This window comes from Arsenophonus sp. PmNCSU2021_1 (assembly GCF_036919435.1).
GTDB lineage: Bacteria > Pseudomonadota > Gammaproteobacteria > Enterobacterales > Enterobacteriaceae > Arsenophonus > Arsenophonus nilaparvatae.
In genome coordinates this window covers 263,526-471,498 of the sequence record NZ_JAZHPL010000009.1, presented here as the reverse complement: position 1 = coordinate 471,498, position 207,973 = coordinate 263,526, and the positions used below count along the sequence as shown (strand labels likewise).

At 40.5% G+C, this 207,973-nt stretch carries 209 protein-coding genes and 31 pseudogenes; 102 read left to right on the top strand and 138 right to left on the bottom strand.

Annotation, left to right across the window (positions count from 1 at the left end; translation table 11 throughout):
• Positions 1–3 precede the first annotated feature (3 nt).
• The gene (locus tag V3224_RS22420; protein ID WP_442890886.1) at positions 4–813 is read left to right on the top strand and encodes an IS982 family transposase; all 810 of its coding nucleotides are present in this window, start codon (positions 4–6) and stop codon (positions 811–813) included.
• A gap of 416 nt (positions 814–1,229) precedes the next feature.
• On the top strand, positions 1,230–1,814 hold the full coding sequence (locus V3224_RS22415) for a gp53-like domain-containing protein (protein WP_334467938.1): 585 nt from the start codon (positions 1,230–1,232) through the stop codon (positions 1,812–1,814).
• 10 nt (positions 1,815–1,824) lie between these two features.
• Here the strand turns inward: V3224_RS22415 and V3224_RS22410 are convergent, their stop codons facing one another.
• A complete protein-coding gene (locus V3224_RS22410; protein WP_334472749.1) occupies positions 1,825–2,415 on the bottom strand; it encodes a tail fiber protein in 591 nt (196 codons plus the stop codon).
• 89 nt (positions 2,416–2,504) lie between these two features.
• On the opposite strand from V3224_RS22410, the gene V3224_RS22405 reads away from it, so the two are divergent.
• The gene (locus tag V3224_RS22405) at positions 2,505–3,095 is read left to right on the top strand and encodes a recombinase family protein (RefSeq protein ID WP_334472748.1); all 591 of its coding nucleotides are present in this window, start codon (positions 2,505–2,507) and stop codon (positions 3,093–3,095) included.
• 84 nt (positions 3,096–3,179) lie between these two features.
• On the opposite strand, the pseudogene V3224_RS22400 reads toward V3224_RS22405, so the two are convergent.
• The 4 genes and pseudogenes from V3224_RS22400 to lolC form a co-directional block, all read right to left on the bottom strand.
• A pseudogene (locus V3224_RS22400) lies at positions 3,180–3,651 on the bottom strand (Sir2 family NAD-dependent protein deacetylase); the annotation flags it as partial.
• A gap of 92 nt (positions 3,652–3,743) precedes the next feature.
• Positions 3,744–4,991 (bottom strand): lipoprotein-releasing ABC transporter permease subunit LolE, encoded by a 1,248-nt coding sequence (gene lolE / locus V3224_RS22395; protein ID WP_334472746.1) that lies wholly within the window; start codon positions 4,989–4,991, stop codon positions 3,744–3,746.
• Positions 4,992–4,993: 2 nt separating this feature from the next.
• Positions 4,994–5,707 carry a lipoprotein-releasing ABC transporter ATP-binding protein LolD gene (gene lolD, locus V3224_RS22390; RefSeq protein WP_334472745.1) on the bottom strand — a complete coding sequence of 238 codons (714 nt, stop codon included), beginning with the start codon at positions 5,705–5,707 and terminating at the stop codon, positions 4,994–4,996.
• Positions 5,700–6,902 (bottom strand): lipoprotein-releasing ABC transporter permease subunit LolC, encoded by a 1,203-nt coding sequence (gene lolC, locus V3224_RS22385; protein ID WP_334472744.1) that lies wholly within the window; start codon positions 6,900–6,902, stop codon positions 5,700–5,702. Before lolC ends, lolD begins: the two co-directional genes overlap by 8 nt.
• A 195-nt stretch (positions 6,903–7,097) precedes the next feature.
• Here lolC and mfd point away from each other — a divergent pair, with 195 nt between their 5' ends.
• A complete protein-coding gene (gene mfd, locus V3224_RS22380; RefSeq protein ID WP_334472743.1) occupies positions 7,098–10,538 on the top strand; it encodes a transcription-repair coupling factor in 3,441 nt (1,146 codons plus the stop codon).
• 85 nt (positions 10,539–10,623) lie between these two features.
• Here mfd and V3224_RS22375 read toward each other — a convergent pair whose 3' ends face one another.
• The 16 genes and pseudogenes from V3224_RS22375 to V3224_RS22295 form a co-directional block, all read right to left on the bottom strand.
• On the bottom strand, positions 10,624–11,928 hold the full coding sequence (locus V3224_RS22375; protein WP_334472742.1) for an NAD(P)/FAD-dependent oxidoreductase: 1,305 nt from the start codon (positions 11,926–11,928) through the stop codon (positions 10,624–10,626).
• A gap of 257 nt (positions 11,929–12,185) precedes the next feature.
• Positions 12,186–12,641, bottom strand: coding sequence for a hypothetical protein (locus V3224_RS22370; protein ID WP_334472740.1), 456 nt, complete (start codon positions 12,639–12,641; stop codon positions 12,186–12,188).
• A gap of 167 nt (positions 12,642–12,808) precedes the next feature.
• Positions 12,809–14,140, bottom strand: coding sequence for a hypothetical protein (locus V3224_RS22365; protein WP_334472738.1), 1,332 nt, complete (start codon positions 14,138–14,140; stop codon positions 12,809–12,811).
• Between the two features lie 206 nt (positions 14,141–14,346).
• Positions 14,347–15,354 carry a hypothetical protein gene (locus V3224_RS22360; protein ID WP_334472737.1) on the bottom strand — a complete coding sequence of 336 codons (1,008 nt, stop codon included), beginning with the start codon at positions 15,352–15,354 and terminating at the stop codon, positions 14,347–14,349.
• Positions 15,355–15,405: 51 nt separating this feature from the next.
• Entirely contained in the window at positions 15,406–16,122 is a 717-nt protein-coding gene (locus V3224_RS22355) for a hypothetical protein (RefSeq protein ID WP_334472736.1), read from the bottom strand.
• 2 nt (positions 16,123–16,124) lie between these two features.
• Positions 16,125–16,415 (bottom strand): annotated as a pseudogene (locus V3224_RS22350) (transposase); the annotation flags it as partial.
• Between the two features lie 197 nt (positions 16,416–16,612).
• Positions 16,613–17,297: pseudogene (locus tag V3224_RS22340) on the bottom strand (IS701 family transposase); the annotation flags it as partial.
• A gap of 35 nt (positions 17,298–17,332) precedes the next feature.
• Positions 17,333–17,674: a hypothetical protein gene (locus V3224_RS22335; RefSeq protein ID WP_334472730.1), complete on the bottom strand. Its 342-nt coding sequence runs from the start codon at positions 17,672–17,674 to the stop codon at positions 17,333–17,335.
• Positions 17,649–18,515 carry a hypothetical protein gene (locus tag V3224_RS22330; protein ID WP_334472729.1) on the bottom strand — a complete coding sequence of 289 codons (867 nt, stop codon included), beginning with the start codon at positions 18,513–18,515 and terminating at the stop codon, positions 17,649–17,651. Before V3224_RS22330 ends, V3224_RS22335 begins: the two co-directional genes overlap by 26 nt.
• A 51-nt stretch (positions 18,516–18,566) precedes the next feature.
• On the bottom strand, positions 18,567–19,112 hold the full coding sequence (locus V3224_RS22325) for a hypothetical protein (protein ID WP_334472728.1): 546 nt from the start codon (positions 19,110–19,112) through the stop codon (positions 18,567–18,569).
• A gap of 5 nt (positions 19,113–19,117) precedes the next feature.
• On the bottom strand, positions 19,118–20,887 hold the full coding sequence (locus V3224_RS22320; protein ID WP_334472727.1) for a C80 family cysteine peptidase: 1,770 nt from the start codon (positions 20,885–20,887) through the stop codon (positions 19,118–19,120).
• A gap of 493 nt (positions 20,888–21,380) precedes the next feature.
• Positions 21,381–21,560: a hypothetical protein gene (locus V3224_RS22315; protein WP_334472725.1), complete on the bottom strand. Its 180-nt coding sequence runs from the start codon at positions 21,558–21,560 to the stop codon at positions 21,381–21,383.
• 222 nt (positions 21,561–21,782) lie between these two features.
• A complete protein-coding gene (locus V3224_RS22310) occupies positions 21,783–23,033 on the bottom strand; it encodes a hypothetical protein (protein ID WP_334472723.1) in 1,251 nt (416 codons plus the stop codon).
• Positions 23,034–23,156: 123 nt separating this feature from the next.
• The gene (locus V3224_RS22305; protein WP_334472721.1) at positions 23,157–24,701 is read right to left on the bottom strand and encodes a calcium-binding protein; all 1,545 of its coding nucleotides are present in this window, start codon (positions 24,699–24,701) and stop codon (positions 23,157–23,159) included.
• A gap of 5 nt (positions 24,702–24,706) precedes the next feature.
• Positions 24,707–27,961 carry a hypothetical protein gene (locus tag V3224_RS22300; RefSeq protein ID WP_334472719.1) on the bottom strand — a complete coding sequence of 1,085 codons (3,255 nt, stop codon included), beginning with the start codon at positions 27,959–27,961 and terminating at the stop codon, positions 24,707–24,709.
• A 432-nt stretch (positions 27,962–28,393) separates the two neighbouring features.
• Positions 28,394–30,082, bottom strand: coding sequence for a calcium-binding protein (locus V3224_RS22295; RefSeq protein WP_334472717.1), 1,689 nt, complete (start codon positions 30,080–30,082; stop codon positions 28,394–28,396).
• 209 nt (positions 30,083–30,291) lie between these two features.
• Here V3224_RS22295 and V3224_RS22290 point away from each other — a divergent pair, with 209 nt between their 5' ends.
• Both V3224_RS22290 and V3224_RS22285 read left to right on the top strand, forming a co-directional pair.
• Positions 30,292–31,164: an IS982 family transposase gene (locus V3224_RS22290; RefSeq protein ID WP_334470981.1), complete on the top strand. Its 873-nt coding sequence runs from the start codon at positions 30,292–30,294 to the stop codon at positions 31,162–31,164.
• Between the two features lie 416 nt (positions 31,165–31,580).
• Positions 31,581–32,165: a gp53-like domain-containing protein gene (locus V3224_RS22285; protein ID WP_334467938.1), complete on the top strand. Its 585-nt coding sequence runs from the start codon at positions 31,581–31,583 to the stop codon at positions 32,163–32,165.
• A 110-nt stretch (positions 32,166–32,275) separates the two neighbouring features.
• Here the strand turns inward: V3224_RS22285 and V3224_RS22280 are convergent, their stop codons facing one another.
• Positions 32,276–32,767, bottom strand: coding sequence for a tail fiber protein (locus V3224_RS22280; RefSeq protein WP_334472715.1), 492 nt, complete (start codon positions 32,765–32,767; stop codon positions 32,276–32,278).
• Between the two features lie 89 nt (positions 32,768–32,856).
• Between V3224_RS22280 and V3224_RS22275 the strand changes: the two are divergent.
• From V3224_RS22275 to V3224_RS22260, 4 genes and pseudogenes are all read left to right on the top strand, one after another.
• Positions 32,857–33,264, top strand: a pseudogene (locus tag V3224_RS22275) (recombinase family protein); the annotation flags it as partial.
• A gap of 2 nt (positions 33,265–33,266) precedes the next feature.
• Positions 33,267–33,455, top strand: a pseudogene (locus V3224_RS22270) (ATP-binding protein); the annotation flags it as partial.
• 69 nt (positions 33,456–33,524) lie between these two features.
• Positions 33,525–34,094, top strand: coding sequence for a plasmid pRiA4b ORF-3 family protein (locus V3224_RS22265; protein ID WP_334467940.1), 570 nt, complete (start codon positions 33,525–33,527; stop codon positions 34,092–34,094).
• Between the two features lie 682 nt (positions 34,095–34,776).
• Positions 34,777–35,751: pseudogene (locus tag V3224_RS22260) on the top strand (IS701 family transposase).
• Here the strand turns inward: V3224_RS22260 and V3224_RS22255 are convergent.
• The 5 genes and pseudogenes from V3224_RS22255 to V3224_RS22235 all read right to left on the bottom strand — a co-directional run.
• Positions 35,748–36,149: a hypothetical protein gene (locus V3224_RS22255; protein WP_334468090.1), complete on the bottom strand. Its 402-nt coding sequence runs from the start codon at positions 36,147–36,149 to the stop codon at positions 35,748–35,750. The pseudogene V3224_RS22260 and the gene V3224_RS22255 overlap by 4 nt on opposite strands.
• Positions 36,146–36,427, bottom strand: a pseudogene (locus V3224_RS22250) (PfkB family carbohydrate kinase); the annotation flags it as partial. The gene V3224_RS22255 and the pseudogene V3224_RS22250, both read right to left, overlap by 4 nt.
• Positions 36,428–36,444: 17 nt before the next feature.
• A pseudogene (locus tag V3224_RS22245) lies at positions 36,445–36,863 on the bottom strand (transposase); the annotation flags it as partial.
• A 9-nt stretch (positions 36,864–36,872) separates the two neighbouring features.
• Positions 36,873–37,847, bottom strand: coding sequence for an IS701 family transposase (locus V3224_RS22240; RefSeq protein ID WP_334470580.1), 975 nt, complete (start codon positions 37,845–37,847; stop codon positions 36,873–36,875).
• Positions 37,848–37,915: 68 nt separating this feature from the next.
• Positions 37,916–38,485 (bottom strand): annotated as a pseudogene (locus V3224_RS22235) (transposase); the annotation flags it as partial.
• A 235-nt stretch (positions 38,486–38,720) separates the two neighbouring features.
• Here V3224_RS22235 and V3224_RS22230 point away from each other — a divergent pair.
• Positions 38,721–39,053, top strand: a complete 333-nt coding sequence (locus V3224_RS22230; RefSeq protein ID WP_334472708.1) for a 2Fe-2S iron-sulfur cluster-binding protein — start codon at positions 38,721–38,723, stop codon at positions 39,051–39,053.
• Between the two features lie 113 nt (positions 39,054–39,166).
• Here the strand turns inward: V3224_RS22230 and V3224_RS22225 are convergent, their stop codons facing one another.
• The 3 genes from V3224_RS22225 to pepN form a co-directional block, all read right to left on the bottom strand.
• The gene (locus V3224_RS22225; RefSeq protein ID WP_334472707.1) at positions 39,167–39,715 is read right to left on the bottom strand and encodes a cell division protein ZapC; all 549 of its coding nucleotides are present in this window, start codon (positions 39,713–39,715) and stop codon (positions 39,167–39,169) included.
• A gap of 218 nt (positions 39,716–39,933) precedes the next feature.
• Positions 39,934–40,944 carry a quinone-dependent dihydroorotate dehydrogenase gene (gene pyrD / locus V3224_RS22220; protein WP_334472706.1) on the bottom strand — a complete coding sequence of 337 codons (1,011 nt, stop codon included), beginning with the start codon at positions 40,942–40,944 and terminating at the stop codon, positions 39,934–39,936.
• Positions 40,945–41,251: 307 nt separating this feature from the next.
• On the bottom strand, positions 41,252–43,873 hold the full coding sequence (gene pepN / locus V3224_RS22215; RefSeq protein WP_334472705.1) for an aminopeptidase N: 2,622 nt from the start codon (positions 43,871–43,873) through the stop codon (positions 41,252–41,254).
• Between the two features lie 336 nt (positions 43,874–44,209).
• Here pepN and pncB point away from each other — a divergent pair, with 336 nt between their 5' ends.
• From pncB to V3224_RS22180, 7 genes and pseudogenes are all read left to right on the top strand, one after another.
• Positions 44,210–45,439, top strand: a complete 1,230-nt coding sequence (pncB, locus tag V3224_RS22210; protein WP_334472703.1) for a nicotinate phosphoribosyltransferase — start codon at positions 44,210–44,212, stop codon at positions 45,437–45,439.
• Between the two features lie 192 nt (positions 45,440–45,631).
• Entirely contained in the window at positions 45,632–47,032 is a 1,401-nt protein-coding gene (gene asnS / locus V3224_RS22205; protein ID WP_334472701.1) for an asparagine--tRNA ligase, read from the top strand.
• A gap of 310 nt (positions 47,033–47,342) precedes the next feature.
• The gene (locus tag V3224_RS22200) at positions 47,343–48,458 is read left to right on the top strand and encodes a porin (protein WP_334472699.1); all 1,116 of its coding nucleotides are present in this window, start codon (positions 47,343–47,345) and stop codon (positions 48,456–48,458) included.
• Positions 48,459–48,705: 247 nt separating this feature from the next.
• Positions 48,706–49,203, top strand: a pseudogene (locus V3224_RS22195) (aminotransferase class I/II-fold pyridoxal phosphate-dependent enzyme); the annotation flags it as partial.
• Between the two features lie 84 nt (positions 49,204–49,287).
• Positions 49,288–50,328, top strand: coding sequence for an IS21 family transposase (istA, locus tag V3224_RS22190; protein ID WP_334472698.1), 1,041 nt, complete (start codon positions 49,288–49,290; stop codon positions 50,326–50,328).
• On the top strand, positions 50,315–51,076 hold the full coding sequence (istB, locus tag V3224_RS22185) for an IS21-like element helper ATPase IstB (protein ID WP_334467780.1): 762 nt from the start codon (positions 50,315–50,317) through the stop codon (positions 51,074–51,076). The genes istA (V3224_RS22190) and istB (V3224_RS22185) overlap by 14 nt, the downstream gene beginning before the upstream one ends.
• A 67-nt stretch (positions 51,077–51,143) precedes the next feature.
• Positions 51,144–51,847 (top strand): annotated as a pseudogene (locus V3224_RS22180) (aminotransferase class I/II-fold pyridoxal phosphate-dependent enzyme); the annotation flags it as partial.
• A gap of 101 nt (positions 51,848–51,948) precedes the next feature.
• On the opposite strand, the gene V3224_RS22175 reads toward V3224_RS22180, so the two are convergent.
• From V3224_RS22175 to cmoM, 7 genes are all read right to left on the bottom strand, one after another.
• Positions 51,949–52,581: an MBL fold metallo-hydrolase gene (locus tag V3224_RS22175; RefSeq protein ID WP_334472696.1), complete on the bottom strand. Its 633-nt coding sequence runs from the start codon at positions 52,579–52,581 to the stop codon at positions 51,949–51,951.
• A 51-nt stretch (positions 52,582–52,632) separates the two neighbouring features.
• Positions 52,633–53,181, bottom strand: coding sequence for a YcbK family protein (locus V3224_RS22170; protein ID WP_334472695.1), 549 nt, complete (start codon positions 53,179–53,181; stop codon positions 52,633–52,635).
• A 401-nt stretch (positions 53,182–53,582) separates the two neighbouring features.
• Positions 53,583–55,274, bottom strand: coding sequence for a L,D-transpeptidase (ldtD, locus tag V3224_RS22165; protein WP_334472694.1), 1,692 nt, complete (start codon positions 55,272–55,274; stop codon positions 53,583–53,585).
• Positions 55,275–55,655: 381 nt separating this feature from the next.
• A complete protein-coding gene (gene mukB, locus V3224_RS22160; RefSeq protein WP_334472692.1) occupies positions 55,656–60,104 on the bottom strand; it encodes a chromosome partition protein MukB in 4,449 nt (1,482 codons plus the stop codon).
• Between the two features lie 2 nt (positions 60,105–60,106).
• The gene (gene mukE / locus V3224_RS22155) at positions 60,107–60,814 is read right to left on the bottom strand and encodes a chromosome partition protein MukE (protein WP_032116338.1); all 708 of its coding nucleotides are present in this window, start codon (positions 60,812–60,814) and stop codon (positions 60,107–60,109) included.
• On the bottom strand, positions 60,795–62,117 hold the full coding sequence (mukF, locus tag V3224_RS22150; protein ID WP_334472690.1) for a chromosome partition protein MukF: 1,323 nt from the start codon (positions 62,115–62,117) through the stop codon (positions 60,795–60,797). The genes mukE and mukF overlap by 20 nt, the downstream gene beginning before the upstream one ends.
• Before the next feature lie 11 nt (positions 62,118–62,128).
• Positions 62,129–62,905, bottom strand: coding sequence for a tRNA uridine 5-oxyacetic acid(34) methyltransferase CmoM (gene cmoM / locus V3224_RS22145; RefSeq protein ID WP_334472688.1), 777 nt, complete (start codon positions 62,903–62,905; stop codon positions 62,129–62,131).
• Positions 62,906–63,298: 393 nt separating this feature from the next.
• Between cmoM and elyC the strand changes: the two genes are divergently transcribed.
• Positions 63,299–64,108 (top strand): envelope biogenesis factor ElyC, encoded by an 810-nt coding sequence (gene elyC, locus V3224_RS22140; RefSeq protein ID WP_334472686.1) that lies wholly within the window; start codon positions 63,299–63,301, stop codon positions 64,106–64,108.
• A gap of 34 nt (positions 64,109–64,142) precedes the next feature.
• On the opposite strand, the gene kdsB is transcribed toward elyC, so the two are convergent.
• From kdsB to V3224_RS22095, 8 genes and pseudogenes are all read right to left on the bottom strand, one after another.
• Complete coding sequence (kdsB, locus tag V3224_RS22135) at positions 64,143–64,892, bottom strand: 3-deoxy-manno-octulosonate cytidylyltransferase (RefSeq protein WP_334472685.1); 750 nt, start codon at positions 64,890–64,892, stop codon at positions 64,143–64,145.
• A 1-nt stretch (position 64,893) separates the two neighbouring features.
• Positions 64,894–65,073, bottom strand: a complete 180-nt coding sequence (locus V3224_RS22130) for a Trm112 family protein (RefSeq protein ID WP_032116333.1) — start codon at positions 65,071–65,073, stop codon at positions 64,894–64,896.
• 127 nt (positions 65,074–65,200) lie between these two features.
• A complete protein-coding gene (locus V3224_RS22125; protein WP_032116332.1) occupies positions 65,201–65,422 on the bottom strand; it encodes a cold-shock protein in 222 nt (73 codons plus the stop codon).
• A gap of 370 nt (positions 65,423–65,792) precedes the next feature.
• Positions 65,793–66,785: a tetraacyldisaccharide 4'-kinase gene (gene lpxK, locus V3224_RS22120; protein WP_334472684.1), complete on the bottom strand. Its 993-nt coding sequence runs from the start codon at positions 66,783–66,785 to the stop codon at positions 65,793–65,795.
• On the bottom strand, positions 66,782–68,530 hold the full coding sequence (gene msbA / locus V3224_RS22115) for a lipid A ABC transporter ATP-binding protein/permease MsbA (protein WP_334472784.1): 1,749 nt from the start codon (positions 68,528–68,530) through the stop codon (positions 66,782–66,784). The genes lpxK and msbA overlap by 4 nt, the downstream gene beginning before the upstream one ends.
• A gap of 55 nt (positions 68,531–68,585) precedes the next feature.
• The gene (locus tag V3224_RS22110; protein WP_334472683.1) at positions 68,586–69,278 is read right to left on the bottom strand and encodes a DNA internalization-related competence protein ComEC/Rec2; all 693 of its coding nucleotides are present in this window, start codon (positions 69,276–69,278) and stop codon (positions 68,586–68,588) included.
• A 9-nt stretch (positions 69,279–69,287) separates the two neighbouring features.
• A pseudogene (locus V3224_RS22105) lies at positions 69,288–70,240 on the bottom strand (DNA internalization-related competence protein ComEC/Rec2).
• Positions 70,241–70,341: 101 nt separating this feature from the next.
• Positions 70,342–71,316: an IS701 family transposase gene (locus V3224_RS22095; RefSeq protein ID WP_442890884.1), complete on the bottom strand. Its 975-nt coding sequence runs from the start codon at positions 71,314–71,316 to the stop codon at positions 70,342–70,344.
• Positions 71,317–72,232: 916 nt separating this feature from the next.
• Here V3224_RS22095 and V3224_RS22090 point away from each other — a divergent pair.
• A complete protein-coding gene (locus V3224_RS22090; protein ID WP_032115191.1) occupies positions 72,233–73,201 on the top strand; it encodes an IS110 family transposase in 969 nt (322 codons plus the stop codon).
• A gap of 262 nt (positions 73,202–73,463) precedes the next feature.
• Here the strand turns inward: V3224_RS22090 and ihfB are convergent, their stop codons facing one another.
• The 6 genes and pseudogenes from ihfB to ansB form a co-directional block, all read right to left on the bottom strand.
• Complete coding sequence (ihfB, locus tag V3224_RS22085; protein WP_334472678.1) at positions 73,464–73,748, bottom strand: integration host factor subunit beta; 285 nt, start codon at positions 73,746–73,748, stop codon at positions 73,464–73,466.
• A gap of 62 nt (positions 73,749–73,810) precedes the next feature.
• The gene (gene rpsA / locus V3224_RS22080; RefSeq protein ID WP_334472782.1) at positions 73,811–75,484 is read right to left on the bottom strand and encodes a 30S ribosomal protein S1; all 1,674 of its coding nucleotides are present in this window, start codon (positions 75,482–75,484) and stop codon (positions 73,811–73,813) included.
• 146 nt (positions 75,485–75,630) lie between these two features.
• Positions 75,631–76,338 (bottom strand): (d)CMP kinase, encoded by a 708-nt coding sequence (cmk, locus tag V3224_RS22075; RefSeq protein ID WP_334472677.1) that lies wholly within the window; start codon positions 76,336–76,338, stop codon positions 75,631–75,633.
• A gap of 176 nt (positions 76,339–76,514) precedes the next feature.
• A pseudogene (gene aroA, locus V3224_RS22070) lies at positions 76,515–77,798 on the bottom strand (3-phosphoshikimate 1-carboxyvinyltransferase).
• A gap of 109 nt (positions 77,799–77,907) precedes the next feature.
• A complete protein-coding gene (serC, locus tag V3224_RS22065) occupies positions 77,908–78,996 on the bottom strand; it encodes a 3-phosphoserine/phosphohydroxythreonine transaminase (protein WP_334472780.1) in 1,089 nt (362 codons plus the stop codon).
• A gap of 125 nt (positions 78,997–79,121) precedes the next feature.
• Positions 79,122–80,144, bottom strand: coding sequence for an L-asparaginase 2 (gene ansB, locus V3224_RS22060; RefSeq protein WP_334472676.1), 1,023 nt, complete (start codon positions 80,142–80,144; stop codon positions 79,122–79,124).
• A 207-nt stretch (positions 80,145–80,351) separates the two neighbouring features.
• On the opposite strand from ansB, the gene ycaO reads away from it, so the two are divergent.
• The 4 genes and pseudogenes from ycaO to V3224_RS22040 all read left to right on the top strand — a co-directional run.
• A complete protein-coding gene (gene ycaO / locus V3224_RS22055) occupies positions 80,352–82,109 on the top strand; it encodes a 30S ribosomal protein S12 methylthiotransferase accessory factor YcaO (RefSeq protein WP_334472675.1) in 1,758 nt (585 codons plus the stop codon).
• Positions 82,110–82,367: 258 nt separating this feature from the next.
• Positions 82,368–82,550 (top strand): annotated as a pseudogene (locus tag V3224_RS22050) (formate transporter FocA); the annotation flags it as partial.
• A 263-nt stretch (positions 82,551–82,813) separates the two neighbouring features.
• Positions 82,814–83,686 (top strand): IS982 family transposase, encoded by an 873-nt coding sequence (locus V3224_RS22045; protein WP_334467716.1) that lies wholly within the window; start codon positions 82,814–82,816, stop codon positions 83,684–83,686.
• Between the two features lie 20 nt (positions 83,687–83,706).
• A pseudogene (locus V3224_RS22040) lies at positions 83,707–83,823 on the top strand (ATP-binding protein); the annotation flags it as partial.
• Positions 83,824–83,844: 21 nt separating this feature from the next.
• On the opposite strand, the gene V3224_RS22035 reads toward V3224_RS22040, so the two are convergent.
• The 5 genes and pseudogenes from V3224_RS22035 to V3224_RS22015 all read right to left on the bottom strand — a co-directional run.
• The gene (locus tag V3224_RS22035) at positions 83,845–84,717 is read right to left on the bottom strand and encodes an IS982 family transposase (RefSeq protein WP_334467716.1); all 873 of its coding nucleotides are present in this window, start codon (positions 84,715–84,717) and stop codon (positions 83,845–83,847) included.
• Positions 84,718–84,940: 223 nt separating this feature from the next.
• Positions 84,941–85,573, bottom strand: a pseudogene (gene istB, locus V3224_RS22030) (IS21-like element helper ATPase IstB); the annotation flags it as partial.
• 146 nt (positions 85,574–85,719) lie between these two features.
• A complete protein-coding gene (locus tag V3224_RS22025) occupies positions 85,720–85,899 on the bottom strand; it encodes a hypothetical protein (protein WP_334472673.1) in 180 nt (59 codons plus the stop codon).
• Positions 85,886–86,926 (bottom strand): IS21 family transposase, encoded by a 1,041-nt coding sequence (gene istA, locus V3224_RS22020; RefSeq protein ID WP_334472671.1) that lies wholly within the window; start codon positions 86,924–86,926, stop codon positions 85,886–85,888. Before istA (V3224_RS22020) ends, V3224_RS22025 begins: the two co-directional genes overlap by 14 nt.
• Positions 86,927–87,211: 285 nt before the next feature.
• A pseudogene (locus tag V3224_RS22015) lies at positions 87,212–87,623 on the bottom strand (ATP-binding protein); the annotation flags it as partial.
• A gap of 279 nt (positions 87,624–87,902) precedes the next feature.
• On the opposite strand from V3224_RS22015, the gene yghU reads away from it, so the two are divergent.
• Complete coding sequence (yghU, locus tag V3224_RS22010) at positions 87,903–88,733, top strand: glutathione-dependent disulfide-bond oxidoreductase (protein ID WP_334472669.1); 831 nt, start codon at positions 87,903–87,905, stop codon at positions 88,731–88,733.
• Between the two features lie 8 nt (positions 88,734–88,741).
• Here the strand turns inward: yghU and V3224_RS22005 are convergent.
• Positions 88,742–89,092: pseudogene (locus V3224_RS22005) on the bottom strand (recombinase family protein); the annotation flags it as partial.
• A 78-nt stretch (positions 89,093–89,170) separates the two neighbouring features.
• Between V3224_RS22005 and V3224_RS22000 the strand changes: the two are divergent.
• A protein-coding gene (locus tag V3224_RS22000; protein WP_334472667.1) for an IS5 family transposase occupies positions 89,171–89,931 on the top strand; the annotation gives its coding sequence in 2 pieces (ribosomal slippage) (positions 89,171–89,506 and positions 89,509–89,931; 759 coding nt in all).
• 10 nt (positions 89,932–89,941) lie between these two features.
• Here V3224_RS22000 and V3224_RS21995 read toward each other — a convergent pair.
• Positions 89,942–90,184: pseudogene (locus tag V3224_RS21995) on the bottom strand (recombinase family protein); the annotation flags it as partial.
• 164 nt (positions 90,185–90,348) lie between these two features.
• Here V3224_RS21995 and V3224_RS21990 point away from each other — a divergent pair.
• Positions 90,349–90,933, top strand: a complete 585-nt coding sequence (locus V3224_RS21990) for a gp53-like domain-containing protein (protein WP_334467938.1) — start codon at positions 90,349–90,351, stop codon at positions 90,931–90,933.
• A 10-nt stretch (positions 90,934–90,943) separates the two neighbouring features.
• On the opposite strand, the gene V3224_RS21985 is transcribed toward V3224_RS21990, so the two are convergent.
• Genes V3224_RS21985 through V3224_RS21965 form a run of 5 tightly spaced genes read right to left on the bottom strand, consistent with a single transcriptional unit; the run spans position 90,944 to position 94,735 of the window.
• Positions 90,944–92,170 carry a tail fiber protein gene (locus V3224_RS21985; protein ID WP_334472665.1) on the bottom strand — a complete coding sequence of 409 codons (1,227 nt, stop codon included), beginning with the start codon at positions 92,168–92,170 and terminating at the stop codon, positions 90,944–90,946.
• Complete coding sequence (locus tag V3224_RS21980; protein ID WP_334469511.1) at positions 92,170–92,721, bottom strand: YmfQ family protein; 552 nt, start codon at positions 92,719–92,721, stop codon at positions 92,170–92,172. Before V3224_RS21980 ends, V3224_RS21985 begins: the two co-directional genes overlap by 1 nt.
• Positions 92,712–93,791 (bottom strand): baseplate J/gp47 family protein, encoded by a 1,080-nt coding sequence (locus V3224_RS21975; RefSeq protein WP_334469513.1) that lies wholly within the window; start codon positions 93,789–93,791, stop codon positions 92,712–92,714. The genes V3224_RS21980 and V3224_RS21975 overlap by 10 nt, the downstream gene beginning before the upstream one ends.
• Entirely contained in the window at positions 93,792–94,229 is a 438-nt protein-coding gene (locus V3224_RS21970; RefSeq protein ID WP_334469514.1) for a phage GP46 family protein, read from the bottom strand.
• The gene (locus tag V3224_RS21965) at positions 94,226–94,735 is read right to left on the bottom strand and encodes a phage baseplate assembly protein V (protein WP_334470336.1); all 510 of its coding nucleotides are present in this window, start codon (positions 94,733–94,735) and stop codon (positions 94,226–94,228) included. Before V3224_RS21965 ends, V3224_RS21970 begins: the two co-directional genes overlap by 4 nt.
• Here V3224_RS21965 and V3224_RS21960 point away from each other — a divergent pair.
• Positions 94,655–94,852 (top strand): hypothetical protein, encoded by a 198-nt coding sequence (locus V3224_RS21960; RefSeq protein WP_334470380.1) that lies wholly within the window; start codon positions 94,655–94,657, stop codon positions 94,850–94,852. The genes V3224_RS21965 and V3224_RS21960 overlap by 81 nt on opposite strands.
• Here V3224_RS21960 and V3224_RS21955 read toward each other — a convergent pair.
• From V3224_RS21955 to V3224_RS21900, 12 genes and pseudogenes are all read right to left on the bottom strand, one after another.
• Entirely contained in the window at positions 94,824–95,939 is a 1,116-nt protein-coding gene (locus V3224_RS21955; RefSeq protein ID WP_334469516.1) for a phage baseplate assembly protein, read from the bottom strand. The genes V3224_RS21960 and V3224_RS21955 overlap by 29 nt on opposite strands.
• Entirely contained in the window at positions 95,932–97,281 is a 1,350-nt protein-coding gene (locus V3224_RS21950; RefSeq protein ID WP_334469518.1) for a DNA circularization protein, read from the bottom strand. Before V3224_RS21950 ends, V3224_RS21955 begins: the two co-directional genes overlap by 8 nt.
• A 9-nt stretch (positions 97,282–97,290) precedes the next feature.
• Complete coding sequence (locus V3224_RS21945) at positions 97,291–99,447, bottom strand: tape measure protein (protein WP_334469520.1); 2,157 nt, start codon at positions 99,445–99,447, stop codon at positions 97,291–97,293.
• A 3-nt stretch (positions 99,448–99,450) separates the two neighbouring features.
• Positions 99,451–99,594 (bottom strand): hypothetical protein, encoded by a 144-nt coding sequence (locus tag V3224_RS21940; protein WP_334467923.1) that lies wholly within the window; start codon positions 99,592–99,594, stop codon positions 99,451–99,453.
• Positions 99,572–100,033: a hypothetical protein gene (locus V3224_RS21935; protein ID WP_334467921.1), complete on the bottom strand. Its 462-nt coding sequence runs from the start codon at positions 100,031–100,033 to the stop codon at positions 99,572–99,574. Before V3224_RS21935 ends, V3224_RS21940 begins: the two co-directional genes overlap by 23 nt.
• 9 nt (positions 100,034–100,042) lie before the next feature.
• Positions 100,043–100,408 carry a phage tail tube protein gene (locus V3224_RS21930; protein WP_334467919.1) on the bottom strand — a complete coding sequence of 122 codons (366 nt, stop codon included), beginning with the start codon at positions 100,406–100,408 and terminating at the stop codon, positions 100,043–100,045.
• Positions 100,409–100,417: 9 nt separating this feature from the next.
• Positions 100,418–101,913: pseudogene (locus V3224_RS21925) on the bottom strand (phage tail sheath subtilisin-like domain-containing protein).
• Positions 101,910–102,179 carry a DUF2635 domain-containing protein gene (locus tag V3224_RS21920; protein ID WP_334470948.1) on the bottom strand — a complete coding sequence of 90 codons (270 nt, stop codon included), beginning with the start codon at positions 102,177–102,179 and terminating at the stop codon, positions 101,910–101,912. Before V3224_RS21920 ends, V3224_RS21925 begins: the two are co-directional and overlap by 4 nt.
• Positions 102,172–102,714 carry a phage protein Gp37 gene (locus tag V3224_RS21915; protein ID WP_334472664.1) on the bottom strand — a complete coding sequence of 181 codons (543 nt, stop codon included), beginning with the start codon at positions 102,712–102,714 and terminating at the stop codon, positions 102,172–102,174. Before V3224_RS21915 ends, V3224_RS21920 begins: the two co-directional genes overlap by 8 nt.
• Positions 102,714–103,130, bottom strand: a complete 417-nt coding sequence (locus tag V3224_RS21910; protein WP_334472663.1) for a gp436 family protein — start codon at positions 103,128–103,130, stop codon at positions 102,714–102,716. Before V3224_RS21910 ends, V3224_RS21915 begins: the two co-directional genes overlap by 1 nt.
• A gap of 47 nt (positions 103,131–103,177) precedes the next feature.
• On the bottom strand, positions 103,178–104,125 hold the full coding sequence (locus tag V3224_RS21905) for a Mu-like prophage major head subunit gpT family protein (protein WP_334472661.1): 948 nt from the start codon (positions 104,123–104,125) through the stop codon (positions 103,178–103,180).
• Entirely contained in the window at positions 104,125–104,655 is a 531-nt protein-coding gene (locus tag V3224_RS21900; protein ID WP_334472659.1) for a phage protease, read from the bottom strand. Before V3224_RS21900 ends, V3224_RS21905 begins: the two co-directional genes overlap by 1 nt.
• On the opposite strand from V3224_RS21900, the gene V3224_RS21895 reads away from it, so the two are divergent.
• Genes V3224_RS21895 through V3224_RS21875 form a run of 5 tightly spaced genes read left to right on the top strand, consistent with a single transcriptional unit; the run spans position 104,633 to position 109,021 of the window.
• Complete coding sequence (locus V3224_RS21895; protein ID WP_334472658.1) at positions 104,633–105,175, top strand: hypothetical protein; 543 nt, start codon at positions 104,633–104,635, stop codon at positions 105,173–105,175. The two genes, V3224_RS21900 and V3224_RS21895, sit on opposite strands and share 23 nt — an antisense overlap.
• Positions 105,175–106,470: a type 4b pilus protein PilO2 gene (gene pilO2 / locus V3224_RS21890; protein ID WP_334472657.1), complete on the top strand. Its 1,296-nt coding sequence runs from the start codon at positions 105,175–105,177 to the stop codon at positions 106,468–106,470. The genes V3224_RS21895 and pilO2 overlap by 1 nt, the downstream gene beginning before the upstream one ends.
• Positions 106,457–106,912: a type IV pilus biogenesis protein PilP gene (pilP, locus tag V3224_RS21885; protein WP_334472655.1), complete on the top strand. Its 456-nt coding sequence runs from the start codon at positions 106,457–106,459 to the stop codon at positions 106,910–106,912. Before pilO2 ends, pilP begins: the two co-directional genes overlap by 14 nt.
• Before the next feature lie 52 nt (positions 106,913–106,964).
• Positions 106,965–107,519: a macro domain-containing protein gene (locus V3224_RS21880; RefSeq protein ID WP_334472654.1), complete on the top strand. Its 555-nt coding sequence runs from the start codon at positions 106,965–106,967 to the stop codon at positions 107,517–107,519.
• Positions 107,513–109,021 (top strand): GspE/PulE family protein, encoded by a 1,509-nt coding sequence (locus V3224_RS21875; protein ID WP_334472653.1) that lies wholly within the window; start codon positions 107,513–107,515, stop codon positions 109,019–109,021. The genes V3224_RS21880 and V3224_RS21875 overlap by 7 nt, the downstream gene beginning before the upstream one ends.
• Positions 109,022–109,033: 12 nt before the next feature.
• Here the strand turns inward: V3224_RS21875 and V3224_RS21870 are convergent, their stop codons facing one another.
• On the bottom strand, positions 109,034–109,498 hold the full coding sequence (locus V3224_RS21870) for a ClpX C4-type zinc finger protein (protein ID WP_334472652.1): 465 nt from the start codon (positions 109,496–109,498) through the stop codon (positions 109,034–109,036).
• Between the two features lie 78 nt (positions 109,499–109,576).
• Here V3224_RS21870 and V3224_RS21865 point away from each other — a divergent pair, with 78 nt between their 5' ends.
• The 8 genes from V3224_RS21865 (at position 109,577) to V3224_RS21830 (ending at position 117,230) form a co-directional block, all read left to right on the top strand.
• Positions 109,577–110,677 carry a type II secretion system F family protein gene (locus V3224_RS21865; protein WP_334472651.1) on the top strand — a complete coding sequence of 367 codons (1,101 nt, stop codon included), beginning with the start codon at positions 109,577–109,579 and terminating at the stop codon, positions 110,675–110,677.
• Positions 110,678–110,976: 299 nt separating this feature from the next.
• Complete coding sequence (locus tag V3224_RS21860) at positions 110,977–111,570, top strand: type 4 pilus major pilin (RefSeq protein WP_334472650.1); 594 nt, start codon at positions 110,977–110,979, stop codon at positions 111,568–111,570.
• Positions 111,571–111,663: 93 nt separating this feature from the next.
• Positions 111,664–112,062 (top strand): lytic transglycosylase domain-containing protein, encoded by a 399-nt coding sequence (locus V3224_RS21855; protein WP_334472778.1) that lies wholly within the window; start codon positions 111,664–111,666, stop codon positions 112,060–112,062.
• A 256-nt stretch (positions 112,063–112,318) separates the two neighbouring features.
• The gene (locus tag V3224_RS21850; RefSeq protein WP_334472649.1) at positions 112,319–113,041 is read left to right on the top strand and encodes an A24 family peptidase; all 723 of its coding nucleotides are present in this window, start codon (positions 112,319–112,321) and stop codon (positions 113,039–113,041) included.
• 229 nt (positions 113,042–113,270) lie between these two features.
• Positions 113,271–114,635: a hypothetical protein gene (locus V3224_RS21845; protein WP_334472648.1), complete on the top strand. Its 1,365-nt coding sequence runs from the start codon at positions 113,271–113,273 to the stop codon at positions 114,633–114,635.
• A gap of 163 nt (positions 114,636–114,798) precedes the next feature.
• Positions 114,799–115,425, top strand: a complete 627-nt coding sequence (locus V3224_RS21840; RefSeq protein WP_334472776.1) for a recombinase family protein — start codon at positions 114,799–114,801, stop codon at positions 115,423–115,425.
• Between the two features lie 520 nt (positions 115,426–115,945).
• The gene (locus V3224_RS21835; protein WP_334472646.1) at positions 115,946–116,605 is read left to right on the top strand and encodes a hypothetical protein; all 660 of its coding nucleotides are present in this window, start codon (positions 115,946–115,948) and stop codon (positions 116,603–116,605) included.
• Positions 116,553–117,230, top strand: coding sequence for a hypothetical protein (locus V3224_RS21830; RefSeq protein WP_334472644.1), 678 nt, complete (start codon positions 116,553–116,555; stop codon positions 117,228–117,230). The genes V3224_RS21835 and V3224_RS21830 overlap by 53 nt, the downstream gene beginning before the upstream one ends.
• A gap of 259 nt (positions 117,231–117,489) precedes the next feature.
• Here the strand turns inward: V3224_RS21830 and V3224_RS21825 are convergent, their stop codons facing one another.
• A complete protein-coding gene (locus V3224_RS21825; protein ID WP_334472643.1) occupies positions 117,490–117,777 on the bottom strand; it encodes a hypothetical protein in 288 nt (95 codons plus the stop codon).
• Between the two features lie 212 nt (positions 117,778–117,989).
• Here V3224_RS21825 and pilV (V3224_RS21820) point away from each other — a divergent pair, with 212 nt between their 5' ends.
• Both pilV (V3224_RS21820) and pilV (V3224_RS21815) read left to right on the top strand, forming a co-directional pair.
• Positions 117,990–118,631, top strand: a complete 642-nt coding sequence (gene pilV, locus V3224_RS21820) for a shufflon system plasmid conjugative transfer pilus tip adhesin PilV (RefSeq protein ID WP_334472642.1) — start codon at positions 117,990–117,992, stop codon at positions 118,629–118,631.
• A 161-nt stretch (positions 118,632–118,792) separates the two neighbouring features.
• Positions 118,793–119,467, top strand: a pseudogene (pilV, locus tag V3224_RS21815) (shufflon system plasmid conjugative transfer pilus tip adhesin PilV); the annotation flags it as partial.
• Here pilV (V3224_RS21815) and V3224_RS21810 read toward each other — a convergent pair.
• From V3224_RS21810 to istA (V3224_RS21800), 3 genes and pseudogenes are all read right to left on the bottom strand, one after another.
• Positions 119,455–119,982: a lipocalin family protein gene (locus V3224_RS21810; RefSeq protein ID WP_334472641.1), complete on the bottom strand. Its 528-nt coding sequence runs from the start codon at positions 119,980–119,982 to the stop codon at positions 119,455–119,457. The pseudogene pilV (V3224_RS21815) and the gene V3224_RS21810 sit on opposite strands and share 13 nt — an antisense overlap.
• A 476-nt stretch (positions 119,983–120,458) precedes the next feature.
• Positions 120,459–121,220, bottom strand: a pseudogene (gene istB, locus V3224_RS21805) (IS21-like element helper ATPase IstB).
• Complete coding sequence (istA, locus tag V3224_RS21800; protein WP_334469113.1) at positions 121,207–122,247, bottom strand: IS21 family transposase; 1,041 nt, start codon at positions 122,245–122,247, stop codon at positions 121,207–121,209. Before istA (V3224_RS21800) ends, istB (V3224_RS21805) begins: the two are co-directional and overlap by 14 nt.
• A gap of 121 nt (positions 122,248–122,368) precedes the next feature.
• Between istA (V3224_RS21800) and V3224_RS21795 the strand changes: the two are divergent.
• The 6 genes and pseudogenes from V3224_RS21795 (at position 122,369) to V3224_RS21770 (ending at position 130,291) form a co-directional block, all read left to right on the top strand.
• Positions 122,369–123,652: pseudogene (locus tag V3224_RS21795) on the top strand (type IV secretion system DNA-binding domain-containing protein).
• 11 nt (positions 123,653–123,663) lie between these two features.
• Positions 123,664–124,584 carry a MobF family relaxase gene (gene mobF / locus V3224_RS21790; protein ID WP_334472640.1) on the top strand — a complete coding sequence of 307 codons (921 nt, stop codon included), beginning with the start codon at positions 123,664–123,666 and terminating at the stop codon, positions 124,582–124,584.
• Positions 124,585–124,730: 146 nt separating this feature from the next.
• Positions 124,731–125,795: a hypothetical protein gene (locus V3224_RS21785; protein ID WP_334472639.1), complete on the top strand. Its 1,065-nt coding sequence runs from the start codon at positions 124,731–124,733 to the stop codon at positions 125,793–125,795.
• A 146-nt stretch (positions 125,796–125,941) separates the two neighbouring features.
• A complete protein-coding gene (locus V3224_RS21780) occupies positions 125,942–128,230 on the top strand; it encodes an AAA family ATPase (RefSeq protein WP_334472638.1) in 2,289 nt (762 codons plus the stop codon).
• A gap of 27 nt (positions 128,231–128,257) precedes the next feature.
• Positions 128,258–129,001 (top strand): conjugative transfer relaxase/helicase TraI domain-containing protein, encoded by a 744-nt coding sequence (locus V3224_RS21775; RefSeq protein WP_334472774.1) that lies wholly within the window; start codon positions 128,258–128,260, stop codon positions 128,999–129,001.
• 303 nt (positions 129,002–129,304) lie between these two features.
• A complete protein-coding gene (locus V3224_RS21770; protein WP_334472637.1) occupies positions 129,305–130,291 on the top strand; it encodes a hypothetical protein in 987 nt (328 codons plus the stop codon).
• A gap of 70 nt (positions 130,292–130,361) precedes the next feature.
• Here the strand turns inward: V3224_RS21770 and V3224_RS21765 are convergent, their stop codons facing one another.
• The gene (locus V3224_RS21765; protein ID WP_334472636.1) at positions 130,362–130,811 is read right to left on the bottom strand and encodes an NfeD family protein; all 450 of its coding nucleotides are present in this window, start codon (positions 130,809–130,811) and stop codon (positions 130,362–130,364) included.
• A 383-nt stretch (positions 130,812–131,194) separates the two neighbouring features.
• Here V3224_RS21765 and V3224_RS21760 point away from each other — a divergent pair, with 383 nt between their 5' ends.
• A complete protein-coding gene (locus V3224_RS21760; RefSeq protein ID WP_032115191.1) occupies positions 131,195–132,163 on the top strand; it encodes an IS110 family transposase in 969 nt (322 codons plus the stop codon).
• On the opposite strand, the gene V3224_RS21755 is transcribed toward V3224_RS21760, so the two are convergent.
• The 8 genes from V3224_RS21755 to V3224_RS21720 all read right to left on the bottom strand — a co-directional run bounded on the left by V3224_RS21755 (position 132,114) and on the right by V3224_RS21720 (position 138,435).
• A complete protein-coding gene (locus V3224_RS21755; protein ID WP_334472520.1) occupies positions 132,114–133,133 on the bottom strand; it encodes a hypothetical protein in 1,020 nt (339 codons plus the stop codon). The genes V3224_RS21760 and V3224_RS21755 overlap by 50 nt on opposite strands.
• 284 nt (positions 133,134–133,417) lie before the next feature.
• A complete protein-coding gene (locus V3224_RS21750) occupies positions 133,418–133,783 on the bottom strand; it encodes a hypothetical protein (protein WP_334472521.1) in 366 nt (121 codons plus the stop codon).
• Positions 133,784–133,795: 12 nt separating this feature from the next.
• The gene (locus tag V3224_RS21745) at positions 133,796–134,227 is read right to left on the bottom strand and encodes a hypothetical protein (RefSeq protein ID WP_334472522.1); all 432 of its coding nucleotides are present in this window, start codon (positions 134,225–134,227) and stop codon (positions 133,796–133,798) included.
• 112 nt (positions 134,228–134,339) lie between these two features.
• The gene (gene istB, locus V3224_RS21740; RefSeq protein ID WP_334472635.1) at positions 134,340–135,101 is read right to left on the bottom strand and encodes an IS21-like element helper ATPase IstB; all 762 of its coding nucleotides are present in this window, start codon (positions 135,099–135,101) and stop codon (positions 134,340–134,342) included.
• Positions 135,088–136,128: an IS21 family transposase gene (gene istA / locus V3224_RS21735; protein WP_334472634.1), complete on the bottom strand. Its 1,041-nt coding sequence runs from the start codon at positions 136,126–136,128 to the stop codon at positions 135,088–135,090. The genes istB (V3224_RS21740) and istA (V3224_RS21735) overlap by 14 nt, the downstream gene beginning before the upstream one ends.
• 57 nt (positions 136,129–136,185) lie before the next feature.
• Positions 136,186–137,715 (bottom strand): DUF3383 family protein, encoded by a 1,530-nt coding sequence (locus V3224_RS21730; protein WP_334472633.1) that lies wholly within the window; start codon positions 137,713–137,715, stop codon positions 136,186–136,188.
• Positions 137,705–138,001, bottom strand: coding sequence for a phage neck terminator protein (locus V3224_RS21725; protein ID WP_442890880.1), 297 nt, complete (start codon positions 137,999–138,001; stop codon positions 137,705–137,707). The genes V3224_RS21730 and V3224_RS21725 overlap by 11 nt, the downstream gene beginning before the upstream one ends.
• Positions 138,002–138,123: 122 nt before the next feature.
• On the bottom strand, positions 138,124–138,435 hold the full coding sequence (locus V3224_RS21720) for a hypothetical protein (protein ID WP_334472631.1): 312 nt from the start codon (positions 138,433–138,435) through the stop codon (positions 138,124–138,126).
• A 66-nt stretch (positions 138,436–138,501) separates the two neighbouring features.
• On the opposite strand from V3224_RS21720, the gene V3224_RS21715 reads away from it, so the two are divergent.
• Positions 138,502–138,753, top strand: coding sequence for a type II toxin-antitoxin system Phd/YefM family antitoxin (locus V3224_RS21715; RefSeq protein WP_334472630.1), 252 nt, complete (start codon positions 138,502–138,504; stop codon positions 138,751–138,753).
• Positions 138,743–139,024 carry a type II toxin-antitoxin system RelE family toxin gene (locus V3224_RS21710; RefSeq protein WP_334472773.1) on the top strand — a complete coding sequence of 94 codons (282 nt, stop codon included), beginning with the start codon at positions 138,743–138,745 and terminating at the stop codon, positions 139,022–139,024. The genes V3224_RS21715 and V3224_RS21710 overlap by 11 nt, the downstream gene beginning before the upstream one ends.
• Here the strand turns inward: V3224_RS21710 and V3224_RS21705 are convergent.
• The 7 genes from V3224_RS21705 to V3224_RS21675 form a co-directional block, all read right to left on the bottom strand.
• Entirely contained in the window at positions 139,021–139,386 is a 366-nt protein-coding gene (locus V3224_RS21705) for a hypothetical protein (RefSeq protein WP_334472629.1), read from the bottom strand. The two genes, V3224_RS21710 and V3224_RS21705, sit on opposite strands and share 4 nt — an antisense overlap.
• Positions 139,387–139,606: 220 nt before the next feature.
• Complete coding sequence (locus V3224_RS21700; protein ID WP_334472628.1) at positions 139,607–140,098, bottom strand: hypothetical protein; 492 nt, start codon at positions 140,096–140,098, stop codon at positions 139,607–139,609.
• Positions 140,098–140,493 (bottom strand): DUF4054 domain-containing protein, encoded by a 396-nt coding sequence (locus V3224_RS21695; RefSeq protein ID WP_334472626.1) that lies wholly within the window; start codon positions 140,491–140,493, stop codon positions 140,098–140,100. Before V3224_RS21695 ends, V3224_RS21700 begins: the two co-directional genes overlap by 1 nt.
• 35 nt (positions 140,494–140,528) lie before the next feature.
• A complete protein-coding gene (locus V3224_RS21690) occupies positions 140,529–140,843 on the bottom strand; it encodes a hypothetical protein (protein ID WP_334472625.1) in 315 nt (104 codons plus the stop codon).
• A 105-nt stretch (positions 140,844–140,948) separates the two neighbouring features.
• On the bottom strand, positions 140,949–141,917 hold the full coding sequence (locus tag V3224_RS21685; protein ID WP_334472624.1) for a major capsid family protein: 969 nt from the start codon (positions 141,915–141,917) through the stop codon (positions 140,949–140,951).
• A 3-nt stretch (positions 141,918–141,920) separates the two neighbouring features.
• Positions 141,921–142,400 (bottom strand): structural cement protein Gp24, encoded by a 480-nt coding sequence (locus V3224_RS21680; protein WP_442890841.1) that lies wholly within the window; start codon positions 142,398–142,400, stop codon positions 141,921–141,923.
• Complete coding sequence (locus V3224_RS21675) at positions 142,400–142,954, bottom strand: hypothetical protein (protein WP_334472620.1); 555 nt, start codon at positions 142,952–142,954, stop codon at positions 142,400–142,402. The genes V3224_RS21680 and V3224_RS21675 overlap by 1 nt, the downstream gene beginning before the upstream one ends.
• Positions 142,955–143,091: 137 nt before the next feature.
• On the opposite strand from V3224_RS21675, the gene V3224_RS21670 reads away from it, so the two are divergent.
• A complete protein-coding gene (locus tag V3224_RS21670) occupies positions 143,092–143,964 on the top strand; it encodes an IS982 family transposase (RefSeq protein ID WP_334472618.1) in 873 nt (290 codons plus the stop codon).
• A 10-nt stretch (positions 143,965–143,974) separates the two neighbouring features.
• Here V3224_RS21670 and V3224_RS21665 read toward each other — a convergent pair whose 3' ends face one another.
• The 4 genes from V3224_RS21665 to tnpA form a co-directional block, all read right to left on the bottom strand.
• Positions 143,975–144,448 carry a helix-turn-helix transcriptional regulator gene (locus V3224_RS21665; protein ID WP_334472617.1) on the bottom strand — a complete coding sequence of 158 codons (474 nt, stop codon included), beginning with the start codon at positions 144,446–144,448 and terminating at the stop codon, positions 143,975–143,977.
• A 235-nt stretch (positions 144,449–144,683) separates the two neighbouring features.
• Positions 144,684–145,094, bottom strand: coding sequence for a replication/maintenance protein RepL (locus V3224_RS21660; protein WP_334472616.1), 411 nt, complete (start codon positions 145,092–145,094; stop codon positions 144,684–144,686).
• A gap of 337 nt (positions 145,095–145,431) precedes the next feature.
• The gene (locus V3224_RS21655) at positions 145,432–145,668 is read right to left on the bottom strand and encodes a hypothetical protein (RefSeq protein WP_334472615.1); all 237 of its coding nucleotides are present in this window, start codon (positions 145,666–145,668) and stop codon (positions 145,432–145,434) included.
• Positions 145,669–145,821: 153 nt separating this feature from the next.
• Positions 145,822–146,208, bottom strand: a complete 387-nt coding sequence (gene tnpA / locus V3224_RS21650; protein ID WP_334472614.1) for an IS200/IS605 family transposase — start codon at positions 146,206–146,208, stop codon at positions 145,822–145,824.
• Between the two features lie 22 nt (positions 146,209–146,230).
• Here tnpA and V3224_RS21645 point away from each other — a divergent pair.
• A pseudogene (locus V3224_RS21645) lies at positions 146,231–147,436 on the top strand (RNA-guided endonuclease InsQ/TnpB family protein).
• A 22-nt stretch (positions 147,437–147,458) separates the two neighbouring features.
• Here the strand turns inward: V3224_RS21645 and V3224_RS21640 are convergent.
• Positions 147,459–148,142: a hypothetical protein gene (locus V3224_RS21640; RefSeq protein WP_334472613.1), complete on the bottom strand. Its 684-nt coding sequence runs from the start codon at positions 148,140–148,142 to the stop codon at positions 147,459–147,461.
• Between the two features lie 103 nt (positions 148,143–148,245).
• Here V3224_RS21640 and istA (V3224_RS21635) point away from each other — a divergent pair.
• The 5 genes and pseudogenes from istA (V3224_RS21635) (at position 148,246) to V3224_RS21615 (ending at position 152,345) form a co-directional block, all read left to right on the top strand.
• Positions 148,246–149,286 (top strand): annotated as a pseudogene (gene istA, locus V3224_RS21635) (IS21 family transposase).
• Positions 149,273–150,034, top strand: a complete 762-nt coding sequence (gene istB, locus V3224_RS21630; protein ID WP_334472612.1) for an IS21-like element helper ATPase IstB — start codon at positions 149,273–149,275, stop codon at positions 150,032–150,034. The pseudogene istA (V3224_RS21635) and the gene istB (V3224_RS21630) overlap by 14 nt, the downstream one beginning before the upstream one ends.
• A 193-nt stretch (positions 150,035–150,227) precedes the next feature.
• A complete protein-coding gene (locus V3224_RS21625; RefSeq protein ID WP_334472582.1) occupies positions 150,228–150,479 on the top strand; it encodes a hypothetical protein in 252 nt (83 codons plus the stop codon).
• 37 nt (positions 150,480–150,516) lie between these two features.
• Entirely contained in the window at positions 150,517–150,912 is a 396-nt protein-coding gene (locus V3224_RS21620) for a DUF4054 domain-containing protein (RefSeq protein WP_334472611.1), read from the top strand.
• Between the two features lie 458 nt (positions 150,913–151,370).
• Positions 151,371–152,345 (top strand): IS701 family transposase, encoded by a 975-nt coding sequence (locus V3224_RS21615; RefSeq protein WP_334472585.1) that lies wholly within the window; start codon positions 151,371–151,373, stop codon positions 152,343–152,345.
• Positions 152,346–152,404: 59 nt separating this feature from the next.
• Here V3224_RS21615 and V3224_RS21610 read toward each other — a convergent pair whose 3' ends face one another.
• The 8 genes from V3224_RS21610 to V3224_RS30255 all read right to left on the bottom strand — a co-directional run bounded on the left by V3224_RS21610 (position 152,405) and on the right by V3224_RS30255 (position 156,502).
• Complete coding sequence (locus V3224_RS21610) at positions 152,405–153,019, bottom strand: hypothetical protein (protein ID WP_334472587.1); 615 nt, start codon at positions 153,017–153,019, stop codon at positions 152,405–152,407.
• The gene (locus tag V3224_RS21605; RefSeq protein ID WP_334472589.1) at positions 153,019–153,378 is read right to left on the bottom strand and encodes a hypothetical protein; all 360 of its coding nucleotides are present in this window, start codon (positions 153,376–153,378) and stop codon (positions 153,019–153,021) included. The genes V3224_RS21610 and V3224_RS21605 overlap by 1 nt, the downstream gene beginning before the upstream one ends.
• Positions 153,375–153,611 carry a helix-turn-helix domain-containing protein gene (locus V3224_RS21600; protein ID WP_442890830.1) on the bottom strand — a complete coding sequence of 79 codons (237 nt, stop codon included), beginning with the start codon at positions 153,609–153,611 and terminating at the stop codon, positions 153,375–153,377. Before V3224_RS21600 ends, V3224_RS21605 begins: the two co-directional genes overlap by 4 nt.
• Positions 153,608–154,234, bottom strand: coding sequence for a helix-turn-helix transcriptional regulator (locus tag V3224_RS21595; protein ID WP_334472590.1), 627 nt, complete (start codon positions 154,232–154,234; stop codon positions 153,608–153,610). Before V3224_RS21595 ends, V3224_RS21600 begins: the two co-directional genes overlap by 4 nt.
• A 215-nt stretch (positions 154,235–154,449) precedes the next feature.
• Complete coding sequence (locus tag V3224_RS21590; protein ID WP_334472592.1) at positions 154,450–154,860, bottom strand: replication/maintenance protein RepL; 411 nt, start codon at positions 154,858–154,860, stop codon at positions 154,450–154,452.
• Between the two features lie 480 nt (positions 154,861–155,340).
• On the bottom strand, positions 155,341–155,484 hold the full coding sequence (locus V3224_RS21585; RefSeq protein WP_334472594.1) for a hypothetical protein: 144 nt from the start codon (positions 155,482–155,484) through the stop codon (positions 155,341–155,343).
• A gap of 75 nt (positions 155,485–155,559) precedes the next feature.
• A complete protein-coding gene (locus V3224_RS21580; RefSeq protein ID WP_334472595.1) occupies positions 155,560–155,964 on the bottom strand; it encodes a replication/maintenance protein RepL in 405 nt (134 codons plus the stop codon).
• A gap of 424 nt (positions 155,965–156,388) precedes the next feature.
• A complete protein-coding gene (locus V3224_RS30255; RefSeq protein ID WP_442890878.1) occupies positions 156,389–156,502 on the bottom strand; it encodes a LuxR C-terminal-related transcriptional regulator in 114 nt (37 codons plus the stop codon).
• 328 nt (positions 156,503–156,830) lie between these two features.
• On the opposite strand from V3224_RS30255, the gene V3224_RS21570 reads away from it, so the two are divergent.
• The 5 genes from V3224_RS21570 (at position 156,831) to V3224_RS21550 (ending at position 160,548) form a co-directional block, all read left to right on the top strand.
• The gene (locus tag V3224_RS21570; RefSeq protein ID WP_334472598.1) at positions 156,831–157,010 is read left to right on the top strand and encodes a hypothetical protein; all 180 of its coding nucleotides are present in this window, start codon (positions 156,831–156,833) and stop codon (positions 157,008–157,010) included.
• A 338-nt stretch (positions 157,011–157,348) separates the two neighbouring features.
• Entirely contained in the window at positions 157,349–158,434 is a 1,086-nt protein-coding gene (locus tag V3224_RS21565) for a replication initiation protein (RefSeq protein WP_334472601.1), read from the top strand.
• Positions 158,435–158,450: 16 nt separating this feature from the next.
• Positions 158,451–158,711, top strand: a complete 261-nt coding sequence (locus V3224_RS21560) for an HU family DNA-binding protein (RefSeq protein WP_334472603.1) — start codon at positions 158,451–158,453, stop codon at positions 158,709–158,711.
• A 691-nt stretch (positions 158,712–159,402) separates the two neighbouring features.
• On the top strand, positions 159,403–160,068 hold the full coding sequence (locus V3224_RS21555) for an AAA family ATPase (protein ID WP_334472604.1): 666 nt from the start codon (positions 159,403–159,405) through the stop codon (positions 160,066–160,068).
• Positions 160,069–160,242: 174 nt separating this feature from the next.
• A complete protein-coding gene (locus V3224_RS21550; protein ID WP_334472605.1) occupies positions 160,243–160,548 on the top strand; it encodes a hypothetical protein in 306 nt (101 codons plus the stop codon).
• Between the two features lie 287 nt (positions 160,549–160,835).
• Here the strand turns inward: V3224_RS21550 and V3224_RS21545 are convergent, their stop codons facing one another.
• Positions 160,836–161,549: a helix-turn-helix transcriptional regulator gene (locus V3224_RS21545; protein WP_334472606.1), complete on the bottom strand. Its 714-nt coding sequence runs from the start codon at positions 161,547–161,549 to the stop codon at positions 160,836–160,838.
• A 630-nt stretch (positions 161,550–162,179) separates the two neighbouring features.
• On the opposite strand from V3224_RS21545, the gene V3224_RS21540 reads away from it, so the two are divergent.
• Positions 162,180–162,389, top strand: coding sequence for a hypothetical protein (locus V3224_RS21540; RefSeq protein ID WP_334472313.1), 210 nt, complete (start codon positions 162,180–162,182; stop codon positions 162,387–162,389).
• A gap of 329 nt (positions 162,390–162,718) precedes the next feature.
• Positions 162,719–163,012: a hypothetical protein gene (locus V3224_RS21535; protein ID WP_334472608.1), complete on the top strand. Its 294-nt coding sequence runs from the start codon at positions 162,719–162,721 to the stop codon at positions 163,010–163,012.
• 176 nt (positions 163,013–163,188) lie between these two features.
• Here V3224_RS21535 and V3224_RS21525 read toward each other — a convergent pair whose 3' ends face one another.
• Together V3224_RS21525 and V3224_RS21520 are read right to left on the bottom strand one after the other, a co-directional pair.
• Complete coding sequence (locus V3224_RS21525; protein WP_334472790.1) at positions 163,189–163,497, bottom strand: hypothetical protein; 309 nt, start codon at positions 163,495–163,497, stop codon at positions 163,189–163,191.
• Between the two features lie 329 nt (positions 163,498–163,826).
• Positions 163,827–164,036 carry a hypothetical protein gene (locus V3224_RS21520; protein ID WP_334472313.1) on the bottom strand — a complete coding sequence of 70 codons (210 nt, stop codon included), beginning with the start codon at positions 164,034–164,036 and terminating at the stop codon, positions 163,827–163,829.
• A gap of 630 nt (positions 164,037–164,666) precedes the next feature.
• Here V3224_RS21520 and V3224_RS21515 point away from each other — a divergent pair.
• The gene (locus tag V3224_RS21515; protein ID WP_334472606.1) at positions 164,667–165,380 is read left to right on the top strand and encodes a helix-turn-helix transcriptional regulator; all 714 of its coding nucleotides are present in this window, start codon (positions 164,667–164,669) and stop codon (positions 165,378–165,380) included.
• Between the two features lie 287 nt (positions 165,381–165,667).
• Here the strand turns inward: V3224_RS21515 and V3224_RS21510 are convergent, their stop codons facing one another.
• The 5 genes from V3224_RS21510 to V3224_RS21490 all read right to left on the bottom strand — a co-directional run bounded on the left by V3224_RS21510 (position 165,668) and on the right by V3224_RS21490 (position 169,385).
• Positions 165,668–165,973 (bottom strand): hypothetical protein, encoded by a 306-nt coding sequence (locus V3224_RS21510; RefSeq protein ID WP_334472605.1) that lies wholly within the window; start codon positions 165,971–165,973, stop codon positions 165,668–165,670.
• Positions 165,974–166,147: 174 nt separating this feature from the next.
• The gene (locus V3224_RS21505; RefSeq protein WP_334472604.1) at positions 166,148–166,813 is read right to left on the bottom strand and encodes an AAA family ATPase; all 666 of its coding nucleotides are present in this window, start codon (positions 166,811–166,813) and stop codon (positions 166,148–166,150) included.
• A 691-nt stretch (positions 166,814–167,504) separates the two neighbouring features.
• On the bottom strand, positions 167,505–167,765 hold the full coding sequence (locus V3224_RS21500) for an HU family DNA-binding protein (protein WP_334472603.1): 261 nt from the start codon (positions 167,763–167,765) through the stop codon (positions 167,505–167,507).
• 16 nt (positions 167,766–167,781) lie between these two features.
• Positions 167,782–168,867, bottom strand: a complete 1,086-nt coding sequence (locus V3224_RS21495) for a replication initiation protein (RefSeq protein WP_334472601.1) — start codon at positions 168,865–168,867, stop codon at positions 167,782–167,784.
• Between the two features lie 338 nt (positions 168,868–169,205).
• A complete protein-coding gene (locus V3224_RS21490; protein ID WP_334472598.1) occupies positions 169,206–169,385 on the bottom strand; it encodes a hypothetical protein in 180 nt (59 codons plus the stop codon).
• 316 nt (positions 169,386–169,701) lie between these two features.
• Between V3224_RS21490 and V3224_RS30250 the strand changes: the two genes are divergently transcribed.
• From V3224_RS30250 to V3224_RS21450, 8 genes are all read left to right on the top strand, one after another.
• Positions 169,702–169,827, top strand: coding sequence for a LuxR C-terminal-related transcriptional regulator (locus V3224_RS30250; RefSeq protein WP_442890833.1), 126 nt, complete (start codon positions 169,702–169,704; stop codon positions 169,825–169,827).
• Between the two features lie 424 nt (positions 169,828–170,251).
• Complete coding sequence (locus tag V3224_RS21480; protein WP_334472595.1) at positions 170,252–170,656, top strand: replication/maintenance protein RepL; 405 nt, start codon at positions 170,252–170,254, stop codon at positions 170,654–170,656.
• Positions 170,657–170,731: 75 nt separating this feature from the next.
• A complete protein-coding gene (locus V3224_RS21475; RefSeq protein ID WP_334472594.1) occupies positions 170,732–170,875 on the top strand; it encodes a hypothetical protein in 144 nt (47 codons plus the stop codon).
• A 480-nt stretch (positions 170,876–171,355) separates the two neighbouring features.
• Complete coding sequence (locus V3224_RS21470; protein WP_334472592.1) at positions 171,356–171,766, top strand: replication/maintenance protein RepL; 411 nt, start codon at positions 171,356–171,358, stop codon at positions 171,764–171,766.
• 215 nt (positions 171,767–171,981) lie between these two features.
• On the top strand, positions 171,982–172,608 hold the full coding sequence (locus V3224_RS21465; RefSeq protein ID WP_334472590.1) for a helix-turn-helix transcriptional regulator: 627 nt from the start codon (positions 171,982–171,984) through the stop codon (positions 172,606–172,608).
• Complete coding sequence (locus V3224_RS21460; RefSeq protein WP_442890830.1) at positions 172,605–172,841, top strand: helix-turn-helix domain-containing protein; 237 nt, start codon at positions 172,605–172,607, stop codon at positions 172,839–172,841. The genes V3224_RS21465 and V3224_RS21460 overlap by 4 nt, the downstream gene beginning before the upstream one ends.
• Positions 172,838–173,197, top strand: coding sequence for a hypothetical protein (locus V3224_RS21455; RefSeq protein ID WP_334472589.1), 360 nt, complete (start codon positions 172,838–172,840; stop codon positions 173,195–173,197). Before V3224_RS21460 ends, V3224_RS21455 begins: the two co-directional genes overlap by 4 nt.
• Positions 173,197–173,811 (top strand): hypothetical protein, encoded by a 615-nt coding sequence (locus V3224_RS21450; RefSeq protein WP_334472587.1) that lies wholly within the window; start codon positions 173,197–173,199, stop codon positions 173,809–173,811. Before V3224_RS21455 ends, V3224_RS21450 begins: the two co-directional genes overlap by 1 nt.
• 59 nt (positions 173,812–173,870) lie before the next feature.
• On the opposite strand, the gene V3224_RS21445 is transcribed toward V3224_RS21450, so the two are convergent.
• Positions 173,871–174,845, bottom strand: a complete 975-nt coding sequence (locus V3224_RS21445; protein ID WP_334472585.1) for an IS701 family transposase — start codon at positions 174,843–174,845, stop codon at positions 173,871–173,873.
• 66 nt (positions 174,846–174,911) lie between these two features.
• Between V3224_RS21445 and V3224_RS21440 the strand changes: the two genes are divergently transcribed.
• From V3224_RS21440 to V3224_RS21415, 6 genes are all read left to right on the top strand, one after another.
• Positions 174,912–175,178: a gp53 minor capsid family protein gene (locus tag V3224_RS21440; protein WP_334472584.1), complete on the top strand. Its 267-nt coding sequence runs from the start codon at positions 174,912–174,914 to the stop codon at positions 175,176–175,178.
• Positions 175,179–175,490: 312 nt separating this feature from the next.
• Complete coding sequence (locus V3224_RS21435) at positions 175,491–176,174, top strand: major capsid family protein (RefSeq protein ID WP_334472772.1); 684 nt, start codon at positions 175,491–175,493, stop codon at positions 176,172–176,174.
• A 68-nt stretch (positions 176,175–176,242) separates the two neighbouring features.
• Positions 176,243–176,494, top strand: a complete 252-nt coding sequence (locus V3224_RS21430) for a hypothetical protein (RefSeq protein ID WP_334472582.1) — start codon at positions 176,243–176,245, stop codon at positions 176,492–176,494.
• A gap of 37 nt (positions 176,495–176,531) precedes the next feature.
• On the top strand, positions 176,532–176,927 hold the full coding sequence (locus tag V3224_RS21425; protein ID WP_334472580.1) for a DUF4054 domain-containing protein: 396 nt from the start codon (positions 176,532–176,534) through the stop codon (positions 176,925–176,927).
• Positions 176,927–177,445, top strand: coding sequence for a hypothetical protein (locus V3224_RS21420; RefSeq protein ID WP_334472578.1), 519 nt, complete (start codon positions 176,927–176,929; stop codon positions 177,443–177,445). Before V3224_RS21425 ends, V3224_RS21420 begins: the two co-directional genes overlap by 1 nt.
• The gene (locus V3224_RS21415) at positions 177,442–177,807 is read left to right on the top strand and encodes a hypothetical protein (protein WP_334472577.1); all 366 of its coding nucleotides are present in this window, start codon (positions 177,442–177,444) and stop codon (positions 177,805–177,807) included. Before V3224_RS21420 ends, V3224_RS21415 begins: the two co-directional genes overlap by 4 nt.
• Here the strand turns inward: V3224_RS21415 and V3224_RS21410 are convergent.
• Together V3224_RS21410 and V3224_RS21405 are read right to left on the bottom strand one after the other, a co-directional pair.
• Positions 177,799–178,197: a type II toxin-antitoxin system HicB family antitoxin gene (locus tag V3224_RS21410; protein ID WP_334472576.1), complete on the bottom strand. Its 399-nt coding sequence runs from the start codon at positions 178,195–178,197 to the stop codon at positions 177,799–177,801. The genes V3224_RS21415 and V3224_RS21410 overlap by 9 nt on opposite strands.
• Before the next feature lie 18 nt (positions 178,198–178,215).
• Entirely contained in the window at positions 178,216–178,404 is a 189-nt protein-coding gene (locus V3224_RS21405; protein ID WP_334472575.1) for a type II toxin-antitoxin system HicA family toxin, read from the bottom strand.
• Between the two features lie 103 nt (positions 178,405–178,507).
• On the opposite strand from V3224_RS21405, the gene V3224_RS21400 reads away from it, so the two are divergent.
• The 4 genes from V3224_RS21400 to V3224_RS21385 are packed head-to-tail and all read left to right on the top strand — an operon-like array spanning position 178,508 to position 181,217.
• On the top strand, positions 178,508–179,047 hold the full coding sequence (locus V3224_RS21400) for a phage neck terminator protein (RefSeq protein ID WP_334472574.1): 540 nt from the start codon (positions 178,508–178,510) through the stop codon (positions 179,045–179,047).
• Positions 179,037–180,566, top strand: a complete 1,530-nt coding sequence (locus tag V3224_RS21395) for a DUF3383 family protein (protein WP_334472573.1) — start codon at positions 179,037–179,039, stop codon at positions 180,564–180,566. The genes V3224_RS21400 and V3224_RS21395 overlap by 11 nt, the downstream gene beginning before the upstream one ends.
• Before the next feature lie 9 nt (positions 180,567–180,575).
• On the top strand, positions 180,576–181,007 hold the full coding sequence (locus tag V3224_RS21390; RefSeq protein WP_334472522.1) for a hypothetical protein: 432 nt from the start codon (positions 180,576–180,578) through the stop codon (positions 181,005–181,007).
• A gap of 12 nt (positions 181,008–181,019) precedes the next feature.
• On the top strand, positions 181,020–181,217 hold the full coding sequence (locus tag V3224_RS21385; RefSeq protein ID WP_334472572.1) for a hypothetical protein: 198 nt from the start codon (positions 181,020–181,022) through the stop codon (positions 181,215–181,217).
• 484 nt (positions 181,218–181,701) lie between these two features.
• Here the strand turns inward: V3224_RS21385 and V3224_RS21380 are convergent, their stop codons facing one another.
• From V3224_RS21380 to V3224_RS21370, 3 genes are all read right to left on the bottom strand, one after another.
• Positions 181,702–182,754, bottom strand: coding sequence for an IS91 family transposase (locus V3224_RS21380; RefSeq protein WP_334472571.1), 1,053 nt, complete (start codon positions 182,752–182,754; stop codon positions 181,702–181,704).
• Positions 182,738–183,046, bottom strand: coding sequence for a hypothetical protein (locus V3224_RS21375; protein ID WP_334472570.1), 309 nt, complete (start codon positions 183,044–183,046; stop codon positions 182,738–182,740). Before V3224_RS21375 ends, V3224_RS21380 begins: the two co-directional genes overlap by 17 nt.
• Before the next feature lie 212 nt (positions 183,047–183,258).
• A complete protein-coding gene (locus tag V3224_RS21370; protein WP_334472568.1) occupies positions 183,259–184,197 on the bottom strand; it encodes a replication initiation protein in 939 nt (312 codons plus the stop codon).
• 448 nt (positions 184,198–184,645) lie between these two features.
• Between V3224_RS21370 and V3224_RS21365 the strand changes: the two are divergent.
• The 3 genes and pseudogenes from V3224_RS21365 to V3224_RS21355 all read left to right on the top strand — a co-directional run.
• Positions 184,646–184,912: pseudogene (locus tag V3224_RS21365) on the top strand (HU family DNA-binding protein); the annotation flags it as partial.
• Between the two features lie 868 nt (positions 184,913–185,780).
• Positions 185,781–186,698 carry an Rpn family recombination-promoting nuclease/putative transposase gene (locus V3224_RS21360; RefSeq protein ID WP_334472566.1) on the top strand — a complete coding sequence of 306 codons (918 nt, stop codon included), beginning with the start codon at positions 185,781–185,783 and terminating at the stop codon, positions 186,696–186,698.
• A gap of 195 nt (positions 186,699–186,893) precedes the next feature.
• Positions 186,894–187,202, top strand: a complete 309-nt coding sequence (locus tag V3224_RS21355; protein ID WP_334472564.1) for a ProQ/FINO family protein — start codon at positions 186,894–186,896, stop codon at positions 187,200–187,202.
• Here V3224_RS21355 and V3224_RS21350 read toward each other — a convergent pair.
• Positions 187,162–188,136: an IS701 family transposase gene (locus V3224_RS21350; RefSeq protein ID WP_334472562.1), complete on the bottom strand. Its 975-nt coding sequence runs from the start codon at positions 188,134–188,136 to the stop codon at positions 187,162–187,164. The genes V3224_RS21355 and V3224_RS21350 overlap by 41 nt on opposite strands.
• 71 nt (positions 188,137–188,207) lie before the next feature.
• Positions 188,208–188,507: pseudogene (locus V3224_RS21345) on the bottom strand (transposase zinc-binding domain-containing protein); the annotation flags it as partial.
• A 103-nt stretch (positions 188,508–188,610) separates the two neighbouring features.
• On the opposite strand from V3224_RS21345, the pseudogene V3224_RS21340 reads away from it, so the two are divergent.
• The 3 genes and pseudogenes from V3224_RS21340 to V3224_RS21330 all read left to right on the top strand — a co-directional run.
• Positions 188,611–190,032, top strand: a pseudogene (locus V3224_RS21340) (Tn3 family transposase); the annotation flags it as partial.
• 326 nt (positions 190,033–190,358) lie between these two features.
• Positions 190,359–190,514, top strand: a complete 156-nt coding sequence (locus V3224_RS21335) for an Rpn family recombination-promoting nuclease/putative transposase (RefSeq protein ID WP_334472560.1) — start codon at positions 190,359–190,361, stop codon at positions 190,512–190,514.
• A gap of 209 nt (positions 190,515–190,723) precedes the next feature.
• A complete protein-coding gene (locus V3224_RS21330; protein WP_334472558.1) occupies positions 190,724–191,032 on the top strand; it encodes an Rpn family recombination-promoting nuclease/putative transposase in 309 nt (102 codons plus the stop codon).
• A gap of 10 nt (positions 191,033–191,042) precedes the next feature.
• Here the strand turns inward: V3224_RS21330 and V3224_RS30245 are convergent, their stop codons facing one another.
• The 6 genes and pseudogenes from V3224_RS30245 to trbI form a co-directional block, all read right to left on the bottom strand.
• Positions 191,043–191,171, bottom strand: coding sequence for a hypothetical protein (locus V3224_RS30245; protein ID WP_442890888.1), 129 nt, complete (start codon positions 191,169–191,171; stop codon positions 191,043–191,045).
• A 9-nt stretch (positions 191,172–191,180) separates the two neighbouring features.
• A pseudogene (locus tag V3224_RS21325) lies at positions 191,181–192,117 on the bottom strand (IS256 family transposase); the annotation flags it as partial.
• Positions 192,118–192,165: 48 nt separating this feature from the next.
• Positions 192,166–192,816, bottom strand: coding sequence for a type-F conjugative transfer system pilin assembly protein TrbC (gene trbC, locus V3224_RS21320; protein ID WP_334472556.1), 651 nt, complete (start codon positions 192,814–192,816; stop codon positions 192,166–192,168).
• A 482-nt stretch (positions 192,817–193,298) separates the two neighbouring features.
• A complete protein-coding gene (traU, locus tag V3224_RS21315; protein WP_334472555.1) occupies positions 193,299–194,270 on the bottom strand; it encodes a conjugal transfer pilus assembly protein TraU in 972 nt (323 codons plus the stop codon).
• Positions 194,267–194,889: pseudogene (gene traW, locus V3224_RS30240) on the bottom strand (type-F conjugative transfer system protein TraW). The gene traU and the pseudogene traW overlap by 4 nt, the downstream one beginning before the upstream one ends.
• Positions 194,886–195,176: a type-F conjugative transfer system protein TrbI gene (gene trbI, locus V3224_RS21300; RefSeq protein ID WP_334472552.1), complete on the bottom strand. Its 291-nt coding sequence runs from the start codon at positions 195,174–195,176 to the stop codon at positions 194,886–194,888. The pseudogene traW and the gene trbI overlap by 4 nt, the downstream one beginning before the upstream one ends.
• 86 nt (positions 195,177–195,262) lie before the next feature.
• Between trbI and V3224_RS21295 the strand changes: the two genes are divergently transcribed.
• A complete protein-coding gene (locus V3224_RS21295; RefSeq protein ID WP_334472551.1) occupies positions 195,263–196,300 on the top strand; it encodes an IS91 family transposase in 1,038 nt (345 codons plus the stop codon).
• A gap of 728 nt (positions 196,301–197,028) precedes the next feature.
• Positions 197,029–198,222: a retroviral-like aspartic protease family protein gene (locus tag V3224_RS21290; protein WP_334472550.1), complete on the top strand. Its 1,194-nt coding sequence runs from the start codon at positions 197,029–197,031 to the stop codon at positions 198,220–198,222.
• A 194-nt stretch (positions 198,223–198,416) separates the two neighbouring features.
• On the opposite strand, the gene V3224_RS21285 is transcribed toward V3224_RS21290, so the two are convergent.
• Positions 198,417–198,704, bottom strand: coding sequence for a type II toxin-antitoxin system RelE family toxin (locus tag V3224_RS21285; protein WP_334472549.1), 288 nt, complete (start codon positions 198,702–198,704; stop codon positions 198,417–198,419).
• Complete coding sequence (locus V3224_RS21280; protein ID WP_334472548.1) at positions 198,701–198,952, bottom strand: type II toxin-antitoxin system Phd/YefM family antitoxin; 252 nt, start codon at positions 198,950–198,952, stop codon at positions 198,701–198,703. Before V3224_RS21280 ends, V3224_RS21285 begins: the two co-directional genes overlap by 4 nt.
• Positions 198,953–199,046: 94 nt before the next feature.
• Here V3224_RS21280 and V3224_RS21275 point away from each other — a divergent pair, with 94 nt between their 5' ends.
• The 4 genes from V3224_RS21275 (at position 199,047) to V3224_RS21260 (ending at position 200,278) form a co-directional block, all read left to right on the top strand.
• Positions 199,047–199,181, top strand: a complete 135-nt coding sequence (locus tag V3224_RS21275) for a hypothetical protein (protein ID WP_334472547.1) — start codon at positions 199,047–199,049, stop codon at positions 199,179–199,181.
• A 2-nt stretch (positions 199,182–199,183) separates the two neighbouring features.
• Positions 199,184–199,489, top strand: a complete 306-nt coding sequence (locus tag V3224_RS21270; protein ID WP_334472546.1) for a hypothetical protein — start codon at positions 199,184–199,186, stop codon at positions 199,487–199,489.
• Between the two features lie 11 nt (positions 199,490–199,500).
• A complete protein-coding gene (locus V3224_RS21265) occupies positions 199,501–199,818 on the top strand; it encodes a hypothetical protein (protein WP_334472545.1) in 318 nt (105 codons plus the stop codon).
• Between the two features lie 64 nt (positions 199,819–199,882).
• Positions 199,883–200,278 (top strand): type II secretion system F family protein, encoded by a 396-nt coding sequence (locus V3224_RS21260; protein ID WP_334472544.1) that lies wholly within the window; start codon positions 199,883–199,885, stop codon positions 200,276–200,278.
• Positions 200,279–200,325: 47 nt separating this feature from the next.
• Here the strand turns inward: V3224_RS21260 and V3224_RS21255 are convergent, their stop codons facing one another.
• Positions 200,326–201,198 (bottom strand): IS982 family transposase, encoded by an 873-nt coding sequence (locus V3224_RS21255; RefSeq protein WP_334467716.1) that lies wholly within the window; start codon positions 201,196–201,198, stop codon positions 200,326–200,328.
• Between the two features lie 281 nt (positions 201,199–201,479).
• Between V3224_RS21255 and istA (V3224_RS21250) the strand changes: the two genes are divergently transcribed.
• From istA (V3224_RS21250) to V3224_RS21230, 5 genes are all read left to right on the top strand, one after another.
• Positions 201,480–202,523: an IS21 family transposase gene (gene istA / locus V3224_RS21250; protein WP_334472543.1), complete on the top strand. Its 1,044-nt coding sequence runs from the start codon at positions 201,480–201,482 to the stop codon at positions 202,521–202,523.
• Complete coding sequence (gene istB / locus V3224_RS21245) at positions 202,510–203,271, top strand: IS21-like element helper ATPase IstB (RefSeq protein ID WP_334470228.1); 762 nt, start codon at positions 202,510–202,512, stop codon at positions 203,269–203,271. The genes istA (V3224_RS21250) and istB (V3224_RS21245) overlap by 14 nt, the downstream gene beginning before the upstream one ends.
• Before the next feature lie 127 nt (positions 203,272–203,398).
• Positions 203,399–203,869, top strand: a complete 471-nt coding sequence (locus V3224_RS21240) for a type 4 pilus major pilin (RefSeq protein WP_334472542.1) — start codon at positions 203,399–203,401, stop codon at positions 203,867–203,869.
• A 105-nt stretch (positions 203,870–203,974) separates the two neighbouring features.
• Positions 203,975–204,397 (top strand): lytic transglycosylase domain-containing protein, encoded by a 423-nt coding sequence (locus V3224_RS21235; protein WP_334472771.1) that lies wholly within the window; start codon positions 203,975–203,977, stop codon positions 204,395–204,397.
• Positions 204,397–204,921, top strand: a complete 525-nt coding sequence (locus tag V3224_RS21230) for a prepilin peptidase (protein ID WP_334472541.1) — start codon at positions 204,397–204,399, stop codon at positions 204,919–204,921. The genes V3224_RS21235 and V3224_RS21230 overlap by 1 nt, the downstream gene beginning before the upstream one ends.
• A 126-nt stretch (positions 204,922–205,047) precedes the next feature.
• On the opposite strand, the pseudogene V3224_RS21225 reads toward V3224_RS21230, so the two are convergent.
• From V3224_RS21225 to V3224_RS21210, 4 genes and pseudogenes are all read right to left on the bottom strand, one after another.
• A pseudogene (locus V3224_RS21225) lies at positions 205,048–205,450 on the bottom strand (GNAT family N-acetyltransferase).
• Positions 205,447–205,725: a type II toxin-antitoxin system TacA family antitoxin gene (locus tag V3224_RS21220; RefSeq protein ID WP_334472540.1), complete on the bottom strand. Its 279-nt coding sequence runs from the start codon at positions 205,723–205,725 to the stop codon at positions 205,447–205,449. The pseudogene V3224_RS21225 and the gene V3224_RS21220 overlap by 4 nt, the downstream one beginning before the upstream one ends.
• A gap of 944 nt (positions 205,726–206,669) precedes the next feature.
• Positions 206,670–206,831 (bottom strand): hypothetical protein, encoded by a 162-nt coding sequence (locus V3224_RS21215; protein WP_334472539.1) that lies wholly within the window; start codon positions 206,829–206,831, stop codon positions 206,670–206,672.
• An 11-nt stretch (positions 206,832–206,842) separates the two neighbouring features.
• The gene (locus V3224_RS21210; RefSeq protein WP_334472538.1) at positions 206,843–207,589 is read right to left on the bottom strand and encodes a replication initiation protein; all 747 of its coding nucleotides are present in this window, start codon (positions 207,587–207,589) and stop codon (positions 206,843–206,845) included.
• Positions 207,590–207,973: the final 384 nt, after the last annotated feature.

Here is a 207,973-nt window from a genome sequence, read left to right as displayed (position 1 = left end):
AAAATGCATGAATATTTGCTGACTAACGGTACTAAGCGTCGTAGACGGTCTACTCAGCTTTCGTTGGCGGAAATGATGACACTGGTTGTGTTGTTTCATCAACTCCGATTCAGGCAATTCAAGGTATTTTATCTCTATTATGTCCGCTTATATCTCCGGAAGGAATTTCCTAACTTGCCATCCTATTCACGCTGTGTAGAGTTACTTCCGCGTAGTGCCTTAGCGTTAACGGCACTGTTTGAGTCAATTAAGGGAAAATGCACGGGGCTATCGGTTGCCGATTCTACTCCGATAGCAGTGTGTGATAACTTACGGATCCGCAGGCATAAAGTCTTCAATGGGATAGCTCAACGGGGAAAAAATTCAACAGGTTGGTTCTTTGGTTTCAAGCTTCATATAATTATCAATCATTTGGGGGAAATACTCAGTTTTCGACTCACACCAGGAAACACCGATGATCGGAAACCATTGCCTGAGCTGACAAAGGATCTTTCTGGTTGTTTGTACGCAGATAAAGGGTATTTATCGGCTTCACTGAAACAGCAACTCAAAACGATGGGAATTAACCTTATAACGAATATCAAGAAGAAAATGAAGCCTATTAAACAGACTTGTTTCGACAAAGCCATCTTGCGTCATCGTTCTGTCATTGAAACGGTATTTGATGAGTTAAAAAATCTTTGTCAAATAGAGCATACGCGACATCGCTCTCCGGCTAATTTTGTAGTGAATTTATTAGGCGGACTGGTTGCATATTGTTTAATGCCATCTAAACCAAAGATACCTGTTGCAGGTACGTATCTTCAAGCATAATTGATTATGCTTATCCCGAACTCAGGTTAAGTATTGTGAATGTAGTTAAGCCACTGTAATTGATCTGTTTTGACGATCGATAACACTTTATTGATCGTCTATATCGCTGATGTTTTATGTTATCCGACAAGAGTTCAGTAGTGAGATTTTGCTGTACATAAAACACCCCAAAATGGATTAAAATTTAATCAAAACCTCGATTTTAGCCCTAAATCGGCATTTTGGCTAAAATTTGAACGGTAAATACAGTGTTTTTTGCCGTGCATTTTCCTCATCAAGCCATCATTTAGGCTTATTTTGTCAGGAAACAGGCGAAATCCTTTTTTACAAAAAACCTTGGTTTAACGGAAACGGTAGATTGTGCAAAAAATGCACTGGATAAACGAACGGGTGGTAGCGTCAATGGCAACCTCCATGTGACCCAATCTGTGCATATCGGCGATAACGATTCAGGATTACGGGCTAATGGCGATGGCAACGTGGCATTTTATGCTAATAATGCAAAAGTAGCTTCCTGGAATAATGATCGATTGCATTGGTTAAAGAGTGTAGAAATTGATGGAACCATCAATACTCATAGCAATTTGCATATCTCATGGGGCGGCAGAACCGCGGTTTATCAAGAAAATGGTGATGTAACTGGCCCTATTTGGGGCGGGGCGTTAAGCAGCTGGCTTAATATGCAGATTAACAATCGAGGAGCAAAAAATACAGCTCACCTCGCTACGAATGGATGGTGGAAATGTGGTGACAGCGGCCTTATCAGACAATGGGGCATCACACCACCACTCAATGCCGGACAGATTTATACGGTATCTTTACCTTGTCCCGTCCCTCATGCCATTTTCTCGGCAAACGCGACGGTAAAATACAAAGGTATTGCTCCCGAGGGCAATTTAGGTACTTATGTCGAAATAGTCGGAAAATCGTTAATTATCAGTGCAGATTATACCAGAACAGGGATTAAAGCGCCGAGAACATGGGAGCTGGTTTGCTACTAACTCAACATTATCAGGCCGCCCTGACAATGTAGTTAAACGCGACATTTCGCGGGCGGGTTTCGCTACCGCCTGCATTAGACGTTGTTTTGTCAATGAATAGAAAAGAATCATTATCTCCATCCGTAGCACGTGAACCTGTATCTGCATTATACCCTACAGGCATTTTTTCTTTATTGTTTGCGTGGCCTAGTGGACCATCATCTTCAACATAATACCTGTCCCGATAACCATGAGCGTGGCGCTCGAGTGATGCAGTTTCAGACGATAAAACCTTACGCCTAGGATTCACGCCTCGCCCAGCATCCCAGCCACGAATAAACTCACCACGTAAATCAGGGAGTTTTCCTGATGGATAGGCGAGTGCTAAAAGCGGGTATTTTTTCTTATCGAATGGCTCACCGTTGCAGATAAACCAACCGGTCGGCGCTCTTTCAGCAGGCCAAGGCAGGGGAATACCTACCGGGATTTCGACACGCAATACTTCGGGTGTAACAGCATGAACATCTGTGGCAGTTAGCTGCACATCCTGAGTGAGAGTTTTGCCGTTAATTTTACGCTGATTGGGTGTGGCATTTTTAGCCAGATTTACCGTTTCTAACAAACCAAGGTTTTATTGAATTCAGAATTTAGCTAAAATTTTAACCAAAACCAGCGATGACAAGGCTTTCAGAGGGAGGATAAGGGGCTAAAATGGCAAAAATAGGCTATATGAGGGTGTCAAAAAATGACCAAAACACCGATTTACAGCGAAAATCACTCATTTGTACAAATTGTGAGCAGATTTTTGAGGATAAAATCAGCGGAAAAACAGATCAGAGACCCGGATTAAAACGCGTGCTAAATGCACTGAAATCGGGTGACACCTTAGTCGTCTGGAAGCTGGATAGACTGGGTCGCAGCATTAAACATTTGATTACTTTAATATCCAAACTGGAAGATGAAGGTATTCATTTTCATAGTTTGACGGATGCCATTGATACCTCTACGTCCGCTGGCCGTTTTTTCTTTCATGTGATGAGTGCGTTGGCACAAATGGAGCGAGAACTGATTGTTGAGCGTACTCAGGCTGGTTTGGCAGCAGCGAGAAGTAGGGGGCGTATTGGCGGTAGACCTCAGTCGCTATCTTTTGCACAGCAACAGGAAGCTCAAAAATTATTGGCGAACGGTCATAGCAGAAAACAGCTTGCATTACTGTATGGTGTTTCATTGACCAGCATCTACAAATATTGTCCCGTTGATCGTACCACTCAAACAGACCAAAGTGCCTCCGATGAAAAATGACAGTGTAATTTCGTTGCACTGATGGAAACAAAAGTAGCCTGCCATTTATCGCACGTTTTGGCTTCAAATATCGCACGCCGCATCACCTGATTGACAGCAGCAAGCTTTTAATAATTCACCATGCATATGAACAATGCGTCTACTACCCGCTTTTTCATGTAAGTTATCGATATTTTGCGTAACTAATAAAAAATTATCACCCAGGAAATGTTCTAATTTTGCTAAAGCATGATGGGCTGCATTGGGTTTTATATCTGCTTGCTGTAATTGATAACGCCGCTGATTGTAAAAACGTTGTACTAATTCTGGATCTCTAACAAAAACCTTCAGGTGTTGCAACATCTTCAACCCGATGTTCTTCCCATAAACCATCCGTTGCGCGAAAAGTGCGAATTCCAGACTCAGCTGAAATCCCGGCGCCGGTTAATACGACAATTTTTTTTGTTTTCATCTTATCAATCAACTGTTTGTCTCGGTAAAAAAGGCAACAACGAAATCTTTGTCGATGTAAGTTTTTCTTTTTACGTAACTTTCTAAGTCGACAATAAAACCGCATCATTGGACAGTATCCTTTTTCATGCTAAACGACCCATTACTTTCAATCAAACCATCGCCTCTTTTAGATAATGACAGCAAAAACAACAACGGTTATTGCCCACTTAAAATTCGCGCCGGATCTATTTTTGTTGCCCGTTTAGCTGGATACCAACTTGCGAGTAAACTTAAAATTAATGTTGTTAACATGACATAAAATACATCGGTAATATGGAGCTCAGAGGGTAAAAAATCGATAAAATAAACATCACCTGATAAAATAGGATGACCAACAATACTTTCTATACATTTAATGATAGTCGTTAAATTTAGTGATATAAAAATCCCGACTAACATACCAATAAAACAACCCACCATTCCCGTTATTAATCCATACCATAAAAAAATAGCACGAATAAAACTATCTTTAGCACCGAGTGTTCTCAACACCGCAATATCGGTGCTTTTATCTTTCACTGTCATTACCAGCGTAGAGACAATATTAAAACAGGCGACACCAATTACCAAAATCATGGCCAGATACATGATGCCACGCACCATTTGAATATCGTTATACATATAACCATAATCCGCTATCCAACTTTTAATAGTGACATAATGGCCAGTATTTATTCCGGCATCGTAAACCACTTTATTGGCAGCAAAAACATCATTCACACTGATCTGAAAACCAGTAACACCATCACCATAGGCTAAATATTGCTGCGCATCTTGCAATGGCACAATTGCCAACTGATGATCTAACATACCATTTAATTTGAATACGCCAATAACCGTGACACTAATTCGATTCGGTTGCTGAATACGTAATTTATCATCATGATTAGGGATCATGATGGTAATATGATCCCCAGGCGAAACTTTTAATGTTTCTGCCACACCTTGACCTAAAATAATTTCGTTATTACCTGGTTTTAATTTTTGCCAGGCATCATTCAAGATAAAATCAGGTAACGAACTAACTGATCGCTCTGACGATAAATCAACACCGGCTACCTGGATCGCCTTCAATGCGTTCCCCTTTTCGAGCAACCCAGTAAAATTAATATAAGGTGATACATCAACAACCCCTGGTGTTTGTCGAACCTTAGCTAAATCAGCTTGCCAATTTAAATAAGGCTGATTGACTGCCGCAATTTGTCCATGAGGGACAACTGAAAGTATGCGATTTTTTAATTCACGTTCAAAACCATTCATTGCGCTTAAGCCAATAATCAACACTGCAACGCCAAGCACAATACCCAGTGTAGAAATAATCGAGATCAGTGAAACCAAACCAGCTCTTTTTTTACCTCGACTAAAACGAAGTGCAATTTTTAACGCACGGGGTAATTCCGCCATAATCATTGCACTCCTATTAAGCCTATTAAGCTCGGATCATCCTGTAAATAGCCATCCCGCATTTCCAGCTGACGAGTTAAACGACCGGCAAGTCGCAAATCATGAGTTACAACTAAAAATGCCGTCCCTTTTTGTCGATTAAGAGCCATTAATAAATCAAAAATGACATCTGCATTGTGTAAGTCCAAATTACCGGTCGGTTCATCCGCCAGTACTAAAGCAGGTTCATTAACAATTGCCCGAGCAATTGCAACTCGCTGCCGCTCACCGCCAGATAATTCAGCGGAGCAATGATTAACTCGATGCGATAAACCTACTGCTGCTAACATCTCATTCGCTTTTTGCTGCGCTTTCACACGTGCCATTCCACCAATTAATAACGGCATCATTACATTTTCCAACGCAGTAAAATCCGGTAATAAATGATGAAATTGATAAATAAACCCCAACTTCTGATTGCGTAGTTCAGCTCGCCCATTGGTAGAAAGTGAGCTAATTTTTTTACCATCAAAAATGACATCACCGTTAGTTGGCGTATCTAATCCACCCAATAAATGCAGTAGCGTACTCTTGCCAGAGCCTGAACTACCCAGAATTGCCATCATTTCACTTTTTTTGATTGAGAAGGATATATTTTTAAGTACATTAGTCGAAATTTTGCCATCTTGATAACATTTACAGAGGTCCTGGCAAACTAATAGCGGAGGATTATTCATAACGTAAAGCCTCTGCAGGTTGAACGGTGGCTGCACGCCAAGATGGATAAAGGGTGGCCAATAATGAGATAGCGATTGAAGATAAAGCGATTAATATAATACGAGCAGGATCAATAGATATCGGTAATTCGATTCCTTTAGCCAACAAACCTAACATAGGCATAATTATATTAAGCTGGCTTGCGATAAATAGACCTAATAATGTTCCAATGATGGTACCAATGATGCCTGCTCCTGCTCCCTGTAACATAAAAATAGCCATAATCTGGCCCCGCTTTAAACCTAATGTTTGCAAAATAGCCACTTCAGACTGTTTTTCCATAACCAATAATGAAAGTGAAGTAACAATATTAAAGGCTGCCACAGCAATAATGAGACTCAATAATAATCCCATCATATTTTTTTCCATTCTCACTGCCTGAAAAAACTCACCCTTTCGTTCGCGCCAATCCTGCCATACCATACCTGCTGGTAACGTCTGTTGACTCAAGCTATCAACGGTTAAAGGAGCCTTAAGATAAAGTCGCCAACCCGTAATATTACCGATCGGATAACGCATTAATCTTGCCGCGTCCTGTTGATTAACCAATAATTCGCTATTATCGGCTTCACCTTCGGTAGCAAAAAAACCGGCTACCGTGAATAAACGCTGGCTGGGTATTCTGCCCATTGGCGTAAGTTGACTAACACCTGGGACAATTAATCTCAATTGATCCCCCCTCTTTAGCTCAAGCTGTTCAGCCAACTTTACGCCTAAAATAACGTGGTAACTACCGGCAGTTAATACTGAAGGATCAACATCTTGCAAATGATTTAACAAAGGCTCGGTTGACTCTTCATCAACACCAATCATGACCGCAACCCCCACATTTTGGCTGCTTTGCAATACAACATCACTCTCTACAATTGGGGCAATGCTTTCGATTCCTTCTAGATAGGTTACATTTTTTGCTGGATATTGATTGGGTTTGAGATTACCTTTAGGTGTCGTTAAAATAGCCTGTGGCATATATGCTAAAATACTCTGCTGCAATGAACGTTCAAAACCATTCATAACAGCAGTGACGGTAATTAATGCCATAACGCCTAATGCAATGCCAATCGTAGATAAACTCGATACGAACCGACCAAATCGGTCGCCTGTTCGTCCACGCATGTAACGTAGACCAATATAAAAGATAACAGACTGAGACATGAAATCCGATATACCTCTGTTGCCAAAGCAAAGTGTTTGGCGATAATAAAGGGTAGCGTCACTGAATGGAACCACCCTAAGCCAAAGTTTTACGATTTTTTATATCTAACTTAACAGATTAGACTATTTTTCGTTTGTTTTAGTGTCAACAAAACAAGTATTACAATTTCTATCAATGAGAATTAATTAATCCTTATGCCGGCAAAATATTATTACCAACTACCCAAAAAGCAAGGTGATACACGCCATTTGGGGTGTCTAATTGGAGCGGCAGCCGCTGTTGAGTGTGCTGATATTGTCGAACGCCATCAGGGTCTTGTCGTTTTGATCACTCAAGATACGCATAATGCCTTAAAATTATGTGATGAAATACAACAATTTTCGCAAAATTCAGTGACAATGCTTTCGGATTGGGAAACACTACCTTATGATAGTTTTTCACCACATCAAGAAATTATTTCTGCGCGCTTAGTCAATCTTTATCGACTACCAACCTTAGCAAAAGGTTTGTTAATTGTTCCGGTTAATACATTAATGCAAAAAGTTTGCCATGCTGATTTCCTAATCAGCAATGCACTGGTCATGCATAAAGGCGACAAGCTCTCACGTGAAAATTTGCGTAACAATCTTGATAAAGTCGGTTACCGACATGTTGAACAAGTACTCGAACATGGTGAATATGCTACTCGTGGAGCGTTACTTGATCTCTTTCCAATGGGCAGCGATAATCCATATCGGATTGACTTTTTTGATGATGAAATTGATAGCTTAAGAACTTTTGATGTTGATAGTCAACTAACTATCAGCGAAGTTGAGCAGATAAATCTACTGCCTGCTCACGAATTCCCAACAGATGATAAAGCTATTGAGTTATTCCGTAGCCAATGGCGTGAACATTTCGACGTACGGCGTGATCCTGAGCATATCTATCAACAAATTAGTAAAAAAATAATGCCAGCGGGAATTGAATATTGGCAACCTCTTTTTTTCAATCAACCACTATCTTCTTTATTTGACTACTTGCCTGCTAATACTTTATTGATCACGCAAGATTTAGCAGCGGCGGCTAATAGATTTTGGGCTGACACTTATCAGCGCTATGAGAGCCGAAATGTTGATCCCATGCGTCCGCTACTACCGCCTGATACACTTTGGCTAAATAGCGAGCAACTTAATCACGCCCTTAAAACTTGGCCACGTATCAAAATTTCAGTTGAGCCGGTCGGTCAAAAAGCAGGCAACACTAACCTGCCCTACCTAGCTTTACCTGATTTAAGTATCAGCCAACAAAATAAAGCCCCACTTGATAAACTGGAGCAGTTCAGCAAAAATTTTGCTGGCCGAATTATTTTTTCTGCAGAAAGTGACGGACGGCGTGAAACTGTACTAGAGCTATTAGCACGGATAAAAATCAATCCTATTAAGATTAAAATGCTGCATGAAGCCAATAATACAGGATTTTATATCACCATGGGGGCAGCTGAGCAGGGTTTTACTAATCAGGATCAACAAATAGCTCTTATTTGTGAAAGCGATATTTTAGGTAAACGGGTTATTCAACGTCATACTGAACAACGTAAACCAATTAATACCGATTTATTGATCCGTAATCTGGCAGAGTTACGCCCCGGACAACCAGTTGTTCACCTTGAACATGGGGTTGGACGTTATCAAGGTTTAACCACTTTAGCCGCAGGAGGTATTCAAGCTGAGTACTTAATGCTGACTTATGCAGGCAATGATAAACTTTATGTTCCGGTTTCATCGCTAAATTTAATTAGCCGTTATAGTGGCGGCGGTGATGAAAGTGCACCACTAGATAAATTAGGTGCTGATGTTTGGACTAAAGCGAAACAAAAAGCAGCTGAAAAAATTCGTGATGTGGCGGCAGAACTGTTAGATTTTCATGCTCAGCGTAGCATAAAGCCAGGTTTTGCTTTCAAGCACGATAAAATGCAATATCAGCTTTTTTGCCAAGGTTTTCCCTTCGAAACAACCGTTGATCAAGAACAGGCAATTAATGCCGTTTTAAGCGATATGTGTCAACCTATTGCCATGGATCGCTTAGTTTGTGGTGATGTCGGCTTTGGTAAAACCGAAGTAGCGATACGAGCAGCATTCCTAGCAATAACCAATAATCAACAAGTTGCCGTGTTGGTACCTACAACGCTATTGGCGCAACAACACTTCGATAATTTTCGCGACCGTTTTGCAAACTGGCCAGTACGGATTGAAATGCTGTCACGCTTTCGTAGTAACAAAGAGCAGCAACAGATTATCAACGCAGCGGCTGAAGGAAAAGTGGATATCTTAATTGGTACCCATAAATTACTGCAAAATGATATTCGTTGGAAAACACTTGGGTTATTAATTGTTGATGAAGAGCATCGCTTCGGTGTTCGCCATAAAGAATTAATTAAATCGATGCGAGCTAATGTTAATATTCTAACATTAACGGCAACACCTATTCCTAGAACCCTTAATATGGCAATGAGTGGCATGCGTGATCTGTCGATTATTGCCACTCCGCCTTCTCGTCGATTATCGGTTAAAACCTTTGTTCGTCAATATGATGATTTAATTGTGCGGGAAGCAATTTTGCGTGAAATATTACGGGGTGGACAAGTTTACTATCTGTTTAATGATGTAAAATATATTGAGAAAGCCAAAGAGCGTTTAGAGTCGCTGGTACCTGAAGCGCGTTTTGTAATTGGCCATGGTCAAATGCGCGAAAGAGAGCTGGAGCGGGTAATGACGGATTTCCATCGACAACGGTTCAATGTATTAATTTGCACCACCATTATTGAAACCGGAATCGATATTCCTACCGCTAATACTATTATTATTGAACGGGCAGATCATTTTGGTTTAGCGCAATTACATCAACTGCGTGGCAGAGTTGGCCGCTCTTATCATCAAGCTTATGCTTATCTTTTAACACCACACCCGAAAGCTATGACGGGTGACGCGCAAAAACGGCTTGAAGCGATCGCAGCACTAGAAGATCTTGGCGCTGGCTTTGCATTGGCTACCCATGATCTAGAAATTCGCGGGGCTGGCGAGTTGCTCGGTGAAGAACAAAGCGGACAGATGACCACCATCGGATTTACACTTTATATGGAACTGCTAGAAAACGCCGTTGAGACTTTAAAGCAAGGCAAGGAACCTTCTTTAGAACAACTTACCGGCCAACAGACTGAAATTGAGTTAAGAATGCCGGTACTACTGCCGGATGACTATATTCCCGACGTAAATCTCCGATTATCGTTTTATAAAAGGATTGCCAGCGCCAAAAATGACAATGAGCTGGATGAGTTAAAAATTGAACTTATTGATCGTTTTGGTAGCCTGCCTGATGCAGGCAAGCAGTTACTACAATCTACTGCCATCCGGATGCATGCACAAGCATTAGGCATTAAACGAATAGAAGCTCATGAAAAAGGCGGATTTATTGAATTTAGTGAACAAAATAAAGTAAGCGCGAATTTTCTTATCGCGTTACTGCAAAACTCAGCTGATATTTATCGGCTGGATGGGCCTAATAAATTGAAATTTGTTAAACCACTAATCAATTATGCTGAAAGGCTCACTTTCGTCAAACAATTAATAACTGATTTTCAGTCACACCAAGTATAAATTAACCCATCGCTTCTTATTTTGATTACAGTAAGAAGCGATGGTTAATATCAAATTTGCTATTATTAATGCTGATCGGCATAAATTAATGTAATTTTAATCTAGGTCGAATAATACGATTAATTCTACCCACTAACATCATCAATCCGGTTTTAATATAACCATGTAACGCTATTTGATGCATACGATAAAGTGAAATATAGACGATACGAGCGATTTTCCCTTCAACCATCATATCACCGCGCACTAAATTTCCCATTAGGCTGCCAACCGTACTAAAACGAGACAATGAGACTAAAGAACCATGATCTTTATAAACATACTCTTGCAACGCTTTATGATCGAGTAATGCCAGGATATTTTTATAACACAAAGTGGCCATTTGATGTGCAGCTTGGGCGCGAGGAGGCACAAATCCACCCTCTTTTTTAGGGCAAGATGCGCAATCACCAATAGCGAAAATAGCATTATCTAGCGTCGTTTGTAGTGTTGATTTAACGACTAATTGGTTAATTCGATTAGTTTCTAAGCCACCAATTTGGTGCATAAAATCAGGTGCTTTAATACCCGCAGCCCAAACCATAAGATCGGCGTTAATTTTTTCTCCCGATTTAGTGTTAAGGCCATCTCTATCCGCACTAGTTACCATGGTCTGTGTTAAAACACGAACACCTAATTTGGTTAATTCATGATGTGCAGCTGTTGAGATCCGTACCGGTAATGCCGGTAAAATACGTTCTCCCGCCTCAACCAGGGTTACATTAAGCGCTTCCTTATCCAAGCCTTCAAAACCATAACTGGTTAATTGCTCGATAGCATTATAGAGTTCAGCAGAAAGTTCCACCCCAGTTGCGCCACCACCAACAATGGCGATATTAATCTTATCATCCGGTTTATGTCGCACCGAATAACTGAGAAATAAATTTAACATTTCGTCATGAAAACGATGTGCTTGCTGTGGGTTATCCAGAAAAATACAATGATCTTTTACGCCGGCGGTACCAAAATCATTAGACACACTGCCTAACGCCATCACTAAAATATCAAAATTTAATTGCCGCTCAGGAACTAATAATTGGCCTTCCTTATCATGTATCTCTGCAAGCGTAATGGTTTTATTTTCACGATTAATATTTGTCAAACAACCTAATTGAAAATGAAAATAGTGATTACGGGCATGCGCCAAATAACTCAGAGCATCTACTCCATCATCTAAAGAGCCGGTCGCAACTTCATGCAGTAAAGGTTTCCATAAATGGCTTTGATTACGATCAACTAATATAATCTCAGCTTTATTCTTGCGTCCTAATTTATGCCCCAACTTGGTTGCAAGTTCTAATCCTCCTGCCCCACCACCGACAATGATAATCTTGGTTTTTGGCGTCATCATAACTACCCTATCCTAAAATAATTTTTTGTTATTTAAATAAATTTAACAATTAGCTTCAAATAGCATAATTTTTCAAAAAAAGTTTATCTTGCCAACAGAATAACATAGTTGATTATTTGCTCATACCTAAATTAATTAAAATCAATTTAGCTGGTTATTTTTACATCATTACAATTAATAATGAGTGAAACAAAATACTGCGACTATTTACAATAACCAAAACTCACTATCTAATTTCTATTTATTAATAATAGTGTTTATAGGGTTGTCGCAACACTAAAATCTGCCTCAACATTAAAGGTAGATAGATAAGTGATTAAATCGATACTGCTATTTTCGCTTTTATTGTCAAACGCAGCCATGAAATCAATTAAACCATTAATTTGTTCATTATTAAGCGGTTCATTAAGTCCAATTCCAGCTTTAACAGTAATATTTTGTTGCTCATAATCTTCAATCAATATGCCAGATAAACTATCCGAAGAGAGGTATGAGCGATTGCCGTTATGATCAACAATCTGATAATCAGCGATCTTTTTATCCTGCAAAATAATGGTATCTTTGCCACCACTGTTAATAATTTTAATATGGCCATTAAGCTGATTAATGAAAATAATATTGTTACCTTTTCCTCCCTTAATAATATGCTCCCTTTGACTAATATCGGTGACAATATCATTACCATCACCGGCATCAAGTAATTTTTCATTCACACGAGTTTCGCACCAATAAAAAAACGCTCTATTTTTAAGTTTAATTCAGCATAATATATAAATAGATAAAACCTTATAAATCAAATACAACTTATTGTAATTTAAGAAAATTCATGTGTTTTAGTAACTTGCAGATTGATCATTGCTTTTAAGCCATTTCTAGAATTTTATATGCCTGTGCGAAACTCGTGATTCAGACGATAATCTAATGGCAACACAATAATATCATCTTGTTCTGTTGCCATTTGAATAGGATCCAATGGCTTAATAAAGTTGCCCTGTTCAGACAAAATTATATTAAATTTTTGCTGATTTTTATCCTGAATTAGAATATTTATTGATGCTAACTGCTGCCAATTTACAAATTTTATTCTGGCTATATCATTTTTTTTATCTTTATGTACCAGCTCATTATTTTCAAAGAAAAAGTCATACCCACTATATTCAGCTAAATAAATAATCAATCTATCATTTTCAGTATAAAGCTCACTTACTGCGCCATAATCAAAAGTAATATAAATAGCCACTAAATTAGGAATTGACATATCATTAATATAATAATGATCTATACCTTTTGTCAGATGGAAATAGCTATTACTTTTTATATTATAAAAGTGGTTATCAAATTGATCGCCAGAAAACTTTGTTTCCACTGCCTCTAATGCGGTTTTCATTGGTCTAATATTATTTGGTAAGTAATATGTTCTTTTATATGTCTCAAGGGTATTTTCTCGCAGATCAATACCAACATAATAAGATCTGGCCGCACTGACATGACGTTCAAACTTTCTAACATGCATAATCTCAAATAAAACATCTTGATAAGAGGTGGAGTCCAACAATTGAGATAAATAAGGGGTTAATAAAAACCCATCCTGAGTAAGTATATTATATTGATGAGTTAAAAAACGTTTGCCATCACCATGATAATTATAGGCATTCTTTAGTTTTATTTGAATAACACTTTTTGCTGTCTTATTCAGCTCAGATGAAGCATCTATTTCAATTTTCAGAATAATATCACTGTTAATTAATTCAAATGATTTTATTTCATCTAACTGATACTCCAGTCCGATAATAGATTCATCACTGTTGCTCATTTCATCTATTACTACATATGAATTATAATTAAACAGTCGATTAAATTTAAATCGCTGCTTTTGTGAGCTGGGATTGATAAAAATTTGCTGTTCTGGATGCCACTGATTAAAAAAGCGATAGTCAGGTAAGATTTTTATATGATCGGTCCAATTATAATGTTGAATAACATACCGATCAACGCCATTACCGCCGTTAGCATAGCCCTTTGTTAATAAAAGGGTATCATTACCGTCCTTACCATATAAAATTACATGCCCATTGCCACCTGCTAAAATATTATCTTTAGCATTACCAATGATAATATTATGTGCTGTATTCGGCCCACTGACATTTTCTAAATTATTAATAGATGCAACAAGTTGTGAAGTATTGTTACTACTACTAACAAAACTTGTCATTCTATGATGAGAATAGTCAAAAGGGCGAAAAGGTCGCGTTAAATATTTTACGGTACTATTTTCTAAATCAATATAACAACCGCGAAAACTGGTATTGTTATGTTTATTATAAATAGAAAAATCTGGCTCTATAAGACCAATATTTTGTTGAATAGGTAATGTATTAATAATAATACTATCATTACCATCTTTACCGTAAAGATATTTTATTTTACTAATTTCAAATTGCTTATTATTAAAGATAAAAATATCATCGCTATTACCCCCAATAAATATTTTTTACCATCATATATTTCAAATCGGTTGGCTACTTCCTTCAATCCAATAATAATATCATCGCCATTACCTGTATTAAAACTTATGCCAGAAATATAAGCCTTGTTATAGGTATTTCTAAAAAAACTTTCAGCATAATCATAGGAATGTGTTAATCTAGGCCACAATGATGTTGTATAAATGACCATTGATTTTTGACTATCCGATGCAAACAATTTATACCTATTAGAATAATTATCTGTAAAGTCTAAAAATATATTATCTGAATTTTCCTCTAATAAAATCGTATCATTAGTTGCTATTTGTGAATGTGGAATATATTCTTTAATTTTGACATGTTCAGTATCATCGCGATCTGGAAATTGCTGTAAAATTAATCTGATTTCCTGTTCGGAAAAGCGTCTTTTATACTGCTCTATCTCATGATTAATAGATTCATTTATCCATAAGGTGATGGTTGAATTTGAAAATATATTGAGATGTTTTGCTATCATATGATGTTCAATATCTTGATAGACCAGATAGTTATTTGTCTGTTTATCTATTAAATGAAAATAAGGTAACTCTTCTGCTTGCTGCATTTCTTCAATATAAACATGTAAAGTATAACCAAATGGTTGTAATTGAAATTGATTGCGTTGTTTTTCAAATAACGCTTGTTTAAAACTATCTGCTACCTGAAATTGCTGTAATTTATTTTGTATCGCATAAGTTAGATTCAGTCCCAAAGCCGCTCTTAGACCAGTTTCAAATTCTTCTCCTGAAGTTAATTCAATTTTTTCTTTAATTTTTGCTACTGTTCGTACTGCATTATAGGCCATTCCCCCCAACATTAAACCGGCACCAAACGCAATACCAATCGGCCCTGCTGCTGCTGAACCAGCAAAAATAGCCAATGCGGTACCAAGTCCGACACCCGCTCCCAGTACAGATAACATGCCATTAATAATCAGATCTTGACGTATAGCAGGATCTTGTTCTGTCTTTAGTTAGCTAAAACTATCATAAGCATAATAAATATCAAATCCCGCCGCCATCGCATTTAAAAAAATGACCGCCCGTCCAGTAAACGTACCTGCCACTCGATAAGAGCCAGTTATTTTATAAGCGCTTTTTAATAACAGCGGTTGCAAAATATCAGTGCTAAAATTAGCTGCCGCAGCACTCCAAGCAATGGCGATATTTTTACCTATTTCAGCCCGCTGCTGATCATTCAATTCTGTAGACTGTTGCTCTGCTAACATGGTGTGGGTAGAGTTAATCAATTGAAACAGACCAATAGCCTGCGTACCATAACCAATTTTATTCATCATGCGAGCATAACGAGGCAATTTGACACTATTTTGCCGTAAACGTGGCCAAAGAGTCTTATCTGGGTTATGTTCAATAGCGGATAATCTTTCTAATAATAGTGCTGATGAAACCAGATCCTGTTCATTAGTTAACAATTGACTCTTTGATAGGACTCGACTTAATTGTTGGTTAATTACGCTCACCAGCTTTAAATTCTCCTGCGAACCATTCGCAAAAGTTAAATAATCATTAAGTTGCTGAACATCGAATGTGAATTTATTGGTATTGTTAGTTAATAATCTGGCGGATTGCGCTGTCACAGGTTGATTATCAACCTGTGCACCGGCTTGTTGTAAGGTTGCTAATTGAATATGGGTAGCGCCAGTTTTTACTATTACACGAGTTTCGCACAAAACTAATTTGGGTACGCTAATAAAACACGGATTTGCTCAGTAATAGCACTTTTGATTACGTCCCAATTTTGTTGATAAAGGGTTATTTTTTCAGATATACGACGTTTATGTTGTTCAAACCACGCAGAAATAGCGAGAAAAATATGATTTCTTTGCGCTCGGCTCGTGCGAGCCTGACAGCGTTCAATACCACAGTTTTGTTTAACTTCTCGATGATAAACTTCAACAGACCAACGGGCATCCATGATAGATTTGAGGTATTGACGGGTGTGATTCTCTTTGTTTGTTACTATGTCACGAGTTTCGCACAGGCCTATAAAATTCTAGAAATGGCTTGAAAGTAATGATTAATCTGCAAGTTACTGAAATGCATAAATTCACTTAATTTACAATAAGTTATATTTAATTTATAAGGTTTTATCTATTTACATATTATGCTGAATTAAACTTAAAAATAGAGCGTTTTTTTATTGGTGCGAAACTCGTGTATGTAATCAATACGGCCGTTTTTGGCTGTAAATTTGAAAACGGTTACCCAACCATATCCTCGCAAGTGTATTGACGTTCCTTCTTCTGAGATGTCTAACTTGTTCAGTTGTTTGTTATGGTTAACAATCCTATTTTTCCTCAGCGTGGTTACCCAGATCCAACCATGAGAGCGAATTGATTTCAGGTTATCCAGGCTAGAATACCAAGCATCCATCACTACGGCTTCTGGCATGATCCCTCTTTTTTTTAGCAAGAGTGAGCATTTCGGAAAAGTGCGTGTTTTTTGTTTTTCCATCAGAATCTTTATCATAAATACGATAATTGATAGGAATTGATTCAACCTTCGTCAGATCATGCCAAAGCAAATTAACTAAACCTATGCCAGCAATAACCTCATGTTCATTACCTGAATATTGATAATGGACCATCTCTATTTTTTTACTACGTGTTTTGGCAATCAATGTATCATCGGCAATTAGTACGCAAGGGCTTTTTTTGTCTATAGAAGGTTCAACTAATCGCCATAGGTCTTTAGGTCTAAAACATCTACTTTTTAGCCATCGGCTAACAGTGTCATGAGATAAAGGCGATGGGCTTACTTCTGATAACGCTAAACCAGAGTATCTTAAACTGCTTACTTGTAAGAATGTTTTATAGATATCTTTAATACATGGATAACCCGACAAAATATGAATACCCTGATTTTTTCTTGTTTTTAAATTTATACTTCTTTTTTGAGATTGCGAAACTCGTGTATTAATGAACGAGCAATAACCTCGGATTTATCAGGCAACTGCGTAATTAGTGAACTAATTTTAGTTTTTATCTCCTGAGTAACCTCAAGACGATAAATATCAAATTTAAATTGACCTTCAGCAGTTTTTTCTATGCCGATTTCAGCAGCTCTGGTGGTTTTATTTTTTACAATAAAATTTTTCGGCAAATCTACCGTTAAATAATCAGTTAATCCTCTAAATATTGCAGCTGAAAGATCCAGCTTATTTTGCCCACTAAATACAATTTCTCCACCTTTTGCATCAAATAACGCATAATTGATAACCATCAGTTTGCTGAGTAATTACTACAGTGAATACCGAATTACCCGCTTTTAATTGGTAACTGCCTATTTCCGCCACCGATAACCACTGTTCAAGGGATTGTGTAGTTAGCAATTGAGTTATATTACCAACCATATCTTGTCGTTTAATATATTGGAAAACCTGCTCGAATTGCTGCAAAAAATAGCGTTCTTCGGTAGAAAGTGTATTTATCAAACGTTGTTCATGTAATTTACGATGATATACCAGTAATTGATGAATATTATCATTAGCATCAACCGGAAAGCTGCTATACATTATGCCTAAAGTCGCCTCGATATTAGCGGCAAAAATATTACTGTCATGTAATAAAAAAGCGTGTGAAAATAATCTCATTTGTCCATCAATATCAGCTCTACGACTAATATTCTGTTTTAATTGGCTAAAATTGATAAATAAACGACGATGCCAGTGATCACTTTTCTCTAATGCAGAGCGTAAAGCTAATCCTTCAAGCCCACTTTCGGCAGAAAGTCCTATCAAATCACTTAATGAGGTTTGTAAACGTATATATTCTGGATAATTAGCCACTAAAGATAAGATTTTTCCCTCATGCACTTCATTTATGCCTAAAGAAAAATACTGCTTTAATATCCAACGTGACTGATCACTTAAATTATGCAACACACTTTGATCACAATATATTGCATCCAGTAATGAAGATAATTCATGCGCTTGCTGCCATAAGGGTAATTGTGTATCTTTACTAAAAATTAACTGCCAATCAGCCATTGCATTAGTAGAAATATGCTGATTTTGCTTAAAATAATTATTCACTTTTTTACTAATAATAGGATCATAAACCACTTGTTGTAGTTTATTAATATCAATACCGTTTCGCTCATTAACGAAGTAGTTTTATAAATAAAAAGAATATTCTGACACTGCCTGCCAAACAAGCACCTCTTTCAATGCAATACTCATTAATAAGGATTGAGTAATAGGAATACCATTTAACAAAATTTGTTTTGTGACAGAGTCATAACGACAGTTAATAAAACTAGCATTATGATTTAATAAATTCTCATTCACCAAAAAACCTTTACGCTGGGTATAAAATGTTATTATTGTATCAATACCGATAGCAGAAAGCTGTTTTGCAACCCCAGATGCAATCCAATCAGCATTATAAGGACTAGCATTTTGCCCCATAGTGGTAGTGCTAATAATGCAGACTTCCTGTGGGTTATCCAGCACAAATTGTTCTTTTATGGCTAATAAAGCTTTTACCAACAATTGTGAATTCAAGCCACTAAATTTTTCTCCTGATGGTGAAACATAACCTAATAAAAACCAGGCTTGCTCACCTTTTTGCTGAAAATCAGCTAATTTTCCATATTCAATAAAATATTTTTTTCGATTAGTATCAATCTGAATAATTAAAGTATTATTTGGATCTAGCATCGCGATCAATTCAGCTTGCTGACGAGCCTTATCATCGCCAGAAAACCGCAATATAATATTTTTTTTGATACTGCCGGTAAATGGCTATTATTTTCAATAATAAAATTTGCATTAACTTTACGCCAAACAGGAACGTCAGTTATCTGTTTTGTAATTATTCTATTTAGCAGGATTTGATTATCAAAAATAAGATTATTGTTAATAATTTCATGATAATATGATTTAAAAATGTTATAAGCTTCATTTTCATAACTGACTAATTTTATTAAATCAATATTTAAATTACCTTGATAATCTGAAAAATATTTTTTTAAATAAATTTCATTTTCTGATAATATAGAATTTGCTGAATCATTTAAAATTGAAAAAATATAATCTTGGCCATTGATATAAATAGTATTTGACAACTGATGATATTGATATGTTTTCTTATATGATGCCATATTTTTAGTATTACTTTCCAAAAATCCAATTTTTGTTATTCTATGACCTGAATCAGAAATATAAACATTTTTTGTATAAGCAGAAGTTGCTGCATCAAATTGCTGATCCCACAATGCGCGGCTTAGCTTAAGCGCGTTATCTTCTATAATATTATCACTTGCAAGCTTACAGCCGACAAAAACGATTTTTTTGGGCTCATGGTGATCAAATACAGTTTGTTTTAATTTTCTTAAACTCTGGGCAAAAACAGCCGGCTCTATACGGTTAAAGTATGAACCATGAGCAACAATCAGCCAACGTACATTACCCTGTTTCCCCATCTCTGTAGAATTATACCTAACGCTATACTGATTACTTCTTATATCAAAATAAACAATCGTTGTTTGAGTTGGGTGCTTATTTTTTAATTTTGTTACCGCATCAGCGACAGTAATATCATCTTGAATTTGGATAATAACAGTATGTTGTCTACTTAATGCTGAATCAGCTAATAATTGGCTGTCGCCAGTTACATGGCTATTTTGGTCATTCGTGTTGCCATGTTCGACAAAAATAAAATCATCTACTTTTTTGATTAAATAAGGCGATTTTTTCTGATTTTTGATTTCAGATAAATGATCAGGAATGGTATCAATATCATAATATGAAATAATATTTTGTTCAGATTCGATTAATGTCAATATTTTATCTGAATTTAATATTTCTTGATACTCTTCATGAATGATATTTAATATTTTATCAACGGATAATTGATTAATAATAACATTTTTTATAACTTTTTCATTATTATGCAAGTAACTTAATTTAACTAATACTAATTGATTATAAAAATCAACATTAACAAACTCTATACTAACATTATAGAGTAAATTTTCATTAACAATAAATAATCTTGTTATTTTTTGTTGATCTTCAAAAATTATTTTTGTTGCGGTTATCGCTATATCTTGTTGCTTAATACTTAAATCAATTAATTGCTGTTTAATATCATCACTATTTTTATAAGCAGCTATCATTAATTTATAATTACCATTTTCATTTTTAGGTATTTTATAAGCTTGTTCATGTTCTTTTAAATAGGACAGCAAAAATAATCTAAATTTTTCTTTATTATCAAAATTAAATATACCGATATTACTATCAAAAAAAGTATAATTAACTGCCTGACAATTATTTTCTATCGAAAATATCATCATATGATTGCCAGTAAATAACTCAAAATATTTAGCATTATATTTTACTGGTTGATTAAGATAATTAGAAAAAAAAGAATCAATTCCTAAAAGATAATAATGGCGATCATGAGTTTGTTTAAATAAAACTGTTTGCATACCATTGTCTAATGTGAATTTAATACTATCAATATAATAGTTATATTTTTTTCTACTAATACTTCATTAAAATTAGCCTTAATATTATCGATAGAGTCAATATCGTTACTAAAATACCTTACTTTTAAATCAGTGTGAAGCTCTGCAAACCAAATTGAATCTTTTAAATTACCATTTCACGAGTTTCGCACCAATAAAAAAACGCTCTATTTTTAACTTTAATTCAGCATAATATATAAATAGAAAAAATCTCATAAATTAAAAATAACTTATTGTAATTTAAGTAAATTTATACGTCTTAGCAAGTTACAGATTAATTATTGTTCTGAAGCCATTTCTAGAATTTTATATGCCCGTGCGAAACTCGTGCATTTAATTTTAAGGCCTTATTTTTTACCCTATCGATATAATGATGCACTGTCTCATCAGGTAACAAATCAAGCCACATATAGGGTTCTGGTACATAATTATTAATATCTATATAATTAAAATGTCATTTTTGTATATCAATAATTACTGTAAGAAAATGATTCAATTTTTCTTTAGCATGAACTTTCTCTGCCATTAGCTTGGCTTTTACTAAAGTTGTAGAGCTTTCTGAAATTGGCATTTCAATCGTATGAATTAATTGTTTTAACTCAACTAAGAAGTTTTCTCCTTGTTGACTGCACATTGCCGAATATTGGCCATATAATAGCTAGATAATCCAATACAAATATTCCCTTGGATATTTTTTAATAACTCCTTATTACCATGTAATATAAATTTTTCAGCAATATGAATAAGTTTGTCTTTTGATATTAAGTATAGGTAAGTAAGTTGAGGAAAATTAATATCTGCATTATAATTATCAGGCATAAACATTCCCTCTAATTTTCATTTCCTTTCAATAATTTTATAAATTACTTATTTCCTTATATTGATATATTTGGTTAACAAAATCTCTGTCATCATTATCTAAATTAGCAATCATTGTCTCATAATTGTTGTGCTGAAAAGCTGATGCAGCACTTATTAGTAAATCTATATTTTCATTATTTAATAGTACTCCATTATTTAATGAAGTACTGATCTCCACATTATTTTTATATTTTTCATAATCATAAATAGTTATTTCTTTGCTGCTATCTAACGATGAAATAATTAAATTATTATCAACACTCTCATTTTTATAGATATTGTCTATTCCTTGTATATAAATTTTAACTTTACCTTCATCAAGAAAAACTTTTGTTTCGTTATTATTATAATTTATTACTATAATATTATTACCTTTGCCCGCTGAAATAATATTATTACCATGGCTTGATATAATAATATCATTACCATCACCTGCCGACATAACATCATCACCATCAATAATAATATTATGACCTCTTTTAGCGGTAATAATATCATTACCACTACCACCAATAAGAATGTTTCCTAACTCAGTCATATCAGTAATAATATCATTACCAGCTAATGCATTAATTTTTCTTTGGAGTATATTACTTTTGATATAATTAATATTATCATGATTTTCAGTAGCAATAAGCATTGCAACTGTAGGCTTAATACTATATATATCATTTTTATATTCAATATTAAAACTTTCATTATTTCCATTGATAAGGTAAATTTTACCAAAAAAATCATTGGTATTATTAATAAATATAATTTCAGCTGTATTGTCATTTTTACTATAAAATAACTTATTCTCATAAAAGAAAAAATCATGACCACTATAATTTTTTATTGCAATAATAATAACATCTTCATGTGTATAGCCTGTAATAATTTCTTTAAAATCAAAAATAATATTTTTATTATTACTAAAATCTTTAATCTCAAGATCATCAATAATATAAGTATCTATTCCATGAGAAAAATTAATATATGAATTATTTTTAATTGATAAAAATTTATTATTAGCATTATTACCATAAAATAAGGAATTTTCTACATTATGAGTAGCCAATAATGGTTTTATCATAGGGGGTAATAGATAATTTTTTCGGTAATTTTTTATACTATTATGGTTTAAATCAATCTCAATCTGATTATTAATTATAGAACTCTTATTTTTATCTAATTCACTAATATATATAGCTTCAAATATTTTATCTGGTGGTGTTGATATTTTTATTTTGTCAGTTAAATCCATCGATAATAAAAAACCATCTGCTGTTTATAAAATATATTCATGGTTAACCATTACATTATTATTATCAAAATTTCTATACGCGTTCTTTAAAACCAAATTAATATTATTTATATTTAGATTACGTTAAACACTAATATTCCTTTGATTATCAAAGGCAGAAATATTAATGCTAATATCATTACCAGTTATTGCTAATTCTTTAATTTCATCTAAATAATAATCAAGATTTACGATACTTTTCGTTTGAAATTCATATTCATCAATAATAATCTTCGCATCAATATTATCTGTTGCTCTATTTATGGCAATATTTATCCATATTTGATTTTCAGCATCCCAAATATAATCTATACTGCGCCAAGCTAAACTTGCAACATACTCATTCCAACTGTAACGCTCTATAATATAAGTATCTTGCTCATCGCCACCATTAGCATATCCATTATTCAATATAATAGTATCTTTTCCTCCCTTACCATAAATAATATCTACCCCTCCGTTGCCATTTAAAATATTGTCTTTTTCATTAGCTAAAATAACATCTTGAATATTTTTTATTCCGATAATATTTTCAAAACTGACTAAATCAGCATGAATATCAGTTTTATTATTACTATTAATCAAAAATTCAACATTTTCAAAATTAGCATAGATAGATTGGTGAAGAAATCTTAATGAACCTTGCTCTAAATTAATAAAAGTTTCTGCTAATGAAAGTGTTACATCATTATCAGATAGAATTCCATCACTACTTAACGATACATTATTATAATAACGAGGTAATTGAGTAATAATTAAGGTATCATTACCACGATCACCATTAAAATACTTATATTCACCAGGGCCTATTTTTTCGCTTGATAAAATAAAAACGTCATACTCTTCTCCACCAATAAATATCTTATGGCCATTATAAGCAACAAAACGGTTTTTTACTGTTATTAGACCAACTGCAACATCGTCACCATGGCCTAAATTAAAATTAATACCAGTAATGTGTCGTTTTAAACTTCCTTTCATCAAATAATCATGTAAGCTTTCATAAATAAATTCTGGCTGATTTTTTCCAGCTAATGAATAAATAGCGTATGCATCAGAAAATCGATAATTATCCAGGTAAGGTTGATTTGTTAATACTTTAATCATATTATCCTGCTCTCGGCTGAACATAATAACTTCATTTTCACCTTGAGTATTAATCGGAATATAGGTTTTAATTTTTGCCGGTTCTACCAGATAACGTTCTGGGTATTGTGCAATAATTTTTCTGACCTCTTCAGCAGTAAATTCTCGTTTAGCCACTTCAATTGCTTCGCTAATTTGTTGTTGTTTCCATAAATCGAGAGATAAAGTAAAAATATTTAAATCATTTTTTAAATATTCATAATCATATTGAATAGTTGGATTTTTATTCTTCAATAAATAAAAGTTTGTTTGTTTATCAAATAAATGATAACGCGGTAATTCGACAATTTTTTCTTCTTCTACAACAAATATATTAAGATTATAGCCAGCTGATTTTAAGAAATTGGTAAATAAATCTTTTTCGCTTTGTATTCTATAAGCTTTAACCGCATTTTCTGTCTGTTGTTTTAATAACTTATTGCGCACTGAATAACTAGCTGTTAGCCCTAATGCAGCATTGAAACCTGTTTGAAGTTCTTCCATGGCTGTTAATTGCACATTTTTTTAATTCTTTCAACAGTACTATAGGCGTTATAAAACATCCCTACTATCATTAAACTGGTACCGATCGCAATACTTACTGGACCCGCATACGAACTACCCGCTAACATAGTTAATGCACTGGTAATACTTACGCCAGCCCCTAGCAAAGATAACGTACCATTAACAATTAAATCCTGGCGTATTACCGGATCAGGCTCATAGTTTAGCTGATTAAAGTTTTCATAGGCATAATAAAGATCAAATCCACTAGTGGCGATATTAATGCCAATAGATAATCTGGCAGCAAACAAATTAGCACTATATCTGGCTCCTGTTATGTGATACGCAGCTTTTACTAGTAACGGTTGTAAAATTTCATTGCCCCAATTTACGATGCCAGCACTCCAGGCTATAACCAGACTTTTTTCAATCTGCTGTCGTTCATTTACTGAAATATCAGGATTATTTAAATAGTTTAAGCTTGATTGGGTTGATGAAACCAATTGTATAAGACTTGTTAACTGAGTAATATTAGCAATCTTATTCAGAATATGTGCGTAACGTGGTAATTGTGCCATATTCAGTTGTAAATTTTTCCATAATTTTCTGTTTATTAAATGTGGCTCAACATAGTTATTAATATCTGTTAAACGCTCCATCGCTACAGAATATTCATTTAAATTGCCATTTTCCAATAAAAAACTTTTATGATCAGGTAAAAGTTTTATTCTTTCTTTAATTAATTTAATAATATTAATATTTTCTCTAGTACCCGAAAATAAAGTTAAATAATCATTAAGTTTTTCAGCATCAAATCTTATTTTTATTTGCCAAGAAGCAATGTTTCTAATAGCAAATGATGAAATAGGAATATCCTCTATATGAGCACCAGCTTGCTGTAAGGCTAATAATGAAATATTATGTTCTCCTATCTTAACATTTACATTAGCTTCGAATATATTTTCATTAATTGGTATTTTATCAATTAAATCTTTTCCTCTGGTTTTAATTATTAAATTATCTGAAATTTTTTGTAGCTTAAATTGATAATTTACAATAGGATCCTTTTCTAATCCCATCAATTGATAGCGTTTATAACTATTATTATTAATGATAATATGACTATCAAGATAATTTTTAATATATGAAAGAACTTTTATATCTAGATTTTCTTTTGCTATCTGATTTATTTTTATTTCTCCCATGCCTGGATCAAATATTTTACATTGATAATAACCATATCCTTTATCTTCAATAAGAATAGTGAAAACAATATGATTAATACTTAATTGATATTTGATAATAGGATCATTAGCCAAGCTTTCAGATAAAATTAAATTTTGCTGTTCATAGAGTAACAATTCTCTATCAGCAAAATAAACAATCCAATCAACAACTTCATTAAAGTTATTTAAAAACTTTTGCTCATTTGTCGATAACTTTCTCCTGGAGGAAACTTCGATTAAATCACGGTGATATTGCCATATTCTATTTATATCATTAGTATTATTAGAAGTTAACGCATAAAAGAGGCCTATATACTTAGCTAAATTTACATTTTTTTCAAAATAAAAAGCATGTGACAATGGTTTTATGGTTAAGTTAGGATCTTGATTAACTTTTCTTGTTAATGAGATGACATTATTAAGATAATATTGATGCCATTGCTTACTTCTAAATAATGACTCTTGTAACGGCAATTCTCTAAGTCCACTTCTTTCATCAATCCCAGCAAGCTCTGTCAAAGACATATGTAACTTATTTAACTGTTGTGGTTCATTAATTAAGATCATTAAACTAGCCACATCAAGTGCTCCATCGGAGCGTGAATATAATTCTGTGAGTAAAATTTTTGAATAATCACTAAGATAATAAATAATTTCTGGTCGATAACTGATCTTTTCTAATAATAGATCAATATTTCTTATTTTTATATTTAATGCTTCATTATTATCAATTGAAAATATTCTTTGCCATTGTTCAAGCGCATTTGGTAATTGATTTATATTACGTAAAAAATAATTATTCACTTTACGACTAATAATTGGATCATAGATAATGGTTTTTATTCTATTAGTAATTAAATTACCATCATGACCAAGTAGGTATTGATTTAAATAATAAGGATAACTTGCAAAGTCTAAATCAGGATCAATATTACCTTTAGCTATATCCATAAATAAAGCATGAGAAATATTAAAATCATTATAGAATAGTTGTTCTGTGGCTTGATCATAACTAAATTTACTGAATTTATTATTTTTAATCAAATCAAAATATTCAGCCACTCCATCTAATGATGGTAATGGAAAAGGATCTAGGTTTGCCTGGTAACTAGTTATATTGGTTGTTATATTTTTCTGCGCTAACTTTATTGCCAGCTGACAGGCAATTGCTGAAGTATCATACGCGTTTGACAATCGGCCTAATGCTTTTTTATTAAAGAAACTAATTTCACCAGGTATAGCCAATAAATGTTGTTTATGAATATCATTCATTACATCGACTAAATTTTTTGTCGTCATTCCTTCAAATAAAAAAACATTATCTTGCAGTAGAACATCTCCTAACAATATCCATTTATCAATTTTAGTAGTATGTAAATTATCTAATTTGCCATATTCTAAAATAATCGTACTTGAATTTTTATCTACTTGAAAAAGGAATGTATTTTTTGGGTTTTCACTAGCTAATAACTCAGCTTGTTGACGATGTTTTTTCTCATCAGTAAAACGAAAAATAATTTTGTTTATATTATTTTTATCTACTAGATATGAGTTATTTTGTATTGCTTCATTATTGACTGTTTTCCATAACGGGGTGTCAAAAATTTTTTCTATCACAATTGCCATCATATGATTTTCAGATGAAAGTTCTAAATAGCGATTGCTATTCATATCATCTTTATCAATATAATTTTTTATAAATTCTTCAAGTTTTATATCATTGGCTATACTATTTTCATATTCTTTATTTATCTTTAGTCCTCTATCATTATAATAATTAACATATCCAGTAAGATATTTCTTCTTTAAATCAAGATAGGTTCTTTGTACCATTAATTTGAAATTTATAAGGTCATTATCATTTATATTAATTCTACGTTGAATTTCTATCATTAATTCTTTAAACCAAAATCTTTCAATAAATTGATTATTTCGGTTAGCTTCAAATTCAACTATCTTAGTAAAATAATATTGAATATTCTCATGTTGTTTTATTGGAGGCCACATTGAGTAACCAGGTTGATAATTTACCATCTCATATAAATCAAAAGATAGTCTTTGTCTACCAATTAAATCAATAATAAAAGATTCAGTTTCTGTTTAGCATGTAATTGCCTTGCTTTATGCCTGGCCTTAACATAAGGTGGATCATAACTTTCTGTTTCAGAATCAATTATTTTAACAAGATTCTGGATACCTTTAATATATTTTTCGCCCTGTTCTAATCCACCTTCACGTACCTGTGTTATTTAGAGGCTTCAAATATATACTTCTGCTGAGAAAAACCTGGTTTAAAATGATATTTTTTTGGTTTAGGCATAATAAATTTCCTTATAAATAAATTTTTATAAATAAAAATTATATTAAATAAACAATTTCTTAGATGATAAAAATTTCGGATATTATTAATTTAACAGTTAATTATCTTTATTATTATATTAACTCAATATTACTGAACTATTAAAATTAACTTAATTTATTATAATGATATATTTGATTGATAAGACTCTCTTCAGCTACAGTTAAATTAGCGAGTAATGAATTAATATCTTTCTGTTGAAAAGCTGATGCAGCATTAATTAATAATTCCACATCTTTATTAACTAACAATAAACTATTATTCAATGAGGTATTAATTTCCACATTGTCTTTATATTTTTCATAATCATAAATAATAATTTTTTTATTATTATCTTTTGATGATAAAATTAAGTTATTGCCTGAATAATCAAATATAGAGTTTCTGGCCAAACCCTGAGCAAAAATTTTATTATTTCCAGGCTGTAGAAAAATTTCTATATCATCAATAGCATAATTTACCACAATAACATTATTATCTCGACCGGCATCAATAACATTATTACCATGTGTTGATATAATAATATCGTTACCTTCACCCGTTGAAATAGTATCATTACCACTACCATCAATAATGACATTATTACCGCTTCTAACAGTAATAATATCATTACCTTCACCTGCTAAAATAATTTTTCCAGTTTCACTCATATCCGTTAATATATCATTTCCAGCTGATAAATTAACTTTTATAATTTGCGAATAATCTTTAGGATAAAAAATAACATCATCAAATTCTGATGGTTGTGCTACTGTTATACAAGGCGTAATTTGGTAACTTTTCTCTTGATATTCTATAGCAAAATATTCATTATTTTTATCCAGCAGATAAATTTTGTCATAAAAATCACCAACATTGTTAATAAATTTAATTTCAACTAATTTTGTTGAACCTTGATAAAAAAGTTTATTTTGATTAAAAGTAAAATCATAACCACTATAATCTTTTAGCACAATAATAAATATATCTTCATTCGTATATGAGCCGGTCATTTCTTTAAAATCAAATGTAACGCTATCGTTAATATTATCTGTTATAACTAAATCATCAAGTAAATAAATATCGATACCATGAGAAAAATAGATATAGTTATTTTTCTTAATTGATGTAAAATAATTATTAGATTTATCACCATGAAAAACTGTATGTTGACCATTATTAACGCTAATCATAGGTTTTATCATATCGGGCAATAAATAATTTTCTCGGCTGGTTTTTATACTATTTTTACTCAAATCAATTTCAATTTCGTTAATAGGTAGGCTATTATTAACTTTATCTAATATCTCAAAATACATTGTTTCAAATATTTTTTCTAGCGTGGTTTGTTTTGTTAATTTCTGTGGTAAGCACATCGATAATAAAAAACCATCCATCGTTTGTAATAGATATTGATGATTAAGATCATACTCATCATTCGATAAACTGATATATACATTCTTTAACCTTAAATTCACTTTGACTGATTGAATTTCACTATCGATCAGCTCATCGTCTAATAATATTTGCAAATAAATATCACCATCAATTAATTTGATTTCTTTAATTTCATCAAGTTGATAATTAAGATTAACAATACTTCCACTCTCTTTTTCTACCTCATCAATGACAATATCAATAGCAAAATCATAGTCTGACTTTAGTTCAGTATTTATCGTATTCAACGTTTGCCATTGTTCATTATTTGCATCCCAATAATAGTGCTGCTCGAGCCATGGGAGCCGATCTTGATAAGAATTCCTATTATAACGTTCTATAGCATAAATATCTTGTCCCTCTATAGCGCGGCAAATCATTTGATACCGAAAGGCAAAATATTTGATACGCTCAAAAAACACACAAAGGAAAGTTATTTGATAATAACTGCGGTATCGAGGTAAATATTTTAACCTGAGTTCGGGATAAGAAATAAAGAGAAAGTCTTGATATTCAAATAGTTGAATGAGCCTGTTTTGTTAAAATACTCTAACAGTCTGGTTAAAGAGTAGAGCATTGTTAAACAATTATGGAAAATCTTACTGAACTTTATTGCCTGATGGATGATTTTTGCAAAGACTTCGAGCCAAAAATGCATGAATATTTGCTGACTAACGGTACTAAGCGTCGTAGACGGTCTACTCAGCTTTCGTTGGCGGAAATGATGACACTGGTTGTGTTGTTTCATCAACTCCGATTCAGGCAATTCAAGGTATTTTATCTCTATTATGTCCGCTTATATCTCCGGAAGGAATTTCCTAACTTGCCATCCTATTCACGCTGTGTAGAGTTACTTCCGCGTAGTGCCTTAGCGTTAACGGCACTGTTTGAGTCAATTAAGGGAAAATGCACGGGGCTATCGGTTGCCGATTCTACTCCGATAGCAGTGTGTGATAACTTACGGATCCGCAGGCATAAAGTCTTCAATGGGATAGCTGAACGGGGAAAAAATTCAACAGGTTGGTTCTTTGGTTTCAAGCTTCATATAATTATCAATCATTTGGGGGAAATACTCAGTTTTCGACTCACACCAGGAAACACCGATGATCGGAAACCATTGCCTGAGCTGACAAAGGATCTTTCTGGTTGTTTGTACGCAGATAAAGGGTATTTATCGGCTTCACTGAAACAGCAACTCAAAACGATGGGAATTAACCTTATAACGAATATCAAGAAGAAAATGAAGCCTATTAAACAGACTTGTTTCGACAAAGCCATCTTGCGTCATCGTTCTGTCATTGAAACGGTATTTGATGAGTTAAAAAATCTTTGTCAAATAGAGCATACGCGACATCGCTCTCCGGCTAATTTTGTAGTGAATTTATTAGGCGGACTGGTTGCATATTGTTTAATGCCATCTAAACCAAAGATACCTGTTGCAGGTACGTATCTTCAAGCATAATTGATTATGCTTATCCCGAACTCAGGTTAAGTATTGTGAATGTAGTTAAGCCACTGTAATTGATCTGTTTTGACGATCGATAACACTTTATTGATCGTCTATATCGCTGATGTTTTATGTTATCCGACAAGAGTTCAGTAGTGAGATTTTGCTGTACATAAAACACCCCAAAATGGATTAAAATTTAATCAAAACCTCGATTTTAGCCCTAAATCGGCATTTTGGCTAAAATTTGAACGGTAAATACAGTGTTTTTTGCCGTGCATTTTCCTCATCAAGCCATCATTTAGGCTTATTTTGTCAGGAAACAGGCGAAATCCTTTTTTACAAAAAACCTTGGTTTAACGGAAACGGTAGATTGTGCAAAAAATGCACTGGATAAACGAACGGGTGGTAGCGTCAATGGCAACCTCCATGTGACCCAATCTGTGCATATCGGCGATAACGATTCAGGATTACGGGCTAATGGCGATGGCAACGTGGCATTTTATGCTAATAATGCAAAAGTAGCTTCCTGGAATAATGATCGATTGCATTGGTTAAAGAGTGTAGAAATTGATGGAACCATCAATACTCATAGCAATTTGCATATCTCATGGGGCGGCAGAACCGCGGTTTATCAAGAAAATGGTGATGTAACTGGCCCTATTTGGGGCGGGGCGTTAAGCAGCTGGCTTAATATGCAGATTAACAATCGAGGAGCAAAAAATACAGCTCACCTCGCTACGAATGGATGGTGGAAATGTGGTGACAGCGGCCTTATCAGACAATGGGGCATCACACCACCACTCAATGCCGGACAGATTTATACGGTATCTTTACCTTGTCCCGTCCCTCATGCCATTTTCTCGGCAAACGCGACGGTAAAATACAAAGGTATTGCTCCCGAGGGCAATTTAGGTACTTATGTCGAAATAGTCGGAAAATCGTTAATTATCAGTGCAGATTATACCAGAACAGGGATTAAAGCGCCGAGAACATGGGAGCTGGTTTGCTACTAACTCAACATTATCAGGCCGCCCTGACAATGTAGTTAAACGCGACATTTCGCGGGCGGGTTTCGCTACCGCCTGCATTAGACGTTGTTTTGTCAATGAATAGAAAAGAATCATTATCTCCATCCGTAGCACGTGAACCTGTATCTGCATTTATACCCTACAGGCATTTTTTCTTTATTGTTTGCGTGGCCTAGTGGACCATCATCTTCAACATAATACCTGTCCCGATAACCATGAGCGTGGCGCTCGAGTGATGCAGTTTCAGACGATAAAACCTTACGCCTAGGATTCACGCCTCGCCCAGCATCCCAGCCACGAATAAACTCACCACGTAAATCAGGGAGTTTTCCTGATGGATAGGCGAGTGCTAAAAGCGGGTATTTTTTCTTATCGAATGGCTCACCGTTGCAGATAAACCAACCGGTCGGCGCTCTTTCAGCAGGCCAAGGCAGGGGAATACCTACCGGGATTTCGACACGCAATACTTCGGGTGTAACAGCATGAACATCTGTGGCAGTTAGCTGCACATCCTGAGTGAGAGTTTTGCCGTTAATTTTACGCTGATTGGGTGTGGCATTTTTAGCCAGATTTACCGTTTCTAACAAACCAAGGTTTTATTGAATTCAGAATTTAGCTAATATTTTGACCAAAACCAGGCATAATAAGTCTTTTAGAGGAAGGTTAAGGGGCTAAAATGGCAAAAATAGGCTATATGAGGGTGTCAAAAAATGACCAAAACACCGATTTACAGCAAAAATCCTTGATTTGCGCAAATTGTGAACAGATTTTTGAGGATAAAATCAGCGGAAAAACAGACCAGAGACCCGGATTAAAACGTGCTCTAAACGCACTGAAATCGGGTGACACATTGGTGGTCTGGAAGCTGGATAGACTGGGTCGCAGCATTAAACATTTGATTACTTTAATATCCAAACTTGAAGATGAAGGCATTCATTTTCATAGTTTAACGGATTCTATCGACACCTCTTCGTCAGCAGGTCGTTTTTTCTTTCATGTGATGAGTGCCTTGGCGCAAATGGAGCGGGAGCTTATTGTTGAACGTACTCAGGCAGGTTTGGCTGCAGCGAGAAGCAGAGGACGAAGAAAAAAAACCGCTTTACCACGACGGCTGAACTTATGTTGCAACTCTCAACTGCAAAACGACAAAATAAGCTCAAACAATATCTATCACGTTCGGTGATGGCCCCGAAGTTATTGATCATAGATTAGATTGCATATCTACCGTTTGGGCGAGAGGAAGCAAACCTATTTTTCAATGTGATTGCCAAACGTTAGCAAAGACTTGAAAAATTTAGTGGAGTGTGAGACTAAAGAGACTGTATTTATTTAAGGGGGATAATAATGAGTGAATTTTCGGGAAAGGATTTATATCAAATAAAAATCACACTAATTGATAGTAAACCACTAATTTGGCGACGTTTGATCGTTCTGAAGACAATACCTCTTGATGAACTACACATGGTTATACAATTAGCTATGGGTTGGACAAATGATCATTTGTACAGTTTTGAAAAAGGAGATTTGCGATATGGAATGATTATGGACGATTTTAAAGAAACATATCTGCAAGATAGTACAGGTGTGCCTTTGAGCAAACTCCTTCGTAAGAAAGGAGAAAAAATGGTTTACTTATACGATTTCGGAGACAACTGGGATCATTGCATTTTGCTTGAAGAATCATCATTGCCTGATCAGGAATTACTCCAGCTCCCCATCTGTATAAAGGGAGCGGAAGCCTGCCCATCTGAAGACTCTGGGGGGCTTTGGGGATATTACCAAAAGCTCAAAGATATTCAAGATGTTGATAATCCAGAGCGTGAAGAATTACACGAGTGGCTAATGTGCGACATAGCTGAACGAGCATATGACCTTAAAACTATCAATCAGCGGTTGATTAATTTTTACTCTTGAAATATACACATGGAGTGTCCATAGTTCAAAAGGTAGCATTTTAAGTGCTACCTCTGAGACTAAGGTGAGAACATGAGTGCTCTATTGACGAGCAGTTTGGTTAATAAATATTCGCTATCTTGCCCTCGCTGGGACACAGCATCAAGAATTTAATCGGTTTAATCTCTGAATTGAAAGATAAAGGGATTCATTTTCATAGTTTGACAGATTCTATCAACATCTATTCGTAAGTAGGGCGTTCTTTTATGTGATGAACGCTTTGGGGCTAATGGAGCTTACAGCGGCGAGAAGCAGAGAGAGCGTATCGGCGGTAGGTCTTGCTCATTTATCTTATGTATAGGAACAGTAGGCTCAAGAATTACTTGAGTCCTGCCATAGTAGAAAAAAGCTTGTATTACTTTATCTAGTTTCATCGGCCATCATCTACAAATATTGTCCCGTTGATCGTACCACTAGAACAGACCAAAGTGCCTCCGATGAAAAATAACAGTGTAATTCCGTTGCACTGATGGAAACAAGAGTAGCTCACCATTTATCGCACGTTTTGGCTTCAAATATCGCACGCCGCATCAATACGGTAAAAATTTTAACTAAAACACGAGTTTCGCACCAACACGAGTTTCGCAATCTCCAAAAAAGAAGTATAAATTTAAAAACAAGAAAAAATCAGGGTGTTCATATTTTGTCGGGTTATCCATGTATTAAAGATATCTATAAAATATTCTTACAAGTAAGCAGTTTAAGATACTCTGGTTTAGCGTTATCAGGAGGAAGCCCATCGCCTTTATCTCATGACACTGTTAGCCGATGGCTAAAAAGTAGATGTTTTAGACCTAAAGACCTATGGCGATTAGTTGAACCTTCTATAGACAAAAAAAGCCCTTGCGTACTAATTGCCGATGATACATTGATTGCCAAAACACGTAGTAAAAAAATAGAGATGGTCCATTATCAATATTCAGGTAATGAACATGAGGTTATTGCTGGCATAGGTTTAGTTAATTTGCTTTGGCATGATCTGACGAAGGTTGAATCAATTCCTATCAATTATCGTATTTATGATAAAGATTCTGATGGAAAAATAAAAAACACGCACTTTTCCGAAATGCTCACTCTTGCTAAAAAAAGAGGGATCATGCCAGAAGCCGTAGTGATGGATGCTTGGTATTCTAGCCTGGATAACCTGAAATCAATTCGCTCTCATGGTTGGATCTGGGTAACCACGCTGAGGAAAAATAGGATTGTTAACCATAACAAACAACTGAACAAGTTAGACATCTCAGAAGAAGGAACGTCAATACACTTGCGAGGATATGGTTGGGTAACCGTTTTCAAATTTACAGCCAAAAACGGCCGTATTGATTACATAGTAACAAACAAAGAGAATCACACCCTTCAATACGTCAAATCTATCATGGATGCCCGTTGGTCTGTTGAAGTTTATCATCGAGAAGTTAAACAAAACTGTGGTATTGAACGCTGTCAGGCTCGCACGAGCTGAGCGCAAAGAAATCATATTTTTCTCGCTATTTCTGGGTGGTTTGAACAACATAAACGTCGTATATCTGAAAAAATAACCCTTTATCAACAAAATTGGGACGTAATCAAAAGTGCTATTACTGAGCAAATCCGTGTTTTATTAGCGTACCCAAATTAGTTTTGTGCGAAACTCGTGTCTACTTTGATTTGCCAGCCGCGCTTTTTAGCTTCAATTTCTAAGGCTTCTGCTGCCATAAAAGTATGAGCTACCCCAGTAGGACAAGCAGTCACGGCTAAAACACGCTGATTTTTTGCCACCGCTGGTTTGCTAAAATTGACCTTGTCCACAATAATCGCTTCTTTTTTGGCTATAGAGAGAATTTTTTCTGACTTACATATTGTCTGTGTTTCATCAGTAAAAAAAACTTTTTTACCAGTTAATTGGTATTCATCAGATATATTTTCACCAATAACAATAATTAGTTCCGCTTCTGCAATATTATCCGTTAATTTTAAGGATTGTTGTTGTATCTGTTGACATAATATTTGCTTAGCAAGATAGGTTCTTGGTGGCATTTCGGTGGCGTGGCTAACCAGGCACCGGACGAGTTGACCCACATTGCACCTTCTTCACCCAAGGAAATGACAACATGAGCAATGCCTTGAGTGCGTAATTGCTGTGCTGCTTTGGCAATTTCTTGATAGCTAGGTAAGGGGTGGCCAATCCAGCTTTCTAATTCATGTCGATTTGGTTTTACCAACCAAGGATTGGCTTTTAAACCAGCAATCAATGCTTCTCGGCTACTATCAAATATGACGCACATACATTGATCACGTAGCTGTTTCATCCAGTCACGAGTTTCGCACAAAACTAATTTGGGTACGCTAATAAAACACGGATTTGCTCAGTAATAGCACTTTTGATTACGTCCAATTTTGTTGATAAAGGGTTATTTTTTCAGATATACGACGTTTATGTTGTTCAAACCACGCAGAAATAGCGAGAAAAATATGATTTCTTTGCGCTCGGCTCGTGCGAGCCTGACAGCGTTCAATACCACAGTTTTGTTTAACTTCTCGATGATAAACTTCAACAGACCAACGTGCATCCATGATAGATTTTAGGTATTGACGGGTGGGATTCTCTTTGTTTGTTACTATGTAATCAATACGGCCGTTTTTGGCTGTAAATTTGAAAACGGTTACCCAACCATATCCTCGCAAGTGTATTGACGTTCCTTCTTCTGAGATGTCTAACTTGTTCAGTTGTTTGTTATGGTTCACGAGTTTCGCACAAAACTAATTTGGGTACGCTAATAAAACACGGATTTGCTCAGTAATAGCACTTTTGATTACGTCCCAATTTTGTTGATAAAGGGTTATTTTTTCAGATATACGACGTTTATGTTGTTCAAACCACGCAGAAATAGCGAGAAAAATATGATTTCTTTGCGCTCGGCTCGTGCGAGCCTGACAGCGTTCAATACCACAGTTTTGTTTAACTTCTCGATGATAAACTTCAACAGACCAACGTGCATCCATGATAGATTTGAGGTATTGACGGGTGGGATTCTCTTTGTTTGTTACTATGTAATCAATACGGCCGTTTTTGGCTGTAAATTTGAAAACGGTTACCCAACCATATCCTCGCAAGTGTATTGACGTTCCTTCTTCTGAGATGTCTAACTTGTTCAGTTGTTTGTTATGGTTAACAATCCTATTTTTCCTCAGCGTGGTTACCCAGATCCAACCATGAGAGCGAATTGATTTCAGGTTATCCAGGCTAGAATACCAAGCATCCATCACTACCGCTTCTGGCATGATCCCTCTTTTTTTAGCAAGAGTGAGCATTTCGGAAAAGTGCGTGTTTTTTGTTTTTCCATCAGAATCTTTATCATAAATACGATAATTGATAGGAATTGATTCAACCTTCGTCAGATCATGCCAAAGCAAATTAACTAAACCTATGCCAGCAATAACATCATGTTCATTACCTGAATATTGATAATGGACCATCTCTATTTTTTTACTACGTGTTTTGGCAATCAATGTATCATCGGCAATTAGTACGCAAGGGCTTTTTTTGTCTATAGAAGGTTCAACTAATCGCCATAGGTCTTTAGGTCTAAAACATCTACTTTTTAGCCATCGGCTAACAGTGTCATGAGATAAAGGCGATGGGCTTACTTCTGATAACGCTAAACCAGAGTATCTTAAACTGCTTACTTGTAAGAATGTTTTATAGATATCTTTAATACATGGATAACCCGACAAAATATGAACACCCTGATTTTTTCTTGTTTTTAAATTTATACTTCTTTTTTGGAGATTGCGAAACTCGTGTGGTTAACAATCCTATTTTTCCTCAGCGTGTTTACCCAGATCCAACCATGAGAGCGAATTGATTTCAGGTTATCCAGGCTAGAATACCAAGCATCCATCACTACGGCTTCTGGCATGATCCCTCTTTTTTTAGCAAGAGTGAGCATTTCGGAAAAGTGCGTGTTTTTTGTTTTTCCATCAGAATCTTTATCATAAATACGATAATTGATAGGAATTGATTCAACCTTCGTCAGATCATGCCAAAGCAAATTAACTAAACCTATGCCAGCAATAACCTCATGTTCATTACCTGAATATTGATAATGGACCATCTCTATTTTTTTACTACGTGTTTTGGCAATCAATGTATCATCGGCAATTAGTACGCAAGGGCTTTTTTTGTCTATAGAAGGTTCAACTAATCGCCATAGGTCTTTAGGTCTAAAACATCTACTTTTTAGCCATCGGCTAACAGTGTCATGAGATAAAGGCGATGGGCTTACTCCTGATAACGCTAAACCAGAGTATCTTAAACTGCTTACTTGTAAGAATGTTTTATAGATATCTTTAATACATGGATAACCCGACAAAATATGAACACCCTGATTTTTTCTTGTTTTTAAATTTATACTTCTTTTTTGGAGATTGCGAAACTCGTGACCAATAAAAAAACGCTCTATTTTTAAGTTTAATTCAGCATAATATGTAAATAGATAAAACCTTATAAATTAAATATAACTTATTGTAAATTAAGTGAATTTATGCATTTCAGTAACTTGCAGATTAATCATTACTTTTAAGCCATTTCTAGAATTTTATAGGCCTGTGCGAAACTCGTGTAAAAAACAACCTAAACAATATAAAACGGTAAAATCAACTAAGCCTCAGATAATTAATCCAGAAAAAGAAACCACATTATTAATCGATGTTAATGGCACAGAATATTTAGCCAATAACCAAATTGTTATCTTGGAACAATTGGAAAAGCATGGCTTAAAAATTCCCTACTCTTGCCGAACGGGCATTTGTGGTTGTTGTAAAATGAAACTAATAGCAGGTGAAGTGATCCCATTGACAAAAACAGCAATCAAAGAAGATGGCGTGATCCTGAGTTGTAGTTGCATTCCCAAAACAAATATTAAATTACTATTAAGCTAATTCTTATCCATCATTCGTCATCAATGAATGATGGATATTACTGTTGGTTTAAAGATGCTGCACAAATTAGTTATTATATAAACCTTGAATATTGATTAATTCAGGTTATTTTTTTATGAAACAGCTCTTTCATATATTGAACTACTGGCTGATGGTTGATAAATCATTAAGCGATTATTCATAATCTTAATCGGATCACAAAATCTCATTACCCGATCTTTCAAAACTAATCTAGGCTCAATTAATAAACATAAGCTGGCATATTTTCCTGCTTCTGCCACTAAAAACAATGCGTTCTGTCCACTATCTTCAATATGAACCTGAACAACATCCCCCAACACCAAATCATCGTGGCAATTTACTGGCAAAAAATACCAGCTTCTAGGCATCTGCGGCTTTAAAAAACGAAAAGCAACTAATGCATTTAAAATTAATTCCGCACTATGCTCATCAGAAAGTGATAATTTTTGCAGCTGTTCTTCAATACAATGATATAACCCCGCATCATCAATATTAAAAGTCATTTCTCCATAAGCAGATGCCACCAACATTTTTGCTGGAAAACATGAACGAAATAACATTCCATTAGCCAAATCTAACATCATCCTTTCATGTTCATTATCGTAATACCAGCGCCACTGATTATTGGGTTTTATTTTCATTTATCACCCCTCAATCTGATCACACTATTTACAAGCTTAAAATCCATACTAATTAAAATTAAGATAAAAAGTACTTCTATAAAATAAATAATAGAAAAAATTTCGAGTTTTTACGTAAAGATATTCAAAGAAAATCCTGAATTTAATAAATTATCAGATTACAAAATAAATATTAATATATAAAAAAGCAGTCAATTTTTTATAATCCTAAATTAAGATTAAATATAATTAACAATATTTTTAATTAATTTAGGGCCGTGATAAATAAATCCGGAATAAACTTGTAACAATGATGCCCCTGCTGCCAATTTTTCTCTTGCTGCAACCAAAGAATCAATTCCACCTGCAGCCATGATTGGCAACTCTCCTTTTAACTCCTTGGTTAGCAGCCGCACAATTTCAGTGCTTTTCAATTGCACAGGTCGGCCGCTCAATCCACCAGCTTCTTCTGAATGCCTTAATCCTTTCACTAAATTCCGATCTAAAGTTGTATTTGTGGCCACAACGCCATCAATCTGGTGGCGAATTAAGCTATCGCTAATTTGAATAATCTCTTTTTCGGTTAAATCAGGCGCAATTTTTACCATCACAGGAACATACTTTTGGTATTGTTGTGCTAATAAGTGTTGTTTATTTTTAATTGACTGCAATAAATCATCCAATGCTTCACCATATTGTAACAATCTTAAATCTGGCGTATTAGGTGAAGAAATATTGACAGCAATATAACCTGCATATGAATAAATTTTTTCCATGCAAATTAAATAATCGTCTTTACCCTGTTCAATCGGTGTATCTTTATTTTTGCCAATGTTAATCCCAATAATACCGTCGTACTTCGCTTTTTTAACATTCTCAACTAGGTTATCAACACCTAGATTATTAAATCCCATGCGGTTGATAAGCCCTTCAGCTTCAACCAGACGGAACAGCCGAGGTTTTTCATTACCAGGTTGTGGGCGAGGTGTAACCGTCCCTATTTCTACGAAACCAAATCCCATCGCGCCAAAAGCATCAATACATTCACCATCTTTATCAAGACCGGCCGCTAATCCCAATGGATTCTTAAATGTCAATCCCATACAAGTCGTTGGCTTAAAATTGACCGACTGCTGGATCAAAAACTTAAGCGGCGAATGCATGATATATTTAAGCTGCCGGAAGGTAATTTCATGAGCTTGCTCTGGATTTAAGCGAAATAGCGCCTTTCGGATAAGGGGATAAAACATTAGCTGTACCTTTTTTTGATAGATAATGTAAATTATTTAGTCGTAGAAACCATTTGCCGTTTTTTATTCTAGAAAAACAGTCTATTGCAAAATTTATCAGCAAATCTCAATGGTATGTACAGATGAGCATGATAATTTAAATATGCCTAATATGACACTGCTTTTTATCATTTAAGTTTTTAAAAATAATAGGTAAAAGCAAACTGATAGATATCCCCCACAGATAATCTTATAAAAAAAGGGATATCTTATTTAAGTAATCGTTTTTATGAAGGAAAACGCTGGTAACCTAGTGAAAAATAAAATACTATTGGTTTTTCAACGCCTTAGTAATTTTTTCAAATAGATCAGCGGAAAGATTATCTAACTGTTTTAACTGTGTTAACGCCTGATACATCAGATTTTGACGTGTTTCATCATAGCGTCTTAGACGAATCAACGGCTCGATCAAACGAGAAGCAACCTGCGGGTTGCTGCTATTTAAAATAATTAACATTTCCACTAAAAACTGATAGCCAGTACCACCCTTAGCATGAAACGCTGTCGGATTATGCGCAACAAAAGTTCCAATCAGGGCACGTACTCGATTAGGATTCTCCATACTAAATGTCGGATGAGTAAATAAAGTACATACTGTTGACAAAACATTTTTAGCTGGACTGGTGGCTTGTAGCATAAACCATTTATCCATTATCAAACCATCATGACGCCAACGCTGTTCAAACTCTGCCATCAGCTGTTGACAACTCGGTAATTGGGCCGCTACCGCAGCACTCAAAGCCGCCATCGTGTCAGTCATATTATTAGCCTGATAATATTGCTCGGTGACATACTTATCCGCTTGTTGCTTATCATGGCCAAAAGCCAGATAAAATAAGCATCTATTTCGCAAAGAACGTTTGGCAATATCCCCATGATCGATTCGATACTCGGTCATTTTATTGGCATGATAAACGGCAACAAATTCAGCCGCCATTTCATTGGCAAATTTTTGGATAATAAAGTTAATAACATTATGGATAGCTATCGGATCGATGATAGCAAACCACTCAGCGACTTCATTTTCTGAAGGTAAAGTAAATAGCTGCGCTTTTAAAGCCGGATCACAGGCTTCATCAAGTAAAACAGATTTGAATGCGTCAATAATATGCTGCGGCAATATTAAATCTTCCCGCTGCTGTTGGCGTACGACATTCTCTTTAATATAAATCGATAGTAGTGATTGCGCAGCATTCCAACGAGCAAAATCATTACTGGCATATTGCATCAATAATGCTAATTGCTCATCAGTGTATGAATAATCCAATTTCACCGGCGCGGAAAATTCACGCAGTAATGAAGGTATTGGCGGCGAATTAACCTGATCAAAAACAAAAGTTTGCTCAACCTTAACCACATTAAGCACGGAATGCACAGCACGACCACTATGCTGTAATGGAATTACATTACCTTGCGTATCATACAGCTCAATATCTAGCGGTATATGTAATGGTAATTTTTCTGCTTGATCTGCCGTTGGTGCTGTGATTTGACTAATATGCAATAAATATTGCTGTTTTTCCGCTAAATATTCATCTCTTACCGTCACTAAAGGTGTACCCGATTGGCTATACCAACGACGAAAGAGAGTCAAATCAATATTAGAGGCGTCTTGCATCGCTTGCACGAAATCATCACAGGTTGCGGCACTACCATCATGGCGGGCGGTATAGAGTTTCATACCTGCCTGAAACTGTTCTTCGCCTAACAGCGTGTGCAACATCCGAATAACTTCCGCCCCTTTTTCATAAACGGTTAAAGTGTAGAAGTTGTTCATTTCTATTACTTTTTCCGGACGAATAGGATGCGCCATCGGACTGGCATCTTCTGCAAATTGATGCGCGCGCATCAGCCTGACATTTTCAATCCGATTTACCGAACGAGAACCCAAATCAGAACTAAATTCTTGATCGCGAAAAACGGTTAACCCTTCCTTCAGACTTAATTGAAACCAATCTCGGCAAGTAATACGATTACCCGTCCAATTATGAAAATATTCATGACCAATCACCGCTTCAATATTCAGATAATCCTTATCCGTTGTCGTTTCTGTTTTGGCCAACACATATTTGGCATTGAAAATATTGAGTCCTTTATTTTCCATCGCTCCCATATTAAAGAAATCAACGGCCACTATCATATAGATATCTAAATCATATTCGTAGCCAAAACGTGTTTCATCCCAACGCATGGCATTTTTCAAAGAGACCATTGCCCAGTCAGCCCGATCAAGGTTACCCTTATCGACAAAAAGTGCTAACGTAACATTACGGCCACTTTGGCTAACATAATTATCATAAAGAACATCAAAATCACCTGCTACCAGGGCGAAAAGATAACTTGGCTTAGGGAAAGGGTCTTGCCATTTTACCCAATGACGGCCATCGTTTGTTTCTCCTTTGTCAATCTGATTACCATCGGAGAGCAAATACGGATAGCGGGATTTATCGGCGATAATACAAGTTGTAAAACGTGCTAACACATCTGGTCTATCTAAATAATAGGTAATATGACGGAAACCTTCTGCCTCACACTGAGTGCAAAGAACATCAGCTGACACATAAAGCCCTTCTAATGCAGTATTTTTTAGCGGATTTATTTCATTAACTACCTTAAGAACAAAAGTATCAGGCACTGATTCAATAATCAGTTTTCCTGCCTCTTCACGATAAGCTGTCCACGGTTTATCATCAATATGAATAGTGTGCAAAATCAGGTTTTCGCCATCGAGTATCAACACATTAGCCTGTGAATTTAATCGTTTTACTCGGCTAATGGCAGTGACAATGGTGGTTACAGGATCAAGCACAAAATCCAATTCAATATCGGTAATGGTGTAATCAGGTACCTGGTAATCCTGACGATATTTCTCTTGTCGCTGTTGCGTCATAGTAAATTTTTACCTGTATCAATTATTATTATGTTTCAATATGGTCAATTATTTGGCAATAATGATATCTTAAAACCTCTTTCTTTTGATCATAAATCATACCTATGATTAATATTCAATCCGTTTGGTCTTTTATTAACATGTTATTTATTGCTGCAAAAAACTCTGCGATATAAAAATAATTTGATAATATCAAATAGATGATTAGAATTTTTTATAACTACGCCAGAAATATATATGCAACGGCCTTCACTCTTACTAGCATCAACAGGTATACTCTGGCATATTTTATCTTTAAGTCGAGAGTAATGCTTCCGCGAGGATAGCTAACGCATTATGAATTTAGATGCACCACCTATCATTACATCACTGCTAGATACTGATGCTTATAAACTGCATATGCAACAAGCCGTCTTTCATCACTATAACCAAGTATCGGTTGTGGCAGAATTTCGTTGCCATAGTGATGAACGACTTGGTAACTATGCTCAGGCTGTACGCCAACAAATAGATTTAATGGCAAATATTGCATTAACGCCAACTGAATACCGCTATCTGCGTGGACTGCCTTTTTTTAAAGCTGATTATCTCGATTGGTTAAAGAATTTTCGCTTCAATCCGACGCAGGTTAATGTTTATACCACGCAAGAAAATCAGTTAGCGCTAAGAATTAGTGGTCCATGGCGTGAGGTTATTCTTTGGGAAGTACCTCTATTAGCCTTAATCAGCGAACTGGTCCACCGCGATCGCTCGCCCAATGTAACAACCGAAGATGCCATTGAACAGTTACATAAATTGATTAAGCATTTTTATCAAGACGCAAAAACACAAAACATTGATTTAGCTAATTTCAAATTAATGGATTTTGGTACTCGCCGACGTTTCTCTCATGCGGTGCAATACGCTATTGTCAATGAGCTCAAAAACCATTTCCCTTATTTTACCGGTACAAGTAATTATAAGCTGGCCCAACAACTCCAGCTTAAACCTGTTGGCACCCAAGCCCATGAATGGTTTCAAGCTCACCAGCAAATTAGTGCTGAACTCGCTAATAGCCAGCGCGTGGCGCTGCAAAGTTGGCTGGATGAGTATCCCAATCAATTAGGCATTGCACTAACAGACTGTATTACGATGGATGCTTTCCTGCGCGACTTCGATATCCCCTTTGCCAATCGTTATCAAGGATTACGGCATGACTCGGGTGATCCATTAGAATGGGGTGAAAAAGCAATTAGTCATTATAAAAAGCTGGCTATCGATCCGATGAGTAAAACGCTGGTTTTTTCAGATAACCTTGATTTACAAAAAGCATTGATCCTTTATAAACATTTTTATAAACGTATCAATCTTATTTTTGGTATTGGAACCCGTTTAACCTGCAATATCCGTCAGGTTAAACCGCTTAATATTGTGATTAAATTGGTTGAATGTAATGGTAAACCCGTCGCTAAATTGTCTGATAGCCAAGGAAAAACCATCTGTGATGACGATGAATTTATTGTTCGCTTAAAGAAAGCTTTTGATATCCCAAGTACAACGAAGCGGATTGATAACAAACCTAACTGATTATTATGGCAAGTTATTTTATCGATTGTTGCAGCAGGATAAATTAAATTCTTATTACAAAGGCCTTTTTATCTGGTTATTCCCATTTTAATCTTGCTATTTTTACTTGTTTCTTACGCGAGGACAAGTAACATAAAGCCTTCCCCAATCGGGACCAACTTTAAACAACTAAATATCAAAAGAGAGTATTTTATGAACATAGCGCCTGTAGTCGAAGTACTACAAGGCCGTGTAGCGGTAGGCGAAGAAGTAACCGTTCGTGGCTGGGTACGTACAAGGAGAGATTCAAAAGCCGGTTTCTCGTTCCTCGCCGTCTATGACGGTTCCTGCTTTAATCCATTACAGGCTATTGTAAATAATGAACTAGATAATTATGAAACCGAAGTTTTACATCTGACCACCGGTTGCTCGGTTGAAGTAACCGGGATCGTGAAGTCATCAGAAGGTCAAGGCCAAAATTTTGAATTATCTGCCACTCAGGTTGTTGTGGTCGGTATGGTGGAAAATCCTGATAGTTATCCAATGGCTGCTAAGCGTCATAGTGTCGAATATTTACGTGAAGTGGCACATCTGCGTCCACGCACCAATCTTATCGGCGCCGTTGCCCGTGTTCGCAATACGCTAGCCCAAGCTATTCATCGTTTCTTTCATGAAGAAGGCTATCTTTGGGTCTCAACCCCCATTATCACCGCCTCCGATACCGAAGGTGCCGGTGAAATGTTCCGCGTCTCAACATTAGATTTACAGAATATTCCGCGTACTGAAAAAGGGGATATTAATTTTGATAAAGACTTTTTTGGTCGGGAAGCATTTCTAACCGTATCCGGTCAGCTAAATGGCGAAGCTTATGCCTGTGCATTAAGCAAAATTTATACCTTTGGCCCAACGTTTCGCGCAGAAAACTCTAACACCAGCCGCCATTTGGCTGAATTTTGGATGGTTGAGCCTGAAGTCGCTTTTGCCAACTTGGACGATATCGCCAGCCTGGCCGAGAAAATGTTAAAATATGTCTTCAAAGCGGTTTTGCAAGAACGCTATGATGACTTAACCTTCTTTGCCGAACGGATCGATAAAGACGTCATCAACCGGTTGGAAAAATTTGTTGCTTCGGATTTTGCTCAAGTTGACTATAGCGATGCTATTAAAGTGTTAGAACAGTCGGGTCAATCCTTCGAAAATCCTGTGGCTTGGGGTATTGATCTCTCTTCTGAGCATGAACGTTATTTAGCTGAGCAACATTTCAAAGCCCCCGTAGTGGTCAAAAATCACCCAAAAGATATCAAAGCTTTTTATATGCGTCTGAATGATGACAATAAAACTGTTGCTGCCATGGATGTATTAGCGCCAGGTATTGGCGAAATTATTGGTGGCTCTCAGCGTGAAGAGCGATTGAATAAATTGGATGCCCGGATGGAAGAAATGGGACTTAACCAACAAGATTACAGCTGGTATCGCGATCTGCGCCGTTATGGTACCGTACCCCACGCCGGATTTGGACTCGGATTTGAACGCCTGGTCGCTTATGTCACTGGCGTACAAAATATTCGTGAAACCATTCCATTTCCTCGTACTCCACGTAACGCAAGCTTTTAAATATTTAATCTTAAAAAACGAATAAATATTATAATGATAACTGGCCAGTATACCGCTGGCCTTTTTATTTTTAATTATGATAAATAGCAAAAGTTCCCTTTTATTTACATTTTGAAACACATTATTTCCTTTCATTACATATATTGTATTTTTGTATCATTTTCAGGGTAGATAAAAATATTTACCAATGGAACACTGGACGCAGAAACGAGACGACACTAAACTCTTAAAGATAGTTCCCAATGGTTGGGAATTTATTTTTGGCAGTGGCAGGGCTGGTGTCCGAATAACACCAATGAGGGTAATAATAATGATGAAGCGCAATATTCTTGCAATAGTTATCCCGGCGTTGTTAGCTGGTACAGCAAACGCAGCTGAAATCTATAACAAAGACGGCAACAAGCTGGATCTATACGGTAAAGTTGACGTTCGTCACTTCTTTGGCAAAAGCAGTGGTGGCGATGATTCGCGTGTTCCTCTTGGTATAAAAGGTGATACTCAAATCTCTGATCAGCTAACTGGTTTTGGTCGTTTCGAATGGGAAACTAAAACCAACAGAAGTGAAGCTGAGAACGAAAACACAAACCGTCTAGCTTATGCCGGTTTAAAAATTGCTGACTTTGGTTCATTCGACTATGGTCGCAACTATGGCGTTCTGTATGATGTCAACGCTTGGACTAACGTTCTGCCTCTTTATGGTGCAGACTCTATGTCTCAGACTGACAGCTACTTGACTGGCCGTAACCGTAACCTGTTAACTTACCGTAGTACTGATTTCTTTGGTCTGGTCGATGGCTTGAACTTCGCCCTACAGTATCAAGGCAAAAATACTGACAGCAATAAATCAGGTATCGATAAATTCCTGAAGAATAATGGTGACGGTTTCGGTTTAGCGGCTAACTACGATATCGGTTGGGGCGTTACATTGGGTGCCGGTTATGCCAAATCTAATCGTGGTCTGACTGACGCTCAGAAAACCATTAGTGAAGCTGGCGGTAATAGTGCGGAAGGCTGGAACGCTAGTATCAAATATGATGCCAACAACTTGTATCTGGCAGCGATGTACGGCGAAACCTTTAATATGACTCGTTTTGGTAGAACAGTAAACCGTAACGACATGACGCGCGTCGCTAACAAAACTGAAAACTTTGAATTGGTTGGTCAGTATCTGTTTGACGAAATCGGTCTGAAACCATCTATTGCTTATGTACAGTCTAAAGGTAAAGATTTAACTGATCGTCCCTACTCGCAGAAGCAAGATTTAGTGAAATATGTTTCTATAGGTGCTTTCTACTATTTCAACAAAAACCTGACCGCAGTTGTTGATTACAAAATTAACCTAATCAATGGTAACAATGGCTTTGCTGATAAATATGGTATTGGCAGAGACAACCTGGTTGGTTTAGGTTTAGTTTACCAGTTCTAATTATCGCTTAGCGGTGATTTAAACAGTAAAAGTGAAAACGTAAATTCTAAAAACAGCGCTTTAGCGCTGTTTTTTTATCAATTTATGTTAATTGGTAAAATATTGTTACCGGCAAAACAATATCAACCGAATCTAATATCACAAGTTTGCCTTATTTTTACCTCAAAGTGTTGGCAAATCATTTTCATCGCGTTAACCTGAGATCCCTCGATTACCAAATCACAATTGAGTCATTGGAATTATAAATATGTTGGAAAATATTATTGCTGCTCCTGCGGATCCTATTTTAGGTTTAGCAGAGAGTTTTAATGCTGATCCGCGTAAACAAAAAATCAATTTAGGTATTGGTGTTTACAAGGATGAGTCAGGGAAAACCCGCATTCTTTCTTCCGTCAAAAAAGCAGAAAAATATCTGTTAGACAACGAAGTGACTAAAAATTATCTTGCTATCAGCGGGATAGCCGAATTTGCCGCCGTTACTCAAACCTTACTGTTTGGCAACAACCATCCAATAATTGCCGAAAATCGAGCTCGCACTTCACAGGCGCCAGGCGGCATCGGTGCATTGCGTATTGCTGCTGAATTTATTGCTAAACAAACCTCTGCCCAACGCGTCTGGATCAGCCAACCAACCTGGCCAAATCACCAGAATGTATTTAAAGCGGCTGGCCTGACATGTTGTCATTACAATTACTATGATGCTGAAAAGCATAATCTGGATTTTGCTGGCATGTTAAGTAGTGTCACCGATCATGCAAAACTGATCCACTAACGATCATCTAAAACTGATTCACTTGGTATTATTCGCACATTTTTGTACGGATAATTTATGTTAACCAAGGAGATATTTGTGGATATTCATGTTCGCTTTGCACAAGGACAAAGCCTTCGAAAAATTGCCCGTGAATTCGGCATATCCCGTAACACCGTAAAACATCATTTACAACAACAGACAATGCCAACTTATGCTAAAAGAAGTCAACAACCGACTAAATTAGCACCCTTTAAACCTTATTTGCTTCAGCGAATTGAACTGGCTAAACCTGATTGGATCCCTGCAACAGTCTTATTTGATGAAGTAGTTGAAAGCGGCTATCAAGGCGGTATTGCTCAATTACGCCGATTTGTTTGTCAATTTAAACCAAGCATTGTTCCCGAAGCTGTCGTCCGTTTTGAAACACAGCCAGGTCAACAAATGCAAATCGACTTCACCAGCATCCGGCGAGGTAAAAAATCACTAAAAGCGTTTGGTGCAACGCTAGGCTATTCGCGTGCGAGTTATGTAAAGTTCTTTGATAATGAACGAGCAGAATCCTGGCAACAAGGTTTACGAGAAGCTTTCGACTATTTTGGTTGTGTACCACAGGAAATATTGTGTGATAACGCAAAATCCCTCATCATCGAACGGGATGCTTATGCAGAAGGTGAACATAAATTACATGTCGAAATGCTTCAAATGTCGAAAGATTACGGGTTTAAATTGTGTGCTTGCAAGCCCTACAGGGCAAAAACTAAAGGGAAAGTAGAGCGCTTTAACCACTATTTAAAAAACAGCTTTATCGTACCATTAAATACCGACCTTCGTGCTCATAATCTTGAACTGGATATTGAGATAGCTAATGCAAGAGTGGGGCCCTGGTTACAACGCGTTGCCCATCAGCGGATTCATGGAACAACGTTAGAGAAGCCAGCAGATAGACTAGCTAAGGAAGTTAAGTATCTTCTACCCTTACCAGCAAGGGTTTGCCAATCTATCCCGCAGACTGATACGCTTAATATCCGTATCGTACCGCCCCTTGAATCTGTCAGTTTGCAACACTCAATCAGCGTATACGAAGCATTGCTGGGAGGTGAACATGTTATTGCATGAACAAATTGAACACCTGTGTGAGTCATTGAAATTAAATTCTATTCCGACTCATTGGTCATCACTTGCCGAACAATGCATTGCCCAAGACAAAAGCTACGGAGAGTTTTTACTGTCCCTATTAAAATGTGAGCAACAACAACGAGATGAACGAACCCGTAATCTTTTGAGTCGGATGGCAGGATTCCCAGCACATAAAGAACTTAATACGTTCGATTTTAAGTTTGCAACGGGGATCCCCAAACAACACATACAGGAATTAAGCGCATTAACGTTTATTGAACGTAATGAAAATGTCGTGTTGCTTGGCCCAAGCGGTGTAGGCAAAACGCATTTAGCTATTGGGTTAGGATTAAAAGCAGTACAGGCCAAGAAGAAAACCCGCTTTACCACGGCAGCTGAACTGATGTTGCAACTCTCAACTGCCAAACGACAAAATAAGCTCAAACAATATCTATCACGTTCGGTGATGGCCCCGAAATTGTTGATTATCGATGAGATTGGATACCTGCCGTTTGGGCGAGAAGAAGCAAACCTGTTTTTCAATGTGATTGCCAAGCGTTATGAGCATGGCAGTGTCATATTGACGAGTAACTTATCATTTGGGCAATGGCCAAATGCTTTTGCTGATGACGCAACATTAACTGCCGCTATGCTTGATCGTTTACTTCATCATTCGCATGTACTGCAATTAAGCGGTGAAAGCTATCGATTGAAAGATAAGCGGCGCTCAGGAGCAATGACTGAGTAAAAGTGGATCAATTTTGATTGATCGGATTTAGCTAAAAAGTGGATCAGTTTTCGGTGATCGTTGACAAAGTAGCTTAGAAGATGCAAAACCAGGTGATGTATTATTGTGCTACATGGTTGCTGTCATAACCCGACCGGTATCGACCCAATACCAGAACAATGGGAAATTTTGTCTACTCTGGCAGCTGAAAAAAACTTATTGCCGGTTTTTGATTTTGCCTACCAAGGTTTTGCTAAAGGCCTGGACGAAGATGCGCAAGGTTTACGTATTTTTACCAACAAAAACCCTGAAATCATTATTGCCAGTTCCTACTCGAAAAATTTTGGCTTATATAATGAACGAGTTGGTGCCTGTACAATTGTTGCCAATAATAGTGATCAAGCAGAGCGAGCCTTTAGTCAAATAAAATCGATTATCCGAGCAAACTATTCTAATCCCCCAGCCCACGGTGCAGCCATTGTTATCACGATTTTATCCGATGAATTACTAAAGAAAGAGTGGATCGAAGAGCTGACAACCATGCGGCAGCGCATCCAACGTATGCGACAGCTATTTGTGAATACATTACAAGAAAAAGGCGTTAAGCAAGATTTTAGTTTTATTAGTAAACAAAACGGTATGTTCTCTTTTAGTGGTCTTAATGAAGAACAAGTAACTCAGCCACGTGAAAAACATGCTATCTATGCAATTAGTTCAGGTCGTATTAACGTCGCTGGCTTAACGTTAGAGAATATGGTTCCTTTACGCAAAGCTATCATTGACGTATTATAAAGAAACAAACTGTTAATTCAGACAGTTACCGATTAGGCCAATACCCTAATCGGTTTTTATTATTAAAAGCCTAACGGCGAAATTGTGGTAACTGAATAAAACTAGCCTTGTAAGAAGGGATTAAATTGCCGTTCAGCCGCCAAATTAGACATTGGCCCATGACCGGGAATAAATTGATAGTCATCACCAAGGGGCAAAATTTTTGTTTTAATTGAGTGGATTAATGTTGCATGATCCCCTTTAGGGAAATCAGTGCGGCCAACACCACCCTGGAAAAGTACATCTCCCATAGAAATTAGCTTATCTACATGATTAACAAAGATAATATGTCCAGGCGTATGGCCTGGGCAATGTAGAACAGCCAGTTTAATGTCAGCAAAAGTAATTTCATCACCCTCTTGCAAGTAGCGATCTGGCGTAAAGTCCGGACATTGCGCAACACCAAACATTTGGCTTTGAATTGCCAATCCGTTGATCAAAAACTCATCTTCTTTTTGCGGACCATAAATTGGCACCGAGAAATGCGCTGCTAACTCAGCACAGCCACCAACATGATCAAAATGACCATGGGTTAATAAGATATACTGTAAATTTAATGAACGCTTTGTAATTTCTGCAATTAATTTTGCTACTTCACCACCCGGATCAACAATAACGGCATCCAAGCTCTTTTCATCCCAAATTAGCGTACAATTCTGCTTAAAATCGGTTACAGGAATAATATCAAATTTCATATGGTAGTAAGTCCATTATTTAAATAAAAATTTATTTAATAATCTAATAGCTTACCATTTTCTGACCGGTCCTGTATCAATATGGACAAAATTACTATTAGGATAATAGCCTACTCCGCCTGCCCGCATTTTTAATGCTGCTTTGCGAATATGGTTAAGTTCGACCCCTTGGATATGAAAATCCATTGCTCGGCCATGGGTATGATAGCTGTTTTTAGCAACCCCACTACTTTTACGTCGAAGTGCATTATTGGTTTCGACTGAGCGATAGCCAGAAACTAGTTGAACAGGTTTATTGGTTCCCATTAGTACTTGCAACAAATAAATCTGATCAAATAATTTCGGATCAATAATTTTAATTTTATTATTACGATGATCACGGAATAAGTGATTCAAGCGGGTCAATTCAGAGTTATTATAACGACGACCATCAAAAAACTCAGTCTTAAGAAACTCACCGGTATGAAGATTTTCAAAGCGAAGAATTTTGGGTCGCGAGGTTGTTAATGCCGCAAAGGAATGCCTAGGTAATAAGCTAAAACCCAATGTTATCGCGCCATAACCTAACCATTTTCGTCGATTTTGATCAATATTGTCCATAGCCACTTAACTCAAATAAAAATAAAAAATAACCAACATGTACAATAATTATACCGAATTTATTCCACTACTTTTGTATAATTATGTAAAAAATATAAATGTGAATTTATATAATATCACATTTAATACATGTTAATTATAATTAAATATAACATTATTATAATCTATTTTTGCAATAACTATATCAAATCGCTCAATATTTATACTTATCACGCACAAAATAACCCCATTATCAGTCAAAATTTTGTTAACGCCTGAGTTTAGTCAGTTATTTTGCAAAAAGCATAATTTATCGCTAAAAACGATATTTATGCATCTATACTAAATAAATTAGAAAATAACACATGATTGAAATTTAATATAAAAGAGGCTTTTACCCCCTTTTATATCATTTTTATCCATTAGTTAAGCGCGGCTCTTATTTCATTTAAATAATTCATCGCCCCATAAATAACATTGTCATAGCCATAAATATCATCCCGAAAATTGGCAACATTTTTGTTATCAACCCAGGCGGTTTGGTAATAAAGATAAATGGGTATCCTGCCTGGAATATTAATATAACGTGTGTCACCTAGCTGAAGCGCACCATCAATACGCTGTTTATCCCAACTAGCTCGCGCCAGTAAAATTGATGCTAACACTGATGCCTTATTTACTCGCACACAACCGGAGTTAATTGAACGATTTTGCCGATTAAACAAACTATGGTTAGGGGTATCATGTAAGTAAATTGCATCAGAGCTTGGCATGTTAAATTTATAACGGCCAAGGGCATTGGATGGCCCTGGTGCCTGGCGTACACGATAGGGGAAGGATGAAGACGAGATGGCATTCCAGTTAATTGAGTAAGGATCAATAGGATAGGCATCACGCTCCCAACCGGATAAAACCGTAAAGCCTCGGCGAGCAAAATAACCCCGATCTCTTCTGGCTTGAGGCAAGATATCTTTACGAACCATGCTAACAGGAACATTCCAGGGTGGATTAATCACAACACTATTAAGTTCACTGCTCATTATCGGGGTTTTACGATCAGGACGCCCAACAATCACTTTAGAATCTATAATTAATTGATTATTTGAGTAAAAATGTAATGTATAAGCCGGAATATTAACTAACATACCAGAACCGCTTTCATTGGGAATAATTCTTAAGCGTTGGATATTAATCGCCAATAAACCAGCCCGATCGGTAGGTGAAGTATTTAACCATTTTAATGTTGCGTTACCAATAATACCATCCGGTTCTAGTCCATACATTCGCTGAAATTGTTTAACCGCATCAACTAATAATCCATCATAGCGACGACTATTTTTATCGGTAAGTGGATCCTGCGGTAACAATCCATTGCGAGTCAAAATCTCACTTAAGGAAACAAGATCATTGCTTGCTTGGCCTGGCTTTAAGAGACTAGCCGTATTTATTTTAGGCCATATTTGTTGATCTGATAAATAAGCCAACATCTTCGTTCTCATCGGTAAGTACGAGGCGTGTTGTGGCGCTAATGTTTTCAGCCAACTGGCTAATTGTTTAGAATTAACCGCAGTTTGCCACTGAGAAACGGCACCAACCGTTGGCTCACGAAGTTGATAAGGCGTTTTTTGATATAACCAATCTTTACCATTAAATTTTACATTACATATAAAATATAAATAACCCAACATAGCATCTGACAAAATAATATCTCGTTCCATCTGATTGTGTTGTTTATTTTTTACTAATAGGGATAGCCATTTACCAAACTGAGGCTGAAAACCGGCCAACTCTAATTCTGCTAACTGCTGCTTAAATTCTAATACCGCTGTTTCATCACCCCACAATGGTTGCATATTATTTTCAGCATAGAGCTTAGCTAATCTGTCGGTATATACTAAATTAGTACCTGGTGATAAGAAGCCTTGCAGCTGCTGACGACTTTTTTGTATCTCTTCAGCAGTTACATTTTTCTGCTCAGAAACCAAATTGGTTAAAGGAACTTGGATATTTGTGGTTGTGTTTATTTGCGCGAGCTGTGCACACGCTGGTGTTACTGTCAATATTACACAGCCTATTAATGAAGCACGCAGAGTGTTGACTCGTTTATTCGCCATAATACCACCTTTATAATTCATTTTTATTGTTTTAATACCAGAGTAAAAAATTTATCTTTAGAAGGTTAAAATTAACTAATCTGTTGTGGTTTATTTGATACAAATTTAAATAATTTTTTATTTAAAAATAATCATATTTATAAATTAATTTATAACCTGCACTGATAAAGTAAATTTTCATTTAAAATAAAATCCCATAAATTTTAGATTTAATACTTATTAAAAATTAAATTACTAACCTACTATTTAAAATATAATCTTCGATCACTTTATTTTCAATTGCAATACTTAATTTACTTTTAAAACATAGCTGTAATAAAAAAACCGCTATCAAGAAATAGCAGTTGTTAAAATATAAAAATAAATTTTTACTACTTGAAATTAAGTGACAGCAGAAGATATTTTTAACTGTTTATCTTCTTGTCCAAAACCTTTCAAACCAACGACATGAACATGCTCCTGTTGGCCAAATACCTTACGTACCAGCTTATAAGTCGTCCCTTTTTCCGGACTGATATTTTCAGGCGCAGCAATAATTAATTGCATTTTTAATCGTTCACAAAGTTCAAATAATGTTGCAATCGATTTAGCATCCAATCGAGCTGCTTCATCCAGGAATAAGAACCTACAAGGTAAAATATCTTTACCTCGTAATCGTTGTGACTCTTCTTCCCAACTCTGTACCACCATCACCAAAATTGACATGCCTGTACCAATTGCTTCTCCCGTCGACAGCGCGCCACTTTCAGCTTTGAGCCACCCATCCGAACCACGATTAACTTCAACATCCAGTTCTAGATAATTACGATAATCAAGTAATTCTTCACCAATTGTTTGGGGCAGGCGTTGGCCAATATCTAGCTGAGGGTTTAAACGTTGATAAAGCTTTGCCATCGCTTCAGAGAATGTCAGACTTTTATTTTTAAACAGATCCTGATGATGTTCGTGCTCTTCTGATAACACATCAAGTAGTGATTCATGACTTTGTCGAATATTAACATTAAGCCGAACCCCTTTTACCTGTCCAAAAGCAACGGACTGTAGCCCTTGGTTAAGCAGGCGGATGCGATTTTGCTCACGATGGATCGTTTTACGGATAATATTTGCCACACTCTTTGCACTAATGGCCAATTTTTGTTCACGGGCCGTCAGTTCTTCTGTCAAACGCGCTAATTCAATTTCCATTTGTTCAATGGCATCAACCGGATCATCAGTACAAATAATGTCTTGTCGAATACGTTCACGTAAATGTTGATAAACCGCAATAAAGAACGCTACTTTGCGCTCTGGTCGTTTAAGATCTTCAGAGGCACGTAATACATCGCGTAAATGTTCATTATCCGCTACCGCTTGTCTAAGTGCACCCAGCGCTTTATCTGACATCGAACGTAAACTATTGCCATCCATATAAGCTAATTCACGCCGATGTAAACGACGCTCGACACCGTTTTCTCTGACCATATGCATTACAGCACACCAACCAGATTTACCAGAGACCACCTGCTCGCGAAGTTGGTAATAATCCCGCTCTAATTTACGTAATTTTTTCTGCCAATTGTCCATTTCAGCTTCACAAAATGCGATCTGTTTTTCCAATTGGTTAATGCGCGAGCGATTAGCATTTACAGCTTCATAAAGTTGGTCTCGGCGTTCGCGTGCCCGTTTTTCAGCATTACTATCCGCTTGAACGCCAATTGCTTTTATTTCAGCTTCTAATTCTCTTAGCATATCCTGCTTAGTTTCATAAGAGCTACGCAGTGAAGCTAATAGTTGGTTAAATTGCGCCGTTTTAGTTTGTTGCTGCCTTAACTGTTCACGTGCCTGACTACGCTCTTTTTCAGCCTGTTCCAGACGCTTGCGGAGTTTATTATTTAAATCGGTATTTTCTGACAGCATCTCCGTCGAGTCGTGATAACTAAAATGAGCGCGACGTTGAGCAACTTCAATTAAAGCAAAAGATTGCTGTTTAGATTGTTGCTGCAACTGTTTGACCTGTTCATATTCATGACGTAATTGCTCATGCTGCTCAGGATCACTTTGTAGGACGTTGGCTATTGGCTCTAATTTTGCTAACGATTTTGCATGCTTATGCAAAAAGTGCCCCGCTTCTTCTGCCTCTGCCAATGCTTCACGGATTTCTTCAATCCGAGAGACTAGCGTTTCATCCATTAGCAAATTAACTTTTGGCAACAATCGGTTTAAACTCGACAAACGTTCTTTGGTCACAGTATGTTGCTGTTTTTGTTGTTGTGTTTGTGCTTCAAATTGAGCTAATTGGCGCTCAAGTTCATTTTTACGTTGATTTAAAGAACGAATTTCAGCCTCTGGATCGGCGTCAAAAACCACCGCCAGATATTTACCAATAAAACCACTAAATGCATGATGAGCGCGTTGTAATTTTTGCATATCAAATGAGAGAGTCGCATAACGCTCAGCTAAAGTATCTCTCTCTTGGCTCAACATCTCCAGCTGATTTTCACGCGCTGCCCGACCAAATAGGGGGACTTCAGGGTAACGAGAAAAACGCCATTGACGCTCTGACGATCGTACTAATACTGACTGGTCAAATTCTTCTGCATTAAACACGCTATCATCAAAAGATTGCGGATCGCCTTCAATAAAATAGACATCATCAGGACATTCGGCTATCAATTCACCAAGCTGTGAGTGAATTTTTGCTAGCTCAGGAATAACAATACCATGTCTTGCTGGACCATAGAGCGCTGAAAAATAAGGCGCATCATCAATAGTAATGTCATCATAAATTTCAGATAACAAAACACCACCAAGCCGTTCAGCTAGGCCAAGTAAGCGGTTATCGTCAGCGCCGCTCGGTTGACTAAGATGAGCTATTTGTTGCTCCAATTCACGCTTTTGACTGGCGACTTCATCACGTTCAACGGTGATTTCACGTTCTTGTTCCAACAATTGCTGTAGATGCTCGGTAATTTCATGACTATGGCTAAAATTATCATTAGCCTGCACAGTTAATTGATTAAGGGCATCTTGTGCTGCCAGCCAAGTAGGTGCTTTTTTGGTTAGGGTTTGAATTTTTTGTTTGATCTGCTCAAGCTCTTGACGCATTAACATGCGATGCTCACTACTTTCACTAACAGAAATACTCAGTTCCTCTTGCTGAGCTTCTAATTCTTCCAGTAGCGTCGTTAATTCATCTGGCTGATATTGCTGTTCAGAATATTGACAAAACTCGGCTAAAATGCGTTGGGTATCTTGCTGACTATTAAGTTTTTGCTCCAGCTCAGCTAATTGCATCTGTAGCGGCTTAATGCGTTGGGCAAGATGTTGTTGTGAAGCCCAGTCGCGCAATAATTCACGTGCTTTTTGATAAGCATTATCCCGTTTTACCTCACCGCCGATATCGTTAACTAAGCTATAAGCTTGGTCAAATTGGTTAGTCGCCGCATCAATAACACTGATTTTCTGCTCCAGAGCAAGTAATTTTTCAGTATTCTGTTGCTCTTTTTGCTCAAAACTAGTTAAAAATTGCTCAGCATTATCTGGCGTTAGTTTAGGTAATTGACAAATTTTCTTTGCCCTTTCCAACGCTTGCTGGGCTTTTTGATATTGAATTGCACGCGTTTGCTGAACATCTAACGCTTGCTGATAATCAGCCAGTTGACTTTTTATCTCATCAACTTCTAATTCAGCCGCCTCAACTTTGGCTTCAAGCTCACTTTGTTGCTCTAATGCTTGCTCAACAACTTCACGCTGCTCTTCTAGACGATAAGTTATCTCTTCAATGTCGGTCTGATAGCGATCAATTTTTTCCTGCTGACGTACCGCGGCTTGTACTAACCCCAGATGGTCACTTGCTGCCTGAAAATCCGCTTCTAAATCTAATGAAGAACCATTTTGTTCATCCAGTTCACGTACCATTTCAACATGACGGGTCTGGGCAGCTATCAGTTGTTTACGGCCGTCAAATAATTCCTCTCGAACAGCAAGTGCACTATCTAGATGAACCCAGCGTTCATTAGCATGCCGCATATAATCAGCTGAAACGTAATCCGTTGCTTCATTGATTAAACGTCTAAATAAGTCACGATCAGATTGAGTGACGCGGATCGCTTCAAGAGTTAACCTATTTTCACGCAAAGCCGCTTCCATATCCTGAAAGGCTTTGCGAACACCACTATTTTCCGGCAACAGATAATCACGTAATGAACGCGTAATAGCCCTGGAAATTCCACCGTATAAAGAAGCTTCAATTAAGCGATAAAATTTGCTCCTGTCACTCGATGATCTCAATCTTTTTGGAATAATACCTAGCTCAAATAGCTGGGCGTGGTAATCAGTGATTGAATTAAATTGTTTAAACTGTACACCTTCAATCGCATCCATTTGATCTTTTAAATCATTTAAACTAATTACCCGCGCTTGACGTTCTTCTACTTGCTCAGTCAAAATATGAGTCGGTAAAATTGCCGTTGGTAACCTTTCTATTATGAAAGGTTTTATATCAACTTTTTTATCACGTCCCGCAATTTGTTGTAAGCGAACCCCCACTAAAATACGCTGATGGCGAGAATTAATGACGTCCAAAATCGAATAACAAACCCCTGGGCATAATTTTCCATGCAGCCCTTTATCGCGCGATGCCGAGGTTGCACCCGCTTCGGTGGTGTTACGAAAATGCAACAAGGTTAAATCAGGGATCATAGCAGTAATAAATGCTGCCATGGTGGTCGATTTGCCGGCACCATTGCCACCAGATAACGTCGTTACTAACTCATCCAAATCAAAGGTTCTGGCAAAAAAGCCGTTCCAGTTGATGAGCGTGAGTGAGCGAAACTTGCCTCGTTCTAACATAGCTATTCATCCTCCGCTTCATCTTTGTCATTATCATTATTTTCGTTATCTGTTAACGATAAGTTATCTTTTAACGACATAGCTTCACCATCACGGATCATCCGTAATTGGGCTTGCTGTGGATCATCACCACTACGCACATCAGCACCAAAACGAAAGACAGATTCGGTGATCATAAAACGGTGACTGTCATTTTGTAAAAAATGAACCATTCCTAATCGGCGTAAGCGATTAAGAGAAGTACGTAGCTTTTCTTGTAATTTTTGTTTATCCAAATCCGTTCCTGTTGAGCGCTGATTGACAAACTTCAGTAGTTTACTTTCATCCGCTAGTGACAATAGTTCTTCAAACAGTTCCTGCGCAGTAAAAATACCCTGATTCGAAAGTCTTTCCGGGCTTAAATAAAGATAACAAAGAATTTTGCCAACCATCATATCTAATTCAGATAAAACTGAGCGAGGAATTAATGTGGTCGAACGTGGCCGTAAATAGAAAAAACCTTCTGGAGCACGAATCAGCTCAACATTATAGCGAGCATAAAAAGCCGTTAATTCCTGTTCAAAATCCATCAAAAAGGCATGATTATCCAGATCATCAATGCCAATATGACGCCCAGCTCGAAGCTGGCTATCCAATTCAGGGAAAAGGGAGCTGACTAAAGCTTGTGCCAATTTTACTGGCATAAATTGTTCAATATTTGTCGATGACATGTGCCTGTACCTTGGCTCCGTAATCATTAATCGCTAACCATTCAGGATGGATACCTGAGAAATCCGCTTCTGCTATACCTAACTTAACTGCCTGATCGACAATAATACGCGCAACATCAAAATGCCGTTTCTGTGGATATTTAGTTAAGTAGTCACGTAATATTAAACCAATATCCAATGGATGCTGATCTTTCTTATAACCAGCCAATGCCTGCTCCATTATCTCAATCAGTTGTTCATTAATCTCATTAAATTCTTCATATTCCAGTTCAGCTGGCAATTCACCCGTCACTTCTTCATTACTCAATACCAGATCTTCATCACGCACATCAAACAATCGTTCGGCATTGGCTACCGTTAATGCCCAAGGATCGGTAAAATAATTTTGCACCGAGAGGCGCAGGCGTTGCGAAAATATTCTATTTTTATCCATATCGATGGCAGTACGAATAAATTTGTGCACATGGCGATCATAGCCAATCCAGAGAGCGATAGATTGTTGGCCCCAGCTAATAACTCGATCAAGCTTACTTTGTAGATCAAATACTAGCTTATCAACCAATTCTGAACCACCTCCATTCATATTAGCCTCTTGGATACGTAACAAATTAGTCTGTAATTTATCACCAGCCGCTTCTAGCGTGTCTTGTAATTCACGTAATGTGCCGGAAGTTTCCGTTAAAAGTTGTTCACAATTGGCAATCGCTGCCTGCCAATCCTGACTGAGTAAAGCAGAGATGTCTTCCTTTACACTATTTTGCTGTTCATCCATCACACGCTGTGACATATCAATACTGTCAAAAATTTCTGCCACCGAATATTTTAATGGGGCAAAGACATGGCGATGCCAATGAAATTCATCTCCCCCTTCTTCTGCGGCATCCGCTGCTCGACTTAATTCACCAGCTACTATCGAAAGTTGCATAGATAAACGTAAGGAAGAAAATTCCCGCTGGCGAATGTAATAATCACTGATGCCGATACCAAGTGGCGTTAAACGGTAAATTGCATTACCTTCAATGACGTCACTTGAAAAACGATTAAATAATTTCTGCCTTACCATATCATTAATGGCATTATTAGCTCTGGCAGTAACCGTTTCTGCGGTCTGCTCGAATCCTTTACTGACTTCACGAAAAGCATCAATTAATTCACCTTCACTCATTTCGCCATCAAGCCGCTCACTATTAAGAACAGCAACAGCCAATAAAAAGGCCAGACGCTCAGCAGGTAATGAGATTGAAAAATCATTTTTCCGCGACCAGGATACCAATTCCGGAACAGTCTGGGAAAATTCACCCATAATTCATCCTTTCACATAGACTTGCATGCCATAACATGAATATAGCGCCCCAGATCAATATAGGGTTGTTGTCGACAATAACGCTGCTCCAAAGCAAGCAACGCCGGAAAATCTTTATTTTGTAACTGACGGCTTTGTAGATAATCATGAAAAACCCGTACACCTGTTTTACCAACTATTCTAAAATCAAATTCTGCCAGCCATTGATATACTGTTTCTGGTAATAACGGATTTAGAGGAGTAAGTGAACGTTTGCGGCGTCGCTGAATATTAGGTGTCGCTAAATGGAAGTTACCTAATACAGCATCTCTCATCACCAACCCATTCGCATTATAAAACATGATAGAAAATGCGCCACCTGGGTTAATTATATCCGCTAGGGTTTTTATTGCAGATTTTTGTTCACTGATCCATTCAATAACTGCATGAAATAATACTAAATCAACTGCTCCCATTTCTGTTAAATATTGAGTAATATTTTGAACGGAAGAGTGAATGAATTGCATGTTATGGCTTACTTTTTTTTCTTTAGCCAATAATTTGGCGCGTTCAAGCATCGTTGCCGAAATGTCACAAACAATAACTTGATGTCCCATCATCGCCAGCTTGCTTGCAAAAAAACCTTCTCCCCCACCCGCGTCTAATATTTTTAACGGCTTATTGGGTAATAAATCAAGCAAAGAGTTAAGATCCTGCCAAATAACAGCTTCGCGTATTTTTCCCTTGGTTGTACCATAAATATTTTGTGTAAACTTATCTGGAATATCATCAAAATTGCGATCTACCATGAAAAAATACCCCGATAACCACTATTATAAAACTTAATCGCCATTGACGATAAAAATATCTATTCAACCTACATATTGTTAACAAAAAACAATAATACACGAGTTTCGCACAGGCCTATAAAATTCTAGAAATGGCTTAAAAGTAATGATTAATCTGCAAGTTACTGAAATGCATAAATTTACTTAATTTACAATAAGTTATATTTAATTTATAAGGTTTTATCTATTTACATATTATGCTGAATTAAACTTAAAAATAGAGCGTTTTTTTATTGGTGCGAAACTCGTGTAATATTTTCATTGAAAATGATTTCTATATTAACAATTTATTAACTATTATCTATATGATTAAATTATACTATACTCGATAAATTGATTAACTAGGATTGAAACATGCTGTTTACATTAAAAAAATACATTAGTGCGCTTTTAATGCCATTACCTCTCCTTATTTTAATTAGCTTTATCGGATTATTACTACTTTGGTTCACTCATTGGCAAAAAAGTGGCAAATGTTTAGTCTCTTTTAGTTGGTTAACTATTTTGTTACTAAGTCTACAACCTGTCGCTGATAAATTACTACTATCGTCAGAAGGTGTGTTTAACAAGCGCTATGAACTTTTGCACCCTAAAGAAGAAAACATCCAATATATCGTTGTACTTGGAGGGGGATTTACTTACAACCCTGATTGGCCGCCAAGCGCTAACCTTATTAATAATAGCCTGGCTAGAGTGACGGAAGGAATTCGCCTTTATTCTCAATATTCAAGGGCTAAATTAATTTTTACTGGCGGGCGCGGTAACAATTTAATCAGTAATGCTGAAGTGGCAGCAAAAGTCGCACTATCGTTAGGGGTAGCAGAAACAGCCATAATTACCTTAAGCACCCCCAGAGATACCCAAGAAGAAGCCTTCGAAGTAGAAAAAATCGTTGGCCAGCAACCTTTTCTATTGGTGACTTCAGCTAACCATATGGCACGCGCTGAACGTTTCTTTATAGCTAGAAATATGCATCCCATTACAGCACCCGCCAATCAACTTGCCATTACCTCACCATTACAACCCTGGGAAAAATTTTTCCCATCGATTTACTTTTTTTCCCACTCAGAACGCGCTTGGTATGAATTTATTGGCTCAATATGGCAGTCAATAAAAATTGACAATACCCAACCTTTAATGCTCAGTTCCAATGTAGTGGAATAGTTAGCTTTTTATAATTGGAGACATCAGAATAATTTTAACTAGGGAAAAATGCTTTCCGAACAGCATCGAGATCCTGCTGATTATCAACCCCAGGCCCTGGTGTTTTAACTGCCAGGGCTACATGAATTTTTTCGCCGTACCACAGTACACGTAGCTGCTCAAGCATTTCTATCGTCTCTAACGGACTTATCGACCATTGGATATAACGACGAATAAAACCGGCCCGATAAGCATAAATACCGATATGACGCAAAAAATGCTGGCCAATTTCCATTTTGCTGACGGCAAAGCGATCACGTTCCCAGGGAATAGCCGCTCTGGAAAAATACAAGGCATTGCTCTGTTTATCCGTCACAACTTTTACAATAGCCGGATCAAATACTTCCTGTGTATCGTTTATCGGTGCCGCTAATGTTCCCATGCCGACGTTATTTAGCATCAGATTACTCGCTAATTGATTAATTATTTCTGGTGGGATTAAAGGTTCGTCACCTTGTACATTGATAATAATTTCATCGTCAGAGAATTTATATTTTTCAATAACTTCCGCTAATCTTTCAGTGCCGGATTGGTGGTCAACGTCGGTCATGCAAACCTCTCCATTGGCCGCTTGCACCACATCAAATACAGCCTGATGATCAGTCGCCACAATAACTCGCGTTGCATCTGACATTAGCGCTCTTTCCATTACTCTAATAATCATAGGTTTGCCATGAATATCAGCTAACGGCTTGCCCGGTAAACGATTAGAAGCAAAACGCGCCGGAATAATGACCGTAAACATGTTACTTTTCTTCATCTAAAGGCAACTCACGAGCTTCTTCTTTTAATAATACCGGTATGTTATTACGCACAGGATAAGCAAGATGATCAAATTTACAGATAAGCTCTAAATTTTGTTTATCATAGACTAGTTTGCCATGACAAATAGGACAAGCAATGATATCAAGTAGACGGTGATCCATATATTCCTCATCAAAAACGTAATTTAAGATGAAACCAGAATAGCATAAGCATGCATCACCGTTAACTTTAATATCTGCTCTAATATGTATTTGTCAGTAATCTGACAAATTGGCAGCTAACATTAGGTTAAAATTCATAAGCGATAACATCAGCGGCAGCAATGCCATAAGCGTTACGCGTAACAGAAAATTCAACACACTGGCCTTCTTTAAGCCATTTATTTTTAGTGTTCGCAATAGCTCGACGATTAACATAGATATCTTGACCGCCATTCACTGGGGAGATAAATCCATAGCCTTCTTTTACATCAAACCATTTTACGCGACCCATTTGTAATTGTAATGTCATAATAAAACTCCTTTTGTTCACTAGGTGACAAAATTTCATTTTCTCCTAGTGCTCCCTACTCTTTTATTAAGCTTTCGATAGAAACCCCATTTTTTCTTTCACCAAATACCCTTAATGTCAGAGTAGTATTATTATATTAAAAAAACACCAACTCAGTAGTGTCTGTTGCTATTTAGGATCTGTTTAAACATCAAACAACATAACACATGCCAAATTATTCATTACTAGAGTTTATCAGTCAGATTTGATACTAAATAAGATTAAAGGATTTTTTATTAATGAAATAATAGCTGGCGTGGTATAATTGAAATGAAGTCACTACTATTGCTAACTAGATTCCAGTTATATATAACATGATAATGTTATTATTTCAAGCATTTTTACAAGACTCGACCAATTCACTAATGGCGGAAAGGGTTTTTCCTGCACCAGGCTGTGCAAGTTGGGCATTTACTGGCAGATACCACCAATTTAATTGAGCAAAATGAAAACATTTCACTGCGTCCTTTTCAGTCATTAATAATGTTTGATGTTCAGTCACTAAGGTTGTTAGTTTAGAAAACTCATAACACTGGTGATCAGCGAAAGCGTGTGTTGCAATTAATGGCACTCCTTTTTGTTCAAGACTTGAAAAAAAACGTGCTGGGTGCCCAATTCCTGCAATGGCAACAACTTGCTCCAATTCACAGACTGAGCGTTTTTCACCGGTCAACATATTGATAGCAATATCGCCTGTTAACTGCATGGCAATCTCCCCATACTTAGCAATACCACCATTAGTAATAACAGCATTAACGGTATTCAAACGATATTGACATTCTCGTAATGGACCAGCAGGCAGCAACCAACCATTGCCAAAACGACGGATACCGTCGATAACAACGATCTCAAAATCCCTTTGTAGTGCGTAATGCTGAAGACCATCATCAGCAATAATAACATCCAGTTTTTGTTGCTTTAGTAGCATCTTAACTGCGTCTACTCGTTTAGGAGCAACTGCCACTGGCACACCAGTTCGCCGATAAATTAACGCAGGTTCATCGCCGGTTTCTTTTATTGATATACTTTCATTAACTAATAGCGGATAAGAAGTTGCTTTACCGCCATATCCACGGGATACAACACCAACACTATAACCCCGTGATAAAAGCTGCTCAACTAACCAAATAACAACCGGCGTTTTACCATTACCGCCGACAGTCAAATTACCCACAACGATAATAGGTATCTGCGCTTTCCAACTAGAGAAAATTGCCAAATGATAGCCAAGGCGTCTTAATCCAATAATCATGCCATATAATATCGACAACGGTAGTAGCAAAAGATATAGCCACGAACCACCTAACCATATTTTATCAATCATTGTTTAAATTGCATGCTATAAAGTTGAGCATATGCCCCATCGCACTTAAGTAGAGTTTGATGGGTACCTCGTTCAGTAATTTTACCATCTTGAATAACTAAAATTTCATCTGCATTTTCTATTGTCGAAAGACGATGGGCAATAATAATCGAAGTCCGATTTTTTTGTAATTCGTCCAATGCTGCCTGAATCGCTCTCTCTGACTCAGTATCAAGTGCAGATGTAGCTTCATCAAGAATTAATATAGATGAGTTATGTAATAAAGCACGCGCAATCGCAATTCGTTGCCGCTGCCCACCAGAAAGCATTACACCATTTTCACCAATAACGGTATCTAGTCCATTATCCAGTTTTTGAATAAAGTCCATTGCATAAGCCATCTTAGCGGCTTTTTCGATCGCTTTTCGACTGAAACGACCATCGGTTGCGTAAGCAATATTATTGGCAATAGTATCGTTAAAAAGATAGACATGTTGAGAAACGAGTGCGACTTGGCTACGTAGAGAGCTTAAAGTGTATTCACGTAAATCATGATCATCAAGCAGTATTTGACCTTCATTAACCTCATAAAAGCGGGTAATTAGATTCGCAATAGTTGATTTTCCTGAACCTGATCGTCCGACTAAGGCAATGGATTTTCCTGCCGGTATTTTAAAACAGATATCATGTAATGCAGGATGCTCTTTTGTTGCATACTTAAAGGTAACATGTTTAAACTCTATTTCACCTTTCGCTTTTTTTAAGGTTAATTTACCCTCGTCTTTTTCCTGCTCCATATCTAAAATGGTAAACAATGTCTGGCATGCGGCCATACCTCTTTGAAATTGTGCATTAACATTTGTTAATGACTTTAATGGGCGCATTAATGCAAACATGGATGAAAAAACCACACCGATAGTGCCTGCTGTCAATGTTTGCATAACTTCAGGAAAACTCGCGATATAAAGCGTGAATGCTAATGCTAGAGAGGCTATCAGTTGGATAATAGGATCAGAGATAGAAGATGCTGTCACCATTTTCATCGTTTGCCGGCGCATGTGATTACTCACTTTGCTAAAACGCTCAGTTTCAACTTTTTGCCCACCAAAAATCAAAACTTCCTTATGGCCTTTTAACATCTGTTCCGCACTAACAGTTACTTGTCCCATGCCAGTTTGCATACTTTTACTAATATTCCTAAAGTGTTTAGAAACCGAGCGAATGGTTAACGCAACAATAGGAGCAATAACAATTAATATTAGTGAAAGATGCCAACTGTAATAAAACATCAGCCCAAACAGACCGATAATGTAAGCGCTTTCTCGAACAATAGTGATTAAAGCGCTAGAGGAAGATGAGGCGACTTGCTCAGAATCATACGTTATGCGAGAAAGTAAAGTTCCTGTCGACTGTTGATCAAAAAAAGAAACCGGCATCCCCATCATATGGCCAAACAAACGCCTACGCATATTCATTACAACTTTACCAGAAACCCAGGCAATACAATAATTGGAGATAAAACTCGATATCCCTCTTATCAGCATTAGCCCCAATATAGCAATGGGTAACCATTTTAGTGTGCTGTTATCAGCTTTACCGAAACCTTCATCAAGCAAAGGTTTTAATAAGGAGATCATGAATGCATCGCCGGCAGCGTTAATAATTAACGCAACAGCAGCTACACTTAATCCCAGTTTAAATGCCAAAATCATAGGCCATAGTCGGTGAAATGTTTGCCATGTAGAAAGATCTTTATCATTCATTATCATTGTCTTATTAAATACCCATAAAAATAAGCCGTTTATTTTACTTGAGAAATCTCTAAATACCAAACTGCTGATGATACCAGCGAGGATAAACTTCCTGTCTATAACGCATTATTTCAATTTTATCAAAATAGAACTGCGCTATAATTTGCCCTGATTCCGCTGTACTCAGCCAATTTGCCCCTATATTCTCATATCGATGGCGTACTTTATCAGAAGGTAAACGCCAACGGCTATAACGTGCAACAGAAGTAAGTGCATATTGCGGTTTAATTGCTTGAATAAACGCCATCGTCGACGAAGTATTACTACCATGATGAGGAACTTGTAATAAATTAGCCGGCAAATTTGCTATTGCTAGACGCACGAGTTCTTTCTCCGCTGTTTTTTCAATATCGCCAGATAGAATAACCGAATGATAGCCATCACTAATTTTTACTACACACGATTCATTATTATGTGATCTTTTTTGATCAATTATTGGCCATAATACTTCAAAATGTAATTTCTGCCATTGCCAATAAATACCTCGATGGCATGGAAAATGATTTTTTTTATCAAAGTGACTTCTAATCTTTAATCCAGGATAGGTTAATAATAAACTCCCTACCCCACCAGTGTGATCAATATGATTATGACTAAGTATAATGCCTTCAAGTGTTAAACCATGATATCGTAAATAAGGCAAAATAGTACTATTAGCACTACTGTTTTTCTTCCATGAAATACCAGTGTCATAAATTAACACTTTTCCCTGTCACTCAATAATAATTGCTAATCCATGCCCCACATCTAACATAATCAATCGCCAAAGAACCAAATCGTTTTGTTTCATGGTCGTGATTGACCAATAAATTAACACTATTATCAGCAATTTATACTGCACAAACCAACTAAACTGCCAACATAAAATAATAAGCCAACTAAGCCCAGTTATGATAATTGGAAGATGGCCAGTATCAAGCCAGTAACGCTCAATATGAGCTAGGGGCCATAATGCTAAACTAATGCTTTTATCGATTATACCAAATAATAAATTTTGTCCTGAGTACCAAAAAATACAAATATATGAAACCATAATTAACGGTATGGTTATAAATGAAATAATTGGCACAGCCCATAAATTAGCAAAAATACTAGTAATATTAACTCCTTGAAATAAAACCAATTGAATAGGAATTAATAGAATCAGCATGCCTAATTGCAAATGAACCAATTTAACTATCCAATTAAGCCAACTGTGTTGAAACTGTACACTCAATTTTACAAACGAAAACCAAAATGTTAATGCCGCAACCGCAAAACTCGAAAGCCAAAAGCTATCAGAAAGTATCGCAAGAGGTTCAAACACTAAAATTAAAGTAATACTCCATAATGCCCATTGCCAGGGAAAACAAACAAAATTTTGTTGCCGAATATAAAGCCATAACGATAAGGCAAATATAGCCCGCAGTGCAGGTATCGCCCAACCAGACAACCAAACATAACCTAAAGCAAAGCACCAACCCGCTAACATCGGTATACGAAGCTCGATAAAACAAATGGGTAATAAAAACTGAATCAAACGATATAGCCAAAAACAAAAAAATAAGCCATGCCAATATGTAAACCTGAGATAGCCATCAAATGCGCAATACCGGTTCGTTGCAATTGTTGCCTTAATACGGGTTCTAATAATCCACGTTCCCCAAACGTTAAAGCATAAATCACCGCCTGATTATGATATTTACTGATAACATTAACCGACGCTGCAATTACCTTTTGCCTTAAAGAACAGTGTTTATTCAATATAGCACGAGTTTCGCACAAAACTAATTTGGGTACGCTAATAAAACACGGATTTGCTCAGTAATAGCACTTTTGATTACGTCCCAATTTTGTTGATAAAGGGTTATTTTTTCAGATATACGACGTTTATGTTGTTCAAACCACGCAGAAATAGCGAGAAAAATATGATTTCTTTGCGCTCGGCTCGTGCGAGCCTGACAGCGTTCAATACCACAGTTTTGTTTAACTTCTCGATGATAAACTTCAACAGACCAACGGGCATCCATGATAGATTTGAGGTATTGACGGGTGGGATTCTCTTTGTTTGTTACTATGTAATCAATACGGCCGTTTTTGGCTGTAAATTTGAAAACGGTTACCCAACCATATCCTCGCAAGTGTATTGACGTTCCTTCTTCTGAGATGTCTAACTTGTTCAGTTGTTTGTTATGGTTAACAATCCTATTTTTCCTCAGCGTGTTTACCCAGATCCAACCATGAGAGCGAATTGATTTCAGGTTATCCAGGCTAGAATACCAAGCATCCATCACTACGACTTCTGGCATGATCCCTCTTTTTTTAGCAAGAGTGAGCATTTCGGAAAAGTGCGTGTTTTTTGTTTTTCCATCAGAATCTTTATCATAAATAAGATAATTGATAGGAATTGATTCAACCTTCGTCAGATCATGCCAAAGCAAATTAACTAAACCTATGCCAGCAATAACATCATGTTCATTACCTGAATATTGATAATGGACCATCTCTATTTTTTTACTACGTGTTTTGGCAATCAATGTATCATCGGCAATTAGTACGCAAGGGCTTTTTTTGTCTATAGAAGGTTCAACTAATCGCCATAGGTCTTTAGGTCTAAAACATCTACTTTTTAGCCATCGGCTAACAGTGTCATGAGATAAAGGCGATGGGCTTACTTCTGATAACGCTAAACCAGAGTATCTTAAACTGCTTACTTGTAAGAATGTTTTATAGATATCTTTAATACATGGATAACCCGACAAAATATGAACACCCTGATTTTTTCTTGTTTTTAAATTTATACTTCTTTTTTGGAGATTGCGAAACTCGTGTATAGTAAAGTTTTGAACATTAAACGTACCTAGCAAGCGTTGACTTATGGCATAACGTTGTAAATCAAATCCACCTTCATTTAATAAACTATGAACGGGCTTTGAGCGACCAGAAAAAATGAGTTGTTGTCCGGCACAAAAAAAATTATTTTTAGTTAGAGCATTAGGCTTAAACTGAAGATAAGCATACAATATCGGAAATGATTCTTTATTATTGATTAACAACCTTACTTTTATTCGAATATTATTATCCCTATTAACTAAACTATCTTCAATAATGGCTACATGACGTTGTTCTTGCTGACTTAATAATTTCATTTTTTCTAATAAATAATATCCCTACCAACATCCCCACAAAAAACTTATAGCTAAAATAGCAATAAATTTTGTTAAATAAAATGGAATAAACCAAAATAAACAGAGTATGACAAACAACCATAATTGTAATGATTTATTTGGTAATTGAGATAAAAAAAGTAAGGGTAATGATCCCAATATTACAGCCACTGACGCTGAATTAATATTTATCTGCAGCCTATTTATATGAGCTGACATTTTTTTCATATAGCTCTTCCTTGGCCAGATCTATATTACGAAAATTAGTATTAATATTGAATTTTTTCAAAAGAATAAATGAGATTTTATATAAAAGGTCAAAATAATATTTATCCCTTGTATCTTGAAATTTGGTTATAATAATAGCGATTAGATTTGGCAAGGTGTATGTAATCCGATTGTCCCTGGGGTTTATAGCCCGTAGCAAAGCGAATGATGCATACACTTAGCCACTCATCTGAAACCCGAACAGTTGTCCGTAATTCATAACGTATTTGCAAGGATGGGTAATATGAGTCAGCTAAATCCAATTTGTGTAGGAATTGATGTTTCTAAAGCTTCATTGGATATTGCAGGCACCAATAACATTGAGCAGTTCAGAGTCAGCAATAACCCTGACGGGTTCGATACCATCATTTATCAACTGAAAAAGAACAACATAGCCTTGATTCTGATGGAAGCTACAGGTGGTCTCGAGGCAGCGATTGCATGCGCTCTTCAGGCTGAAGGTTTTGATGTTGCCGTTATCAATCCCAGGCAAGCCAGAGACTTTGCTCGATCCATGGGCTATCTGGCAAAGACTGATAGAATAGATGCCAGAGTTTTAGCTCAGATGGCTGATGTCATTAACCGCCATCCTGAGCGGTCACGTTTTATCCAGGCTATTCCTGATGCAGAGCGTCAGATTCTTGCTGCTATGGTGGTGCGCAGACGCCAGCTGATTGCAATGCTTGTAGCTGAAAGAAACCGGATGCATCCATCTCACCCGCAAAACAGAAAAAGCATCAGTAACATCATCAATGCACTAGAAAATGAACTTAAACGGATTGACGAGGATATGCATAAGCATATTACGGATCATTTCAACGAGCTTGCAGAGCGGCTAAGTACTATCAAAGGCATTGGTATGATGACTGCTGCTACATTGCTGGCAGAAGTCCCTGAGTTAGGGAAACTCTCGCGCAGGGAGATCAGTGCACTGGTTGGGGTAGCTCCTGTTAATAGAGACTCGGGAACCATGCGTGGCCGACGAACCATTTTTGGCGGTCGGGCCGGAGTTCGAACCTCTTTGTACATGGCTGCACTGGTTGCAACTCGTTTCAATCCGGTGATAAAAGCATTTTACACACGGCTGGTTGCAGCAGGAAAAGCCAAAAAAGTGGCGCTGGTTGCCTGTATGCGCAAACTGCTGACTATCCTGAATGCGATTCTCAGAAAGAACCAAGAATGGGATGAGTCGTATCATAACGTTGCTCCATAAATATACTGTTCAAGACAGTTGCTTTTCTACTATTTTCATTTTTTTGCGAGATTATTCTCAACTAATGTTAAGTTAAGAAAATTTATTTTTGATTATAAAATTTTATTATTTTTTAATAATTAAATGTCTTATAACAATAAGGAGAAGTTTTAATAATTCAAAAAAATTGTATTGGAAAAATTGACCTGAGCGCAGCAATAAAAAATGGCGCCTTAATTAAGGCACCATTTTAAGAGAATAAATAAATTAAATTTGTTAATATTTATGCATAAATGTTAACGCGATCACGTAATTCTTTACCCGGCTTGAAATGAGGAACATGTTTTCCTTTCAAATCAACTTTATCACCCGTTTTCGGATTACGGCCGATGCGCGGTGCACGGTAATGAAGAGAAAAACTGCCGAATCCGCGGATCTCAATACGCTCTCCCTTAGCAAGTGTTATTGCCATATGATCAAGCATTTCTTTCACAGCTTCTTCAATAAGTTTTGCTGGTATATGAGCTAATTGGTTAATAACTCTTTCAATTAATTCAGACCTGGTCATAGTACCTCCCCTAAACTACCGTTACGGGGCAACAAAATGTTGCCCTATGATTAAAAACTTAATTATTCGCCTTTCGCTGCTTTGAACGCTTCTGCCATCGCATTATTGGCAAAATTGGTATCTTCCTGTTTGTTCACAGAAGCAATGGCATCTTTTTCATCTGCTTCATCTTTTGCACGAACAGATAAGGTAATGATACGGTTTTTGCGATCAACACCAGTATATTTAGCTTCAACTGTATCGCCAACGTTCAATACTTGAGTAGTATCTTCCACGCGATCACGTGAAGCTTCAGATGCACGTAAGTGACCTTCAACACCAGCAGCCAACTCAATCGTTGCTCCTTTCGCATCAACAGCCACTACTTTACCGGTAACGATGACACCTTTCTTATGAGCAGACAGATAGTTATTAAATGGATCTTCCGCTAACTGTTTAATACCCAAAGAAATACGTTCACGTTCAGCGTCAACTTGCAATACAACTGCAGCGATTTCATCGCCTTTTTTGTATTCACGAACCGCTTCTTCACCTGCAACATTCCAAGAAATATCAGACAGATGAACTAAACCATCAATACCACCTTCTAAACCAATGAAGATACCAAAATCAGTAATAGATTTTATTTTACCTTCTACCCGATCATTCTTATTGTGCGTTTCTGCAAATTGCTGCCATGGATTTGGTTTACACTGTTTCAAACCTAATGAGATACGACGACGCTCTTCGTCAATATCTAGAACCATAACTTCAACAACATCACCCACATTAACAACTTTAGATGGATGGATATTTTTATTAGTCCAATCCATTTCGGAAACGTGTACTAAACCTTCAACACCTTCCTCAATTTCAACAAAGCAGCCATAATCAGTAAGATTAGTGACTCGCCCTGTCAACTTAGTGCCTTCTGGATAACGCTTAGCAATAGCTACCCATGGATCTTCTCCTAGCTGCTTCAGGCCTAAAGAAACACGTGTACGATCACGATCAAACTTCAATACTTTAACATTGATTTCATCACCAACATTCACAATTTCACTTGGGTGTTTAACACGTTTCCAAGCCATGTCAGTAATGTGTAATAAGCCATCAACACCGCCCAGATCAACGAATGCACCATAGTCAGTTAAGTTTTTAACAATACCCTTAACTTCCATGCCTTCCTGCAAGTTTTCCAGTAACTGATCACGTTCTGTACTGCTTTCAGACTCAATCACAGCACGACGCGAAACAACAACGTTATTGCGTTTCTGATCCAGTTTGATAACTTTGAACTCAAGCTCTTTACCTTCCAGGTGAGTTGTGTCACGAACTGGGCGAACATCAACCAATGAACCGGGTAAAAATGCACGAATTCCTTTTAATTCTACTGTGAAACCACCTTTCACTTTGCCATTGATGATGCCCATAACTGTTTCGGCATCTTCATAGGCTTTTTCTAGCATCAACCAAGCTTCATGACGTTTCGCTTTTTCGCGAGACAGGATAGTTTCACCGAAACCATCTTCTACTGCATCTAAAGCAACATCGATTTCATCACCAACCTGAATTTCTAGCTCACCTTGCACATTTTTAAATTGTTCTACTGGGATCGCTGATTCTGATTTCAGACCGGCATCAACTAACACGACATCTTTGTCGATAGCAACAACAACACCACGAACAATAGCCCCTGGACGGGTTTCGATACTCTGTAAAGATTCTTCAAAGAGTTGAGCAAAAGATTCTGTCATAGTAAGATCTTCAAAAATTTTAATTTTAACTGCCATTCAACATCCTGCCAAATGGGGTTATTTCACATACCTCGCAACACTCCTTGTTACAAAGCTTTACTTAACTGAACACAAATTCAGGTACACCAAATAGGTGTATTAACTTATTATATGTCAATATTGAGCATATTATATAGATAATATTTACTTTTTTTCACATAAGCAAGTACTTGCTCGATGACCCCTTCAATTGATAACTTTGTAGAATCCAGGATCAACGCATCTTTTGCAGGTACCAATGGCGCAATTAACCTATTACGATCACGATAATCACGCTCTTTAATATCAGTTAAAAGATCGCTTAATTTAACATCAAAGCCCTTTTCCTGCAACTGTTGCATTCGTCTACGAGCACGCTCTTCAGGTGTGGCATCAAGAAAAATCTTTACCGGTGCGTCTGGAAAAACCACCGTTCCCATGTCACGACCGTCAGCAATCAAACCCGGTTTAGTGCGAAATGCTCTTTGCCGACGCAATAATGCTTCTCTAACGCGAGGAAAAGTTGCGCTAAGAGATGCCGTATTACCAACAACTTCGCTACGAATTACATTACTGACATCCTCCCCCTCAAGCATAACAGCTAATTCGTTTTCTCTTGGTTCAAAACGGACATCAAGATTAGCCGCTAATGGAACTAATGCTTCTTCAGACTTAATATCAACATGATGATGTAATGCTGCTAAAGCCAGTACACGGTAAATGGCGCCAGAATCAAGTAACTGCCAGCCCAGTTTATTTGCCAATGCCTGACATAATGTACCTTTACCTGCGCCACTTGGACCATCAACTGTGATAACGGGGGGTAAAACCACCATTATACTCCTCCTTTGTGATAGAAATGCAATTTAGCAACTACTTTCTATCAGGCTAATAAGTACCCTATTATACTCAATTCATTCTATTAAGGAAAACTAAAGAGATATTTAGAGCAAATTTAGCGTTGCAGGCATAATACTTGTCGTTCAGTATTGTACTAATTTTTAGGCATACACTAGTACCGATGACTTAATTTTTCTAGTTGATTAAAGTAGTCTGGAAAAGTCTTAGCGGTACAATTTGGATCCAAAATGGTAACCGGCGTATCTGACAACGCGACAAGTGAAAAGCACATCGCCATACGATGATCATTATAAGTTGCTATTTCAGCATGCTGTAATAATTTAGGCGGTAAAATACGTATATAATCACGACCTTCTTCCACTTTTGCGCCAACTTTTGTTAATTCAGTCGCCATTGCCGTTAATCTGTCAGTTTCTTTTACCCGCCAGTTATGGATATTACGAATAATAGTTTCAGCACGAGCAAAGAGCGCCAGAGTCGCAACCGTCATCGCCGCATCGGGGATCGCATTCATATCCATATCAATACCAATTAACTCACCTCGTTGACATTCGATATAATCTTTACCCCAACGTATTTTGGCACCCATTTTTTCTAGTACAGCAGCGAATTGGGTATCGCCTTGCAAGCTATCTTTGCCAATACCTGTTACCCTAACGGTACCACCTTTAATTGCTGACGCAGCTAAAAAATAAGAGGCAGAAGAGGCGTCGCCCTCAACAAGATAATCCCCTGGTGAAATATAGTGTTGTCCGGCTTTAATATGAAATCGACAATAGTGTTGATTGTCTACTTCAACGCCAAAATCACGCATCAGTGCCAGAGTAATGTCAATATAGGGTTTAGAAACCAGCTCTCCTTTTATCTGAATAGTCGTATCATTAGGCGCTAAAGGTGCGGCCATTAAAAGAGCTGTTAAAAATTGGCTAGATACGCGTCCATCTACTGTGATATTCCCACCGCGAAAGCCACCTTTTATCCTTATAGGCGGATAACCAGCTTGCTCAAGATAATCAATATTTGCGCCACCTTGCTGTAGCGCATCAATAAGATGGCCAATAGGTCGCTCTTTCATTCTGGGCTCGCCGGTTAAGACAATATCATTGTCCGCCAATGCTAAAACCGCAGTTAATGGGCGCATAGCCGTGCCGGCATTACCGAGAAAAATTTCTAAACCTTTTCTATGGCTAAAATAATGCCCGCCACCTTTTACAATACACGTGGTGAGATCTTTGGATAATTGATATTCGACACCCAATGCTGTCAAAGCATTAAGCATATGACGAATATCATCACTAGCAAGAAGATTAGTTAAAACGGTTTGGCCTTGCGCTCATGCAGCTAACAATAGTACCCGGTTAGAAATACTTTTCGAGCCAGGAAGATTGATAGTACCTTCAACGTAAGAAATGGGTTGTATTGTCAGGGCTTGCATTAATAGTAGACTCTCCAATAACGAAGTTGGATAAATTATTTAAATCACATTTATATTCATTTGATAGGGTTAGACGATATCACTACCAATCTAACCATAAAGGATTATTTTATTTATTCTGATGTTCAAAATCAATCATAAAATCAACTAGCTTCTGTACACCAGCCAGCGGCATAGCATTATAAATTGAAGCACGCATGCCACCTGCTGCTTTATGCCCTTTCAGGAACAGTAGCCCTTGCCGCTCTGCCGCTTTGATAAATTTATCATCTAAGTTAGGTTTTACCATTTGGAATGGAATATTCATGACCGAACGATTAACTGGATCGATTCGATTAATATAAAACTGGCTATTATCAATAACATCATACAGTAAGCGGGCTTTTTGTTGATTGCGTTTTTCTATTTCTTGCAAGCCACCCTGCTGTTTTAACCATTTAAACACCATACCCGATAGATACCAGGCAAAAGTTGGGGGCGTATTGTACATTGAGTTATTTTTAGCCAATATGGTGTAATCAAGAATAGAAGGAGTAGCCTTTCTCGCCCGACCTAACAAATCTTCCCGAATGATAACCAATGTGATGCCTACTGGCCCAATATTTTTTTGCGCACCAGCATAAATAACACCAAAACGGCTGACATCAAGTCGCCGTGATAAGATAGCTGAGGAGTAATCAGCAATAACAATTTTATCGGCCGAAAAATCAGGTAGTGTGTGGATAGCTATACCATCAATCGTTTCATTCGGGCAATAATGAAGGTATTTGGCACTGGTCGTTAATGACCATTTCTCCATCGGTTGCACGCTTAAATAAGCTGATTTTTCCAGCCGAATATCAATCTCATTGACAGCACAATATTTTGCTGCCTCTTGCGCAGCAGACTTTGCCCAATAGCCACCAACAATATAGTCAACGGTTTCATCAGGTTGAAATAAATTTAGTGGCAAGGCGGCAAATTGACCTCTGGCACCACCGTGACAAAAAAGGATTTTATAATTATCGGGTATTTTGAGTAATTGACGTAGATTTTGTTCAGCTTCTCTAACTATTTCCATAAAAGCTTCACTGCGATGGCTTATTTCCATCACCGAAACACCCATACCGTTCCAATTACAAAGTTCTTGTTGTGCACGATGTAAAACTTCTACCGGTAACATGGCCGGACCAGCGCTAAAATTATATACCTGACTCATCACCCACCCTTATTGACCTAATTAAGCTTTTACTATTATTTAATCTCTGGTTAGGTTTTAACATTACCTCTGAACAGCTGTAAATAAAACAACTGGCCGGCAAACAGCATTTTTCTGATAACCAATTAATACTTATCAAACATCGCTTGAATTTTTATTGGGTCATGGGTTTGAGTCAAGGCTAACTGTAGTAAAACCTGAGCCTTCTGCGGATTCAAACGTTCTGCAGCAACAAATCCATATTTACTATCATTCACTTCTGCATCGCGAGTTGTAAAACCTGTTGGCACACGACTAGCGCGAACAACCCCTATGCCTTGTTTTACTGCATCGGCCAATACATTAAAAATTTTGTTATACATATTGCCGTTACCCACTCCAGCACTAACAATGCCTTGATAGCCATTATAGATCAATGACTTGGCTGGTAGTGCCGATGCATTTGAATAGTTATAAACAATGCCAACTTTAGGTAATTTATCTAACTGACTAATATCAAAAATTGCGTTCTGCGCTCTGGGTTGAGCCGCGTTTAAATAGTGCACTTTGCCATTGTAGATAAAAGCTTCAGCGCCAGCATTAACAGCTTCAAATGCTTCAACAAAGTTGGTATTCATTTTAACCACAGTACGACCACTAATAACTTTATCGTCCATGGCTAATAAAACACCTCGTTTGCCCACCTCTTTATCAGTGGCAACAATAACGGCGTTATAGAGATTTAACGGCCCATCAGCACCTAATGCTGTGGCTGGCTTCATCGCACCAACCATTACAATTGGTTTATGACAGTGGGTGGTTAAATCTAAAAAATAAGCGGTTTCCTCTAGCGTGTCAGTACCATGAGTAATGATAAAACCAGCTGTTTTGTCACAATCGGCATTAATTTTCTTCGCTAAAGTTAACCATACCTGATCATTCATATCTTGCGAACCGATATTAACAATTTGTTCGCGATTAAGATGCGCAATTTTCTTTATTTCAGGTACCGCATTAATTAATGCATCAATACTCACTTTACCGGCTGTATATTGGGATTGAGTCGCTGAATCACCGCCACCAGCTATCGTACCTCCAGTGGCTAGTACTGTAATGGTTGGTAAGGCAGAAGCAGCACTGTTAGTTAACAACATAGCACCAACTAACAAAGAAATATTTAACTTCTTTATAATAAAATACCATTTTAAAAATTTGGTAAATTATATAAAATGCAAAATATATTTCTGTTATTTGCAGAAAAAATAGATATTAATTTCAATATTGCATTTTGCTACTGTGGCCTATTGAATAGAGAAGCAAACAAAAATGCCGTATTATCTGCTTTTAGTTATCAAAAACGAATAAGTAACCAATTTATGAGCCAAACTTTTATTCCTGGCAAAGATGCCGCATTAGAAGATTCTATTACCACGTTTCAGCAACAACTTAAAAAACTCGGTTTTCATATTGAAGAGGCCTCTTGGTTAAATCCAGTGCCGAATGTCTGGTCAATCCATATCCGTGATAGAGACTGCCCTATGTGTTTTACTAACGGTAAAGGCGCTAGTAAAAAAGCCGCCTTGGCCTCTGCACTGGGGGAATATTTTGAACGTTTAGCAACCAATTACTTTTTCGCTGATTTTTATCTAGGCGTTAAAATTGCAAATGGTAATTTTGTCCACTATCCCAATGAAAAGTGGTTTGCTCTAACATCGGACGATCACTTACCTAAAGGAATGCTGGATGAAAAATTACGTGCTTTCTACGATCCTGAAAATAATCTGTCCGCTAGCATGCTGATTGATTTACAATCAAGTAATAGAGCCCGTGGGATTTGTACGTTACCTTTTATCCGCCAATCCGATCAACAAACGGTTTATATTCCAATGAATATTATTGGTAATCTGTATGTGTCGAATGGCATGTCAGCCGGTAATACGCAAGATGAAGCGCAGGTGCAGGCATTGTCAGAGATCTTTGAGCGTCATATTAAAAACCGTATTATTGCCGAGCGAATCAGTTTGCCTGTTATTCCTGAGCATGTCATGGAGCGCTATCCTGGCGTTGTTCAGGCAGTTGCTAAATTAGAAGAGGAAGGTTTTCCTATTTTCTGTTTTGATGCTTCTCTCGGTGGTAAATACCCGGTTATCTGTGTGGTACTTTTTAATCCGAGTAATGGCACTTGTTTCGCTTCTTTTGGTGCCCATCCTGATTTTGGTATCGCACTTGAACGTACAGTTACCGAATTACTGCAAGGCCGCAGTTTAAAAGATTTGGATGTATTTAATATGCCAACATTTGATGATGATGAAGTTGCAGAGCATACTAATCTGGAAACCCATTTTATCGATTCAAGCGGTTTAATTAGTTGGGATATATTTAAACGTGATGCCGATTATTCCTTTGTCGATTGGAACTTTAAAGGCACCCCAAACGCAGAATTTGCTACTTTGATGGCGATTTTCAATCAGATAAATGCTGAAGTTTATATTGCCGATTATCAGCATTTAGATGTTTATGTCTGCCGTATTATTGTTCCGGGAATATCAGATATTTATCCAGTCGACGATCTGCAGATTGCCAATAACGCGATGGCGATAGATTTACGTGATACCATTATGTCACTACCTGATAGTCAGTGGCAAAAAGATGATTATCTGCGGTTGTTAGGGCGGCTGGATGATGAAGGTTTTGATGATTTTACTCGTCTCCGTGAATTATTAGGCATTGCCGTTGGTAGCGGTAATGGTTGGAGCCACTTACGGATCGGTGAATTAAAATCGATGCTAGCACTGGCAGGTGGTGATTTTGCTCAAGCGCTACTATGGATTGAATGGACGCTAGAGTTCAATTCTTCGCTATTTACTGCCGAGCGAGCCAATTATTATCGCTGTCTACAAACATTACTGCAATTAACTCAAGAAGCTGAACGTCAGCCTTTTCAATACGATGAAGCTTTCAACAAAATGTATGGTCAACATGCTGTTATGGCCGCATCGAAGGCCATTGCCGGTGAAAACTGTTTTTATGGCTTATGGTCAATTGATGCTGAGTTAAAAACGCTGCCGGCGCATCAAGCGTTACTCAATGTTTATCATAAACTGCAAACCGCTAAACAGGCTTACTTTAACTGATTAGTCAAATCTAACAATAAATATCAGGTTAATCTTTATTGGACAAAAAACCGCTTTCAACGATAATTTAACCTGATTATTTATTTCTCAATCGTTTTTATAAAATTTTTAATTATAAATCAAATAGTTATCTTAATTCTTTGGTTTTATTGCTATTTGTCAACCAAATAATAATGATCTATATCAAATTTATCTGATGTGCCCTTTGTTAATATTGCTGACGCCATAATTCCTTAACTTCATAAGAGCATGTTGGTTATGAAAGCTAACAACTTGTCCAATTTATTATCACCGGCTGCAATGGCGCAACTTGCCGATAATACCGGAGTATATAAAGTTAATAAGCATCCTCAAATTACTTATTTATCTGCTATTACCGCAGGTATATTTATTTCCATTGCTTTCGTTTTTTATATTACTGTCACCACGGGTGTCAATGCCAACTGAATTCTGATCCACTTTGCTAAAGTAAAACTGATCCACCCCCTTTAATTTACTCGCTAAGTTCCGGTTTCAATTTTTTATGTAGCTGACCGCTTTTTAGCTTGTCTTTTAACCGATAACTTTGTCCACTAATCTGTACAATAACCTGAGTTCGGGATAAGAAATAAAGAGAAAGTCTTGATATTCAAATAGTTGAATGAGCCTGTTTTGTTAAAATACTCTAACAGTCTGGTTAAAGAGTAGAGCATTGTTAAACAATTATGGAAAATCTTACTGAACTTTATTGCCTGATGGATGATTTTTGCAAAGACTTCGAGCCAAAAATGCATGAATATTTGCTGACTAACGGTACTAAGCGTCGTAGACGGTCTACTCAGCTTTCGTTGGCGGAAATGATGACACTGGTTGTGTTGTTTCATCAACTCCGATTCAGGCAATTCAAGGTATTTTATCTCTATTATGTCCGCTTATATCTCCGGAAGGAATTTCCTAACTTGCCATCCTATTCACGCTGTGTAGAGTTACTTCCGCGTAGTGCCTTAGCGTTAACGGCACTGTTTGAGTCAATTAAGGGAAAATGCACGGGGCTATCGGTTGCCGATTCTACTCCGATAGCGGTGTGTGATAACTTACGGATCCGCAGACATAAAGTCTTCAATGGGATAGCTGAACGGGGAAAAAATTCAACAGGTTGGTTCTTTGGTTTCAAGCTTCATGTAATTATCAATCATTTGGGGGAAATACTCAGTTTTCGACTCACACCAGGAAACACCGATGATCGGAAACCATTGCCTGAGCTGACAAAGGATCTTTCTGGTTGTTTGTACGCAGATAAAGGGTATTTATCGGCTTCACTGAAACAGCAACTCAAAACGATGGGAATTAGCCTTATAACGAATATCAAGAAGAAAATGAAGCCTATTAAACAGACTTGTTTCGACAAAGCCATCTTGCGTCATCGTTCTGTCATTGAAACGGTATTTGATGAGTTAAAAAATCTTTGTCAAATAGAGCATACGCGACATCGCTCTCCGGCTAACTTTGTAGTGAATTTATTAGGCGGACTGGTTGCATATTGTTTAATGCCATCTAAACCAAAGATACCTGTTGCAGGTACGTATCTTCAAGTATAATTGATAATGCTTATCCCGAACTCAGGTTAACTAGTAATCTGTCTTTTGCTCAGTGGTCAAGTACATTTGGTGACGATGAGACGCTAACAGCGCCTATGCTGGATAGATTGCTGCACCATGCACATATTGTAACCTGAGTTCGGGATAAGCATTATCAATTATACTTGAAGATACGTACCTGCAACAGGTATCTTTGGTTTAGATGGCATTAAACAATATGCAACCAGTCCGCCTAATAAATTCACTACAAAGTTAGCCGGAGAGCGATGTCGCGTATGCTCTATTTGACAAAGATTTTTTAACTCATCAAATACCGTTTCAATGACAGAACGATGACGCAAGATGGCTTTGTCGAAACAAGTCTGTTTAATAGGCTTCATTTTCTTCTTGATATTCGTTATAAGGCTAATTCCCATCGTTTTGAGTTGCTGTTTCAGTGAAGCCGATAAATACCCTTTATCTGCGTACAAACAACCAGAAAGATCCTTTGTCAGCTCAGGCAATGGTTTCCGATCATCGGTGTTTCCTGGTGTGAGTCGAAAACTGAGTATTTCCCCCAAATGATTGATAATTACATGAAGCTTGAAACCAAAGAACCAACCTGTTGAATTTTTTCCCCGTTCAGCTATCCCATTGAAGACTTTATGTCTGCGGATCCGTAAGTTATCACACACCGCTATCGGAGTAGAATCGGCAACCGATAGCCCCGTGCATTTTCCCTTAATTGACTCAAACAGTGCCGTTAACGCTAAGGCACTACGCGGAAGTAACTCTACACAGCGTGAATAGGATGGCAAGTTAGGAAATTCCTTCCGGAGATATAAGCGGACATAATAGAGATAAAATACCTTGAATTGCCTGAATCGGAGTTGATGAAACAACACAACCAGTGTCATCATTTCCGCCAACGAAAGCTGAGTAGACCGTCTACGACGCTTAGTACCGTTAGTCAGCAAATATTCATGCATTTTTGGCTCGAAGTCTTTGCAAAAATCATCCATCAGGCAATAAAGTTCAGTAAGATTTTCCATAATTGTTTAACAATGCTCTACTCTTTAACCAGACTGTTAGAGTATTTTAACAAAACAGGCTCATTCAACTATTTGAATATCAAGACTTTCTCTTTATTTCTTATCCCGAACTCAGGTTAGTTAAGAGCACACTACCCGCTTCATATCGCTTTGCCACTGTCAACGATCACCGAAAACTGATCCACTTTTTAGCTAAATCCGATCAATCAAAATTGATCCACTTTTACTCAGTCATTGCTCCTGAGCGCCGCTTATCTTTCAATCGATAGCTTTCACCGCTTAATTGCAGTACATGCGAATGATGAAGTAAACGATCAAGCATAGCGGCAGTTAATGTTGCGTCATCAGCAAAAGCATTTGGCCATTGCCCAAATGATAAGTTACTCGTCAATATGACACTGCCATGCTCATAACGCTTGGCAATCACATTGAAAAACAGGTTTGCTTCTTCTCGCCCAAACGGCAGGTATCCAATCTCATCGATAATCAACAATTTCGGGGCCATCACCGAACGTGATAGATATTGTTTGAGCTTATTTTGTCGTTTGGCAGTTGAGAGTTGCAACATCAGTTCAGCTGCCGTGGTAAAGCGGGTTTTCTTCTTGGCCTGTACTGCTTTTAATCCTAACCCAATAGCTAAATGCGTTTTGCCTACACCGCTTGGGCCAAGCAACACGACATTTTCATTACGTTCAATAAACGTTAATGCGCTTAATTCCTGTATGTGTTGTTTGGGGATCCCCGTTGCAAACTTAAAATCGAACGTATTAAGTTCTTTATGTGCTGGGAATCCTGCCATCCGACTCAAAAGATTACGGGTTCGTTCATCTCGTTGTTGTTGCTCACATTTTAACACGAGTTTCGCACCAATAAAAAAACGCTCTATTTTTAAGTTTAATTCAGCATAATATATAAATAGATAAAACCTTATAAATCAAATACAACTTATTGTAATTTAAGAAAATTCATGTGTTTTAGTAACTTGCAGATTGATCATTGCTTTTAAGCCATTTCTAGAATTTTATATGCCTGTGCGAAACTCGTGTTTAATAGGGACAGTAAAAACTCTCCGTAGCTTTTGTCTTGGGCAATGCATTGTTCGGCAAGTGATGACCAATGAGTCGGAATAGAATTTAATTTCAATGACTCACACAGGTGTTCAATTTGTTCATGCAATAACATGTTCACCTCCCAGCAATGCTTCGTATACGCTGATTGAGTGTTGCAAACTGACAGATTCAAGGGGCGGTACGATACGGATATTAAGCGTATCAGTCTGCGGGATAGATTGGCAAACCCTTGCTGGTAAGGGTAGAAGATACTTAACTTCCTTAGCTAGTCTATCTGCTGGCTTCTCTAACGTTGTTCCATGAATCCGCTGATGGGCAACGCGTTGTAACCAGGGCCCCACTCTTGCATTAGCTATCTCAATATCCAGTTCAAGATTATGAGCACGAAGGTCGGTATTTAATGGTACGATAAAGCTGTTTTTTAAATAGTGGTTAAAGCGCTCTACTTTCCCTTTAGTTTTTGCCCTGTAGGGCTTGCAAGCACACAATTTAAACCCGTAATCTTTCGACATTTGAAGCATTTCGACATGTAATTTATGTTCACCTTCTGCATAAGCATCCCGTTCGATGATGAGGGATTTTGCGTTATCACACAATATTTCCTGTGGTACACAACCAAAATAGTCGAAAGCTTCTCGTAAACCTTGTTGCCAGGATTCTGCTCGTTCATTATCAAAGAACTTTACATAACTCGCACGCGAATAGCCTAGCGTTGCACCAAACGCTTTTAGTGATTTTTTACCTCGCCGGATGCTGGTGAAGTCGATTTGCATTTGTTGACCTGGCTGTGTTTCAAAACGGACGACAGCTTCGGGAACAATGCTTGGTTTAAATTGACAAACAAATCGGCGTAATTGAGCAATACCGCCTTGATAGCCGCTTTCAACTACTTCATCAAATAAGACTGTTGCAGGGATCCAATCAGGTTTAGCCAGTTCAATTCGCTGAAGCAAATAAGGTTTAAAGGGTGCTAATTTAGTCGGTTGTTGACTTCTTTTAGCATAAGTTGGCATTGTCTGTTGTTGTAAATGATGTTTTACGGTGTTACGGGATATGCCCAATTCACGGGCAATTTTTCGAAGGCTTTGTCCTTGTGCAAAGCGAACATGAATATCCACAAATATCTCCTTGGTTAACATAAACACAAGTTTCGCACCAATAAAAAAACGCTCTATTTTTAAGTTTAATTCAGCATAATATGTAAATAGATAAAACCTTATAAATTAAATATAACTTATTGTAAATTAAGTGAATTTATGCATTTCAGTAACTTGCAGATTAATCATTACTTTTAAGCCATTTCTAGAATTTTATAGGCCTGTGCGAAACTCGTGATAAATTATCCGTACAAAAATGTGCGAATAATACCAAGTGGATCAGTTTTAGATGATCGTTAGTGGATCAGTTTTGCATGATCGGTGACATGCCACCACCTGGAAGAACAGGTTTGCTTCTTCCTTGCCAAAAGGTAAATAGCCAACTTCATCGATAATCAATAGTCTAGGTTTACTGATAACTCGGGTAAGATATCCTTTAAGGTCACCTTGTCGATGAGAGCTAAGCAGCTGCAACATCATGTCCGCCGCAGTTAGAAAACGGATGCTTAATCCCTGCATCGCAGCCCTATAGCTGATGGCAGTAGCAAGGTGGGTCTTACCGACACCAGACGGACCTAGGCAACACGATATTCTCCTGGCGCTCAATAAAAGCCAGTCCAGCCAGTTCCTGCATTTGGTTACGGGGAACACCGCTGGCATATTTGTAATCAAACTGCTCCAACGTCTTTATCACTGGCAGCCCAGATAAACGGAGTATCGTTTGACGCCGACGTTCAGTAAGTCCTTCATACTGGAGTCGTAAATATAGCGCGGCAAAACATTTGATACCTAAAAGTAAAATATTTGATACGATCAAAAAACTTACAAAAGTAAGCTATTTGATACTAATCTTTTGTACAATGCCGAAAATAAAGTGTTAAAAAATGCGCCTACAGTCTGTCTAGTATTCACTTGTTCATATATTAACCATAACTGGATGGTAATTATTTTCTTGTACAGCGAAACAACAAGACTTCCTTACTTTTACTCACTACCTCACCTATCAAGGAGATTTTCCATGACCAATTCTTCGACCTATATACCGCCAAAAATATGGCAACAACCCCTATCTAGTGGTACGTTTGCTAATATCAACCGCCCTGTTTCCGGCTCAACTCACGAAAAAGAGCTACCAATCGGCAAGCATCCGATACAACTCTATTCTCAGGGTACACCAAACGGTGTTAAGGTCACGGTAATGCTGGAAGAGTTGCTGGCACTTGGTCATACCGGTGCCGAGTACGATGCTTGGCTAATTTCTATCCGCGAAGGAGAGCAATTCTCTAGCGGTTTTGTTGAAATAAATCCTAATTCTAAGATACCAGCACTGCTTGATCACAGCGGTGAAAGACCGTTGCGGGTGTTTGAATCTGGCTCAATTCTACTCTATCTGGCAGAAAAATTTGACGCGCTGCTACCACGTGATTCAGCAACACGCACTGAAGCCTTAAACTGGCTGTTCTGGCAGATGGGCTCTGCTCCGTTCGTCGGCGGCGGTTTTGGGCACTTCTACGTCTACGCACCGGAAAAATTTGAATATCCGATAAATCGCTATGCAATGGAAACCAAGCGCCAGCTAGATGTATTAAACGGCCATTTGGCTGAAAAACGTTATTTAGCGGGGGAAGAATATAGCATCGCTGATATTGCCGCTTGGCCTTGGTATGGCTGGCTGGTGCAAGGCGCTTTGTACGATGCAGGCGAATTTCTGTCAGTGCAGAATTATCACCATGTCAAACGCTGGGCTGATGAGATTGCTGCCCGATCCGCAGTGATCCGTGGTCGTAAGGTCAATCGTACAGGTAATGACGGTGTCTCGGAACGCCATCAGGCATCAGACTTGGATTAACATCATTCTCAATTTTCATCAGAGGGACTTTTGCCTGTTCGAGCGGTATGATCAACTGGACAATATTTGTAGATGCTGGTTAATGAAACGCCATACAGTAATGTAAGCTGTTTTCTACTCTGACCGGACTCAAGTAATTTTTTAGCTTGCTGCTGCTGTGCAGAAGATAATGAGCAAGGTCTACCACCGATACGGCCTCTGCTTCTCGCGGCGGCTAAACCCGCCTGAGTTCGCTCAACAATCAGTTCCCGCTCCATTTGTGCCAACGCGCTCATCACATGAAAGAAAAAACGCCCTGCGGATGAAGAGGTGTCGATAGAATCCGTCAAACTATGAAAATGAATCCCTTTATCTTCTAGGGCCTGTCATCAAATGTCGGGATAAACGTGTATGATATGCCCCATATATGATTATCCACTTCGGCCAAAGAGAAAGAGATGACGCGTCGCTATGCACTTCGAGATGATCAATGGGCTCGGATTGAGACATTCCTTCCTGGACGGAAAGGCCATGTGGGCATGACCGCACGTAACAACCGGTTGTTCGTAGAGGCGGTGATCTACCGTTATCGAACAGGTATTCCTTGGAGAGACCTGCCCGAACGTTTTGGCGACTTTCGTATTGTGCACTTACGTCACTCACGCTGGAGCAAGACTGGCGTATGGGAGCGCATTTTCAACGCCCTGGCGCAGGATGCTGACAACGAGTATGCGATGATTGACTCGACTATAGTGCGGGCCCATCAGCATAGCGCTGGAGCAAAAGGGGGGATACAGACAAACAAGCTATCGGGCGTAGTCGCGGTGGGTTAAGCACCAAAATTCATGTCACAGTCGATGCTCTCGGTAACCCTACAGGCTTTCATCTTACGCCGGGCCAGGCCCACGACCTAGAAGGTGCCGATGTGTTGCTTGAGGATACACAAGGCCAAACGATTATTGCCGATAAAGGCTACGATGCTCAAAAGCGCCTTGTCCAGCCATTGAAAGACAAAGGCAAGGCGGTAGTGATCCCATCTCGCTCGAACCGAAAACAACACCGCACGTATGACAAACACCTCTACAAAGCTCGCCATTTAGTCGAAAACTTCTTTGCTCGACTGAAGCAGTATCGCGCTATTGCTACCCGTTACGATAAAACCGCCATCAACTTTCTTGGCGCTATCCATCTGGCCGCTGCCGTCGTCTGGCTTATTTGATGACAGGCCCTAGTTCAGAGATTAAACCGATTAAATGTTTGATGCTGCGGCCTAGTCTATCCAGTTTCCAAACCACCAACGTATCGCGCGCTTTTAAGCAATTTAAAGCGCGTTTTAATCCGGGTCTCTGGTCTGTTTTTCCGCTGATTTTATCCTCAAAAATCTGGTCGCAATTTGAGCAAATCAACGATTTTCGCTGTAAATCGGTGTTTTGGTCATTTTTTGACACCCTCATATAGCCTATTTTTGCCATTTTAGCCTCTAATCCTTCCCCTGAAAGCCTTGTCATCGCTGGTTTTGGTCAAAATATTAGCTAAATCCCCGATTTAAGAAAACCTTGGTTTAACGGAAACGGTAGATTGTGCAAAAAATGCACTGGATAAACGAACGGGTGGTAGCGTCAATGGCAACCTCCATGTGACCCAATCTGTGCATATCGGCGATAACGATTCAGGATTACGGGCTAATGGCGATGGCAACGTGGCATTTTATGCTAATAATGCAAAAGTAGCTTCCTGGAATAATGATCGATTGCATTGGTTAAAGAGTGTAGAAATTGATGGAACCATCAATACTCATAGCAATTTGCATATCTCATGGGGCGGCAGAACCGCGGTTTATCAAGAAAATGGTGATGTAACTGGCCCTATTTGGGGCGGGGCGTTAAGCAGCTGGCTTAATATGCAGATTAACAATCGAGGAGCAAAAAATACAGCTCACCTCGCTACGAATGGATGGTGGAAATGTGGTGACAGCGGCCTTATCAGACAATGGGGCATCACACCACCACTCAATGCCGGACAGATTTATACGGTATCTTTACCTTGTCCCGTCCCTCATGCCATTTTCTCGGCAAACGCGACGGTAAAATACAAAGGTATTGCTCCCGAGGGCAATTTAGGTACTTATGTCGAAATAGTCGGAAAATCGTTAATTATCAGTGCAGATTATACCAGAACAGGGATTAAAGCGCCGAGAACATGGGAGCTGGTTTGCTACTAACTCAACATTATCAGGCCGCCCTGACAATGTAGTTAAACGCGACATTTCGCGGGCGGGTTTCGCTACCGCCTGCATTAGACGTTGTTTTGTCAATGAATAGAAAAGAATCATTATCTCCATCCGTAGCACGTGAACCTGTATCTGCATTATACCCTACAGGCATTTTTTCTTTATTGTTTGCGTGGCCTAGTGGACCATCATCTTCAACATAATACCTGTCCCGATAACCATGAGCGTGGCGCTCGAGTGATGCAGTTTCAGACGATAAAACCTTACGCCTAGGATTCACGCCTCGCCCAGCATCCCAGCCACGAATAAACTCACCACGTAAATCAGGGAGTTTTCCTGATGGATAGGCGAGTGCTAAAAGCGGGTATTTTTTCTTATCGAATGGCTCACCGTTGCAGATAAACCAACCGGTCGGCGCTCTTTCAGCAGGCCAAGGCAGGGGAATACCTACCGGGATTTCGACACGCAATACTTCGGGTGTAACAGCATGAACATCTGTGGCAGTTAGCTGCACATCCTGAGTGAGAGTTTTGCCGTTAATTTTACGCTGATTGGGTGTGGCATTTTTAGCCAGATTTACCGTTTCTAACAAACCAAGGTTTTTTATAAATTGATTTTTGTCCAGGATGTCCGCCCCATTCTCATTTTTTGCCAGTTTTTGACTCAACAGTTGCATGACGTTTTCAGCAAATTTGGGGTTATTGCTGATGGCCTGGGCCAGCTTGTTCAGCGTATCTAAATCGGACGGCGCTTTATCAACAACCGCATTCACCCGGTCATTGACCGCCTTGGGTGTCGCGGCGGTAGTGTCGTCCGCGCTGCGAGGGGAACTGTTTAACTGCACAATCCCTTTGCGGTGCACCGTGGCTTCCTGAATACCGTCCTGGGTCGCCAGTTTGCCCAGCCCCAGATGCGTGCGGGCCTTTTCCTGCGCCGTCTTACCCGCTGCCGCAATCTCCGTCAATGCCTGGGTTTTCAGTAACGCCTCCTGACCGATAATCGCCCGGATAGCCAGCGTCAGCTGATTTAACTTGCCCTTATCCGGGCGGATGCCCGCGGCGTCCAGCAAGGCCAGTTGTTCAGCTTGCTGGATATTGAACCAGTCTTCCCCCGGCCAGCTGATGCCCTTGTGGCCGTCGCCCTCGGTAAACCATAACGGCGTGGTGCTCTGGGTTTCTTTCAGCGGCGGCATGGTGGCAATGCCGCTGTTGTTATCTAAAAAATACATTAGCCTTTCTCCTTTTTGTCAGCATACACATAGCGAAAGTCCTGATGCGCCGGCTTATAGCGGTTTAACAGGCATTCCAGTATTCCTGCATAATAAATACGCAGCGGCGTGGTGATCGGGTCAAGCACATGCATCGGGCGATAGTCCACGTCGGTCTCAATCGTCACCATCGTGACCCACTGATTATCCGGTAAGGTGCTCATGTTCACCGTAAAGCCGTAAGACCGCGCCAGGTCAATGTAAAACTGCCGGTTGAGGCTCGGTTTCATGCGCAGTTTGTTGGCCGCATAGCGCTGGCGCTCATCGATACCGGCATCGTCGCCGATATCACAGTCCGGTAGCCCTAAAAAACGCTCCCAGTCAGCCAGCAACAGTGTGGCGGTCAGCGGAAAACGCTCGGCCAACAATTGCTCGGCGCGTTCGGTGACGCGTGCTGTGCTGCGGGCCAGGCCGTCGGCCAGCGACGCCAGCAGCGTATCCGGCGCTTTGTTCCAGGCCAGGCCATTAGGCAGCAGTTGCAGCAGTGCGCGCTGGTGTGCTTTTAAAGCCATGTGATATCCCCCATCACCAGTAGCTCGGTTTTTCCGCTACTGACCGGCGTCAGCGGGTTTTTCAGGGCGTAATCATCCAGCCCGCTTATCCCGGACAGCACACGCCAGAATGCCGAAGGCAACAGGGTTTCGCCTGGTTTGGCCGCGGTGTAAAACAGTTGCCTGAGCGCCTCGCGGATACGGGCCTGGTTATCCGGGGTATTGGGGGCGATACGCAGCGTGATATCGACCTTTTTTGCCCCTGGCGCAAACACCGTCACCGTCGGCCCCTCCGGTTGGCCGACCCACTCGCCGGTGGCCGGGTCCCGGTGGCGCGCGAGATAGTCGGTCACCCGCGCAATATCGGTCGGGCCGGGGAAGATATCCGGGTGATGGTCCATCACGAAGGTCACGCCCACCGTGCCCGCCCCGTTCCAGGTGGGCAGACACCAGCTACGCGTGACGCCCGGCACCTCGCGCGCCCAGCGTTCGTAATCCCAGCGCGTGCCGCCGCCCGGCGGAAACTGCACCCGATACAGCAGGCGCGACAGCAATTCCTCCACGCGCTCGCGGTCAGCGCCGCCCCGAATACCCGGTGCTTCCGTCAGCGCCTGCTGGGCCACCCCGGCAACCGGGGTCACAAAACCGAGGGACTGTCCCGCACCGCAGTCACCCGCCAGCCCCGGCTGGTCGGCCTCAACGTTGACCGTTACGCTGCCGGCCTTGCCCTCGGCGGCGTCTGTCAGGCGGTAAAGCGCGCCGTCAGCCCGTTGCAAACGTGTGCCGACCGGCACACTGGCGGCATCATACAGCGACAGCCTGACCGGGCCGCTGGCCCGTGCGGCCTGTTTGCGCACCACGCCCCAGAACGCACAGTGTTTGAGCAGTTCGCTTTCGTCGGCGTCGCTCGGAATGATTTGCCGGGCTATCCAGCCCAGGTGCTCATGCTCCAGCGCCGACAGCCCGGCCTGCGCCATCGCCATGGCACCCAGCAGACTGTCCTGGGCCGGTAGCGCGCCCGGCAGGCGTTGCGCCACATCCTGCTGCGTCTGGCTGATAAGCTCGCCGAGCGTGGGTATCTGATACGGCATTTACATCCCCTCCAAACGGGCTTTAAAGGTAAACGGGCGCGCACTGCCGTCCTTGAGCGTCAGGCGCACGGTCAGTCGCAGCCAGCCCGGCAGCGGCGCACTCGCCTGGCAATGCAACTGGCTTATCATCCCGGCGTCCAGCAGGCCACGCAGCGCCTCATGGGCGTAGGCTTCCGCCCGCGCCAATACCGCAGGCAGCGCCTTTTCCCGTGACAGCAGCCACAGCCGCGCGCCAACCGGGCGGTCGCGGTAACTGTCCGCCCACCATCCGCGCCGGTCATGGCCGCCATCCGGCAAACAGTCGGAGACCTCGGCACGCCGGTCGGTAAACAGGCACAGCAGCACCGTGGTCGTCAGGCTGTCGTCGGCGAGTAAATCCGCGCCCTCTTGTACCAGCATCCCCTCGCCATTCATCCAGCGTAGCGCCGCGTCGCTCATTGCGGCCCCCCGGTCAGACTGCCCCGGCCATTTTCCTGATGGCGGTGAGCACTCTGTTTGACACCGCCGATAACGGCTTCCGGTGCGGTTAAGGTGCCTTTAGATTCAGCACTGCCCTCAATCGTGATGTTCTGTTTCACGCTCACGCTCTTTGCTATTTCCACATCACCGGTAAAGCGCGCTGTCGGAGTGTTAAACACCGCCTCCTGCTCGGCGACCACTTCCAGTGTTTTACAGGTGATGATGCAGCGCCCGTCCCGGGTCAGACGCAGACGATGCCCCTCATAGTGATACAGGCCGCTATCCCCGGCGGGCAGTCCGGTGGGTCGATAACGGCGGTCTTCTACCACTAGCACGGTCGCCTGGTCACGACTGCCGCCCAGGCAGGCAAACACCACCTCAGCCCCCGGCAACGGCACGCTGATATGCCCGTATTGCTGCGGGCGCTCGACCTCATCGAAGGTTTCGCCGTCCAGCGCCGTCAACTGGACGTTTTGCGCTTTCAGGCTGTCATTGACCCCGGTCAGAACGCCACGCCCAAACAACAGCCGGATCCCGCGTATCACCGGGGCAAGCAGCCGTTGCAGTGCGATATTACTCATCGAGTTTATTCCCCTGGTTAAGCCAGGCCCGCACCAGACCGTCGACGCCGCCGTCAGTACCGCCCGCCTGACGCTCGGCCTCCGCCGGCACAATAAACGCCTCGCGCGGGGCCAGTGTTAACGTTGTGCGTTCCCCCTGGTCCGCATCGAGATCAAACTGCACCTGGCTAATCAACAGGTCACGGCTGACCATCGACAGACGCGGCGCAATGACGCGGGTCAGCCGATTGGTCTGCCACAGTTCACCGCTTTCGCGCCGCCAGCCCTTGACCACGGTGGTAAAGCGTTCTGACTGGGCCAATGCCCGTCGACTTTCCCGCAGGGCGCGCGCCCGTGCGGTGGCGGGGGTCAGTGTGCTGTCAGCCAGAATCACTTTGGGGCGGTAACGCCCCATCGCGGGGTCGTCGCTTTCTCCCTTGGGGGCAGCGCGCAGTGCGTTGGTGTTGGCGTCGCCGGCGTGCCCACCGCCGCCGCCGTGGCCTTTAACCCGATACTGACTGTGGCGGTCGCGCCAGTCCTCGGTGTACTCGGCGGACAACAGATTTTCACCCAGACGCAGGGTGTCAGTGGCGGTGTTCGCCGCCTGGGTAAACACCAGATCGCCATCGGCATCACTGGTCACCAAAACCCCCCGGTAACGCGCCGCCCGGCTCAGCACATCCGCTACGCTTTCAGACAGTTCAAGGGTAAAGGAGGTAAAGGGTTTGGCGGCCTCGGGGTCAGACACCGCCCAGCGCACCGCAATGCCAAAAGGGCTGCACAGGTCTTGCGCAATCTGTTGCAGGGTGCGCTGACGCCATTGCCCGCCCGGATAGACCGCCGAACAGTCCACCAGATCGCCGGTTTTATCCCGGCCCTTTATCGTCACCTGTGCCGCGTCGGCCGCCATCTTGTGCGATACGCTGTCCAGGTAGCCGGTGATGACCGGTTGCCCGTCAAGGGTCAGCGCGAGCGTTCCGCCGGCGCGCAGGCTGTCGGGCAACGCCTGGCCGGGCATCATGATCCCGAGGGTAAAATCCCCGGCCAGACGCGACAGCCCGCGGGTAATACTGACCGAGAGCCAGTGGGTGAAAATCCGGTTGTCGATGCGCAACGCCACCTCAGCCACCGAGCACCTCCACGCGCTCGCCCCCCGGCACAAACAGCGGATGACGCAGCCGGTTGCGACGAATAAAGCGCGCCGTGTCACGCGCATCGCCGGTGATGCGGTACAGGGTCACCAGCGCCGGCTCGGTGATTGTCACTGCGGCCTGGATCAGGCCGGGTAACGCCACGCCGCGATGGGATAAATCCGCCACAAAGGCGCGGCTTAACGCCCGCACCTGCAAGGCCAGGCTCTGATAGCCCAGCGCCGAGCTGGTCAGGGCACACGCATCCAGTCGGCGCGCGACCTGCTGGCTGACGCGCACCACATCCGGCGTACTTTCCAGCCAGACGCTGGCGCTGTCACTGAGCGGCAGCGGGGCGGGCGAGACCGTGTGTGGCAACACCTGCGCCGGTGCGTTTTGGCCGACCGCGGCCAGACTGGCGGTAAGCAGGGACGACAACATCTGTACCTGCACCACCGCCACCGCCAGGCGCAGCGTATTGTGCAGCAGTTGCAGCGTGGCGCGGGTGGCAGGTTGCAGCCCCTGCCTATCGCGCAGGCGATCCTGACGGACCAAAGCGCTGTCCAGCCGGTCGGCCAGCTGGACTATCTGGTGTTGGAGAGCGCCGGGCTGCGGGGAGACCGGCGCGCGTGCCCGGTTTTTTATCTGCTCAGGTTGGGGGTAAGCCGGCAGGCGCTGTATGCCCTGAAAAATGCCCTTGAAGGCCAGCGCCAGGCGGTCGGGGGTGCTGATAAGCCCCTGGATATTGCCGCGCAGGGCGGTAAACGAGGCACTAAAGCTCTGCATATCGGCCAGCAGCCCCAGACCCGTGAGGGCGCTTTCCAGCGTGTTGGCCTGCTCGCTAACGGTATCCATCAACGCCTGCGCGTCATGCAGCGAGGCCTGCCAGCCATCAGCCAGCGTTGAAAAGAGTGCGGCCAGTGTGCTGTCGCCCTGGCGATTGACCACCCCAGCCGTATCTTGCGCCACCGCAGGGGCGGTCTCATCGGCCACCGGCACCACCGTGACGGTAAACTCCACCAGACGCTGGTTATCGACGCTGTAGCGGCTTTCAAAATGTTCAACCAGCACCGACAGCGTACCCCAGTCAGGGTGCAACACCTCGCCCGGTCCCGGCGCATTCAGCGCCTGCGTCAGCCGTACCCGCTGCGCCTGCACATCATCGCCGGTCAGTGACAGGGTGAAGGTGTGCTCAGGCAGTTTTTTTCCTAAATCGTCTGCCCCGCCGTGTTCGCGCAGCGGGTAATCACGCCGCACCACCCGGCGACCGCCGCGACTGCGCTGCTCTTTGTAAACCCAGAAAGGCACGCCGCGAAAGCGGCCCTGACCGGTACTTTTCATCTGCGCACCTCAATAAATACGGTAGTTGTCGCCGTTATACACATCGAGCTGTAAGCCAAAGGCGTTGCTGTCGGTGACGGCGCTGTTTTGCAGCACCAGGCCCGGGGCCAGGGCGATACGCATGTCGGCCTGGGCTTTCACTGCCTGCGGTATTGCCTGTTGCTCGTCCTGCTTGTCCCACCGGGCGTAGATATCGCCCAGCCAGCCGCCGAGTTTTTCGCCGAGTACGCTACCCAGCATCGAGCCGGCCACCGCGCCAATCGGGCCGCCGATAGCGCCGACGAGTCCGCCCGCCGTCGCCCCGGTTGCCGACCCCAGTGCGCCGCCTTTATCTTCGGCTGTCGCGTCTTTATCGAGCAGCGTAGGGGCAACCGACAAAGCCGTGAGTAACGGGCCGCCGAGCCGACTGCCAAACCGCAGGGCACCGCGACCGAGTGCGCCGGCCTTATTACTCAGCCAGCCGGTCGCGCCCGACAGTGTCTGCATTGCGCCGCCGAACAGGCCGCTGGCCCGCTCGCCCACCTGACTCAACCAGCCGCCGGCGCGGCGGCCAATGGAGGCCATAAACCGGCCTGCACGAGCCACACCCGGCACGCTGCCAAGCAGGGTGCCTGCACGATTGACCAGGCCGCCAAAGAAGCCTGAGACGGCGGAGGCCGCCCGCCCCAGACGGGAGCGCGGCACCGGGGCCGCTGGACGGCCCGGACGCAGGCGCGAGCCTTTACGGCGGGTGCGTCCGCTGCCATCGACATAAGTCTCACTGCCTCCCCCGACGCCGCCCGCCGGCCAGTTGGTGACAAACACGCTCACCGGCGCACCCAGTCCGCCGCCCATCGCAAACGGTGCCGGGCCAGGCAAACCCGCCGGGGCATTTTTGCCGCGCCCACGCCACCATCGATAAGCCCGCCACGGGTAACGCACCGGCGCACTGGCCAGCCCCCAGGCGGGACGGGCTATCGCCATGCCGACACGGGCCAGTTTCGAGGCGACGTAAATCGCCAGCATGGCTTTGGCGGTGTTAGCGGCATATTTGCCGATAGTGTCGAGGGTGTCGCCGTAACCGGCCTGGCGTAGCGCCATCAATTCAGCATTGACCCGGCTCAGGCCATTTTTAAACAGCGTGACGCCCCGTCGGGCACTGTCGAATACCCCGTTAAAACGGCTGGCCAGCCGGTTGGCCCATTGGTCCTGCAAACCGCTTTCCTGCGCCTCGCCGGCAACATCCAGAAAGTCTTTTAACTCGGTTTTAAGCCGTTTAAACGGCCCTTGATTCATTACCTTGACGGCGAACTGCTGCCAGACATCACCCAGCTGGGAAGTGAGTCCCGTCCACGAGTTCATCGCGTCTTTCTGCGCCCCTTTGGCCTCTGCCCGCATCGCCTGAAACAGCAAGCGAATAGACTCAGGCCCCAGCAAGCCTTTTTCCCCGCGAGCCTGCATTTCAGGACGTGTTTTTCCCAGCGCCCGGCCAAGGATGCTGTAAACATCAACGCCATAGCCGGTTAACAGGTTCGCATCCTGCGCTTGAATGCTTTTGCGGGAAAACATCTGCTTAAGCTGAAGGGAGGCACCTTGCGCTTCCGGCAGCGTCCAGCCGTGCCGCGCGCCCTGGTCTTCCAGCATGGCGACAAAAAGCCTCGCCTGCTCTCGGTTCATGCCAAATTCACGGCTGGTCGTGTACTCCTGAATGACGCCCTGCAAGCCCCAGGTGGTGTCTTTGGCGTTTTTCGTCGCCCACTGAATATCGTCGTCGGTCTGTCCCTTGTTCTTGTTATTCTGCGCGTTCAGGCGAATGGTGTAGTTTTCCATTGCCGCCGCCGGGTCGATAAAGGCTTTTTTCAGGCCAACCAGTGCCGCGCCCCCGGCCAGCAGCCCGTAAAGGCGTGCTACGCCGCCATAGGCCGCCTTGGCGCGCGTCTCCAGATGGTCAAAACCGGATGACACCGACGCCAGCCCCAGGCGCAGACCGCTAAAGGTGCGCTGGCCCTGATGGCCCAGCCGGTCAAGCTGACTTCCCAGGCTATTCGCCCGCAGACCGAGACCGTGCAGGGATGCGCCGCCTTGCCGCCCCATGCCGACCAGACTTTGACCGAACAGCCGCGCCTGCCGGGGCAGGGTGCCCAGCAGGTCAACAATGACGGCGGCTTTGACTTTTTTTTCTGCCATCGGTTACTCACGCTGTAATAAATGGGTGGCTTGCTGGCAGTGCCGGTAGAGCCGGATTAACGGCAGGGAAAGCGCCCAGTCCATGCCCGATTTGGTAACGGTTGCGAGCATCAGCGCCGCTTCCTCAATTTTTTCCCGACACTGCATCCAGTCGCCCCGCATCAGCCGCCAGCTGGCCGGCCAGCGCGCTGCCGCCCAGACGCTGGGCGATGATAAGGCGTTCAATATCCCGCGCCGACAGGCTTTTCAGTTGCAGCAGCGACAATGGGCCGTTGAGGTTGCCCAGCCGGGCGACCTGGCGGCGCAGCAGCTCAAACTCCACCATCGCTGGCGAACGCACTAACTCTGAGCCGTTAGCCGTCTGCACCACCCGCTCGGCGGCCAATTCGGCATCAATAATGTCCTTGCCGGTTAATGGCCGCAGGGTGACGTCCGTATGGCGCTGTTCATCATCACCGCTGCCGGTGACCAGACCGTCAACCAGGGTCAGTTGCCCGCGCGCCAGTTCGTCGGCGACACTGGCGATATCCGGCGACACCCCTTCAACCTCGTGGGCCGCCGCCAGGGTTTCCATGCTGTGGGTCATGCTTGCTCCTTACGCCACACGCTGGCTGCGAATGGCGGTAAATTTGGCGGAAATTTCGCCCGCGTCCGTCAGGGATTCTTCCCCGTTGCTCCAGGCGTTGGTCATCATGTGCGTTTCGCCGGAATCGGCGGCAAACTCCAGCGTGACATCGTGCCAGCCGTTGATGACGTCCACACTCAGATCACCCCGCGCCGGGAATTTGCATTCCAGCGTGGCGGCGCGAGGTGTCGATTTGTAGCCATAAACGCGTGCGCCGGTCACTTCCTCGCGTTTTTCCCCGGACGGGGTAAAGGTGGCCCCCGTCAGGGTCGGGTATTCCTGCCCGTTAACCCGGACAATGGCCTTGCCCTGGTATTGCAGTTTGCCAAATGCCATCGTACCCCCTTACAAAATGAACTGAATTTGTTCTGCGAAAATGCGGAACTGGTTGACCACATCCGGCCTGCACAGTACGTCTACCCGGTTGCGGTCGTTTTTGTTGCGCTCGACAATCAGGCTGTCGCGGAAGCGCTCGAAGTTCTCAATCAGCCCCGCCTCCAGCCACTCTATCGCCAGCGCCAGTAACTGGGTGCGGATAATGGCCGGCGTCACCATCGCCTGCCCCGGTGCCACCGGCGTACCGTCATCGGCCAGCTTATGGCGCGGAAAGCGCTGGGTGATGCGTACCCCGGTGGAATAGCGCAGATAAGACAGCGTCGCCACGGTATTCACATCGAGGTAAGACGGATCCGGATCGCCATAGGCGTTGGTACGATAGGTGGTTATCTGCCGCTCAATCTGCACCCCATCGTCGGCCCCCACGGTCACGGTAGCGATGCCGTCATACAGCAGCTGGTTGGGCGCAGCCGGTCAGACAATGCCGGCGCCAGCCGTCGCGGCAGGCGCAGGCTTTGCAGCGGGCGCGCCGGATCAAGACTTAAATGTTTTGCGCCAATGGCACACAGGGTGGCCGCCCACAGATAGGCCGGCTCGGGGGCGCGCTGAATGCCGCTACAGGTCAGCAGAAAATCATTGCGCGTCTTACCGAACTGGGTGATTTCCCCCAGACTGCCGGTATGGGCCGCCCAGGCGATGCCGTCAGACATTTTGGTCGGTCCCCAGCGATCGCGCAGCGCTTCACTCAATAATTTCAGATTGGCCGCATCGAGCCAGGGCATGACAATATGGTGATACTGGGTATCCCCCAGCGCGGCAATACTGTTGGCCAAATCAGGGTTCGTCGCCCGTGCAGCGGGCGCGGCAAGTGTCACTGCCAGCCCGGGCGGCGTTATCTCGCCATCGTAATAATTCAGGCGGATATCCTGCGCCGAATAGTCGGAAATAAACCGTGCCGTCAGGGTCACCACCGTTTGATCGGCAGTGACATTTTCACCCCCCGGCGCGGCAGACACAGCGGTCACCGGCAGCGACGGCAGGGCATTAATCGCCAGGGCCAGCGCATCGCCGACCGCCTTACCCTGCTGGCCTTTCTCCACCGTCACGCGCACCCGCACGCCCCCGAGATAGACATTCAGTACCCCGGCCTGTTGTGCTGTGCCCGATAAGGTCAGGCTGCCGGCATCGGCCTTGCCCGCCCCGTTACCCTGCGCCATCACGGTTAACACCGCATCCGGGTTATCGGTTAAAAATTCCCTCACCATCGCCGCCAGCATCGATCCCTGGCCCCAGAGTGTCGCGGCATGATCGGCGCGGGTGATGCGGACCGGCGTGTCTACTGCGCCGCTGCCGTCGACCTTGCCGTCCTTGATGGCGGCCTGACCCAACATCAGCACCTGGGTCAGCGTGGTCGGGTTACCGGTGACGGCCTGCGAATTATCAATCTCAATATGCGTCAGCGGTAGGCGAACCCCGGCGCTGATTTCATTAAAGCTTATGGTCATGAAGGCGACTCCTGTTTACTCAAGGCGGCAGGGGCTGACTTTTGCCGGGTGGCCGCCGGTTTGGATGGGGGCGGGATTTCCAGCACATCCTTGAAACGCAGCCGGCGTAGCCAGAAAGCATTGCGCGGCACGCAGGCCCCCGTATCCGGTAACATCCGCAGGGAATTCGGTTCACGCACCGTACGCTCCGGGGCCGGCACCACAAAAATCATCGGTAAGTCATGCGGGTTAGGGAAGCGCATCAAAGCGTTATCGGTGTCATTCATCGTCAGTGTGTCCCCTGCGCAGGGTAATATGGGCGGCGAACGGCAGACTGTCGTCCGCCTGGGTAAAGGTCTGATAATGGCGCAGGTACGCATCCACGCCATCGTCCTGCATCAACGCTGGCACCGGCTCCTCACAGGTAAAGTAGATGCCATACAGCACCACGCCGCAATTCCCCTGTTCCTCCGTGTACAGGTTGCTCCCCTCTTCAAAGCGCATCGGCCCAGCGTTTGCGGGACAAAAACCCGATAAGCCCGCTATCAGGCGCGCCACTATCTGGTAGAGGCCGGGGCGGTCTCCCTCGGCACCGTTGATAACCTCGGCCACCACGTAAAAAACAAAGCGACTGTCAATCACCCCTTTCACTTGACCCGCCTGCGCTCCCAGCCACACCAGATATACCGAGGGCGGTGTAAGTAGCACATCACGCAGCCCCGCCTCGCTCCAGTCGCCGGGATGGGTGGTGATCTCGCGCAACGTCTTGCCAAACACATCATGTAGCCGCGCCAGCAAGGCGTTTTCGGTGGAGACAATCATCAGATAAACCCTTTCTGCTGGCGCCCGAACACCGACGCCTCGGCCTGCATCTGCGGCAGGTCGGCACTGTCGGGAGCCTGGTTATCGTTATCCACCCCGAGCGGCAGTTCACCCTTTTTCACCGCCTCCAGCCAGCGCAGCGCATCCTGGTAACGCTGGCGGGTTTGCTCAGTGGCCCGCTCGTCATTCAGGTAGTAAAACGCCAGGGTGCAGGCATGCTGTTTCAGCACCGACGGCACCACCGAGAGCGGCAGCGCGTAACGGGCCGCGATAAAGCTGTCCATCAGGGCGCTGGCATCGCTGAGCGCCTGGTCCACTTTCTGCCGGGCTGCCGCCTCATCGCCGCGCCCGTCGACCAGTTTTTCTATCAACGGGGCGCTATAGCGGGCGCGTAAATCCTGCTCACTGGCATACATCCACTGACTCTCCGTTAATGACCGTTAAAACCCGGTTTAAAGGGCGTTTAGAGCGCATCCGCCACCAACAGTGTCAGCTTGCCTTTCATTTCGTTAGAGACCGTGGTGCTGCCCTCGGCCAGTAATTCCCGCTCCAGTAACTGGGTGGCGGTTTTTTCCAGCTCCACCGGCACCACCAGATGGGTCGGGCGAATACCCAGCTTGCGACCGCCATCGGCACTAAAGCCGCGCATGGCGCTCCAGCCTTTCCAGAGGTTATCCAGCGTCAGTGACGCCTGCATGCGGTAAGCCATCTGCCAGAAGCCGTAGCCCACATTGCGCCGGGCGGAGGCACCAAAGACAAATTCGTTATCGGTAAACGCGCGCCCCTCATCGACCTTGGTCAGGGCGAGTAACTCCGGCGGGCGGCGGTTCTGGAAAATCAGCGGTTTAAGCGCCCGTGAGCAGTCCAGCAGATACCATACCGCCCCCTCGTAGTATTTTTCTGTTGCCCCGGTGCCGGTTTTTTCAATCAACTGGTTGGCGACCTTTTTGGCGGTGCCGGTGCCGTCGACCTTGGGATAGACCGGATGCTCGCTATCAAAAAAAGGTTTACCGTCGTAGCAGTCGGTTTTATTGCCGTCGCGCAAGGCGGTAAACACCAGTTCGTCCGGTTGTGCGGCGGCAGCGCGCCCCATTTCCTGAAACAGCGGGGTATACACGCCCAGATTGTCATCCTCGAAATCATCGCGGGTAATGGCCACCGTACCTTCATAGGTCTTGTTGTTGATGGTGTAACCATAGACTTTCATCTGCTGGATACTGCGTGCACCGACCCACTCACGGAACGCGGGAAACTGCCGCAGCCAGCCGTAGGTATTGGATTTTGACGTCGAGGGCACGCTGGTCGCCACCTGCTGATAGTGAGACGGGGCCATCGCCAGCCCGTTCTGAAACTCTTTGCGAAAGCCGGTCATCAGGGCAGTGATTTGCGACGGGGTAATGGGGGTTGGCATTATAGTGCGTCCTCGGTCTTGATTTTCTGGAACGCCGCCGGGGTCATCCCCAGCACGCGCGCGGCCTGTAACTCTTCCGCCGACAGGGCGACGGTGGCGGTTTTTTCACGGTGTTGGGGCGGCAGCATCAGGGTTTCGGTCTGCACCCGGGTCAGGGCGGCTATCGGCTGGCGCGTCGCCAGTTGCGCCGACAACGCCGCCACGCCAATCTGGTCGCCGAGTGTTTCCAGGTAGGCGCGCTCGGATTTCAATATCCGCCCGTCCTGCTCGGCCTGGTCCAGCGTCTGCGCCAGGGTGGTTTTTCCCAGGTCGGCGGACAGTGACACCACCTGCTCACGCACCGCGTTATAGGTCTCGACCGGGACATAGCGGCGTAAATCCACGGCCACCGTCGGTGCCTGGGTTTTCAGGGCGTTCAGGTCAGCGGACAGGGCCGCCATAGTGGTTTCCAGCGCGGTAGCCTTGTCCGCCTGGCTTTTTAGCGTGGTCACGGCAGACAGGGCGGCGGTGGCGACCTCAGTCTTTCTCAAAGCCCTTGCAGAGCAGGCAAAAGTAAGTGTCGTTACCCAACAATCGAATACCACCACCAATCTTTCTCCGGTCGCCATGCAGGTGGCCGAACAGGAGGATTATGTAACGCAGGTAACAACACAATCTACCGCGAATGTCGGCACGGCAACCTCGATTCAGCCCGCCACCATTACCACCGGGTTTTATATCAATCTGCTACCGAATATCATGCCGGACGGTCAACACCTGTTACTGCAATTTGCCATTAATCTCTCTGAACCACCTACTCGCCGTACCTTTACTTCCGGCGAAAGCTCGGTCGAGTTGCTCAATACGCAACTGAAAACCTTTACCCAGCGCGTGAAAATGAAAACCGGCCAGACATTGGTGTTATCTGGCTTTCAGCAGGCCAGCCGTAAAGGGAGCAAACAGGGCGTCGGTCAACCGTGGTTCTTTGGCTTAGGCGGCGGTCAACAGGCAGAAGACGGTGATCGGATGCTGGTTGTGCTCATTACCCCGGTTCTGTCGCAGGAGGGATAATGATGACGACAACACCGCTATTTACCGCGACGCCTATTGTGCGAGGTCGCCGCGTTTTTCTGGCCGGAATAGACTGGCTCCCCGTGACGTTGCGGGCGGGTAAAAACGTTAAAAGCGAAGCGCGACGGCAAGGGGCCGATCGCGTGGTCAGCTATCGCTATCGGGACAGCCAGAAAAATCCGCAGGGGGTGATGGGGTTGGTCAATTGGGCAAAGCTGGCATTGCCCAAAGGCTGCAAGGACGGTTACGCACTGGCACTACTCATCGCCCGACAACTTAAAGGCAGCGGCTACGCGATTATCGCGATAGACAAGGCGCATTACGGCTTTGTCAGTACCATTGACGGCGTACTGATTAACGATGTGGTCGGCGACAAGGCCGCCATCGCGCAGACGCAAAAAAACTTTCTCCAGTTTAACCGTGAGCCGGAAGGCGGCTGGCAGATTTTTGCCCCGGCAGACTGGAACATCGCCGATAGCCAGCCTTTTGATTTAGACGGTTTGCTGGCAGGGCCTGGCTTTCCAGCCAGCGCCCGATTTCAGGCAACATCACGCAAGCGGCGATTTTTAGGCCTGTTCACCCTGTGCGGCCTGATGTTGGCCGGTTACGTCGGCTGGCAGGGATATCAAACCCATCAGGAAACGTTACGTCAGACCGCGATACGGGCGGCATGGCTGGCACAGCAACAGGTGCAACCCTCCCCGGCGCTGCGCTCGCCGTGGCATGACACCCCGCGATTGATGCCGTTTATTAGCGCCTGTGCCGAACATTGGCAAAAAATCCCGCTGTCGCTGGCAGGCTGGCGCTTTAAAGAGGCACAGTGCGTACAGGAAGGAACACTACGACTGGCGTACAGTAAACCCGTTGGTGCCACCGTGGGCGACTTCGTTTACCGGGTGAAGCAGGTTTACGCCGGGCAAACAACGCCGTATTTCAATTTGCCCGGTCAGGGCGATACCGGCGGCTTTAGCCAGCACGTGACCTTCACCGCGTCGCCGGATACCCGTGCTTTGCCAGAGGCAGATCACCAGATACAGCGATTAACCACCTTTGCGCAACGAATGCGGTTGCCGATTAACTTACAGGAAGACGACAACCGTCAGGTGAGCGCTAACGGCGAAGCACTGATTATGCCGTGGCGAAGTTTTAGTTTTTCACTGGAAACCGCCATCCCCCCAACCCTGTTGTTTGATGAACTGGACGATTTGGGTTTACGCCTGCACGTCATCACGATCACGCTCAATCAGGGGCGCTTAAGTTACCGGATGCAAGGAAAATTATATGCAAAATCATAAATGTGCCCTGTTTATCGCGGCAGGATTAAGTGTGGCAGCCTATGCCGAAACCCCGCCGCAGCAACCGCCGGTAATGGAAGAGTACACCCTGCAACGCCTGGAGCAGATACAGGCCGAAACCGTCATGCTGGAAGCGAAAGCTGCCCGCGCCCGCATTCAACGCGAACTGGAAGAGAGCGGTATTGATGCCCGGACAGCGAATTTACCGCTCAATGGCCGGGAGCTAGCAATTTTACCCCGCGCCGGGGGCTTACCGTCAGTAGAAGAAATTTACGGCAGTGGCAAGCAACTCATGGCGCGTCTGGTGCTCTCCGATGGCAAGCGTGCCGAACTACGGCAAGGCGAGCAGATCCCCGGCACCCGTTTTTTGATTGAAGTGATTAGCGCCCGCGAAGTCCGCGTGGCTGACGGCAACGATAAACGCACACTGGCATTTTATTAATGCAAAAAAGAAAAAGGTTAAAACGGTAACTATGGATTTAAGGGGATCACCAATGCACAAAAGAATCATGATGATAAAAGGCGATATTACACATCTCCCTGTTGACGCTATCGTTAATGCGGCCAGAACGTCACTACGATCCGGGGGCGGCGTCAGTGGCGCTATTCATCGCGCTGCTGGCCCCAAACTAAAAAAACTTTGTCAACAGCAGCGACATCAACAGGGTGCCTGTCCAACCGGACACGCGGTTATCACTGATGCAGGGAATTTACCTTCACGGAAAGTGATACACGCGGTTGGCCCTGTATGGAGGTGGGGCTGGCGGGCTACATTGAAACAATCCCAGTTGGCGAGTGCATATCAAAACAGTCTGTTGCTGGCCGTTGAACACGGTTTACAGACCATCGCGTTTCCGGCGATAAGTACGGGTCACTATCATTTCCCTCGTCTTCTCGCCGCGCGCATTGCGATCACCACCGTCAGAGACTTTTTGAAATCTAACCCCGTTATCAGCCAGGTCATTTTTGTCTGTTTTAGTGAAAGGGATGCGGCAATTTATCAGACGTCTTTGGATTTTTATTTAAAGGGAGAAGATGACTTATGTTAAACCTCCTTCCACAGCCCGATGCCGATATCGCCCGCTTTGTGCGGGTGACACAGGCCGAAGACGGCATGATTGATATTTTTATCGCGGATAATTATCGCGAGGATTTCAAGGTTCAGCACTTTGTCAGCCGGGTACAGAAAGCCTTTCCGGGGCGTATCCGCTGGGCCAGCCTGTCACTGGATGAAATCGCCAACGTAGCCATCCCCTTATCGAGCGATGTCCCGGCACACAGCGTTAACCAGCAGCGGGTATTAAGCTACTTCCGCAAGGCCATTGCACTCTCCGCCTCTGATCTACATTTTACTATCGGGCGCGATGGCAGCGAATTTTGCTATGTTGAAGTGCGGGTACACGGTGAACTGCAATGTCTGGATTGCATCGACAAGGACGAAGGAATGGCGCTGGCGTCCACCATTATCCTGTCGATGTGTGATGTCACCGAGAAACAGTTTTACCCCAATCTTCATCAGGACGGTCGTATTGCCGAACGATTTTTAAAGCCGCTGGGGATATTTGGCGCACGCTATGCGCATATACCGGATGTGGAAGGGCTTTATGTGGCGATGCGCCTGATTAAGGATGACGGCGAGACGGTACCGGATTTTGAAACACTGGGCTTCTTGCCCGAGCAAATCAGGGTACTGAAACGCTTGTTACGCCGTCCTGAAGGGATGATGATTTTATCCGGGCCAACCGGATCAGGTAAATCAACCACGTTACGCACAGCAGCGGCGGCCTACCTGTCGTTGTGGGGGTATGTCAACAAGTTGACGATACGGCGACTGTTAACCATTGAAGATCCGCCCGAAGGCCGGATTTATGGCGCGATCCAGACACCGATTATCGCCGACAAGAAAAACACCGAGGAAATCAAACGCGCGTGGCTATTGTCGATGGCCTATGCCTTGCGTTGTGATCCGGATGCGATTTTAAACGGCGAAATCCGTGATTATGATTCCGCCATCACTGCCTTGAAAGCGGCCATGACCGGGCATATTCTGATGACCACACTCCATGCCAATGATGGCCTGAATATCCTTGAGCGACTGGAAGTAGAAGGGGTATCAGGACGATTACTGGCCGATCCTCAATTAATGATTGGACTGATAAGTCAACGGCTGGTACAGCGCTTATGTCCGCACTGCAAAGTGCCCTATCAGCGGGTTGCTGGGCAGCTTGAGGTGGACGATCGCGATTTAATTGAACACTGTTGCCAGCCTAAAAAGGTGTTTATGCGCCATTTTGAAGGCTGTGAACACTGTTATCCCGGGATTGTCGGGCGGATAGTGGTGGCCGAAGTGATCGCCCCGGATGCACAGTTTTTTGAATTATATCGGACAAAAAGCAAGGCGGCAGCGAAAACCTACTGGCATCGTAAATTAGGTGGCATTACCCGTAATCAGCACGTTTTGCACTATATTCATGCGGGAGAAGTTGACCCGCTGGCCGCGCATTTTATTTGTCCGATTGATGAAGACAATTATACTTTACTGCCGGAATAAACCAATAAATCATCATGGAAGTAATTTTAACTTGGAATTTGGTGAGATAAATATATTTGCAGGAATACTATAAAGTTTCAAAGCCTCATCATAGTGTTTTTTTATTCCATTTTCATTAAGCAAGTAAACTTTCAACTCCGCATTCAATGGGATTATTTCCAGTAATTTTTTCTTTTTCAGCAAACGAACCGCGGTATTCAGCGACAATTCATCAATGGATAAAACCTTCATCATCAATTCATTGGAGCATAACGTTGCACGCTCGGAAAATATTCCAGACTGCCGCTCAAGAAAAACATAAAGATTCGCTGCGTGTGGGTTTTCTTTTTCGATAGCGTTTACATCTCTCTGCTCATTAATAATGCTTTTACTCAATTCAACACATTCATCACAAATAAATACTTTTGGTCCAGCAATCATTTTTTCTACATCGTCATTATGTTTTCCACAAAACGAGCAATGGATATCCTTTTTCATAAAGAGCCTATCAATAATCACTAACGAGTAGAAGGAGTTTAAGGTTTATGCGCTTTACTTACAACGGAGTCAATAATAATGCCAGATTATCAGCAATATAATAGGCAAACCGCAAGATATGTGCTTAATGCAACTCTCCACTGGATTTACCAGAAAACCTTTTCCGCTAAAGACCGCATTGCCTTCTACGACATGCTGGCCTTTTTGCTGGATAACAACAAAGCGTTGCAGCAAGCCTTTATCGATATGCGTAACGTTGTCACCGATTTTGGCCGTAAGCATCATCCTTACGCGGTGCTGTTGACCGATTGCCTGTCGGCGCTGGATGAGGCACAAGGGGCGTTTGAGAAGGTACTGCTCGAATGGGTGCCGGTTCAGGAAGCTACCCTGATTGGCTCAGGCATCCTTTCTGGCAAGCTTTCCGACGCCTTGCGTCGTGCCAGCCAGATTGTCGAGGGCAAGAAAACCATGGTTTCCGCCCTGTTCGGCGCCCTGGCCTACCCATGCTTTCTGCTGGGTATTGTGGTCCTGATGATGCATATGGTGTGTGAAAAGTTTATCCCCAAGCTGGCAAGACTGGTGCCGCGTGAGAAATGGGATGGACCTTTAAGCCTGCTCACCGGTATTTCTGAATTTATTGTTAACTTTGAGTGGTTACTGCTGTTTGGGATACTAGCCTTACTCGGATTGATGGCATGGTCAATGGGCCATTGGGTCAATCGAAAAATCGCCGACAGTCTGCCACCGTGGTCAGTGTATCGCGCCGTGCAGGGCGTTTACTTTTTGCTGAATATCGCCGCCTTACTGCGCGTCAATATCCCGGTCATGCAGGCGGTTAATATGCTTGGCGAAACCGCCAGTCCGTGGCTGGAAAGGCGCATTAATGAAACGCTCCATTATATGCGGCAAGGCGAACATCTGGAACTGGCGTTAAAAAGTACCGGCTACCACTTTCCCTCACGGGATTGTGTCAATCAAATGATGCTATTAACCGAAGGTGCGGGGACCGAAAACAGCCTTGAGCGTTATGCTGACCGTTGGTTGGCTATCACTATCAAACAGGTCAAGAAAAAAACGCTTTATTTAACCGCGCTGTGCTTCTTATTGGTATTCGGTTATATGTTGCTGCTGTTATTAGCCAGTCGCGATTTAAATACCATGGTCAATCAAATGGGGTAAGCAATGAAAAACAGTTCAACGGATAGTTTGCAGGAAAGTGGAGGGAACTACGTTAAGGCATTTAATGGGGTCCGCTTGGAAAACGGCTTCCTTAATCAACACACCAAAGAGGAAAGTATGACACGAGTTTCGCACCAATAAAAAAACGCGCTATTTTTAAGTTTAATTCAGCATGATATATAAATAGACAAAACCTTATAAATTAAATACAAATTATTGTAATTTAAGAAAATTCATGTGTTTTAGTAACTTGCAGATTGATCATTGCTTTTAAGCCATTTCTAGAACTTTATATGCCTGTGCGAAACTCGTGTATGAAAAAGACGTCAACGCTTCACCGGGGATTTTTAAGTCTGGAAATGATGGGGGTACTGGCTATTATTGCCGTCGCTATTGTACTTGCGGTTGGTGCCGTCTCCGGTATGTTCAACAAAAGCACCATTAATGATGAAATTGCTAACGTACAGGCTTTAGTGACGCAATCCCGCGGTATGCTAAAAACACAGGGCGAATATCCGTTTACCAATAGCGCAAAAATGACGGGTACATTGGTGCAATTTGGCGGCGTACCCGGCAATATGACCATTAACGGGGAGAAATCAAAAGGCGATGCAAAAATAGCCAACGGCTGGGGCGGTGATGTCATCATAGCGCCGGAAAAAGTACAAGGTTCAACCAATAATAAAGGGTTTTCTGTTACTTATAAAAATGTGCCACAGGAAGCCTGTAGCACAATGGCAACAAAACTCAGTGGCAGCGCTATGATACACGAGGTATCAATATCTGGTAGTAATAACGTCGGCGCAGTGACTGCTGAAAAAGCCGGCTCACAATGTAAACCGGATAACGGCTCTGTCGGCGTCAATACCCTCATTTTCAAATCTAACAATTAATTCCTCCCTTCTTTTTTAATTTTTAAAGCCTTTTGATGCAGAAAGGGCGAGTGTTGCTTTTTCTGCATTTAAGGAGCGTATATCGTGAAAATGATGACCTTTTGGCTTGCCATAAGCTTAACCACGGCGGCAAAGGCGTTTTGTTTTAATGAGGCGGGCGCAATATACCAGATTGACCCCAAATTGCTCAAAGCCATTGCGCAGCAGGAAAGCAGCCTGTCGGCAAAAGCCGTAAATATCAATCGTGACAGGCAGGGGCGGGTGTTGAGCACCGATTATGGCCTGATGCAAATCAATTCCACCCATATTCCCAAACTCCAGAAGATGGGGGTGATCCGCAACCAGCAGGATTTGCTCAATCAGCCGTGCCTTAACGTTAAAATCGGCGCGTGGATACTGGCACAACATCTGCGCGAGTGTGGTGTCAACTGGGACTGTCTAGGGTCATACACGAGTTTCGCACAGGCCTATAAAATTCTAGAAATGGCTTAAAAGTAATGATTAATCTGCAAGTTACTGAAATGCATAAATTCAATTAATTTACAATAAGTTATATTTAATTTATAAGGTTTTATCTATTTACATATTATGCTGAATTAAACTTAAAAATAGAGCGTTTTTTTATTGGTGCGAAACTCGTGTCATATAACGCGGGATTTCATCCCCGCAATGAAAAGAAACGCTTGCGCTACGCCCAACAGGTTTATGCGCGCTACTGGCCGGTTATCAGCGATGACGGGAGGAAACCGTGAGCGCGCTGAGTCTAGTGTTGATGGGACTCTGCGCCGTTGTCGTGCAAAGCAGCGTGGTTGGGGTCACAAGGCATTTTCTCGATGTTCATCACGAGCGCCCGCTGTCAGCCATCGGTAGGATGGTTACGGTAACTTATGTGATTTTTACCGGATTAACCTTTCTATCGGTAATGTTAGCGCCATCACCGTTACAAGGGATTTTTTCTCTGCTTTTCCTCGCGTATTTAGCCTTGTTCACCTATCTGGATGCGGCCAGTCGCTGCTTACCGCGGTGTTTCACGCTGGCCTTTGGGTTGACAGGAGCCGTCTTTCGTTTTCTCTTATACCAAGAGACTGTATTACTCGCCTTATTCACCGCGTTAAGTCTCTTTGGTGTGCTTTGGGCACTACGCACCCTCACTTATCGTCGCGATGGCTACGCGCAGTGTGGTTTGGGCGATGTATACCTGATGGCGGGATTGGGCCTGTGGTTTTCCTTCCCCGCGGTACTTTGGGTTATCAGTGGTGCGGCTATTGCAGGGGGTCTTTTTTTGCTGGCAAGAAGATTACGCCATCCAATTCAGTGGCAGAAAAACGTCAATTATCGTTCAGCGCCGTTTGCGCCGTTTTTATGTGGAGTGGCAGCTATTGTGCTGTTTTTGTCAACAGCGGTCGAAAGTAATCTACTTTTAGGACTTATCAACGGTGGGATAGTGCCTCCTCTATCCTCACGGCATTGATCTCATTATGCATACAAAACAACCATTCTGTGTAAGCGCTAAATGGCTTAATACGTATATCACTTCTACTTTTTTTTGATTTATAAGTTATTTTTATTTTTGTAAATACCTATACCCATTACTCGATTTGCTAGTCTGATGGAGAGGTGAAATTACTTATGGCATCATTAGCGTTGCTAAGGGTCATTGACTCCTAAAATTATTACACTTTTGAATAAAGATGATAAATATGAACCAACGTAAACAACAAAAAGACATTAATAAAGCGATTTTTAATTTAATAAAGTATGGTGAACAAGCGCCATGGTCAGAAAGGCAAGTACAATTTTTTAGTGAAATGCTGATGGAATCAGCAAACGAGGTTGATGTTACCGTTGATGAGTTTGGCCAGGTTCTTGAAGACAACGGTTGTATGGACATGGCCTTTGCGTATCTATTCGAACTATTTGCAACAGCTTATTGGGATAACGAGGATTTTTGTATGATTGAGGATTATATAAAGCGTCGTGGATGGCGAGAAGCGCCTCGTGCAAAACGTTATCTCCAGGCATTGGCAAAAAGTGAAGTAAAACTATTGGAGATCACAGATGTTAACTCGGGTCATTGGGTTGAAGTCCGCCCTGTGGGATCGATAAGTAAAGCGCTCCGTGTTTATGAGTGTGCAGGTTCCGAAAATCTAAAACGCTGGGATTGTATTGCCGCAAGAGTAATTTCGTTGGACGATAAATACCTTTTTTCAGGAGGACTTTTGCCCTTTTCTCCCTACCAAGCTCAGGAAGTACCTGCTTTACTCGAACATGCTTGTCAAAGTGACATTGATATACTGAAGGAAGTTCGCGCGGATGATACCAAATGCCAATGGTCGGATGAAGATATTGAGGAAATGGCAAAAATAGAAGCAAACAAACAGTTGCCAGATATCCTGTTTTCATTTTGGGCATGCCAGATCTATTTATCGATAATCAAGCCTATGCCTATGCTTTTGAATAACGATGGTCATCAATTACACTGGAGTAAAATCAAATTTCCTATTGATAAAAGTGATATAGAGGAAGTTGAAAGGCGGCTACATGCGGCATCACAACTTGATTTTAATAGTACCAGCAAAGAATGGGTCTGGTTAGATTGTGATAAGAATAACATTGACAATAAAGGAGCAACAGTATTGGGTCATTTATCCATAACGAGTAAGTATTTGGTAGCGACTGTTAACTCTATTGAAAGAGCGGAGGAAATTAGAGATTTTCTTAAAACTTTATTGAACGAGTTAATTGGAACTCCGCTCTCAGTTTATAAAAATTCTGAGCACATGATGGATAATTATTCCCCAAAAGGGTTGCCTTCGATGCAACCTGTTGAAGCGCCTGAGGTGATAAAGGCTTCGTTAGATCAGTATTACCGGAATATATTAGATGAGCCTATTCCCATGCTTAATAACCTAACACCAAGAGAGTCTTCTAAAAATAAAGATCAACACGCAACTCTGATTCAGTGGCTCAAATATTTGGAAAACAGCACCGCCGCAGTCCCACACATGTCCCACTATGATTTTAAGTGGATTTGGGAAGAATTGGGTTTAGAATGTATTGACTGAAAAAAATAATATACGGGTTTTGGGGATCAATGAAACCAAAAAAGCGGTTAATCGGCCAATTTTAATAGCCAAAAACAAAACAGCCAATTTACATCTTAGATTGCCATTTTTAGCCATACCATTTACGATAGCCAAATTAACTATACTCAAATTGGCTACCATTATGAAAATAGCGCGTATCTACGAACGAGTCAGCACATCAGAACAGGATCTCACTCGACAAGCGGCTCTCGAGAGTATGGCAAGAGACAATGGATTTTACATTGCCGGGATTTACAAGGAAAAAGCATCTGGTGCTTGGGCAAACCGACCAGAACTTCTGCGTATGATCGCAGACCTGCAACCCGGTGATGTTGTTATTGCTGAAAAAATTGACCGCATCAGTCGTCTGCCTCTTCCTGAAGCTGAAAAATTGATCACCTCTATTAGGAAAAAAGGCGCCAGGCTGTCGATTCCGGGTATAGTTGATCTCGCTGATTTGGCGGCCGACAGTGCCGGGGTATCTCGTATCGTGCTTGAATCCGTTCAGGAGCTATTGTTGAAGCTTGCTTTGCAGACTGCGCGGGATGATTATGAATTACAGCGTGCTAGGCAGCGCCAAGGCGTCCAGCTCGCTAAAGCAGCGGGTAAATATACTGGCCGAAAAGCCGATTCAGCTACTCACGAGCGCATTATTACGCTTCGTCAATCAGGTCTGACTATTGAGCGCACCGCTCTTCTGGCCGGATGTAGTATAAGCCAGGTCAAACGGATCTGGGCTATACATCAGTCAAAAAAGCTGAAAGATTAAGGATTTTTATTTGACTCTAAATGCTTTCGAATTGGCCAACACCGTTTTTGTGTGGAGGGGTGGTTATCGCTATATCAGTAAATTTATATTGGATAACATCATATCTTTTGGTAATTAAAATAATGTCGCCTGGCTATACATGATCCTTAAAAAAGTCAGGCACGAGTTTCGCACCAATAAAAAAACGCTCTATTTTTAAGTTTAATTCAGCATAATATGTAAATAGATAAAACCTTATAAATTAAATATAACTTATTGTAAATTAAGTAAATTTATGCATTTCAGTAACTTGCAGATTAATCATTACTTTTAAGCCATTTCTAGAATTTTATAGGCCTGTGCGAAACTCGTGTCAGGGGAACAATTTCAAAAAATTAAAGAGTTGAACTGATTTTTATTCACAAATAATTGATAAAAATAATTAACTGTTTTTATATTCTTATTCTTTGTAAGTTTTACATGTTCTGAAGATAAAATACGAACTTACTAATAATAAATTTCATTTCCTAAAAGGATTTTTATGTCTATCACTTTTTCAACACCACATATAAACCTAACAATGAATGAATCAAAACTTCATCAAGTTTTGAGCGCTAATACCTTAGAAGAGGCAACCAAAATAAATAATTTGTCTGATTTTATTGATAAAATTATTGACTGGTTTAAAGGAGGAGTAAAACATGAAACAATAAAAAATTTATTCTTTTCCATTCAAGATATTAAAAATGAAGATAAAATTAATCCTGAATATAATCGTTTAGAAAAATTCATAGAACTTAGAAGCTTAGTAAACCCAGAATATCAAAGTAAATTTACATTAGAAATAGGTGAAAAAGATGTTAACAACGATTGGGGTTATAAGTTAAAGATAGATGGTTTAACATTGTATGAATGTGATAAAGTTTTTGAAAAAACTCATTCTTACGAAGATAAAGCCAACCTTCCGATTTTCTGTGCGAAAAAAATCATGATGGAAGTTGAAGGAAACTATAATAAATTTAAAGAAAAGTTAGAAAATAAAGAGTCTTTTATTACCTCTAAAATTAAAGATATGATAGTTGATGAAGAGGCTCAAAGAATATTGAAAGAAAATTTGTACGACTCTGCTTATAGCCACGAAAATTTTATTGGTTTTGGTAAGAGTAACAATAAAAAAACAAACGTTTATAGCTCGCTTTAATAACGGAAAAGAAATAGAATTTTCCAACATTGCGCCTATTAATTCTGAATTACGTGGATTGACGCTAAGACGTCTTTTAGAGAACAGTAATTATAAAAATTTGAATGAACTAATATTAAGTAATCATCTAACTGAGCGAGATAGCCTATTTAAACGAACTATTACGGACAATATTGTGTATTATCAGATTACACAAAATAACCTCTATTTTGACGAAAAAGAAAAGGAAGTTTTCCATAAGGAATTATCTCATATAAAAGTTGGAGACACCACATTGATAAAATTGTGGAATATTGGAGAGAGAAAAAGTTGGTTATACGATACTTGGCTACCTAGAGAAAAAAATAAAAAGTCTGATTTTATTGATAATAAAAACTCATCAGAAATTGATAACCATAAAATATCATCTGTTAATAAAAATAATGAAAAGTTAAATCCATTTAGTGATGAATCTAATAATAAATTAGAGTCTTCTACTAATAAGTATAATGAAAAATTAAATCCGTTCAGTGACGAATATAATGAAGAATTAAATCCATTTAGTGATGAATATAGTAATAAATTAAAGTCTTCTGCTAATAAGTACAATGAAAAATTAAATCCGTTTAATGATGAACGAGTCTAATTTGTAAAATATGTTCAGTGAAGCCTGCAGTATCTGTGTAATGCTCTGTAATTTCCAGAGTGCTTTAGTGATATAGCAGGCTGGTCAAGCACCTCAGTTAAGTCTCGTGCCTGATAGATCACTTTTATATAGAATGTGCTGGTATTGATCTGATATATAGCAAATTGATTGTAATCATTTTAAAGTCGCTTGGCTATAAGAGATATCTAGAAGACCGTGCTCGATAACCGCCTATCTTTACTAAGAAAGTTTTTGCCTATCATGCGGGGAAGAAGAGTGAAGTTTTTGTATTATCACCTAGCATATCTTCTTCGGTTTTATATAAATCAAAATGCCTACAGTCATGGCAGTAACAGACGTAGCGGTAATTAGATTCAGGAAAGCATCGATAGAACGTATCCCAAAACCAATCTGTGCAGTCAATATCTTCTTCAATAAAGCGTCGAAACACCACTTGATAGGGTAATTTCTTCATGATCGCAATATCTTTCAAAACTTGTTTGACCATTTTAGTGTGTATACGTTGATGTTCGGTAGAGTGGGTCATCCTGCTTACTCTTATTACTGGAGTCTATCGATATGATTTTGCCAGAAACGATTTGCGTTTTCTAGACGCTTTTTATCTTTCGAGGACGTTGTACAGTTCTTTTATGGATGTACTAAACCTACCAATTTTGACCACAATTTGATGCTTTTCCTTAATAAAGGCTTCTTGCTAACCCACTTTTAAAACGATTCGTTTACTCGCGAGGAATACCTATGTCACCAAAAAAGAAAGCAAAAAAACACGAAATCCATCGTGGATTTGTCACGCTCGAGGTATTAGGAGTGCTGGTGATTGTGGCGATGGCGGCTTTATTAGGTGCGGAGAAATACAGCGAATATCTGGATGAGCAGGAGTGGGTCGTTGCGGCACGTCATGTCAGCCAGTTTAATGAAGCCGCAAAGCAATATATTGCTGACCATCATGATGAATTACTCAATAAACCACTATCTTACCGTATTATTCCTTCCATACTAATAAATACGGGATATTTGCAAAAAGGGTTCGCGGATAAAAATGGTTTAGGTCAGCAGTATGTGACCGGTGTCGTAAAAAACAGCGCCAAAATCCAGCCAGCATTACAGGCACTCACCTGTAGCGTACAGGGTGATACCTTGTCTGAGAAAGGCATGCGACGGATTGCTGCGCTGATAAACGGCATGGGTGGTTATGTTGACGAAAAAAATATCGCTATCGGGGCTTACGGTGGCTGGACAAGCCAGCCAAGGGACTTTGGCCTCGATTGTCGATATGGACATATTGCCATTGCGCTATCATCGGAAATCTTGGGTAGTGTATTGCAGGAAAGCGACAGGCTGTATCGCTCACGAGTTTCGCACCGGCATATAAAATTCTAGAAATGGCTTCAGAACAATAATTAATCTGTAACTTGCTAAGACGTATAAATTTACTTAAATTACAATAAGTTATTTTTAATTTATGAGATTTTTTCTATTTATATATTATGCTGAATTAAACTTAAAAATAGCGCGTTTTTTTATTGGTGCGAAACTCGTGTCGCTTTCAGGTTAAGCATAAGCCTGAGTTAAACCGTATGCACACCCATATCGATATGGGCGGTAACAATATCAATAACACGAATGCGGTTAATGCCAAAGAAGGGGTTTTCAGTAAAACTGTGACCGCAAATGGGGATATAAAAAGTCAGGGTGGCTGGCTGGTAACACAGGATAATAAAGGCTGGATGAATACCAAACATGGGGGCGGATTTTATATGTCTGATGACGACTGGATACGCGCTGTTAACAACAAAGGTATTTACACTAGCGGTCAAATAAAAGGTGGCACAGTACGCGCAGATGGCCGCTTATCAACCGGAGATTTTTTACAGCTCGATAAAGTCGTCGTTGAAGGTTCATCCTGCCCAACCAATGGATTAGTGAGTCGGGATGCTAAAGGGGCAGTCCTTTCCTGTCAAATCGGCAGGTGGACCAAAACGACTGGACTGGGTAGCATTTCCCATCACAAAACAAATTATGGCATTAAAAATATCGGTTCACACGCATTTTGCGCGATTGCAGGATTTAACTTGCCGGGTCAATACTTTTCCGATATTTCCTGTCATTTAACATTAGATGACAAAAAAACTGGATTTTATCAGGTAGCCCGCAGAATTTTGTGCGCTTCCAATGTGAAGCGATTTGTATTAATTAAAAAAATCTACTTATCCTGATTCACCCATATCAATTTATCGACGGGGAAATTGAGCTCTCTGGCAAGTTTTAGTAAATACTCCGTTTCCGCAGTCTCGAGTCTAGGCGTACGTGAAAGCAGCCATAGATAGTTTCGACTCGGCCCTGCCACCAGGGCATAACGATATTCTGGATGAAGAGCTATTAGATGGTAACCCCCATAAAATGGCCAGAAGAAGGAAACTTTCAGTGCCCCACTTTTAGGGGAACCTATAAATTTTGCTTTACCTATACTTTTTCGCCATTGATGCATCTCAGGTAAAAATCCTCGATTAATGACTTTCACACTCCCGTCGGGATTAAGCATGTAATTGGCGGTAACCCGTTCAAGTCCACGCTCAAAACGATTGTCTAGCCGGGCGATTTCATACCAAAGCCCAAGATATTGGTTTAAGTCGAAATTTTCTACAGCCTTTACACCCTTTGGCGCAGACACGCTACAAGACAGAGATAGCAAAGAAGATATTAGTAAATACAGGTTTCTCCATAATTTCATGTCACGTCAACCTTATAACCATTTTCAATAAATACTCAATCAGCGTAATTCAAATCAAATCGATAGGAAATCACTTATGAATAAAACCCTCTTCACGGCAACATGGCTATTACTTGCAGCCAGTATTCCCGTCTCTGCTCAAGAAAAAGTTGACTCAGGCGACCCGTGTACCGTTGTGCTGTGAATGTACGGGAAGCTACAAGGCAGCAATCAAAGTGAGTGTAGTGGCGCTGTCCGTAAATTTTTCTCCCTTAGGAAATTTGGACGACATGGTTTTGACCCATGGAAAACATTTGTTAAACGGCGTGATTTTCTGGACGGATGTCCCACGGTAGATCCGGCAATAGTCAGCGATATCATGAAACAATTTGGCAAAATGAGAGGGTAAAAAAGACGAAAAAGAAGCCTTATGTCAACGATCACCGAAAACTGATCCACTTTTTAGCTAAATCCGATCAATCAAAATTGATCCACTTTTACTCAGTCATTGCTCCTGAGCGCCGCTTATCTTTCAATCGATAGCTTTCACCGCTTAATTGCAGTACATGCGAATGATGAAGTAAACGATCAAGCATAGCGGCAGTTAATGTTGCGTCATCAGCAAAAGCATTTGGCCATTGCCCAAATGATAAGTTACTCGTCAATATGACACTGCCATGCTCATAACGCTTGACAATCACATTGAAAAACAGGTTTGCTTCTTCTCACCCAAACGGCAGGTATCCAATCTCATCGATAATCAACAATTTCGGGGCCATCACCGAACGTGATAGATATTGTTTGAGCTTATTTTGTCGTTTGGCAATTGAGAGTTGCAACATCAGTTCAGCTGCCGTGGTAAAGCGGGTTTTCTTCTTGGCCTGTACTGCTTTTAATCCTAACCCAATAGCTAAATGCGTTTTGCCTACACCGCTTGGGCCAAGCAACACGACATTTTCATTACGTTCAATAAACGTTAATGCGCTTAATTCCTGTATGTGTTGTTTGGGGATCCCCGTTGCAAACTTAAAATCGAACGTATTAAGTTCTTTATGTGCTGGGAATCCTGCCATCCGACTCAAAAGATTACGGGTTCGTTCATCTCGTTGTTGTTGCTCACATTTTAATAGGGACAGTAAAAACTCTCCGTAGCTTTTGTCTTGGGCAATGCATTGTTCGGCAAGTGATGACCAATGAGTCGGAATAGAATTTAATTTCAATGACTCACACAGGTGTTCAATTTGTTCATGCAATAACATGTTCACCTCCCAGCAATGCTTCGTATACGCTGATTGAGTGTTGCAAACTGACAGATTCAAGCGGCGGTACGATACGGATATTAAGCGTATCAGTCTGCGGGATAGATTGGCAAACCCTTGCTGGTAAGGGTAGAAGATACTTAACTTCCTTAGCTAGTCTATCTGCTGGCTTCTCTAACGTTGTTCCATGAATCCGCTGATGGGCAACGCGTTGTAACCAGGGCCCCACTCTTGCATTAGCTATCTCAATATCCAGTTCAAGATTATGAGCACGAAGGTCGGTATTTAATGGTACGATAAAGCTGTTTTTTAAATAGTGGTTAAAGCGCTCTACTTTCCCTTTAGTTTTTGCCCTGTAGGGCTTGCAAGCACACAATTTAAACCCGTAATCTTTCGACATTTGAAGCATTTCGACATGTAATTTATGTTCACCTTCTGCATAAGCATCCCGTTCGATGATGAGGGATTTTGCGTTATCACACAATATTTCCTGTGGTACACCACCAAAATAGTCGAAAGCTTCTCGTAAACCTTGTTGCCAGGATTCTGCTCGTTCATTATCAAAGAACTTTACATAACTCGCACGCGAATAGCCTAGCGTTGCACCAAACGCTTTTAGTGATTTTTTACCTCGCCGGATGCTGGTGAAGTCGATTTGCATTTGTTGACCTGGCTGTGTTTCAAAACGGACGACAGCTTCGGGAACAATGCTTGGTTTAAATTGACAAACAAATCGGCGTAATTGAGCAATACCGCCTTGATAGCCGCTTTCAACTACTTCATCAAATAAGACTGTTGCAGGGATCCAATCAGGTTTAGCCAGTTCAATTCGATGAAGCAAATAAGGTTTAAAGGGTGCTAATTTAGTCGGTTGTTGACTTCTTTTAGCATAAGTTGGCATTGTCTGTTGTTGTAAATGATGTTTTACGGTGTTACGGGATATGCCCAATTCACGGGCAATTTTTCGAAGGCTTTGTCCTTGTGCAAAGCGAACATGAATATCCACAAATATCTCCTTGGTTAACATAAATTATCCGTACAAAAATGTGCGAATAATACCAAGTGGATCAGTTTTGCATGATCGGTGACACCCGAACTGGGATTTATGGCGCGAATGCCAAGACCGTGCTGATTTTGAAACCTTTGCGCTGCCCTTATTCCCCGATGCCAAAAGCGGTGACCCGCTCTGGCTGATGTCTGCTCGCTTGTTGTTTGTTGCGACCGCTGAGCATATGCGCTCACATCCTGACCGTTCGATTAAAAAATTATTGCAGCGGTTATTGTCGATTTCCCTCGCCGAGTTGCATGATTTTGTGCAAGGCACCGATGCCGCTAATCTGGTTGATGGCAGCATAGAAAAAACCGCCATGACCATCCGTACCGTGTTAAGCGCCTACGTGAAAGCGTTGCGCTACTGTCAGGGATTGGAAAAAGAAGGCAAGCCCCCTTTTTCTATTCGGGAATAGGTACAAAATGCCGATGAAGATGCATGGATTTTTATCTCCAGCGATGGTCGCTTACATACTGCCTTAAAGCCGTTAATCAGCACCTGGCTCAATATCACCATGCAATCCGTGCTAGCCTTACCCCCAAGCAGAGAACGGCGTATCTGGACAGTGTTAGATGAACTACCCAGTCTTCATAAACTGCCCGTTATTCTGGATTACCTCTCCGAAGCGCGTAAGTTTGGTGGGGCAACCCTCATCGGCATTCAAAACTTCTCGCAACTGGAAGCGAACTATGGCGCTCAGGAAGCGCGTGCGATTTGGGATTTAGTCAATACTACCTTGTATTTCCGTGCCCCCAGTGGCAGTGTGGCGGAGTGGGTACAAAAAGAGCTGGGCGAAACGCGTTTGCTGAAATTCCGCGACCAATATAGCTATGGGGTTGATAGCATCCGTGATGGCGTCAACTTCTCAAAAGAAGATACCCGCGAAAAAATTGTCAGTTTTTCCGATATTCAGAATCTGGATGATTTGCAGTGCTTTGTCTCGCTTCTGGGCGATGTGCCGATTGTCAAACTCACGCTGGAACATAAAGAATATGAAACGATTGCCGCAGGGAAAATTGAGCGCGATGTCTCCGCCATTTTTGATAATCAGATTGAGCAGGAACTGAATAAATCGGGGATTGAAAATAAAGTGGATGCCCTTGCCAGCAAAATTCTCAATAATGACAAAAAAACGAACACCAACAGCGGCGAAGACAATCAAAATGAAGAGGGAAATACCACAACTCCGAACAACACCGCTATAAATAGTGAAAATGACGGTATGAGCTTTAGTTATGCCTGGCATGACAATAAAACAATCGTTACGTCCGAAAAATCAACCCAAACCGCTGACAGTAGTTATTCTGGCACCCCTCTCGATGAATATCAGGACATAACCAACAATAACCCGCGAAAAATCGAGCATGAAAAATCGGTGTAAGGAAAGTTGATATGTTGACCGTTAATAAAATTACCAGCTCTGCCGGTGCAGCCAGTTATTATGAAGAAAAGGACAATTACTATTTTAACGGTGCGGATAACACCCAGTGGTATGGTACAGGGGCAAAAATATTAGGCTTAACCGGCGGTGTGAATAAAAACGATTTTTTGCAGGTGCTTGACGGTAAGTTACCCGATGGCAGCGATATGACGCATGTATCAAAAGGCAAAAATACCCATCGTGCCGGTTACGATTTTACCTTTTCTGCGCCAAAAAGCGTTTCCGTACTAGCATTGGTCGTTGAAGATAAAAAGATAGTTGAAGCCCATAAAAATGCCGTAACAAAAGCCCTCAATGAGATAGAACGGATGGCATCGACCCGTACCATGCATCAGGGTGTCAGCACCTTTGAAAACACGGGTAATTTAGTCTCGCCCCTTTTTTTGCATGACACCAGCCGAAACCTTGACCCACAACTCCATACGCATGCGGTGATTGCCAATGTCACACAAAACAAGCAGGGTGAGTGGAAAACGCTATCATCAGACCGTCAAATGGGTCAGGGATTTGTTGAGGTGACCTGGAACAATCAGGTGGCATTAGGGGCGTTATATCGCCAGTTCTTGAAAGAGGAATTAACCGAGCAGGGCTATCAGTTTATTGCCGCCGGTCAAAGCGGCCAGTGGGAAATAAAAGGCGTACCTACCGATATTTTCTCCAGTCGTCGCAAGGAAATCATTGCAGCGGTAGGGGAAAAAGCAACCGCAAAACAAAAAATGGTGGCAACTTTAGATACTCGCCAGAAAAAAGATTTTTCCAATATTGAAACCGTACGTCAGGAATGGAAACAAAAGTTACAAGCAACCGGATTTAATAAAGATGCCATTATCACGAGTTTCGCACAGGCCTATAAAATTCTAGAAATGGCTTAAAAGTAATGATTAATCTGCAAGTTACTGAAATGCATAAATTTAATTAATTTACAATAAGTTATATTTAATTTATAAGGTTTTATCTATTTACATATTATGCTGAATTAAACTTAAAAATAGAGCGTTTTTTTATTGGTGCGAAACTCGTGATTATTAAACCGGTGACCCACCAAAAAATCGACCGTCAGCAACAAATCACACTGCAACAAGCCGTTAAAAATGTCATTCAGTCACTGGAAATTCATCACCACAGATTCACCTATGACAAACTTTTAACACAGGTGATTAATCAATTGCCTTTTGAATCAGGCATGATAAATAGCATAAGAGCCGAAATCGGAACGTTTTTGGATAAGGGGGATTTAATTCCGGTTAATAGAGAAGGTACCGCCTTAACAACTCCCCATCAGCTAAAAGCAGAAAACGCCGTAGCACAGTTAATAACTGGCTTAAACGCCAAAGAAAGTGGATTAACCTCATCGCAAACAAGTCAATTGACAAAAAGCCTGGTAAAAAATAATGCAGCGGTGAATGTTGTCAATCTAAAAGGGGATGCAAATCACCATCTCAGCACGCTTTCCCAGATTCAGACGCTGGCGAAGGAAAATCGACAGCCCCATATTATTGTCGTGCCAAATGTGACGACCAAAAACAATTTAGCTGCCGAGCTTAAAAATGGCATGAATGTGCTGACGTTAAAAGACATCGAACAGAATGAAAAGGTTGTTAAAAAAGCCCTATTAAGCGTCTATCAGTCTGAAAAGATAGGGCTGGATAAGATGAAAACCCTGCTGCAAACCGTAAACCACCACGATGCCACCGCGATTATTTTTGATAGTGGCGTGGGGTCACAGGCAGGATTGACGAAAGCGATTGCTAATAACCTCACTATCCCAACGTTTAATTGTCATCAGGTCAATACCAACAAACAGCTTTATTTTGTCGAAAAAGTGGATAAAAGAGACCGGTCACAACTGGCGGCAAACTATTATTCTCTGTTACACGCCACCAACAAGGAGGCTATCATTCAGACAGGGAGTAATAAACTGAATGCCGAAATAACGCATAAAGTTCGGCAGACGCTAATAGAAAAAGGATTGCTGTCATCGGAATCTGTCACCATCTCAACGCGAAAAGCGGTGTTTCTCGATGCCTCAAACCGTAACAACCGCAATACTTCACGAGTTTCGCCCAGGCCTATAAAATTCTAGAAATGGCTTGAAAGTAATGATTAATCTGCAAGTTACTGAAATGCATAAATTCCCTTAATTTACAATAAGTTATATTTAATTTATAAGGTTTTATCTATTTACATATTATGCTGAATTAAACTTAAAAATAGAGCGTTTTTTTATTGGTGCGAAACTCGTGTACTTATCAGGTCGGTAATCAATTAGAAAAAATAAACGGCGAGCAGAAGGAAGCCTTTTTAATTAAAGACATCGACAAAAAGAGCAACACGCTTGTGTTATCAAATGCTGACGGTCGTTATACCCTGCTTCCTATCAATAAAGTATCAAACCACTATCAGCTGTATAAGACCGAAAACTTAGAGCTGAGGATGGGCGATAAAGTCAAATCAGAGGGGCGATTTGGTGACAATATTCCTGCAGGTAAAGCCTTTACCATCAGCCAGATAAGAAAAGGAAATTTTTTGTTTAGGGATAAAGTCATCCTTGAAGATAATAACGGTAAGACCTTTTCCTTTTCACCGAAAACCGAAGTCCCATTAGCGTACCATTATTGCGAATCGTTAGGAAAGAGCTTATCAAAAACCAAAACAGTAATTGCTATCACCAATGACCGAGAACTCAACGATAGCAAGATTAATCAGATTAAGCTCGGTGGTAAAACGGTCATTGCCATCACCGGACACGATAAAGCCACTATTGATAAAAAAATGGCCTTTAACGATGTAAAAATGGAAACCATCAGTGCAGAAAAAATCGACTTTTATAAGGTAATAAATAACCATACCGCAAAACAAAATCCGCAAGCCGATAGACAAAAAGCCATCGAGATTGCTCTCGATAAAGTAACCGGTTCAAAGGTCTTTTTTAATGGTGCGGCAGCGATTACAAAAGCGGTTCAATTATTACCTCATACGCCCATTGAACAGATTGCCGCTCAGTTTGAAAAACAGTTAAAAAAAGGCGATTTTATCGCTATTGATGGCAGTTTTAACACACTGATGGGAAATTTTATTGAAAAATCAACCTTTGAGAGAGAATCTCTCATACTTAAACAGATTTTAAAAGGCAAAAACACCCAGTTACCCCTAATTAAAGAAAATCAGCCTATTGATACCACCGGACTCACACAAGGACAACAAAAAGCCGCCGAAAAAATCTTACGCTCACCTGACCAGATTATCGCCATTCAGGGGTATGCAGGCGTGGGGAAAACCACCCAGTTTAAAACCGTGGCAAAATCCCTCAAACAGAATAGACCCGACATCACGCTAATGGGACTCGCACCCACCCACAAAGCGGTGGCAGGACTTAAAGAAGCCGGTATACCCTCACAAACCATTGCCAGTTTTCTGAATGAAAATAATACCGAAACCAACTTTAAAAATACCCTGTTTATTATTGATGAAAGCTCAATGATAGGCAATAAAACCTATGCGACCTTATTAAAAACGATTACCGAAAAATCAGGGCGCATTGTGCTTTCTGGTGACCGACAGCAACTTAAGTCTTTCGAAAGTGGCGTACCATTTAAAGTAACGCTAGAGCGCAGTGCCGCAGACACCATAGTGATGCGTGAAATCGTTCGACAAAATCCGGAATTAAAACCGGCAATCGAAGCGGTAATAGCGGGCAACATCAAGCAATCGCTAGCCGTCATTAACAGCATGCCGCCAAATACCGTTACGCGGATAAAAAGTAGCGATACCCCCACCCATTCAGTGGTTGACCTCAAAGGGAAAACGCAGGAGGAAAAAATAGCCACGATTGTAAAAGATTTCACCAGCAGAACAAAAGAAGCACAAAATAACACTCTAATTGTCACTCCATTAAACCGTGACCGAACCGCGATTAATGAAGCGATTCATCAAACTCTTTACCCTGATGACAAGCAAAACTTAACTACCCCCACCTTGCAACGCATTAATCACGCTGCCGCTGACCTTAAAACCGTGGATTTTTGGCAAACAAACACCGGTAACATCGCCAAAATCAATCAAACCTATTATCACATTAATGAAATATCAGCAGATGGCACCCTTTCACTGCAGCAGTCTGACAATCAGCAAGAGCGTTATCTGTCAGTCATGACCCTTAATCCGGATACCATCACATTGTATCAAGCGCAGACGATAACCGTCAGTCCAGGTGAAAAAATCAGGCTAACCGTCACCGATAAAGAACGCATGGCGGCAAACAATGAAGTGGGGATAGTGAAAAAAATTGAAGGAGATAACTTGTTACTTGATTTTAAGGGCAAGATATTAACCTATCAGCCTAATCAGGAAATGAGCGACAGGCATCTCGATTATGCCTATGCTGTTACTGCTTATGCTTCACAGGGCGCCTCCGTGCCTTATGTGATTGTGTATGATGGAGCGAGTGACAACAAAGCGAAACTGGCTGCGCTGGATAATACCTATGTCGAATTCTCACGTAGTAAAGCCCATGTTTAGGTCTACCTCGACGATACCGAGAAATGGATAAAGCACATTGAAACCCATAGCGGTGAGCGTTTTTCAGCCCATGATTTTATCAAACGTCAGGATGACCAATTGGCAGTGAGTGAAAAAACCTTGTGGGAGCAAAGCAAAGTTATCACCCAAACCGCATTAGCGAAAAAAGTAGACCATATAATCGCAGAGGCAGGAAGATTAAGCACCCTCAATAAATCCACTGAAATCTTATTACCGGTCGTCAATGAAAACGGTATTCACCGTGGCAACTACCATTTGCCGGTGGGGATTTATACGGGCAATATTGATTTTGAAAGAGCCAGTTATCAGGGTGCGAAAGAGGGTAAGTACATCATTCTTCAGAAGGGCGATGAAAGTGTCGAACCCAAAACCTATCAGACTGACCAGTTGCCAAGCGCACTACAACAAATAGAAACGCATACTACCATCGTAGTAGAAATTACGCAGGAAACCGCAAAACCCAACGAATTGACAACTACAGTAGAAGAAAGTCTTTCCATTGATATGGAAAAAGCATTAAACATTGACATCAATGAATCCATACTAAAAGATGAAGAGAGTAAACTCCCTGAGAGTACTGATGGCGAAAAATTGATGAATGCCGAGGAATTGTCATTGTCAACCGAAGACAATCTATCGATAGACGAGGTAAACTCCGATAAAGAAACCAAACGGTTAGATAACGATGAGGTCAATATTTTGCACCATGAAGAAAAACAGAAAATTAAAGAAAAAGAGTATGGGGAATAGGGTATAAAAGTAGCCTTTTTTACTTATAGCTATAATTATATATATTAAAAACGGCTAAATTTTTGGCTATTATATAAATAAACTGGATGCAATTAAGCCAAAATAATATAAATTAACTATTGTTATCAACTGATTTCTATCAATATTAAAAGCTGATCTTTTTCATTGTAATAAATTTACTGCAAGCAAAGCGGTAATGTAACGGTATTTGAACTGCAAACTTTATAATTATTATAAAGTTTTTTCTACAGTAGAATCAGGAATTAATCTTATTAGTGAAGATAAATAAGTAAGGAAATTGAGATGTCATTATCAATTAATATCCCCAATAATAATCACTTTATAGAAATTAATGAGTCACGAGTTAAACGACTATTAAGCGGAAACAAAGACTATGCGACTTACATGGGAATTTGGGATAAAATCAAAGATCTTTTTCGTACTGAGAAAAAGTCAGTTGCCATTGAAAGACTTTATGATTTTATTCACAATCATGAGCAAAGCCACGTTGAAGAAGGGGTAGAAAATTCAGACTCTTTTAAGGAGATAATTGATGCTTTTGACAAATTGAAATCCCTATCCAACGAAAATGACAGAAATTTATTTCGCATTGAAAAAAATCATTATAATGGAATAGATTTTCACATTGGTTCTGCTTTAATTAAGTCTCTAGATAATTGTTTACCAAGCTATCATCTGTATAATTTAAATAATAATTCAGAGATAAAAAAGTCAATTAGTGAAGCTGTTCAAAAAGAAATAATACCTAATGAACACAACTCATCTATCCGAAATTTAGTTATAGACATGATTAGACAAGGCAGAAATAGCGGGATAGACGGTAAACTGTTGTCTAATAATACAGTATCGGGTAAAGAAGAAACGACTAAATTAATTAATGCTTTTTATCTCAGCTTAACAAGACCCCAACAGATTGCATTGGTAGAAGTTGGCTCACAAAGTGGATATGCTCATGTTTTTAATGCATTAATATCCATCCCAAATGACTTTTGGAAAAATTTTTCCCCTTTAGGATTATCACCGGCAACCGTCATGTATCATAATTCAAACTCCTCAGATATTACCGTTATTCAAACTGTACGTCGTATACCAATGAATGAAAAATACCAAGAGGCACAATCAGCTTCAACAGAAGTAAATGGAATAGAGGATATGTATCCCGTGATACAAATGGATGTCGCATTTACTATTTCTAGCGATGGAAAAATTAATTGTCCATTATTTCATGTTAGTAATAAAATAACACCGCAACGCTATTCATTACCATAATCTAGATGGGGATAAAATTTTTGAAAATTTCTAAGTGTTAAATTTTTACGTTTTATATTATTTTTTCAGGCTACTTAATAACTGGCCGGACATTAAGAGTATTTCCATTAATCGAAATGACTTCCACTTTAGTACCCGCACTCAGTTCAATGCTACAATAAATACGCCAACTCCCATCTGCAATGCTCACACGACTATAACCATTATGAGTCGGTTCGATTAGCGTTGCTCGTAAGCCTATCATTTGTTGATCCCGTTGATTTAACATCCCTTGCTGTGGTTTACTTATTTTATTTAACCAATACCACCAAACAAATGCAGTAACGACCGTTAAAACTGAGAAAAGCATGCCTTGAAATACCCAACTTAATGGGATAAGCCACACTAAAATCCCAACGATAACAGCAGCAATACCGCTCCATAACAGATAACCGCCTGCACCTAACATTTCAGCTATCAACAGCATGCCACCCAGTGATAGCCAAAACCCGTATGGATTGGCTGCAATCTGTTCAAGCATAGTTATTTCCCTTGTATCCACGAGTTTCGCACCAATAAAAAAACGCTCTATTTTTAAGTTTAATTCAGCATAATATGTAAATAGATAAAACCTTATAAATTAAATATAACTTATTGTAAATTAAGTGAATTTATGCATTTCAGTAACTTGCAGATTAATCATTACTTTTAAGCCATTTCTAGAATTTTATAGGCCTGTGCGAAACTCGTGGTATCTTGAAATTTGGTTATAATAATAGCGATTAGATTTGGCAAGGTGTATGTAATCCGATTGTCCCTGGGGTTTATAGCCCGTAGCAAAGCGAATGATGCATACACTTAGCCACTCATCTGAAACCCGAACAGTTGTCCGTAATTCATAACGTATTTGCAAGGATGGGTAATATGAGTCAGCTAAATCCAATTTGTGTAGGAATTGATGTTTCTAAAGCTTCATTGGATATTGCAGGCACCAATAACATTGAGCAGTTCAGAGTCAGCAATAACCCTGACGGGTTCGATACCATCATTTATCAACTGAAAAAGAACAACATAGCCTTGATTCTGATGGAAGCTACAGGTGGTCTCGAGGCAGCGATTGCATGCGCTCTTCAGGCTGAAGGTTTTGATGTTGCCGTTATCAATCCCAGGCAAGCCAGAGACTTTGCTCGATCCATGGGCTATCTGGCAAAGACTGATAGAATAGATGCCAGAGTTTTAGCTCAGATGGCTGATGTCATTAACCGCCATCCTGAGCGGTCACGTTTTATCCAGGCTATTCCTGATGCAGAGCGTCAGATTCTTGCTGCTATGGTGGTGCGCAGACGCCAGCTGATTGCAATGCTTGTAGCTGAAAGAAACCGGATGCATCCATCTCACCCGCAAAACAGAAAAAGCATCAGTAACATCATCAATGCACTAGAAAATGAACTTAAACGGATTGACGAGGATATGCATAAGCATATTACGGATCATTTCAACGAGCTTGCAGAGCGGCTAAGTACTATCAAAGGCATTGGTATGATGACTGCTGCTACATTGCTGGCAGAAGTCCCTGAGTTAGGGAAACTCTCGCGCAGGGAGATCAGTGCACTGGTTGGGGTAGCTCCTGTTAATAGAGACTCGGGAACCATGCGTGGCCGACGAACCATTTTTGGCGGTCGGGCCGGAGTTCGAACCTCTTTGTACATGGCTGCACTGGTTGCAACTCGTTTCAATCCGGTGATAAAAGCATTTTACACACGGCTGGTTGCAGCAGGAAAAGCCAAAAAAGTGGCGCTGGTTGCCTGTATGCGCAAACTGCTGACTATCCTGAATGCGATTCTCAGAAAGAACCAAGAATGGGATGAGTCGTATCATAACGTTGCTCCATAAATATACTGTTCAAGACAGTTGCTTTGGTGATAAGCGGAAACACTTTCACGAGTGCCAAGGCTGCCGGAACCAACAGCCAAAAACCGTCAGTCGTTTTATTGAGAAAGTTAATCAGCTTGGCAAATGCACCCACGACTCGACCAATGAAGCCAATCACAGGCTGCAACCCTTTCAACACAAAATTAAAAATCGGCGCAAGGGTGGCAAACACTTTTTCTGCAATCTGTTGCAGTTGCAGTAAGACACTGGCGAACGTGCGCCGGAAAATTTCCGATTGCGCTAAATCGTCTTGGGTTAATGCACGACCTTCTGCGACTTTTTGCTCAAGCGCTGTCCACTCTTCACGGGTTTTGCCGATGGCATCAACCATTTCATAGGAAAGTCCAACTTGCTCAGCAAGTGCGGTTCTTACGCCTTTGTCCTGTATGTTGTTTAACGCGCTGCCCGTTTCACGCAACAGGACGCTGGTATCCCTGATTTTGCCGTTGCTGTCCTTAAACGCCACGCGGAGCTTTTTGAACACCTGACTTGCGGTATCACCGTCGCTATTAATCGCCCGTTGGAACTCTTTGACGCCATCGGATAATTCATCAAAACTTACGCCAACTTCCTGTGCGCCTTCTCTTAACACCTGAAAACTTTTTGCGTCAATGCCAGTTTGTCGAACCGCTTTGTTAAAGCTATTAATCTGCTCCCCTGCACTCATAATTGCCGTGAGAGTAAATGCTCCTGTGATAATGCCTTTAAATTCGCTGAGCTTTTCGCCCAATTTTCCGAGTTTACTTTCGGTTTTTTTTGCCTCTTTGCCGAGGTCATCAACAGAATCACTGGCTTTATGCACGTCTTTTGCCGTACGGGTACTTTTTGTGCCAAGCTGGTCAACTTTTGCGGTGACGGTGGTGAATTTCCCCGTCACACCGCTTAATTGTTGAGATAATTTATCAAGTGCAGAAATTAACGTATCAAGCACGCCCGCATTGGCATTAACGCCAATATCCAGGCTTAACTTTTATTCACTCATTCGTCACCTCTTTTGCTTCACTTCGTCGTGCTGTTTCCACTCAATCGCCCCCGTGATAAAGGCGTGTTCGGCAGTTTTCAGATAGAAGAACATGTCATCATCGCGCAACGCCATAAGCTCACCCACTGAGCCGTAACCTGCCTTAACCAGTGAAAAAAGCAGTTTGTCGTGCTCATTGAGTGAGGATTTTCTAACGTACTGTCGCCAGCTATTAGGATAACGAGGCGTAAAGGTCAGCTCGCCGTTAATGCCGATAAAAAAGGGGCAGCGTAGAGGTGTAATACCGTTAGCGTTAAGGGAATGAAAAGCTCAGGTTTTTCATCAAAAAAGTTTGGCAATTTGCTAATGCTCATACCCTCGTGGGTGATTTGGTTGTAAAGCTGCCTCAGATTGCCGTCACTATGAGTTGAAAGTGTCGCGGCAATTCGTTTTGATTGCCCCAAGTCCTCGACAATTTCCAGCGCTTTCAACCGTAAATGATGATTGAAATTGCCAATCTGAAATTCGTTACCTTGCACCTTAAACGTTTTGTTTTTGGTGATATCGACAATATCATCTTGCGATAGCCCCGTAAGGCTGCCTAATCCTTGTTCTGTCATGATTTTTTCTCGTTAAATAGAACGAGTGAAATCCCGAAATTGCAGTTTGTAGGTCATTTCAGCATTGTGGTCAGTATTGGCAAAGGTAAATTGTGGCTGGTCTGTGATACTCCCGCCTGTAAACGTAAAGGTTTCTGTTTTGGCTTTACCGTCGATCTTGTACAACGTGCTCACCGAAGCATTGAGCAACGTCACTTCACCACTGCCTTGTAGCGAGGATAACCAGACATCATCGGCACTTCCCCTTAAAACATGAAACTCAAGCTCGGAAACTTTGGCATCCGTGCGCTTTGCCACACTGACGGAACCACCGGAGCCGTTAAAACGGCTGGTATCGGGATTGGGGAAAGTGATTTGCACGGTGGTTCCCGCGACGAAATCACTTAAGATTCGACCGCCTAGAATGACGGTTGTTGCATCCACATCATAGGAAATTTGCGCCATGTTTCGCCTCTAGTAATTAAAGTTGATGATAATATCTGCCCGATTGTCAACGATCACCGAAAACTGATCCACTTTTTAGCTAAATACGATCAATCAAAATTGATCCACTGTTTTACTCGGTTATTGCTCCTGATCGCCGCTTATCTTTCAATCGATAGCTTTCACCGCTCAATTGCAGTACATGCGAATGATGAAGTAAACGATCAAGCATAGCGGCGGTTAATGTTGCGTCATCAGCAAAAGCACCAGGCCATTGTCCAAATGATAAGTTACTCGTCAATATGACACTGCCATGCTCATAACGCTTGGCAATCACATTGAAAAATAGGTTTGCTTCCTCTCGCCCAAATGGCAGGTATCCAATCTCATCTATGATCAACAACTTCGGGGCCATTACCGAACGTGATAGATATTGTTTGAGCTTATTTTGTCGTTTAGCAGTTGAGAGTTGCAACATCAGTTCAGCCGCTGTTGTAAAGCGAGTTTTCTTCCTGGCCTGTACTGCTTTTAATCCTAATCCAATAGCTAAATGCGTTTTGCCTACACCGCTTGGGCCAAGCAACACGACATTTTCATTACGTTCAATAAAAGTTAATGCACTTAATTCTTGTATTTGTTGCTTAGGAACACCCGTTGCAAACTTAAAATCGAACGAACTAAGTTCTTTGTGCGTTGGGAATCCTGCCATCCGACTAAAGAGATGGCGAGTTCGTTCATCTCGTTGTTGTTGCTCACATTTTAATAGGGACAATAAAAACTCTCCGTAGCTTTTGTCTTGGGCAATGCACTGTTGGGCAAGTGATGACCAATGAGTCGGAACAGAATTTAATTTCAATGACTCACACAGGTGTTCAATTTGTTCATGCAATAACATGTTCACCTCCCAGCAATGCTTCATATACGCTGATTGAGTGTTGCAAATTGACAGATTCAAGCGGCGGTACGATACGGATATTAAGCGCATTAGTCTGCGGGATAGATTGGCAAATCCTTGTTGGCAAAGGAAGAAGATACTTAATTTCCTTAGCTAATCTATCTGCTGGCTTCTCTAACGTTGTTCCATGAATCCGCTGATGAGCGACTCGTTGTAACCAGGGCCCCACTTTTGCATTGGCTATCTCCATGTCCAGTTCAAGATTATGAGCACGAAGGTCGGTATTTAATGGTACGATAAAGCTGTTTTTTAAGTAGTGGTTAAAGCGCTCTACTTTACCTTTTGTTTTTGCCCTGTAGGGCTTACAAGCACTCAATTTAAATCCGTAATCTTTCGACATCTGAAGCATTTCGACATTTAATTTATGTTCACCTTCTGCATAAGCATCCCGTTCGATGATGAGAGCTTTTGCGTTATCACACCATACTTCCTGTGGTACACCACCAAAATAGTCGAAAGCGTCTTTTAAACCTTGTTGCCAGGATTCTGCTCGCTCATTATCAAAGAATTTTACATAACTCGCACGCGAGTAGCCGAGCGTTGCAACAAACGCTTTTAGGGGTTGTTTTCCTCGCCGGATGGTGGTGAAGTCGATTTGCATTTGTTGACCTGGCTGTGTTTCAAAACGGACGACAGCTTCGGGAACGATGCTTGGTTTAAATTGACAAACAAATCGGCGTAATTGAGCAATACCGCCTTGATAACCTCTTTCAACTACCTCATCAAATAAGACTGTTGCAGGGATCCAATCAGGTTTAGCCAGTTCAATTCGATGAAGCAAATAAGGTTTAAAGGGTGCTAATTTAGTCGGTTGTTGACTTCTTTTAGCATAAGTTGGCATTGTCTGTTGTTGTAAATGATGTTTTACGGTGTTACGGGATATGCCCAATTCACGGGCAATTTTTCGAAGGCTTTGTCCTTGTGCAACGCGAACATGAATATCCACAAATATCTCCTTGGTTAACATAAATTACCCGTACAAAAATGTACGAATAATACCAAGTGGATCAGTTTTAGATGATCGTTAGTGGATCAGTTTTGCATGATCGCTGACACGATGAAATGCCCCGGCATTTTTTACCGCTTGCTGGATAGCGGGTGATTTGCGGTTTATGCGGTCAACCTGTGATTGTTCGGCTAACAGATTGGCATAAGTGAAATACCCTTTACTCTCAATTGACCGCTTAAACTGCTCTACATCGCCGAAGGTATCGGGTGATGTCCATTCTCCGGCAGCAAAAACGCTAGCTCGCACAAATCTCGCTGCCACCTGATTGATGCAATCAACCAGTAAGTCCACCCCTTTTCCAGTCTGCGGAATTTTGGTTGCAGTCGCTTTCATTAAATTAAAGGTATCGACCTGTACCTGATTGACATAGGCTTTCAGGTTATAAACATTATCGACAAATTCGTTGGTATTTGAGCACATCACCACCGGACGGTCTTTGATTAACGTGTAAATATCGATACCCACGGATGACGCACTGTCTACCTCGGTTTGGCTATAGCTTTCTGGCTCACAGGCGAGTTCTTTTAAGTGAATCGTCATCGCACTATTTTCAGCGCTGAAATCGACCACATGCACTCTTGCCATGTAGGAAACCGCCAAGGCTTTCTGATTGCGCTTTGAAAAAAGCAGCCGGAAATATTCTTGCCCTTTCTTGCTCACTTGCCACGCCAAGCCTTTTGTCGTGAGATTATCCGAATGAGAAACCACCTGATAGCCTAGTATCTTGTTGGCTTGACTGTAGCTCGCCAGTTTTAAAATCTGGTCATTGGTCAACTCATCAATAAAACAATACCCACAACCCGAAGACGCAGCTACCACATTGGCGATTGCCTCATCGGGAGATTGTGATGGCAAAGTTTGAGGCGGTGTCGCTTTGGTTAAGGTAGCGCTATCACCCAGTCCTAGCAGATTACCCACAAACGTCCCTGTCCCAGTTGGGCTAGCGTTGGCTAACCCTTTTTCTGACACCATCAAACGCTTATCAAGGTATACAAAGGTAGATTTTCCGTTGGTAGGCAGATTGTTGTTGTCGGGCTGATTTTCAGCAGATGGGTAGCCGTCTGGCAACGCCCGATTGAGGGGATTAATCACATCATTGAAAGTGACCGCGTCACCAAAGTTGAGATTTTCAAGTGTCAATTTGCCGAGCTTCATACTGCCGTCTTCAATTTGACGCAGCGTTTTAAGTAGCGCGTTGCTGTCAATTTCTGAGCCTGTCAGCGTGTCAAATTCCACCGCGGGCAGCGTTAAATCGGTTTTCCGGTAATGCCCGATAATCAGATTGCCTCCGGAGCCTATCGGATTGGGGGACGTGCCAAAAAAAGCAGTGGCCATCTGGTAGGTTTTCGAGGTAATGCCAAAATCGGCTTTGACCCCTGCGATATTTTTGTAGGTGGCATAAATCGTTTTGCCGTCAAAAATCGTGCCCGTTTCACTGGTCATCATGATGACGTGGTTGATATTGTCGTAATTTGCGCCTCGCTGCTCTTTGAGTAGCTGCACATTGACAACATTTTCAATGTCGATGCCAAGATTATTGCTCATGCTGTGAACCTTTTTCGTTGGAAAGTTGGAAAGTAAGATGGTTGATTGACGGTGTTGAGACGTTGATATAATCCGATACATAGGTGTTAATCGAAAACATCACGCGCTCTCGATACTGGCTACCTGTCGTAAAGTGCAAATCACGCACGCCCGTTGGCGCAGATAAGCTAATCGTGTGCTTCCACTGCTGCTCAAAGCCTTTTTGTGTTCTAAGCAACCGCAAGAGAATTTGCGCCCGTTCACGAGTTTCGCACCAATAAAAAAACGCTCTATTTTTAAGTTTAATTCAGCATAATATGTAAATAGATAAAACCTTATAAATTAAATATAACTTATTGTAAATTAAGTGAATTTATGCATTTCAGTAACTTGCAGATTAATCATTACTTTTAAGCCATTTCTAGAATTTTATAGGCCTGTGCGAAACTCGTGCCGTTGCAATGCTTGCTTTCCCCAGACATTCACGTCAAAGAGGATTTTCTCGTGCTGGCTGTATTCCATCACCTCAACGTTTCGGCGGTATGTTTCGCTAAAGCCTTTCACTTCACTGTTGCCAGATTGCTCAATGCTGATAACAGGCGCATTAAAATCCTGATTCGCCAGATTTGAACGTCCGATAAATATTGTGTTTTCCGCAACCTCTAGCGTATCTCGAATCACCATTGCCAGCCTTTGGATCGGTGGTTGGTAGTTTTTGTGGTGTAAATTGCTATTTTTCATAAATAACCTTTAAAGGCTCTTTTAAAAGCACTATAATAAGCATTAATTAATCAGGAGATATAAAATATGACTTATGAAATATTAACGAGTACGGCTGCAAGCATTACCGATTTAAAACGCAATCCAATGGGTACAGTCGCTGAAGCAGAAGGAAATGCAGTGGCTATCCTTAACCGAAATGAACCTGCTTTTTACTGCGTTCCACCTAATTTGTATGCTTATTTTCAAGAATTGGCAGAAGATGCCGAGCTTAACCGTATTGCTGATGAACGTATAAAAAACCCTGAGTTTGTGAGCGTCACTCTTGATGAGATATAGTATTGAATTTGAAAAACGCGCACTGAAAGAATGGAAAAAATTAGGTCATCCAATACGTGAGCAATTTAAGAAAAAGTTAGTTAAAGTTCTGGAAAATCCGCATATAAAATCTGCACAATTACACGGACATCAATATCGGTACAAAATCAAACTAAAATCATCTGGATATCGATTAGTTTATGAAGTAAATGATAATAAACTTTTATTACTCGTTATTGCTGTGGGAATAAGAGCTAATAACGAAGTGTATCAGCTAGCAAGTAAACGTTAATTGACGGTTAGTAACCGATTTGTTAACTCACTATCTTTCACTTCCTCAAAGACATAGCGTACATAGCCATAGTCGCTATAGTCTTTGCGGTTAATTGATTTGAATATTTTCCCCTTGTAATCCAAGTAAACACCGAGCAAATCCGCATATTGCGGTTGTACATGCACCGTGAAATACGCCAGTGACCAGTCCAGACTATCCTTGTTAATTGCCTCATCGGAAAGACTACTAATCACCCCATCAATCGATTTTCGTGTTATCGCAAAATCCGGTTTAAAATCTTTCGTGGTGATCACTTCCGTGATGAAGGTTAACGGTTGCGAAAATCGGCGGATGGTTCTTGCCATATTGGGCAGTCTCATTTTTTCACCACCTGATAGGTTATCGAGTTTGCTAAATTACCCGAAACTCTCAATAATTTAGCGGCGTCATTATTGGTATATTTCACGAGTTTCGCACGGGCATATAAAATTCTAGAAATGGCTTCAGAACAATAATTAATCTGTAACTTGCTAAGACGTATAAATTTATTTAAATTACAATAAGTTATTTTTAATTTATGAGATTTTTTCTATTTATATATTATGCTGAATTAAACTTAAAAATAGAGCGTTTTTTTATTGGTGCGAAACTCGTGTATTTAACCGCCTTTCCGATTTTCTCGCGGGTTATCAAATACCCTTCATAGTATTTTTTCTCAAGTGTACTTTGCTTGTATTTAGGCCACGCCCCAAAACCTTGTGTATCAAACGCCTCTTTTGACCAAGTGACCGCCTCTTCGCCGATATAAGCCATAAACTCTTTTGCGCTAATTTCACCTGAAATGAATAAGCGGTATTTTTCTTTTACCGCTTTTTCAATAATTTCTTTTTGGTGATCACGAATCGGTACGCGCAAAAATGAGCGTGGCTGGATTTTCTCCGTGCCAAATTCGTGGATCGTAGCCACTTCCACCACACTGATATCGGAGTCTTTGTACGGTCGGGTATTTTTCAATACGCCCACTTCCACTTTCAGTTTGTTAAGCTCCTCAAACTGTTTCTTGGCTTTTTCCAGCAATTTCGATTTTAGCATTACCAGTTCATCCCGATTGCCAAGGCGTAATTGTTTATGCGACTTTCCAGCACTAAATATTGCTCGCCAAAGGCCGAGGTTTTAAACCAGTCTTTCTCGGTTCCTGAAAAATTCGCGCTGACACTGACATCGCCCACACTTTGACTACCAAACAGCGCATTCGGATCAGCTGAATGAGAATCCTTGGTTGGGCTGTTTTCATGAAAGCCTGCCAAAAAAAGCAGATGGGCGGTGAGGTACAACAAGCCTTGCTCATACCTCACACCCCACACTTTCTTGTCCATCCGGTTTTCTGCATCGGTTAAATAGAGCAGCAATTTATTGTCATCAGCGGTAAAAGTTTGCTCACCAAAACGGTCACGGAATTTCTTTTTCCAGTCTTCAATTTCTTGCATGATACCCCCAAAAAAAGAGGATAAAATCCGCTAAATTAAAGTTCAAACGAAGGGGTTTGGGTTGTGCCATCCGTTAACTCAATCGTCAACGTCACGACATTGCCTGCTTTACCAGAGGTGATTTTCTTAATACCAACCCCCGTATCGCCTTTTGTGCCTTTATCGCCTTTTTGTCCTTGTTCGCCAGCATCGCCCTTTTCACCTTGATCGCCTTTTTCACCCTTAAGCGTTCCGGCGTCCAGTGCTTCGTGAAGGGCAGATACTCCCGTTTCAATGTTGTTGAGATTCTCCGCATTTAACGGGGTTTTGGTTGACGGTGAATTTTCCCAATTTGTTTTTGTGTAGCTCATCGTTGACTCCAAAATTCAAATGAAAATGAGGGACTTGCCCTCAGGATGGTGATTGCGGAAAGTGGTCATCTGACGGCTGGGTTGTTCCGCTTGGGAAACCGCCGTCTATGACTTTGGGGCAGTTTTGTAATCGGCGTAAACGGCAGATAGTGGCTGTTTCCACATCGCACCACCAAAAGCAGAACGATAACCACACTCATAGGTCAGCAAATCCCGCTGGCGAACGGCTAACAACTCCGGCATATGCACTTTCATCTCCACATACTCTTCGTCATAGGTGTAAATTGCCAAACGGGTTTTGCCTTTGGTTATTTCTTTTGCGTATCCTGCCGGAACTTTCACAAAGGTAATCGTAAAGCTGTCATTACCTGATGCCTTCCTCAACGCCGCCATAATCCGGTCCATCGCAGAAACAGGCAACAGGTCTGTGCCAACAATCGGGCTTTGGCTATCAAACTTCTGCATTACCAGCATAAAATCTGCGGCATCCATCGCAATATGCGTTGGTTGCACCCGATAATCTGAATTCGCCCACGCCTTGTTGTAAGCATCCAATACCAGTTTGATAAACTCATTGGCCCTCATGTCTTTCAGCGATTTACCCGATGCTTCTTGCATCACCTGAATTTTGCTGCCTGTCAGCAATCCTTCTTGTCCTTTAACCTTGTTATGTCCCAAGTAACCTGCATATTGCAGCGTTGACAGCGCATTAGCATACAAATCATCTTGCTTTTTGCTTTGGAGATTAATATTGATTTTGTTGATTTTCTCAAGCTCTTGCTGTGTCCAGACAACGGCTTTTGCCCACTGGCAAACAGGCGCCTTGTACATCTCAATGGTGCTGTCGATAGTGACTAACGAGTTAGTTTTGTTGCCAATAATGCCGTCTTTGACAGAACCCAACACTTCGGTAATACCGTATTCCAGGTATTCATCGGCAAAATCCAGTCCTTCGGTAATTGGGATTGCCTCACCAATATTGATTTCAGGCAGCTGTTTTTCCTGCAATTGCGTGTCGCGTTCGGTGAGTGCTTCTTGCAATACCGTTTCAAAATAGGCTTGTTCAATTGCCATCTGTTATTCTCCTACCTTTTGGATGAAGCCAAGCGTTATTGCTACGCACTGACTGCCTGAACTGACATTCTCAACCCAATACCCCAAATCAATATTGCCTGTTGCGGTTTTGGTTACCTTGCCAACATCGTCACCTGTCGCGACTACATAGACTTTATCGCCTCGTTTGAAGGTTTGGTCTTTTGCCGTTGCCGCCCCCACGCAATCACCGTGGGAAAAATGCCCCACATTGACTTGTTTGTTGTGGGGTGCTTTGTCGCTATAGATATCTCTCACCACAATACCGTGGATAACATCGGTGGCAGCGGAAATCGGCTTAACACCACCGTCAGGGTTCACCGCCACAAACACACCGTAGGGAAGGTCAGTCGTGGTGTTGTTTTCTTCACCCCACACTTTGTCATTGGAGCTAGAGGCGCGATAGATTCTGCCTGCGCGCAAGGTTCCTTTATCGGAATCCCAATTTGTGAATCCAAATGCCATTAGCGACCTCCTAGGCGTTGTGATGCCGATTTGGTGGGTTTTCTATCGCCAAGATTCAATCTAGGCTTATTCTGTTCTCGCTGACGATTGATGAGATAGTCATATTTGCCGTTTATCGCAGAATCCCCGAGCTTTCTTGCTTCAAGTTGTGTCACCAACCCTTTCGAGATAATCACATTTTCCTTGATCTGCCGTGCGGTTCGGGCATGTCCAATTGCCACGTCACCAAACGTTGACTTGGCTTCGGCTTCCGTTTCCGCTAGCTCTTTTTCTGCTTTCAGTCGGGCGTTTTCTTCTTCCAGCGCGTTGAGTTTTTCCGTCAGTTCTTCAAGCTGTTTTTTCAGCGTCTCAATCAAGGCTTTTTCGTCGTCGGGGTCAGTATTTTCAGGCATTGAGGTGATTTCACTGGCTGCATCGCCTTGCTTTACCTCACTGGTGGGTGACGGCGTCACATTCAGACTTTGCGCTTTCCCGATTAATCCCGTTAATATCTCGCCAATTTCTTTGGTGGCTTCATCGGCGGATCCGGTGAGCAGCTGAATGTAATCACTCATCTGAATCAATAGAGTATCTAACCTGAGTTCGGGATAAGAAATAAAGAGAAAGTCTTGATATTCAAATAGTTGAATGAGCCTGTTTTGTTAAAATACTCTAACAGTCTGGTTAAAGAGTAGAGCATTGTTAAACAATTATGGAAAATCTTACTGAACTTTATTGCCTGATGGATGATTTTTGCAAAGACTTCGAGCCAAAAATGCATGAATATTTGCTGACTAACGGTACTAAGCGTCGTAGACGGTCTACTCAGCTTTCGTTGGCGGAAATGATGACACTGGTTGTGTTGTTTCATCAACTCCGATTCAGGCAATTCAAGGTATTTTATCTCTATTATGTCCGCTTATATCTCCGGAAGGAATTTCCTAACTTGCCATCCTATTCACGCTGTGTAGAGTTACTTCCGCGTAGTGCCTTAGCGTTAACGGCACTGTTTGAGTCAATTAAGGGAAAATGCACGGGGCTATCGGTTGCCGATTCTACTCCGATAGCGGTGTGTGATAACTTACGGATCCGCAGACATAAAGTCTTCAATGGGATAGCTGAACGGGGAAAAAATTCAACAGGTTGGTTCTTTGGTTTCAAGCTTCATGTAATTATCAATCATTTGGGGGAAATACTCAGTTTTCGACTCACACCAGGAAACACCGATGATCGGAAACCATTGCCTGAGCTGACAAAGGATCTTTCTGGTTGTTTGTACGCAGATAAAGGGTATTTATCGGCTTCACCGAAACAGCAACTCAAAACGATGGGAATTAGCCTTATAACGAATATCAAGAAGAAAATGAAGCCTATTAAACAGACTTGTTTCGACAAAGCCATCTTGCGTCATCGTTCTGTCATTGAAACGGTATTTGATGAGTTAAAAAATCTTTGTCAAATAGAGCATACGCGACATCGCTCTCCGGCTAACTTTGTAGTGAATTTATTAGGCGGACTGGTTGCATATTGTTTAATGCCATCTAAACCAAAGATACCTGTTGCAGGTACGTATCTTCAAGTATAATTGATAATGCTTATCCCGAACTCAGGTTATTTAAATGATTATCAGTTGTTCTCGTTCCGATATTTAACCGTCTGGCGATTTCCTTGCTACTCAAGCGATGCAACGCTAAAAACAAAACTTCCCACTCTTTAGCAGTAAACAGTTCGTTAGGTTTCTCCGTAGTAACCGCATAAGGCTGTCTACCTTCCACATATTCCAGCGGTGACAAAAACAGGAACTCGTGAGCGTGGAAGAAAGTACCGAGATAGTCATTTTCACTACAAAAAAGGGGTAAAAAATGGAATTGCCAAACGGTGGGTGACTTTTTGAAATCAGCAGGCAAATTACACATCAAAGAGAACGGCGATTTTTCGCTTTGGATTCTCTCTATCAGCGTTTTCATTTCAGGGGTATAAATGAGCGAGTCAAATAAATTTAACATGCTGTTATTCATTTGAACTTCAGCTTCACTGTCGCTAAAACCACAAGGAACACCGCTACTCAAAAAGCATTTAATCAACTCGGATTTCAGGCTGCACCTCCGACTCTATTCAAAATTCGGGTACGCTGGCGAAGGGTTAAGTTGAGGGATTTACGAGCAAATAGCTCAATTATTTGATTCGGTGCTTCACAGACAAGCACGCGGAAGGTAGACTTTTTCATAGTCCGACTCCTATCGACTTAGGTTCTTGGATCAGGTGCTTGTTGGGAGTTACGATCTCAGCAAGTACCGACTATTTTTAAATTAAATTGTTCCAGATTCGTAATATAGTTAAACGATTTCCCACTCCTCCATAATGAATTACGCTAGGGTTTAAAAGGTAGGTTCCTGATCTTTTCTGTTTTAAGTAACCATTATCTTTTAATGCTTTAAAAACTCTAGCAACTGTAGCAACGCCAACGGACTCTTCTTTAGCTATCTCTCTTTGAGTTCCATGTATTTCATTTTGATTATTCTTATTTTTTAAAATCCATCCCAAAACTTTCTCACTTCCGTTACCTGTACAACCAATCATTGAAGCTAATTCATTAAGAAAGACTTTGTTAAAGGAACCACCATCCTGAGTTTTAAGGATGTCTATACTCATGCACTCACCTGTTGTCTTGTGCACTAAATGCCATTCTTCCAAATTCAATTCCTTAACATTCATGTTCAATACTCATGATAACGTTTGTTCGGTTAACTCTAACATTTGTTATCACCTAAATCAATCATATGTTCCAAAAAAACGATATCAAAAATACCATGTTATCAAATTTGATAACAAAAATTCCAATATAAACATCTCTTGTTATCAAAAATGAATACAAAAAATTTAGCTAAAATTAACGCAATATATTAATAAATATAAAAAATAACCTTATTACAGATAAAGTTTCGCTCTATTCTTACTCTTACCTAGGGACTACCAGACAACTCAGTAACAACAAAAAGTCACTACCGCTTCCTCGTCGACGCTGTTCGGTGCTCGCAAGCTGTGCTCCGCCTCAACGTCTCCTGCGGTGAGCGGACTGAGTTAAGGAAAAAATCGATTTATCTTTTAAAAAATCAAAAAATCTTTTCAAAACTAAACTCCCACCGCTCGCCGCAAGATGCAAACTTGTTTTGCATCGAGGAAGCGGAAGATAACCGAAAATTACAGGAATATAGCGCCCAAAGCCTTTTGATTTGCCAAAATCTCTTAGCTGACAAGCTGAATGGACATCGACCTTCTCATTTGACATCCTCCCCGCCCTTTAGGGCGAGGAGGATGTCAAATGATATAATTTCATTGTTATCAAATTCGTCGTAAAACCCTGTTCTTTAGGGCAGGGATATAAGGCGAAAAGCCCTTTGGGCTTTAAAGATCAGTCAGGCGTTGTTTGCTGTTCAATGTATTATTTAATAATTGAAAGTGGAGCACCACCACAGCTTGATGCAAAATAACTTGGACTCCATAGAATCCCTTTGTAATAATAGCGATTTGCAATATCAGACCGATCTCGACGAAGTAATCGACTAGATACGCCCTTTAAACTGTTAACTAGATTAGATATTGCTAATTTTGGAGGATAATTAATTAGCAGGTGAATATGATCTCGCTCCCCGTCCATTTCAACTAACTCAACATCAAAATCAGTACACACGCGAGTAAAGTAGCTTCTAAGTTTTTCTATTGCATCCTGATCGAATATTTCTCTCCGGTATTTTGTGACAAATACCAAATGGACGTGCATTAAAAAAACACAGTTTCTTCCACGTCTAATATCATTTTCTTTTTTCATAGACCAAAGTATAATAGAGAATATGAAACAACTACAAGCCTTCAAATTTCAATTAAGACCAAAAGGTCAGCAAGAGCGTGATATGAAACGCTTCGCTGGGGCTTGTCGTTTTGTTTTCAATCGGGCTTTAGCTCTTCAAAATGAAAACCATGAAGTAGGGAATAAATATATACCCTAATGCAAAAATGGCTTCATGGCTCATTAAATGGAAAGCAGATTCGAATACACAAATGGCTAAAAGATGCACCATCACAACCGCTTCAACAATCATTGAAAGACCTTGAGTGTGCCTATAAAAACTTTTTTCAGAAACGTTCATATTTTCCTCGCTTCAAAAAGCGAGGAATTAACGATACTTTTCGCTATCCGCAAGGCGTAAAACTCGAACCATCTAATAGTCGTATATTTTTGCCAAAGTTGGGATGGATACGCTATCGCAATAGTCGTCATGTCATGGGTTCGATAAAGAATGTCACCGTCAGTCATGGGCAAATGGTATGTTAGCATTCAGACGGAATATGAAGTTGCTGATCCAAAACATAAATCAATCTCAATGATAGGGATTGATGCAGGAATCGCTAAACTCGCCACGCTATCAGATAGTACGGTATATTCACCTGTAAACAGCTTTAAGACCAGCCAACATAAATTAGCAAAACTCCAACGTCAGTTAAGCCGTAAAGTTAAATTCAGTGCCAACTGGCAGAAACAAAAACGTAAAATACAGCGCTTGCATTCTCACATAGCCAGTATTCGTAAAGACTACCTTCACAAAATCACAACGGAAATCAGCAAAAACCACGCCATGATTGTCATTGAGGATTTGAAGGTCAGTAACATGTCAAAATCAGCGAAAGGAACGGCAGAAAAACATGGTCGAAACGTTAGAGCTAAATCAGGTTTAAATCTTACGATACTCGATCAGGGCTGGTATGAAATGCGCCGTCAACTTGAATATAAGCAACTCTGGCGAGGTGGTCAGGTATTGGCGATACCTCCGGCGTACACTAGCCAAAAATGCGCCTGCTGTGGGCATACAACGAAAGAGAATAGACAGTCACAAAGTAAGTTTGAATGCCTTGAATGCGGATATACTGAAAACGCGGATATCAACGGGGCACGTAACATTTTAGCGGCAGGACATGCCGTTCTTGCCTGTGGAGGGATGGTGCAGTTAGACCGCCCGTTGAAGCAGGAACCCACCGAAATGATTCAGGCCTCGCTCTGAACGTAGTAGGAATCCTCGCCCTTTAGGGCGGGGAGGATGTCAAAATACCTCTGTCGTTATTGGCAATATTGCGGTCTTTATCGGTTGTGGTGAGGCGAATTTTTTCACCCTCTGAGACTTCAATGGTTTTGTCTTCAAAGAGCGCGACGACGGCAGGATTCACTTCAAGCGGTGACAGGTATTTCTCCTGATTATTTTCCCGATTTATCAAGCTCACAATGCCTTCTTTTGAAATCCCTGTTATCTCAAAATAATGTTGATTGATTTTTGCGATGTGCCCCAACTGGTTTTGCCAAAACTGGCTATCTTTTAAATCCGCTTCCTGATGGTTGATACGTTGTAAAACAGGAATGTGAGCTGATTTACCCAGCATCTGTTGACTTTGCATCACAGAATGAATGTTTTCATTTAACTGATTTCGATCGGCATTTAACGGGGTGATAATCACCGTGTTATCACGCGCTTCTTTCGTTCTACCCACATAGTCATCAATCACCATTTTTATCATTTGATGGTCGTTTTCCTGTGCTTTACCTGATGAAGCGCCCTTTATGATTGCGCTTTCTGGGATAAAAGCTCCATTATTCCTTGCTACCCTGTCAGGGGAAACCTGACGAATAATATCCAGTGATTTTTGTGTGTTTCCGGCAATTATTGCTTCAATAGCGGGTTTTAATTCGGGGGTTTGTCTGACGATTTCGTTCATCACGACTTTATCGGCTGTCACCGATCATGCAAAACTGATCCACTAACGATCATCTAAAACTGATCCACTTGGTATTATTCGCACATTTTTGTACGGATAATTTATGTTAACCAAGGAGATATTTGTGGATATTCATGTTCGCTTTGCACAAGGACAAAGCCTTCGAAAAATTGCCCGTGAATTGGGCATATCCCGTAACACCGTAAAACATCATTTACAACAACAGACAATGCCAACTTATGCTAAAAGAAGTCAACAACCGACTAAATTAGCACCCTTTAAACCTTATTTGCTTCAGCGAATTGAACTGGCTAAACCTGATTGGATCCCTGCAACAGTCTTATTTGATGAAGTAGTTGAAAGCGGCTATCAAGGCGGTATTGCTCAATTACGCCGATTTGTTTGTCAATTTAAACCAAGCATTGTTCCCGAAGCTGTCGTCCGTTTTGAAACACAGCCAGGTCAACAAATGCAAATCGACTTCACCAGCATCCGGCGAGGTAAAAAATCACTAAAAGCGTTTGGTGCAACGCTAGGCTATTCGCGTGCGAGTTATGTAAAGTTCTTTGATAATGAACGAGCAGAATCCTGGCAACAAGGTTTACGAGAAGCTTTCGACTATTTTGGTGGTGTACCACAGGAAATATTGTGTGATAACGCAAAATCCCTCATCATCGAACGGGATGCTTATGCAGAAGGTGAACATAAATTACATGTCGAAATGCTTCAAATGTCGAAAGATTACGGGTTTAAATTGTGTGCTTGCAAGCCCTACAGGGCAAAAACTAAAGGGAAAGTAGAGCGCTTTAACCACTATTTAAAAAACAGCTTTATCGTACCATTAAATACCGACCTTCGTGCTCATAATCTTGAACTGGATATTGAGATAGCTAATGCAAGAGTGGGGCCCTGGTTATAACGCGTTGCCCATCAGCGGATTCATGGAACAACGTTAGAGAAGCCAGCAGATAGACTAGCTAAGGAAGTTAAGTATCTTCTACCCTTACCAGCAAGGGTTTGCCAATCTATCCCGCAGACTGATACGCTTAATATCCGTATCGTACCGCCCCTTGAATCTGTCAGTTTGCAACACTCAATCAGCGTATACGAAGCATTGCTGGGAGGTGAACATGTTATTGCATGAACAAATTGAACACCTGTGTGAGTCATTGAAATTAAATTCTATTCCGACTCATTGGTCATCACTTGCCGAACAATGCATTGCCCAAGACAAAAGCTACGGAGAGTTTTTACTGTCCCTATTAAAATGTGAGCAACAACAACGAGATGAACGAACCCGTAATCTTTTGAGTCGGATGGCAGGATTCCCAGCACATAAAGAACTTAATACGTTCGATTTTAAGTTTGCAACGGGGATCCCCAAACAACACATACAGGAATTAAGCGCATTAACGTTTATTGAACGTAATGAAAATGTCGTGTTGCTTGGCCCAAGCGGTGTAGGCAAAACGCATTTAGCTATTGGGTTAGGATTAAAAGCAGTACAGGCCAAGAAGAAAACCCGCTTTACCACGGCAGCTGAACTGATGTTGCAACTCTCAACTGCCAAACGACAAAATAAGCTCAAACAATATCTATCACGTTCGGTGATGGCCCCGAAATTGTTGATTATCGATGAGATTGGATACCTGCCGTTTGGGCGAGAAGAAGCAAACCTGTTTTTCAATGTGATTGTCAAGCGTTATGAGCATGGCAGTGTCATATTGACGAGTAACTTATCATTTGGGCAATGGCCAAATGCTTTTGCTGATGACGCAACATTAACTGCCGCTATGCTTGATCGTTTACTTCATCATTCGCATGTACTGCAATTAAGCGGTGAAAGCTATCGATTGAAAGATAAGCGGCGCTCAGGAGCAATGACTGAGTAAAAGTGGATCAATTTTGATTGATCGGATTTAGCTAAAAAGTGGATCAGTTTTCGGTGATCGTTGACACAAAACTGCCCCAACGTCATAGACGGCGGTTTCCCAAGCGGAACAACCCTACCGTCTGATAATCACTTTCCGCAATCACCATCATGAGGGCATGACCCTCATTTTCATTTGAATTTTGGAGTCAACGATGAGCTACACAAAAACAAATTGGGAAAATTCACCGTCAACCAAAATCCCGTTAAATGCGGAGAATATGAACAATATTGAAACGGGAGTATCTGCCCTTCACGAAGCACTGGACGCCGGAACGCTTAAGGGCGAAAAAGGCGATACGGGGGTTGGTATTAAGAAAATCACCTCTGGTAAAGAAGGCAATATCGTGACGTTGACGATTGAGTTAACTGATGGCACAACACAAACCCCTTCGTTTGAAGTATAATTAAGCGGATTTTATCCGCTTTTTTTTGGGGGGCATCATGCAAGAAATTGAAGACTGGAAAAAGAAATTCCGTGACCGTTTTGGTGAGCAAACCTTTACTGCCGATGACAGCAAATTGCTGCTCTATTTAACCGATGCAGAAAATCGGATGGACAAAAAAGTGTGGGGCGTGATGTATGAGCAAGGTTTGATGTACCTCACTGCCCATCTGCTTTTTTTGGCAGGCCTTCATGAAAACAGCCCAACCAAGGATTCTCATTCAGCTGATCCGAATGCGCTGTTTGGTAGTCAAAGTGTAGGCGATGTCAGTGTCAGTGCGAATTTTTCAGGAACCGAGAAAGACTGGTTTAAAACCTCCGCCTTTGGTGAGCAATATTTGGCGTTGGAAAGTCGAATTAACAATTACGCCTTGGCAATCGGGATGAACTGGTAATGTTGAAATCAAAATTGCTGGAAAAAGCCAAAAAACAGTTTGAGGAACTTAACAAACTGAAGGTGGAAGTGGGCGTATTGGAAAATACCCGACCTTACAAAGACTCAGATATCAGTGTGGTGGAAGTAGCTACAATCCACGAATTTGGCACGGAGAAAATCCAGCCACGCTCATTTTTGCGCGTACCCATTCGTGATCACCAAAAAGAAATTATTGAAAAAGCGGTAAAAGAAAAATACCGCTTATTCATTTCAGGTGAAATTAGCGCAAAAGAGTTTATGGCTTATATCGGCGAAGAGGCGGTCACTTGGTCAAAAGAGGCGTTTGATACACAAGGTTTTGGGGCGTGGCCTAAATACAAGCAAAGTACACTTGAGAAAAAATACTATCACGAGTTTCGCAATCTCCAAAAAAGAAGTATAAATTTAAAAACAAGAAAAAATCAGGGTGTTCATATTTTGTCGGGTTATCCATGTATTAAAGATATCTATAAAACATTCTTACAAGTAAGCAGTTTAAGATACTCTGGTTTAGCGTTATCAGAAGTAAGCCCATCGCCTTTATCTCATGACACTGTTAGCCGATGGCTAAAAAGTAGATGTTTTAGACCTAAAGACCTATGGCGATTAGTTGAACCTTCTATAGACAAAAAAAGCCCTTGCGTACTAATTGCCGATGATACATTGATTGCCAAAACACGTAGTAAAAAAATAGAGATGGTCCATTATCAATATTCAGGTAATGAACATGAGGTTATTGCTGGCATAGGTTTAGTTAATTTGCTTTGGCATGATCTGACGAAGGTTGAATCAATTCCTATCAATTATCTTATTTATGATAAAGATTCTGATGGAAAAACAAAAAACACGCACTTTTCCGAAATGCTCACTCTTGCTAAAAAAAGAGGGATCATGCCAAAAGCGGTAGTGATGGATGCTTGGTATTCTAGCCTGGATAACCTGAAATCAATTCGCTCTCATGGTTGGATCTGGGTAACCACGCTGAGGAAAAATAGGATTGTTAACCATAACAAACAACTGAACAAGTTAAACATCTCAGAAGAAGGAACGTCAATACACTTGCGAGGATATGGTTGGGTAACCGTTTTCAAATTTACAGCCAAAAACGGCCGTATTGATTACATAGTAACAAACAAAGAGAATCCCACCCGTCAATACCTCAAATCTATCATGGATGCCCGTTGGTCTGTTGAAGTTTATCATCGAGAAGTTAAACAAAACTGTGGTATTGAACGCTGTCAGGCTCGCACGAGCCGAGCGCAAAGAAATCATATTTTTCTCGCTATTTCTGCGTGGTTTGAACAACATAAACGTCGTATATCTGAAAAAATAACCTTTTATCAACAAAATTGGGACGTAATCAAAAGTGCTATTACTGAGCAAATCCGTGTTTTATTAGCGTACCCAAATTAGTTTTGTGCGAAACTCGTGGAAGATAGAGTTATTGTCAATGTTTTTGATGACTGAGCCCATTAGCCCTTTTTTTCTGTGCAATTATTAACCAATTCTTCAAGTGCGACATTCGTCACGCTTTTTTCGACTTCTCTCACGTTTTCCACAGGGATAACGACAGATTCAGTGGATAACTCTGTTGATTGCGTTAATAACTGATTATCTTTTCCACAATCAAAAATTTGAATCGCTATTCCCTTGATTTCGCTTAAAGAGATGGTTTTGTATGTTTCCTCAATTTTTGAGGTTACCGCGTCACGTAATTCAGTATATTTCTCAAAAATCTCAGGCTCTTCTGACGGATTGGCTAGCAAATCATCCGCGTCTCGAATCTCGCCTTCGTCGTATTCTTCCTGAACACCAAAAATCGTTAGCAAAGCGCAGAACTGGTCTATTTCCTGTTCTTCGGTAATATCCGTCTGTTTTTCGGTATGAGCGAGATATTCATCAACACTGATTTCTTCCAATCGCGGCGATTTGTAAAAACAGCAATTTGCGCCGTCAGTTTTAAATATATGCCCAGAAGCCTTTTTTTTAACGGCAATTTTTGTCTCAGACGCAAGATAGATGAAATTTGTTGTCTTGCCCTTCTCGTGGTCAACGGTTGTGATGATGGTTGCCTTGAAGTATTTCATTATTTCGCCCCCTCTATGCGGTTATTCGCCTGTTGTTCCAATCTCCGTAAAATGCTGCCTCTGGCTTTGGGTAATGCCTGTTCTCGCTGCTCATCAAAGCAGTGACAGCAAGCACTGGAACACGCTTTCATCGTTGAGGGTTTGTAAAAAAGCAGCTTGAATTGTTTGCGGTTAATTTTTTCAACAAACTCGATACATGCCTCTTCAGGAAAAACACAGGGGCGGTTATCCAGTCTTGCACGCCAAAAGAAACTGACGAGGGCTAATGAGAGTTTGCCACAGTGACAACAGGTGAAACGCACATCAGGGCGACCCTGAAAGGTTTGCCTAAATCCGTTGAGGGTGTAGGTATATTTCATGCTGCACCTCCAACGCTTTTGCTGGATTCCAACTTAATACTGGCGATTATCGCCTGCTTTGCGTTGCATACATCCAGCTTTCTTACCACATTTTCCATGTGGAATTTCACAGTGCTTTCTTTAATCCCCAATATTACGGAAATTTCCCAATAGGTTTTGCCCGCACTCATCCAGTGAAGCACCTCGTTTTCACGCTTGGTTAATCTTCTAAACAATTTCAAATCTGAGTTCATGCAGCACCTCCGACAGGTTGACAGGAGTTAACACATGAACGTGGAAGCAAATTCACAGGAATATAGTGGTCAAAACCTTCAGATTTGCCAAATGCCCTTAGCTGACAAGCTGAATGCAAATTGGTTTTCCCGTAGATAGCCTTCAAGTGCGTTTCAACCGTTGAAGGTAAAATATTTAAACGTCTAGCAATATCCTTGCTGCTTAAGCGGTACATCGTGAAAAACAACACTTCCCACTCTTTAGCAGTGAACAGCTTGCTAGGTTTTTCTGTAGTGCCCGCATAAGGCTGCATGCCTTCCACATATTCCAAAGGAGACAAAAACAGGAACTCGTGAGCATGGAAGAAAGTGCCCAGGTAGCCATTTTCACTACAAAAAAGTGGTAGAAAATGAAATTGCCAAACGGTAGGTGATTTCTTGAAATCAGCAGGCAAATTACACATCAAAGAGAATGGCGATTTTTCGGTTTGTACTCTCTCTATCAGAGTTCCCATTTCAGGCAAATGAATCAGCAAATAGAGTAAATCTGTCATTTTGATGTTGGTAGATACCTTACCTTCGTTATCAACGAAAGCAGAAGGAACACCACTACTCAAAAAGAATTTAATCATCTCGGATTTCATGCTGCACCTCCGATACTCAGAAGGTACTCACGCTGACGGGGTGTAAGATGTTTTGATGTGCGAGCAAAGCTCAAAAGCTGCTCGATTGATATGCCGCACGCTTTCATTATGCGCCCAATATGCGTACTATTTCGCATAGTCCGACTCCTACTAGAGTTAGGTGGTTGGATCAGGTGCTTGTTGGGAGTGAAGATCCCATCAAGTACCGGCTATTTTTAAATTAAGTTATTCCAGACTCGTAATATAGTTAAACGATTTCCTACTCCTCCATAATGAATAACGCTAGGGTTTAAAAGGTAGGTTCCTGATCGCTTCTGTTTTAAGTAACCATTGTCTTTTAATGCTTTAAAAACTCTTGCAACTGTAGCAACGCCAACAGACCCTTCTTTAGCTATCTCTCTTTGAGTTCCATGTATTTCATTTTGATTATTCTTATTTTTTAAAATCCATCCCAAAACTTTCTCACTTCCGTTACCTGTACAACCAATCATTGAAGCTAATTCATTAAGGAAGACTTTGTTAAAAGAACCCCCATCCTGAGTTTTAAGGATGTCTATACTCATGCACTCACCTGTTGTCTTGTGCACTAAATGCCATTCTTCCAAATTCAATTCCTTAACATTCATGTTCAATACTCATGATAACGTTTATTCGGTTAACTCTAACATTTGTTATCACCTAAATAAATCATATGTTCCAAAAAAATGATATCAAAAATACTGTGTTATCAAATTTGATAACAAACATTCCAATATAAACATTTCTTGTTATCAAAAATGAATACAAAACATTTAACTAAAATTAACGCAATATATTAATAAATATAGAAAATAATATTATTACAGATAAAGTCTCACTCTATTCTTACTCTTACTTAGGAACTACCAGACAACTCAGCAACAACAAAATACCACTACCGCGCTAAGGCTTGGTCAACGCCTCTGTCTAGCAAACACGAGTTTCGCACAGGCCTATAAAATTCTAGAAATGGCTTAAAAGTAATGATTAATCTGCAAGTTACTGAAATGCATAAATTCACTTAATTTACAATAATTTATATTTAATTTATAAGGTTTTATCTATTTACATATTATGCTGAATTAAACTTAAAAATAGAGCGTTTTTTTATTGGTGCGAAACTCGTGGCAAAAACGAGTTTTGCCAGTCTTCGCCGTTCTCATGGAATGTGATAATTTAACAATTTGATTCTGTGCTTCACAGACAAGCACACGGAAGGTAGACTTTTTCATAGCCTTACTCCTATCTACGGTAGGTTTATGGTCAGCTGGCTGTTCGGGTTGCCTCCCGTTCAGTCAGCGCAAAAATTATTCTTGGTTAATTTTTACTTTATCTAATATACCATTTCTGCTGTAAACTGATGTCCATTCAATCGACTGAACTCTTGTCCAATCAACTTTCACAGCATATTTCTTGTTTACTCTAAATTCACCTCGGCTAATTCGTTCTATTAAGCCAGCAGAAATCAAAAAATTAATATTATTATTGAAAGTTTGTAACTTAAGATCGTTTGCCTTCAAAAAAGCAGCTTTAGTTTTCGAACCGTAAGCAACAACATTTTCATAGTTCATGTTTAATAACATGAAGTTGAAAATTTTATATTGAGTGGCATTTATCCCTTTAATACGACAGAGATCACGTATATAAACCTTAACAAATTCAGGTTCTGTTAAAATCTCTCCAGTTAGATGATCTATATACGTTGAAGCCATTAAACTCTCCATTAAATACCGATTTATAAGTATCATAGTAATAAAACAGAAATTTGTAAATACTTTTTTTAAGTATTAAGGGTAGCTTTTAATTTGCAAAATACTGCTTAACGGTAATGTAAATACCCATCACAATCATTTTAAATACCGTTTAGCGGTATTAATATTGGCTTTAAGCCTTGAAAACACTAAACCCGCTATTCTTATCTTAAATCTTTCAATAAGCAGTTTCAGACAACTCCATAGCCACAGATTAATTTCCACTTCCTCGTCGCCGCTGTTCGTTGCTAGCAAGCGAAAGTCAGAAAACAGAATCAAAAAAACAATCCAAAAAATCCTTAAAATTAAAACGTTCACCGCTCGCCAAAGCCAAGTGACCGAGCAACGCGAGCGAACGGGCGAGGAAGCGGAAGATAACCGGAAGTTACAGGGAGCTAGGTCTCTCGAAAATAACAGAGATTTCCCAATAGGTTTTACCAGCACTCACCCAGTGAAGCACCTCGTTTTCACGATTGGATAATCTTGCGAATAATTTCATCTCGGATTTCATGCTGCACCTCCGACTCTATTCAGAATTCGGGCACGCTGACGAAGGGTTAAGTTGCGTGAGGTTCGAGCGAATAACTCGATTATTTGATTTTGCGCTTCAATTACGCGCACATGGAAGGTACTATCTTTCATAGTCCGACTCCTAGGTATCTTAGGGTTTGGGTTAGCTCTGTGTAGGTGTTACAGCACTTACATAGAGCGACTATATTTAAAAATGAAAAAGATTGAATTTATATTAACGCAACAAAAAAGAAAGTCAATTTTTTGTTGCGTTTTTTGTCTAATTAATACTATTATTGCCGTTAAAGGAGAAAATTATGTCAAAAAAAATCGTCTATGATGATTATGTATCTATAAGAATTCCAAGAGAAGTGAAAGAAAGAATAGATAAAATAAGAATGATTAAAAAATCACAAGGATATGAAAAATATAGATTAATTGATGCAGTTATGGAAGCAACTAATATGTTAGAAGATTCACTATCAAAAAAAAATTAAACGACTTTTTGCTACGGCTATTATTAAGTAATAATAAAATGGCACAGTTTATTTAATGATGAAGATCCCACATTAATGAAAATAAATAGCTGATGTATAAGAATTTATTTAAATTGATGATTTTCTAAACTTCACTTTTATCCACAGAAAAACGCTACGGCCATAACGACTTTTTGCTACGGCCATAACGACTTTTTGCTACGGCCATAACGACTTTTTGCTACGGCTTATTTCATGTAATCTCATGTTTATAAAGAAATAATTAACTAACAAAGTTAAAAGAAAAGATAAATAAAAACAGCCAGGAATAATTATTTTTACATCAAAAGGATTAAGAAATGAGTGCAACTCTAGATAGAAATCCAAGTTACAACTTAGTACAAAGTAACGATTTGATTAATGCTAGCTATAAACTTAACCGTAATGAAATGCGTCTACTTGTATTAGCTTTATCTAAAGTAGACTCAAAAACAGAAAATCCAGGTAATATCACATTGTACCCAAAAGAATTTATTAAAATGTTCAGTACTAACGAACAAAAGGTTTGGGTCACTATGAGAGAAGCATTAATTAGTCTATCGAAAAAACAAATAGAGTTTTTTAGGGTAGATAAAAACAATATGAGAACAATTAATTTTTCTAACTGGATAGACGGAGGAAGTTTTTATGAAAGACAGGAAGATTGTAGTAAAATAGTTTTAAGATTTACTAAAAGTATAGAACCATACCTTTTTGAGTTAAAAGGTAATTTTACAATATGTTCTATAGAATCAATCCAAAATTTAACAAATCCAATAGCATTTAGATTATATCTAATAATGTTAAGTGAAATAAAAAAAGCTAAAAATATTGAATTAAAAAAATCTAAAAAGTTAGAAGTTCATATGCTGAAATTATCAATTTTGCAAATACGTAAGATTTTTCCAAATCTATCAAAAGAATTCAATAATATAAAAAAATTCACATTAATACCTGCTTTCGAACAAATCCAGTCACTTACGGACATTTCCTTAAATTGGCGTACTATCAAAACAGGAAGATCAATAACAGACATTGAAATTACTTATCTTCTTGAAAAAGATGATCTATTCAAAACAAAACCAATTCGTCAAAGACTAGCCAAGCGTCCACATGTTAAATCTGGTTCTCACGATGAGGGCGAGTGGATGAAGAAAAATGCTGAAATTCTCTATCAGTACGAGAAGGATTTGAAGAAATACGACCCTACATTGCGTCTAACAATGCCAGATTTACGTAGGGCTGTAGAATGCTCAAAGTATTGCAAGCAAAATTGGCACGAAGAGAAGAAGCGAGAATTGGCGATGAGAGAAGGCAAAAATACAAAAATATCCGTTGCCAAATCTGAGCAAAACAAAGATATTAGTTTCTCTGAAAAAGACCTAAAATTAATCCAAAATTTTTAATTTGAAAAGGCACACCATGAACAAAACAGAACTCATCAGAAAAATCAGGCTTAAGCAAGAAAGACACAAGAAGGCGGTTAATGCTTTCACAGAAACCGTGACAGAGGTTTTGAAATCCGGTAATGACGTACAACTCATTGGCTTTGGCAACTTTCAGGTTAAGCAAAGATCAGCCAGAGATGAACGCAATCCAAAAACGGGCGAGACACTTAAAATTGCTGCAGCAAACGTACCGAGTTTTAAAGCGGGTCAAAGACTCAAAGAGGCAGTTAAGTAATTCATGACCTACGATGCAAAGTCAATTCGCATTCTACGTGAAGACGAAATCAAACAGTTTGACTGGCATTGAGCTGAAAAATTAGCCCACGAACACATTTTACCCCTAGATTAGGTCAAACGCGGATTTGAAGCATCAAGACGACTCGGTATAGAACCAGAGTTCTTCGTCAGCAAATATATCCTGAAACAAGACCTTCCCAAAAATGACGAATTTGAGCAAGTCTTCATCGAAGTGCTAAAGGAAGACAGAAAGAAGAGTCAGAATACCCTCTAAAAGCTCCTGTAATCCATTCTAAGCGCTTTTCTCGATAAAAACGTATTCGTACAGCTAAAAAATTATCGTCGCTCACAATGCTTTTGGTGAATTTTTTGGTTTTTGGATTTCAGAAAGAAAAAAGCCAACACAAAAAGTTGGCAATTTGTCGAGGTGAAACGTTTTTAGTTTTAATCATAAAAATTGACTCATGGCAAATCAATCATAAGACTTCAATACTTTATTATCAAATATTAGTTTTAAACACTTATAATATAGGGGTATTATATGTATAATTTAATTTTTTTATAATTATATTCATAAAACCAGCCGTATTACGGGGTGTTTTATGATACCTATGATAAAATTATCATATTTAAATATATTAAATATCCATATATAATATATATATTATAAATATATAAAATGGTGATATATGCCTATAATAACAGTATGCAATGAAAAAGGCGGCACAGGCAAATCAAGCATAGCTCAGTCTTTATCTGTCTATTTAGTTCAACACAAAAAATTTGTATTACTGATTGATGCTGACCCCCAAAAATCAACATCTGACTGGGCAAGTGAAAGGCAAGAATCAAAACTAAATGCGATTCCTTTTGTTGAAATGTTTAGAAATATTTGTGAGTCATTAATTCAATTAAGCGAGCGCTTCGACTATTTAGTCGTCGATTGTGGAGGTGCTGACTCAAAAGCAATGAGATCTTCATTGGCAACGAGCGATATTGCTCTTTTGCCTTTCCGACCTAAGAGAAGAGATTTAAGAATTGCGCATGATATGGCTGAAATAGTCGAGACAGCGAAAGCATTAAACACCAAACTGAAAGTTTTATCTATTATAACTCAAGCCCCCACTCATCCAAATCAAAAATATCGAATAGAAAACGCTAAGAAACTTTTGTCGCCGCTAGGCTTAAATCCTTTAGACAGTTTCACGAGAAATTTAAACGCTTGGGATGAAGCAGAAGAATCTGGATGCTCTGTTTTGGAATATACGGAAGACAAAAAAGCGGCTAATGATGCCAAAAATCTTTTTACAGACACGAGTTTCGCACAGGCGTATAAAATACTAGAAATGGCTTAAAATCGATGATTAATCTTCAGGTTACTAAAACACATAAATTTTATTAAATTACAATAAGTTGCTTTTGATTTATAAGATTCTGTCTATTTATATATTATGCTGGATTAAACTTAAAGATAGAGCGTTTATTTATTGGTGCGAAACTCGTGACAGAGCTATTTGAGGATATTAAAAATGGCTAAAGGTGATTTCACAACAGTTGTGAAACAAAAAAATAATAACATTGATAAATTTATAAATAATGCAAAAGTAGATGGTGATGATTCGTTTGAGTCCTCAAATGAAAGACGTGGCAAATATATGATTGATAAGAATACTGGCAAGAAAGTATTACTTGGCGGTAAGGTGCTTGAAGTTCCATTGAATGCAAGTGAGTTTGAACTTTTGAAAAAAGCAGCAAAAAATTCAGGTCTTCCAGTTGCGACTTATGTAAGAAGTAATGCTCTGCTGTCTGCTAAGAAACTGTTAAATATTGATTAAAACATAGTTTTTATAATTAAAATATCCCTATATTAAAGGGTTATTATAAATATAATATTTATCCTGTTTGTATTCCCGAAAATAAAAAACGCACCAGAATTCATATAGTGCGTTTATGAAACTATGTAGAAAAAGATTGTTGAGCATTTTATGTAAAGTCGATTTTTGAATGCTGGCAGCGTGATTTAAGTTTCATCAAAAGCCAATAAGTCATAGTGTCTAATAATCAGTATACCACGTTACAAGTGCATGTTTTGCAATTAACTTAGCCTAAAACAAGGATACCTTTACCAGAAAAAATCAACCTTTTCTCTGAGTACAGACTTAGGAACATAACTATTTAATCCTGTTGATTGACAGTATTCAATTAACTGGTTAAGTCCAGATACTTTCGCTTTGCTATAAATTACCGATAACCTGTTTTCAATTGTTCGATAAGAAAGAAGCAGTTTCTTTGCAATTTGTTTTGCTGATAGCTTTTGTAACGCGTAAAAAATGATTTCTAACTCTTTTTCAGTAAAAGGTGATACAGGAGGTGTTAGTGTTATAACAGAAGGTTTTAAGTTACTGAAAAAATCATAAACAGAAATAAAGTTAAATTTTTTCGCGTAGAAAGTGGTACCTAATACCTTTCCTTCGCTATTGTAAATAGGAAATTTAGCGCAATACCAAGGCTCTAATACCTCATTCTGACCAAAATAGGAGGTTTCAATAACTTCCGCCCCCTCTTTACTTAATTCGGCTTTCCTGTCATGCGCTTTTAATTCAGGCGCTAATTCATGCCAAGCAACAGGTAATTCTTCATCTAAGCGCCCCTCAAAATCAAACCCTTTAGGGATATTACAAAAATTGATGGCAGCTTGATTCATATAGACAAATCGAGAGTTCGTATCTTTAATTCCCCAAGGAATTAACGCATGTTCCATAATCGATATCAGTGGAATTTCATTTAACGAATCTAACGTTAAATTACTTTTTTCTTGCTGCTTGGTAGTAAACATATCTACCTCTTTCTATCGGAAATCACCCTCCATAAATTTTATAAAAATAAAAATGAAGAGTAGTTAATACCTATTTTAAGTATAGTAGGTCACTGAAAAAGCAGTTAGAGTATTATATACTCTATTCTCTGCATATTCACATCTAATAGAGCATGGATGTACAATGTTTTTTTGATTTTCGTATGACCTCTAGATAGCTTAGAGCCAGTGGGATGACGAGTTTTTTCCATTCCTTTGTCAAAAAATATGTCTAGCGACATTCTGTCGAACATAAGTGCTTAATACTCTTTTTTACGCATTGGAGATAGTTTATGTTATTTTACATAACAAAAATTAGGGATATTTTGTATTTTTAAGCAAAGTAAAAAAGCAGTATAAATAATACTATTTTAATAATTAAAAGCCCCGAAAAACGGGGCTTTGAGAGTTAGTTTTGGCTGGCAAATTGGCCAGCATCAGGGAAATAAAATAATAATTGTTTTTAAATTAGCAGTATTTTTTTACTTACCAACACCAGGAAAAAACCCAAAGGGAATATGTAGCATCGGCAAAGCATATTCCCTTTTTTTCAATAAAGCAAAAAATTTCTGATATTTCTATTTTTTCATTCGAAAACAAGGGGAAATACTCATGATTCAGCCAAAAAAATACAGAACAACCTTTCGACATTTAAAGGCTGGCATGTCGGTTTTTCACAACGACGAAACGTTAAAAATCGTGAAATTGAGAAAGCACGAAATGACCGAAAAAGGGTTGATGTACCACTTTGATGTCATCGGTGGCAACGGCGTTTTGATAGGAGAAAGCGGCACCCGAATATACGCGCCAAAAAATTGCTAAATTAGCGAAAAATTCAACTCATCCCACCAAAAAATACGATTATTTTTTGAGTCGCAACCTATTGATTTTGATCGTTTTATTTTTTATCTAAATTATTGACTTTGATCAACTATTTGACATAGTGAAATTTCTGGTTACAATTTAAAAGTCGATTTTTAGCTGTTTTTTGTACGGCTTTCGCTCTTTATAAAATTTGGTTTTCTTCCAGTGTGTCTGGAAGACAGAACACAGAAGTTTGAGTGTTCTGTTTTGATGTTTTTTACTTCTGTGCTATGCGTGGATAACTCATACAAAAAGTATCAACACAAGACATTTGAGGAGGAACCATTTTGAAAAAGCAGAGCAAAACAGTAGAAATTATTTTTTTGCAGAAAAAAAGTAATGCGAAATCTAGAGACTATGAACGTTTTGGAGAGATTTTAAAGAGAAAAGACGCTGAACGTGAATTTAACCAAAAGCTCAAAAAAGCCTTTTGGCGACACGAAAATCCACGCCAGCAGTTACGGGATTTTCAACGACAGATAGTAGTTTACGCCACTCTGTTCATGAATCACCGAAAAAAACAGCAAAAACAAAAAATCATCGAACAGAAAGCGCATATTGACGTGCTCTTTTTAAATTAAAGCCTTTCTTTGTCATTTTTTCAACCACATCAGGGAAATCACATGTGAAATGACCGTCAATTAATTTGATGGCGAACTTCTTTTTGAAAAAATTTTGGAGGATAGCGATAGTGAGTATGCTGCTAATGGTAGAAGCCATGAATACCCAAGTAGGAAATCCCGCTCGAAAACTCGTTTTACTTAAACTTGCTGACCACGCTAAAGAGCACGTCAATATGCGCTTTCTGTTCGATGATTTTTTGTTTTTGCTGTTTTTTTCGGTGATTCATGAACAGAGTGGCGTAAACTACTATCTGTCGTTGAAAATCCCGTAACTGCTGGCGTGGATTTTCGTGTCGCCAAAAGGCTTTTTTGAGCTTTTGGTTAAATTCACGTTCAGCGTCTTTTCTCTTTAAAATCTCTCCAAAACGTTCATAGTCTCTAGATTTCGCATTACTTTTTTTCTGCAAAAAAATAATTTCTACTGTTTTGCTCTGCTTTTTCAAAATGGTTCCTCCTCAAATGTCTTGTGTTGATACTTTTTGTATGAGTTATCCACGCATAGCACAGAAGTAAAAAACATCAAAACAGAACACTCAAACTTCTGTGTTCTGTCTTCCAGACACACTGGAAGAAAACCAAATTTTATAAAGAGCGAAAGCCGTACAAAAAACAGCTAAAAATCGACTTTTAAATTGTAACCAGAAATTTCACTATGTCAAATAGTTGATCAAAGTCAATAATTTAGATAAAAAATAAAACGATCAAAATCAATAGGTTGCGACTCAAAAAATAATCGTATTTTTTGGTGGGATGAGTTGAATTTTTCGCTAATTTAGCAATTTTTTGGCGCGTATATTCGGGTGCCGCTTTCTCCTATCAAAACGCCGTTGCCACCGATGACATCAAAGTGGTACATCAACCCTTTTTCGGTCATTTCGTGCTTTCTCAATTTCACGATTTTTAACGTTTCGTCGTTGTGAAAAACCGACATGCCAGCCTTTAAATGTCGAAAGGTTGTTCTGTATTTTTTTGGCTGAATCATGAGTATTTCCCCTTGTTTTCGAATGAAAAAATAGAAATATCAGAAATTTTTTGCTTTATTGAAAAAAAGGGAATATGCTTTGCCGATGCTACATATTCCCTTTGGGTTTTTTCCTGGTGTTGGTAAGTAAAAAAATACTGCTAATTTAAAAACAATTATTATTTTATTTCCCTGATGCTGGCCAATTTGCCAGCCAAAACTAACTCTCAAAGCCCCGTTTTTCGGGGCTTTTAATTATTAAAATAGTATTATTTATACTGCTTTTTTACTTTGCTTAAAAATACAAAATATCCCTAATTTTTGTTATGTAAAATAACATAAACTATCTCCAATGCGTAAAAAAGAGTATTAAGCACTTATGTTCGACAGAATGTCGCTAGACATATTTTTTGACAAAGGAATGGAAAAAACTCGTCATCCCACTGGCTCTAAGCTATCTAGAGGTCATACGAAAATCAAAAAAACATTGTACATCCATGCTCTATTAGATGTGAATATGCAGAGAATAGAGTATATAATACTCTAACTGCTTTTTCAGTGACCTACTATACTTAAAATAGGTATTAACTACTCTTCATTTTTATTTTTATAAAATTTATGGAGGGTGATTTCCGATAGAAAGAGGTAGATATGTTTACTACCAAGCAGCAAGAAAAAAGTAATTTAACGTTAGATTCGTTAAATGAAATTCCACTGATATCGATTATGGAACATGCGTTAATTCCTTGGGGAATTAAAGATACGAACTCTCGATTTGTCTATATGAATCAAGCTGCCATCAATTTTTGTAATATCCCTAAAGGGTTTGATTTTGAGGGGCGCTTAGATGAAGAATTACCTGTTGCTTGGCATGAATTAGCGCCTGAATTAAAAGCGCATGACAGGAAAGCCGAATTAAGTAAAGAGGGGGCGGAAGTTATTGAAACCTCCTATTTTGGTCAGAATGAGGTATTAGAGCCTTGGTATTGCGCTAAATTTCCTATTTACAATAGCGAAGGAAAGGTATTAGGTACCACTTTCTACGCGAAAAAATTTAACTTTATTTCTGTTTATGATTTTTTCAGTAACTTAAAACCTTCTGTTATAACACTAACACCTCCTGTATCACCTTTTACTGAAAAAGAGTTAGAAATCATTTTTTACGCGTTACAAAAGCTATCAGCAAAACAAATTGCAAAGAAACTGCTTCTTTCTTATCGAACAATTGAAAACAGGTTATCGGTAATTTATAGCAAAGCGAAAGTATCTGGACTTAACCAGTTAATTGAATACTGTCAATCAACAGGATTAAATAGTTATGTTCCTAAGTCTGTACTCAGAGAAAAGGTTGATTTTTTCTGGTAAAGGTATCCTTGTTTTAGGCTAAGTTAATTGCAAAACATGCACTTGTAACGTGGTATACTGATTATTAGACACTATGACTTATTGGCTTTTGATGAAACTTAAATCACGCTGCCAGCATTCAAAAATCGACTTTACATAAAATGCTCAACAATCTTTTTCTACATAGTTTCATAAACGCACTATATGAATTCTGGTGCGTTTTTTATTTTCGGGAATACAAACAGGATAAATATTATATTTATAATAACCCTTTAATATAGGGATATTTTAATTATAAAAACTATGTTTTAATCAATATTTAACAGTTTCTTAGCAGACAGCAGAGCATTACTTCTTACATAAGTCGCAACTGGAAGACCTGAATTTTTTGCTGCTTTTTTCAAAAGTTCAAACTCACTTGCATTCAATGGAACTTCAAGCACCTTACCGCCAAGTAATACTTTCTTGCCAGTATTCTTATCAATCATATATTTGCCACGTCTTTCATTTGAGGACTCAAACGAATCATCACCATCTACTTTTGCATTATTTATAAATTTATCAATGTTATTATTTTTTTGTTTCACAACTGTTGTGAAATCACCTTTAGCCATTTTTAATATCCTCAAATAGCTCTGTCACGAGTTTCGCACCAATAAATAAACGCTCTATCTTTAAGTTTAATCCAGCATAATATATAAATAGACAGAATCTTATAAATCAAAAGCAACTTATTGTAATTTAATAAAATTTATGTGTTTTAGTAACCTGAAGATTAATCATCGATTTTAAGCCATTTCTAGTATTTTATACGCCTGTGCGAAACTCGTGTCTGTAAAAAGATTTTTGGCATCATTAGCCGCTTTTTTGTCTTCCGTATATTCCAAAACAGAGCATCCAGATTCTTCTGCTTCATCCCAAGCGTTTAAATTTCTCGTGAAACTGTCTAAAGGATTTAAGCCTAGCGGCGACAAAAGTTTCTTAGCGTTTTCTATTCGATATTTTTGATTTGGATGAGTGGGGGCTTGAGTTATAATAGATAAAACTTTCAGTTTGGTGTTTAATGCTTTCGCTGTCTCGACTATTTCAGCCATATCATGCGCAATTCTTAAATCTCTTCTCTTAGGTCGGAAAGGCAAAAGAGCAATATCGCTCGTTGCCAATGAAGATCTCATTGCTTTTGAGTCAGCACCTCCACAATCGACGACTAAATAGTCGAAGCGCTCGCTTAATTGAATTAATGACTCACAAATATTTCTAAACATTTCAACAAAAGGAATCGCATTTAGTTTTGATTCTTGCCTTTCACTTGCCCAGTCAGATGTTGATTTTTGGGGGTCAGCATCAATCAGTAATACAAATTTTTTGTGTTGAACTAAATAGACAGATAAAGACTGAGCTATGCTTGATTTGCCTGTGCCGCCTTTTTCATTGCATACTGTTATTATAGGCATATATCACCATTTTATATATTTATAATATATATATTATATATGGATATTTAATATATTTAAATATGATAATTTTATCATAGGTATCATAAAACACCCCGTAATACGGCTGGTTTTATGAATATAATTATAAAAAAATTAAATTATACATATAATACCCCTATATTATAAGTGTTTAAAACTAATATTTGATAATAAAGTATTGAAGTCTTATGATTGATTTGCCATGAGTCAATTTTTATGATTAAAACTAAAAACGTTTCACCTCGACAAATTGCCAACTTTTTGTGTTGGCTTTTTTCTTTCTGAAATCCAAAAACCAAAAAATTCACCAAAAGCATTGTGAGCGACGATAATTTTTTAGCTGTACGAATACGTTTTTATCGAGAAAAGCGCTTAGAATGGATTACAGGAGCTTTTAGAGGGTATTCTGACTCTTCTTTCTGTCTTCCTTTAGCACTTCGATGAAGACTTGCTCAAATTCGTCATTTTTGGGAAGGTCTTGTTTCAGGATATATTTGCTGACGAAGAACTCTGGTTCTATACCGAGTCGTCTTGATGCTTCAAATCCGCGTTTGACCTAATCTAGGGGTAAAATGTGTTCGTGGGCTAATTTTTCAGCTCAATGCCAGTCAAACTGTTTGATTTCGTCTTCACGTAGAATGCGAATTGACTTTGCATCGTAGGTCATGAATTACTTAACTGCCTCTTTGAGTCTTTGACCCGCTTTAAAACTCGGTACGTTTGCTGCAGCAATTTTAAGTGTCTCGCCCGTTTTTGGATTGCGTTCATCTCTGGCTGATCTTTGCTTAACCTGAAAGTTGCCAAAGCCAATGAGTTGTACGTCATTACCGGATTTCAAAACCTCTGTCACGGTTTCTGTGAAAGCATTAACCGCCTTCTTGTGTCTTTCTTGCTTAAGCCTGATTTTTCTGATGAGTTCTGTTTTGTTCATGGTGTGCCTTTTCAAATTAAAAATTTTGGATTAATTTTAGGTCTTTTTCAGAGAAACTAATATCTTTGTTTTGCTCAGATTTGGCAACGGATATTTTTGTATTTTTGCCTTCTCTCATCGCCAATTCTCGCTTCTTCTCTTCGTGCCAATTTTGCTTGCAATACTTTGAGCATTCTACAGCCCTACGTAAATCTGGCATTGTTAGACGCAATGTAGGGTCGTATTTCTTCAAATCCTTCTCGTACTGATAGAGAATTTCAGCATTTTTCTTCATCCACTCGCCCTCATCGTGAGAACCAGATTTAACATGTGGACGCTTGGCTAGTCTTTGACGAATTGGTTTTGTTTTGAATAGATCATCTTTTTCAAGAAGATAAGTAATTTCAATGTCTGTTATTGATCTTCCTGTTTTGATAGTACGCCAATTTAAGGAAATGTCCGTAAGTGACTGGATTTGTTCGAAAGCAGGTATTAATGTGAATTTTTTTATATTATTGAATTCTTTTGATAGATTTGGAAAAATCTTACGTATTTGCAAAATTGATAATTTCAGCATATGAACTTCTAACTTTTTAGATTTTTTTAATTCAATATTTTTAGCTTTTTTTATTTCACTTAACATTATTAGATATAATCTAAATGCTATTGGATTTGTTAAATTTTGGATTGATTCTATAGAACATATTGTAAAATTACCTTTTAACTCAAAAAGGTATGGTTCTATACTTTTAGTAAATCTTAAAACTATTTTACTACAATCTTCCTGTCTTTCATAAAAACTTCCTCCGTCTATCCAGTTAGAAAAATTAATTGTTCTCATATTGTTTTTATCTACCCTAAAAAACTCTATTTGTTTTTTCGATAGACTAATTAATGCTTCTCTCATAGTGACCCAAACCTTTTGTTCGTTAGTACTGAACATTTTAATAAATTCTTTTGGGTACAATGTGATATTACCTGGATTTTCTGTTTTTGAGTCTACTTTAGATAAAGCTAATACAAGTAGACGCATTTCATTACGGTTAAGTTTATAGCTAGCATTAATCAAATCGTTACTTTGTACTAAGTTGTAACTTGGATTTCTATCTAGAGTTGCACTCATTTCTTAATCCTTTTGATGTAAAAATAATTATTCCTGGCTGTTTTTATTTATCTTTTCTTTTAACTTTGTTAGTTAATTATTTCTTTATAAACATGAGATTACATGAAATAAGCCGTAGCAAAAAGTCGTTATGGCCGTAGCAAAAAGTCGTTATGGCCGTAGCAAAAAGTCGTTATGGCCGTAGCGTTTTTCTGTGGATAAAAGTGAAGTTTAGAAAATCATCAATTTAAATAAATTCTTATACATCAGCTATTTATTTTCATTAATGTGGGATCTTCATCATTAAATAAACTGTGCCATTTTATTATTACTTAATAATAGCCGTAGCAAAAAGTCGTTTAATTTTTTTTTGATAGTGAATCTTCTAACATATTAGTTGCTTCCATAACTGCATCAATTAATCTATATTTTTCATATCCTTGTGATTTTTTAATCATTCTTATTTTATCTATTCTTTCTTTCACTTCTCTTGGAATTCTTATAGATACATAATCATCATAGACGATTTTTTTTGACATAATTTTCTCCTTTAACGGCAATAATAGTATTAATTAGACAAAAAACGCAACAAAAAATTGACTTTCTTTTTTGTTGCGTTAATATAAATTCAATCTTTTTCATTTTTAAATATAGTCGCTCTATGTAAGTGCTGTAACACCTACACAGAGCTAACCCAAACCCTAAGATACCTAGGAGTCGGACTATGAAAGATAGTACCTTCCATGTGCGCGTAATTGAAGCGCAAAATCAAATAATCGAGTTATTCGCTCGAACCTCACGCAACTTAACCCTTCGTCAGCGTGCCCGAATTCTGAATAGAGTCGGAGGTGCAGCATGAAATCCGAGATGAAATTATTCGCAAGATTATCCAATCGTGAAAACGAGGTGCTTCACTGGGTGAGTGCTGGTAAAACCTATTGGGAAATCTCTGTTATTTTCGAGAGACCTAGCTCCCTGTAACTTCCGGTTATCTTCCGCTTCCTCGCCCGTTCGCTCGCGTTGCTCGGTCACTTGGCTTTGGCGAGCGGTGAACGTTTTAATTTTAAGGATTTTTTGGATTGTTTTTTTGATTCTGTTTTCTGACTTTCGCTTGCTAGCAACGAACAGCGGCGACGAGGAAGTGGAAATTAATCTGTGGCTATGGAGTTGTCTGAAACTGCTTATTGAAAGATTTAAGATAAGAATAGCGGGTTTAGTGTTTTCAAGGCTTAAAGCCAATATTAATACCGCTAAACGGTATTTAAAATGATTGTGATGGGTATTTACATTACCGTTAAGCAGTATTTTGCAAATTAAAAGCTACCCTTAATACTTAAAAAAAGTATTTACAAATTTCTGTTTTATTACTATGATACTTATAAATCGGTATTTAATGGAGAGTTTAATGGCTTCAACGTATATAGATCATCTAACTGGAGAGATTTTAACAGAACCTGAATTTGTTAAGGTTTATATACGTGATCTCTGTCGTATTAAAGGGATAAATGCCACTCAATATAAAATTTTCAACTTCATGTTATTAAACATGAACTATGAAAATGTTGTTGCTTACGGTTCGAAAACTAAAGCTGCTTTTTTGAAGGCAAACGATCTTAAGTTACAAACTTTCAATAATAATATTAATTTTTTGATTTCTGCTGGCTTAATAGAACGAATTAGCCGAGGTGAATTTAGAGTAAACAAGAAATATGCTGTGAAAGTTGATTGGACAAGAGTTCAGTCGATTGAATGGACATCAGTTTACAGCAGAAATGGTATATTAGATAAAGTAAAAATTAACCAAGAATAATTTTTGCGCTGACTGAACGGGAGGCAACCCGAACAGCCAGCTGACCATAAACCTACCGTAGATAGGAGTAAGGCTATGAAAAAGTCTACCTTCCGTGTGCTTGTCTGTGAAGCACAGAATCAAATTGTTAAATTATCACATTCCATGAGAACGGCGAAGACTGGCAAAACTCGTTTTTGCCACGAGTTTCGCACCAATAAAAAAACGCTCTATTTTTAAGTTTAATTCAGCATAATATGTAAATAGATAAAACCTTATAAATTAAATATAAATTATTGTAAATTAAGTGAATTTATGCATTTCAGTAACTTGCAGATTAATCATTACTTTTAAGCCATTTCTAGAATTTTATAGGCCTGTGCGAAACTCGTGTTTGCTAGACAGAGGCGTTGACCAAGCCTTAGCGCGGTAGTGGTATTTTGTTGTTGCTGAGTTGTCTGGTAGTTCCTAAGTAAGAGTAAGAATAGAGTGAGACTTTATCTGTAATAATATTATTTTCTATATTTATTAATATATTGCGTTAATTTTAGTTAAATGTTTTGTATTCATTTTTGATAACAAGAAATGTTTATATTGGAATGTTTGTTATCAAATTTGATAACACAGTATTTTTGATATCATTTTTTTGGAACATATGATTTATTTAGGTGATAACAAATGTTAGAGTTAACCGAATAAACGTTATCATGAGTATTGAACATGAATGTTAAGGAATTGAATTTGGAAGAATGGCATTTAGTGCACAAGACAACAGGTGAGTGCATGAGTATAGACATCCTTAAAACTCAGGATGGGGGTTCTTTTAACAAAGTCTTCCTTAATGAATTAGCTTCAATGATTGGTTGTACAGGTAACGGAAGTGAGAAAGTTTTGGGATGGATTTTAAAAAATAAGAATAATCAAAATGAAATACATGGAACTCAAAGAGAGATAGCTAAAGAAGGGTCTGTTGGCGTTGCTACAGTTGCAAGAGTTTTTAAAGCATTAAAAGACAATGGTTACTTAAAACAGAAGCGATCAGGAACCTACCTTTTAAACCCTAGCGTTATTCATTATGGAGGAGTAGGAAATCGTTTAACTATATTACGAGTCTGGAATAACTTAATTTAAAAATAGCCGGTACTTGATGGGATCTTCACTCCCAACAAGCACCTGATCCAACCACCTAACTCTAGTAGGAGTCGGACTATGCGAAATAGTACGCATATTGGGCGCATAATGAAAGCGTGCGGCATATCAATCGAGCAGCTTTTGAGCTTTGCTCGCACATCAAAACATCTTACACCCCGTCAGCGTGAGTACCTTCTGAGTATCGGAGGTGCAGCATGAAATCCGAGATGATTAAATTCTTTTTGAGTAGTGGTGTTCCTTCTGCTTTCGTTGATAACGAAGGTAAGGTATCTACCAACATCAAAATGACAGATTTACTCTATTTGCTGATTCATTTGCCTGAAATGGGAACTCTGATAGAGAGAGTACAAACCGAAAAATCGCCATTCTCTTTGATGTGTAATTTGCCTGCTGATTTCAAGAAATCACCTACCGTTTGGCAATTTCATTTTCTACCACTTTTTTGTAGTGAAAATGGCTACCTGGGCACTTTCTTCCATGCTCACGAGTTCCTGTTTTTGTCTCCTTTGGAATATGTGGAAGGCATGCAGCCTTATGCGGGCACTACAGAAAAACCTAGCAAGCTGTTCACTGCTAAAGAGTGGGAAGTGTTGTTTTTCACGATGTACCGCTTAAGCAGCAAGGATATTGCTAGACGTTTAAATATTTTACCTTCAACGGTTGAAACGCACTTGAAGGCTATCTACGGGAAAACCAATTTGCATTCAGCTTGTCAGCTAAGGGCATTTGGCAAATCTGAAGGTTTTGACCACTATATTCCTGTGAATTTGCTTCCACGTTCATGTGTTAACTCCTGTCAACCTGTCGGAGGTGCTGCATGAACTCAGATTTGAAATTGTTTAGAAGATTAACCAAGCGTGAAAACGAGGTGCTTCACTGGATGAGTGCGGGCAAAACCTATTGGGAAATTTCCGTAATATTGGGGATTAAAGAAAGCACTGTGAAATTCCACATGGAAAATGTGGTAAGAAAGCTGGATGTATGCAACGCAAAGCAGGCGATAATCGCCAGTATTAAGTTGGAATCCAGCAAAAGCGTTGGAGGTGCAGCATGAAATATACCTACACCCTCAACGGATTTAGGCAAACCTTTCAGGGTCGCCCTGATGTGCGTTTCACCTGTTGTCACTGTGGCAAACTCTCATTAGCCCTCGTCAGTTTCTTTTGGCGTGCAAGACTGGATAACCGCCCCTGTGTTTTTCCTGAAGAGGCATGTATCGAGTTTGTTGAAAAAATTAACCGCAAACAATTCAAGCTGCTTTTTTACAAACCCTCAACGATGAAAGCGTGTTCCAGTGCTTGCTGTCACTGCTTTGATGAGCAGCGAGAACAGGCATTACCCAAAGCCAGAGGCAGCATTTTACGGAGATTGGAACAACAGGCGAATAACCGCATAGAGGGGGCGAAATAATGAAATACTTCAAGGCAACCATCATCACAACCGTTGACCACGAGAAGGGCAAGACAACAAATTTCATCTATCTTGCGTCTGAGACAAAAATTGCCGTTAAAAAAAAGGCTTCTGGGCATATATTTAAAACTGACGGCGCAAATTGCTGTTTTTACAAATCGCCGCGATTGGAAGAAATCAGTGTTGATGAATATCTCGCTCATACCGAAAAACAGACGGATATTACCGAAGAACAGGAAATAGACCAGTTCTGCGCTTTGCTAACGATTTTTGGTGTTCAGGAAGAATACGACGAAGGCGAGATTCGAGACGCGGATGATTTGCTAGCCAATCCGTCAGAAGAGCCTGAGATTTTTGAGAAATATACTGAATTACGTGACGCGGTAACCTCAAAAATTGAGGAAACATACAAAACCATCTCTTTAAGCGAAATCAAGGGAATAGCGATTCAAATTTTTGATTGTGGAAAAGATAATCAGTTATTAACGCAATCAACAGAGTTATCCACTGAATCTGTCGTTATCCCTGTGGAAAACGTGAGAGAAGTCGAAAAAAGCGTGACGAATGTCGCACTTGAAGAATTGGTTAATAATTGCACAGAAAAAAAGGGCTAATGGGCTCAGTCATCAAAAACATTGACAATAACTCTATCTTCCACGAGTTTCGCACAAAACTAATTTGGGTACGCTAATAAAACACGGATTTGCTCAGTAATAGCACTTTTGATTACGTCCCAATTTTGTTGATAAAAGGTTATTTTTTCAGATATACGACGTTTATGTTGTTCAAACCACGCAGAAATAGCGAGAAAAATATGATTTCTTTGCGCTCGGCTCGTGCGAGCCTGACAGCGTTCAATACCACAGTTTTGTTTAACTTCTCGATGATAAACTTCAACAGACCAACGGGCATCCATGATAGATTTGAGGTATTGACGGGTGGGATTCTCTTTGTTTGTTACTATGTAATCAATACGGCCGTTTTTGGCTGTAAATTTGAAAACGGTTACCCAACCATATCCTCGCAAGTGTATTGACGTTCCTTCTTCTGAGATGTTTAACTTGTTCAGTTGTTTGTTATGGTTAACAATCCTATTTTTCCTCAGCGTGGTTACCCAGATCCAACCATGAGAGCGAATTGATTTCAGGTTATCCAGGCTAGAATACCAAGCATCCATCACTACCGCTTTTGGCATGATCCCTCTTTTTTTAGCAAGAGTGAGCATTTCGGAAAAGTGCGTGTTTTTTGTTTTTCCATCAGAATCTTTATCATAAATAAGATAATTGATAGGAATTGATTCAACCTTCGTCAGATCATGCCAAAGCAAATTAACTAAACCTATGCCAGCAATAACCTCATGTTCATTACCTGAATATTGATAATGGACCATCTCTATTTTTTTACTACGTGTTTTGGCAATCAATGTATCATCGGCAATTAGTACGCAAGGGCTTTTTTTGTCTATAGAAGGTTCAACTAATCGCCATAGGTCTTTAGGTCTAAAACATCTACTTTTTAGCCATCGGCTAACAGTGTCATGAGATAAAGGCGATGGGCTTACTTCTGATAACGCTAAACCAGAGTATCTTAAACTGCTTACTTGTAAGAATGTTTTATAGATATCTTTAATACATGGATAACCCGACAAAATATGAACACCCTGATTTTTTCTTGTTTTTAAATTTATACTTCTTTTTTGGAGATTGCGAAACTCGTGATCTATAGCGACAAAGCACCCCACAACAAGCAAGTCAATGTGGGGCATTTTTCCTACGGTGATTGCGTGGGGGCAGCAACGGCGAAAGATGAAACCTTCAAACGAGGCGATAAAGTCTATGTAGTCGCGACAGGTGACGATGTTGGCAAGGTAACCAAAACCGCAACAGGCAATATTGATTTGGGGTATTGGGTCGAAAATGTCAGCTCAGGCAGTCAGTGCGTGGCAATAACGCTTGGCTTCATCCAAAAGGTAGGAGAATAACAGATGGCAATTGAACAAGCCTATTTTGAAACGGTATTGCAAGAAGCACTCACCGAACGCGACACGCAATTGTAGGAAAAACAGCTGCCTGAAATCAATATTGGTGAGGCAATCCCAATTACCGAAGGACTGGATTTTGCCGATGAATACGTGGAATACGGTATTACCGAGGTGTTGGGTTCTGTCAAAGACGGCATTATTGGCAACAAAACCAACTCGTTAGTCACTATCGACAGCACCATTGAGATGTACTAGGCGCCTGTTTGCCAGTGGGCAAAAGCCGTTGTCTGGACACAGCAAGAGCTTGAGAAAATCAACAAAATCAATATTAATCTGCAAAGCAAAAAACAGGATGATTTGTATGCGAATGCCTTGTCTACACTGCAATATGCAGGTTACTTGGGACATAACAAGGTTAAAGGACAAGAAGGATTGCTGACAGGCAGCAAAATTCAGGTGATGCAAGAAGCATCGGGTAAGTCGCTGAAAGACATGAGCGCCAATGAGTTTATCAAACTGGTATTGGATGCTTACAACAAGGCGTGGGCAAACTCAGATTATCGGGTGCAACCAACGCACATCGCGATGGATGCCGCTGATTTCATGCTGGCGATGCAAAAGTTTGATAGCCAAAGCCCGATTGTGGGTACTGACCTTCTTCCTGTTTCTGCGATGGACAGGATCATCGCTGCGTTGAGGAAGGCCTCAGGTAATGACAGCTTTACGATTACCTTTGTGAAAGTTCCAGCAGGATATGCCAAAGAAATAACCAAAGGAAAAACCCGTCTGGCGATTTATACCTATGACGAAGAGTATGTGGAGATGAAAGTGCATATGCCAGAATTATTAGCGGTTCGCCAGCGGGATTTACTGACCTACGAATGTGGTTTGGGGGTGCGATGTGGAAACAACCACTATCTGCCGTTTACGCCGATTACAAAACTGCCCCAAAGTCATAGACGGCGGTTTCCCAAGCGGAACAACCCTACCGTCTGATAATCACTTTCCGCAATCACCATCATGAGGGCATGACCCTCATTTTCATTTGAATTTTGGAGTCAACGATGAGCTACACAAAAACAAATTGGGAAAATTCACCGTCAACCAAAATCCCGTTAAATGCGGAGAATATGAACAATATTGAAACGGGAGTATCTGCCCTTCACGAAGCACTGGACGCCGGAACGCTTAAGGGCGAAAAAGGCGATACGGGGGTTGGTATTAAGAAAATCACCTCTGGTAAAGAAGGCAATATCGTGACGTTGACGATTGAGTTAACTGATGGCACAACACAAACCCCTTCGTTTGAAGTATAATTAAGCGGATTTTATCCGCTTTTTTTTTGGGGGCATCATGCAAGAAATTGAAGACTGGAAAAAGAAATTCCGTGACCGTTTTGGTGAGCAAACCTTTACTGCCGATGACAGCAAATTGCTGCTCTATTTAACCGATGCAGAAAATCGGATGGACAAAAAAGTGTGGGGCGTGATGTATGAGCAAGGTTTGATGTACCTCACTGCCCATCTGCTTTTTTTGGCAGGCTTTCATGAAAACAGCCCAACCAAGGATTCTCATTCAGCTGATCCGAATGCGCTGTTTGGTAGTCAAAGTGTAGGCGATGTCAGTGTCAGTGCGAATTTTTCAGGAACCGAGAAAGACTGGTTTAAAACCTCCGCCTTTGGTGAGCAATATTTGGCGTTGGAAAGTCGAATTAACAATTACGCCTTGGCAATCGGGATGAACTGGTAATGTTGAAATCAAAATTGCTGGAAAAAGCCAAAAAACAGTTTGAGGAACTTAACAAACTGAAGGTGGAAGTGGGCGTATTGGAAAATACCCGACCTTACAAAGACTCAGATATCAGTGTGGTGGAAGTAGCTACAATCCACGAATTTGGCACGGAGAAAATCCAGCCACGCTCATTTTTGCGCGTACCCATTCGTGATCACCAAAAAGAAATTATTGAAAAAGCGGTAAAAGAAAAATACCGCTTATTCATTTCAGGTGAAATTAGCGCAAAAGAGTTTATGGCTTATATCGGCGAAGAGGCGGTCACTTGGTCAAAAGAGGCGTTTGATACACAAGGTTTTGGGGCGTGGCCTAAATACAAGCAAAGTACACTTGAGAAAAAATACTATGAAGGGTATTTGATAACCCGCGAGAAAATCGGAAAGGCGGTTAAATATACCAATAATGACGCCGCTAAATTATTGAGAGTTTCGGGTAATTTAGCAAACTCGATAACCTATCAGGTGGTGAAAAAATGAGACTGCCCAATATGGCAAGAACCATCCGCCGATTTTCGCAACCGTTAACCTTCATCACGGAAGTGATCACCACGAAAGATTTTAAACCGGATTTTGCGATAACACGAAAATCGATTGATGGGGTGATTAGTAGTCTTTCCGATGAGGCAATTAACAAGGATAGTCTGGACTGGTCACTGGCGTATTTCACGGTGCATGTACAACCGCAATATGCGGATTTGCTCGGTGTTTACTTGGATTACAAGGGGAAAATATTCAAATCAATTAACCGCAAAGACTATAGCGACTATGGCTATGTACGCTATGTCTTTGAGGAAGTGAAAGATAGTGAGTTAACAACCAGGTTGATAAAATCAAATTAGAATGTTCTCAGCAGCAACCTTAGCCAAAAAACCAGATCTACTACCGTATTCAGGATGAGAAGCAACATATTGATCAATACGGTGAATTAGTAAAGATGGCAAAGTCACGTTAATTTTTTCTGTTTTACCCATCAGTCTAGTAACGTCAACATCAACGACTGCCCAAATCACATTTTTATATTCAGCGTCAGATAAATATTTATCAATGCTGTTAGCTATAGGTAATGATTCTTTTTCTTGAAGTAATAATTCAAGATGTGCCTCAATTGCTTCTTTTGCACTTTCTACCGCGTCACTCAACGTTTCTCCACCAGAGAAGCAACCTTGAATATCAGGGACTCTTACCCCGAACGATGAGTTGGCCTTATCAATAGCGATAGGATATAACATATAATCTCCTCGCTGAGCTTATAGCCCAGCTTGTTTTTTAATACTTTTGAATGTTGGTAGCGGAATATCTTTTTGAGGATGTTTTATTGTTACCAGCCCCTTTTTAGTTGCGTGTCTAAATTGGTGATGGCTACCTTTCACTCTAACCAAATACCACCCATCTTCTTCAATTTCTTCAATCAATATTATTGCATTTCTGCTATCCACAACCTCCACCTTAGTGACTCTATTATGTTGGGGTTATTATAACCCTTAGTGTTGTTTAATGTCAATTCTTAGGGTTATTGTGGTTATTTTTTTGCGAGGAGATATGTCAGTTAATCAATTTAATTTACACCACAAAAACTACCAACCACCGATCCAAAGGCTGGCAATGGTGATTCGAGATACGCTAGAGGTTGCGGAAAACACAATATTTATCGGACGTTCAAATCTGGCGAATCAGGATTTTAATGCGCCTGTTATCGGCATTGAGCAATCTGGCAACAGTGAAGTGAAAGGCTTTAGCGAAACATACCGCCGAAACGTTGAGGTGATGGAATACAGCCAGCACGAGAAAATCCTCTTTGACGTGAATGTCTGGGGAAAGCAAGCATTGCAACGGGCGCAAATTCTCTTGCGGTTGCTTAGAACACAAAAAGGCTTTGAGCAGCAGTGGAAGCACACGATTAGCTTATCTGCGCCAACGGGCGTGCGTGATTTGCACTTTACGACAGGTAGCCAGTATCGAGAGCGCGTGATGTTTTCGATTAACACCTATGTATCGGATTATATCAACGTCTCAACACCGTCAATCAACCATCTTACTTTCCAACTTTCCAACGAAAAAGGTTCACAGCATGAGCAATAATCTTGGCATCGACATTGAAAATGTTGTCAATGTGCAGCTACTCAAAGAGCAGCGAGGCGCAAATTACGACAATATCAACCACGTCATCATGATGACCAGTGAAACGGGCACGATTTTTGACGGCAAAACGATTTATGCCACCTACAAAAATATCGCAGGGGTCAAAGCCGATTTTGGCATTACCTCGAAAACCTACCAGATGGCCACTGCTTTTTTTGGCACGTCCCCCAATCCGATAGGCTCCGGAGGCAATCTGATTATCGGGCATTACCGGAAAACCGATTTAACGCTGCCCGCGGTGGAATTTGACACGCTGACAGGCTCAGAAATTGACAGCAACGCGCTACTTAAAACGCTGCGTCAAATTGAAGACGGCAGTATGAAGCTCGGCAAATTGACACTTGAAAATCTCAACTTTGGTGACGCGGTCACTTTCAATGATGTGATTAATCCCCTCAATCGGGCGTTGCCAGACGGCTACCCATCTGCTGAAAATCAGCCCGACAACAACAATCTGCCTACCAACGGAAAATCTACCTTTGTATACCTTGATAAGCGTTTGATGGTGTCAGAAAAAGGGTTAGCCAACGCTAGCCCAACTGGGACAGGGACGTTTGTGGGTAATCTGCTAGGACTGGGTGATAGCGCTACCTTAACCAAAGCGACACCGCCTCAAACTTTGCCATCACAATCTCCCGATGAGGCAATCGCCAATGTGGTAGCTGCGTCTTCGGGTTGTGGGTATTGTTTTATTGATGAGTTGACCAATGACCAGATTTTAAAACTGGCGAGCTACAGTCAAGCCAACAAGATACTAGGCTATCAGGTGGTTTCTCATTCGGATAATCTCACGACAAAAGGCTTGGCGTGGCAAGTGAGCAAGAAAGGGCAAGAATATTTCCGGCTGCTTTTTTCAAAGCGCAATCAGAAAGCCTTGGCGGTTTCCTACATGGCAAGAGTGCATGTGGTCGATTTCAGCGCTGAAAATAGTGCGATGACGATTCACTTAAAAGAACTCGCCTGTGAGCCAGAAAGCTATAGCCAAACCGAGGTAGACAGTGCGTCATCCGTGGGTATCGATATTTACACGTTAATCAAAGACCGTCCGGTGGTGATGTGCTCAAATACCAACGAATTTGTCGATAATGTTTATAACCTGAAAGCCTATGTCAATCAGGTACAGGTCGATACCTTTAATTTAATGAAAGCGACTGCAACCAAAATTCCGCAGACTGGAAAAGGGGTGGACTTACTGGTTGATTGCATCAATCAGGTGGCAGCGAGATTTGTGCGAGCTAGCGTTTTTGCTGCCGGAAAATGGACATCACCCGATACCTTCGGCGATGTAGAGCAGTTTAAGCGGTCAATTGAGAGCAAAGGGTATTTCACTTATGCCAATTTATTGGCAGAACAATCACAGGTTGATCGCATAAACCGCAAATCACCCGCTATCCAACAAGCCGTAAAAAATGCAGGGGCATTTCATCGGGCAGATATTATCATCAACTTTAATTACTAGAGGCGAAACATGGCGCAAATTTCCTATGATGTGGATGCAACAACCGTCATTCTAGGCGGTCGAATCTTAAGTGATTTCGTCGCGGGAACCACCGTGCAAATCACTTTCCCCAATCCCGATACCAGCCGTTTTAACGGCTCCGGTGGTTCCGTCAGTGTGGCAAAGCGCACGGATGCCAAAGTTTCCGAGCTTGAGTTTCATGTTTTAAGGGGAAGTGCCGATGATGTCTGGTTATCCTCGCTACAAGGCAGTGGTGAAGTGACGTTGCTCAATGCTTCGGTGAGCACGTTGTACAAGATCGACGGTAAAGCCAAAACAGAAACCTTTACGTTTACAGGCGGGAGTATCACAGACCAGCCACAATTTACCTTTGCCAATACTGACCACAATGCTGAAATGACCTACAAACTGCAATTTCGGGATTTCACTCGTTCTATTTAACGAGAAAAAATCATGACAGAACAAGGATTAGGCAGCCTTACGGGGCTATCGCAAGATGATATTGTCGATATCACCAAAAACAAAACGTTTAAGGTGCAAGGTAACGAATTTCAGATTGGCAATTTCAATCATCATTTACGGTTGAAAGCGCTGGAAATTGTCGAGGACTTGATGTATAAGAAATTAATACCAGAAAAGGTTACTAATTAACCTATGCCCTGATGAACCCATTTTTATTTTTTCTAAGTTTTGCCAGAATTATTTTTGAAGGTTGAGATAAAAAACAGAATAAAGGGTTAAGGAACGATTAATTATTAATCAGTTTTGAACAAAAGATAGATCTACCCTATAGTGAGTTTTTATTGCCACCGCAAACGTGCCAATTCATCGTGACGAGCCATAAGCTCTTTAAGCTTCAATCCAAAATTCATTCCTGCGAAGAGTAATTCTTTCCCGCATAAGAGACAAGCCAGTGGATCGACTTTAAAGACATGTCGATACATGTTTCGAAAGGTGATTTTTTTAGCGGATTTTTTATCCTCACGAGTTTCGCACAGGCATATAAAGTTCTAGAAATGGCTTAAAAGCAATGGTTAATCTGCAAGTTACTAAAACACATAAATTTTATTAAATTACAATAATTTGTATTTAATTTATAAGGTTTTGTCTATTTATATATCATGCTGAATTAAACTTAAAAATAGCGCGTTTTTTTATTGGTGCGAAACTCGTGATCCTGCTGGATTAACGGATAAACAACCTCTGTTAACATTTTTCGCATTGGGGCTGATGGACTTAAAAAACCGTAATAGCGGATTATGTGAAACCATTTTTGAGGTACATGAGACTCAAACCGGGTAATCAATTCGTCGGATGTTATGACCTCTTCTTCCTGTTTTTTTGTGCGGTGACTCTTATAGCGTAACGTGATGTTATCTTCACCGGCATAATGTTTTAAACGACTAAGCGAGACAGGGGCTTTCTTTAGATAAAATCTGAGATAAAGGGTGACATGGGTGATATTGGAAAGGATATTAGAGAGATTGATATTCCAGCCACGTTTGTAGTGAGTGTTAAGTAGGCGATTCCAAGAAAATTTGCTTCGCCCTTCACATTTAAGCTCATCAGGAATCGTCAGGGTGTAATAATGTTTTCTCAACGATTCGGTTATCCGATGTCGCCACATAGTCATGACGTTTTCGCGATAAAAGCTCATATCTCGCCAGGTGTTATTTTTAGTGACCCCGCCGGCTGTGGTTGAAAGATGAATATGTGGATGCCATTTTTGGTCACGTCCCCAAGTGTGGATGGCAGTGAAAATGCCGGGGGTGATATTGAGATCACGGCAGATAGTTAATACCACATCAGCGGCTAATCGATTCATTTCACCGAGCAGCCACCGATTGGCGCGAATAACAGGCCAATATTCACCAGGCATGGTAAAAGTAATGTGTTGCCAAGGGACTTTAGGTAACCAGGCCAGCGTATTGTTAATCCATTGTAGGCAAGCTTTTACGCCGCAATGAGGGCAGCTTCGGCTTTTGCAGGTAAATTTAACCCGCTTCTCATGATTACATTCAGGGTCAGGGCATCGCCAAATTGACCATCCCATAAGCGAAGTGCCGCAAGCCATAATCTTTACCATGGTTTGCATCACAACTGGGCGAACGGTATTAGGCGGTTGACGGTTAAGCCAATTGAGCCAGCGTTGACCAAATTGAAAAACATGACTAAAACGCGGTGACATAAAAGGGACTAAAAGGTTGAGAAAATAGAGTTGAGGTTATATCAGTACTAATGAGCAATGACAAGTCGTCGTCGGAGGCGACCATCTTGAAATCAGAAACCAGTTTAATAATGACAAAAAACGGTGATTTTTCAGTGCGGGTTTTCTCTAATAAAGTCACCATTTCAGGCGCATTTTTATTCAAACCGAGAAAATCTACCATTTTAGTGTTGGCCTTAATTTCTCCCTCACTATCAACAAAACCAGAGGGTACAGCGCTACTAAAAAAGAATTTAATCATCTCGGAATTCATACCGCACCCCCAACTCTATTCAGAATTCGAGCACGCTGACGAAGGGTTAAATTGCGTCAGGTTCGAGCGTATAACTCGATTATTTCATTCGGTGCTTCACAGACGAGCACGCGGAAGGTAGACTTTTTCATTAGCCTTACTCCTACTAGAACTAGGTTTTAGGTTAGGTACTTGAAGGGAGTCGGATCCCTACAAGTACCGTTAGATTTTATTTAATAATCATCCCAATTATATCCAGAAGCCTCAGCAGTTTTTTTATCGTAAAAACGACCTTTTATCTGCTTTAATTCTTCTTTTTTATCCAATTTTTCATGTTTATTTTCAATATTATTTTTAGCCCCTAATTTTTCTGTTTTAGATTTTTTATTACTACCTGTGATAAAACCCGCATCTTTAAAGTGCTGTTTCTGCTCATTGTACTCATAGGATATGCGAACCATATATGCTTTACGTTTTTGACGCTCAATAATTTCTATATCTATTTTTGAAAACTCTGTGGTTTCAATTATTTTTTTTACAGCCCTTTTAAAAAATAAATCTGTAAATCTTTTAAATGAATTATATGTTTTTGTATCATTTATCATTAATTGATATTTTAATTCTTCTACAGAAATATCTTTGAAAGCTGACATACCAGCACTAATCCATTCCCGTAATAAAATATATAGCTTATTTGCATTACTATCAGGTAATCTCAATCCACTAAGTAAAAATTGACTTGTAAAATTGTTTTTTAAATTGCTAACGTAAGGTGCAACTATTGGATCTAATTTTACTTCAATATATCCGGCACCATCTGAATAAAAACCATAATTAGCTAATGTAAATAATAGCATTCCATCTTTTGGTCTTTTTTTCATTTCATCAGAAGACAAAAGCTCTGATTGAGGAATCCTCATCAAATGGGTTCTTATTTCTTCAACTCCTTCTTTTAGTTGTTTATAAGCAACTGATGTATCAATACCACACAATTGTGCATAGTCTTTCGCTGTAATTCTATAAATTTTATTTTCATCAAATAGAATAACTCCATCATCATCCCTATTTTGCTGAACAATAGTTAAGTACAAAATTCGTCTAGCTGATAAACCCATCGATATCAGCGAAGCTCTTGCATCGTTTCTATGATAAATTTTTTTCTTTTTTGACATTAAAATTATCTTTTTAAAATTCACATACTAACTTCTTTATATTGTTAACCAATATTCAAAGAATAGCACGCAACTTTAAAGGTATCAAATATTTTTTTGATGCCTTTTTAATTTCCGCGGCATATCCTATGTCTTTTTGTGTTTTTATATAAAAAACAATAACTTAATATAATGTCAACTAACCGCACTAATGGTACTAATAAAATAAAAAAACTAAGCATCTCAAGTAAATTAATATGTACTACTGAGTGACCGTATTTCTCTTTTGCAATTGTGATATTCCGCTTCCTCGTCTGCTCACTCGCTACGCTCGGTCACAGACTTGCGTCGAGCGGTGGGATTTTAATTAAAAAGATTTTTTTGAGTTAATTAACGCTGAAACATTGCACTATTTAGACTCTACAACTAGCATGACTAGAATTAACTTATCCATTAATTCAAGCACAACATGAACAAAACCGAACTCATTAATCAAATCGCTGAAAAAGCCGATTTAACCAAAAAAGATTCAGAGAAGGCACTGAACGCTTTCATCCAAACTGTAAGTGAAACCTCAAAATCAGGCGATGATATACAACTCGTTGGCTTTGGCAGTTTTTAAGTTAAGCCAAGAGCAGCAAGGGAAGGACGCAATCCACAAACAGGTAAGGTTATACAGATTGCTGCTACCAACGTCCCAAGTTTTAAGGCGGTTAAAAGTTTGAAAGAAGCGGTCAATCAGAATTTCAGGCAAAAATATAGCCAACTGGATAAGCTGGCTAAACGTCGAGGTAAAACATTTTTAGTTATCTATAAATTTAGACACTCAGTAGTATGAGCAAATCCATAATACGCCTATTCATCCAATTATCAACAAACCCGCTTCAATACCTCATCTTCGACAATTAACATCATCATCGCTGTTATATCGCCCCAATGGGCTTTGCCGGGATGCTACGCATGGGTTTCGTGCAATAACCAAACTCTCACCGCTTCGCGGGCTTCGGCGATTTAACTATTGACATATTCTGTCACTATTGAGTATCGCCTTACATGCCTAACGGCATCAAAAACCACTATAAGCGATTCCATGCCCCGCAAAATTATTGGCAATACGTTTGAGTTAAATTACGAAAACGCCGTACAGAGCGTTACAGGGTGCTTAAAATCGATTTACGAACAAGAGATTAACTGCAATATCAAAAAAATTCGCAGATTTCTCTAAAATTCCCTGTAATCAATTTTTCGGGTACTTTCAGATAGAAAAATCCGATTTCACCCCAAAAATTGCAGTGATCGCCCCGCACGCCTGCCCGCTAAACATGTCGTTTTTTATGCAGTTGCACAATGCCGTTCAAAGTATGCCAGTACTGGCCTTTTAGGTGGGTAAAAACTTGTGCAAATTTGTGCACTTTTATGCAAATCCATGCACTTATTTCTCAATAAAAAAATAAGTTTAGGTTTTCAAAAAAACACCCCGTGTGGTTAACGAAGTGCTTTGATGGATTAAAGGATTAATGTCATGTAATGAAAAGATTGCTCATTCAATATAGCGTATTCGTTTGTTATCATGCAATTTGCTTTGCAAACAGTGAAAATATCGGATGACTAAAAAATTTACCCCAACGCCACACGATAGTATATTCAAGCAGTTTTTAAGTGAGAAAGAGACGGCAAAAGACTTCTTCGATATCTGGCTACCGGATGAGATTAAAGCCCTGTGTGACTTGGATAGCCTTAAAGTAGAATCTGGCTCATTTATCGATAGTGAGATGAAAAATTACCAGTGTGATATTCTCTATTCAGTCAGTACAACGAAGGGAAGTGGATATATCTATGTTCTCATAGAGCACCAGTCCACACCTGATAAACTCATTGCGTGGCGATTGATGCGCTATAGCTTTGCTGCTATGCAGAAACATCTAGAGGACGGAAACAAGCAATTACCCTTAGTGTTTCCCATCCTGTTTTATTGCGGTGAGCAAAGCCATCACCCCTATAGCACTAATTGGTTGGATTGCTTTGAAGACAAGGAACTAGCAAAGCGTATCTACACCAATCCTTTTAAGTTAGCCGATGTCACCACCTTAGATGATGGTGAGATTATGCAACACAAGCGAATGGCGTTATTGGAATTATTACAAAAACACATTCGAAGACGCGATATGACAGAATTACTGGATAGTATTGTTAAACTGTTGTCGTATAATTATTATACTGATAATCAGGTTATCACGATGTTTAACTATCTCATCCAAGAAGGTAACACCAAAAAGCCAATGGAATTTATCACTGAGATAGCAAAACAATCAGAAAAACACGAGGGAGCATTTATGACTATTGCTCAACAGATTGAAGAAATTGGAATCAAGAAAGGTATGCAACAAGGGAAACTTGAGGGCGAAAAACAGGCTACTTTAAAATTAGCTAAACAATTTCTTGCAAATGGCGTTAATCTTGAGGTTGTTAAACTTTCCACTGGTTTGTCTGATGAAGAGTTAAAAACTTTAGATAAAGATTAAACGCTGACGGAACGCAAGAAATTAAGCCTCAATCGCCCAAGAAAGGCTTCACCAAAAGAACAAACCTCAAGCACTGCTGTTTACGGTAAAAAGGTCTGGGTCAATGCTACGCCCAAAAAACAGGCAAAAAAGCCTAATCCTCCCAAAGTAGCAAAACAGCAACCCAAGAAATCGGTTGTTAAACCTAAACAGATAGTGAAGGTTAAAATCCCTAAACCCCCAACCCCACCTAAAAAGCGATTGCCGTTAGCAGAAGCCATCTTACAGATAACCACATTTTGGCCTTATCTTTTCCCTGATGGCAAGTTGTGCCCAATGAAAATTGGTATACAACAGGATATGTGGCAAGAAGTGAAAGAAAAGAGCTTACCAATAGCCAGAAGGCGTTTAAGAGCCTGCTTAGGCAGTATTGGTCATCACGCTGATTATCGCGGACTCATTCAGTCACGAGTTTCGCACAAAACTAATTTGGGTACGCTAATAAAACACGGATTTGCTCAGTAATAGCACTTTTGATTACGTCCCAATTTTGTTGATAAAGGGTTATTTTTTCAGATATACGACGTTTATGTTGTTCAAACCACGCAGAAATAGCGAGAAAAATATGATTTCTTTGCGCTCGGCTCGTGCGAGCCTGACAGCGTTCAATACCACAGTTTTGTTTAACTTCTCGATGATAAACTTCAACAGACCAACAGGCATCCATGATAGATTTGAGGTATTGACGGGTGGGATTCTCTTTGTTTATTACTATGTAATCAATACGGCCGTTTTTGGCTGTAAATTTGAAAACGGTTACCCAACCATATCCTCGCAAGTGTATTGACGTTCCTTCTTCTGAGATGTCTAACTTGTTCAGTTGTTTGTTATGGTTAACAATCCTATTTTTCCTCAGCGTGGTTACCCAGATCCAACCATGAGAGCGAATTGATTTCAGGTTATCCAGGCTAGAATACCAAGCATCCATCACTACGGCTTCTGGCATGATCCCTTTTTTTTTAGCAAGAGTGAGCATTTCGGAAAAGTGCGTGTTTTTTGTTTTTCCATCAGAATCTTTGTCATAAATAAGATAATTGATAGGAATTGATTCAACCTTCGTCAGATCATGCCAAAGCAAATTAACTAAACCTATGCCAGCAATAACCTCATGTTCATTACCTGAATATTGATAATGGACCATCACTATTTTTTTACTACGTGTTTTGGCAATCAATGTATCATCGGCAATTAGTACGCAAGGGCTTTTTTTGTCTATAGAAGGTTCAACTAATCGCCATAGGTCTTTAGGTCTAAAACATCTACTTTTTAGCCATCGGCTAACAGTGTCATGAGATAAAGGCGATGGGCTTACTTCTGATAACGCTAAACCAGAGTATCTTAAACTGCTTACTTGTAAGAATGTTTTATAGATATCTTTAATACATGGATAACCCGACAAAATATGAACACCCTGATTTTTTCTTGTTTTTAAATTTATACTCCTTTTTTGGAGATTGCGAAACTCGTGGTAATGTGTTGCCAAGGGACTTTAGGTAACCAGGCCAGCGTATTGTTAATCCATTGTAGGCAAGCTTTTACGCCGCAATGAGGGCAGCTTCGGCTTTTGCAGGTAAATTTAACCCGCTTCTCATGATTACATTCAGGGTCAGGGCATCGCCAAATTGACCATCCCATAAGCGAAGTGCCGCAAGCCATAATCTTTATCATGGTTTGCATCACAACTGGGCGAACGGTATTAGGCGGTTGACGGTTAAGCCAATTGAGCCAGCGTTGACCAAATTGAAAAACATGACTAAAACGCGGTGACATAAAAGGGACTAAAAGGTTGAGAAAATAGAGTTGAGGTTATATCAGTACTAACGAGCAATGACAAGTCGTCGTCGGAGGCGACCATCTTGAAACAGCCAAACAGACCTTATCGCTACCCATTCCTCTAGAGCCGCAAATATGGATTAAAAGCCGCCAAGAGTTACTGGCACAACAAATCAAACAGGTAAACCAAATGATACGCCATAACAGTTTACCCAATAGCGGAATTGAGAACGGAAAAATACGAGTCAATCGCCTTGACCGCCAGATACCAGAAGGCATGGATCAGTTCTCAATGGAGCTATACAAACAAATGCCAGACGTTTCGATTACAGAGATTTTACGTGAGGTCAATGAAGATATTGGACTGACAGACAGTTTCACTCACATTCATAGTGGTTCACCGTGTGCAGATGAAATTGGTTTGCTTAATGTCTTGCTAGCAGGCGGCATCAATATGGGGTTAAAGAAAATGGCCTCATGCAACTCATCTAACATATCACCTTGGTCACTGATGCGCATCTCTAACTGGCATGTGACAAGTGAGACTATGACAGATGCTCTAGCTGTTGTCATCGAGAAGCATAAATACCTTCCTTTGGCGAGCGCATGGGGTGATGGCACAAGCTCATCTTCAGACGGCCAGTTTATGATAAGCGGCGGCTCTGGAGAAGCGATGAACGTTGTCAATGCCAAGTATGGCCTTGTCCCTGGCATTAAAGCCTATACACATGTCTCTGATCAATATGGAACATTTGCGCTGAAAAATATTCCAGCAACAGCCCATGAAGCGCCTTATATTCTTGATGGGCTTACGATGAATGATGCGGGGAAACGTATAAAAGAGCATTATGCAGATACCGGAGGATTTACAGATCATGTCTTTGCTATGTGTGCTTTGCTTGGATACCAGTTTTCACCTAAGTTGCGTAATCTCTCGTCTCTAAAACTCTCTGGTATGGATGGAGTTTCTGTACCCAAAGCAATGAAAGAACTTATCTCTGCTAGAGCCAATATCACCCGAATTGAAAAGCAATGGCCTGATATTATTCGTCTTATTGCCAGTGTTATGACGCATAAAGTTGTTCCGAGTGATATCTTGCGGCAGCTCGCTTCTTTCCCACGCCAAAACGAATTAGCTATTGCCTTGAGAGAAATCGGACGGATTGAACGCACAATATTTATCCTAAAGTGTGTTAGTTCTATGGCTATGCAACGTCGAACCCAAATGGGTCTAAACAAAGGAGAGGCTCATCATGCGTTAAAACGAGCGCTTAGCTTCAATCGGCGGGGAGAAATTACAGATCGCTTCTCTGAAAACCAGCATCTACGCATGATGCATCTTAATTTGCTCGCTGCCATAATAATCTACTGGAACACCAAGCATTTAGGACGAATCATTCAAGCTATGCAAAGGCAAGGTATCGAGATAGCACCGGAGAAACTGGCGCATCTATCCCCTCTTGGCTGGGAGCATATTATCTTGACGGGTTTCTATGAGTGGCAAGCAAAACTCTTAACGTAGTTCCCTGCACTTTCCCGCAAACTACCCGCTTATCATCAATAAATTGTTGGTAAATATTCTGGCCAAAGTTGCTGATAATGAAAAAACGGCACAGGCTTAATTCAGTAATGCCTCTAGAAGCGCTTGTAATCGATTGTGAGCCATTTTCCTGTGATTAGCCATGAGAGAATACCAGTAACAAAAAATAAACGCACCTGAGAAGATAAGGTGCGTTTTTGTATAGCTGGATTATGATGTCTGATATGTAATGAATAAATAGCGTATTTAATATAGCCGGTTTGTTTGCCATAATTCAATATGACGCTAGCAATTATTGAAGATATCCGATGAGTAAAAAATTTACCCCAACGCCACACGATAGTGTATTCAAGCAGTTTTTAAGTGAGAAAGAGACGGCAAAAGATTTCTTTACTGTCTGGCTACCCGATGAGATTAAGGCATTGTGTGACTTAGATAGTCACGAGTTTCGCACAGGCCTATAAAATTCTAGAAATGGCTTAAAAGTAATGATTAATCTGCAAGTTACTGAAATGCATAAATTCACTTAATTTACAATAAGTTATATTTAATTTATAAGGTTTTATCTATTTACATATTATGCTGAATTAAACTTAAAAATAGAGCGTTTTTTTATTGGTGCGAAACTCGTGATAGTCTGAAAGTAGAATCTGGCTCATTTATCGATAGTGAGATGAAAAATTACCAGAGTGATATTTTGTATTCAGTCAGAACCTCAAAGGGAAGTGGTTATATCTATGTTTTAATTGAAGCCCAATCCACTCCAGATAAACTTATCGCTTGGAGATTGATGCGCTATAGCATGGCTGCTATGCAGAAGCATTTAGATAATGGACACAAGCAATTACCGTTAGTTTTCCCTATCCTGTTTTATTGCGGTGAACAAAGCCCTCATCCCTATAGCACGAATTGGTTGGACTGTTTTCATGACAGAAAACTAGCAGAACGTATCTATACAGACCCTGTACACGATTCTGTGTAAATGCCTTTTCTCAGTAGTGACCGTCCAGGCGGTCACCGAACTCGATAATAAAGCGGCTCATCGCCATACGCCAGTCCCTAAGCGGCATTGTCCATTTCTGTGACGCCGCCTGGATTGCCAGCCACACCACCTTTTTCACTGCGTCATCCGTCGGGAACACCTTACGCTTTTTGATGGCATGCCGGATCACGCTGTTCAGCGACTCTATGGCATTCGTTGTGTAGATCACCTTGCGGATGTCTGCCGGGTAAGTGAAGAACGTCGCCAGGTTGGCCCAGTTTGTCTGCCAGCTCCGGCTTATCTGCGGGTAGCGGCTGTCCCATGCGCTGGCGAACGCTTCCAGCGCCTGCTGGCCTGCTTCTGTTGATGGCGTCCGGAAAGCCTTTCAGACCGTCGACACAGGCGATGAGGATATCGTTCAGACCACGGTTTTTTAGTTCTGTCAGCACACTGAGCCAGAACTTCGCGCCCTCGTTTTCGGCCAGCCACATACCCAACAGTTCTTTCTGACCTTCGATGTTGATACCGAGGGCCAGAAACACGGATTTATTGATGCGACTGTCCTGCCGGACCTTCAGGACGATACAGTCAAGATAAACAATAGGATAGACTGCATCCAGTGGGCGATTTTGCCATTCGGTAACCTGCTCCATCACGGAATCGGTGACCTTCGAGACCAGCGCCGGTGAGACATCCGCGTCATACAGTTCTTTGAACGCAGCCGCTATCTCGCGGGTGGCCATCCCTTTGGCGTACAACGATAAAATCTGGTTATCCATCCCGGAGATCCGGGTCTGGTTTTTCTTCACCAGTTGCGGTTCGAAAGAACCGTCACGATCGCGCGGAGTGCGTAGTTCCAGAGGACCATCGCCGGTGGTAACGGTCTTTGTGGAATAGCCGTTGCGGGAGTTGGCACCCGGTTTGGGCTGATTTTTATCGTAGCCCAGATGGTGGGACATTTCGGCGTTGAGAGCCGCCTCAACGCTGATTTTCTTCAGCAGACGATCGAACTGGCTGAGATCGTCTGGGGTTTTGAGATTTTTGGCCAATTTATTAGCCAGAGCCTGCAATTGTTTTTCGTCCATAAATTAACCTTCATTTGATGCTGGATTGAACATATCAAAATCAGGCAATTACACAAATTTATGTACAGGCTCCTCGCTGTGGTGGCACAATCGCCTGCATTTGGCAATGCGACTCAAGGCCACCTCCAGATGAAGATTGCCGCGTACCACATCAACCCCTGCCTCACATTGCACAACCAGGGCAGGTACGGCATCAATGTGATAATCGGTAAACGGTTGTGGGTCGATTTGCACGCCGTCTACCTGACCTGCTTCAACCAGGCTTTTGACCGCCTGAACGGTGGCAGGCATATTGTTATCGACCAAGCCCCTGATGGTAGCGGGAATAGCGAACCGTTTCGCTTCCTGCAACATGTTGATGAGCGCCGTTTGCGGAATAGAAAACGACACCAGATAACGCACCCCTGTTTTGTTTTTTTCACCTGCCACGGCTTGCTGTGCGTTTTTAAGCTGGTCGATAAATTGCTGGCTGTCCGCCGAGAGGGGGCGGTCTCGTAAAAAACCCGGTCGTTTCGCTGTGGCTTTTAACTGTGCCTGTAAGTCGGCTTGTTCATCTAACCATTCTCGATACACTTGCTGCTTTGTTTGTCTCTGCGCCTGACTCTCGGCTATCGTCTCATCCGGTTTGGGTTGACTTAACGCAGGGATGCTAGCGGTGAGTATTAATAGTGCGATGAGACCCGTTTTACGCTTTTTCATCGATTCACTCCTACAAAAAGACGCAATTACGTTTACGCCATAACAGATATCCACACGAGTTTCGCACGGGCATATAAAATTCTAGAAATGGCTTCAAAACAATGATTAACCTGTAACTTACTAAGACGTATAAATTTACTTAAATTACAATAAGTTGTTTTTAATTTATGAGATTTTTTCTATTTATATATTATGCTGAATTAAACTTAAAAATAACCTGAGTTCGGGATAAGGAATATAAACTTTTTCATTATATATTCAAGTAGTTAACTTAAAATAATTACATAAAGTAGTGCTTAATCTTAGTTTTTTTCATGATTTTAGCAGAGAAAATAGCTTATTTTTTAACCTGCGATCACTGAAGAACTTTCCGTTTTTCCTCATTTTATTGATTTTAAAAAGGTTTTATTGATAAGTAAGTTATTTTTATTTTCTCATAACTACCGCTTATCCCGAACTCAGGTTAAAAATAGAGCGTTTTTTTATTGGTGCAAAACTCGTGATCCAAAATTTTTCTTGCTATCCGGACTGTTGTGCCCCACTTCCCAACGCATTACGCTGCGTCCCATAGGATGACACAGCGTGGTATCCGGAAAGCGATTCACCATCTGATAACGCCAGCGAGATTTGGGTAAAATGGGGGAGGGATATTGCTGGCACACGGCATTGTCTTTGCCGACGCTTTCTAAAATCATGCCCTGGCGGTGTAATTTGAACGCCATTTTTTCAGAAACCAACACGGATGCCTGCAACGGGCTAATTTCGTTACTTATCCAGCCGTTAAAGGGGTACATCGAGCCGTGTGAGCCTGCACACCAAAAAAGGGCCTCGACAGGCAAATGAAAACCACTGGCAATCGCATCAGCGGCGCACGCGCCCTGGGCGATGGCATTGGCAAACACCACCGCTTCGGGGTTTAAAATGGTGGTGAGACTGCTATCGACCCAGGTCGGGTCAAGTTCGGACAGATAAGCAATATCCATGTCTCCCGCTTCAAGACAACCGAGCGAGGTAATAATATTCAACCAGTAGGTTAACGGGTATTTATACCAATGCACATGATAAAACGCGCCTGTGGTTTCTTTATCGCCATGACCGGAAGTGCCTTGCCCGATCTTCCCCAGATTAACGCTAATGCCACCTAAATTCACCAGGCAGCCTGGCGAGCGCGTCACATCCGTTAATGCCATCGGCTCCCAAAAGCCAATCGATAACCCAATGCGTTTAAAAAGCGGCGGCGGTGCAGGGCAAATTTGCAGCGGCATCGAGGGATTGTCGGTATCCGGCACATCGCCCGCACTGCCCACCGAGACGCTACCAATAGATATCGGGAACAAACATTTCCAGCAAATATCGGTAATGGGATTGACAAAGCGACCCTCACAGGCTGCATCCGCCCAGGTGCTTGCGTGCCAGAGAAGAAAAATAAGGCCGAGTAAAGGCGCGCGCTTCATGATGCCCTCACCGGAAAGGTTTCAATGCGTAACCGTAGACCACTGGCTGCCGCCGTGACTTTGCTCGGTACGGTCGTTAAGCCCAACTTTCTCGACAATACCCCTTGTTGGTCAAAATAGACGCGACGATTGAGGCTGTCGGCGGTTTTTACCACATCGCCGCCCACCAGAATAATCTTGTACAGCAACGTTTGTGGCTGTTGCGCCTGCATCCAGGCTACTTGTTTCGGGTCATCGCCATCAATAAAATACAAAGTCTGGTTAAACGGGATGAATTTGAGCGGATTAAATAGTTTCCCTTTGGGCGCAAACACGCGACCCTTATCATCTTTTAGGTCTTCGCTTAAACGGATGCTGGGGTCAAAAAAACGTTCGCTATAATGCTGTGCCACTGTTAAACCAACGGGTTCAGGTCGTGTTGGGCATGATGCCGCACACGCGCTTTAAAGGCGCGCATTTCCTTCTCCCACGACCCGTCATTCATTAATTGCGTGAGTCGTCCTTCAATCAGGGTGAGGATATTTCGTTCAGCAATTGGCCAGAGTTCGCCTGTGACACCAAAATCCCGAGCACAGGCCAACTGGCTAATGAAAAGTGCCACCCACAGTCCCCTTTTCATTGTTGGTGTTCTCGCATTTTTATTGCCACCTGCCGTTGGATGGTTTTCGTCACCTCCGGTGCGCCGACCACCACTGCGGGACTCACCAAAATGACGACCTGATTTTTTTGTTGATAATCGCGTAACGTGTTATCCAGCGTTTGAGTAAAACGGGTCGCCAATTGTTGGCTTTGCGCGTCGGTTAATTTTTTTTGGCTGGCATGGGTAAAAAACGTATCTACCGTGCCTTTCATGTCAAACGTCACCATCTTGGGGCAGTGAGATTTTATCAGCATCAGCGTTATCAAGATGGTCGCCTCCGACGACGACTTGTCATTGCTCGTTAGTACTGATATAACCTCAACTCTATTTTCTCAACCTTTTAGTCCCTTTTATGTCACCGCGTTTTAGTCATGTTTTTCAATTTGGTCAACGCTGGCTCAATTGGCTTAACCGTCAACCGCCTAATACCGTTCGCCCAGTTGTGATGCAAACCATGGTAAAGATTATGGCTTGCGGCACTTCGCTTATGGGATGGTCAATTTGGCGATGCCCTGACCCTGAATGTAATCATGAGAAGTGGGTTAAATTTACCTGCAAAAGCCGAAGCTGCCCTCATTGCGGCGTAAAAGCTTGCCTACAATGGATTAACAATACGCTGGCCTGGTTACCTAAAGTCCCTTGGCAACACATTACTTTTACCATGCCTGGTGAATATTGGCCTGTTATTCGCGCCAATCGGTGGCTGCTCGGTGAAATGAATCGATTAGCCGCTGATGTGGTATTAACTATCTGCCGTGATCTCAATATCACCCCCGGCATTTTCACTGCCATCCACACTTGGGGACGTGACCAAAAATGGCATCCACATATTCATCTTTCAACCACAGCCGGCGGGGTCACTAAAAATAACACCTGGCGAGATATGAGCTTTTATCGCGAAAACGTCATGACTATGTGGCAACATCGGATAACCGAATCGTTGAGAAAACATTATTACACCCTGACGATTCCTGATGAGCTTAAATGTGAAGGGCGAAGCAAATTTTCTTGGAATCGCCTACTTAACACTCACTACAAACGTGGCTGGAATATCAATCTCTCTAATATCCTTTCCAATATCACCCATGTCACCCTTTATCTCAGATTTTATCTAAAGAAAGCCCCTGTCTCGCTTAGTCGTTTAAAACATTATGCCGGTGAAGATAACATCACGTTACGCTATAAGAGTCACCGCACAAAAAAACAGGAAGATGAGGTCATAACATCCGACGAATTGATTACCCGGTTTGAGTCTCATGTACCTCAAAAATGGTTTCACATAATCCGCTATTACGGTTTTTTAAGTCCATCAGCCCCAATGCGAAAAATGTTAACAGAGGTTGTTTATCCGTTAATCCAGCAGGATCACGAGTTTCGCACCAATAAATAAACGCTCTATCTTTAAGTTTAATCCAGCATAATATATAAATAGACAGAATCTTATAAATCAAAAGCAACTTATTGTAATTTAATAAAATTTATGTGTTTTAGTAACTTGAAGATTAATCATCGATTTTAAGCCATTTCTAGTATTTTATACGCCTGTGCGAAACTCGTGAGGATAAAAAATCCGCTAAAAAAATCACCTTTCGAAACATGTATCGACATGTCTTTAAAGTCGATCCTCTGGCTTGTCTCTTATGCGGGAAAGAATTACCCTTCGCAGGAATGAATTTTGGATTGAAGCTTAAAGAGCTTATGGCTCGTCACGATGAATTGGCACGTTTGCGGTGGCAATAAAAACTCACTATAGGGTAGATTTATCTTTTGTTCAAAACTGATTAATAATTAATCGTTCCTTAACCCTTTATTCTGTTTTTTATCTCAACCTTCAAAAATAATTCTGGCAAAACTTAGAAAAAATAAAAATGGGTTCATCAGGGCATAGGTTAATTAGTAACCTTTTCTGGTATTAATTTCTTATACATGAACGTTAGGCGGCATTACTCGCAATCAGCACGTGTTGCACTACATCCATGCGGGAGAGGTTGACCCACTGGCCGCGCATTTTATCTGTCCGATTGATTAAGATAGTTATACGTTACTGCCTCAATAATTTACACACATAATCATTTACCTATATTATGATTTTTTTATCATTGTATGAGTACGTAAATAATGAATATATATGCAAAGACAGCATTAGCTGTCATTTCTATAACTCTTTTAACTTCATCTTTGTCTGGATGCGTGGTTAAAAAACCAGAGAAATCAAATGAGGGTGCTAATGATATTTTAAATGAAAAATTTTATAGCAGTTTAATTATTCCTGTCACCATCAATAATAAGTTATATCATTTTTTAGTTGATACGGGTGCGAGTATTACCATTATCGACGAAAAAATAGCTAAAGAAATAACACAGGAAGTTCCATACTCGTCCTTGCATCCATTCCATAAAAAAATTTTTTCAAACTTTAAAACGATTCACGATAAAATCGACATAAAAAATCTTAAATTTATTAAGCCAGTGAGTATGTTTATTGGTAAAGAAGAAATTAGTGATAATGAAATCTGGATTGCAAAAGATTTAACTCTTTTTACTCAAGCATCCGGAGCAAAAATAGATGGTATTATAGGGATTGATACCTTTAGAAAATTTAATTGGCAAGTTGATAATAAAAAAGGACAATTAACCCTACTTAGAAAATCACCGCCAATATCAACTTATTCATACTGCATAGCATATCAAGATGCTTATGGAGAATCACCCTACTTTTATCTAGATTATGGAAATAATGATTACATAAAGATAAGAGTTGATACCGGAAACAATGGGAGTGATCTTGGGTACGATTTTCTTGAATACTACAAACAACAAAAGGGTGAGATCACACCTATCAAACATAATGTTGCTGCAATGGAGGCAACCGGCCTTATTAAAAATCAAGATTATATACTCAAAGGCTTAAGATTTAACAATCATCCCCTTGGCGAAATAAGAATAACTGGAAATAATAACAATCAATACCTTCTGGGTATGAATTTTTTATCCCGCTTTAGTCGCTATGCGTTTATGCCAAGTAAAATGCTTTTTTGTTATGACACCAATTCATTGTATAAAGACAATCAATATCCCGTTAGAAATATTGCAATCAGGTATTATGATGAGCGCATAGAGGTTTTCTATAATGAAGATATAAAACTTGAGAAATATAATCTTAAAAATGGCGATACCATTAAAAGCATCAACGGCATAAATTATGCACCACCAGAAATTGACAAACTCCGTAAAATTATATCATTAACACCCAAAGGAAAACTAAATTTGATTATTGAACGTCAGGGAGTCAAGCAAAATATTGTTATTTAATTTTAAAACACCAATAGCACCCTTCTGCGCTTTTTCCTGTTCAGGAATATCACGGGTTATTGATATCCTCCTCCCGCTTTAGGGAGGCGGTTAAGCTCAAACCATACCATTCACATAGGGCATTTATTGTGTTTTCGAGAATGTTCTCAGTATGAGAAAAAATAATGTTTCCTTCATTACAAGAGAGGAGGATGTCAACTCAGTCGTTTGCTGGCGAGTTTATAAACTTCACTATGCTCACGTTTTCCAACAGCAACAACTGCAATGATTAACTCATCCTTAAAGACTTGATAAACAAGTCTGAAGCCAGATGATCTAAGTTTAATCTTGTAGCAATTTTGCATTTCTCTCAGCCTGGCTGCTGGAATATGCGGATTTTCAGCGCATTTCTTCAGTTTCCTGGCGAATTGCTGTTGAATGGAACGATCAAGACTGTTCCATTCTTTAAGTGCATCAGTTCTGAATTTAACTTTGTAGATCATACATAACGGTCCAGATTGACATCATGTAATGTCTGCTCTGCACGCTCTTTGACCAGGTTTGCTAACTCCTGGTCATCGATAAACTCTAACATTTGTTCATATAGCTCGGCAGGAATGCAGTAAAATGCAGGTTGATTACGATTCAAAATTGCAACCGGATACCCATCTCCTGAATTGACTGTTGCCATAGGGTTTGTTTTCAATTCCGTAATGCTTGCTGTTGTTGTACTAAGAATAGTCGTTGGCATAAAAACCTCACTAAGAAACCTATTTATAGGTTTTATTTTAACACCAAAAAACTTATTAACAAGTCTTTTTTAAATGCATTTCAGGAGATAAATAATGTTAAATGAAGAAGAATTTGAACCTTTATTGCAGTTTCTTAAAACCGGCCACAATCGGGCATTAACAAGCCAACCGGTAGGTATTGGGGAGGCACTCCAACGCATCAATATTGATAAAAAGTTTGGGGATTAAGTATGTTTTCTTCTTTACCTTTTGCTGGCATCCAACCTCACCTCAAAACAGTGATTCGCTGGATTTACCAAAAAACATTTTCGGCTAAAGACCGCATCGCTTTTTATGACCAGCTGGCCTTTTTGCTGGATAACAACAAATCGTTGCAACAGGCTTTTATCGATATGCGAAGCGTGGTCACCGATTTTGGCCGCAAGCATCATCCCTTTGCGGTGCTGTTGACCGATTGCCTGTCGGCGCTGGATGAGGGGCAGGGGGCATTTGAACTGGTGTTGCTGGATTGGCTACCGTCTCGGAGGCAACCTTAATTAGCTCTGGCATGTTATCAGGTAATCTGTCAGCGGCGTTGCGGCGTGCGGGTGAGATAGTCACAGGAAAAAAAAGGATGGTTACCGCCTTGCTTGGCGCGTTAACTTACCCGCTTTTTTTGCTGGGGCTAATTGGGCTGATGATGCACCTGGTCTGTGAAAAGTTCATCCCGAAGCTAGCCGGTCTCGTACCCAGAGAAAAGTGGACGGGCGCGTTAAATTATCTGACGTTACTTTCTGAGTTTGTCGTGGATTTTAAGTGGCTGCTGCTAATTGTGGGGCTCGCTGTGCTATGGCTTGTCATCTTGGTCAATGGGGAATTGGGTTAACCGAAAGGTGGCCGAGAACATCCCCCCCTGGTCAATTTATCGGTCAATTCACGGGGTTTACTTTTTGCTGAACATCACCGCACTGTTAAAGATGAATATTCCGGTGATACAAGCAGTCAGTATGCTCGCTGAAACCGCAAACCCCTGGCTAGAAAGACGCATTCAGGAAACCATTAATCGGATGCGCCAAGGTGCCCACCTTGGATTAGCATTAAAAAACACCGGCTACAACTTCCCCTCTCGTGACTGCGTTAACCAGATGCTGCTACTTACCGAAGGCGTGGGTGCTGAGGATAGCCTTGAGCATTATGCGCAAAGATGGCTTCTCCAGACGATAGCGCAAGTGAAGAAAACCGCCCTTTTGCTCACCGCCCTCTGCTTTTTAATGGTGTTTGGGTTTATGGCGCTGATGGTTTTTGCCAGCAATGACCTGAGCACGGTGGTTAATCAGATGCATTAACAATATCAATTCTATTTTTAACCTGAGTTCGGGATAAGCATTATCAATTATACTTGAAGATACGTACCTGCAACAGGTATCTTTGGTTTAGATGGCATTAAACAATATGCAACCAGTCCGCCTAATAAATTCACTACAAAGTTAGCCGGAGAGCGATGTCGCGTATGCTCTATTTGACAAAGATTTTTTAACTCATCAAATACCGTTTCAATGACAGAACGATGACGCAAGATGGCTTTGTCGAAACAAGTCTGTTTAATAGGCTTCATTTTCTTCTTGATATTCGTTATAAGGCTAATTCCCATCGTTTTGAGTTGCTGTTTCAGTGAAGCCGATAAATACCCTTTATCTGCGTACAAACAACCAGAAAGATCCTTTGTCAGCTCAGGCAATGGTTTCCGATCATCGGTGTTTCCTGGTGTGAGTCGAAAACTGAGTATTTCCCCCAAATGATTGATAATTACATGAAGCTTGAAACCAAAGAACCAACCTGTTGAATTTTTTCCCCGTTCAGCTATCCCATTGAAGACTTTATGTCTGCGGATCCGTAAGTTATCACACACCGCTATCGGAGTAGAATCGGCAACCGATAGCCCCGTGCATTTTCCCTTAATTGACTCAAACAGTGCCGTTAACGCTAAGGCACTACGCGGAAGTAACTCTACACAGCGTGAATAGGATGGCAAGTTAGGAAATTCCTTCCGGAGATATAAGCGGACATAATAGAGATAAAATACCTTGAATTGCCTGAATCGGAGTTGATGAAACAACACAACCAGTGTCATCATTTCCGCCAACGAAAGCTGAGTAGACCGTCTACGACGCTTAGTACCGTTAGTCAGCAAATATTCATGCATTTTTGGCTCGAAGTCTTTGCAAAAATCATCCATCAGGCAATAAAGTTCAGTAAGATTTTCCATAATTGTTTAACAATGCTCTACTCTTTAACCAGACTGTTAGAGTATTTTAACAAAACAGGCTCATTCAACTATTTGAATATCAAGACTTTCTCTTTATTTCTTATCCCGAACTCAGGTTATTTTTACTATTTTGAGGAAATTATGAACAACAAAAGAAATATTCATCGCGGTTTTGTGACGTTGGAGATTTTAGTGTCACCGATCATGCAAAACTGATCCACTAACGATCATCTAAAACTGATCCACTTGGTATTATTCGTACATTTTTGTACGGGTAATTTATGTTAACCAAGGAGATATTTGTGGATATTCATGTTCGCGTTGCACAAGGACAAAGCCTTCGAAAAATTGCCCGTGAATTGGGCATTTCCCGTAACACCGTAAAACATCATTTACAACAGCAGGGAATAATGCCAACTTATGCTAAAAGAAGTCAACAACCGAGTAAACTGGCACCCTTTAAACCTTATTTGCTTCAGCGAATTGAATTGGCTAAACCTGATTGGATCCCTGCAACAGTCTTATTTGATGAGGTAGTTGAAAGAGGTTATCAAGGCGGTATTGCTCAATTACGCCGATTTGTTTGTCAATTTAAACCAAGCATCGTTCCCGAAGCTGTCGTCCGTTTTGAAACACAGCCAGGTCAACAAATGCAAATCGACTTCACCACCATCCGGCGAGGAAAACAACCCCTAAAAGCGTTTGTTGCAACGCTCGGCTACTCGCGTGCGAGTTATGTAAAATTCTTTGATAATGAGCGAGCAGAATCCTGGCAACAAGGTTTAAAAGACGCTTTCGACTATTTTGGTGGTGTACCACAGGAAGTATGGTGTGATAACGCAAAAGCTCTCATCATCGAACGGGATGCTTATGCAGAAGGTGAACATAAATTAAATGTCGAAATGCTTCAGATGTCGAAAGATTACGGATTTAAATTGAGTGCTTGTAAGCCCTACAGGGCAAAAACAAAAGGTAAAGTAGAGCGCTTTAACCACTACTTAAAAAACAGCTTTATCGTACCATTAAATACCGACCTTCGTGCTCATAATCTTGAACTGGACATGGAGATAGCCAATGCAAAAGTGGGGCCCTGGTTACAACGAGTCGCTCATCAGCGGATTCATGGAACAACGTTAGAGAAGCCAGCAGATAGATTAGCTAAGGAAATTAAGTATCTTCTTCCTTTGCCAACAAGGATTTGCCAATCTATCCCGCAGACTGATACGCTTAATATCCGTATCGTACCGCCCCTTGAATCTGTCAGTTTGCAACACTCAATCAGCGTATACGAAGCATTGCTGGGAGGTGAACATGTTATTGCATGAACAAATTGAACACCTGTGTGAGTCATTGAAATTAAATTCTATTCCGACTCATTGGTCATCACTTGCCGAACAATGCATTGCCCAAGACAAAAGCTACGGAGAGTTTTTACTGTCCCTATTAAAATGTGAGCAACAACAACGAGATGAACGAACCCGTAATCTTTTGAGTCGGATGGCAGGATTCCCAGCACATAAAGAACTTAATACGTTCGATTTTAAGTTTGCAACGGGGATCCCCAAACAACACATACAGGAATTAAGCGCATTAACGTTTATTGAACGTAATGAAAATGTCGTGTTGCTTGGCCCAAGCGGTGTAGGCAAAACGCATTTAGCTATTGGGTTAGGATTAAAAGCAGTACAGGCCAAGAAGAAAACCCGCTTTACCACGGCAGCTGAACTGATGTTGCAACTCTCAACTGCCAAACGACAAAATAAGCTCAAACAATATCTATCACGTTCGGTGATGGCCCCGAAATTGTTGATTATCGATGAGATTGGATACCTGCCGTTTGGGCGAGAAGAAGCAAACCTGTTTTTCAATGTGATTGCCAAGCGTTATGAGCATGGCAGTGTCATATTGACGAGTAACTTATCATTTGGGCAATGGCCAAATGCTTTTGCTGATGACACAACATTAACTGCCGCTATGCTTGATCGTTTACTTCATCATTCGCATGTACTGCAATTAAGCGGTGAAAGCTATCGATTGAAAGATAAGCGGCGCTCAGGAGCAATGACTGAGTAAAAGTGGATCAATTTTGATTGATCGGATTTAGCTAAAAAGTGGATCAGTTTTCGGTGATCGTTGACATTTAGGAGGACTGGCGGTACTAGCAGTGATTATTGTCCTTGCGGTCGGCGCGGTATCCAAGATGTTTAACAAAAGCACGTTAAATGACGAAATTGCCAATGTGCAGTCATTAGCGACCCAGACGCGCGGGATGTTAAAAACCAAAGGGGAATATGCCTTTACCGGTGGTGCTAAAATGACAGGAACATTAATTCAGTTTGGTGGCGTTCCCTCTGGGATGACGATTAACGGGGAGAAATCAAAAGGGGATGCCAAAATGACGAACGGCTGGGGCGGTGAGGTTATTGTTGCGCCTGAGAAGGTGCAAGGTTCACAGAACAATAAAGGATTCTCAATCACCTACAAGAATGTGCCACAAGAAGCGTGTAGCGTGATGGCAACAAAACTCAGTAGCAGCACACTGTTGAATGAGGTCTCTATCTCTGGCAGCAACAATGTTGGCGTGGTGACCGCAGAGAAAGCCTCCACGCAGTGTAAACCCGACAATGGCTCAAACGGCGTCAATACTCTCGTTTTTAAATCGAATAATTGATTTATTCTTCCCTTTTAAATTTTAAACGCCTTTTAATGCAGAAAGGGTGGGGGTTACTTTTTCTGCATTCAGGGAGTAGATATTGTGAAAACACTGTTTTTTCTGATGGTCTTTGTTTTAACTACAGCGGTACAGGCGTTTTGTTTCAATGAGGCCGGCCCGTTATATCAAATCAACCCAAAACTGCTCAAGGTGATTGCCCAGCAGGAAAGCAGCCTGTCTGCAAATGCCATCAATCACAATCGCAACAAGCAAGGTCGGGTGTTAAGTGTGGATTACGGGCTGATGCAGGTGAATTCGGTGCATATCCCAAATCTTAAAAAGCTGGGCATCATCACAGATTATCAGGATTTGCTCAGCAAACCTTGTCTTAACGTGAAAATTGGCGCGTGGATACTGGCGCAACATCTTAAAAGATGTGGGGTTAACTGGAATTGTCTTGGCTCATACAATGCCGGCTTTCATCCACGAAGCCAACACAAACGTCTACGCTATGCAAAATTGATTTACCAAAGGTACGTTCAGTGATGTCACTCCTTCTTTTAAGCATTTTGCTGCAGTGCGCGGCAGTTGTCATCGCAAAACACTTTCTCGATAAACATCAGGAGCAACCCCTTTCAACCCTCGGTAATTTCCTTCCGGTGATAGGGGGCGTTTTTACGCTATTGTCTTTTTTGTCTGCACTCGGTTGCCCCACTATGACGCATACACTGTTTTCATTAATGTTTTACGCTTTTTTGGCTTTATTTTTCTATCTGGATGCGACGAGTCGTTGTCTACCTCGCTGTTTCACGCTGGCGTTTGGGTTAATCGGCGTCGGCTTTCGTTTTCTGTTATACCATGAGACGGTAATACTCGCCTTGTTCACCGCGTTAAGTCTCTTTAGTGTGCTGTGGGGACGGCGAACCCTAGCTCATCGTCAAGATGGACACCCAAAGTTTGGTTTGGGTGATGTCTACCTGATGGCGGGATTGGGGATGTGGCTATCCTTGCCTATTGTGCTCTGGGTCATCATAGGCGCCGTCTTTTTGGCGGGGATTTTTTGCTGGTAAGAAGATTATGGTATCCAAAACGGTGGCAGCAGGATGTCAACTTTCGCCGCCTGCCGTTTGCCCCGTTTTTGTGTTCAGTCGCAGCATTGATACACTTGTATCCCAAAATAGGGGATTTCATGTAGTTTAAAGTTTCCCTGCGGCACTCAGCGCTGTATGGATCGTTTTAAATGGTAGTATTAAGGATAACTTGGCATCAATCACCAAGGCAACTCCACCAACCTGAGTAGCAACCAACAAACACCTCCTTCCAGCGGCCAGCAATAGCTGAGCGCCTAGCCCGAGCCCCTGAACTGAAGAGTCTACAGCTAGACGACCAAGCCGAAAGACTGGCACATCATGTTGAGCCAGACCGCGTTTAATCACCTCAGGGACATCCTTATAAGCAATGGAAGCTTGGACTTAGACCGTAGTAGCCCAATATTTTTTCATTGTGTTCGTTAACAGCAAGATAGGTTTTTGCCCCGCGTGACGATATAGAAACTGATTCAACACCTCATGGCTCTTCGTGCCAGATTGGTAGTGTCATGATTGCTTAGGCAGGGCAAATGCTGCAGCCATCAATTTCTCATTAGGTGCCGGAGGATTATCTAAAAGTTCCATAACATGCAAACTGTCTCTTCTGGTCAGATTCAACCGCTCATTTTCATCAATAATCTTCCGTGCTACTGACAGCACATTGCGGAGTACAAACTCAGTCAAGTTGGTGTGTTGCAAAGCCGCTGCACGTATTAGCAACGATTTTTCTTCTGATGCTATACGTAACGACATACGATCATTATTTTCAACAGGTATTTGAGGCATAGTTAAACCATCCTTTTTGTGCATTTTAAAATTGTACATTAAGGGGTGTGTGTCTGCAAGATTTTATGTCATCTCTGGATTTCCGTATTTTTTCTGGAGGAATAGTGAAAGTGCCAAAAATAAGGCTTTAACCATGAAAATCACGTGAACTGCAATAGAGGCAATTTGTTAACAAAATGTTATATCTAGAAATTCCGTTTTTTCGCTGACAAAACATATCTTTTTCACGAGTTTCGCACGGGCATATAAAATTCTAGAAATGGCTTCAGAACAATAATTAATCTGTAACTTGGTAAGACGTATAAATTTACTTAAATTACAATAAGTTATTTTTAATTTATGAGATTTTTTCTATTTATATATTATGCTGAATTAAACTTAAAAATAGAGCGCTTTTTTATTGGTGCGAAACTCGTGTTTTTAAGCCTTTCGCGGTGATTTTTGCCTGAGTTAAAAAATTCAATTACCGATAACCACCATTATGTTAAATCAGGGCAAAAAGCGAACATTCTCACCAATGCACTGCGAGTGCGAATTCTCAACTTTCGCACCCTGACCAAAGCCGCACTCAACCCTAGGTGAAAACTCTCAGGGCCAGTGGACTGCGAAACCACCAAGTCAACCCGCCACACCAGTGCACTACGTTCGCAATCTCTATACCACACGAGTTTCGCACGGGCATATAAAATTCTAGAAATGGCTTCGGAACAATAATTAATCTGTAACTTGCTAAGACGTATAAATTTACTTAAATTACAATAAGTTATTTTTGATTTATGAGATTTTTTCTATTTATATATTATGCTGAATTAAACTTAAAAATAGAGCGTTTTTTTATTGGTGCGAAACTCGTGTACCAGACTGAGCTACGTTAACTGATTTTTCTTTAAATCCCCATCAAGCCCAGAGCTGGCCTGGCTCTACAGCGTTCTACCTAAACAAGGTCAAAACCACCCCTCCGGGCTGTTATCTGATATAGGCTTGTTTTTAATACCTAACGCCTCCCAAGGCTTCAACTGCTCAATTGACGTTGCAATAATTGGCCTACCGCCGCCATGACTAATCTTGCCGCCTCTAGCACCCCGTATGGCCTGTATCTCTTGCATATGCGTCCTAGCTACTCTGCAAAGGTTTTCTCAGTGAAGCGCTTGTGCGTCCATTTAGCGATGCTCTTCGCGATCGCTTTCACCTCTGGCTCACTAAGGGGAACGGGGAACTGGACGTTATAGCCCATTGCACGCTCAAAGCACGCAGCAAACCACTGTGCGAAAGCAGGCCAGCCACGACGAATAGCCCTATACGCCCACTTGCGCGTTTTCTCAAAGATAGTGCAGTTACGGCCTAACCCATAGGTTGACTCAATAAGGGGTGCATTCGCAGCGCTTAAATCGAGGTAATCGGCAAGCTCATCCAGTGTGTACGGTTTGTGTCGCCATTGTGTAACTTGCCAATCTGCATGATTAGGGTTCTTGCAAAGAAGATTCCCATAGTTAGGGTCAGCACCCAATTTAACTCGAATCCCACGCTGTACCGCTGCACCGTATTTCAATGCAGCCATGCTTCCATCTGGTGCAGTGCGAACGCCGGGGTTGACGATGTAGTATCCGTGCGCCGTAGCAGTATCACGGCTCATAGCACTAATATTAAACGGGGGGCAACCTCTTTCATCCCAACCTATAGCGCCACCTTGGTAATCAAGATCGTAAGCAAATACAACCATTGAGTGAGGTGGATTATGCTGAATGTAGCGCTTTAAGATGGCTTGCGCTTGAGGCAAGATTCGCACTCCACAGCAAAAATCATCGGTGCAGTAAGGCTTGCGCGGTAGGTTCTGGTTGAAGTAGTCGAGCGCTTGGTTACTCAAGAGCACCAAACTTATGGCAGATCTGTTGTTTTAGGCTAGACATGTGATATTATTCTCCCGTGATTTAGCTTCACGCCAGTTAGACGGTACAGCCCTAAATAATCATGACGTTCTGCCAAGAATTCATATGGTTTTTAGGGCTTTGCTTTTTCTGCACATACTTTACTCAAATCTCTTCATAATGTCATCTCCGTTGAAATCAGCGCGATAACGCGTTATATTCCATCCGTTGCCACTAATGGGCAATCAGGGTTAAGAGCCTGAATGTACAAGCGGACTACCGCTTATTAATGCGGTTTTTTTATGTCCGTCGTAAACCGAAGTTGCGTCTGCACATTATGGCGAGGCGTAGCGGGGGAGCCAAAAGCTCGCCGGTTTCTTGTA

Excerpts from the sequence above, each read along its gene's own strand:
- V3224_RS21420 (WP_334472578.1), top strand. The coding sequence starts at position 176,927 with ATGTTGAAATCAAAATTGCTGGAAAAAGCCAAAAAACAGTTTGAGGAA.
- pilV (WP_334472642.1), top strand. The coding sequence starts at position 117,990 with ATGTCACCAAAAAAGAAAGCAAAAAAACACGAAATCCATCGTGGATTT.
- V3224_RS21950 (WP_334469518.1), bottom strand. The coding sequence starts at position 97,281 with ATGAAAAGTACCGGTCAGGGCCGCTTTCGCGGCGTGCCTTTCTGGGTT.
- V3224_RS21265 (WP_334472545.1), top strand. The coding sequence starts at position 199,501 with ATGTTATCAGGTAATCTGTCAGCGGCGTTGCGGCGTGCGGGTGAGATA.
- ihfB (WP_334472678.1), bottom strand. The coding sequence starts at position 73,748 with ATGACCAGGTCTGAATTAATTGAAAGAGTTATTAACCAATTAGCTCAT.
- V3224_RS21415 (WP_334472577.1), top strand. The coding sequence starts at position 177,442 with ATGAGACTGCCCAATATGGCAAGAACCATCCGCCGATTTTCGCAACCG.
- V3224_RS21620 (WP_334472611.1), top strand. The coding sequence starts at position 150,517 with ATGCAAGAAATTGAAGACTGGAAAAAGAAATTCCGTGACCGTTTTGGT.
- V3224_RS21585 (WP_334472594.1), bottom strand. The coding sequence starts at position 155,484 with ATGAAAAAGTCTACCTTCCGTGTGCTTGTCTGTGAAGCACAGAATCAA.
- V3224_RS21565 (WP_334472601.1), top strand. The coding sequence starts at position 157,349 with ATGAGTGCAACTCTAGATAGAAATCCAAGTTACAACTTAGTACAAAGT.
- V3224_RS21475 (WP_334472594.1), top strand. The coding sequence starts at position 170,732 with ATGAAAAAGTCTACCTTCCGTGTGCTTGTCTGTGAAGCACAGAATCAA.
- mfd (WP_334472743.1), top strand. The coding sequence starts at position 7,098 with ATGCCGGCAAAATATTATTACCAACTACCCAAAAAGCAAGGTGATACA.
- V3224_RS21295 (WP_334472551.1), top strand. The coding sequence starts at position 195,263 with ATGTCACCGCGTTTTAGTCATGTTTTTCAATTTGGTCAACGCTGGCTC.
- V3224_RS21380 (WP_334472571.1), bottom strand. The coding sequence starts at position 182,754 with ATGTCACCGCGTTTTAGTCATGTTTTTCAATTTGGTCAACGCTGGCTC.
- V3224_RS21745 (WP_334472522.1), bottom strand. The coding sequence starts at position 134,227 with ATGGCGCAAATTTCCTATGATGTGGATGCAACAACCGTCATTCTAGGC.
- V3224_RS22320 (WP_334472727.1), bottom strand. The coding sequence starts at position 20,887 with ATGCAAACAGTTTTATTTAAACAAACTCATGATCGCCATTATTATCTT.
- yghU (WP_334472669.1), top strand. The coding sequence starts at position 87,903 with ATGACCAATTCTTCGACCTATATACCGCCAAAAATATGGCAACAACCC.
- V3224_RS22170 (WP_334472695.1), bottom strand. The coding sequence starts at position 53,181 with ATGGACAATATTGATCAAAATCGACGAAAATGGTTAGGTTATGGCGCG.
- V3224_RS22325 (WP_334472728.1), bottom strand. The coding sequence starts at position 19,112 with ATGCTAGATCCAAATAATACTTTAATTATTCAGATTGATACTAATCGA.
- V3224_RS21330 (WP_334472558.1), top strand. The coding sequence starts at position 190,724 with ATGAAAAATTACCAGAGTGATATTTTGTATTCAGTCAGAACCTCAAAG.
- pilP (WP_334472655.1), top strand. The coding sequence starts at position 106,457 with ATGCAAAATCATAAATGTGCCCTGTTTATCGCGGCAGGATTAAGTGTG.
- V3224_RS21835 (WP_334472646.1), top strand. The coding sequence starts at position 115,946 with ATGTCTATCACTTTTTCAACACCACATATAAACCTAACAATGAATGAA.
- V3224_RS22305 (WP_334472721.1), bottom strand. The coding sequence starts at position 24,701 with ATGGAAGAACTTCAAACAGGTTTCAATGCTGCATTAGGGCTAACAGCT.
- V3224_RS22175 (WP_334472696.1), bottom strand. The coding sequence starts at position 52,581 with ATGAAATTTGATATTATTCCTGTAACCGATTTTAAGCAGAATTGTACG.
- V3224_RS21865 (WP_334472651.1), top strand. The coding sequence starts at position 109,577 with ATGCCAGATTATCAGCAATATAATAGGCAAACCGCAAGATATGTGCTT.
- elyC (WP_334472686.1), top strand. The coding sequence starts at position 63,299 with ATGCTGTTTACATTAAAAAAATACATTAGTGCGCTTTTAATGCCATTA.
- V3224_RS21980 (WP_334469511.1), bottom strand. The coding sequence starts at position 92,721 with ATGGCTTTAAAAGCACACCAGCGCGCACTGCTGCAACTGCTGCCTAAT.
- V3224_RS22090 (WP_032115191.1), top strand. The coding sequence starts at position 72,233 with ATGAGTCAGCTAAATCCAATTTGTGTAGGAATTGATGTTTCTAAAGCT.
- V3224_RS21640 (WP_334472613.1), bottom strand. The coding sequence starts at position 148,142 with ATGAACGAAATCGTCAGACAAACCCCCGAATTAAAACCCGCTATTGAA.
- istA (WP_334472671.1), bottom strand. The coding sequence starts at position 86,926 with ATGTTAACCAAGGAGATATTTGTGGATATTCATGTTCGCTTTGCACAA.
- V3224_RS21255 (WP_334467716.1), bottom strand. The coding sequence starts at position 201,198 with ATGGAAAATCTTACTGAACTTTATTGCCTGATGGATGATTTTTGCAAA.
- V3224_RS21460 (WP_442890830.1), top strand. The coding sequence starts at position 172,605 with ATGAACTCAGATTTGAAATTGTTTAGAAGATTAACCAAGCGTGAAAAC.
- rpsA (WP_334472782.1), bottom strand. The coding sequence starts at position 75,484 with ATGACAGAATCTTTTGCTCAACTCTTTGAAGAATCTTTACAGAGTATC.
- mukB (WP_334472692.1), bottom strand. The coding sequence starts at position 60,104 with ATGTTAGAACGAGGCAAGTTTCGCTCACTCACGCTCATCAACTGGAAC.
- V3224_RS22310 (WP_334472723.1), bottom strand. The coding sequence starts at position 23,033 with ATGGATTTAACTGACAAAATAAAAATATCAACACCACCAGATAAAATA.
- trbC (WP_334472556.1), bottom strand. The coding sequence starts at position 192,816 with ATGAAAAAGCGTAAAACGGGTCTCATCGCACTATTAATACTCACCGCT.
- pepN (WP_334472705.1), bottom strand. The coding sequence starts at position 43,873 with ATGACGCAACAGCGACAAGAGAAATATCGTCAGGATTACCAGGTACCT.
- V3224_RS21510 (WP_334472605.1), bottom strand. The coding sequence starts at position 165,973 with ATGGCTAAAGGTGATTTCACAACAGTTGTGAAACAAAAAAATAATAAC.
- pyrD (WP_334472706.1), bottom strand. The coding sequence starts at position 40,944 with ATGTTTTATCCCCTTATCCGAAAGGCGCTATTTCGCTTAAATCCAGAG.
- V3224_RS21960 (WP_334470380.1), top strand. The coding sequence starts at position 94,655 with ATGCCCGTATTGCTGCGGGCGCTCGACCTCATCGAAGGTTTCGCCGTC.
- V3224_RS21680 (WP_442890841.1), bottom strand. The coding sequence starts at position 142,400 with ATGGCATTTGGATTCACAAATTGGGATTCCGATAAAGGAACCTTGCGC.
- V3224_RS22295 (WP_334472717.1), bottom strand. The coding sequence starts at position 30,082 with ATGATTTGCCGCGCTATAGAGGGACAAGATATTTATGCTATAGAACGT.
- V3224_RS21455 (WP_334472589.1), top strand. The coding sequence starts at position 172,838 with ATGAAATATACCTACACCCTCAACGGATTTAGGCAAACCTTTCAGGGT.
- V3224_RS21810 (WP_334472641.1), bottom strand. The coding sequence starts at position 119,982 with ATGAAATTATGGAGAAACCTGTATTTACTAATATCTTCTTTGCTATCT.
- V3224_RS21880 (WP_334472654.1), top strand. The coding sequence starts at position 106,965 with ATGCACAAAAGAATCATGATGATAAAAGGCGATATTACACATCTCCCT.
- kdsB (WP_334472685.1), bottom strand. The coding sequence starts at position 64,892 with ATGTTTACGGTCATTATTCCGGCGCGTTTTGCTTCTAATCGTTTACCG.
- V3224_RS30250 (WP_442890833.1), top strand. The coding sequence starts at position 169,702 with ATGAAATCCGAGATGAAATTATTCGCAAGATTATCCAATCGTGAAAAC.
- cmk (WP_334472677.1), bottom strand. The coding sequence starts at position 76,338 with ATGGTGGTTTTACCCCCCGTTATCACAGTTGATGGTCCAAGTGGCGCA.
- V3224_RS21370 (WP_334472568.1), bottom strand. The coding sequence starts at position 184,197 with ATGTCAAAAAAGAAAAAAATTTATCATAGAAACGATGCAAGAGCTTCG.
- V3224_RS22255 (WP_334468090.1), bottom strand. The coding sequence starts at position 36,149 with ATGCCACCAAGAACCTATCTTGCTAAGCAAATATTATGTCAACAGATA.
- V3224_RS22365 (WP_334472738.1), bottom strand. The coding sequence starts at position 14,140 with ATGACAAGTTTTGTTAGTAGTAGTAACAATACTTCACAACTTGTTGCA.
- V3224_RS21935 (WP_334467921.1), bottom strand. The coding sequence starts at position 100,033 with ATGACCCACAGCATGGAAACCCTGGCGGCGGCCCACGAGGTTGAAGGG.
- V3224_RS21610 (WP_334472587.1), bottom strand. The coding sequence starts at position 153,019 with ATGAAATACTTCAAGGCAACCATCATCACAACCGTTGACCACGAGAAG.
- V3224_RS22335 (WP_334472730.1), bottom strand. The coding sequence starts at position 17,674 with ATGGTTATCAATTATGCGTTATTTGATGCAAAAGGTGGAGAAATTGTA.
- V3224_RS21230 (WP_334472541.1), top strand. The coding sequence starts at position 204,397 with ATGTCACTCCTTCTTTTAAGCATTTTGCTGCAGTGCGCGGCAGTTGTC.
- V3224_RS21770 (WP_334472637.1), top strand. The coding sequence starts at position 129,305 with ATGTCATTATCAATTAATATCCCCAATAATAATCACTTTATAGAAATT.
- V3224_RS22405 (WP_334472748.1), top strand. The coding sequence starts at position 2,505 with ATGGCAAAAATAGGCTATATGAGGGTGTCAAAAAATGACCAAAACACC.
- V3224_RS21625 (WP_334472582.1), top strand. The coding sequence starts at position 150,228 with ATGAGCTACACAAAAACAAATTGGGAAAATTCACCGTCAACCAAAATC.
- V3224_RS22045 (WP_334467716.1), top strand. The coding sequence starts at position 82,814 with ATGGAAAATCTTACTGAACTTTATTGCCTGATGGATGATTTTTGCAAA.
- istB (WP_334467780.1), top strand. The coding sequence starts at position 50,315 with ATGTTATTGCATGAACAAATTGAACACCTGTGTGAGTCATTGAAATTA.
- V3224_RS22025 (WP_334472673.1), bottom strand. The coding sequence starts at position 85,899 with ATGTTATTGCATGAACAAATTGAACACCTGTGTGAGTCATTGAAATTA.
- V3224_RS21670 (WP_334472618.1), top strand. The coding sequence starts at position 143,092 with ATGGAAAATCTTACTGAACTTTATTGCCTGATGGATGATTTTTGCAAA.
- V3224_RS21275 (WP_334472547.1), top strand. The coding sequence starts at position 199,047 with ATGTTAAATGAAGAAGAATTTGAACCTTTATTGCAGTTTCTTAAAACC.
- V3224_RS21730 (WP_334472633.1), bottom strand. The coding sequence starts at position 137,715 with ATGAGCAATAATCTTGGCATCGACATTGAAAATGTTGTCAATGTGCAG.
- istA (WP_334469113.1), bottom strand. The coding sequence starts at position 122,247 with ATGTTAACCAAGGAGATATTTGTGGATATTCATGTTCGCTTTGCACAA.
- pncB (WP_334472703.1), top strand. The coding sequence starts at position 44,210 with ATGAATTTAGATGCACCACCTATCATTACATCACTGCTAGATACTGAT.
- V3224_RS21500 (WP_334472603.1), bottom strand. The coding sequence starts at position 167,765 with ATGAACAAAACAGAACTCATCAGAAAAATCAGGCTTAAGCAAGAAAGA.
- V3224_RS21220 (WP_334472540.1), bottom strand. The coding sequence starts at position 205,725 with ATGCCTCAAATACCTGTTGAAAATAATGATCGTATGTCGTTACGTATA.
- V3224_RS21285 (WP_334472549.1), bottom strand. The coding sequence starts at position 198,704 with ATGATCTACAAAGTTAAATTCAGAACTGATGCACTTAAAGAATGGAAC.
- V3224_RS21550 (WP_334472605.1), top strand. The coding sequence starts at position 160,243 with ATGGCTAAAGGTGATTTCACAACAGTTGTGAAACAAAAAAATAATAAC.
- V3224_RS22265 (WP_334467940.1), top strand. The coding sequence starts at position 33,525 with ATGAGTGAATTTTCGGGAAAGGATTTATATCAAATAAAAATCACACTA.
- V3224_RS21695 (WP_334472626.1), bottom strand. The coding sequence starts at position 140,493 with ATGCAAGAAATTGAAGACTGGAAAAAGAAATTCCGTGACCGTTTTGGT.
- V3224_RS21920 (WP_334470948.1), bottom strand. The coding sequence starts at position 102,179 with ATGAATGACACCGATAACGCTTTGATGCGCTTCCCTAACCCGCATGAC.
- V3224_RS22035 (WP_334467716.1), bottom strand. The coding sequence starts at position 84,717 with ATGGAAAATCTTACTGAACTTTATTGCCTGATGGATGATTTTTGCAAA.
- V3224_RS21390 (WP_334472522.1), top strand. The coding sequence starts at position 180,576 with ATGGCGCAAATTTCCTATGATGTGGATGCAACAACCGTCATTCTAGGC.
- V3224_RS21600 (WP_442890830.1), bottom strand. The coding sequence starts at position 153,611 with ATGAACTCAGATTTGAAATTGTTTAGAAGATTAACCAAGCGTGAAAAC.
- V3224_RS21490 (WP_334472598.1), bottom strand. The coding sequence starts at position 169,385 with ATGTCAAAAAAAATCGTCTATGATGATTATGTATCTATAAGAATTCCA.
- V3224_RS21235 (WP_334472771.1), top strand. The coding sequence starts at position 203,975 with ATGGTCTTTGTTTTAACTACAGCGGTACAGGCGTTTTGTTTCAATGAG.
- V3224_RS21765 (WP_334472636.1), bottom strand. The coding sequence starts at position 130,811 with ATGCTTGAACAGATTGCAGCCAATCCATACGGGTTTTGGCTATCACTG.
- V3224_RS21825 (WP_334472643.1), bottom strand. The coding sequence starts at position 117,777 with ATGACCCACTCTACCGAACATCAACGTATACACACTAAAATGGTCAAA.
- V3224_RS22375 (WP_334472742.1), bottom strand. The coding sequence starts at position 11,928 with ATGATGACGCCAAAAACCAAGATTATCATTGTCGGTGGTGGGGCAGGA.
- V3224_RS22360 (WP_334472737.1), bottom strand. The coding sequence starts at position 15,354 with ATGTTATCTGTACTGGGAGCGGGTGTCGGACTTGGTACCGCATTGGCT.
- V3224_RS22315 (WP_334472725.1), bottom strand. The coding sequence starts at position 21,560 with ATGTGCAGTCAACAAGGAGAAAACTTCTTAGTTGAGTTAAAACAATTA.
- istA (WP_334472698.1), top strand. The coding sequence starts at position 49,288 with ATGTTAACCAAGGAGATATTTGTGGATATTCATGTTCGCTTTGCACAA.
- ldtD (WP_334472694.1), bottom strand. The coding sequence starts at position 55,274 with ATGGCGAATAAACGAGTCAACACTCTGCGTGCTTCATTAATAGGCTGT.
- V3224_RS21280 (WP_334472548.1), bottom strand. The coding sequence starts at position 198,952 with ATGCCAACGACTATTCTTAGTACAACAACAGCAAGCATTACGGAATTG.
- V3224_RS21515 (WP_334472606.1), top strand. The coding sequence starts at position 164,667 with ATGTTTACTACCAAGCAGCAAGAAAAAAGTAATTTAACGTTAGATTCG.
- V3224_RS21270 (WP_334472546.1), top strand. The coding sequence starts at position 199,184 with ATGTTTTCTTCTTTACCTTTTGCTGGCATCCAACCTCACCTCAAAACA.
- istA (WP_334472634.1), bottom strand. The coding sequence starts at position 136,128 with ATGTTAACCAAGGAGATATTTGTGGATATTCATGTTCGCGTTGCACAA.
- V3224_RS22225 (WP_334472707.1), bottom strand. The coding sequence starts at position 39,715 with ATGAAAATAAAACCCAATAATCAGTGGCGCTGGTATTACGATAATGAA.
- istB (WP_334472635.1), bottom strand. The coding sequence starts at position 135,101 with ATGTTATTGCATGAACAAATTGAACACCTGTGTGAGTCATTGAAATTA.
- mukF (WP_334472690.1), bottom strand. The coding sequence starts at position 62,117 with ATGGGTGAATTTTCCCAGACTGTTCCGGAATTGGTATCCTGGTCGCGG.
- V3224_RS21570 (WP_334472598.1), top strand. The coding sequence starts at position 156,831 with ATGTCAAAAAAAATCGTCTATGATGATTATGTATCTATAAGAATTCCA.
- V3224_RS21385 (WP_334472572.1), top strand. The coding sequence starts at position 181,020 with ATGACAGAACAAGGATTAGGCAGCCTTACGGGGCTATCGCAAGATGAT.
- V3224_RS21985 (WP_334472665.1), bottom strand. The coding sequence starts at position 92,170 with ATGTATTTTTTAGATAACAACAGCGGCATTGCCACCATGCCGCCGCTG.
- V3224_RS21580 (WP_334472595.1), bottom strand. The coding sequence starts at position 155,964 with ATGGCTTCAACGTATATAGATCATCTAACTGGAGAGATTTTAACAGAA.
- V3224_RS21760 (WP_032115191.1), top strand. The coding sequence starts at position 131,195 with ATGAGTCAGCTAAATCCAATTTGTGTAGGAATTGATGTTTCTAAAGCT.
- istB (WP_334472612.1), top strand. The coding sequence starts at position 149,273 with ATGTTATTGCATGAACAAATTGAACACCTGTGTGAGTCATTGAAATTA.
- V3224_RS21930 (WP_334467919.1), bottom strand. The coding sequence starts at position 100,408 with ATGGCATTTGGCAAACTGCAATACCAGGGCAAGGCCATTGTCCGGGTT.
- V3224_RS21545 (WP_334472606.1), bottom strand. The coding sequence starts at position 161,549 with ATGTTTACTACCAAGCAGCAAGAAAAAAGTAATTTAACGTTAGATTCG.
- V3224_RS21685 (WP_334472624.1), bottom strand. The coding sequence starts at position 141,917 with ATGGCAATTGAACAAGCCTATTTTGAAACGGTATTGCAAGAAGCACTC.
- V3224_RS21400 (WP_334472574.1), top strand. The coding sequence starts at position 178,508 with ATGTCAGTTAATCAATTTAATTTACACCACAAAAACTACCAACCACCG.
- V3224_RS22130 (WP_032116333.1), bottom strand. The coding sequence starts at position 65,073 with ATGGATCACCGTCTACTTGATATCATTGCTTGTCCTATTTGTCATGGC.
- istB (WP_334470228.1), top strand. The coding sequence starts at position 202,510 with ATGTTATTGCATGAACAAATTGAACACCTGTGTGAGTCATTGAAATTA.
- V3224_RS21240 (WP_334472542.1), top strand. The coding sequence starts at position 203,399 with ATGTTTAACAAAAGCACGTTAAATGACGAAATTGCCAATGTGCAGTCA.
- V3224_RS21555 (WP_334472604.1), top strand. The coding sequence starts at position 159,403 with ATGCCTATAATAACAGTATGCAATGAAAAAGGCGGCACAGGCAAATCA.
- V3224_RS21425 (WP_334472580.1), top strand. The coding sequence starts at position 176,532 with ATGCAAGAAATTGAAGACTGGAAAAAGAAATTCCGTGACCGTTTTGGT.
- V3224_RS21975 (WP_334469513.1), bottom strand. The coding sequence starts at position 93,791 with ATGCCGTATCAGATACCCACGCTCGGCGAGCTTATCAGCCAGACGCAG.
- V3224_RS21505 (WP_334472604.1), bottom strand. The coding sequence starts at position 166,813 with ATGCCTATAATAACAGTATGCAATGAAAAAGGCGGCACAGGCAAATCA.
- V3224_RS21465 (WP_334472590.1), top strand. The coding sequence starts at position 171,982 with ATGAAATCCGAGATGATTAAATTCTTTTTGAGTAGTGGTGTTCCTTCT.
- V3224_RS21940 (WP_334467923.1), bottom strand. The coding sequence starts at position 99,594 with ATGCAGTGTCGGGAAAAAATTGAGGAAGCGGCGCTGATGCTCGCAACC.
- V3224_RS21430 (WP_334472582.1), top strand. The coding sequence starts at position 176,243 with ATGAGCTACACAAAAACAAATTGGGAAAATTCACCGTCAACCAAAATC.
- V3224_RS21590 (WP_334472592.1), bottom strand. The coding sequence starts at position 154,860 with ATGAATGTTAAGGAATTGAATTTGGAAGAATGGCATTTAGTGCACAAG.
- V3224_RS21870 (WP_334472652.1), bottom strand. The coding sequence starts at position 109,498 with ATGAAAAAGGATATCCATTGCTCGTTTTGTGGAAAACATAATGACGAT.
- V3224_RS21715 (WP_334472630.1), top strand. The coding sequence starts at position 138,502 with ATGACTTATGAAATATTAACGAGTACGGCTGCAAGCATTACCGATTTA.
- V3224_RS21840 (WP_334472776.1), top strand. The coding sequence starts at position 114,799 with ATGAAAATAGCGCGTATCTACGAACGAGTCAGCACATCAGAACAGGAT.
- tnpA (WP_334472614.1), bottom strand. The coding sequence starts at position 146,208 with ATGAAAAAAGAAAATGATATTAGACGTGGAAGAAACTGTGTTTTTTTA.
- V3224_RS21560 (WP_334472603.1), top strand. The coding sequence starts at position 158,451 with ATGAACAAAACAGAACTCATCAGAAAAATCAGGCTTAAGCAAGAAAGA.
- V3224_RS21875 (WP_334472653.1), top strand. The coding sequence starts at position 107,513 with ATGTTAAACCTCCTTCCACAGCCCGATGCCGATATCGCCCGCTTTGTG.
- V3224_RS22200 (WP_334472699.1), top strand. The coding sequence starts at position 47,343 with ATGATGAAGCGCAATATTCTTGCAATAGTTATCCCGGCGTTGTTAGCT.
- mobF (WP_334472640.1), top strand. The coding sequence starts at position 123,664 with ATGTTGACCGTTAATAAAATTACCAGCTCTGCCGGTGCAGCCAGTTAT.
- V3224_RS21480 (WP_334472595.1), top strand. The coding sequence starts at position 170,252 with ATGGCTTCAACGTATATAGATCATCTAACTGGAGAGATTTTAACAGAA.
- mukE (WP_032116338.1), bottom strand. The coding sequence starts at position 60,814 with ATGTCATCGACAAATATTGAACAATTTATGCCAGTAAAATTGGCACAA.
- V3224_RS21910 (WP_334472663.1), bottom strand. The coding sequence starts at position 103,130 with ATGTATGCCAGTGAGCAGGATTTACGCGCCCGCTATAGCGCCCCGTTG.
- V3224_RS21675 (WP_334472620.1), bottom strand. The coding sequence starts at position 142,954 with ATGAGTGATTACATTCAGCTGCTCACCGGATCCGCCGATGAAGCCACC.
- ycaO (WP_334472675.1), top strand. The coding sequence starts at position 80,352 with ATGAGCCAAACTTTTATTCCTGGCAAAGATGCCGCATTAGAAGATTCT.
- V3224_RS21720 (WP_334472631.1), bottom strand. The coding sequence starts at position 138,435 with ATGAAAAATAGCAATTTACACCACAAAAACTACCAACCACCGATCCAA.
- V3224_RS21970 (WP_334469514.1), bottom strand. The coding sequence starts at position 94,229 with ATGAGCGACGCGGCGCTACGCTGGATGAATGGCGAGGGGATGCTGGTA.
- V3224_RS21520 (WP_334472313.1), bottom strand. The coding sequence starts at position 164,036 with ATGATTCAGCCAAAAAAATACAGAACAACCTTTCGACATTTAAAGGCT.
- V3224_RS21945 (WP_334469520.1), bottom strand. The coding sequence starts at position 99,447 with ATGGCAGAAAAAAAAGTCAAAGCCGCCGTCATTGTTGACCTGCTGGGC.
- V3224_RS21410 (WP_334472576.1), bottom strand. The coding sequence starts at position 178,197 with ATGTTATATCCTATCGCTATTGATAAGGCCAACTCATCGTTCGGGGTA.
- V3224_RS21690 (WP_334472625.1), bottom strand. The coding sequence starts at position 140,843 with ATGAGCTACACAAAAACAAATTGGGAAAATTCACCGTCAACCAAAACC.
- V3224_RS21450 (WP_334472587.1), top strand. The coding sequence starts at position 173,197 with ATGAAATACTTCAAGGCAACCATCATCACAACCGTTGACCACGAGAAG.
- V3224_RS30255 (WP_442890878.1), bottom strand. The coding sequence starts at position 156,502 with ATGAAATTATTCGCAAGATTATCCAATCGTGAAAACGAGGTGCTTCAC.
- V3224_RS21470 (WP_334472592.1), top strand. The coding sequence starts at position 171,356 with ATGAATGTTAAGGAATTGAATTTGGAAGAATGGCATTTAGTGCACAAG.
- V3224_RS21375 (WP_334472570.1), bottom strand. The coding sequence starts at position 183,046 with ATGAATTCCGAGATGATTAAATTCTTTTTTAGTAGCGCTGTACCCTCT.
- V3224_RS21915 (WP_334472664.1), bottom strand. The coding sequence starts at position 102,714 with ATGATTGTCTCCACCGAAAACGCCTTGCTGGCGCGGCTACATGATGTG.
- asnS (WP_334472701.1), top strand. The coding sequence starts at position 45,632 with ATGAACATAGCGCCTGTAGTCGAAGTACTACAAGGCCGTGTAGCGGTA.
- cmoM (WP_334472688.1), bottom strand. The coding sequence starts at position 62,905 with ATGGTAGATCGCAATTTTGATGATATTCCAGATAAGTTTACACAAAAT.
- V3224_RS21360 (WP_334472566.1), top strand. The coding sequence starts at position 185,781 with ATGACTAAAAAATTTACCCCAACGCCACACGATAGTATATTCAAGCAG.
- V3224_RS21750 (WP_334472521.1), bottom strand. The coding sequence starts at position 133,783 with ATGACAGAACAAGGATTAGGCAGCCTTACGGGGCTATCGCAAGATGAT.
- V3224_RS21855 (WP_334472778.1), top strand. The coding sequence starts at position 111,664 with ATGACCTTTTGGCTTGCCATAAGCTTAACCACGGCGGCAAAGGCGTTT.
- pilO2 (WP_334472657.1), top strand. The coding sequence starts at position 105,175 with ATGATGACGACAACACCGCTATTTACCGCGACGCCTATTGTGCGAGGT.
- serC (WP_334472780.1), bottom strand. The coding sequence starts at position 78,996 with ATGAGTCAGGTATATAATTTTAGCGCTGGTCCGGCCATGTTACCGGTA.
- istA (WP_334472543.1), top strand. The coding sequence starts at position 201,480 with ATGTTAACCAAGGAGATATTTGTGGATATTCATGTTCGCGTTGCACAA.
- traU (WP_334472555.1), bottom strand. The coding sequence starts at position 194,270 with ATGAAGCGCGCGCCTTTACTCGGCCTTATTTTTCTTCTCTGGCACGCA.
- V3224_RS21845 (WP_334472648.1), top strand. The coding sequence starts at position 113,271 with ATGAACCAACGTAAACAACAAAAAGACATTAATAAAGCGATTTTTAAT.
- V3224_RS21660 (WP_334472616.1), bottom strand. The coding sequence starts at position 145,094 with ATGAATGTTAAGGAATTGAATTTGGAAGAATGGCATTTAGTGCACAAG.
- V3224_RS22420 (WP_442890886.1), top strand. The coding sequence starts at position 4 with ATGCATGAATATTTGCTGACTAACGGTACTAAGCGTCGTAGACGGTCT.
- lolC (WP_334472744.1), bottom strand. The coding sequence starts at position 6,902 with ATGTCTCAGTCTGTTATCTTTTATATTGGTCTACGTTACATGCGTGGA.
- lolD (WP_334472745.1), bottom strand. The coding sequence starts at position 5,707 with ATGAATAATCCTCCGCTATTAGTTTGCCAGGACCTCTGTAAATGTTAT.
- V3224_RS21495 (WP_334472601.1), bottom strand. The coding sequence starts at position 168,867 with ATGAGTGCAACTCTAGATAGAAATCCAAGTTACAACTTAGTACAAAGT.
- V3224_RS22300 (WP_334472719.1), bottom strand. The coding sequence starts at position 27,961 with ATGGTAAATTATCAACCTGGTTACTCAATGTGGCCTCCAATAAAACAA.
- V3224_RS21700 (WP_334472628.1), bottom strand. The coding sequence starts at position 140,098 with ATGCTAAAATCGAAATTGCTGGAAAAAGCCAAGAAACAGTTTGAGGAG.
- V3224_RS21595 (WP_334472590.1), bottom strand. The coding sequence starts at position 154,234 with ATGAAATCCGAGATGATTAAATTCTTTTTGAGTAGTGGTGTTCCTTCT.
- lpxK (WP_334472684.1), bottom strand. The coding sequence starts at position 66,785 with ATGATTGATAAAATATGGTTAGGTGGTTCGTGGCTATATCTTTTGCTA.
- V3224_RS21395 (WP_334472573.1), top strand. The coding sequence starts at position 179,037 with ATGAGCAATAATCTTGGCATCGACATTGAAAATGTTGTCAATGTGCAG.
- V3224_RS21705 (WP_334472629.1), bottom strand. The coding sequence starts at position 139,386 with ATGAGACTGCCCAATATGGCAAGAACCATCCGCCGATTTTCGCAACCG.
- V3224_RS21335 (WP_334472560.1), top strand. The coding sequence starts at position 190,359 with ATGAGTAAAAAATTTACCCCAACGCCACACGATAGTGTATTCAAGCAG.
- V3224_RS21655 (WP_334472615.1), bottom strand. The coding sequence starts at position 145,668 with ATGTCAAATGAGAAGGTCGATGTCCATTCAGCTTGTCAGCTAAGAGAT.
- V3224_RS21540 (WP_334472313.1), top strand. The coding sequence starts at position 162,180 with ATGATTCAGCCAAAAAAATACAGAACAACCTTTCGACATTTAAAGGCT.
- V3224_RS22290 (WP_334470981.1), top strand. The coding sequence starts at position 30,292 with ATGGAAAATCTTACTGAACTTTATTGCCTGATGGATGATTTTTGCAAA.
- V3224_RS22125 (WP_032116332.1), bottom strand. The coding sequence starts at position 65,422 with ATGACATTACAATTACAAATGGGTCGCGTAAAATGGTTTGATGTAAAA.
- V3224_RS21290 (WP_334472550.1), top strand. The coding sequence starts at position 197,029 with ATGAATATATATGCAAAGACAGCATTAGCTGTCATTTCTATAACTCTT.
- V3224_RS21710 (WP_334472773.1), top strand. The coding sequence starts at position 138,743 with ATGAGATATAGTATTGAATTTGAAAAACGCGCACTGAAAGAATGGAAA.
- V3224_RS21215 (WP_334472539.1), bottom strand. The coding sequence starts at position 206,831 with ATGCAAGAGATACAGGCCATACGGGGTGCTAGAGGCGGCAAGATTAGT.
- V3224_RS21605 (WP_334472589.1), bottom strand. The coding sequence starts at position 153,378 with ATGAAATATACCTACACCCTCAACGGATTTAGGCAAACCTTTCAGGGT.
- lolE (WP_334472746.1), bottom strand. The coding sequence starts at position 4,991 with ATGGCGGAATTACCCCGTGCGTTAAAAATTGCACTTCGTTTTAGTCGA.
- V3224_RS21905 (WP_334472661.1), bottom strand. The coding sequence starts at position 104,125 with ATGCCAACCCCCATTACCCCGTCGCAAATCACTGCCCTGATGACCGGC.